At 55.7% G+C, this 228772-nt stretch carries 217 protein-coding genes, 2 tRNA genes and 4 pseudogenes (1 of these 223 cut by a window edge); 94 read left to right on the plus strand and 129 right to left on the minus strand.

The annotated features are described in order from the left end of the window. On the minus strand, window positions 1-162 hold a 162-nt coding region (locus ABLV08_RS00005), incomplete at its 3' end, for a spermidine/putrescine ABC transporter substrate-binding protein (RefSeq protein ID WP_045360659.1). A gap of 143 nt (window positions 163-305) precedes the next feature. Further along, a complete protein-coding gene (locus ABLV08_RS00010) occupies window positions 306-1775 on the minus strand; it encodes a nucleobase:cation symporter-2 family protein (RefSeq protein ID WP_015366914.1) in 1470 nt (489 codons plus the stop codon). A 532-nt stretch (window positions 1776-2307) separates the two neighbouring features. On the opposite strand from ABLV08_RS00010, the gene ygfT reads away from it, so the two are divergent. Together ygfT and ABLV08_RS00020 are read left to right on the plus strand one after the other, a co-directional pair. Further along, entirely contained in the window at window positions 2308-4245 is a 1938-nt protein-coding gene (ygfT, locus tag ABLV08_RS00015) for a formate-dependent uric acid utilization protein YgfT (protein WP_032711504.1), read from the plus strand. Next, window positions 4245-4721 (plus strand): 4Fe-4S dicluster domain-containing protein, encoded by a 477-nt coding sequence (locus ABLV08_RS00020; protein WP_020079016.1) that lies wholly within the window; start codon window positions 4245-4247, stop codon window positions 4719-4721. Before ygfT ends, ABLV08_RS00020 begins: the two co-directional genes overlap by 1 nt. Before the next feature lie 132 nt (window positions 4722-4853). On the opposite strand, the gene ssnA is transcribed toward ABLV08_RS00020, so the two are convergent. The 3 genes from ssnA to ABLV08_RS00035 all read right to left on the minus strand — a co-directional run bounded on the left by ssnA (window position 4854) and on the right by ABLV08_RS00035 (window position 10128). Beyond that, window positions 4854-6188: a putative aminohydrolase SsnA gene (gene ssnA, locus ABLV08_RS00025; protein ID WP_045360665.1), complete on the minus strand. Its 1335-nt coding sequence runs from the start codon at window positions 6186-6188 to the stop codon at window positions 4854-4856. Continuing rightward, on the minus strand, window positions 6185-9289 hold the full coding sequence (gene ygfK, locus ABLV08_RS00030) for a putative selenate reductase subunit YgfK (protein WP_049053380.1): 3105 nt from the start codon (window positions 9287-9289) through the stop codon (window positions 6185-6187). Before ygfK ends, ssnA begins: the two co-directional genes overlap by 4 nt. A gap of 269 nt (window positions 9290-9558) precedes the next feature. Next, window positions 9559-10128: an NTP transferase domain-containing protein gene (locus ABLV08_RS00035; protein WP_047057481.1), complete on the minus strand. Its 570-nt coding sequence runs from the start codon at window positions 10126-10128 to the stop codon at window positions 9559-9561. Between the two features lie 34 nt (window positions 10129-10162). On the opposite strand from ABLV08_RS00035, the gene yqeC reads away from it, so the two are divergent. Together yqeC and yqeB are read left to right on the plus strand one after the other, a co-directional pair. After that, the gene (gene yqeC, locus ABLV08_RS00040) at window positions 10163-10921 is read left to right on the plus strand and encodes a selenium cofactor biosynthesis protein YqeC (protein ID WP_047057482.1); all 759 of its coding nucleotides are present in this window, start codon (window positions 10163-10165) and stop codon (window positions 10919-10921) included. Between the two features lie 42 nt (window positions 10922-10963). Next, entirely contained in the window at window positions 10964-12589 is a 1626-nt protein-coding gene (yqeB, locus tag ABLV08_RS00045; RefSeq protein WP_348855394.1) for a selenium-dependent molybdenum cofactor biosynthesis protein YqeB, read from the plus strand. A gap of 80 nt (window positions 12590-12669) precedes the next feature. Here yqeB and arcC read toward each other — a convergent pair whose 3' ends face one another. From arcC to ygeW, 5 genes are all read right to left on the minus strand, one after another. Then, window positions 12670-13602 (minus strand): carbamate kinase, encoded by a 933-nt coding sequence (gene arcC / locus ABLV08_RS00050; RefSeq protein WP_015366905.1) that lies wholly within the window; start codon window positions 13600-13602, stop codon window positions 12670-12672. An 11-nt stretch (window positions 13603-13613) separates the two neighbouring features. After that, entirely contained in the window at window positions 13614-15020 is a 1407-nt protein-coding gene (gene hydA, locus ABLV08_RS00055; protein WP_213200251.1) for a dihydropyrimidinase, read from the minus strand. Window positions 15021-15071: 51 nt separating this feature from the next. Beyond that, window positions 15072-16283 (minus strand): YgeY family selenium metabolism-linked hydrolase, encoded by a 1212-nt coding sequence (locus tag ABLV08_RS00060; protein ID WP_015705213.1) that lies wholly within the window; start codon window positions 16281-16283, stop codon window positions 15072-15074. 63 nt (window positions 16284-16346) lie between these two features. Next, window positions 16347-17546, minus strand: coding sequence for a diaminopropionate ammonia-lyase (gene dpaL / locus ABLV08_RS00065; RefSeq protein ID WP_348855395.1), 1200 nt, complete (start codon window positions 17544-17546; stop codon window positions 16347-16349). Window positions 17547-17605: 59 nt separating this feature from the next. Continuing rightward, the gene (gene ygeW, locus ABLV08_RS00070) at window positions 17606-18793 is read right to left on the minus strand and encodes a knotted carbamoyltransferase YgeW (RefSeq protein WP_015366901.1); all 1188 of its coding nucleotides are present in this window, start codon (window positions 18791-18793) and stop codon (window positions 17606-17608) included. 485 nt (window positions 18794-19278) lie between these two features. Here ygeW and ABLV08_RS00075 point away from each other — a divergent pair, with 485 nt between their 5' ends. The 4 genes and pseudogenes from ABLV08_RS00075 (at window position 19279) to ABLV08_RS00090 (ending at window position 24556) form a co-directional block, all read left to right on the plus strand. Beyond that, the gene (locus ABLV08_RS00075; protein WP_015366900.1) at window positions 19279-21057 is read left to right on the plus strand and encodes a sigma-54-dependent Fis family transcriptional regulator; all 1779 of its coding nucleotides are present in this window, start codon (window positions 19279-19281) and stop codon (window positions 21055-21057) included. 280 nt (window positions 21058-21337) lie between these two features. Beyond that, window positions 21338-22987, plus strand: coding sequence for an OFA family MFS transporter (locus ABLV08_RS00080; RefSeq protein WP_348855398.1), 1650 nt, complete (start codon window positions 21338-21340; stop codon window positions 22985-22987). A 148-nt stretch (window positions 22988-23135) separates the two neighbouring features. After that, window positions 23136-23771, plus strand: coding sequence for a carbonic anhydrase (locus ABLV08_RS00085; protein ID WP_015366898.1), 636 nt, complete (start codon window positions 23136-23138; stop codon window positions 23769-23771). 110 nt (window positions 23772-23881) lie between these two features. After that, window positions 23882-24556, plus strand: a pseudogene (locus ABLV08_RS00090) (carboxymuconolactone decarboxylase family protein). An 89-nt stretch (window positions 24557-24645) separates the two neighbouring features. Here the strand turns inward: ABLV08_RS00090 and ABLV08_RS00095 are convergent. The 3 genes from ABLV08_RS00095 to ABLV08_RS00105 form a co-directional block, all read right to left on the minus strand. After that, the gene (locus ABLV08_RS00095) at window positions 24646-24855 is read right to left on the minus strand and encodes a YdgH/BhsA/McbA-like domain containing protein (protein WP_015366896.1); all 210 of its coding nucleotides are present in this window, start codon (window positions 24853-24855) and stop codon (window positions 24646-24648) included. A 114-nt stretch (window positions 24856-24969) separates the two neighbouring features. After that, complete coding sequence (locus ABLV08_RS00100) at window positions 24970-25320, minus strand: hypothetical protein (RefSeq protein ID WP_045366850.1); 351 nt, start codon at window positions 25318-25320, stop codon at window positions 24970-24972. 21 nt (window positions 25321-25341) lie between these two features. Next, the gene (locus tag ABLV08_RS00105) at window positions 25342-26028 is read right to left on the minus strand and encodes a B3/4 domain-containing protein (protein WP_015366894.1); all 687 of its coding nucleotides are present in this window, start codon (window positions 26026-26028) and stop codon (window positions 25342-25344) included. 43 nt (window positions 26029-26071) lie between these two features. Between ABLV08_RS00105 and ABLV08_RS00110 the strand changes: the two genes are divergently transcribed. Continuing rightward, complete coding sequence (locus ABLV08_RS00110; protein ID WP_045388362.1) at window positions 26072-26674, plus strand: cupin domain-containing protein; 603 nt, start codon at window positions 26072-26074, stop codon at window positions 26672-26674. A 101-nt stretch (window positions 26675-26775) separates the two neighbouring features. Beyond that, complete coding sequence (locus ABLV08_RS00115; RefSeq protein ID WP_015705218.1) at window positions 26776-27093, plus strand: putative quinol monooxygenase; 318 nt, start codon at window positions 26776-26778, stop codon at window positions 27091-27093. 53 nt (window positions 27094-27146) lie between these two features. On the opposite strand, the gene ABLV08_RS00120 is transcribed toward ABLV08_RS00115, so the two are convergent. Together ABLV08_RS00120 and ABLV08_RS00125 are read right to left on the minus strand one after the other, a co-directional pair. Next, a tRNA-Val gene (locus ABLV08_RS00120) sits at window positions 27147-27223 on the minus strand. A gap of 3 nt (window positions 27224-27226) precedes the next feature. Further along, window positions 27227-27303, minus strand: a tRNA-Val gene (locus tag ABLV08_RS00125). Window positions 27304-27552: 249 nt separating this feature from the next. Here ABLV08_RS00125 and ABLV08_RS00130 point away from each other — a divergent pair. Then, on the plus strand, window positions 27553-28122 hold the full coding sequence (locus tag ABLV08_RS00130; RefSeq protein ID WP_125992022.1) for a TIGR00730 family Rossman fold protein: 570 nt from the start codon (window positions 27553-27555) through the stop codon (window positions 28120-28122). Between the two features lie 55 nt (window positions 28123-28177). Here ABLV08_RS00130 and mdtK read toward each other — a convergent pair whose 3' ends face one another. After that, window positions 28178-29551, minus strand: a complete 1374-nt coding sequence (gene mdtK / locus ABLV08_RS00135) for an MdtK family multidrug efflux MATE transporter (RefSeq protein ID WP_015366890.1) — start codon at window positions 29549-29551, stop codon at window positions 28178-28180. Between the two features lie 230 nt (window positions 29552-29781). On the opposite strand from mdtK, the gene ABLV08_RS00140 reads away from it, so the two are divergent. Then, a complete protein-coding gene (locus tag ABLV08_RS00140; RefSeq protein WP_015366888.1) occupies window positions 29782-30417 on the plus strand; it encodes a riboflavin synthase in 636 nt (211 codons plus the stop codon). A 51-nt stretch (window positions 30418-30468) separates the two neighbouring features. Here the strand turns inward: ABLV08_RS00140 and cfa are convergent, their stop codons facing one another. Then, the gene (gene cfa / locus ABLV08_RS00145) at window positions 30469-31617 is read right to left on the minus strand and encodes a cyclopropane fatty acyl phospholipid synthase (RefSeq protein ID WP_015705219.1); all 1149 of its coding nucleotides are present in this window, start codon (window positions 31615-31617) and stop codon (window positions 30469-30471) included. 298 nt (window positions 31618-31915) lie between these two features. After that, on the minus strand, window positions 31916-33100 hold the full coding sequence (gene punC, locus ABLV08_RS00150; protein ID WP_048228701.1) for a purine nucleoside transporter PunC: 1185 nt from the start codon (window positions 33098-33100) through the stop codon (window positions 31916-31918). Between the two features lie 112 nt (window positions 33101-33212). Between punC and punR the strand changes: the two genes are divergently transcribed. Continuing rightward, a complete protein-coding gene (punR, locus tag ABLV08_RS00155) occupies window positions 33213-34124 on the plus strand; it encodes a DNA-binding transcriptional activator PunR (RefSeq protein WP_015366885.1) in 912 nt (303 codons plus the stop codon). Window positions 34125-34143: 19 nt separating this feature from the next. On the opposite strand, the gene purR is transcribed toward punR, so the two are convergent. After that, complete coding sequence (gene purR, locus ABLV08_RS00160; RefSeq protein WP_015366884.1) at window positions 34144-35169, minus strand: HTH-type transcriptional repressor PurR; 1026 nt, start codon at window positions 35167-35169, stop codon at window positions 34144-34146. Between the two features lie 295 nt (window positions 35170-35464). On the opposite strand from purR, the gene ABLV08_RS00165 reads away from it, so the two are divergent. Beyond that, window positions 35465-35554 carry a YnhF family membrane protein gene (locus tag ABLV08_RS00165; protein ID WP_032705726.1) on the plus strand — a complete coding sequence of 30 codons (90 nt, stop codon included), beginning with the start codon at window positions 35465-35467 and terminating at the stop codon, window positions 35552-35554. Window positions 35555-35713: 159 nt separating this feature from the next. Further along, window positions 35714-36880, plus strand: a complete 1167-nt coding sequence (locus ABLV08_RS00170) for an MFS transporter (RefSeq protein ID WP_020079003.1) — start codon at window positions 35714-35716, stop codon at window positions 36878-36880. A gap of 49 nt (window positions 36881-36929) precedes the next feature. Here ABLV08_RS00170 and sodB read toward each other — a convergent pair whose 3' ends face one another. Next, a complete protein-coding gene (gene sodB / locus ABLV08_RS00175) occupies window positions 36930-37511 on the minus strand; it encodes a superoxide dismutase [Fe] (protein WP_015366881.1) in 582 nt (193 codons plus the stop codon). 478 nt (window positions 37512-37989) lie between these two features. On the opposite strand from sodB, the gene ABLV08_RS00180 reads away from it, so the two are divergent. After that, the gene (locus ABLV08_RS00180) at window positions 37990-38445 is read left to right on the plus strand and encodes a helix-turn-helix domain-containing protein (RefSeq protein ID WP_047739827.1); all 456 of its coding nucleotides are present in this window, start codon (window positions 37990-37992) and stop codon (window positions 38443-38445) included. On the opposite strand, the gene ABLV08_RS00185 is transcribed toward ABLV08_RS00180, so the two are convergent. Next, complete coding sequence (locus ABLV08_RS00185) at window positions 38442-39317, minus strand: C40 family peptidase (protein WP_015705220.1); 876 nt, start codon at window positions 39315-39317, stop codon at window positions 38442-38444. The genes ABLV08_RS00180 and ABLV08_RS00185 overlap by 4 nt on opposite strands. Before the next feature lie 339 nt (window positions 39318-39656). Here ABLV08_RS00185 and ABLV08_RS00190 point away from each other — a divergent pair, with 339 nt between their 5' ends. Beyond that, complete coding sequence (locus tag ABLV08_RS00190; protein WP_015366878.1) at window positions 39657-40004, plus strand: Grx4 family monothiol glutaredoxin; 348 nt, start codon at window positions 39657-39659, stop codon at window positions 40002-40004. A 53-nt stretch (window positions 40005-40057) separates the two neighbouring features. Here the strand turns inward: ABLV08_RS00190 and rnt are convergent, their stop codons facing one another. From rnt to ABLV08_RS00210, 4 genes are all read right to left on the minus strand, one after another. Continuing rightward, window positions 40058-40702 carry a ribonuclease T gene (gene rnt, locus ABLV08_RS00195; protein ID WP_015366877.1) on the minus strand — a complete coding sequence of 215 codons (645 nt, stop codon included), beginning with the start codon at window positions 40700-40702 and terminating at the stop codon, window positions 40058-40060. Between the two features lie 104 nt (window positions 40703-40806). Beyond that, the gene (gene gloA / locus ABLV08_RS00200; protein WP_015705221.1) at window positions 40807-41214 is read right to left on the minus strand and encodes a lactoylglutathione lyase; all 408 of its coding nucleotides are present in this window, start codon (window positions 41212-41214) and stop codon (window positions 40807-40809) included. Between the two features lie 79 nt (window positions 41215-41293). Further along, the gene (locus ABLV08_RS00205) at window positions 41294-42391 is read right to left on the minus strand and encodes an alkene reductase (RefSeq protein WP_348855400.1); all 1098 of its coding nucleotides are present in this window, start codon (window positions 42389-42391) and stop codon (window positions 41294-41296) included. Window positions 42392-42443: 52 nt separating this feature from the next. Beyond that, window positions 42444-43043: a TetR/AcrR family transcriptional regulator gene (locus ABLV08_RS00210; protein ID WP_015705222.1), complete on the minus strand. Its 600-nt coding sequence runs from the start codon at window positions 43041-43043 to the stop codon at window positions 42444-42446. A gap of 133 nt (window positions 43044-43176) precedes the next feature. Here ABLV08_RS00210 and ABLV08_RS00215 point away from each other — a divergent pair, with 133 nt between their 5' ends. From ABLV08_RS00215 to sodC, 3 genes are all read left to right on the plus strand, one after another. Next, window positions 43177-43419, plus strand: coding sequence for a DUF1289 domain-containing protein (locus ABLV08_RS00215; protein ID WP_348855401.1), 243 nt, complete (start codon window positions 43177-43179; stop codon window positions 43417-43419). A gap of 48 nt (window positions 43420-43467) precedes the next feature. After that, a complete protein-coding gene (locus tag ABLV08_RS00220) occupies window positions 43468-44364 on the plus strand; it encodes an aldo/keto reductase family oxidoreductase (protein WP_020079000.1) in 897 nt (298 codons plus the stop codon). Window positions 44365-44434: 70 nt separating this feature from the next. After that, window positions 44435-44956 carry a superoxide dismutase [Cu-Zn] SodC gene (sodC, locus tag ABLV08_RS00225; protein ID WP_015366871.1) on the plus strand — a complete coding sequence of 174 codons (522 nt, stop codon included), beginning with the start codon at window positions 44435-44437 and terminating at the stop codon, window positions 44954-44956. Here the strand turns inward: sodC and ABLV08_RS00230 are convergent. The 3 genes from ABLV08_RS00230 to ABLV08_RS00240 are packed head-to-tail and all read right to left on the minus strand — an operon-like array spanning window position 44949 to window position 48116. Continuing rightward, window positions 44949-46973: an FUSC family protein gene (locus tag ABLV08_RS00230; protein ID WP_042892339.1), complete on the minus strand. Its 2025-nt coding sequence runs from the start codon at window positions 46971-46973 to the stop codon at window positions 44949-44951. The two genes, sodC and ABLV08_RS00230, sit on opposite strands and share 8 nt — an antisense overlap. Beyond that, window positions 46973-47869 (minus strand): HlyD family secretion protein, encoded by an 897-nt coding sequence (locus ABLV08_RS00235; protein WP_020078998.1) that lies wholly within the window; start codon window positions 47867-47869, stop codon window positions 46973-46975. Before ABLV08_RS00235 ends, ABLV08_RS00230 begins: the two co-directional genes overlap by 1 nt. Window positions 47870-47879: 10 nt before the next feature. After that, window positions 47880-48116 carry a DUF1656 domain-containing protein gene (locus ABLV08_RS00240; protein WP_015366868.1) on the minus strand — a complete coding sequence of 79 codons (237 nt, stop codon included), beginning with the start codon at window positions 48114-48116 and terminating at the stop codon, window positions 47880-47882. 172 nt (window positions 48117-48288) lie between these two features. Here ABLV08_RS00240 and slyA point away from each other — a divergent pair, with 172 nt between their 5' ends. Continuing rightward, on the plus strand, window positions 48289-48729 hold the full coding sequence (slyA, locus tag ABLV08_RS00245; RefSeq protein WP_020078997.1) for a transcriptional regulator SlyA: 441 nt from the start codon (window positions 48289-48291) through the stop codon (window positions 48727-48729). 37 nt (window positions 48730-48766) lie between these two features. On the opposite strand, the gene ABLV08_RS00250 is transcribed toward slyA, so the two are convergent. Together ABLV08_RS00250 and slyB are read right to left on the minus strand one after the other, a co-directional pair. Continuing rightward, window positions 48767-50125 carry a GGDEF domain-containing protein gene (locus tag ABLV08_RS00250; RefSeq protein WP_020078996.1) on the minus strand — a complete coding sequence of 453 codons (1359 nt, stop codon included), beginning with the start codon at window positions 50123-50125 and terminating at the stop codon, window positions 48767-48769. 221 nt (window positions 50126-50346) lie between these two features. Next, the gene (gene slyB, locus ABLV08_RS00255; RefSeq protein WP_015366865.1) at window positions 50347-50814 is read right to left on the minus strand and encodes an outer membrane lipoprotein SlyB; all 468 of its coding nucleotides are present in this window, start codon (window positions 50812-50814) and stop codon (window positions 50347-50349) included. Between the two features lie 263 nt (window positions 50815-51077). Between slyB and anmK the strand changes: the two genes are divergently transcribed. From anmK to pdxY, 5 genes are all read left to right on the plus strand, one after another. After that, window positions 51078-52202 (plus strand): anhydro-N-acetylmuramic acid kinase, encoded by a 1125-nt coding sequence (anmK, locus tag ABLV08_RS00260; RefSeq protein ID WP_015366864.1) that lies wholly within the window; start codon window positions 51078-51080, stop codon window positions 52200-52202. 91 nt (window positions 52203-52293) lie between these two features. After that, window positions 52294-52617: a C-type lysozyme inhibitor gene (gene mliC / locus ABLV08_RS00265; protein WP_032711527.1), complete on the plus strand. Its 324-nt coding sequence runs from the start codon at window positions 52294-52296 to the stop codon at window positions 52615-52617. A 57-nt stretch (window positions 52618-52674) separates the two neighbouring features. Next, complete coding sequence (gene pdxH / locus ABLV08_RS00270; RefSeq protein WP_348855403.1) at window positions 52675-53331, plus strand: pyridoxamine 5'-phosphate oxidase; 657 nt, start codon at window positions 52675-52677, stop codon at window positions 53329-53331. 125 nt (window positions 53332-53456) lie between these two features. After that, window positions 53457-54731, plus strand: coding sequence for a tyrosine--tRNA ligase (gene tyrS, locus ABLV08_RS00275; RefSeq protein ID WP_015366861.1), 1275 nt, complete (start codon window positions 53457-53459; stop codon window positions 54729-54731). A 60-nt stretch (window positions 54732-54791) separates the two neighbouring features. Then, the gene (gene pdxY, locus ABLV08_RS00280; protein WP_348855404.1) at window positions 54792-55652 is read left to right on the plus strand and encodes a pyridoxal kinase PdxY; all 861 of its coding nucleotides are present in this window, start codon (window positions 54792-54794) and stop codon (window positions 55650-55652) included. Window positions 55653-55689: 37 nt separating this feature from the next. Here pdxY and gstA read toward each other — a convergent pair whose 3' ends face one another. The 13 genes from gstA to blr form a co-directional block, all read right to left on the minus strand. Next, window positions 55690-56295 (minus strand): glutathione transferase GstA, encoded by a 606-nt coding sequence (gene gstA, locus ABLV08_RS00285; protein WP_015366859.1) that lies wholly within the window; start codon window positions 56293-56295, stop codon window positions 55690-55692. A gap of 108 nt (window positions 56296-56403) precedes the next feature. After that, window positions 56404-57909, minus strand: a complete 1506-nt coding sequence (dtpA, locus tag ABLV08_RS00290) for a dipeptide/tripeptide permease DtpA (RefSeq protein WP_015366858.1) — start codon at window positions 57907-57909, stop codon at window positions 56404-56406. A 656-nt stretch (window positions 57910-58565) separates the two neighbouring features. Beyond that, window positions 58566-59201 (minus strand): endonuclease III, encoded by a 636-nt coding sequence (gene nth / locus ABLV08_RS00295; RefSeq protein WP_015705230.1) that lies wholly within the window; start codon window positions 59199-59201, stop codon window positions 58566-58568. Between the two features lies 1 nt (window position 59202). Further along, window positions 59203-59901, minus strand: coding sequence for an electron transport complex subunit E (locus ABLV08_RS00300; protein WP_015366856.1), 699 nt, complete (start codon window positions 59899-59901; stop codon window positions 59203-59205). A 3-nt stretch (window positions 59902-59904) separates the two neighbouring features. Then, the gene (gene rsxG / locus ABLV08_RS00305; RefSeq protein WP_015366855.1) at window positions 59905-60525 is read right to left on the minus strand and encodes an electron transport complex subunit RsxG; all 621 of its coding nucleotides are present in this window, start codon (window positions 60523-60525) and stop codon (window positions 59905-59907) included. A 9-nt stretch (window positions 60526-60534) separates the two neighbouring features. Continuing rightward, a complete protein-coding gene (rsxD, locus tag ABLV08_RS00310; RefSeq protein WP_015705232.1) occupies window positions 60535-61587 on the minus strand; it encodes an electron transport complex subunit RsxD in 1053 nt (350 codons plus the stop codon). Then, window positions 61588-63810: an electron transport complex subunit RsxC gene (gene rsxC / locus ABLV08_RS00315; protein WP_348855405.1), complete on the minus strand. Its 2223-nt coding sequence runs from the start codon at window positions 63808-63810 to the stop codon at window positions 61588-61590. Continuing rightward, complete coding sequence (gene rsxB, locus ABLV08_RS00320) at window positions 63803-64381, minus strand: electron transport complex subunit RsxB (protein WP_020078990.1); 579 nt, start codon at window positions 64379-64381, stop codon at window positions 63803-63805. Before rsxB ends, rsxC begins: the two co-directional genes overlap by 8 nt. Next, entirely contained in the window at window positions 64381-64962 is a 582-nt protein-coding gene (gene rsxA / locus ABLV08_RS00325; protein WP_015366851.1) for an electron transport complex subunit RsxA, read from the minus strand. The genes rsxB and rsxA overlap by 1 nt, the downstream gene beginning before the upstream one ends. Before the next feature lie 78 nt (window positions 64963-65040). Next, complete coding sequence (locus tag ABLV08_RS00330) at window positions 65041-65481, minus strand: DUF2569 domain-containing protein (protein ID WP_015366850.1); 441 nt, start codon at window positions 65479-65481, stop codon at window positions 65041-65043. Between the two features lie 78 nt (window positions 65482-65559). After that, window positions 65560-65775 carry a transcription modulator YdgT gene (gene ydgT, locus ABLV08_RS00335; protein ID WP_015366849.1) on the minus strand — a complete coding sequence of 72 codons (216 nt, stop codon included), beginning with the start codon at window positions 65773-65775 and terminating at the stop codon, window positions 65560-65562. A gap of 214 nt (window positions 65776-65989) precedes the next feature. Beyond that, window positions 65990-67360, minus strand: coding sequence for a GH1 family beta-glucosidase (locus ABLV08_RS00340; RefSeq protein WP_348855406.1), 1371 nt, complete (start codon window positions 67358-67360; stop codon window positions 65990-65992). Window positions 67361-67470: 110 nt separating this feature from the next. Beyond that, window positions 67471-67608 carry a division septum protein Blr gene (gene blr / locus ABLV08_RS00345; protein ID WP_020078988.1) on the minus strand — a complete coding sequence of 46 codons (138 nt, stop codon included), beginning with the start codon at window positions 67606-67608 and terminating at the stop codon, window positions 67471-67473. A 170-nt stretch (window positions 67609-67778) separates the two neighbouring features. On the opposite strand from blr, the gene ABLV08_RS00350 reads away from it, so the two are divergent. Continuing rightward, a complete protein-coding gene (locus ABLV08_RS00350) occupies window positions 67779-68819 on the plus strand; it encodes an oxidoreductase (protein WP_020078987.1) in 1041 nt (346 codons plus the stop codon). A gap of 33 nt (window positions 68820-68852) precedes the next feature. Here ABLV08_RS00350 and add read toward each other — a convergent pair whose 3' ends face one another. Both add and ABLV08_RS00360 read right to left on the minus strand, forming a co-directional pair. Continuing rightward, complete coding sequence (add, locus tag ABLV08_RS00355) at window positions 68853-69857, minus strand: adenosine deaminase (RefSeq protein WP_042892348.1); 1005 nt, start codon at window positions 69855-69857, stop codon at window positions 68853-68855. Window positions 69858-70092: 235 nt separating this feature from the next. Continuing rightward, window positions 70093-70488: a DUF1398 domain-containing protein gene (locus ABLV08_RS00360; RefSeq protein WP_020078985.1), complete on the minus strand. Its 396-nt coding sequence runs from the start codon at window positions 70486-70488 to the stop codon at window positions 70093-70095. A gap of 345 nt (window positions 70489-70833) precedes the next feature. Here ABLV08_RS00360 and metQ point away from each other — a divergent pair, with 345 nt between their 5' ends. After that, window positions 70834-71649, plus strand: coding sequence for a methionine ABC transporter substrate-binding lipoprotein MetQ (gene metQ, locus ABLV08_RS00365; RefSeq protein ID WP_032711533.1), 816 nt, complete (start codon window positions 70834-70836; stop codon window positions 71647-71649). Here metQ and ABLV08_RS00370 read toward each other — a convergent pair whose 3' ends face one another. Beyond that, window positions 71650-72078 carry a MerR family transcriptional regulator gene (locus tag ABLV08_RS00370; protein ID WP_045360694.1) on the minus strand — a complete coding sequence of 143 codons (429 nt, stop codon included), beginning with the start codon at window positions 72076-72078 and terminating at the stop codon, window positions 71650-71652. A gap of 80 nt (window positions 72079-72158) precedes the next feature. On the opposite strand from ABLV08_RS00370, the gene ABLV08_RS00375 reads away from it, so the two are divergent. Continuing rightward, complete coding sequence (locus tag ABLV08_RS00375; protein ID WP_142962042.1) at window positions 72159-73385, plus strand: NADH:flavin oxidoreductase/NADH oxidase family protein; 1227 nt, start codon at window positions 72159-72161, stop codon at window positions 73383-73385. A gap of 33 nt (window positions 73386-73418) precedes the next feature. On the opposite strand, the gene yedF is transcribed toward ABLV08_RS00375, so the two are convergent. The 5 genes from yedF to malX all read right to left on the minus strand — a co-directional run bounded on the left by yedF (window position 73419) and on the right by malX (window position 78146). After that, entirely contained in the window at window positions 73419-73652 is a 234-nt protein-coding gene (gene yedF / locus ABLV08_RS00380) for a sulfurtransferase-like selenium metabolism protein YedF (protein WP_015366840.1), read from the minus strand. After that, entirely contained in the window at window positions 73649-74860 is a 1212-nt protein-coding gene (gene yedE / locus ABLV08_RS00385; protein ID WP_020078982.1) for a selenium metabolism membrane protein YedE/FdhT, read from the minus strand. Before yedE ends, yedF begins: the two co-directional genes overlap by 4 nt. A 164-nt stretch (window positions 74861-75024) precedes the next feature. Continuing rightward, window positions 75025-75228 carry a putative selenium delivery protein YdfZ gene (gene ydfZ / locus ABLV08_RS00390; protein ID WP_015705242.1) on the minus strand — a complete coding sequence of 68 codons (204 nt, stop codon included), beginning with the start codon at window positions 75226-75228 and terminating at the stop codon, window positions 75025-75027. A gap of 92 nt (window positions 75229-75320) precedes the next feature. Beyond that, on the minus strand, window positions 75321-76505 hold the full coding sequence (locus ABLV08_RS00395; RefSeq protein WP_020078981.1) for a MalY/PatB family protein: 1185 nt from the start codon (window positions 76503-76505) through the stop codon (window positions 75321-75323). Between the two features lie 48 nt (window positions 76506-76553). Further along, complete coding sequence (gene malX, locus ABLV08_RS00400; protein WP_015705244.1) at window positions 76554-78146, minus strand: maltose/glucose-specific PTS transporter subunit IIBC; 1593 nt, start codon at window positions 78144-78146, stop codon at window positions 76554-76556. Between the two features lie 173 nt (window positions 78147-78319). Here malX and ABLV08_RS00405 point away from each other — a divergent pair, with 173 nt between their 5' ends. Continuing rightward, the gene (locus ABLV08_RS00405) at window positions 78320-79348 is read left to right on the plus strand and encodes a Mal regulon transcriptional regulator MalI (RefSeq protein WP_015705245.1); all 1029 of its coding nucleotides are present in this window, start codon (window positions 78320-78322) and stop codon (window positions 79346-79348) included. 58 nt (window positions 79349-79406) lie between these two features. On the opposite strand, the gene ABLV08_RS00410 is transcribed toward ABLV08_RS00405, so the two are convergent. Together ABLV08_RS00410 and manA are read right to left on the minus strand one after the other, a co-directional pair. After that, window positions 79407-80900, minus strand: a complete 1494-nt coding sequence (locus tag ABLV08_RS00410; RefSeq protein ID WP_348855408.1) for a YdgA family protein — start codon at window positions 80898-80900, stop codon at window positions 79407-79409. Window positions 80901-80997: 97 nt separating this feature from the next. Beyond that, complete coding sequence (gene manA, locus ABLV08_RS00415) at window positions 80998-82176, minus strand: mannose-6-phosphate isomerase (RefSeq protein WP_032707919.1); 1179 nt, start codon at window positions 82174-82176, stop codon at window positions 80998-81000. A 196-nt stretch (window positions 82177-82372) separates the two neighbouring features. Here manA and fumA (ABLV08_RS00420) point away from each other — a divergent pair, with 196 nt between their 5' ends. After that, window positions 82373-84019, plus strand: coding sequence for a class I fumarate hydratase FumA (gene fumA, locus ABLV08_RS00420; protein ID WP_015366832.1), 1647 nt, complete (start codon window positions 82373-82375; stop codon window positions 84017-84019). A 144-nt stretch (window positions 84020-84163) separates the two neighbouring features. Then, window positions 84164-85564: a class II fumarate hydratase gene (gene fumC, locus ABLV08_RS00425; RefSeq protein WP_348855409.1), complete on the plus strand. Its 1401-nt coding sequence runs from the start codon at window positions 84164-84166 to the stop codon at window positions 85562-85564. On the opposite strand, the gene tus is transcribed toward fumC, so the two are convergent. Continuing rightward, window positions 85554-86486 carry a DNA replication terminus site-binding protein gene (tus, locus tag ABLV08_RS00430; protein ID WP_348855410.1) on the minus strand — a complete coding sequence of 311 codons (933 nt, stop codon included), beginning with the start codon at window positions 86484-86486 and terminating at the stop codon, window positions 85554-85556. The two genes, fumC and tus, sit on opposite strands and share 11 nt — an antisense overlap. Window positions 86487-86559: 73 nt before the next feature. Further along, the gene (gene rstB / locus ABLV08_RS00435; protein WP_015705253.1) at window positions 86560-87861 is read right to left on the minus strand and encodes a two-component system sensor histidine kinase RstB; all 1302 of its coding nucleotides are present in this window, start codon (window positions 87859-87861) and stop codon (window positions 86560-86562) included. A 190-nt stretch (window positions 87862-88051) separates the two neighbouring features. Here rstB and ABLV08_RS00440 point away from each other — a divergent pair, with 190 nt between their 5' ends. Beyond that, window positions 88052-88633: a hypothetical protein gene (locus ABLV08_RS00440; RefSeq protein WP_348855411.1), complete on the plus strand. Its 582-nt coding sequence runs from the start codon at window positions 88052-88054 to the stop codon at window positions 88631-88633. Window positions 88634-88639: 6 nt separating this feature from the next. Here ABLV08_RS00440 and rstA read toward each other — a convergent pair whose 3' ends face one another. Next, window positions 88640-89356 carry a two-component system response regulator RstA gene (gene rstA / locus ABLV08_RS00445; protein WP_049051477.1) on the minus strand — a complete coding sequence of 239 codons (717 nt, stop codon included), beginning with the start codon at window positions 89354-89356 and terminating at the stop codon, window positions 88640-88642. A 125-nt stretch (window positions 89357-89481) separates the two neighbouring features. Between rstA and ABLV08_RS00450 the strand changes: the two genes are divergently transcribed. Further along, entirely contained in the window at window positions 89482-89817 is a 336-nt protein-coding gene (locus ABLV08_RS00450; RefSeq protein WP_015366825.1) for a GlpM family protein, read from the plus strand. Here ABLV08_RS00450 and folM read toward each other — a convergent pair. The 3 genes from folM to ydgH all read right to left on the minus strand — a co-directional run bounded on the left by folM (window position 89814) and on the right by ydgH (window position 93084). Beyond that, window positions 89814-90536 carry a dihydromonapterin reductase gene (gene folM / locus ABLV08_RS00455; RefSeq protein WP_045388322.1) on the minus strand — a complete coding sequence of 241 codons (723 nt, stop codon included), beginning with the start codon at window positions 90534-90536 and terminating at the stop codon, window positions 89814-89816. The two genes, ABLV08_RS00450 and folM, sit on opposite strands and share 4 nt — an antisense overlap. A gap of 37 nt (window positions 90537-90573) precedes the next feature. Beyond that, a complete protein-coding gene (locus tag ABLV08_RS00460) occupies window positions 90574-91956 on the minus strand; it encodes an amino acid permease (protein WP_015366823.1) in 1383 nt (460 codons plus the stop codon). A 177-nt stretch (window positions 91957-92133) separates the two neighbouring features. After that, a complete protein-coding gene (gene ydgH, locus ABLV08_RS00465) occupies window positions 92134-93084 on the minus strand; it encodes a DUF1471 family protein YdgH (RefSeq protein WP_032714395.1) in 951 nt (316 codons plus the stop codon). A gap of 519 nt (window positions 93085-93603) precedes the next feature. On the opposite strand from ydgH, the gene pntA reads away from it, so the two are divergent. From pntA to ABLV08_RS00480, 3 genes are all read left to right on the plus strand, one after another. Further along, the gene (gene pntA / locus ABLV08_RS00470) at window positions 93604-95133 is read left to right on the plus strand and encodes a Re/Si-specific NAD(P)(+) transhydrogenase subunit alpha (protein WP_032705737.1); all 1530 of its coding nucleotides are present in this window, start codon (window positions 93604-93606) and stop codon (window positions 95131-95133) included. 10 nt (window positions 95134-95143) lie between these two features. Continuing rightward, entirely contained in the window at window positions 95144-96532 is a 1389-nt protein-coding gene (pntB, locus tag ABLV08_RS00475) for a Re/Si-specific NAD(P)(+) transhydrogenase subunit beta (protein WP_047036426.1), read from the plus strand. 130 nt (window positions 96533-96662) lie between these two features. Then, window positions 96663-96851, plus strand: coding sequence for a YdiH family protein (locus tag ABLV08_RS00480; protein WP_015366818.1), 189 nt, complete (start codon window positions 96663-96665; stop codon window positions 96849-96851). Between the two features lie 135 nt (window positions 96852-96986). On the opposite strand, the gene uspE is transcribed toward ABLV08_RS00480, so the two are convergent. From uspE to ABLV08_RS00510, 6 genes are all read right to left on the minus strand, one after another. Beyond that, on the minus strand, window positions 96987-97937 hold the full coding sequence (gene uspE, locus ABLV08_RS00485) for a universal stress protein UspE (protein WP_015366817.1): 951 nt from the start codon (window positions 97935-97937) through the stop codon (window positions 96987-96989). Between the two features lie 151 nt (window positions 97938-98088). Next, a complete protein-coding gene (gene fnr / locus ABLV08_RS00490; RefSeq protein WP_004862555.1) occupies window positions 98089-98841 on the minus strand; it encodes a fumarate/nitrate reduction transcriptional regulator Fnr in 753 nt (250 codons plus the stop codon). 193 nt (window positions 98842-99034) lie between these two features. Beyond that, entirely contained in the window at window positions 99035-99550 is a 516-nt protein-coding gene (ogt, locus tag ABLV08_RS00495) for a methylated-DNA--[protein]-cysteine S-methyltransferase (protein WP_047053771.1), read from the minus strand. Between the two features lie 603 nt (window positions 99551-100153). After that, window positions 100154-101680, minus strand: a complete 1527-nt coding sequence (gene abgT, locus ABLV08_RS00500; protein WP_348855414.1) for a p-aminobenzoyl-glutamate transporter — start codon at window positions 101678-101680, stop codon at window positions 100154-100156. A gap of 116 nt (window positions 101681-101796) precedes the next feature. After that, entirely contained in the window at window positions 101797-103242 is a 1446-nt protein-coding gene (locus ABLV08_RS00505; protein ID WP_348855415.1) for a M20 family metallopeptidase, read from the minus strand. Continuing rightward, window positions 103242-104552, minus strand: coding sequence for a M20 family metallo-hydrolase (locus tag ABLV08_RS00510; RefSeq protein ID WP_348855416.1), 1311 nt, complete (start codon window positions 104550-104552; stop codon window positions 103242-103244). Before ABLV08_RS00510 ends, ABLV08_RS00505 begins: the two co-directional genes overlap by 1 nt. 166 nt (window positions 104553-104718) lie before the next feature. Here ABLV08_RS00510 and ABLV08_RS00515 point away from each other — a divergent pair, with 166 nt between their 5' ends. Both ABLV08_RS00515 and smrA read left to right on the plus strand, forming a co-directional pair. After that, entirely contained in the window at window positions 104719-105627 is a 909-nt protein-coding gene (locus ABLV08_RS00515; RefSeq protein WP_015366811.1) for a LysR family transcriptional regulator, read from the plus strand. Between the two features lie 102 nt (window positions 105628-105729). Beyond that, window positions 105730-106293 carry a DNA endonuclease SmrA gene (gene smrA, locus ABLV08_RS00520; RefSeq protein WP_348855417.1) on the plus strand — a complete coding sequence of 188 codons (564 nt, stop codon included), beginning with the start codon at window positions 105730-105732 and terminating at the stop codon, window positions 106291-106293. Here the strand turns inward: smrA and ABLV08_RS00525 are convergent. Next, window positions 106290-107096 (minus strand): IclR family transcriptional regulator C-terminal domain-containing protein, encoded by an 807-nt coding sequence (locus ABLV08_RS00525; RefSeq protein WP_015366809.1) that lies wholly within the window; start codon window positions 107094-107096, stop codon window positions 106290-106292. The genes smrA and ABLV08_RS00525 overlap by 4 nt on opposite strands. A 167-nt stretch (window positions 107097-107263) precedes the next feature. On the opposite strand from ABLV08_RS00525, the gene ABLV08_RS00530 reads away from it, so the two are divergent. From ABLV08_RS00530 to pcaC, 6 genes are read left to right on the plus strand one after another with little or no spacing between them, the layout of a single operon-like run. Continuing rightward, window positions 107264-107950 carry a 3-oxoacid CoA-transferase subunit A gene (locus ABLV08_RS00530; protein ID WP_015705261.1) on the plus strand — a complete coding sequence of 229 codons (687 nt, stop codon included), beginning with the start codon at window positions 107264-107266 and terminating at the stop codon, window positions 107948-107950. A 10-nt stretch (window positions 107951-107960) separates the two neighbouring features. Further along, window positions 107961-108617 carry a 3-oxoacid CoA-transferase subunit B gene (locus tag ABLV08_RS00535; protein WP_015705262.1) on the plus strand — a complete coding sequence of 219 codons (657 nt, stop codon included), beginning with the start codon at window positions 107961-107963 and terminating at the stop codon, window positions 108615-108617. A 10-nt stretch (window positions 108618-108627) separates the two neighbouring features. After that, window positions 108628-109830, plus strand: coding sequence for a 3-oxoadipyl-CoA thiolase (pcaF, locus tag ABLV08_RS00540; protein ID WP_047058509.1), 1203 nt, complete (start codon window positions 108628-108630; stop codon window positions 109828-109830). Between the two features lie 9 nt (window positions 109831-109839). Next, entirely contained in the window at window positions 109840-111192 is a 1353-nt protein-coding gene (locus ABLV08_RS00545; protein ID WP_348855418.1) for a 3-carboxy-cis,cis-muconate cycloisomerase, read from the plus strand. Continuing rightward, complete coding sequence (gene pcaD / locus ABLV08_RS00550) at window positions 111182-111949, plus strand: 3-oxoadipate enol-lactonase (RefSeq protein ID WP_348855419.1); 768 nt, start codon at window positions 111182-111184, stop codon at window positions 111947-111949. The genes ABLV08_RS00545 and pcaD overlap by 11 nt, the downstream gene beginning before the upstream one ends. Next, window positions 111939-112328, plus strand: coding sequence for a 4-carboxymuconolactone decarboxylase (pcaC, locus tag ABLV08_RS00555; RefSeq protein WP_015705266.1), 390 nt, complete (start codon window positions 111939-111941; stop codon window positions 112326-112328). Before pcaD ends, pcaC begins: the two co-directional genes overlap by 11 nt. Window positions 112329-112481: 153 nt before the next feature. Here the strand turns inward: pcaC and ABLV08_RS00560 are convergent, their stop codons facing one another. From ABLV08_RS00560 to ABLV08_RS00570, 3 genes are all read right to left on the minus strand, one after another. Continuing rightward, complete coding sequence (locus tag ABLV08_RS00560) at window positions 112482-114098, minus strand: mechanosensitive ion channel domain-containing protein (RefSeq protein ID WP_348855421.1); 1617 nt, start codon at window positions 114096-114098, stop codon at window positions 112482-112484. Between the two features lie 149 nt (window positions 114099-114247). Further along, window positions 114248-115900, minus strand: a complete 1653-nt coding sequence (gene fumA, locus ABLV08_RS00565) for a class I fumarate hydratase FumA (RefSeq protein WP_020078961.1) — start codon at window positions 115898-115900, stop codon at window positions 114248-114250. A gap of 55 nt (window positions 115901-115955) precedes the next feature. Further along, on the minus strand, window positions 115956-117461 hold the full coding sequence (locus ABLV08_RS00570; RefSeq protein ID WP_032707943.1) for an anion permease: 1506 nt from the start codon (window positions 117459-117461) through the stop codon (window positions 115956-115958). 639 nt (window positions 117462-118100) lie between these two features. On the opposite strand from ABLV08_RS00570, the gene ABLV08_RS00575 reads away from it, so the two are divergent. Together ABLV08_RS00575 and ABLV08_RS00580 are read left to right on the plus strand one after the other, a co-directional pair. After that, window positions 118101-120878, plus strand: a complete 2778-nt coding sequence (locus ABLV08_RS00575) for a flavocytochrome c (protein WP_015366797.1) — start codon at window positions 118101-118103, stop codon at window positions 120876-120878. Between the two features lie 62 nt (window positions 120879-120940). After that, entirely contained in the window at window positions 120941-121891 is a 951-nt protein-coding gene (locus ABLV08_RS00580; protein ID WP_049053334.1) for an FAD:protein FMN transferase, read from the plus strand. Here ABLV08_RS00580 and dcuR read toward each other — a convergent pair. Continuing rightward, the gene (gene dcuR / locus ABLV08_RS00585; RefSeq protein WP_015366795.1) at window positions 121872-122591 is read right to left on the minus strand and encodes a two-component system response regulator DcuR; all 720 of its coding nucleotides are present in this window, start codon (window positions 122589-122591) and stop codon (window positions 121872-121874) included. The genes ABLV08_RS00580 and dcuR overlap by 20 nt on opposite strands. Beyond that, window positions 122588-124204, minus strand: coding sequence for a sensor histidine kinase (locus ABLV08_RS00590; RefSeq protein ID WP_032707944.1), 1617 nt, complete (start codon window positions 124202-124204; stop codon window positions 122588-122590). The genes dcuR and ABLV08_RS00590 overlap by 4 nt, the downstream gene beginning before the upstream one ends. A gap of 305 nt (window positions 124205-124509) precedes the next feature. Here ABLV08_RS00590 and ABLV08_RS00595 point away from each other — a divergent pair, with 305 nt between their 5' ends. The 3 genes from ABLV08_RS00595 (at window position 124510) to ABLV08_RS00605 (ending at window position 128415) form a co-directional block, all read left to right on the plus strand. Further along, entirely contained in the window at window positions 124510-125430 is a 921-nt protein-coding gene (locus ABLV08_RS00595) for an N-acetylmuramic acid 6-phosphate etherase (RefSeq protein WP_348855422.1), read from the plus strand. Between the two features lie 244 nt (window positions 125431-125674). Further along, window positions 125675-127330: a malate dehydrogenase (quinone) gene (gene mqo, locus ABLV08_RS00600; RefSeq protein ID WP_042892408.1), complete on the plus strand. Its 1656-nt coding sequence runs from the start codon at window positions 125675-125677 to the stop codon at window positions 127328-127330. Window positions 127331-127488: 158 nt separating this feature from the next. Continuing rightward, complete coding sequence (locus ABLV08_RS00605) at window positions 127489-128415, plus strand: LysR substrate-binding domain-containing protein (RefSeq protein ID WP_348855423.1); 927 nt, start codon at window positions 127489-127491, stop codon at window positions 128413-128415. Here the strand turns inward: ABLV08_RS00605 and mdcH are convergent. From mdcH to ABLV08_RS00650, 9 genes are all read right to left on the minus strand, one after another. Then, window positions 128405-129307 (minus strand): malonate decarboxylase subunit epsilon, encoded by a 903-nt coding sequence (gene mdcH / locus ABLV08_RS00610; RefSeq protein WP_045388304.1) that lies wholly within the window; start codon window positions 129305-129307, stop codon window positions 128405-128407. The genes ABLV08_RS00605 and mdcH overlap by 11 nt on opposite strands. Continuing rightward, window positions 129307-129924, minus strand: coding sequence for a malonate decarboxylase holo-ACP synthase (locus ABLV08_RS00615; protein WP_047058501.1), 618 nt, complete (start codon window positions 129922-129924; stop codon window positions 129307-129309). Before ABLV08_RS00615 ends, mdcH begins: the two co-directional genes overlap by 1 nt. A gap of 3 nt (window positions 129925-129927) precedes the next feature. Beyond that, window positions 129928-130887 carry an AEC family transporter gene (locus tag ABLV08_RS00620; protein WP_004148291.1) on the minus strand — a complete coding sequence of 320 codons (960 nt, stop codon included), beginning with the start codon at window positions 130885-130887 and terminating at the stop codon, window positions 129928-129930. A 136-nt stretch (window positions 130888-131023) separates the two neighbouring features. Next, window positions 131024-131824 (minus strand): biotin-independent malonate decarboxylase subunit gamma, encoded by an 801-nt coding sequence (mdcE, locus tag ABLV08_RS00625; protein WP_032707948.1) that lies wholly within the window; start codon window positions 131822-131824, stop codon window positions 131024-131026. Beyond that, window positions 131824-132657 carry a biotin-independent malonate decarboxylase subunit beta gene (locus ABLV08_RS00630; protein WP_213759240.1) on the minus strand — a complete coding sequence of 278 codons (834 nt, stop codon included), beginning with the start codon at window positions 132655-132657 and terminating at the stop codon, window positions 131824-131826. The genes mdcE and ABLV08_RS00630 overlap by 1 nt, the downstream gene beginning before the upstream one ends. Beyond that, entirely contained in the window at window positions 132650-132949 is a 300-nt protein-coding gene (gene mdcC / locus ABLV08_RS00635) for a malonate decarboxylase acyl carrier protein (RefSeq protein WP_213759241.1), read from the minus strand. The genes ABLV08_RS00630 and mdcC overlap by 8 nt, the downstream gene beginning before the upstream one ends. A gap of 17 nt (window positions 132950-132966) precedes the next feature. Continuing rightward, window positions 132967-133809, minus strand: a complete 843-nt coding sequence (locus ABLV08_RS00640) for a triphosphoribosyl-dephospho-CoA synthase (RefSeq protein ID WP_004190298.1) — start codon at window positions 133807-133809, stop codon at window positions 132967-132969. Beyond that, entirely contained in the window at window positions 133809-135464 is a 1656-nt protein-coding gene (gene mdcA / locus ABLV08_RS00645; protein ID WP_045388299.1) for a malonate decarboxylase subunit alpha, read from the minus strand. Before mdcA ends, ABLV08_RS00640 begins: the two co-directional genes overlap by 1 nt. Window positions 135465-135688: 224 nt before the next feature. Further along, window positions 135689-136723, minus strand: coding sequence for an AI-2E family transporter (locus ABLV08_RS00650; protein ID WP_015366785.1), 1035 nt, complete (start codon window positions 136721-136723; stop codon window positions 135689-135691). A 448-nt stretch (window positions 136724-137171) separates the two neighbouring features. On the opposite strand from ABLV08_RS00650, the gene mdtJ reads away from it, so the two are divergent. The 3 genes from mdtJ (at window position 137172) to ABLV08_RS00665 (ending at window position 140108) form a co-directional block, all read left to right on the plus strand. Next, complete coding sequence (gene mdtJ / locus ABLV08_RS00655; RefSeq protein ID WP_015366784.1) at window positions 137172-137534, plus strand: multidrug/spermidine efflux SMR transporter subunit MdtJ; 363 nt, start codon at window positions 137172-137174, stop codon at window positions 137532-137534. Beyond that, window positions 137521-137850, plus strand: a complete 330-nt coding sequence (gene mdtI, locus ABLV08_RS00660; protein ID WP_015366783.1) for a multidrug/spermidine efflux SMR transporter subunit MdtI — start codon at window positions 137521-137523, stop codon at window positions 137848-137850. Before mdtJ ends, mdtI begins: the two co-directional genes overlap by 14 nt. Window positions 137851-137951: 101 nt before the next feature. Continuing rightward, window positions 137952-140108: a bifunctional diguanylate cyclase/phosphodiesterase gene (locus ABLV08_RS00665; protein ID WP_348855424.1), complete on the plus strand. Its 2157-nt coding sequence runs from the start codon at window positions 137952-137954 to the stop codon at window positions 140106-140108. Here ABLV08_RS00665 and ABLV08_RS00670 read toward each other — a convergent pair whose 3' ends face one another. Next, entirely contained in the window at window positions 140109-140921 is an 813-nt protein-coding gene (locus ABLV08_RS00670) for a serine protease (protein ID WP_015366781.1), read from the minus strand. It abuts the gene before it with no gap. 653 nt (window positions 140922-141574) lie between these two features. Here ABLV08_RS00670 and ABLV08_RS00675 point away from each other — a divergent pair. After that, on the plus strand, window positions 141575-141832 hold the full coding sequence (locus tag ABLV08_RS00675) for a hypothetical protein (RefSeq protein ID WP_015366779.1): 258 nt from the start codon (window positions 141575-141577) through the stop codon (window positions 141830-141832). A 158-nt stretch (window positions 141833-141990) separates the two neighbouring features. On the opposite strand, the gene asr is transcribed toward ABLV08_RS00675, so the two are convergent. The 3 genes from asr to ABLV08_RS00690 form a co-directional block, all read right to left on the minus strand. Then, entirely contained in the window at window positions 141991-142353 is a 363-nt protein-coding gene (asr, locus tag ABLV08_RS00680) for an acid resistance repetitive basic protein Asr (protein ID WP_123277583.1), read from the minus strand. 171 nt (window positions 142354-142524) lie between these two features. Further along, entirely contained in the window at window positions 142525-144012 is a 1488-nt protein-coding gene (locus tag ABLV08_RS00685) for a carboxypeptidase M32 (RefSeq protein WP_032707951.1), read from the minus strand. A 322-nt stretch (window positions 144013-144334) separates the two neighbouring features. Beyond that, window positions 144335-145624 (minus strand): MFS transporter, encoded by a 1290-nt coding sequence (locus tag ABLV08_RS00690; protein ID WP_348855426.1) that lies wholly within the window; start codon window positions 145622-145624, stop codon window positions 144335-144337. Between the two features lie 92 nt (window positions 145625-145716). Here ABLV08_RS00690 and ABLV08_RS00695 point away from each other — a divergent pair, with 92 nt between their 5' ends. From ABLV08_RS00695 to bioD, 3 genes are all read left to right on the plus strand, one after another. Then, window positions 145717-146619 (plus strand): LysR family transcriptional regulator, encoded by a 903-nt coding sequence (locus ABLV08_RS00695; protein WP_348855427.1) that lies wholly within the window; start codon window positions 145717-145719, stop codon window positions 146617-146619. Between the two features lie 124 nt (window positions 146620-146743). Then, complete coding sequence (mlc, locus tag ABLV08_RS00700) at window positions 146744-147964, plus strand: sugar metabolism global transcriptional regulator Mlc (protein ID WP_015366773.1); 1221 nt, start codon at window positions 146744-146746, stop codon at window positions 147962-147964. Between the two features lie 127 nt (window positions 147965-148091). Next, window positions 148092-148787, plus strand: a complete 696-nt coding sequence (gene bioD / locus ABLV08_RS00705; RefSeq protein ID WP_015366772.1) for a dethiobiotin synthase — start codon at window positions 148092-148094, stop codon at window positions 148785-148787. Here the strand turns inward: bioD and clcB are convergent. The 6 genes from clcB to ABLV08_RS00735 all read right to left on the minus strand — a co-directional run bounded on the left by clcB (window position 148740) and on the right by ABLV08_RS00735 (window position 155131). Beyond that, entirely contained in the window at window positions 148740-150035 is a 1296-nt protein-coding gene (clcB, locus tag ABLV08_RS00710; protein WP_348855428.1) for a voltage-gated ClC-type chloride channel ClcB, read from the minus strand. The genes bioD and clcB overlap by 48 nt on opposite strands. Window positions 150036-150136: 101 nt before the next feature. Continuing rightward, the gene (gene dmsD / locus ABLV08_RS00715; RefSeq protein WP_015705291.1) at window positions 150137-150745 is read right to left on the minus strand and encodes a Tat proofreading chaperone DmsD; all 609 of its coding nucleotides are present in this window, start codon (window positions 150743-150745) and stop codon (window positions 150137-150139) included. 42 nt (window positions 150746-150787) lie between these two features. Beyond that, the gene (locus tag ABLV08_RS00720) at window positions 150788-151645 is read right to left on the minus strand and encodes a DmsC/YnfH family molybdoenzyme membrane anchor subunit (protein WP_348855430.1); all 858 of its coding nucleotides are present in this window, start codon (window positions 151643-151645) and stop codon (window positions 150788-150790) included. A 1-nt stretch (window position 151646) separates the two neighbouring features. Beyond that, complete coding sequence (locus ABLV08_RS00725) at window positions 151647-152264, minus strand: DMSO/selenate family reductase complex B subunit (RefSeq protein WP_015705293.1); 618 nt, start codon at window positions 152262-152264, stop codon at window positions 151647-151649. 10 nt (window positions 152265-152274) lie between these two features. Then, on the minus strand, window positions 152275-154710 hold the full coding sequence (gene ynfE, locus ABLV08_RS00730) for a selenate/tellurate reductase subunit YnfE (RefSeq protein ID WP_348855431.1): 2436 nt from the start codon (window positions 154708-154710) through the stop codon (window positions 152275-152277). A gap of 148 nt (window positions 154711-154858) precedes the next feature. Then, window positions 154859-155131: a DUF1161 domain-containing protein gene (locus ABLV08_RS00735; protein WP_015366766.1), complete on the minus strand. Its 273-nt coding sequence runs from the start codon at window positions 155129-155131 to the stop codon at window positions 154859-154861. Between the two features lie 103 nt (window positions 155132-155234). Here ABLV08_RS00735 and ABLV08_RS00740 point away from each other — a divergent pair, with 103 nt between their 5' ends. Beyond that, window positions 155235-155945, plus strand: a complete 711-nt coding sequence (locus ABLV08_RS00740) for a YnfC family lipoprotein (protein ID WP_015366765.1) — start codon at window positions 155235-155237, stop codon at window positions 155943-155945. On the opposite strand, the gene speG is transcribed toward ABLV08_RS00740, so the two are convergent. Together speG and ABLV08_RS00750 are read right to left on the minus strand one after the other, a co-directional pair. After that, a complete protein-coding gene (gene speG / locus ABLV08_RS00745; RefSeq protein ID WP_015366764.1) occupies window positions 155939-156499 on the minus strand; it encodes a spermidine N1-acetyltransferase in 561 nt (186 codons plus the stop codon). The two genes, ABLV08_RS00740 and speG, sit on opposite strands and share 7 nt — an antisense overlap. Window positions 156500-156556: 57 nt before the next feature. Continuing rightward, window positions 156557-156898, minus strand: a complete 342-nt coding sequence (locus ABLV08_RS00750; RefSeq protein ID WP_015366763.1) for a DUF1283 family protein — start codon at window positions 156896-156898, stop codon at window positions 156557-156559. Between the two features lie 113 nt (window positions 156899-157011). Between ABLV08_RS00750 and ABLV08_RS00755 the strand changes: the two are divergent. From ABLV08_RS00755 to ABLV08_RS00785, 7 genes and pseudogenes are all read left to right on the plus strand, one after another. Then, window positions 157012-157373 (plus strand): annotated as a pseudogene (locus ABLV08_RS00755) (YnfA family protein). A 132-nt stretch (window positions 157374-157505) separates the two neighbouring features. After that, window positions 157506-158789, plus strand: a complete 1284-nt coding sequence (locus ABLV08_RS00760) for an MFS transporter (protein ID WP_015705295.1) — start codon at window positions 157506-157508, stop codon at window positions 158787-158789. Window positions 158790-158931: 142 nt separating this feature from the next. Beyond that, the gene (gene manD / locus ABLV08_RS00765) at window positions 158932-160146 is read left to right on the plus strand and encodes a D-mannonate dehydratase ManD (RefSeq protein ID WP_348855432.1); all 1215 of its coding nucleotides are present in this window, start codon (window positions 158932-158934) and stop codon (window positions 160144-160146) included. A 10-nt stretch (window positions 160147-160156) separates the two neighbouring features. Then, window positions 160157-161176: a Zn-dependent oxidoreductase gene (locus tag ABLV08_RS00770; protein WP_348855433.1), complete on the plus strand. Its 1020-nt coding sequence runs from the start codon at window positions 160157-160159 to the stop codon at window positions 161174-161176. Between the two features lie 42 nt (window positions 161177-161218). Continuing rightward, window positions 161219-162601, plus strand: a complete 1383-nt coding sequence (locus ABLV08_RS00775; RefSeq protein ID WP_348855434.1) for an MFS transporter — start codon at window positions 161219-161221, stop codon at window positions 162599-162601. 207 nt (window positions 162602-162808) lie between these two features. Continuing rightward, window positions 162809-164272: a mannitol dehydrogenase family protein gene (locus ABLV08_RS00780; protein ID WP_015366756.1), complete on the plus strand. Its 1464-nt coding sequence runs from the start codon at window positions 162809-162811 to the stop codon at window positions 164270-164272. 249 nt (window positions 164273-164521) lie between these two features. Further along, complete coding sequence (locus tag ABLV08_RS00785; protein WP_015366755.1) at window positions 164522-164953, plus strand: universal stress protein; 432 nt, start codon at window positions 164522-164524, stop codon at window positions 164951-164953. A 45-nt stretch (window positions 164954-164998) separates the two neighbouring features. Here ABLV08_RS00785 and ABLV08_RS00790 read toward each other — a convergent pair whose 3' ends face one another. After that, window positions 164999-165685: a GntR family transcriptional regulator gene (locus tag ABLV08_RS00790; RefSeq protein WP_015366754.1), complete on the minus strand. Its 687-nt coding sequence runs from the start codon at window positions 165683-165685 to the stop codon at window positions 164999-165001. 93 nt (window positions 165686-165778) lie between these two features. Continuing rightward, window positions 165779-166528 carry a bifunctional NADP-dependent 3-hydroxy acid dehydrogenase/3-hydroxypropionate dehydrogenase YdfG gene (ydfG, locus tag ABLV08_RS00795; RefSeq protein WP_015366753.1) on the minus strand — a complete coding sequence of 250 codons (750 nt, stop codon included), beginning with the start codon at window positions 166526-166528 and terminating at the stop codon, window positions 165779-165781. 172 nt (window positions 166529-166700) lie between these two features. Between ydfG and dcp the strand changes: the two genes are divergently transcribed. The 3 genes from dcp (at window position 166701) to ABLV08_RS00810 (ending at window position 170496) form a co-directional block, all read left to right on the plus strand. After that, entirely contained in the window at window positions 166701-168740 is a 2040-nt protein-coding gene (gene dcp / locus ABLV08_RS00800) for a peptidyl-dipeptidase Dcp (RefSeq protein WP_015705300.1), read from the plus strand. Window positions 168741-169095: 355 nt separating this feature from the next. Continuing rightward, complete coding sequence (locus ABLV08_RS00805) at window positions 169096-169356, plus strand: hypothetical protein (RefSeq protein ID WP_015705301.1); 261 nt, start codon at window positions 169096-169098, stop codon at window positions 169354-169356. Window positions 169357-169380: 24 nt separating this feature from the next. Beyond that, window positions 169381-170496, plus strand: a complete 1116-nt coding sequence (locus ABLV08_RS00810; protein WP_015366748.1) for an AAA family ATPase — start codon at window positions 169381-169383, stop codon at window positions 170494-170496. Between the two features lie 4 nt (window positions 170497-170500). Here ABLV08_RS00810 and ABLV08_RS00815 read toward each other — a convergent pair whose 3' ends face one another. Together ABLV08_RS00815 and ABLV08_RS00820 are read right to left on the minus strand one after the other, a co-directional pair. Continuing rightward, window positions 170501-171766, minus strand: coding sequence for an MFS transporter (locus ABLV08_RS00815; RefSeq protein WP_015705302.1), 1266 nt, complete (start codon window positions 171764-171766; stop codon window positions 170501-170503). Window positions 171767-171807: 41 nt separating this feature from the next. Beyond that, on the minus strand, window positions 171808-174915 hold the full coding sequence (locus tag ABLV08_RS00820; RefSeq protein WP_348855436.1) for a beta-galactosidase: 3108 nt from the start codon (window positions 174913-174915) through the stop codon (window positions 171808-171810). Window positions 174916-175123: 208 nt separating this feature from the next. On the opposite strand from ABLV08_RS00820, the gene ABLV08_RS00825 reads away from it, so the two are divergent. The 3 genes from ABLV08_RS00825 (at window position 175124) to ABLV08_RS00835 (ending at window position 177815) form a co-directional block, all read left to right on the plus strand. Continuing rightward, window positions 175124-176188, plus strand: a complete 1065-nt coding sequence (locus ABLV08_RS00825; RefSeq protein WP_015366745.1) for a LacI family DNA-binding transcriptional regulator — start codon at window positions 175124-175126, stop codon at window positions 176186-176188. Window positions 176189-176569: 381 nt separating this feature from the next. Beyond that, the gene (locus ABLV08_RS00830) at window positions 176570-176818 is read left to right on the plus strand and encodes a hypothetical protein (protein WP_032714429.1); all 249 of its coding nucleotides are present in this window, start codon (window positions 176570-176572) and stop codon (window positions 176816-176818) included. Window positions 176819-176858: 40 nt separating this feature from the next. After that, window positions 176859-177815, plus strand: a complete 957-nt coding sequence (locus ABLV08_RS00835; RefSeq protein WP_348855437.1) for a sensor domain-containing diguanylate cyclase — start codon at window positions 176859-176861, stop codon at window positions 177813-177815. Between the two features lie 6 nt (window positions 177816-177821). Here ABLV08_RS00835 and ABLV08_RS00840 read toward each other — a convergent pair whose 3' ends face one another. Beyond that, window positions 177822-178430, minus strand: coding sequence for a glutathione S-transferase family protein (locus ABLV08_RS00840; protein ID WP_047047214.1), 609 nt, complete (start codon window positions 178428-178430; stop codon window positions 177822-177824). A gap of 177 nt (window positions 178431-178607) precedes the next feature. Here ABLV08_RS00840 and ABLV08_RS00845 point away from each other — a divergent pair, with 177 nt between their 5' ends. Then, window positions 178608-179498 carry a LysR substrate-binding domain-containing protein gene (locus ABLV08_RS00845; RefSeq protein WP_045360779.1) on the plus strand — a complete coding sequence of 297 codons (891 nt, stop codon included), beginning with the start codon at window positions 178608-178610 and terminating at the stop codon, window positions 179496-179498. A 75-nt stretch (window positions 179499-179573) separates the two neighbouring features. On the opposite strand, the gene mgtS is transcribed toward ABLV08_RS00845, so the two are convergent. From mgtS to ftrA, 3 genes are all read right to left on the minus strand, one after another. Beyond that, complete coding sequence (gene mgtS, locus ABLV08_RS00850) at window positions 179574-179669, minus strand: protein MgtS (RefSeq protein ID WP_004102377.1); 96 nt, start codon at window positions 179667-179669, stop codon at window positions 179574-179576. Between the two features lie 139 nt (window positions 179670-179808). After that, on the minus strand, window positions 179809-180024 hold the full coding sequence (locus ABLV08_RS00855; RefSeq protein ID WP_015366741.1) for a DUF4177 domain-containing protein: 216 nt from the start codon (window positions 180022-180024) through the stop codon (window positions 179809-179811). A 64-nt stretch (window positions 180025-180088) separates the two neighbouring features. Then, complete coding sequence (gene ftrA / locus ABLV08_RS00860; RefSeq protein WP_015705308.1) at window positions 180089-181090, minus strand: transcriptional regulator FtrA; 1002 nt, start codon at window positions 181088-181090, stop codon at window positions 180089-180091. Between the two features lie 68 nt (window positions 181091-181158). Between ftrA and ABLV08_RS00865 the strand changes: the two genes are divergently transcribed. Next, window positions 181159-181572: a rhodanese-like domain-containing protein gene (locus tag ABLV08_RS00865; RefSeq protein ID WP_015705309.1), complete on the plus strand. Its 414-nt coding sequence runs from the start codon at window positions 181159-181161 to the stop codon at window positions 181570-181572. A 142-nt stretch (window positions 181573-181714) separates the two neighbouring features. Continuing rightward, window positions 181715-182818: a cobalamin-independent methionine synthase II family protein gene (locus ABLV08_RS00870; RefSeq protein ID WP_015705310.1), complete on the plus strand. Its 1104-nt coding sequence runs from the start codon at window positions 181715-181717 to the stop codon at window positions 182816-182818. 29 nt (window positions 182819-182847) lie between these two features. Here ABLV08_RS00870 and ABLV08_RS00875 read toward each other — a convergent pair whose 3' ends face one another. Further along, window positions 182848-183318, minus strand: coding sequence for a helix-turn-helix domain-containing protein (locus tag ABLV08_RS00875; protein WP_032707969.1), 471 nt, complete (start codon window positions 183316-183318; stop codon window positions 182848-182850). A gap of 115 nt (window positions 183319-183433) precedes the next feature. Further along, window positions 183434-184618 carry an efflux MFS transporter YdeE gene (gene ydeE, locus ABLV08_RS00880; RefSeq protein ID WP_015705311.1) on the minus strand — a complete coding sequence of 395 codons (1185 nt, stop codon included), beginning with the start codon at window positions 184616-184618 and terminating at the stop codon, window positions 183434-183436. 193 nt (window positions 184619-184811) lie between these two features. Between ydeE and eamA the strand changes: the two genes are divergently transcribed. Then, entirely contained in the window at window positions 184812-185726 is a 915-nt protein-coding gene (eamA, locus tag ABLV08_RS00885; protein WP_032707971.1) for an O-acetylserine/cysteine exporter, read from the plus strand. 33 nt (window positions 185727-185759) lie between these two features. On the opposite strand, the gene marB is transcribed toward eamA, so the two are convergent. Genes marB through marR form a run of 3 tightly spaced genes read right to left on the minus strand, consistent with a single transcriptional unit; the run spans window position 185760 to window position 186832 of the window. Further along, on the minus strand, window positions 185760-185966 hold the full coding sequence (gene marB, locus ABLV08_RS00890; RefSeq protein WP_020078926.1) for a multiple antibiotic resistance protein MarB: 207 nt from the start codon (window positions 185964-185966) through the stop codon (window positions 185760-185762). Window positions 185967-185996: 30 nt separating this feature from the next. Beyond that, window positions 185997-186380, minus strand: a complete 384-nt coding sequence (marA, locus tag ABLV08_RS00895; RefSeq protein ID WP_015366733.1) for an MDR efflux pump AcrAB transcriptional activator MarA — start codon at window positions 186378-186380, stop codon at window positions 185997-185999. Window positions 186381-186397: 17 nt separating this feature from the next. Next, a complete protein-coding gene (gene marR, locus ABLV08_RS00900; RefSeq protein ID WP_015366732.1) occupies window positions 186398-186832 on the minus strand; it encodes a multiple antibiotic resistance transcriptional regulator MarR in 435 nt (144 codons plus the stop codon). Between the two features lie 262 nt (window positions 186833-187094). On the opposite strand from marR, the gene ABLV08_RS00905 reads away from it, so the two are divergent. Further along, window positions 187095-187763, plus strand: a complete 669-nt coding sequence (locus ABLV08_RS00905; protein ID WP_015366731.1) for a MarC family NAAT transporter — start codon at window positions 187095-187097, stop codon at window positions 187761-187763. A 99-nt stretch (window positions 187764-187862) separates the two neighbouring features. On the opposite strand, the gene ABLV08_RS00910 is transcribed toward ABLV08_RS00905, so the two are convergent. Beyond that, on the minus strand, window positions 187863-189062 hold the full coding sequence (locus ABLV08_RS00910; protein WP_032707972.1) for a sugar transporter: 1200 nt from the start codon (window positions 189060-189062) through the stop codon (window positions 187863-187865). A 194-nt stretch (window positions 189063-189256) separates the two neighbouring features. Here ABLV08_RS00910 and ABLV08_RS00915 point away from each other — a divergent pair, with 194 nt between their 5' ends. Further along, on the plus strand, window positions 189257-190054 hold the full coding sequence (locus tag ABLV08_RS00915) for a PhzF family phenazine biosynthesis protein (RefSeq protein ID WP_348855439.1): 798 nt from the start codon (window positions 189257-189259) through the stop codon (window positions 190052-190054). A 41-nt stretch (window positions 190055-190095) separates the two neighbouring features. Here ABLV08_RS00915 and ABLV08_RS00920 read toward each other — a convergent pair whose 3' ends face one another. The 6 genes from ABLV08_RS00920 to ABLV08_RS00945 form a co-directional block, all read right to left on the minus strand. Then, window positions 190096-190773, minus strand: coding sequence for an SDR family oxidoreductase (locus ABLV08_RS00920; protein WP_032714437.1), 678 nt, complete (start codon window positions 190771-190773; stop codon window positions 190096-190098). Next, entirely contained in the window at window positions 190770-191243 is a 474-nt protein-coding gene (locus ABLV08_RS00925; RefSeq protein WP_348855440.1) for a YhcH/YjgK/YiaL family protein, read from the minus strand. Before ABLV08_RS00925 ends, ABLV08_RS00920 begins: the two co-directional genes overlap by 4 nt. Then, complete coding sequence (locus ABLV08_RS00930) at window positions 191240-192406, minus strand: exo-alpha-sialidase (RefSeq protein ID WP_015705317.1); 1167 nt, start codon at window positions 192404-192406, stop codon at window positions 191240-191242. The genes ABLV08_RS00925 and ABLV08_RS00930 overlap by 4 nt, the downstream gene beginning before the upstream one ends. 2 nt (window positions 192407-192408) lie before the next feature. Beyond that, window positions 192409-193821, minus strand: coding sequence for a sodium:solute symporter family protein (locus tag ABLV08_RS00935; RefSeq protein ID WP_015705318.1), 1413 nt, complete (start codon window positions 193819-193821; stop codon window positions 192409-192411). Between the two features lie 73 nt (window positions 193822-193894). Beyond that, on the minus strand, window positions 193895-194779 hold the full coding sequence (locus tag ABLV08_RS00940) for a dihydrodipicolinate synthase family protein (RefSeq protein ID WP_348855441.1): 885 nt from the start codon (window positions 194777-194779) through the stop codon (window positions 193895-193897). Further along, window positions 194780-195946: an iron-containing alcohol dehydrogenase gene (locus tag ABLV08_RS00945; RefSeq protein ID WP_058676145.1), complete on the minus strand. Its 1167-nt coding sequence runs from the start codon at window positions 195944-195946 to the stop codon at window positions 194780-194782. 175 nt (window positions 195947-196121) lie between these two features. Between ABLV08_RS00945 and ABLV08_RS00950 the strand changes: the two genes are divergently transcribed. The 3 genes from ABLV08_RS00950 to ABLV08_RS00960 are packed head-to-tail and all read left to right on the plus strand — an operon-like array spanning window position 196122 to window position 199099. Beyond that, on the plus strand, window positions 196122-197357 hold the full coding sequence (locus ABLV08_RS00950; RefSeq protein WP_047042787.1) for a four-carbon acid sugar kinase family protein: 1236 nt from the start codon (window positions 196122-196124) through the stop codon (window positions 197355-197357). Next, entirely contained in the window at window positions 197350-198336 is a 987-nt protein-coding gene (locus ABLV08_RS00955) for a D-threonate 4-phosphate dehydrogenase (RefSeq protein WP_015705322.1), read from the plus strand. Before ABLV08_RS00950 ends, ABLV08_RS00955 begins: the two co-directional genes overlap by 8 nt. Before the next feature lies 1 nt (window position 198337). Further along, window positions 198338-199099: a DeoR/GlpR family DNA-binding transcription regulator gene (locus ABLV08_RS00960; protein ID WP_015366720.1), complete on the plus strand. Its 762-nt coding sequence runs from the start codon at window positions 198338-198340 to the stop codon at window positions 199097-199099. 10 nt (window positions 199100-199109) lie between these two features. Here ABLV08_RS00960 and ABLV08_RS00965 read toward each other — a convergent pair whose 3' ends face one another. After that, window positions 199110-199988 (minus strand): LysR family transcriptional regulator, encoded by an 879-nt coding sequence (locus ABLV08_RS00965; protein WP_015366719.1) that lies wholly within the window; start codon window positions 199986-199988, stop codon window positions 199110-199112. Window positions 199989-200093: 105 nt separating this feature from the next. Here ABLV08_RS00965 and sad point away from each other — a divergent pair, with 105 nt between their 5' ends. The 7 genes from sad to ABLV08_RS01000 all read left to right on the plus strand — a co-directional run bounded on the left by sad (window position 200094) and on the right by ABLV08_RS01000 (window position 207223). Beyond that, window positions 200094-201479: a succinate-semialdehyde dehydrogenase gene (gene sad / locus ABLV08_RS00970; RefSeq protein ID WP_015366718.1), complete on the plus strand. Its 1386-nt coding sequence runs from the start codon at window positions 200094-200096 to the stop codon at window positions 201477-201479. Window positions 201480-201559: 80 nt separating this feature from the next. Continuing rightward, window positions 201560-202486 carry a glutaminase B gene (glsB, locus tag ABLV08_RS00975; RefSeq protein ID WP_015366717.1) on the plus strand — a complete coding sequence of 309 codons (927 nt, stop codon included), beginning with the start codon at window positions 201560-201562 and terminating at the stop codon, window positions 202484-202486. Then, the gene (locus ABLV08_RS00980) at window positions 202486-202854 is read left to right on the plus strand and encodes a DUF4186 domain-containing protein (RefSeq protein ID WP_015366716.1); all 369 of its coding nucleotides are present in this window, start codon (window positions 202486-202488) and stop codon (window positions 202852-202854) included. The genes glsB and ABLV08_RS00980 overlap by 1 nt, the downstream gene beginning before the upstream one ends. Before the next feature lie 114 nt (window positions 202855-202968). Then, window positions 202969-204390 (plus strand): diguanylate cyclase, encoded by a 1422-nt coding sequence (locus ABLV08_RS00985; RefSeq protein WP_348855442.1) that lies wholly within the window; start codon window positions 202969-202971, stop codon window positions 204388-204390. An 81-nt stretch (window positions 204391-204471) separates the two neighbouring features. Further along, window positions 204472-205011 carry a GNAT family N-acetyltransferase gene (locus ABLV08_RS00990; protein WP_048228729.1) on the plus strand — a complete coding sequence of 180 codons (540 nt, stop codon included), beginning with the start codon at window positions 204472-204474 and terminating at the stop codon, window positions 205009-205011. Between the two features lie 103 nt (window positions 205012-205114). Next, window positions 205115-206566 carry a tagaturonate reductase gene (locus tag ABLV08_RS00995; RefSeq protein ID WP_015705328.1) on the plus strand — a complete coding sequence of 484 codons (1452 nt, stop codon included), beginning with the start codon at window positions 205115-205117 and terminating at the stop codon, window positions 206564-206566. Window positions 206567-206782: 216 nt separating this feature from the next. Continuing rightward, complete coding sequence (locus ABLV08_RS01000) at window positions 206783-207223, plus strand: GNAT family N-acetyltransferase (protein ID WP_032711589.1); 441 nt, start codon at window positions 206783-206785, stop codon at window positions 207221-207223. Window positions 207224-207382: 159 nt separating this feature from the next. Here ABLV08_RS01000 and denD read toward each other — a convergent pair whose 3' ends face one another. The 5 genes and pseudogenes from denD to otnK all read right to left on the minus strand — a co-directional run bounded on the left by denD (window position 207383) and on the right by otnK (window position 212423). Continuing rightward, entirely contained in the window at window positions 207383-208366 is a 984-nt protein-coding gene (gene denD / locus ABLV08_RS01005; protein ID WP_048228731.1) for a D-erythronate dehydrogenase, read from the minus strand. A 19-nt stretch (window positions 208367-208385) separates the two neighbouring features. Further along, window positions 208386-209702, minus strand: a pseudogene (locus tag ABLV08_RS01010) (MFS transporter). A gap of 63 nt (window positions 209703-209765) precedes the next feature. Beyond that, window positions 209766-210545 (minus strand): 2-oxo-tetronate isomerase, encoded by a 780-nt coding sequence (gene otnI, locus ABLV08_RS01015; protein ID WP_020078910.1) that lies wholly within the window; start codon window positions 210543-210545, stop codon window positions 209766-209768. Then, window positions 210545-211158, minus strand: a pseudogene (locus ABLV08_RS01020) (aldolase). Before ABLV08_RS01020 ends, otnI begins: the two are co-directional and overlap by 1 nt. Continuing rightward, complete coding sequence (otnK, locus tag ABLV08_RS01025; RefSeq protein WP_032707996.1) at window positions 211155-212423, minus strand: 3-oxo-tetronate kinase; 1269 nt, start codon at window positions 212421-212423, stop codon at window positions 211155-211157. Before otnK ends, ABLV08_RS01020 begins: the two are co-directional and overlap by 4 nt. 220 nt (window positions 212424-212643) lie before the next feature. On the opposite strand from otnK, the gene ABLV08_RS01030 reads away from it, so the two are divergent. Further along, window positions 212644-213417, plus strand: a complete 774-nt coding sequence (locus ABLV08_RS01030; RefSeq protein WP_348855443.1) for a DeoR/GlpR family DNA-binding transcription regulator — start codon at window positions 212644-212646, stop codon at window positions 213415-213417. Here ABLV08_RS01030 and tam read toward each other — a convergent pair. Then, window positions 213407-214171, minus strand: a complete 765-nt coding sequence (gene tam, locus ABLV08_RS01035; protein ID WP_046883598.1) for a trans-aconitate 2-methyltransferase — start codon at window positions 214169-214171, stop codon at window positions 213407-213409. The two genes, ABLV08_RS01030 and tam, sit on opposite strands and share 11 nt — an antisense overlap. A gap of 178 nt (window positions 214172-214349) precedes the next feature. On the opposite strand from tam, the gene ABLV08_RS01040 reads away from it, so the two are divergent. After that, window positions 214350-215150 carry an MBL fold metallo-hydrolase gene (locus ABLV08_RS01040; RefSeq protein WP_348855444.1) on the plus strand — a complete coding sequence of 267 codons (801 nt, stop codon included), beginning with the start codon at window positions 214350-214352 and terminating at the stop codon, window positions 215148-215150. A 6-nt stretch (window positions 215151-215156) separates the two neighbouring features. On the opposite strand, the gene ABLV08_RS01045 is transcribed toward ABLV08_RS01040, so the two are convergent. The 4 genes from ABLV08_RS01045 to ABLV08_RS01060 all read right to left on the minus strand — a co-directional run bounded on the left by ABLV08_RS01045 (window position 215157) and on the right by ABLV08_RS01060 (window position 218945). Then, window positions 215157-215447 carry a hypothetical protein gene (locus ABLV08_RS01045; RefSeq protein ID WP_015366702.1) on the minus strand — a complete coding sequence of 97 codons (291 nt, stop codon included), beginning with the start codon at window positions 215445-215447 and terminating at the stop codon, window positions 215157-215159. A 277-nt stretch (window positions 215448-215724) separates the two neighbouring features. Next, window positions 215725-216297 (minus strand): DUF3304 domain-containing protein, encoded by a 573-nt coding sequence (locus tag ABLV08_RS01050; protein ID WP_348855445.1) that lies wholly within the window; start codon window positions 216295-216297, stop codon window positions 215725-215727. Window positions 216298-216421: 124 nt separating this feature from the next. Next, window positions 216422-217591 carry an MFS transporter gene (locus ABLV08_RS01055; RefSeq protein ID WP_015705339.1) on the minus strand — a complete coding sequence of 390 codons (1170 nt, stop codon included), beginning with the start codon at window positions 217589-217591 and terminating at the stop codon, window positions 216422-216424. A 475-nt stretch (window positions 217592-218066) separates the two neighbouring features. Continuing rightward, on the minus strand, window positions 218067-218945 hold the full coding sequence (locus tag ABLV08_RS01060; protein WP_348855446.1) for a DMT family transporter: 879 nt from the start codon (window positions 218943-218945) through the stop codon (window positions 218067-218069). Window positions 218946-219043: 98 nt separating this feature from the next. Here ABLV08_RS01060 and ABLV08_RS01065 point away from each other — a divergent pair, with 98 nt between their 5' ends. Both ABLV08_RS01065 and ABLV08_RS01070 read left to right on the plus strand, forming a co-directional pair. Beyond that, the gene (locus tag ABLV08_RS01065) at window positions 219044-220372 is read left to right on the plus strand and encodes a PLP-dependent aminotransferase family protein (RefSeq protein WP_348855553.1); all 1329 of its coding nucleotides are present in this window, start codon (window positions 219044-219046) and stop codon (window positions 220370-220372) included. Window positions 220373-220552: 180 nt separating this feature from the next. Continuing rightward, on the plus strand, window positions 220553-221719 hold the full coding sequence (locus tag ABLV08_RS01070; protein ID WP_047067439.1) for a YbfB/YjiJ family MFS transporter: 1167 nt from the start codon (window positions 220553-220555) through the stop codon (window positions 221717-221719). Here ABLV08_RS01070 and ABLV08_RS01075 read toward each other — a convergent pair. Beyond that, window positions 221651-222538, minus strand: a complete 888-nt coding sequence (locus ABLV08_RS01075) for a LysR family transcriptional regulator (RefSeq protein WP_047079213.1) — start codon at window positions 222536-222538, stop codon at window positions 221651-221653. The two genes, ABLV08_RS01070 and ABLV08_RS01075, sit on opposite strands and share 69 nt — an antisense overlap. 91 nt (window positions 222539-222629) lie before the next feature. On the opposite strand from ABLV08_RS01075, the gene ABLV08_RS01080 reads away from it, so the two are divergent. Beyond that, window positions 222630-223688, plus strand: a complete 1059-nt coding sequence (locus ABLV08_RS01080; protein WP_348855448.1) for a nitronate monooxygenase — start codon at window positions 222630-222632, stop codon at window positions 223686-223688. 18 nt (window positions 223689-223706) lie between these two features. On the opposite strand, the gene ABLV08_RS01085 is transcribed toward ABLV08_RS01080, so the two are convergent. From ABLV08_RS01085 to ABLV08_RS01100, 4 genes are read right to left on the minus strand one after another with little or no spacing between them, the layout of a single operon-like run. Continuing rightward, window positions 223707-224366, minus strand: a complete 660-nt coding sequence (locus tag ABLV08_RS01085; protein WP_161798788.1) for a methionine ABC transporter permease — start codon at window positions 224364-224366, stop codon at window positions 223707-223709. Beyond that, window positions 224363-225154 (minus strand): methionine ABC transporter ATP-binding protein, encoded by a 792-nt coding sequence (locus tag ABLV08_RS01090; protein ID WP_348855449.1) that lies wholly within the window; start codon window positions 225152-225154, stop codon window positions 224363-224365. The genes ABLV08_RS01085 and ABLV08_RS01090 overlap by 4 nt, the downstream gene beginning before the upstream one ends. Then, window positions 225151-225957, minus strand: a complete 807-nt coding sequence (locus tag ABLV08_RS01095; protein WP_015366692.1) for a MetQ/NlpA family ABC transporter substrate-binding protein — start codon at window positions 225955-225957, stop codon at window positions 225151-225153. Before ABLV08_RS01095 ends, ABLV08_RS01090 begins: the two co-directional genes overlap by 4 nt. Window positions 225958-225975: 18 nt before the next feature. Beyond that, window positions 225976-227004: an isopenicillin N synthase family oxygenase gene (locus ABLV08_RS01100; protein WP_015366691.1), complete on the minus strand. Its 1029-nt coding sequence runs from the start codon at window positions 227002-227004 to the stop codon at window positions 225976-225978. Window positions 227005-227301: 297 nt separating this feature from the next. Between ABLV08_RS01100 and ABLV08_RS01105 the strand changes: the two genes are divergently transcribed. Then, window positions 227302-227568: a VF530 family protein gene (locus ABLV08_RS01105; protein WP_015366689.1), complete on the plus strand. Its 267-nt coding sequence runs from the start codon at window positions 227302-227304 to the stop codon at window positions 227566-227568. 6 nt (window positions 227569-227574) lie between these two features. On the opposite strand, the gene ABLV08_RS01110 is transcribed toward ABLV08_RS01105, so the two are convergent. Then, window positions 227575-228534, minus strand: a complete 960-nt coding sequence (locus ABLV08_RS01110; RefSeq protein WP_020078898.1) for an AraC family transcriptional regulator — start codon at window positions 228532-228534, stop codon at window positions 227575-227577. Window positions 228535-228638: 104 nt separating this feature from the next. On the opposite strand from ABLV08_RS01110, the gene ABLV08_RS01115 reads away from it, so the two are divergent. Beyond that, window positions 228639-228772, plus strand: partial view of an MFS transporter gene (locus tag ABLV08_RS01115; protein WP_086631038.1) — the 5' end (the start) only. 1066 nt of this gene lie beyond the right edge of the window; the window shows 134 of its 1200 coding nt (coding positions 1-134); it begins with the start codon at window positions 228639-228641; its stop codon lies off the right edge, out of view.

Consider the following 228772-nt stretch of genomic DNA (forward strand, 5'->3'; position numbering starts at 1 on the left):
ATCGTTAATGAAGTCCCAGCCATAATAGCCTTTCAGACACAGGGTTCCCTGATTGTTTTTCCCCATGGCCGCTTCGGCGCCGACGACCATGCCGTCGTCCACCACCAGCCGCAGCTTACAGCCAGCGGCACAGTAGGGACAGACGGTGGTGACTTTTTCCATCGTGTGACTCCTTAAAAATAGTACGGCAACAGATAGATAAAACGGCTGTTAATTCAGAGGGTAATGGCGTCCTGGATGGCGGGAACCGCCATCAGGGCCATCATCAACAGTGCAAAAAGCAGACGTTGCGACATAGACATGAATCACTCCTGGCCGTCAGCGGCGGTTTGACCTTTCTGTACTTTGCGCAGCAGCAGCCACATGCGTACCGTACGCACGGCCATGTTGCGGGCAGCCGCGCTCGGCGGCGCCGGGTCCGGTTCCGGGACATCGTGAGAAATACGGAACGGCACGCTGCCGTTCAGCGTCAGGTTGGCGACAATCGCCGTCAGGGTGCCGATAGTGATGCCGCTGTGTAGAAACAGCTGCATCATTGGCGGGAACTGGGTAAACAGATTCGGCACCAGCACCGGCATCATGCCGAGACCAAGGGTGAGCGCGACCACCATCCCGTTGTTGTTGTTGCGATAGTTGACCTGACCGAGAGTACGAATACCGGAAACGGCTACCATGCCGAACATAACGATACCGGCGCCGCCGAGGATCGGTTTAGGAATCAGTACCACCAGCGCCGCCATTTTGGCGAAAATGCCCATCAGCATCAGAATGACGCCCGAGACCGACACCACGAAACGGCTGCGTACGCCGGTCAGGCCAATCAGGCCGACGTTTTGCGCAAAGGCCGCGTAGGGAAACAGGTTGAAGAAGCCGCAGATCGTCGTCGCCAGTCCGCAGGTATTCAGGCCGTTACGCAGCATGCTGGCCGTGACCTGTTTACCAACGATATCGCCGGTCGCCATGATGGACGACATGGTTTCGACCATCACCACCACCATGACCATCGACAGCAGGGCGACGGGCACGATATGAAATTCAGGCCGGGCGAACTGCATCACCTGTGGCAGATGTAGCCATGGCGTAGCGTTGACGAGGTTAAAATCCAGTGGTTTGAAGAAGCTCCATAAAATAGTGCCGATCACCAGCCCAATCAGCACCGAGGTGTTTTTGACCACGCCGGTGGCGAAGGTATAAAGGTTAAGAATAATAACCAGCGTGATGGCCGCCATCAGCAGCGAGAAGAGATCGCCGAAACCGGCCATCTCGCTGCTGCCGCCGCCAATCCATCCTCCCGCGACCGGCATAATCGAGAGGCCGATAAGCGTCACAATTCCGCCCATCACCACCTTCGGAAAGAAGCGAATGAGACGGCTAATCCACGGCGCGCAGCAGAGGATAAAAATGCCGGAGACGATAACCGAGCCGGAGATCGCCCCGATACCGTACTCTTTACCGATAAGCACCATCGGGATCAGCGCGGCGAAAGTACAGCCCTGGATCAGCGGTAGGCGGCAGCCCAACCACTGCTTGATGCCCATCGATTGCACGATGGTTGCGGCGCCGCAAATAAACAAATCGGCGCTAATTAACAAAATAATATGCTCCGCAGGCAAACCGACCGCGTTACCCACCACCAGCGGTACCGCCACCGCCCCGGCGTACATCACCAGCACGTGCTGCAATCCATAGAGAATCATTTGCGTAATTGGCAGGACCTCATCGACCGGCGCGACAGTCGCCGTATTGCGTGAGGCCGGAATGGCAAAATCTTTCATGAAGTAGTTGTCTCCTTTACGACTTCTGCCCGTGCCGAACTGAAAGGGCAGAAGTTACGATTCGAAGGCCATTGCCTCCCTCTGCTGATGATGTTCACCAGCGTATAACGCGCACGGAGTTGCTTATGCGTTAGGAGGGTTATGCGTAAGCTGTGCCAAAAATGAGCGATGCGGCAGTGGAGTAATATATTTGTGAAATCAATCACGGGTTGGCTTGTCTATTTCTTGCTGGCCTGTTTAACGTTGCGAGCGGGCATCAGAAATAAAAATGGCGAATATCAGTTTGAGATATATAGCGTCTCATTTTGGTAGGCGAAATAAGCGCTAAGAAGATAAAAATGATAAAAAGTCAGGGCGGAGTTGAGATGCCATCCCGGTTATTTGATGAGGTTTTATTTATTCGAGAGCTACAGGAGAGTAATAATTTGAGCTGACTCGCAAAAATGAATGACTACATAAATTGAGCGCCAAATATCGCCCGAATATTGCAATCCATCCCTAAGACTATTCCAGAAGAATAAAAGGGAAGCAAATGAATCGATTTATTGTGGCCGATGTTGCGAACTGTATTGGATGTCATGCCTGCGAAGTGGCCTGCGTCACGGCGCATCAACAGGATGCCTGGCCGGCACAGCGTAGCGCGTTTGTTCCGCGCATCCATGTTGTCTTCCACCGGAATGCCAGTACTGCGACCACTTGCCACCATTGCAACGACGCGCCTTGCGTCACCTCCTGCCCGACTCAGGCGCTGTATGTCGCCAACGACAGCATCCAGTTTACCCAGTCCGAGTGTATCGGTTGCAAAAACTGCGTCGTCGCTTGCCCATTTGGCGCAATCGAGATGGTCGCCAGCGGGGAAGATGGCCCGCAGCTGGCGCAAAAATGCGATCTTTGTCGCGAGCGCCCCTCCGCAGAACAGGCCTGCGTGGCCAGTTGCCCGACTCAGGCGCTGCGCGTAATGGACGAAAGCGCGCTCCAGCGTTTACAGCGGGAAAGACAAATCCGCTCTGCCCAGGGGCAGCCGCTGGCCGAGCGTCGTGGCGCAAGGCGCGAAGCGATCCTGGATAAAGCGCCGCGGGTGGGGGCGAAGAAGCTTGCCGCAGAAGAGCGAAAAGGGCATTTTGCCGAGATCTACCAGCGCCTTAGTGAATGTGATGCCGAATATGAAAGCGAGCGTTGCCTGTACTGTGCGCAAAAAGCCTGGTGCAACTGGACCTGCCCGTTACACAACCATATTCCTGATTTCATCCGACTGGTGCGTGAGGGCAAGATTATTGAGGCCGCAGAACTCTGCCATCAAAGTAGTTCGCTGCCGGAGGTCTGCGGCCGGGTCTGCCCACAGGACAGGCTATGCGAAGGGGCCTGTACGTTGAAAAACGAAGGCGGCGCGGTGGCGGTTGGCAATCTTGAACGCTATATCACCGATACCGCGCTGGCGATGGGCTGGCGGCCAACCACAGGCGAGGTCACGCCGCGTCGGGAGCGCGTGGCTATTATCGGCGCCGGCCCGGCGGGACTGGGCTGCGCGGATATTCTCGCGCGCGCCGGGGTACAGGTTGATGTTTATGATAAACATCCTGAAATTGGCGGGCTGCTGACTTTCGGCATTCCGTCTTTCAAGCTGGAAAAAACGGTAATGGCGCTGAGACGCGAGATCTTCAGCGATATGGGGATTCGTTTCCATCTCAACCAGGAAGTGGGGCGCGACGTGGTCTTCAGCGACCTGGTTGCTAACTATGACGCGGTCTTTTTAGGCGTCGGCACCTACGGGCTGATGGGCGCGGGTCTTGATGGCGAAGATGCGCCGGGTGTTATTCAGGCGCTGCCGTTCCTGATTGCCAATACCCGTGAGGTGATGGGGCTTGAAGAGAGCGCCGAATATCCGTTAACCGACATTAAGGGTAAGCGGGTGGTGGTGCTGGGCGGCGGTGATACGGCGATGGACTGTCTGCGCACCGCGGTGCGCCGCGGAGCTGAGAGCGTGACCTGCGCCTATCGTCGCGATGAGTTAAGCATGCCGGGCTCGAAAAAAGAGGTGGTGAACGCGCGGGAGGAGGGCGTGGCGTTTCAGTTTAACGTTCAGCCGCAATATATCCTGCGTAACCGTAAAGGCCAGGTCAGCGCCGTCGGGATGATCCGTACCGAAATGGGTGAACCAGGGCCGGATGGCCGCCGACGCCCGCGGCCAATTGCCGGTTCAGAATTCGAACTCCCGGCCGATGTGCTGGTGCTGGCGTTTGGTTTCCAGGCTCACGACATGCCGTGGCTGCGGGGGCACGGCATCAAACTTGATCGCTGGGGGCAGATTGTAACGGGCGGCAAAGGTCGCGGCGCCACGCAGACCAGCCATGACAAAATCTATGCCGGCGGCGATGCGGTACATGGCGCCGATCTGGTGGTAACGGCAATGGTTGCCGGGCGCCAGGCCGCAAGCGAAATGCTGGCGCGATTTGATCATAAGGAGCGGTGATGACCCATTTTATTCTTGCCAGTTCACAGGCCTGTATAGGCTGTCGTACCTGCGAAGTCGCCTGCGCACTGGAGCATGTGGCGGAAGGGGCGGAATTTCATCCGCGATTGAAGGTGATGCGACTCGACACGTTGAGCGTGCCGGTGATGTGCCATCAGTGTGAAAACGCGCCATGCGTCGGGGTCTGTCCGACCGGCGCATTGGCGATGGGCGCCGAACGGGTCGAGGCCGATGCCGGGCGTTGTATTGGCTGCCAGAGCTGTGTCGTCGCCTGCCCATTTGGCGCGATTACTATCGAAACATCGGCGGCGCATCCGCCGGTTATTGTGAAGTGCGATCTCTGCGAGCAGCGAGACGGTGGCCCGGCCTGCGTATCGGTGTGCCCAACGGCGGCAATATCGCTGATGACCGGTGAGGCCCTGGCGGCGCTGCAGAAACAGAGAACGATCGCCAGCGCTAGCTTGTTGAACGTGTAAGCGATCCCCAGATGGCGACGCGCTGCGTCTTTCCGGGCTACCCGATCGATGTTTCTGTGCTATTTATAGCCCCGGTAGAAGCCCAAAAATAAACCCGGTACAGCGACCGGGTTTTGTTTTTGCGTGATGGGTTTACGGCAACGCATCCATCCGCTGCCACATCTTCTTCGCCACCTTTCGCGCTTCGGCGAAAATCGTATCGCAATCAATAGCGAACTGCCGATCCTCATAGACCATGACGCCATTTACCATCACGCTATGAACGTGGCTGGCCCCCAGACCGAAGGCGATGTGCCCGGCGAGATTCGCCGCCAGCAGCGGCGTCGGCGGAATATAATCGCTGATGGTTAAATCCGCCTTATAGCCTGCCTCAATACGGCCAAAACGGTCGTTAAAGTTGCGGCTAAGCAGCGTGTTACCGTTGCTTAATGCCCGCGCAAAGCTATCCGGCCACAGTGGCCCGCCGGCATCGCGGTGTTTAAAGAAAGCGAATTTGAGTTCTTCAAACATATCGGAGCCGATGCCGTCGGTGCCCAGCGCCAGGTTGCGAAACGCCGTCAACTGCTGGTTATAACCAACGTGGTTGTTCATGTTAGAGCGGGCGTTATGGACAAGGAAACCATCGTGCGCGTTCAGCAGTTCAATATCAGCTTCCGACAGATACAGCCCGTGCGCTACCAGCGTTTTACTATCGATGAGATCGAACTCCGCCAGACGTACCAGCAGATCTTTACCGTAGTGATGGTGGCTGTGAGAAACGTCGTAACGGTCTTCCGCCATATGAATATGCAGGCCGCGCCCGGTTGTTTTTAATGCTTCGCGAAGCATTAAAAGCCCCTCATTGGGAACCGTAAACGGCGCATGGGCGCCGATATGCGCTTCTACCAGATACGGTTCGTCGCCGTTTTCCCGCGCCCGATCGATTTCGTGGGCAAAACGGATATTTTCCTCGACGCTTGCCTGAAGTTCCTGCAGCCCGCCGTTACGGTCGGTGGTTTCAAAGCAGGTCATGCCGCGCAGGCCGACCTTGATGAAGGCGTTACGCAACTGGCTTAACGAACCGGCGATATAGTTCGGCGACGCGCTGTGGTCAATGACGGCGGTGCAGCCGCTGCGAATGGCCTCCAGCGAACAGATAAGCCCGCTGTAGTATAAGGATTCCTCATCGAGCGCGCGGTCCAGTCGCCACCACAGATTTTTCAGCGTCGAGATAAAATCGGGACTCGGCGCGATATTGGCCTGGATCCCGCGCGACAGGCCGGAATAAAAATGGTTATGCGAGCAGACCATTCCCGGCATCACCAGTCGGCCGTGCATTTCCTTAATACGCGCCTGCGGGTAACGCGGGCTAAGGTTAGCACCTGTTTCGAGAATCCTGTCATTTTCAATGACGATATCGACACCTTCTTCCACTTTTGCCGGGTGAAGCTGGGCAAGGGTGGCATTTTTAAGCATTAAGATACTCATACTTCGACGGCTCCCAGCAAATAGTGATGATGTTGATGAACGTGGCTGATGATGCGGCACATGGCATCCAGCTGCGGCGGTACTTCAGCGAACTGACCTCGCTGGTCGATATCCAGCAGCCAGGTCATGCCGTCCTGACGCACGTGGACGCGCTGTTGCTCCACGAGAAAACCCGGATTACTGCTGTTGTTGAAATCCTGTTCGAGGCTAAAGACGGTGACCTTGTCCTTATAGGGTTTTCCCTGCCATGGGCAGAACTGCGCGCAGTTGCCGCATTCGTTGCAGTACGCGTCGAGGTGCAGCGTCTGAAAGCGGTTGTCGAACCCCGGTACCGCAATGGAGACGTTGGCGCGGTTCGGGCAGACATCAACGCATTTGCTGCAGACGTAATTACATTCGAGGCAGCGCTCCGCCTCCTGCGCGACAAAGGCATCGCAGTCGTCTTTATCAACCTGAGCGATAGCAATGGTCCCTTTGCGGCGGTAGATGTCCGCGGGATCGACGTTATTCCACTGTTTATCGCCGAAGTGGCTGCGGATATTCTCGCGCTTGAGGATTGCATCGCTGGCGCGACGGGCGTTGCCTATCGCCGAGACGATAGAAGAAGGGCCACGCTGTACGTCGCCAATCAGGAATACATTAGCCAGCCGGCTTTCGCCATCAGCGTTGACTTCAGGCCAACCGCGATCGTTGAGCGGGATCCCCATCGCCGCCAGCGCTTCGCCATCCTGCTGTTCGCCGATAGCGGTAATCAGCGTATCGACCTGCAGCGTCCAGGTTTCATCGGTGGGCATTGGGCGACGTCGACCCTGTTCATCAGGCTCGCCGAGGGCCATGGTGCGGACGGTTAGCGTGCCTTCAGCGGCGAAGTGTTCCGGGTTGCTGAGAAAACGGAACGTAACGCCATCCTGGAGGGCTTCTTCGTACTCCTCGCGCCATGCCGGCATCTCCTGCTGCGAGCGGCGATAAATCACCGTCGCTTTCTCAACGCCGGGGATGCGCAGCGCCGCGCGGGCGCAGTCCATTGCGGTGTTACCCGCGCCGACAATGGCCACATGTTTACCCACGTTCAGGCGATCGCCGCGGTTGAACGCGCGCAGGAAGTTGAGCGACTTATGAATATTCGGGTTATCGCCGCCAAGCTTCACGCCGCTGTTTTTGTCGGTGCCGGTGCCGATCAGCACATAGTGATAACCCTCCTGACGGAGTTTTTCGACGGTGAGATGCGGGTCGCAGCCGTAGACAATGTTGACGCCGTGATTAACAACGAACTCAATATCCTGCTGGATAAGTTCAGCGGGAATGCGGAAATGCGGAATGATATTTTTTACCACTCCGCCAGCGTTGGCTTCGCGCTCAAAGAGCGTGACCGGGTGGCCGGCGCGGGCGAGGAAGTAGCCCGCCGCCAGCCCCGCCGGGCCTGCGCCAATCACCGCCACCGGGTTTCGGCTGCCGGAACCCGCCGGTTTATGCCAGCGGCGTTGGTATTCCGGCCAGCCTTTCTCAAGGGCGATTTTTTTCAGCTCGCGGATATTTAACGCACTGTCATAATCAAGACGCGTACAGTTGTACTGGCACTGGTGATCGCAGATGTGACCGGTAATCGCCGGCAGCGCGTTACGTTGATAGATAAGTTCCAGCGCATCGGCATAGCGCTGCTCGCCCATCAGGCGAATGTATTCCGGAATATCCTGTTTGATGGCGCAGGCGCTGACGCAAGGGGCGACGTAGCAGTCGGTTAACGGCAGCGGCTCGCCAACGTCGATGCGGTCGTCCGGCTTCCAGTGTTTTTGCGTGTACTCCATGCTGACCGCTTTTTCCGCCAGCGCGTTCAGGCGCTTGACGTCGACCTGATTCATCTCCCAGCCATCGGCCTGTTCCAGCTCGCGCATGCACTGGCTAAGACGCAGATAACCACCGGGTTTTAGCAGATCGGTCGCCATGGTAATGGGGCGGATCCCGGTTTCAAAGATATCGCGAATATTGAGCTGGCTGGCGCCGCCGGAGTAGGAGATCGGGAGTTTGCCGTCGAATTCACGCGAGAGCAGCGCCGCAACGTTGATGGAGAGCGGGAACAGCGCGCGGCCGGACATATACATCTCATCGCCGGGCAGTGCGCCTTTATTGTTGACCGTGCCGAGGGTGTTGGTCAGCTTCACGCCGAAGCCAAGTTGTTTACTTTTCGCCAACGCCATCAGGCGCGTCAACATTTCCAGCGCCTGGCCGATTTTAAGATCGTGTTCAAAAGATTCTTCATTCAGACCGATATAGTCAAAGCCGCAGGTGTCGAGAATTTCGCGTACGCGCGGGTAGCCCAACAGCGTCGGATTGAGCTTCACGAAGGTGTTGAGCTGTTTCTCTTCCAGCATATAGCGGCAGATGGCTTCGATTTCATCTGGCGGGCAACCATGCATGGTTGAGAGGGTAACCCCTTGTACCAGTTTTGCCGGAATGCGTTCCGCGAGCGTCGCCAGCCGTGGGCGAATATCATCCAGAGACAAGCGGGTGAGGAAGGCGTCATCATGCAGCCAGCGGTTCAGCGTGTCGCGGTACTGGGTAAATTTTGGCTGCCCGGCGGCGTTCATCATATTATCGATAAACTGCTGCATCGGCGGTTGCTTGATCCCTTCCAGGTTATAACCGACGCTCATATTGAAAATAAAGGACTTACCGTTCTTCGCCGGCGTGAATGGGAAAATCTCTTCCAACAGATGCAGAATAAACCATGCTTTAAGATACTCATCCCACGCTTTTTGCAGCGTAAATTCCGTAGACCATTCGGTGTTAAAGCATTCGTCTTCGGCATCGATGCAGGGTTTTTCCAGCTCAAGCCGGTCGAGGATCTGTACGGTTTTCAACTCGATAAACCGCCCGCCGGTGAGCCAGGCGGTAATGATATTCTGCGCCAGTTGGGTATGCGGGCCGGCGGCCGGGCCGATTGGGGTGGCGCAGCTTTCGCCGAAGACGCTTACCCGGCGTTGGTTGGTGGGCGAATAGAACTGCTGCTCAGGAATACCAAAAATGGAATGGTGTTGTTGATACTCATCGAAAATGCGCGTCAATAATTCCTCAAACGGGACGGGACGCATGATATCCCCCATAACCCTCTCCTTTATCTGTGCAATCAAATTTGCCGGTTAGTGGTGCTTATTCCGACGGATAGTTAAGGAAGAGCAACAATCGAACCAGTTATTAAAGGCAGAAGGTTTGAATAATTAAAAATGTGAGACAGATCTAAAGAACACCTGGCTTTGTGAATAGGCTCACGCTATGGTAATGAGAATTAAAATCACTCTATATTTTTATCCGTCGGGATTTCTCAAAATAAACGGCGAAATATCACAATGATAATTTCCCGACAAAGACAAGATTAATACTGGTTTTGCAGGCGAATAAAATCAGTAGGGGTATCGATATCCCAGACCATTTGCGGAAAATCTAACTCCAGGCAGCGATGGCGGCTCTGTAATAACCGTTTGCGCATTGAGTCAGGTCCATCGTAAGTGATAAGTTGGCGCAGCTGTGTGCCGGTAATAAGGATGGGATGACCCGGTACGCCTTGATATTGCGGAAGAAGGGCGCTGTCGCCGCGTTGTTGCCAAAGCCGCTGGAAAAGCGCTGGCGGCAGGCAGGGTAAATCGCCGAGGGTGATAAAACAGAAGTTGTTTCGCACCTGGCTCGCGCCAGCGCAAACAGAAGTAAACAGACCCTGTTGATAGTTGGGATTATAAACCAGGGTTATTTGCGGATGCGCCGAATAGCGTTGATGTAGCTCCTCTGCGCGAAAACCGCTCACCAGAATAATACGCGAGCAGAATTGCAGGGCGTTTTTTATACTTGCATCAAGTATTGTCGTTCCGCGCCAGGGTAACATCATTTTCCACTGTCCCATCCGGGAGGACAATCCGGCGGCGGTAATAATACAATCGACCTGTTTCATACTCCTCCCTGAATAATGGAATCCTGGCCAGCGCATGGAAAATATACCGCATCTGCAATCGTTGTTTTGTGATTTAGGCGTAAATGATGGTCCGCTGCTCATTTCCGCCGTCGGCGCGGGAGGCAAAACCAGTACCTTAATGTGGCTGGCGCAGCGTTTTCTGGAGGCTGGCCGACGAGTTCTGATCACTACGTCCACCCATATGTATCTCCCGGCATCACTACCTGTGGTGATTTGCCGCGAACCGCTGGCGCTGCCTGTCGAGGTTTGGCAGCGGCCGCTGCAGGCCTGCTACGCCTCGTGGCTCGCCCCTGCGGGTAAGGTTCGTGGGTTTAGCCCGCAACAGCTTGATGCGCTGGTTGCCGCGGGGCGCGTGGATGTGGTGCTGGTAGAAGCTGACGGGGCTCACGGTTTCGCCTTAAAAGCGCCAGCTGAGCACGAACCTTGCATACCTCAATCCTGTTGCTGCGTTATTGCCGTCATGGGGGCCTGGAGGCTCGGGCAAAACGTTGGGCCAGCGACCGTTCATCGCTGGCCCCTTTTTTCCCGGATCACCGGCGCGGCGCCGGATACGGCGCTGAGTTGGCCAATGCTGCATCGCTTAATTACGCATCCGCAGGGAGCGTTTAAAGGCGTTCCGCCCGCCAGTCGCCGGATCCTGCTGCTGAATCAGCTTTCTCAAAATGAGAATTTACCGGAGCAGGCGCTGTTGCAGCAGTGGGGAGTTAACGCACTGTGGGCGGGAGCAGTACAAGAGCAGCCCGCGATAACGCGACGACGAACAACAGAGTGACGCCCCGGCTTGGGCGCATAGCGGATATCCATTGAGGTTGTTATGAATATTTTCTCTGAAGCGGCAAAACTCGAAGCACAGAATCGCCCGTTTGCGCTGGCGCAGATTGTCGATAGCCGCGGCTCAACGCCGCGCCATTCGGCGCAGATGTTAATTCGTGAAGATGGTTCGATAGTCGGCACCATCGGCGGCGGCATGGTTGAGCGCAAAGTGATTGAACAGGCGCTGGAAGCGCTCAGCGAAAAGGCGTCGCGCATGTTTCATGGGCGGATGGCGCGTAGCGGCAGCGATGCGGTCGGCTCCGATTGCGGCGGGGCGATGTCGGTATATATTAGCGTACATGGCCTGCGCCCGCGTCTGGTGCTGATCGGCGCCGGGCACGTGAACCGCGCGGTGGCGCAAAGCGCGGCGCTGCTGGGTTTTGAGGTGGCGGTGGCCGATATCTATCCAGAGAGCCTGAACCCCGACTATTTTCCGCCGACAACGCAGTTGCTGCATGCTGAAACCTTCAGCGAGGCGGTGGAGAATCTGGCGATCCGCGGCGATGACTTTGTGTTAATCGCCACCAATAACCAGGATCGTGAAGCGCTGGATAAACTGATTGAACGGCCGGTCGCCTGGCTTGGGCTGCTGGCCAGCCGCCGTAAAGTCCAGGTGTTTTTACGCCAGATGCGGGAAAACGGCGTTGCCGCAGAACATATTGCCCGCCTGCATGCGCCGGTTGGCTATAACATTGGCGCCGAAACGCCGCATGAGATAGCGATTAGCATTCTGGCGGAAATCCTGCAGGTAAAAAATCGCGCGCCAGGCGGCTTACTGATGACGGCAGCCACGCCTGCGCAGCAGCAGTTGGTCGCTATTCGCGGCGCCGGCGATATCGCCAGCGGCGTGGCTCTGCGTCTGTGGCATGCGGGGTTCAAAGTGGTGATGTTGGAAGTCGCGAAACCGACGGTTATCCGCCGCAGCGTCGCTTTTGCCCAGGCCGTCTTCGACGGTGAAATGACGGTAGAAGGGGTGATGGCGAAGCGGGTGTCATCCGCTCAGGAGGCCATCCGGGTAATTGAAAATGGCGCGATCCCGGTATTGGTGGATCCGCTATGCAAATCGCTGAATGAACTGCGCCCTGTCTGCGTCGTGGATGCCATACTGGCGAAAGAGAATTTTGGTACGCAGCGAGAGATGGCGCCAGCGGTAATTGCGCTAGGCCCTGGTTTTTGCGCCGGTGTGGATTGCCATGCGGTGATTGAAACCAATCGCGGCCATTGGCTGGGGCAGGTGATTTACGATGGCAAAGCGCAGGAGAACACCGGGGTTCCTGGTAATATTCTTGGCCATACTTCACGACGGGTGATCCGCGCGCCGGGAGCCGGGGTGATGCGCGCGAAAGTGGCGCTGGGTGAGATTGTTAATGAAGGCGATATCATTGCCACCGTCGGCGAGGCCGAGATTATTGCGCCCTTAAGCGGTATGGTGCGCGGTTTGCTCAGCGATGGGTTAGTGGTCGAGAGCGGCTTTAAAATTGGCGATATCGACCCGCGTGGCGCCAGCGCCGATTTTACCAGCGTCTCCGATAAGGCTCGTGCCATTGGCGGCGGGGTGCTTGAGGCCCTGATGACGCTGATGAATAAAAGAGTAAAAGAGAAGAGTGAGTTATTGTCGGTGGCGTAGATAGCAGCACGAAGCCGGTGTTGATGGCCTCAAAATCCCCGGTGGCGCTACCGCTTACCGGGGCTACATTCGGTGCCTTTTTACCCTTCAATGACCGTACCGGTTTTTCCTTCAATCCCTTCTTTGGCTTTATTTAATACGGTGATCAGCGCTTTGCGCCCCGGACGTGAACGGGCGAATGAGGCGGCGGCCTCAACCTTCGGCAGCATCGAACCCTTAGCGAAGTGCCCCTCACGAATGAACTGTTCGGCATCGCTGAGCGACAGCTTATCCAGCCACTGCTCGTTGGGTTTGCCAAAGTTGATCGCCACTTTCTCGACCGCGGTCAGGATGATCAGCATGTCGGCGTCGATCATCGCCGCCAGTTTAGCGCTGGCCCAGTCTTTATCAATTACCGCGCTGGCGCCGCGCAGATGATTGCCTTCGCGGATTACCGGGATCCCGCCGCCGCCCGCGGTGATCACTACGTGGCAGGCGTCCATGAGAGCTTTGACCGTCTCTTTCTCAATAATATCGACCGGCTGCGGCGAGGCGACAACCCGGCGATAGCCGCGTCCGGCATCTTCTTTCATGGCGTACCCCTGACGCGTCAGCTGTTCTGCTTCCTGCTCAGTGAAAAAAGAGCCGATAGGTTTGGTCGGATTTTTGAACGCCGGGTCGTTGGCGTCGACTTCCACCTGGGTGATGATTGTTGCCACCGGGATATGCATCGATCGCGACAGCAACTCCTCGCGCAGGGCGTTTTGCAGGTCATAGCCGATATAACCCTGGCTTAGCGCCACACAGACCGACATGGGCAGCATCGGGGTATGGGCCTCGGTTTTGGCTGCGGCTTCGAAGGCCAGATTAATCATCCCAACCTGCGGGCCGTTGCCGTGGGTCACGACTACCTGGTGGCCCTGGGCTATCAGGTCGACGATGGCCTGCGCGGTTTGTTTGACGGCCTGCATTTGTCCGGCCAGATCCTCGCCGAGCGCGTTACCGCCGAGGGCGAGTACAATTTTCTTACTCATGAATACCTCACTTAAGATGTGATTCCGCTGACCGGAAGGTGAGCGGTAGAAAAGGGATCGCGGCGTAAAAAACGTCCCTGACCAGCGCTGCCGGTAAAGGTGCCGTTATCAAAAATGACCCGGCCATGCGATAAGGTCTGGCGAATCGCGCCCTGGCAAATAAAGCCCTCCCAGGGTGAATAGTCGGCGTTGTCATGCAACATCTCATGGCGGATCGTGGTGGTGCGCTGCGGATCGATAATGACGACATCGCCGTCTGCGCCGGGCGCCAATCGTCCTTTTTTCGGCCACAGGCCAAATAGCTTCGCGGGAGTGGCGCTGGTGAGCGCGACGAAACGCTGCGCTGAAATCCGCCCGGTCATGACGCCGTGGGAAAACATGAGCAATAGGCGGTTTTCCACCCCCGGTAGGCCGTTCGGACAGCGGCTGAAATCGCCGCCGGAGAGCTGCTGGCGTTGGGCCATCGAGAAAGCGCAATGATCGGTCGCCACCACGTCGATCGCACCATCGGCGATACCGCACCACAGCGCATCATTGTTGCTGGCGTTGCGCAGCGGCGGGCTTAACAAATAACCCAGCGCGTCTTCGCGTTCATAGCAGCGGTCGTCAAGCAACAGATATTGCGGACAGGTTTCAATCCACACTGGCTGGCGCCGCCGCTGCGCGAGACGCAGATAATCCAGCCCCAGGCCGTTGGAGAGATGAACGATATACAGCGGCGCGTTGTCGGCGAGCTGGGCGAGATTGATCATTCGCGCGATAGCCTCCGCTTCACACTCCAGCGGGCGACTAAGGGCGTGGTAGCGCGGCGCGGTTTTGCCAGCCGCCAGAAATTCGGCCCGTTTACGGGCGATAGCGGCGTCGTTTTCCGGATGAACGGTGGTTAGCGCGCCAGCGCGATGGAGATGGCGCATCGCCTGAAGCACTTCATCATCGTTCAACTTATACTGGTAGGTCAGGTAAAGCTTGAAGCTGCTAATCCCGGCTTCAACCATCATTGGGATTTCATCGAGGATGGCATGGTTGATATGCTGGATAACGCCGTGAAAACTGTAGTCGATCACCGCTTTGTAGGCGGCATAGCCGTGATAGGCCTCTAGCTGGTGACGAAGGCGGCAGCCGGCGGGGCCGAAGCCCATATGGTCGACGATAGTGGTGGTACCGCCGCAGGCGGCGGCGCGGGTGCCGGTGAAGAAATCATCGCAGCTGCGGGCGTGCCCGGTATCGATATTAAAATGAGTATGAACATCAATGCCGCCGGGCATGACATAGCAACCTGCGGCATCGATAGTCTGGCAAGGTTCGGTTGGGGTTATCCGTTCGGCGAGCTGGCTGACCAGGCCGTTTTCAATCAGCAGATCCTGTTTTGCCTGGCCGTCGGCGTTGACCACGATGCCGTTTTTAATCAGTACGCGCATAAAAACTCCAGACTCCCGCCGACGCGCGGCGGGAGGAATAACCGTACAAACTTACTCTGTGGCCAGCCAGCTCAGCGGGATTGCGGCGTACATCGCGGCACAGGTCACCAGATGCTGTTTCCAGGTTTTTTCATTTGGCGCATGGGCTTCCGGCTCTTTACCTGGCCCGAAACCGATAACCGGGATGCCGTGACGGCCCATGATGGAAACGCCGTTGGTGGAGAAGGTCCATTTATCGACCACCGGCGCTTTACCGAACAGCCCTTCATAAGCGTTGCTGAGCGCGCGTACGGTGAAATGATCCTCTTCAACTTTCCAGGTCGGGAAGTAGCATTCCGTTGGATAAACCAGCCCGGTCCATGACGGGCGTTCATAGTTGTACATTGAGACCACGGCGCCAGCCTTCTGCACGGCAGGCAGGGCGCGGATCTCATCCAACGCGCCTTCCCAGGTTTCACCCCAGGTCAGACGGCGGTCGATAGAGACCGCGCAGCTGTCGGCAACCGCGCAGCGGCTTGGCGAGGTGAAGAAAATTTCTGAAACGGTGAGGGTGCCTTTACCCAGGAACTCATCATTGCCAAGGTTATGGGAGAGCTCCTGCAGTTCGTTAAGAATTGGACCCATTTTGAAGATGGCATTATCGCCACGCTCCGGCGCCGAGCCGTGGCAGCTTACTCCCTGGACATCAACGCGAATCTCCATACGCCCGCGCTGGCCGCGATAGATTTGGCAATCCGTTGGCTCGGTACTGACCACGAATTCCGGGCGAATGCCGGACTGTTCGATGATGTACTGCCAGCACAGACCGTCACAATCTTCCTCCTGAACGGTACCGGTCACCAGCAGGGTATATTCATCTTCCAGACCGAGGTCCTTGATGATTTTTCCAGCGTAGACCATCGACGCCATCCCGCCTTCCTGGTCGGACGCGCCGCGCCCGCCGATCAGCTCATCGGTTTCCATCCCCTGATAGGGGTCGAAGGTCCAGTTCTTGATGTTACCGATGCCAACGGTATCAATATGCGCGTCCATGGCGACCAGTCGCGGGCCGTGGCCGATATAGCCCAGCACGTTGCCCATCGGGTCAATCTCGACTTTATCGAAGCCGACTTTTTCCATCTCTTCTTTAATACGATGCACGACGCGTTTTTCGTCACAGCTTTCGCTGGGGATAGCGATCATATCGCGCAGGAAGCGGGTCATATCCTGCTGGTAGTGGTTTGCTTTTTCGACAATCAGTTTGAAAGGAATGTGCTTAGCCATGAATTAACTCTCCGGTCCTGGTTTCCCGCTTCGCGGGATGAATATGTTGAATAAGTTGAACGTTTATTGTGCTGCCGGCAGCTTGCCTTCCCAGACGACCTCGCGGTAATGCTGCACGTCGGTGTCGCCTTCGGTGCTGATGACCAGCACCACGGAGTGGCTATCGAGCCCCAGTTTGTTCATCAGCGCCTGGCGCTGCGGATGGAAGTGGACGGCGGCCAGCGTCCCGAGCCCGACGGCGCCGGATTCACCGGAGATAACCCGGTGGTCATTGCCGACAGGATTACCGAGTACGCGCATACCGAGGGCGGCAACGGCATCCTGGCAGGAGATAAATTGGGTGGCGCAGTTGCGCAGGATTTCCCAGCCCAGCGGGTTAGGTTCGCCGCAGGCCAGTCCTGCCATGATGGTGGCCATGTCGCCGCCGACGTTGACGATGTCGCCTTTTAACCCGGAGCGATAGATGCAGTCCGCCAGTTCAGGCTCCACGATCACCGAGTGCAAATCGCGGGCGCCGAAAACGTCGACCAGATAACCGAGCACGCCGCCAGCCATCGCGCCGACACCGGCCTGCAGGAAGACGTGGGTAGGGCGAGCAATGCCCATCGCCGCCATTTGTTCTACCGCTTCATCGGCGAGGGTGGCGTAACCTTGCATAATCCAGGTTGGAATTTTGGTGTAGCCTTCCCATGCGGTGTCCTGTACCACTTCCCAGCCGTTTTTATGTGCGGTTTGCATGGTAAAGCGCACGGTATCGTCGTAGTTCATATCGGTAACGATACATTCCGCGCCGAGGCGTAAAATGGCGTCCACGCGTTCCTGCGCTGAACCTTTCGGCATGTACACCACCGCGTTTTGCCCAAGCTGCTGGGCGGCCCAGGCGACGCCGCGCCCGTGGTTGCCGTCGGTGGTAGTGGCGAAAGTCATCTTCTCTTTGATGGTGGATTTCAGGGTCTCAAACGAGAAGGCGTTAATATCGAGATGGTATTTTTCACACAACAGTTGGGCGATGGCGTAGGCGCCGCCGAGCATTTTGAAGGCGTTGAGGCCAAAGCGCTGGGATTCATCTTTTACCAGGATGTTCTTTACGCCGAACAGCGTCGCCAGTTCCTTCAGGGCATACAGCGGCGTCGGTTGGTAACCGGCGATTTTTTGATGAAAATGGCGCGCCTGTTGTGCCTGCTGACGAGAGAACAGCGGCGAGGTTTCACCGGTAAAGAAACGGTTGTCGGCAATATCCATTTTCAGCGAAAAAGTAGACATATTCTGTCCTTATCCTTCTTTGGAGTCGGGGAAGCCGGCCCGCAGACCGGCTCGCGAGGTTATTTGATGCGTTTTTGCGCGTCCTGCAGCAGTTGCTCCAGCAACTGACCGGGTTTGGCATATTTGCGACAGAGGATCATGGCGGCGATGATGTACGGCTTCCAGCTGGCCTCTTTATAGGTGGCGATACGATATTTCTCGAACACCGCTTCGGTGACTTCGCCTTCCTCGCAGGAGACGCCGGTAATATCCGCCGGCAGGCAGTGCATATACAGCGCGTCACCGTCTTTGGTGTGCTTCATCATCTCTTCGGTACAGTGCCAGTCTTTGTGATTGGCGTTCTGGGCGAGACAGGCTTTTTCCAGCGCTTTCAGCCCGTCATGGTCGTTGGCGCGCAGTAGCTCGGTGCGTTGTTCCATCACTTTGTATGGCGCCCAGGATTTCGGGTAGACAATATCGGCGTCTTTAAAGGCTTCCGCCATATCGGTGACCTGACGGAAGCTGCCGCCGGAAGCCGCGGCGTTTTTCTTCGCCACTTCGATAACGTCCGGGATCAGATCGTAGCCCTCTGGATGGGCGAGGGTGACATCCATACCGAAGCGGGTCATCAGGCCGATGATTCCCTGCGGGACGGAAAGCGGTTTGCCGTAGCTTGGCGAGTAGGCCCAGGTCATGGCAATTTTTTTACCTTTCAGATTTTCCAGCGAGCCGAAGTGTTCACGCAGCCAGGCCAGATCGGCCATCGCCTGCGTCGGATGGTCGATGTCGCACTGCAGGTTTATTAATGCCGGGCGCTGCGGCAGTACGCCCTGTTTGTGGCCGTCATCCAGCGCTTCGCCGACTTCACGCATATAGGCGTTGCCGGCGCCGAGATACATATCGTCGCGAATACCGATAGCGTCTGCGCAGAAGGAGATCATATTGGCGGTTTCGCGCACCGTTTCACCGTGGGCTATCTGCGACTTACCTTCGTCGAGGTCCTGCTGCGCCAGGCCGAGCAGGTTTAACGCCGAGGCATAAGAGAAGCGGGTGCGGGTGGAGTTATCGCGAAAGACCGAAATACCCAGTCCGCTGTTAAAAACTTTGGTCGCGATGTTTTCCGCCCGTAACGTTTTCAGCGCTGCGGCGACATCCAGCACCTGCTTCAGCTCGTCCGGCGATTGCTCCCACGTCAGCAGGAAATCTTTTTCATGCAGGTTAGAGTTGAGCTTATTGATATCCTTGATCAGTTCGTTAACAGTTTTCATATTTCGATCCTGGTAGTGAATGACGGCTTATTGATTGCTGTGCAGTCGAAATGACATTGATGTAAGTGGCGACGGCCAGCGCTGTATTACCACTAACAATAAGCGTGCCAGTTATAATTCAGTCGCGGTGGGTGAGTGGAAAAGTCGGGAATTATGCGAGGCGGGTCACGAAAAATGGCTTGTAACGCTCAACTGATGGAAATGAAATTCATTTGCCAGTTGTCACGGTAAATTTACTTTGAGCCGTCAGACAAGCGTGGATATCGTTCTGCGACGGTGATTTCAACACCAAAATGATAATTTTGCCCTGCGGATTATCATATTGAGAGGAAAATGTGATACCTCTTCCATATTTTCTTTAAGCTGTAAAAAAGCGCAGGGTTGGCACCTTTTTTCAACCTGGGCGGCGGTAGTATGATAAACGCAGAATAAAAAGAGTCGATCTTCAGCATTTTCTTTCGGCTACTGATATTAAAAGGTCAATTATGATTCCCTCCAATTCGCTATCCGTTTTAATGCAGATTCAGCCAACGATTCAACGTTTTGCCCGCATGCTCTCCAGCGTGTTACAACTCGAAGTCGAGATTGTCGACAATACGCTGTGCCGGGTTGCCGGTACCGGCGCCTACGGTAAATTCCTGGGGCGAAAATTAAATACAGATTCGCGACTTTTACGTTACATAATAGAAACAAAAAAAGAAAAGGTCGTGACTCATTCGCGTTTTGATCCCTTGTGTAAAGACTGTACCAATAAAGAGAACTGTAAAGAAAAGGCATTTCTGGGTACCCCGGTGATTTATCAAGAACAGTGTGTCGGGGTTATTAGCCTGGTCGCCTTAACTCGCGAGCAGCAGGAGCGCATTAATGACAACCTTCACGAGTTCTCAGATTATGTACGTCATGTTTCTTCAATATTTGTCTCCCGCCTGTTAGAGGACCAGGGCGGGGGAGATAATATGCTTAAAATGTTTTCCACCATGATTGAAAACATGGATCAGGGCGTGCTGGTGGTTAGCCAGGATCAAAAAGTGAAATTTGCCAATCAGGCGGCGATGAAAATCCTTGGCGCGAATCATGGCAGTATGATTGGCAAAACTATTCATTTTCGTCCGCTGACTTTTGCGCAAAACTTTATTCGCGGTCACGTACAGCACGTCATTTCTTTTGATGATAAGAAAGAGCTTATTATCGGTCAGCTGCACGCTATTCAGGATCAATGGCTGTTCTTAATGGCCTTCCATCAGTCGCATTCGTCGGCCGATCTGGCGCCACCGCAGGATGGCCCGCAGATTGAACAGATGGTTGGCGAATGTCGGCCAATGCGTCAGCTGAAAAAACTGATTACCCGCGTGGCGCCAAGCCCGTCGAGCGTGATGATCGTCGGCGAAAGTGGAACCGGCAAAGAGGTGGTCGCTCGCGCGGTGCATAAGCTCAGCGACCGTCAGGCGAAGCCTTTCATCGCGATCAACTGCGCGGCCATCCCCGAACAGCTACTGGAGAGCGAACTCTTTGGTTACGTCAAAGGCGCATTTACCGGGGCCTCGGCCAACGGCAAGACCGGTCTGATTCAGGCGGCTAATCACGGCACGCTGTTTCTTGATGAAATCGGCGATATGCCATTAACCCTACAGGCCAAGCTGCTGCGGGCGATTGAATCGCGCGAAATTCAGCCGGTGGGCGCCAGCCATCCGGTGCCGGTCGATATCCGCATTATTTCGGCCACTAACCAAAACCTTGAGCAGTTCATTGCCGAAGGGAAATTCCGAGAAGATCTGTTCTATCGGCTTAATGTCATCCCACTACGCCTGCCGCCTTTGCGCGAGCGTCAGGATGATATCGAACTGCTGATTCACTATTTCCTGCATCTGCACACCCGTCGGCTGGAGCTGGTCTATCCCGGCGTGTCCCCGGAAGTCATCGCCTTACTGAAGAACTACCGCTGGCCGGGCAATATTCGCGAGCTGAGTAACTTGATGGAGTATCTGGTTAACGTGGTTCCCTCCGGCGAGGTGATTGATCTGTCGCTGCTGCCGCCAAATCTTATCAGCAGCGGCAAAGTCAACGAGCGCGAAAGCAGCCGGGCGGCGCCAGCCAGCGTTGCGAAAGAAGAAGAGGGGGGAACGGCGCTGGAGGAGATGGAAAAACAGATGATCCGCGATGCGCTGACGCGCTATAGCAATAAAAAGCAGGCCGCCGATGAGCTCGGTATCGGCATTGCGACGCTATATCGCAAAATTAAAAAGTATGAACTGGTCGGGGTCTGATAAGCCGTATCACTCTGAGAGCAACGTTTATCAAAATCGCCGATCGTTATTGATCTGGCAACGAAAACACCCCGATGTCCGGAAAAGAGAAAATCACTACCGATGATTTTCTCTTTTTTTACAGCTTTCAACTCCCTCTCCTCATGGCTTATGGGTTGTGCTTGCTCGCTTCAGTCGCCATTTTCTGTTCGTTTTTTCAGCAGGTGGCATTGTTCTTGCCTTTACCGTTTGCCGTCGGCTACTGCGATAGTCGGCAAACAAACATGATAAGGACAGGAATATGGTGCAGATAAATGAGAATCTCGCGACTCCGCCCGTTTCATCGTTGAGTCGTTTTTTTGCTAAGCCCCGCATTATTGCTAAACCTGGATTTAACCGCTGGTTGCTCCCTCCCGCGGCGCTGGCGGTGCATTTGTGCATTGGCATGGCCTACGGCTTTTCCGTCTACTGGCTGCCAATGTCGCAGCTGATTGGCGGCAGCGCGCCGCTGCAGTGTCCGGTCGATATGTCATTCTGGCAGCAACTGGTGACCCGCCAGTGCGACTGGAAAATTTCCCTGCTCGGCTGGACCTATACGCTGTTCTTCGTTTTTCTCGGCTGCTCCGCGGCGCTTTGGGGGAGCTGGCTGGAGAAGGTTGGCCCGCGTCTGGTGAGTTTTGTCGCCACCCTCTGCTGGTGTGGCGGCCTGGTGCTGGCGAGCGCGGCAATCTATTTTCATCAGCTGTGGCTACTGTGGTTGGGCGCCGGTGTGATTGGTGGCATTGGCCTGGGGCTTGGCTATATCTCGCCGGTCTCAACGCTGTTGCGCTGGTTCCCCGATAAGCGAGGGATGGCCGCGGGAATGGCGATCATGGGCTTCGGCGGCGGGGCGCTGGTGGGAGCGCCGCTGGCCAATTGGCTGATTAATTTTTTCGCCGATGGTCAGGGAAGTGGGGTATGGCAGAGCATTCTGGCGCTGGCGGTGATATATGCGCTGTTCATGCTCTGCGGCACTTTTGGTTACCGTCTGCCGCCTATGGGCTGGCATCCGGTCGGCGCGAAGGCGCAGCAAGCCATCAGCAAACAGCCAACCGTTCAGGTTCACGTCAGCGTCGCGTGGCGCACCCCGCAATTCTGGCTGCTGTGGCTGGTGCTGTGGCTCAACGTTACCGCCGGGATTGGCATTCTCGGCATGGCCTCGCCGATGCTGCAGGAGATTTTTGCCGGTAAGCTACTATCACTGGATCTGGGCTGGCAGGAACTTAATACAGAACAGCTGAAGCGCATCGCGACGATGGCGGCGGGATTTACCGGGCTGCTCAGCCTGTTTAATATTCTGGGGCGCTTTTTCTGGGCTTCTGTTTCCGATATGTGCGGCAGGAAAGCCACCTTCGCGCTGATCTTCTTTCTGGGAACCCTACTTTACGGCACGTTACCGTTGATTAACCACGGCGGCTACGTGGCGTTTTTTGTTTGTGCGCTCTGTGTGATTATTTCTATGTACGGCGGCGGTTTCGCGACCATCCCGGCGTATCTTGCCGACGTATTTGGCTCACAAATGGTTGGCGCGATTCATGGCCGTCTGCTGACTGCCTGGTCGGCGGCCGGGATCAGCGGCCCGGTGCTGGTCAACTATTTGCGCGAGTACCAGCTGGCGCAGGGGGTGGAACCCGCGAGAATTTATGACATCACGCTGCTGGCGTTGACTGGGTTGCTTATCATCGGCTTTATTTGTAATCAGCTGGTTCGGCCGATTCCGCAGAAATATGCCATGACCGCGGAGCAACAGCAGCAGGCGAGGGGCCTGTATACTATCAATAAAGACGCGCAGCTGAGCTGGGAACCTACGCCCGCGCCGCTGCTGCTGACGCTAAGCTGGCTGGCCGTCGGTATACCTTTGCTGTGGGGAATGGGTACCACCTTGCAACAAGCGGTGAAGTTCTTTATGTAGACCCACAGAGGCAAGCACCCAAAGGACAGGTTGGGTGCTTATTGCACAGCTATTACCAATAACGATTCCCATTCTGCGCTTCGGTGATAAACTAGCTAAATGTGATCTTTGTCATATCGTAATTACTACAGAGAAAAGAGACACTGCTATGCAACATATCATTGAGGGCTTCCTCAACTTCCAGAAAGAGATTTTCCCGCAACGCAAAGAGCTCTTCCGCAGCCTGGCGTCGAGCCAGAATCCAAAAGCGTTGTTCATCTCTTGTTCTGATAGCCGCCTGGTCCCGGAGCTGGTTACCCAGCAGGAGCCAGGGCAGCTGTTCGTTATTCGTAATGCCGGTAATATTGTGCCCTCTTTCGGGCCGGAGCCGGGCGGCGTGTCAGCCACCATTGAATATGCGGTTGTCGCCCTCGGTGTGACGGATATTGTCATCTGCGGCCACTCCAATTGCGGTGCGATGAAAGCCATCGCCACCTGCCAGTGTCTGGAACCAATGCCTGCCGTTTCCCACTGGTTGCGCTACTCCGACGCGGCGAAAGCGGTGGTTGAGAAGAAAACCTGGGCCAGCGAGACCGATAAAGTGAACGGTATGGTGCAGGAAAACGTTATTGCCCAGTTGAACAACATTAAAACGCATCCGTCGGTTGCGGTTGGCCTGCGTGACAAAACCCTGCGTCTGCACGGCTGGTTCTATGATATTGAAAGCGGCGATATTCGCGCGCTGGATAAAGACACCAAAACCTTCGTTTCACTGTCGGAAAACCCGGAAGTCTACTTCGAATAATATCCCCCAGGGCAAGGAAGCCCTGTGCATCGTAATAGATAATTCATGAGCCCATCTCATAGGTCTGTTCGTTTTTGCCTGGCTAATCAACCCCCTGCCAAGTTTCTATAATCTTTTTCTCCTGTCGATACTTTCCGTTTGGAGAACAAACGATGCAAAACCCATTGAACGCGCGCCAACAGGCGCTGATCCCGGTTGCCGCCCTGGCCGCCGAAGGCAATATCGCGGCGCTGGCCCATGCGCTGGATACCGCGCTGGACACCGGCCTGACGATAAATGAGTTAAAAGAGACGCTGGTGCAGCTGTACGCCTACTGCGGCTTTCCGCGTAGCCTGAATGCGCTCTCCTGCCTGATGAAGGTGATAACCGAGCGTCAGGTGCGAGGCGTTATTGATAACTAGGGGGCGACAGCGACCCCGTTACCGGAGAATTGGGATAGCCTGCAGGCCGGTAGCCGTAATCAGACACAGCTGGTCGGGCAAACGGTCAGCGGACCGCTATTTGAATTTGCGCCAGCTATCGACTGCTATCTGAAGGCGCATCTGTTTGGCGATATTTTCCAGCGTGACGTCCTGGATTGGCCGACGCGCGAGCTGGCGACGATCTCAATGCTGGCCGCACTATCGGGCGTGGAAAGCCAGCTGAAGAGCCATTACGCGATTAGCCTGCACAACGGCCTGACGGCGCAGCAGCTGCGTGGATTTATTGACGTGCTGGCGACAAAAGTCAGCGCCGAAATAGCGGAAAAGGCCTTGGCGGTGCTGGAGCAAGTGGCAGGTAGTTGAAGCATCGGTGGAGAGGACAACGACATTGTCTTCGCTGAAAAGCAGCGCGGCGCGCCAGAGATAAAGCCTGGCGCGTCACACTCGCACTATTATTTGCTCAGTTCGGCAGTCATATAGACGCGGTTATTGAACTGGGCGCTGGTAATTTTATAAGACGCGCCTTGCTCCGCAGCCTGGGCGGCAATTTTGGCTTCCGCACGGTCCAGGGTTGAAGCGGTTGCCGTTACGCTCTGGGCAAAAGCACCGAATGACATCAGGGACAGCACGGTAACTGCAGCAAAAGTTTTGATGGATTTCATGGTCATATTCCTTAAAGATTTTGTTTGGTGAGGAGCGCTGTTGCTCCGATGTGATAAGAATAGAACCAATGATGATTGTTTAAAATCGAAACAATTTGCCTGTCTTGTTCAAAATCACTGATGTTGTGTTTGATAGCGTAGTGGATACTCTGCAAGTGGATGGGGCAGGTTCATATTATGGCTGCCCTCAATCTCGGCAACGATGGTTTGATAACCGGCGATCCAGCGTTGCCCCTGAGCTTTGGCCTGCTGGTGTTGCAGATGGTTCATCATCATTTCCATAGACTGTCGGTCGCGCCAGTAGTAGTTGTTGATGATTCGGCCGCTGGCGGCATCATGATAGCTCTCCATACCGATAAATCCCTCCAGCGACTGGGTATAGCGCTCGATCTCGCCGTCCAGTTGATAAAAGTCATCGTCGTACTCTTTCTTCTCAAAGATAAAACTGGTTAAAAATAGTGACATTACCTGCTCCTGTGTCTGACTTTATAGGCTGATTAGCGTGGACTGGTGGCTCAAGCCGGGCATCATCTGCTCCAGCCCCCCGGTAAGCATGCGGCCGGCCTCATGCAGCGCTTCGAGCGGCATCTCTGGCAGGCTTTCCAGAATAAACCACATCTGTCGATCGCGAGCGCTCAGGCGGGTACGAACTCCCTGTCGCCAGTTCCAGCGGCGGCAGGTCACACCGCGATCGTCACGCCAAATGACTTCTCCCGGTTCCGGTGATTCAACGGCGGCTAAGCCTTCCTTCATCGTATCAAAGGGCTCAGAGCCGTCGGCGATGACCAGACGCGGCGCGCCGCAATAGGCGGCGATGTTCTCGCCGCCGACGGGAATGGCATACCGCAGACTGACGGCATTGTAGAGGTCAACGACCGGGTCAATTGCCGGCATGGCGCCATCGCGAAGTACGCGTTTACGCAACGCCTCTGCGGAACAGGGCGTACGTTTCGGTTTAGCGCCAAACGCTTTGAATACCGTAGACCATGCCGCGAGATGGTCCTCCGCCCATGCGGGCTCTCCGGCTAATACTGCCTGACAGGCTGACGCCAGCGCGGCTTCACCGATAGAAGCATCACTTAGCGGCGCAGCGTTGACGGTAATACTCAGTGCCCGAAACCCAGGAGCGATCCCGGCTAACTGTGGGCTAATTGACGGTAATGGGTGAGACATTGCATAATCCTGTAATGACTGATTTAGAGCATAATATCGACCGATGAATGATAAAGTCAATATAACGACCGATAACGGTAACGATCTAAGCCGCATTAATGAGGCGGTATCGCGGCGTATTAAGCAGTTTCGACGCGAAAAGAAGATCTCTCTCGACGAGCTTTCCCGTCGCGCCGGCGTCAGTAAAGGGATGCTGGTGGATATCGAAGGGTGTAGGGCGAATCCCAGTATCGCACTGTTGTGCAAAATCGCTGCGGCGATGGGGGTGTCGGTGGCGGAGTTTGTCAACGTTGCCAGTGAGCCGATGGTTCATCTTATCGACCGTGATGCGATTCCGGTATTATGGCGCGGCGAGCAGGGCGGCAGCGCCAGGCTGCTGGCCGGCACCAGCGGACCGGATATGCTTGAACTCTGGCAGTGGCGGATGTTGCCTGGCGAATCGTTCCGTTCACCGGGGCATCCGGCCGACACCTGGGAACTGCTATACGTGACCGAGGGAGAACTCACCCTTACGGTGAATAATGACCCATATCAGGTGGCTGAAGGGTGTTCTGCGGTAGCACGTACCGATGTGCCACATGAATATTGTAATGTTAGCGAGTTACCCGTCGTCTTTACCATGACGGTGTATGAGAAAGGGCGCTGACGCGGACTCTGGCGTAATGCTGGCTTCACCACTACGCTGAATAATTCACGCCCTGGATAGATATAGCCTCCAGGGGAACGCGGTGAGCCAGAGGAAGCCTTATGAGTGAAGTCAAAATTGTTGCCACGCTGACCCCCCATCCTGAATATATCGACACCATCAGAAATGCGGCATTAGCCATGGTGCCGCCGACGCACAGAGAAGCAGGGTGCCTGCAATATGACCTGCACGAAAGCCGGGAGATCCCTGATGTCAGGCAGCTTTCCCGGCAAGGAAAGATCTCATTTGTGTTTATTGAGCGTTGGCGCTCGGAAGACGATCTAAAACAGCACGTTGCGATGCCGTATCATGACGATTTTCTGGCGATTCTGGAGGGGAAACTGGAGAGTATTCAGGTACAGCGACTGATGTCGTTATAGATAAAAGCAAGAGGAAAGAAGAGAAGTGCGCACCAAATCAATAATGATTGAAATGGTGCGTCCGAGTGGACTCGAACCACCGACCCCCACCATGTCAAGGTGGTGCTCTAACCAACTGAGCTACGGACGCATATGGTGCGTTTAATTGGACTCGAACCAACGACCCCCACCATGTCAAGGTGGTGCTCTAACCAACTGAGCTATGAACGCAATGTTGTGGTGACAACGGGGACGCATATTAACGGCAGGGAGGCCGTGTGGCAAGAGGCAAACGTCACTTTTCTTGCAGAATAGACGCGTTTGCAGAACTTTTATCCATATCGCCCATATTTTACTGATGATAAAGGATATTTCTTCAACAATGTCCTGCTCCGTTGCGTTTTTCTGCCCGGATTGGCAGGGGAGACGCTCACCGACTTTATGCTAGAGTGTGCGGCAAATAAACGACGGAGCGCAGTAATGAAAGCAATTGGCATTTTTTGTGGTTCTTCTACCGGGGAAAACCCGATTTATCAGGTTTACGCGCAACAGGTTGGCAAGGCGCTGGCGCAAGCCGGGGTGGAGCTTGTGTATGGCGGCGGTAAAGTAGGACTCATGGGCGCCGTGGCAGATGCTGCAATAAAACACGGCGGGCGGGTCATTGGCGTGATGCCGCGCGGGCTGGTGGAGCGTGAGATTGCGCATAGCGGATTAAGCGAGCTGCATGTCGTTGAGAATATGCATGAGCGCAAAAACAAAATGTCGCTGCTGGCGGACGGCTTCATTGCCATGCCGGGTGGAGCCGGAACGCTGGAAGAGATTTTTGAACAGTGGACCTGGGCGCAGCTCGGTATTCATGAAAAGCCCTGTGCTTTCCTGAACGTGAACGGCTATTACAACCCGCTGCAGGCGATGGCGGAAAAAATGGCCGCCGAAGGGTTTATGCATCGCCGCTATGCTGAGATGCTGACTTTTAGCGATGATGTACAGGAGATTTTAACCGCATTCCATCGCTATACGCCGCCGCAGCGCAAATGGCTTGCGAAGTAGCGCTATTAAAGGGCAAACCGTTTTAACGGCTTGCCCTTTTCTTTAGCGTTTCTGGTTAACGCGCGGCGCGCTGCAGGATCACGCTTGACGGCTGACGTTGCAGGAAGCGCATGCGCAGCATCATCATGATGGCAGCGGAGGTCAGGCCGATGATAAAGCCGCACCAGAAACCCGCAGGCCCCATCCGTGGCACCACAATATCCGTCAGCGCCAGCAGATAACCGCTTGGCAGGCCAAGTACCCAGTAAGCGGTGAAGGTAATAAAGAAGATCGACCGCGTATCTTTATAACCGCGCAGAATACCGCTGCCGATCACCTGAATGGAGTCGGAAATCTGATAAATCGCCGCCAGCAGCATCAGCTGTGAGGCCAGTAGCACCACCTCAGGGTTATCGTTGTACAGCAGAGCAATCTGCTTACGCATCAGGATCGTGAAAATCGCGGTGATCATTGCCATGCAGACGCCCACGCCGACCCCGGTACGCGCGGAGGTCTGGGCATCCAGCGTCGAGCCCTGGCCGAGACGAAAACCAACGCGGATTGTTACCGCCGCCGCCAGCGAGAGCGGAAGAACGAACATCAGCGAACTGAAGTTAAGGGCGATTTGATGCCCTGCGACATCGATAATCCCCAATGGCGAAACCAGCAGCGCCACAACCGCGAACAGCGTGACTTCAAAAAACAGCGCCAGCGCGATTGGCAACCCCAGCTGTACCAGCCGTTTTAATACCGAAAAATCAGGTTTACTGAAACGCTCAGCGCAGCGGATATCGCGCATTGAGCGCGCGCGGCGCACCCAGGTCAGCATGCTGGCAAACATGACCCAGTAGACCGAGGCGGTCGCGACCCCGCAGCCGATGCCGCCAAGTTCCGGCATACCGAAATGACCATAGATAAAAATGTAGTTCACTGGAATGTTGACCAGCAGGCCGATAAAACCCATCACCATCCCGGGCTTAGTTTTTGCCAGCCCTTCGCACTGGTTACGCGCGACCTGGAAGAACAGATAGCCTGGCGCGCCCCATAGCAGCGCACGCAGATACCCCACCGCTTTGTCGGCAAGCTGTGGGTCGATGTTGTGCATCGAGCTGATGATATAGCCTGCGTTCCACAGCACCACCATCACCAGTACGGAGACAAAGCCCGCCAGCCAAAAGCCCTGGCGTACCTGCTGGGCGATACGATCGCGGCGACCGGAGCCATTAAGTTGGGCGATAACCGGCGTTAGCGCCAGCAGCAGACCGTGGCCAAACAGGATGGCAGGTAGCCAGATCGAGGTGCCGATAGCCACGGCGGCCATATCGGTTGCGCTGTAGCCGCCGGCCATCACCGTATCGACAAAGCCCATCGCCGTCTGGGCGACCTGCGCCAGAATGACCGGGATAGCCAATGCTAATAACTGACGCGCTTCTATAAAGTACTTCTGCACGTGAACACCTTTATATTGTTGTTATTTTGAGACTAAAAAAGCCGCCTTAAATGGCAGCAAGAAGAAAAAACAGGAGGAATTTCCAGTCTATTGTAGCGAGGATTAGCCATTAAGCCAGTGAAAAAATGGTGGGGGCACGATGCGCGCTGGCAACCTGTTTGGCCAACTGTTATTGTTCCGCGTATATATAACGGTAATGATACCGTCACGATTCTCAACAGGAGCAAAGTATGTTTACTGGTATTGTACAGGGGACTGCGAAAGTGGTGTCCATCGATGAGAAACCGAATTTCCGCACCCACGTGGTGGAGCTGCCGGCGCATATGCTCGATGGCCTGGAGACCGGTGCTTCGGTGGCGCACAATGGCTGTTGCCTGACCGTTACCGAAATTGACGGCCCGCGAATCAGCTTTGACTTGATGAAAGAGACGCTGCGTATCACTAATCTTGGCGCTATCCATGAAGGCGATATGGTCAACGTCGAGCGAGCAGCGAAATTCAGTGATGAAATCGGCGGCCATTTGATGTCCGGCCATATTATGACCACCGCCGAAGTCGTTAAAATCCTCACCTCGGAAAACAATCGCCAGATTTGGTTTAAGGTACAGGACCCGGCGCTGATGAAATATATCCTGTATAAAGGGTTCATTGGCGTGGACGGTATTAGCCTGACGGTTGGTGAAGTGACCCCGACTCGTTTCTGCGTGCATCTTATTCCGGAAACGCTGCAGCGCACCACGCTTGGGGTGAAAAAACTCGGCGATAAAGTAAATATCGAAATCGATCCGCAAACTCAGGCGGTGGTGGATACCGTGGAACGCGTGCTGGCGGCAAAAGAAGCGGCGCAAAAAAGCGCGGAAGAATAATAAAAAAGCCCCCGCAGAAATACATTTCTACGGGGGCTTTTTTTAGCGAGTCTAGCGGGCTACGCGCAGGCCATGTTCAACACCGCGCGAGAAGACGACTTGCCAGAGCTGAATGTCGCGGGCGCGGAAAGCACCCGCGCAGGCATTCAGGTAATAGGTAAACATGCGTTTGAAACGGTCTGAATAGTTATCGGCAATATCCGGCCAACTGGCAAGAAAACGCTCGTACCAGGCCATCAAGGTGGTGTCATAATCGGCACCAAAGTTATGCCAATCTTCCATCACAAAATGCTTCTCGCTGGCATCGGCGATATGGCGTACCGACGGCAGGCAACCGTTAGGGAATATATATTTATTAATCCACGGGTCGACGTTGTGATCGGTAATCTTTGAACCAATGGTGTGTAGCAGAAAACGACCGTTTGGTTTTAAATTACGATCGACAACTTCAAAATAAGTGGCGTAATTTTTAGGCCCAACGTGCTCGAACATCCCGACGGAGACGATACGGTCAAAACTTTCGTGAAGATCGCGATAGTCCTGCAGCAGAATATTGACATCTAATCCTGCACAGCGCTCCTGTGCCATTTTTTGTTGTTCGGCCGAAATGGTCACGCCCGTCACACTGACGTTATAGTTTTTGGCCATGTAATAGGCCAGTCCGCCCCAACCGCAACCGATATCCAGCACTTTCATTCCTGGCTCAAGCTGCAGTTTGCGACAGATAAGATCTAATTTATCCTGCTGCGCCTGTTCCAGATTTTCGGCCTCTTTCCAGTATCCGCAGGAATATTGCATATAGGGATCGAGCATGCGGTGGAAAAGGTCGTTGCCTAAATCGTAGTGTTCTTTACCAACAATCCAGGCGCGTTTTTTGCTTTGCAGATTAAACAGGCGAGCGCCAGCGATACGTAGCGTATCTTTGAAGTGGTGGGGGAGTTGCTTATCCAGCCCGGCGCGCAATACCTTGTGAAAGAATATATCCAGGCGTTCGCATTCCCACCAGCCGTCCATATAGCTTTCGCCTAATCCGAGAGACCCTTCTTGTAACACGCGTTTAAAAAAGAGCGGGTTTTTTACCCGGATATCGGAGGGTGCGGAACCATTGATCTCAATTCCGGCACGGCCCAATAATTCAGCTGCAATCCGGTACCAATCATCGTTTGGTACACTTACTTCTTCTATACACGATGAACTCATAGCTTCTCCATCACGCCCAAGTGATCAGAACCTTAAAACAGCGTAGACGCTTTTTTGGCTTTGTGAGAAATCTCACGAAAAAATCGTGAGGGTGCTATCCGACGTAGAACAGAGGAAGGGAGATAACCCTTGCCGAAAGGCCTTCCATGGTGAAACGGGCTGCTTCCTGCCCCCGTTAATATCTAAAAAACTTTCTATTTATGTGATGCCGGATCCAGTATAGGCCGCTAAAAACCGCCTTTCAATAAAAATATATTAGCAGGCTAATTACTGGTCCGGGAGATGCTTTAAAAAATCATCAAGCGTGAGACGATTCGTTCACTAACTGCACGCGTCGTTGCTGCATCCAGAAACCGATGCCTGCCAGAACGATGGAAATCAGCATCACGCTGGTGGTGGTCAGAAGCGGAGTGGCGATAAGGCTTGAGACCAGCAGGCTTGCCAGGAAACAGAGGCCAAGCTGCAGCGTATTCTGCAGAGCGGCGGCGCGCCCGGTTGCCTGTGGAAAAGGTTTCAGCGCCTGGGCGACGACGATAGGGTAAATCCCGCCATTCACAATCGCCATGATGCAAAACGGAACCATTAGCGCAACCAGTGACGGATGATTCTGTATCCCGGCAAGCCAGGTCGCCGCCACGCTCAGCGCAAAAACAACCAGCAGCCAGGGCAGCATCTGATGACCCTGCCATTTTTGCAGCGCCGCGCGGCAGCCGTAACCGCCGATCAGGAAGGCGATAGTTTGCGGCACGTAGCTAAGACCAATCACCGTTGGGCCATAGCCCATTTCATGGAGGATAAACGGCGAACCGGTGAGCCAGGCGAAGAAGCTGGCGGAACACGCCGCATAAATGAGCACGTTACCGCTATATTCACGTGAACGCAGCAGGGACATAAAGGTAAGTTTCTGCTGGGTTTCGCCAGCAGGTTTGACGACCGCCTTCAGACGAAAAGCCGGCAGCATCAACAGTAAGGTGATAGCGAACAGGGTGGCGAAGATAGCCTGCCATTCCAGATGAACTAACAGCCAGCTGCCGAGTAACGGCGCCAGCGCCGGAGAGAGCCCGACCAGCGGCATGATCGTTGCGAAAATGCGGTTGGTGCGCTGGGCCGGATAGTAGTCGGTCACCATCGCCTGCCAGGTCACCGCGGCGGCGCATACGCCGATCGCCTGGACAAAACGCAGTACCAGCATCAGCGTCGCGTCGCGTACCCACAGCATCCCAAGGCAGCCAAGAGCGAAGATAGCCAGCCCGGCGAGCAGAATCGGTTTCCGGCCATAGCGGTCCGACAGTGGCCCCCAGAACAACTGGCCGAGCGCGAAGCCAGCGAGGAATAAGCTCAGGCTGGCGCTAACCGATGCGGCAGAAGTGTTGAGGTCTTGCTGAATGGCGGCAAAGGCCGGTAGATACATGTCGGTGGCCAGAAAGCCAAGCACGCTCAGGCCGCCCAGCCACACTAAAAATCCTTTCCCAGGTTGTTGCATAACGTTCTCTTTCTACTGATGCAGGTACGATGCCGCAGAGTGTAGGGAGTGTAATCCGCCTTGTGAAACGCTATTATTTGTCACATGCATTCAAAAATTTTGCAGGCAGAATATGTGGTCTGAATATTCCTTAGAAGTGGTTGATGCTGTAGCGCGTAACGGGAGTTTCAGCGCCGCGGCGCAGGAGCTACACCGCGTACCTTCGGCGGTGAGCTATACGGTGCGACAGCTGGAGGAGTGGCTGGCGGTTCCGCTTTTTGAACGTCGCCATCGTGATGTTGAATTGACCCCCGCCGGGCACTGGTTTTTGCAGGAAGGGCGTTCTGTTATCAAAAAAATGCAGATCACCCGCCAGCAGTGCCAGCAAATTGCTAACGGCTGGCGCGGCCAGCTGTCCATTGCGGTGGACGATATCGTTAAACCGGCGCGGATGCGCCAGATGATCGTTGATTTTTATCGCCATTTTAGCGATGTCGAACTGATCGTTTTTCAGGAAGTTTTCAACGGCGTCTGGGATGCGTTAGCCGATGGGCGGGTAGAACTCGCTATCGGCGCGACGCGTTCGATACCGGTGGGAGGGCGTTACGCTTTTCGCGATATGGGGATGCTGAACTGGCACTGTGTCGTCGCCAGCAGTCATCCGCTGGCACAGATGGAAGGGCCGCTCAGTGATGACGTGTTGCGCAACTGGCCGTCCCTGGTGCGCGAAGATACCTCACGCTCGCTGCCGAAGCGCACAACCTGGCTGCTGGATAACCAGAAGCGGGTGGTGGTGCCAGATTGGGAATCTTCAGCCACCTGTCTTTCGGCAGGATTGTGCGTCGGGATGGTGCCAGGCCATTTCGCCCGCCCGCATATCGATAGCGGGGAGTGGACGGCCTTGACGCTGGAAAACCCATTCCCGGATGCCGCCTGCTGCTTGACCTGGCAACAAAGCGATGCTTCACCCGCTTTAAGCTGGCTGCTTGACTATCTTGGCGACAGCGAAACGTTGAATCGGGAGTGGTTGCGGGCGCCGGAATAACCGGCGCCGGAGGAAGGTGTTAGCGGCGATAATCGACGAACGGGCCGTCGGCTACCGAGCGGCGCTCGATAAGACGTGGATGCACCTCGATGGACTGCGACTCTTCGCGTTTATTAACGATACGATCGAGCAGCATATTGAATGCCGCTTCCCCGAGCGAGTCCTTCGGCTGGTGAATGGTGGTCAGCGCCGGGCTGAAGTAGCGGGCGTTACGCACGTTATCATACCCGATCAGCGAAATGTCCTGCGGCACGCGCAGGCCCATTTCGTCGGCGGCGCAGATAGCGCCCATCGCCATGATGTCGCCGCCGCAGAACACGGCGGTTGGGCGATGCTGCTGATTAAGGATCTGCTGCATGGCGCGGTAGCCGGATTCCGGTTCAAAGTCACCCTGAACAATCCAGTTTTCCGGCACATTGATATGCGCTTCTTTCATCGCCTGCATGAAGCCGGCAAGGCGCCCGGCGCCAGTGTTGCGCTCAAGCGGGCCCGGAATAACGCCAATTTCACGATGGCCGCGTTCAATCAGGTAACGGCCGGCAATGTAGCCGCCTTCAAAGGCATTATCAATAACCGAGTCGGTAAAGTCCGCTTTGGCTTCGCCCCAGTCCATCACCACCATCGGAATATGACGATACTCTTCAAGCATACTGAGTACGGACTCCGGGTACTCGGAACACATCACCAGCAGGCCGTCAACGCGCTTTTGCGCCATCATCGACAAGTAGGCGCGCTGTTTTTCCGGATCGTTCCAGGCGTTGCCCAGAATCAGGGTATAGCCTTTCTGGAAGCAGCTCTTTTCTACGGATTCGATAATTTCAGCGAAATAGGCCGCTTCGCTGCTGGTGGCCAGCAGACCGATCGATTTAGTGTGATTGACTTTCAGGCTGCGAGCCACGGCGCTTGGCGAATAGTGGAGTTCTTTAATTGCCGCCCACACCGCATTGCGCGTCTCTTCCGCCACGAAACGGGTTTTGTTAATCACATGTGATACAGTTGTAGTGGAAACGTTTGCGCGTTTCGCTACATCTTTAATAGTTGCCATTACTTCTCACTCCAGACCTTGACCTGATCGTCTGATTATCGATACGTAAACGTTTGCCTATACACACCCTGTATACAATGCTCAACATTGCAACACCTGGGAAAACGACACAGAACGACAGGAAGGGGTCAATGGCCGATACGCTTTCAAATTAGCGTGGGATTTTGTCCTATCTCGCGGCAAAGGGGAAGAGCAAAAATGTGCATCACTCTAAATCCGGGAAGATTTTTGCATATTTTTGTGCAAAAATGAGCAAGCTCACTTTCTATGTGGGGATAATCAGGGGAGAAAATTGATGGACACAAATTTAAAGTTTTCGCTGACAACGACGGTTATTGTTTTGGGTCTGATCGTCGCCGCCGCGTTGACCGCGGTACTGCACTGATTCCAGCAGGGAGGGGGCTTCCCCTCCCATCCCGCCATTATTAGCAAATCTGCAAAAATCTTTTGTCATTTCGTTTACTTCTGTTTTTCTGTGATTGATGTCATGCTTTTGGCTTCTGATGTAATGCCGTGTCCTGAATCGGCCTGATGGAGTCTCTGAATGAAAATCAACTTTCCCTTACTCGCGTTGGCGATCGGTGCCTTTGGTATCGGTACCACCGAGTTTTCCCCGATGGGATTACTGCCGGTTATCGCCAAAGGCGTCGATGTTTCTATTCCGGCCGCGGGGATGCTGATTAGCGCCTATGCCATTGGCGTGATGGTCGGCGCGCCGTTAATGACGTTGCTGCTATCGCATCGCGCTCGCCGCAATGCATTGATCTTCCTGATGGGGATCTTCACCCTCGGCAACGTGCTCTCTTCTATTGCGCCAGATTACACGACGCTACTGCTGTCGCGTATTATCACCAGCCTCAATCATGGCGCGTTCTTCGGCCTTGGCTCAGTCGTTGCCGCAAGCGTGGTGCCAAAACACAAACAGGCCAGCGCGGTCGCGACCATGTTTATGGGGCTGACCATTGCCAATATCGGCGGCGTACCGGCTGCCACCTGGCTTGGCGAAACCATCGGTTGGCGAATGTCTTTCCTCGCCACGGCGGGTCTGGGGTTAATTGCGATGGTCAGTCTGTGGTTCTCCCTGCCGAAGGGTAGCGCCGGCGAGCGTCCGAACGTGAAGCGCGAGCTGTCGGTGTTGATGCGTCCTCAGGTACTCTCTGCGCTGTTGACTACCGTGCTGGGCGCCGGGGCGATGTTCACGCTGTATACCTATATTTCTCCGGTACTGCATACCATCACCCACGCTTCACCGCTGTTTGTTACCGCCATGCTGGTGTTGATCGGCGTCGGTTTCTCGCTTGGCAACTATCTGGGTGGTAAATTTGCCGACCGTTCAGTCTCCGGAACGCTGAAAGGGTTCCTGTTGTTACTGATTGCCATCATGTTGGCCATTCCGTTGCTGGCGCAATCGCAACTGGGTGCTGCCGTCAGCATGGTCGTTTGGGGCGCGGCAACCTTCGCGGTGGTTCCACCGCTGCAGATGCGGGTAATGCGCGTGGCGCACGAAGCGCCGGGCCTGTCATCGTCGGTTAACATTGGCGCTTTCAATCTCGGTAATGCGTTGGGTGCGGCGGCGGGCGGCGCGGTGATATCCGGCGGTCTCGGTTATGCTTTTGTGCCGGTGATGGGGGCGATTATTGCCGGGCTGGCATTAGCGGTGGTGCTGTTTGGCGGGCGTTCACAACCAGAAGAAGCATTAGCGAATAACTAAGTCGCACTAAGAAAAAACCGCAGCGGGGTAACCCCGCTGCGGTTTTATTTTATGCTGCCAGGTTGGCGGCAACAAATTTCCAGTTTACCAGCGCCCAGAAGTGTTCCAGATAATTTGGACGGGCATTGCGGTAGTCGATGTAGTAGGCGTGTTCCCAGACATCAACGGTCAACAGCGGCGTCGCATCGGTAGTCAGCGGAGTGCCGGCGTTGCTGGTGGAGACGATAGCCAGGCTGCCGTCAGCGTTTTTAACAAGCCAGGTCCAGCCTGCGCCGAAGTTTTTCGCCGCGGCATCGGTGAATTTCGCTTTAAAATCAGCGAAGCTACCGAAAGATTTGTTAATCGCTGCGGCCAGTTCGCCTTCCGGCTCACCGCCGGCGTTCGGCGCCAGGCAGTTCCAGTAGAAAGTGTGGTTCCAGACCTGCGCTGCGTTGTTGAAGACGCCGCCTTCAGAAGAGCGAACGATCTCTTCCAGAGATTTGCCTTCAAAAGCAGTGCCTTTGATCAGGTTGTTGAGGTTGGTCACGTAGGCCTGGTGATGTTTACCGTAATGGTATTCCAGGGTTTCTGCGGAAATGTGCGGCGCCAGGGCGTCTTTTGCATATGGTAATGCAGGTAATTCGAACGACATTGCTACTCTCCTTATAACTTTTTGTTTTTTCTCACATTAATTAGGTGAATGTTCACCTGAATATCGTATTTACTGTGTAACGCTGTCGCGAGTGTTACATGTTATTGTGTTGAGAATGTTAACATTTGCTGAAGTCAGTTAAAAGACTTACAACAACAAAGGTTATTCATTGCTAACGCGACTGATTAAGCCTTCGCCAGTCTGGCGCATGGCGAGCGATATGATTCGCAAATTCCCCATCGACGCTCCTGCCTACGACTAAAACGCTGCGTATTTTCATCGCCTGTTATCTTTTTAGATCGATATAAAACATTAGCTTGCGGGCATTATGCGTAATGGGAATGACTTTCATGCCCAATAATCATTGGGATTAATTTTAATTGTATGACAAATATAATTATCTCTGCAGGCAACGAACCTCGGAGCAAAAAATCGTTATTGAACAAGCATAAAGCTCATAATTGATGGATGAGAAGAGATGGCGCATAAACATGAAATGGTCAGCGGACATATTATTCCGATCGTCATAGATATCATCGAGTGGATCGAAGACAACATTTTTACCGCGCTACCCGTCACCGCAATCTCAAGGAAATCGGGTTATTCGCACTGGTACTTTCAGCGCCAGTTCGCGCTGATTACCGGTTATACGCTGGGAACATATGTTAGCCGACGCAAAATGACCATTGCCGCCGGTATTCTCAAACAGACGCAGGATTCGGCGTTGAGTATCTCATTGCTGCTCGGGTTTGAAGGCCAGGCGACATTTTGCCGTACTTTCCGTCGTCATTTTGGTATGTCGCCGACCAGCTACCGCCGTCACCCCGCGCAACTGGAGGAACGAATGCAGTATCCGCTGAATCTGGAAGAGGTGGGGAATGTACAGAAGAGCGGTTTGCCGGCGCAGCGGCAAACCGGGGTCTGCGCCTCTTAACGAATGGTTTTTGGCGTCATTACGCGGCGCGCGCCGACGTAGTGGCGAACCCAATAATCTTCGCTCAGGGAGGTTATCTGAATATCACGGCCGGTACGCGGCGACTGGATAAACTTACCGTTTCCAACGTAAACGCCTACGTGGTCGGCGGTGCCGCGTCCGCGGGTGCGGAAGAAGACCAGATCGCCGCTTTGCAGTTCATCGCGGTCAACCGGGCGGGCATCGCGCAGGTGGTACATTTCGTTAGCGGTGCGCGGAATATGAATTTTTACCAGATCTTTATAGGCGTAATAAACCAGCCCGCTGCAGTCGAAACCGGTACGCGGTGAGGAGCCTCCCCAGCGATAAGGTTTGCCTAGCTGATCCATGAGTTTATTCATGGCAGTGCTTTGCGCTTTTTGCACTCGGGCTTTGTGCGCATCGGCAATCGTCAGATTCGGTTCATCAGCGACAGGTTTACAACGTTTTTTGTAGCCTTTACGCACCACGCATTTGCTTTTCACGCTGTTCAACGCCAGCGTCGATGCTTCGCTGGATTTTACCGTTTTCGCACACTGCTTTTTATAGCCTTTACGCAACACGCATTTTTTAGTGGCGCCGGCGACTTGACGATTAAGCGCGGTTTGGCTTGCTGCGGTAGTACGAGTAGGGGACTTCGCGCTTGAGGTTTTTTTACGGGTAGTTTTAGCGGTGGATTTGGATTTATTTTGCGTTGCTTTCTTCTTACGCTCGGCGGTGGAGCCTTTCGCCGGGTGCGCCTTCGGCGTAGCCGAAGCGTGCGTATGCCCTGAAGCATGCGCCAATGGCGTAAGCGAGATAGATGTAAACAGTAATGCACAGAGCGATATCGCGATTTTATTGAGCCGCGCCACTGAGCAATCCCCTGATTAAATTACAGACATATACTAATGCCTGACGGTGAATGACAAACCGGAATGATTCTAAAGCATAAAAAGCCAGAAAGTTAATACTCTTTTGTATCTAAAATGTCGTTTGGTTAACGATTGCAAAAAAATGAGTCAGACAATCACCGCCTCGTACAGAAAGTGCGCAACTCGCCCCGCGGTGACGTTACAAAGTGATATTTTTAAGGCAACTTCAGACGACAGAAGATAAAATGTGGCGAGTGAAAAAAATGTTATTATCGGTCCTGCGTCCAGGACGCTACAATGACAAATTACTGCCGTAAAGATGTTTAAGGAAGCACGACAATGAGCACCACTCTAGAAACGATCCAACGTCAAATCGCTGAAAACCCGATCCTGCTGTACATGAAAGGCTCTCCGAAGCTGCCGAGCTGCGGTTTCTCCGCTCAGGCAGTGCAGGCGCTTTCCGCTTGCGGCGAACGTTTTGCCTACGTAGATATCCTGCAGAACCCGGATATTCGCGCTGAACTGCCGAAATACGCTAACTGGCCGACCTTCCCGCAGCTGTGGGTTGACGGTGAACTGGTTGGCGGTTGCGACATCATCATCGAAATGTATCAGCGCGGCGAACTGCAGCAGCTGATCAAAGAAACGGCTGCAAAGCACAACGCTGACGAGCCGAAAGCAGAGTAATTCTTTGCTGCAAAAGAAAAAGCGACTTCTCCGGAAGTCGCTTTTTTTATCGCTTACGCTTCAGGTACAGGTAACGGCCAGCCGCCAAGGCGCTTCCAGCGGTTGACGATTTCGCAGAATAGCTGGGCGGTTTGCTCGGTATCGTACAACGCAGAATGGGCCTTGCTGCCATCAAACTCCATGCCGGCGGCGATGCAGGCTTTAGACAATACCGTTTGCCCTAAGGCCAACCCGCTCAACGCGGCGGTATCGAAGGTCACGAAAGGATGGAACGGGTTGCGTTTCAACCCGGCGCGCTCGGCGGCGGCCATCGTAAAGCTGTGATCGAAAGTCGCGTTATGCGCCACCATAATCGCGCGGCTACAATCGCTCTCTTTCATTCCTTTGCGAACCATTTTAAAAATGGCGTGCAGCGCATCGTATTCACTTATCGCGCCGCGCTCCGGATCGTTTGGGTTAATTCCATTGAAAGCCAGCGCTTCCGGCTGCAGGTTGGCCCCTTCGAAGGGAGCCACGTGAAAATGCAGCGTTTCGTCCGGCATCAGCCAGCCCTGCTCATCCATCTTCAACGTAATAGCGGCGATCTCCAGCAGGGCGTCGGTTTTGGCATTAAACCCGGCGGTTTCAACATCAATTACCACAGGATAAAAACCGCGAAAACGGCCGCACAGACCATTAAGTTGAGCGTTCTCGGACATCAGATTCTCTTAGCTGGAAAAAAGTAGCGCGCATTATGGCAAATTTTGCCGCGGCTTGCAGCAGGAAGGGAGAAAACATCGGGCGCGAACGCGCCCGAATTAACTTAGTTGCCGAGACCTTTTCCGGCATCTTTCTCTTCGATCAGCTCAATTTTGTAGCCGTCCGGATCTTCAACAAAGGCGATAACCGTGCTGCCGCCTTTAACCGGGCCAGCTTCGCGAGTGACATTGCCGCCATTCTGGCGAATACGCTCGCACGCTTGCGCCGCGTTGTCGACGCTCAGCGCAATATGGCCATAGGCGGTACCGAGTTCGTAGCTATCCACGCCCCAGTTATAGGTCAGTTCGATAACCGCGGTATCGCTCTCTTCGCCGTAGCCGACGAAAGCCAGCGAGTATTTATATTCAGGGTTTTCGCTGGTACGCAGCAGCTTCATGCCCAGCACGTTGGTGTAAAACTCAATAGAACGTTGCAGGTCGCCAACGCGCAGCATGGTGTGAAGTAAGCGCATAATTTCCCCTATGCAGTTTGTTTTGATACATCAGAGTCTTGAGTATAGCGGCGTTGGTACGCCGCTATCAATGGAGGGATTACAGGGTTGGATAATCGGTATAACCTTCCGCGCCGCCGCCGTAGAAGCTTTCCGGGCGCTGCGGGTTAAGCGCCGTTTTCTTCTGCAGACGCGCCACCAGATCCGGGTTAGCGATGTAATCGCGGCCAAAGGCCACGGCATCGATCAGTCCTTTATTGATAAGGTCGTTGGCTTTCTCCACCGTATAGGCGCCAGCGCCGATAATCGCGCCCGGGAAGCGATCGCGAACTTTCTGACGGAATTCGTCGCTGTACGGCTGGCCGCCGGCCCAGTCTGGTTCGGACATGTGCAGATAAGCGATACCGCGTTTTGCCAGCTGCTCAATAAGATAGAGCGCATCGGCTTCTTCGTTCGGGCCGTTATCGACGTTCTGGAAACTACCGATTGGCGACACGCGAATGCCGATACGATCGGCGCTCCACTCTTTACTGACGGCATCGACCACTTCCAGCACCAGGCGGGCGCGATTCTCAACGCTGCCGCCGTACTGGTCGGTACGCTGGTTAGAAGAAGGCGACAGGAACTGGTGCAGCAGATAGCCATGCGCGGAGTGCAGCTCTACCAGGTCGAAGCCGACATCGCGGGCATTGCCTACCGCCTGACGGAAGTCATCCACGATCCCTGGGATTTCGTCTGTTTCCAGCGCGCGCGGCATCGACGTATCGACGCGAATGGCATGACCGTTTTCATCACGCAGCGAAGTACGCGTACCTGCGCTCAGCGCCGATGGCGCAACCGGCGCCGCGCCTCCCGGCTGCAGGCTATTATGGGAAATGCGGCCGGTGTGCCACAGTTGCACGGCGATATGACCGTTTTCAGCATGAACGCCAGCGGTGATTTTTTGCCATGCGGCCATTTGCTCTGCGCTATGTAGGCCCGGCGCGCCGGCATAGCCTTTCGCCTGGGCGGAAATTTGCGTCGCTTCGGTGATAATCAGGCCGGAGCTGGCGCGCTGACGATAATACTCAGCCATCAGCGGAGTAGGGATGTCGCCTGGTTCGATGCTGCGCAGACGGGTCAGCGGAGCCATAAATACGCGGTTAGGTACGGTCACCGCACCGACTTTTAACGGGCTGAACAATTTAGATTCTGACATAATGACTCCTGAGTAGACCGGTCGTCTTGTAACTGGTTAAATAAAACGCCTGTTAAACCGCAGGCGCTGCAATGATTTGTTTGGCGTGAGCAAGGGCGCTTTCCAGCGGCGTTGCGCTACGCGTAATTTTGGCCTGTAAATTGGCTCCCAACCACAACGAGTACAGCACCTGTGAAAGGGTGATAGCTTCCCCCTCAAACAACAGGCTACCCTCCAGACGGCCCTTTTCCAGCGCTTCGCCCAATAGGGCGATAATCTGGCTGGCGCCTTTATCCATGGCAGTACGCATATCTTCCGACAGGTCGCACACCTCCGCCGACAGCTTCACGGTTAAGCAACCGCTGATAATGCCCTGTTGGCAAAACTGATTCAGCGTGTGCTGATAGTAGGCCAGCAGTCGGTCGCGGTAGTTGCCTTCGCCATGGTCAAAGTGATCAACCAGGCGCTGCAGATAGCCGGTGTAGTGATGTTCAAGCAGCGCGACGCCGAAGGCTTCTTTTGAGCGAAAGTAGTGATAGAAAGAGCCTTTCGGCACTTCCGCCGTTTTCAGAAGTTCACTTAAGCCCATGCCGGTAAAACCACGATGCATGCATAGTTGCTCGCCGGTGATGAGGATGTGTTCTCGGGTATCGCATTCGCTGTGTCTGTTCATGGAGCACACTGTAGTAGACCGATTGGTCTAATGCAAGCAAAATGATCGTTAGCGCGAATACGAAGACAACAAAAGTTGCGCACTGGCGGTGGAACGTCTTCAATGAGAGACAGAGAGAAAATACAGGAGAGCGGTGGTGGCAGAGCAGCTGGAGTTTTTCCCGGTACAAAGTCCGTGCCGGGGAATATGTCAGTCCGATGAACGCGGATATTGCCGCGGCTGTTTTCGTAGCCGGGATGAGCGCTTTAACTGGCAAAAGCTGAGCGACGCGCAAAAACAGGAGGTTCTGCGTCTGTGCCACCAGCGTCTGCTGCGTAAAATTCGCGCGACTAAGCAGGAACCGGCGGAAGAACCGCAGCAACCCTCACTGTTTTGACGACAAATATGCGTATACTCAGAACACTTTTTTGTCGAGGAAGCGTTTATGGTTCAGCGTATTGCTATGGCTCCGCAGGGGCCGGAATTTTCACGTTTTGTAATGGGCTACTGGCGTCTCATGGACTGGAAGATGTCCACCGACGCTTTGGTTGGCTTTATTGAGCAGCACCTGGATCTGGGGGTTACGACCGTCGACCACGCCGATATCTACGGCGATTATCAGTGTGAAGCCGCGTTTGGCGAAGCGCTTAAACGGGCCCCGCACCTGCGTAACCGTATGGAAATCGTCAGCAAATGCGGTATTGCGACCAAGGCGCGCGCGGAAAATACTATTGGCCACTATATTACTGACCGCGACCATATCATTCTCAGCGCCGAGCAATCCCTGCGTAATCTGGCGACCGATCATCTCGATTTACTGCTGATTCACCGCCCGGATCCGCTGATGGATGCCGATGAGGTCGCTGAGGCTTTCCTCGCGTTACATCATAGTGGGAAAGTGCGCCACTTTGGGGTATCTAACTTTACGCCGGCGCAGTTTACGCTTTTACAATCGCGCCTGCCTTTTACCCTGGCCACTAACCAGGTCGAGCTCTCGCCGGTACATCAGCCGCTGCTGCTTGACGGCACCCTCGATCAACTCCAGCAGTTGCGCATTCGCCCGATGGCCTGGTCCTGCCTCGGCGGCGGACGCCTGTTCAACGACGAAAGCTTCCAGCCGCTGCGCGACGAGCTGGCGCAAATTGCCCAGGAGCTCAACGCAGAAAGCATTGAGCAGGTGGTTTACGCCTGGGTATTGCGCTTGCCGTCGAAACCGCTGCCGATTATTGGCTCGGGGAAAATCGAGCGCGTGCGCTCAGCTATTGTGGCGGAAAAACTGCATATGACGCGCCAGCAGTGGTTCCGCATTCGTAAAGCGGCGCTGGGTTACGACGTCCCGTAAGCCTGATTACGCCTCCGGATGCCGCTACCTGGTTTACACTTATCAGGGATACGGCTAATCCGGAGGTGTTATGCAACGATGTTTACTCGCTATTTTCACTCTCGCATTTTGCGCTGGCGCTCAGGCCGCCAGTGAAGATGTCTCCCTCAATCTTGTCACCAGCCAGAGCGTTGGCCAGGCCGTCGGCAGCGTTAAAATCACTGAAACCGACAGAGGCCTTGAGTTTACGCCTGATTTACGCGCGCTTCCGCCGGGCAAACACGGCTTTCATATCCACGCAGAAGGGAGCTGCCAACCGGCGATAAAAGACGGTAAAGCGGTCGCCGCTGGCGCGGCGGGCGGTCATTTCGACCCACAACATACCGGCAAACATGAAGGGCCATTAGGGGCAGGGCATCTCGGCGATCTTCCTTTGCTGGTGGTGAACGACGATGGCGTGGCTAACCAACCGGTTATTGCCCCGCGCCTGAAAACGCTCGCGGAAGTGAAGGGCAAAGCGCTGATGGTGCATGTCGGCGGCGATAATATGGCCGATAGCCCGCAGCCGCTGGGCGGCGGCGGCGAGCGTTTTGCCTGCGGGGTGATTAAGTAGTCCGTTCGGTAATGGTGCCGGCAATCGGCGCCTGTTCTAACTGCGATAGCGAGCAGTATAACCGCCAGATAATCGCCGCCAGCTCTTTAGCCGCCGGCTGATGATGGTGGTTAAGGGTATCGCATATCCGCTGCAGCTCCAGCAACGTCGAGGCAAGTGGGCGTTGCTGGACGCCGCGTTCACTCATGACGTCGCGTAGCAGGCTGATACACAAGTCGCGCACCTGTGAAAGTGGATCGGAGCGTGTCTCCCAGTCGCGTAGTTGCCACACGACATGCGAACAGTTGAGCAGCACCACGCCCCAGCGCAGCAGCCAACGTCGCGCCAGCGCGTCCTGGCTGCTGCTTAACTGGCTAATGTGGTGGTACACCAGTGACTCAAATTCATGCTCGCTGTGCTGCGGGCGTCGACTCAACTGATCGACAAAGTGACGCCGTAACGCACGAATATGGCGGCGGCTTTTGCGCGCATCCGAGCCGGGGCTGATAATCGCAAAGGCAAGCCACGCAAGACCGACACCAATGATTTTGCCGAGGTTATCATTAAGGAACGAGGCAAAGTCGTAAACCGGAGGGTTGGTGACCGAAATAAACGATCCCATAAAGACGATTAACTGCCCCCACAGCCCTGCGAGCTTCGGCATCTGGAGTTTCAATAACTGCATGGTGGTGAGCAGCGGGAACAGAAACAGTAAAAACTGCCACAGGTCGGTTATCTGCACCATTAGGCCAAACTTCACCATAAAGCTGAACAGCGACAACAGCACCAGCGTACGCATCAATAAGGTGAGCGATTTAAAGGGCGAAGGCGATATCGAGTAGAGTACGCAGCTAATGGCGGCGAGGGTGAGCGCGGCGGCGCAGGCCTGCCATTGGGTGCTGATACCCCAGGCGCCCACGGCCACCAGCGCGCAGAAGGTCCGTAAGCCGTTCCATAACGCTTCCGCCTGATCGGTATGGCGCGACAGCGCGGGCGCCGAAGGGACATTGAACACCGTGATAGCGCTGGCGTTCTCGATGCGTCGGATCCAGCGGCTGCTTTCGAGATAGATACGACAGAAATAACGCAGCCGTTTCCAGAACGCCAGATGGCGATAGTCGGCGTTAGGGCCGGGGGCTAGCGGCACCAAAATTCGCGCCACGCTATAAACATTTGCGTGCGGATTGGCGAGCTCGCTAAGTAACGTTTCCAGCACCGCCCGCGTATTACCAGGCGCATCCGGCCAGTTCAATAACATTCGCCGCAGGCTGGAGATGACGCTGGTCATTCGCAACTGCTGATGCAGCAGATAATTCAGCAAGGGATTCTGCCGTCTGAAACGATAATGGCTCCAGAAGGCCTGGATACGCAGTAGATTCATAGTCAGGATCTGACCGATGACGCTTTCATGAGCGCTACGAATCGCATCGGTGGTTTCCGGCACCCACAGCAGGCTGGCATGCTCTAATAACCGTGAGTGCATATTCTTCAACGCCGTCAGCAGCGTGACGCCATCTGAGGTACTGGGCAGGATCATCATCATGAATCCGCCGGACAATATCCCCACAATCACTTCACAGACCCGCGACTGAGCGATAGTCCACAGTTCATTCGCGTCGGTAACATTTATAACCGGGAAGGCGATGATTGCGCAGGTATAGCCCGCCAGTTGAAAAGCGTAGGCGACGTTATTGGTAAACATCGCGCAGGCCCAGGTACAGAGCGCAATCCAGGCTGAGATACTGAATAAGAATAGCCACGGGTCGTTAAGGGTATGGCCCGCCAGTAGCAGGGCGGCGCAGGCGCCGAGCAGGCTGCCGGCGATACGGCCAAAACTCTTACTGATAACGCCGCCGACGGTCGGGAAGCTCACGACTGCGGCTGATGTCATTGCCCAGTAGGGTTCATCAAGATCCAGCGCATAGGCGATGCTAAGCGCCAGACACATGGCTATCCCATTGCGCAATGCGTAGCGCCATTGCGGGCGGCTGGCTTTAAACCACGGCAGTGATTGCCAGCGCAGAGCCTGCAGCTTCATTATTGTCCGCCAATTGACACGGTACAGGTGGTACCTGAAACCAATGTGACATCCGCAGGGAGTTTATCGAACTCGATACGTACCGGTACGCGTTGCGCGAGGCGCACCCACGGAATATTGGGTTTAATATTAGCGACCAGTGCCGAACCGCCTTCGACGCTCTGGTCGACGATAGCGCGGCCAATGCTGGAAACGTGACCCTGTAACGTTTGTTTGCTGCTGTAAAGAACGACCTGGGCGCTATCACCTTCGCGGATGTGACGTAGTTTGGTCTCTTCAAAATAACCCAGGACATAGAATGAGTGGCTGTCGACAAGGGCAAAGACGGGATGGCCGACGGAGGCATAGTCCCCGACCCGCGTTGACAAATTAGTTATCCAGCCATCAACCGGGGCTTTAACCACGGTTTGCGTCAGCTGCCACTGCGCATGCTCCAGCGCGGCTTGCGCCACGCCAACGACCGCTTTAGCCGCCTCATAAGTCGTATTGGCGGTATTCAGCGCGGTATTGACGGTTTCCATATCTTCAGCGGAGATGAAGTTTTGCGACAGACTGCGGCGGCGAGTAACGTCGCTGGCGGCCTTGGTTTGCTCGGCTTTGGCTTTTGCCAGTTCCGCTTTGGCTTTTGCCAACTGAGCCTGAGCGTTTAATACCGCAATGCGATAAGGCGTATCGTCAATACGGAACAGCACGTCGCCGGCGTTGACCAATTGGTTATCTTTAACATTCAACTGCAAAATACTGCCGGAGACCTGCGGGGTGATGCCGACCTGTTCGGCGCGGATTTTACCGTCGCGGGTCCATGGCGACTGAGTGTAGTAGTTCCAGACCAGCCAGGCGGCGATGATTGCGCAGGCGGCGATAATTAAGGTTGAGAGATATTTTAGTTTCTTCATGAAATGAGCATCACAAGAGAGTCAGGAGAACCAGCGCCAGGCAAACGGCCAGCGCAAACAGGGAAAGGTCCATCAGCAGGGGATGCCAGATTTCGCCGGCGTACATCCAGTCGCGCAACTGACGATGAACTATTAGCCAAATAAAGAAACCAAGCACGACGGCTTTAAATAACGGGGGAAAATAGATAGAAGCGCCGAACACCAGGTCCTGTAGCGACAATCCGGGAGTGTTAAGACTCAGTTTCACAAGCAAAAATCCTTTGCCGTTGCAGGGATAATGTTCTTGGTGATGAATTAGTTCACATTGTAAATCATTGTTTTGAATTTAGTGAATCAAGTAATTCATTTGTTTTGGTAATTTAAATGCTGCACACTATTCTAAAAGCAGTATAATAACTTAGCAAGCTAATTATAAGGAGATGAAATTGGAATCGCCACTTGGTTCTGATCTGGCACGTTTGGTACGCGTTTGGCGCGCGCTGATCGACCATCGCCTGAAACCTCTGGAGTTAACGCAGACGCACTGGGTCACGCTGCATAACATTCATCAGCTACCTCCTGAGCAGTCGCAAATCCAGTTGGCCAAGGCAATTGGTATTGAACAGCCCTCTTTGGTGCGCACGCTGGATCAACTGGAGGAGAAAGGGCTTATTTCTCGCCAGACTTGTGCAAACGATCGCCGGGCGAAACGTATCAAGCTAACGGAAAAGGCTGAACCGCTGATCAACCAAATGGAAGACGTGATCGGCAAAACGCGTGATGAAATCCTTGCAGGTGTATCAAAGCAGGAAGTCGAAACGTTGCTCAACTTAATCCGTAAACTTGAAAACAATATCCTCGATCTTCAGGCTAAAGACTAGCCAGGAACAGGGCTCTGCGCTTGCAGAGTCCTTTCAATTATTTATTCTGCCAGACCACCACGCGATTGCGGCCACCGTTTTTCGCCGCGTACATAGCCGTATCCGCGCGCTTAACGCATTCTTCAGCCTCAATGAGCGAGCTTGTCGCCGTGTAGACACCCATACTAATGGTCATTTGTTCCGGCAGTGAATCCTGCCCGGCGCTGACCATCTGGCGAATTCGCTCGGCTATCGCCAGCGCATCATCAGCATCAGTATTTACCAACAACAGGGCAAACTCTTCGCCGCCGATGCGCGCGGCAATATCCTCACGACGGACATGGGTTTGTAATACGCTGGCGGCAAACTGAATCACCTTGTCACCCTGGACATGACCGTAGTTGTCGTTGATACGCTTAAAGTGATCGAGATCGCTGACGATGACGGAAAGCGGTTGTGCTGCTGAAGTATGCGGCAATAGTCCATTCAGCGTGTCGTAAAAGTAGCTGCGGTTGTACAGTCCGGTTAACGGGTCACGGATAGAGTTCTGATATGAATTTATGTATTTGTTGTTAGAGTCGCGATAGAGAAGAAAAACGTCGCTTAACAGGACGAACAGCATAAATAAGGTACTTAAGGTTTCGAACAGGCGCGCCTGATTCCAGGCGATAATATGCTGACTACCTGTCGCTGTGAGTAATACGTTTAGCGTAAATATATAGGCGGCACAGAAAAATGCGCCGCTGTACCAGAAGATATTACGTAGCCGGGTTAGCATAATCAATAATATCAACGTACATACCCAGGCTAAAAATAGCAGCCAGCCCATCCAGTAATGCCATAACGGAGTAAAAGTGCTGGTGATATCGTCGATAAAATCGATGCTTAGTAACGGACTATTACTGGAGTGTAGCCAGGATAAAATAAGAATGGCGGCACTGAATAGAAAGCATACCGTCAGTATTATAGCATGTGCGCCAGCAGCCTGGTTAAGATGTTGGCGAAAACGATATATTATAATGGCAGTGATAAATAACACGGCCATCAGAATATTGCGGAACGAATAAAAGATCAGCGCGTCATTTTGTTTAACAATATATTCGCTGTTGCACAGTAGCCAGCCGGGATAGCTGCTCAGAGTGCCTAGCATCAACAGGGCAGAGCTGGCAAAAGCGAAGGCGATGGGCATCAGATACAGCCGGTTTTTATCACACCAATACTTCATGCTCATAAAACAAGAAATAGTAATGTGAAAAATCATTAATATTATTGTCAGTAAAGGGAAAAGTGGTGATGAAGTCGTAGGGATACGATTAACAACTGAATTAGATAATAAATCGATCGTAATAATTGCCAGGCTGCAGGCAATAATATAAGCAAATAAGCGGTGTGATAACCGGTTTAGTTTCAGAGGCACAGGCAAACTCCCGCGATAAAAGGGCGGATAAAAACGACGTGCAGGTCGCTAAATGAAAAAGACCACTTCAGGCTAACGAATTAATCAACGGGAAATATTGCGCAAACGCAAGTTGTCGCAGAGAAATATCAATAAAATTGATATATGTATGATAAATTATTTGGAGCTAAATAATAATTATGAGGGATTAATGCGGCCAATAAAGGCCGCATTAGAGAGGCTTAACGCGGGGAAACCGTCACTTGACTGCCGCTGCCGGCAATGGCTACGCGCTGGCCGACGGAGAATGGGGTGTTACCCTGTTTCTGAACCACCATGATGGTGTTACCGTCATCTTTACGGATTTCCAGCTCAACGCCCTGCGTTTTGTTCATCGCGCCCTGTACGCCCTGACCGGCTACGCCACCGGCAACCGCGCCTGCAGCGGTTGCAAGAGAACGACCAGTACCGCCGCCGATGGTATTACCAAGGAAGCCACCGAGTACCGCGCCGCCAATCGCGCCGATGGCATTGCTGTCATCGCCGCTTTGGATCTGGACCGCACGGGTATGTACGATGGTACCGTAGGTCACGCTTTGCACCTGCTTGGCTTCTGAGGCTGTGTAAACATCGCCGGATAGGCCACTGCTGCTGACGCAACCCGCCAGGGTTAAGCCAATCATCGAGACAGCCAAAACACGTAAAATCATCTATGAATCTCCTGTGTACCAAAATGTTCCAGTGAACTTCCATGTGGTCAATTATATGGCATTTAAGCGTTCGCTGGCATAGCTTCCTTATGGACCGTTTAAAAATAATAAGGTTCGCTTTAACGACGGATAAACGTAAGTACTTTACCTAACAAATTCTTGCGGCAGAACTATTGTTAAAAAGTATTAGTGCGCCATAGCATTGAACGCTGCTTTATGATGCACTGATGGTACTGCAAAAGTCATGGAATGAGGGTAGGCGTATGAAATCAGGTCGTTTTATTGGCGTAATGTCTGGCACCAGCCTTGATGGCGTAGATGTTGTTCTGGCGGCAATAAATGAAAACATAGTGGCGCAGCAGGCGAGCCTCTCGTACCCCATCCCGGTCAATCTGAAAGAAGATATTTTAGCGATTTGCCAGGGGCAGCAGCTGACCTTGTCGCAACTGGGGCGACTCGATACCCGTTTGGGCCGGCTATTTTCTGACGCAGTATTAGCGCTGATGCGCCAGCAGAACCTTCAACCTGAGGATATCGTCGCTATCGGTTGCCATGGCCAGACGGTGTGGCATGAGCCGACCGGCGATGCGCCGCACACGATGCAAATAGGCGATAACAATCAGATCGCAGCGCATACCGGCGTGACCGTGGTGGGGGATTTCCGCCGCCGCGATATGGCGCTTGGCGGCCAGGGCGCGCCGCTAGTCCCTGCCTTCCATCAGGCTCTGTTGGCGCACCCGGTTGAAAGGCGCATGGTGCTTAACATCGGCGGCATAGCCAACCTTTCCTTGCTGGTTCCGGGGCAGCCGGTACGCGGTTACGACACCGGGCCGGGGAATATGCTGATGGACGCCTGGATCTGGCGCCAGTGTGGTAAACCCTACGATAAAGACGCGCAATGGGCCAGTGAAGGCAAAGTCTTGCTACCGCTGCTGCAGGATATGCTTAGCGACCCGTGGTTCGCGTTACCCGCGCCGAAGAGCACCGGTCGCGAGTATTTCAATTATGGTTGGCTGGAAAAACATCTGGCGCGCTACGCCAATCTGCGAGGGCAGGATGTTCAGGCCACGCTGACAGAACTGACCGCAGTGACCATCAGTGAGCAGGTTTTGTTAAGCGGCGGCTGCGAGCGTTTGTTAGTTTGCGGCGGCGGGGCGCGAAATCCGCTGTTGATGGCGCGTCTGGCGGCGCTGCTGCCAGGTACTGAAGTCACGACCACCGATGACGCCGGCATCAGCGGCGACGATATGGAAGCGTTGGCCTTTGCGTGGCTGGCATGGCGTACGCTTGCTGGCCTGCCGGGTAATCTTCCTTCCGTTACCGGCGCCAGCGAAGCGACCATTCTTGGTGCCATCTATCCCGCGAATCGAGCGCAGAATCAGAGTTAACTGAAGTCGCTATTTTTTATTTACCGGTAAACTGGACGAAATTCCGGGAGGGCGGTTTGCTCTCCTGACCGGGAAAGTCGAAGGCATACTCATGAAAAAAATTCTTATTGCGGTAGTCCCTTTCATGCTGGCAGGGTGTAGCTATTACAACCAATTCGTTGAACGGATGCAGACCGACACCCTTGAATATCAGTGCGATCAAAAACCGTTGACCGTCCATTTGAACAACGCGCGTCAGCAGGTTAGTTTTATCTATGATAATCAGCAATTAAACCTGACCCAGGGGCTCTCGGCTTCCGGTTCGCGTTATACTGATGGCGTTTATGTCTTCTGGTCGAAGGGCGACAGCGCCACCGTTTATAAGCGCGACCGCGTCGTACTGGACAACTGCCAGTTGCAGACCGCGAAACGTTGAGATTTCCGTAGCGGGGGAGCACAATAACGCCACCCTATGACAACGATCTCAATGGTTATGTCTGATAACGACGAATTGCAGCAAATCGCGCATCTGCGCCGTGAATACACCCGTGGCGGCCTTCGTCGCCACGATCTTCCCGCTGAACCCCTGACGTTATTTGAACGTTGGTTGCGTCAGGCCTGCGACGCTAAGCTTGCCGACTCGACGGCAATGGTGGTCGCGACCGTTGATGAAAACGGCCAGCCCTATCAACGCATCGTATTGTTAAAGCACTATGACGAAAAAGGGTTGGTGTTTTATACCAACCTGGGTAGTCGCAAAGCACATCAAATCGAAAAAAATCCCCATATCAGCCTGCTGTTTCCCTGGCATATGCTGGAGCGGCAGGTGATGGTAATAGGTCAGGCAGAGCGTCTGTCGACGCTGGAAGTGGTGAAGTATTTCCACAGCCGACCGCGCGATAGCCAGATCGGCGCCTGGGTCTCCCAACAGTCCAGCCGTATCTCCGCTCGTGGGATCCTGGAAAGTAAATTCCTCGAGTTGAAACAGAAATTCCAGCAAGGCGAAGTGCCGTTGCCGAGTTTCTGGGGCGGCTTCCGCGTCAGCATCGAACAGATGGAGTTCTGGCAGGGCGGCGAACATCGTCTACACGACCGCTTTTTATACCAGCGGCAAAATGATGGCTGGCAAATCGACCGTCTGGCGCCATAAAGGACGCAAAATGTTGTTTTAAGCGCTGGTGCTACGTGCTCCGGCGCTTTATTCTATGTACCTTTCGCGTCTGGCGAAAAGTCGTGTACCGGCAAAGGTGCAGTCGTTTATACATGGAGAATTTGATGGCAAGCAGTAACTTGATTAAACAATTGCAAGAGCGGGGGCTGGTAGCCCAGGTGACGGACGAAGAAGCGTTAGCAGAGCGACTGGCGCAAGGCCCGATCGCGCTCTATTGCGGCTTCGATCCTACCGCTGACAGCTTGCACTTGGGGCATCTTGTTCCATTGTTATGCCTGAAACGCTTCCAGCAGGCAGGCCACAAGCCTGTGGCGCTGGTGGGCGGCGCGACCGGTCTGATTGGCGACCCGAGCTTCAAAGCCGCTGAGCGTAAACTCAATACCGAAGATACCGTGCAGCAGTGGGTGGACAAAATCCGTAAACAGGTTGCGCCATTCCTCGATTTCAACTGCGGCGACAACTCGGCGATTGCCGCGAATAACTACGACTGGTTCGGCGGCATGAACGTGCTGACCTTCCTGCGTGACATCGGTAAGCACTTCTCTGTGAACCAGATGATCAACAAAGAAGCGGTGAAGCAGCGTCTGAACCGTGACGATCAGGGTATCTCTTTCACCGAGTTTTCCTATAACCTGCTGCAGGGTTATGACTTTGCCTGCCTGAATAAACTGCACGGCGTGGCGCTACAAATCGGCGGTTCCGACCAGTGGGGCAACATCACATCTGGCATCGACCTGACTCGTCGTTTGCACCAGAATCAGGTCTTCGGTTTGACCGTTCCGCTGATCACCAAGGCCGATGGCACCAAGTTCGGTAAAACCGAAGGCGGCGCGGTATGGCTGGATCCGAAGAAAACCAGCCCGTACAAATTCTACCAGTTCTGGATCAACACCGCGGATGCGGACGTTTATCGCTTCCTGAAGTTCTTCACCTTCATGGACATTGCAGAGATCAATGCGCTGGAAGAAGAAGATAAGAACAGCGGTAAGGCGCCGCGCGCGCAGTACGTGCTGGCAGAGCAGGTGACGCGTCTGGTCCACGGCGAAGAAGGCCTGGAAGCAGCGAAACGTATTACTGAAAGCCTGTTCAACGGCAATCTGAGCGACCTGAGTGAAGCGGATTTCGAACAGCTGGCGCAAGACGGCGTGCCGATGATCGAAATGGAAAAGGGCGCCGATCTTCTGCAAGCGCTGGTTGATTCCGAGCTGCAGCCGTCCCGCGGCCAGGCGCGTAAAACCGTAGCCTCCAACGCGGTGACCATTAACGGTGAAAAACAGTCCGATCCGGAATATGTATTCAGCGATAGCGACCGCCTGTTCGGCCGCTATACCTTACTGCGTCGCGGTAAGAAGAATTACTGCCTGATCTGCTGGAAATAAAAAATAAAACCAGGGCGTGGGAAACCACGCCCTTTTTCTTTTTAGGGTTGTGGTAAGAAAATGAAGAACATCCTCGCCATTCAGTCTCACGTTGTGTTTGGCCATGCGGGCAACAGCGCCGCTGAATTTCCGATGCGCCGTCTCGGCGCCAACGTCTGGCCCCTCAATACCGTTCAGTTCTCCAACCATACGCAATACGGCAAATGGACCGGCTGCGTCATGCCGCCTTCGCATTTGACCGAAATCGTGCAGGGGATTGCCGACATCGATAAGCTGCAGAGCTGTGATGCGGTACTGAGCGGTTACCTTGGCTCCGCCGAGCAGGGTGAACATATTCTCGGCATCGTGCGTCAGGTTAAAGCGGCGAATCCGGCAGCGAAATATTTTTGCGATCCGGTGATGGGCCACCCGGAAAAAGGCTGCATCGTCGCCCCTGGGGTGGCTGAATTCCACGTACACTATGCGCTGCCGGCCAGCGATATCATCGCGCCGAATCTTGTCGAGCTGGAGATCCTGTGCGGCCATCCGGTTGCTAACGTTGACGAAGCCGTTAGCGCGGCGCGTGAGCTGATAGTGCAAGGGCCGCAGGTCGTGCTGGTGAAGCATCTGGCGCGGGCGGGGATGAGTATGGATCGCTTTGAGATGTTGCTGGTGACAGCGGATGAAGCCTGGCATATCAGTCGCCCGCTGGTCGATTTTGGCAGCCGTCAGCCGGTCGGCGTGGGCGATGTGACCAGCGGCCTGCTGCTGGTTAAGCTACTGCAGGGCGCCAGCCTGCGCGATGCCCTTGAGCACGTCACTGCGGCAGTGTATGAAATCATGTTGGCAACCAAAAATATGCAGGAGTATGAACTGCAGGTGGTGGCGGCACAGGACCGCATCGCCAAACCGGAGCATTACTTCAGCGCTACGCAACTGTAAGCGCGATGGCATGCCCGCTTGCGGGCATGCCAATGGTTTACTTCAGACCTTCCGCCGACAGCGCCGCCGCAACGGACGGACGCGCCGCGACATGCGCCATCCAGGCGCCAATATTTGCGTACGCTTCCATATTCAGTTTCACCGCATAGCCCCAGCGCAGTACCGTGAACAGATAGCCATCAGCTATGGTAAAGCGATGCCCGTTCAGCCACTGTTTATCTTTCAGCGCCTCATCGACATACTGCAGCTTTTTCTCCAGCAGGGCACGCACCGTTGGCTTGTAGTCATCCGGCGTATCCGGGCGGAACAGCGGGGTGAAGCCTTTATGTAATTCGGTGGCGACGTAATTCAGCCATTCCAGCGTCTGGTAGCGGGCAATGGTACCCACTGGCGCCAGCAGCTGACGGTCAGGTACGCGGTCGGCAATGTACTGCATGATGGCCACGCCCTCGGTCAGCAGCACTTCGTCGTCAAGCAGCAGCGCGGGAACCTGACCCTTAGGGTTAATCAGCAGGTAGTCGTCGCCATTTTCGAGGCGTTTCTTCGCCAGGTCGACGCTATCGATGGTAAAGTCGAGGCCGCTTTCGCGCAGGGCGATATGAGAGGCAAGGGAACAGGCGCCGGGCTTGTAGAACAGTTTCATCAGTAACTCCTCGTGGCTGCAGTTTTCTGTATGTTAGTCCGCCCAGGGACAAAAAAAAAGCCGCTAACAAACGTTAGCGGCCTAAATTTATTGGTTTTCCCGGAGCATTTAAGCGGTTGCGGTTTCGCGCGCTTTGGCGACAGCGTCGTCGTCAAGAGTCATGCGGTTCAGCTTCGGCGCGGTCAGCAGCATCAGGAAGGCGATGACTGCGGTCGCGATACCAATCTGCAGGAACACGTGGCCGTAAACATCCAGAGAAACCAGCGGGTCGGTCACGTTTTCCGGTACTGCCATCAGGTTAGCGATTTTACCTGCAATGATGGCGGCGCCTGCGGTGGTCAGGAACCAGCTACCCATGATGAAGCCCATCAGACGTTGCGGTACCAGTTGAGCCACCATCGCCAGGCCGAGGCCGGAAATCATCAGTTCGCCGATACTCTGCAGCGCGTAGCTGAGGATCAACCAGTTGACGGAGACGATACCAGCATCGCTGGCGAATTTGGTACCCAGCGGCAGCACCAGGAAAGCGCCGGAGCACAGTACCATACCGATGGCGAATTTATGCGGCATCGGCAGGCGGTCACCCATCTTGTTATAAATCGCCGCCAGAATCGGGCTACCAATCATAATCCAGAACGGGTTCAACGCCTGATACTGCTCCGGTTCGAACGCGATACCCAGAATCGAGTGCTCAACGTTACGGATCGCGAAGAAGTTCAGCGAGGTTGGCATCTGGCTGTACAGTACGAAGAAGACAATCGCTTCAACCATCAGCAGGAAAGCAACGATCATTTTACGACGCGCCGCGCCCTGCAGCGCCATGGCTTCTTTAGCGAAGATGATAACAATACCCAGTGCGATGACGCCCAGCGCCATACGTGCGATGCCCTGGTTGTGCAGCAGCCAGGTGGCAATCGCGACCAGCACGACTACGCCGACGATAGTTGCCAGCAGTTTGCCGACATGCACCGGTGCGAAGTCAGGTTTGGAACCGTACTGTTTAACCCACTTCTGGCAGAAGGCAAAGTTAACCACGGTAATCAGCATGCCCACGACGCTCAGCGCGAACGCCACGCTCCAGCCGAACTTCGCTGCCAGCCACGGTGTAGCCAGCATAGAGAAGAAGGAACCGATATTGACGGACATGTAGTACATGGTGAATGCACCGTCCAGACGCGGGTCGTTCTTGTCGTAGCAGGTAGAGAGCAGGGAGGACGGGTTAGCTTTGAACAGGCCGTTACCGACGGCGATAGTCGCCATACCCATATAGACGATGGCGGCATCGTGACCGGACCAGGCAACCAGCGCATAGCCGATAGCCAGGACAATCGCGCCAAGCATGATGACGCGTTTGGTGCCAAGTACCTTGTCGCCGAGCCATCCGCCGATAGCGACCAGGCCATAAACCAGTGCACTAAAGGAAGAGAACAGGGTGATAGAATCCGCTTCCGACATACCCAGCTGTTTTACCAGGTAAACGGCCATGATCCCTTGCAGGCCGTAATAACCAAAACGCTCCCATAACTCAATGGAGAAGATGAGATAAAACGCTCTTGGTTGTTTGAAAGCGTTCAGACTCACGCTTTCTGCTGGTTTATTGTTTGCAGTTGACACATATACCTCTTTTTTTACATCCCATATTAACGGGGGCTGTTTGGGGCGCAATCGCGAAGGACCGCCGCCTTTATAGTTATTCTTGGAGGGAAAACGGCAAGTAATGTTCACTATCCTGCCCCATCAGGCAATAGCTTTGTAATACTCTGTTACACATAACTAAGCCACTATAATTAGCCAGTCATGCAAATGTTATACAGAGTTAAATTTCACCTATTCGTTAAACCTGATATTTTAATCTGTGGCGGGCGGCTACTGAGGGGATAAAGGCGATATATTCTGCTTTTTGACCTTGAAGGTAGTGGGATGGCCTATATTCCGAAAAATAAGCAGGCTATTGTCCTGTTGTCTAAGGCTCTGATATTGAAATTGCTGGCTTTTTGCATCATTTTTGCAACAGTTATTTAACGATGAGTTGCATGGATGATCTTGATCACAAATACATAGAAAATTTTCGCCGGTAAAAAACGAATGCGCTGATCGTTCGTTATATAACCGCATAATTATCCATCTAAATGGCAAAACTATGGAGTGATTATCGGTGTGGATGGTAAAACATAGAGCCATAACCACAGGTTAGGTTATGGCTCCAGGCTGGCGATGATGAAAAAGGCGTCTACGGGGGGGAGCGGTCATATTCACAAGATATGCAGAAATCAGGACTCTACCTTCTCTTTATACTCGCACAAATCTTCAATCAGGCAGGAACCACAGCGCGGTTTTCGCGCGATGCAAGTGTAACGGCCGTGAAGAATAAGCCAGTGGTGGCAGTCAACTTTAAACTCCGCCGGCACCACCTTTAACAACTTTTCTTCGACTTGTTCAACGTTCTTGCCGGGAGCAAATTGTGTCCGATTGCAAACGCGGAAGATATGGGTGTCGACGGCGATAGTCGGCCAGCCAAAGGCGGTATTCAGCACGACATTAGCGGTTTTACGTCCGACCCCCGGTAATGCCTCCAGCGCCGCCCGGTCTTCCGGCACCTCACCGTTATGTTTCTCCAGTAAGATGCGGCAAGTCTTAATGACGTTTTCGGCTTTACTATTAAACAAGCCAATGGTTTTGATATAGGACTTCACGCCGTCAACGCCAAGCTCCAGCATCGCCGCCGGCGTATTGGCGACCGGATAGAGCTTCGCCGTCGCTTTGTTGACGCTCACATCGGTGGCCTGCGCCGACAGCAGCACCGCAATAAGTAGCTCGAACGGTGAGGTGAAATTGAGTTCGGTGGTTGGGTGCGGGTCGTTGTCCCGCAGCCTGGTCAGGATCTCCAGGCGTTTGGCTTTATTCATCTTACGCTTTCCCTGTCACATCAGTTGGGGCGACGGAGACGGCCTGCGCCGCTTTCGCCTTACGCTGCTTAGTACGCTCATCAATGAGGTATTTTACCGCCAGCATCATACCGAGGCCAATGAAAGCGCCCGGCGGTAGCATCGCCAGCAGGAACGGCGTATCGGTATGGAAAACTTCGATGCGCAGGACTTTCGCCCAACTGCCTAATAAGCTATCGGCGCCATCAAACAGTGTGCCATTGCCGATTATTTCGCGCAGCGACCCCAGCACAAACATGGCACAGGTCGCGCCCATACCAATGGAAAAACCATCGAGCGCCGACAGCGCCGGCCCTTTTTTGGCGGCGAACGCTTCGGCGCGCCCCACCACGATACAGTTGGTGACGATAAGCGGAATGAAGATACCCAGCGATTGATACAGGCCGAAAGCGTAGGCGTTGATAAGCATTTGTACCACGCTGACTACCGAGGCGATGATCATCACGTAGATCGGAATACGGATCTCCGCCGGCGTCCAGCGGCGCAGGCTGGAGATGGTGAGGTTGGTTAGCGTCAGTACCAGCGTGGTCGCCAGGCCGAGGCCCAGGGCATTGGTAGCCGTTGAGGTAACCGCAAGCAGGGGACACATACCCAACAGCTGAACCAGCGCCGAGTTATTCTTCCACAACCCTTGAACAATGACGTCTTTTACTTCGCTCATGGCTTAGTCTCCGCAGGCGGTGAATTCAGGGATCTGCGCGGGCAGCGTTTGCGCATACAGACCCGCGCGTTTAACGGCATTTACCACCGCACGCGGGGTAATGGTCGCGCCGGTGAATTGGTCGAAATCGCCACCGTCTTTTTTCACCGCCCAGTGGCTATCATTTTGACCATGGATAACCTTGCCGCTGAAGTGGGTGATCCAGTCAGAAATACGCAGTTCGATCTTATCACCGAGCCCGGGTGTTTCATGATGCTCGGTGACACGTGAACCGAGAACGGTGCCTTTAAAGTCGGCTGCTACCAGCAGTTGAATCGCCCCGGAATAACCATCTGGCGCCGTGGCTTCCATCACCGCGCCGACCGGCGCATCGTTCAGCTTTGCAATCCATACTTTATGCTGACCTTTGCCTAACTGCGGCGCGGTCACCAGATAACAGCTTTGCAGCAGGTCGTTATTATAACTCTCCGCTGGCAGGACCTGATCGAACAGGGCCTTTTGCTGCAGCGCGGCCTGCTGCTCAATGGTGTTTTTGGTTAACTCATTGATGGCGGCCGTTAGTCCGGTAGAGCCAGCGGCAAAGAGCGCCAGCGTGATGCCGTGTTTACGCATGCTTTTTAACATGACGACTCCTTAACGGTGGCCATACACGCGCGGACGCGTGTAGTAGTCAATCAATGGGACGGTTATATTCGCCAGCAGCACGGCAAAGGCGACGCCGTCCGGATAACCGCCGAAGCTGCGGATCAGCCACACCAGTAAACCGGCCAGCGCGCCGAAAATCAGGCGTCCGCGGTTGGTGGTGGATGCCGTCACCGGATCGGTAAGGATAAAGAACGCCCCGAGCATGGTGGCGCCGGAAAGCAGATGCATTTGCGGCGATGCCAGGCTTTCCGGCGAGAAAATCCAGCCGAGAGTGGCGCAGACGGCAAGGCTTAGCAGGAAGCTCACCGGGATATGCCAGCGAATGGTTTTTTGCCAAAGCAGGAACAGACCGCCAGCCAGCCAGGCGAGGTTAACCCATTGCCAGCCAAGGCCGGCCAGTTGGCCGCCGTAAATTGGATACTGCAGGATCTCTTTTGCGCTGTGTCCGGCATGAAGCGAAGTCTTAAATGTATCCAGCGGCGTGGCCTGGCTGATACCGTCGATTCCCATGCGCAGGCTGTTCATATCGCCGCCGCTAGCGGTATGGCCGCTGAAAATGACCTGCAGCGCATCCATAAAGCCAGGAACCTGAGCGGCAATTTCGTGCGGCGGTAACCAGGAGGTCATCTGCACCGGGAAAGAGATTAGCAGAACGACATAGCCGATCATTGCCGGGTTAAAGGGGTTATGTCCTAATCCGCCGTACAGTTGCTTGGCAATCACCACCGCAAAGGCGGTGCCCAACACCACCATCCACCACGGCGCCAGCGGCGGGATACTGACGGCCAACAACAGCCCGGTCAGCAGGGCAGAGTTATCCGCAAGGGTTGCCGCGATATTCTGTTTGCGCAACTTGAGAATAGCCGCTTCGGTTCCCCATGCGGTGAAGGCCGCGAGGATAATCTGCAACAGGGTACCCCAGCCGAAAAACCAGCTCTGGACGACAATACCAGGGATCGCCGCCAGCAGCACCAGGAGCATAATTCGCGAGGTCTGGCGCTGGTTGTGGGTATAAGGGGAGCTTGCGATTCTGAAAACCATTTATTCCTCGTTAACTGCCTGCTGTGTTGCTTTACGTGCCTGAACGCGAGCGATAGCTGCCGCGACGGCCGCTTTACGCGGGTCGTCATTGGCGGCGTCCGGCGCGGTTTGTTGTTCTGCTTGTTGGGCGGCTTTACGCGCCTTGGCGCGGGCGATAGCGGCCTCAACGGCGGCTTTACGCGGATCGACCGCGGGCGCAGCCTCAACCGTGGTTTCACTTTCGGCAGAGGGAGCGGCGTTTTCAACCTGCTGCGCGGCCTTACGCGCTTTGGCACGGGCGATAGCGGCTTCAACGGCGGCTTTGCGCGGATCGACCGCTGGCGCAGCTTCAGCCGTGGTTTCACTTTCGGCAGAGGGAGCGGCGTTTTCACCCTGCTGCGCGGCTTTGCGCGCTTTGGCGCGAGCGATAGCGGCCTCAACGGCGGCTTTACGCGGATCGACCGCGGGCGCAGCTTCAGCGGTGGTTTCACTTTCAGCAGAGAGAGCTGCGTTCTCAACCTGCTGCGCGGCTTTGCGCGCTTTGGCACGGGCGATAGCGGCCTCAACGGCGGCTTTACGCGGATCGCTTGCATCGGTTGTCGATTCAACAGCGGCTTGCTGTTCAGCTTTGCGCGCCCGGGCCTCGGCTTTACGCGCTTCGCGGGCGGCAATCGCTTCGCTGTTATCTGGTTTGCTGCCGGATTGAATAACAATCGGCTGCGCCGCATCACGCTGCTTTTCACGCACGCGGGCCAATGCGGCGTTAATGGCATCCTGATCTTTCGCCGCCGGTTGTACGGCTGCTTTTTTGTGCCGCTCCTGGCGCGCGGCTTTTTCACGTTCAAGACGCGCCTGTCGCGCTTCAAACCGAGCTTTCGCTTCGGCGGCGCGCTGTTCTTCCTGACGGATGGCGGCAATTTCCGCTTTTTCCTGGCGGAAATATTGCACCAGCGGAATATTACTCGGACAGACCCAGGCGCAGGCGCCGCATTCGATGCAGTCGGCTAAGTTATGGGTAGTGGCTTTGTCGTGCTGCTGGCCTTTACTGAACCAATACAGCTGCTGGGGGAGGAGATCTGCCGGGCAGGCATCAGCGCAGGCGCTACAGCGGATACAGCCTTGCTCTTCCTGTGTTTCGCCCATCTCAGTTACCGACGGAGCCAGCAGACAGTTAGTGATTTTCACGACCGGAACGTCGAGCCAGGGCAGAGTGAAGCCCATCAACGGGCCGCCCATGATGACCATCGGCTCCGCGCTGGCGCAGAAACCGGCATCGCTCAGAAGATGGCGCACCGGCGTACCCAGGCGCGCCCAAACGTTGCCCGGCCGGCTAATCGCTTCGCCAGTCAACGTGACGACGCGCTCGGTTAACGGCTCGCCGTCGATCACCGCGCGTTTAACAGCATAAGCGGTGCCAACGTTCTGCATCAGCACGCCAATATCGGAGGAGCGGCCGCCATGCGGCACCTGCTTACCAGTGAGAATTTGCGTAAGTTGCTTCGCGCCGCCGGAGGGATATTTGGTGGGAATCACCCGCAGCGCTATGCCGTGGGCATCGGATAACACCGCGCGCAGCATCGAAATGGCCTGCGGTTTGTTATCTTCGATACCAATCAGCACCTGTTTGGGTTGCAGAATATGCGCAAGGATGCGGATCCCTTCAACAACCTGCGCCGCGCAATCCTGCATCAGGCGATCGTCTGCGGTGATATAGGGTTCGCATTCTGCAGCATTGATAATCAGGGTATCGATTTTATCGCCGCCGCCGCGCAGTTTTGTTCCCGTGGGGAAGCCGGCGCCGCCGAGTCCGGCGACGCCAAACTGGTGAATACGCTCGATCAGCTCTTCACGCGACTTGTTGTGGTAGTCGCTCCAGCCGTCGCGCTCGATCCAGCAGTCTTCGCCATCGGCGTCGATAATAACGCTGAGTTCCGCCAGCGCGGAAGGGTGGGCGGTGGAATGGGGGGCAATAGCCGTCACCGTTCCGGAAGTCGGGGCATGAACCGGCAGCATCCTGCCAAAGCCGCGGGTTAACGGCTGACCGCGCAAAACTTTGTCGCCCGGTTGTACGCACAGTTCGCCTTCAGCACCGATATGCTGCTTCAGCGGAATGACAAAACGCTGCGGCAGAGGAACCTGACGCAGCGGCGTGCCGTTGGACTGAGTTTTCATTTCCGGCGGATGAATACCGCCGTTGAAGTCCCAGATCTTGTCTTTTCGGAAAGCGGAAAATAACTTAAACATGTTGTTCCACAGGAATATTGCGTACCGGGATGGCCTGCAGGTCCCATTTCCAGGTTTCGGTGGTCTGAGCGACTGGACGCAGGTCAATACACTGAGTCGGGCAGGGGGCAACGCAGAGATTACAGCCGGTGCACAGGTCGCTCATCACCGTATGCATGGCGCGGGTCGCGCCAACGATGGCATCAACCGGGCAGGCCTGAATACATTTGGTGCAGCCAATGCAGTTGGCTTCATCAATCACCGCCAACATGCGAACCGGCTCTTGCTGCTGCTCATCGCCGTCAATAGGCTGCGGGTCGACGTTCAATAATGCGGCGATTTTTAACATGACCGCTTCACCGCCGGGGGCGCAGCGGTTGATTTTTTCACCCTGAGTGCCCACGGCTTCCGCGTAGGGACGGCAGCCAGGAAAGCCGCACTGGCCGCATTGACTTTGCGGCAGCAACTCATCAATTTTTTCTACCACCGGGTCGTCTTCCACCGCAAAACGGCGCGACGCGTACCCCAGTATTAAGCCGAAAATCAGCCCGAGCAGGCTGATGGCGATCACGGCTATCCAGACAGCGCTCATTACAACTTCACCAAACCACTAAAGCCCATAAATGCCAGCGACATTAATCCAGCGGTCACCAGCGCAATCGCGTTACCGCGAAACGGCGCGGGAACATCGGCAACCACCAGACGTTCGCGAATCGCGGCGAATAACACCATCACCAGCGAGAAACCAACGGCGGCGGCGAAACCGTACAGCGCGGACTGCAGGAAATTATGCCCGAGGTTAATATTCAGCAATGCCACGCCCAGCACCGCGCAGTTGGTGGTGATTAACGGCAGGAAGATCCCCAGCAGGCGATACAGCGCCGGGCTGGTTTTACGTACCACCATCTCGGTAAATTGCACCACCACCGCGATGACCAGGATAAAGGCCAGGGTGCGCAGATAAACAAGGTTCAGCGGGATAAGGATCCAGGTATCAATCAACCAGGCGCAAATTGAGGCCAGCGTCATCACAAAGGTGGTGGCCAGTCCCATCCCCATAGCGGTTTCCAGCTTTTTGGAAACCCCCATAAACGGGCACAATCCAAGAAACTTCACCAGCACGAAGTTATTAACAAGGACAGTACCGACAAAGAGCAGTAAATAATCAGCCATTATTGGACCTGAAACGAAAAAAAGCCGCCTATTATCGAATAAATCGATACCGGCGACAACAGGTGAACTGTGTGGTTATTACGGATTGACGAAGGTCCGCTTAACCCGCGCAGAGCGTCGAAAATAGGGCGCAAACAGTGCCGCAGCGAGCAACGGAAACAGCAGCTGGCGCATGGCCAGAAGATCCGAAATCGGCGAAAAAGCGAACGCCTTAATCGCCAGCAGCAGAGAAATAAGCAGCCAGATAATGTAGTGTTTGGGTACCACCGCGCGGCGTTTGAAAAACGCTATCGTCAGCCACAGGGTATAATACCACATCGCGACGGCGAACAGCAGCGAAGCCAGCCAGAGCGCCAGATGGCCAAAGCTCATGGCTTTCAGCAATGCCCAGGTCTGCGGCGCCATCAGCGCATTCGCGTACAGTATTAATGATAAGGAGGTGCTGAGCAACGCGAGCAGTAACCACGCCAGCGGCGCCAGTAGCCACCCGCCGATACGTTCTGCAGATTGAGAGGACATCCTAACCCCCGGATTCAACGCCAGTTAGTTAATTTCAGGGCGGGAAGTATAAGCAACTGGCGTGAATGATAACAGTCTTTATTGCACGTAACGCCACACCGACTTCGGCACCTGGCCTACATCGAACAGTTTTCCGCCAGAGACTAACTCGGCGCGGCGGTGATCGGCGGCGCGATACATGTTGACGATTTCATTGGTGTCAGAGAGAGAATAGTTAAGATGATCAAAAAGTTTTTCCAGGCTTTCCAGCGAACTAATTTTGCGGAATTTTAATAAATAATCCTGTACGGTCATTTGTGTATCCATTTAATAATCGGAATTAAGTCGAATATTACCAATTTTCTGTAAACCGTGTTTCAACTAACAGCGCCTTCTTGATGGGCCGGCGGAATTATTTCGGTTGCCAATACTAAAAACAAGAACTGATTAGGATCCTGGCATCGTAAAAAGAAATTTAAGAATATTCTACAACCAGATCAGGCGCCGGACGGCGCCTGAGGGAGGAAGATTAACGCTGTTCGCCTCGGCTGGCAATAACGTTTTGGTACCAGAAATAACTCTTTTTTCGTTTGCGAGCGCGGTTCTGCTGGTGATCGACGTAGACAAAGCCATACTGCTTCTGATAGCCGTTGAGCCAGCTTAGCAGGTCAATAAAGGACCATGGGTAAAAACCGCGGACATCCGCACCTAATGCTATTGCCTTTTCCAGCGCATTAATGTGGCTACTCAGATAGTCAATTCGCGGATCGTCGACTATTTCACCGTCAATAATCGGATCTTTCGCCCCCAAACCATTTTCGGTGATATAGATTGGGATATCGCCGTAACGCTCTTTTATCATCATGATGCCGTCGGTTAATCCCTGCGGCCAAATTTCCCAACCCCATTCGGTATAAGTACTTTGCGGATTGCGGACAAAATAAAATAATCCATCCACGCCGGACTCGCCAACGCCTGGAGCATCCTGCGGCGTGGCGGAGACCGTCTCCCGACGATAATAATTCAGGCCGATAAAATCGCAGCGGTTTTCCCTGAGCAGCGCGTCGTCGCCCGGTGCGAAGCGCGGTACGTTCCACAGCGCCTGAGCCTGTTGAAGCAAAGCGTCTGGATAGGCGCCTTTGAGTACCGGATCGTATAGCCAGTGGGTATGGATAGCATCGGCCAACGCGGTGGCCTCAATGTCCTCGGCGCTTTGCGTCAACGGCGTATGGGGCTGCAGTACGTTAACGAAACCAATCTGGCCGTTAATGTTCATGTCACGGAAGGTCTTAACCGCCAGCGCGTGGGCGATAAAGACATGGTGGCAAGCCTGGATGGCGCGAGCCGGGTCGCGTACCGCCGGTGGATGGCAGCCATTAATATAACCGTGGCCAATAAATACAATGGTTTCGTTAAAGGTTGCCCACAGCTTGACCCTGGAACCGAAGCGCTGATAGCACAGTCGCGCGTATTCGGCGAAGGCTTCCGCTGTGCTCCGAGCCTCCCAACCCCCTTCGTCCTGCAATGCCTGGGGCAAATCCCAGTGATAAAGGGTGAGCATCGGTTCAATATTGTGCGCCAGCAGTTCGTCGATCAGATCGCTGTAAAACTTCACGCCTGGTTCATTGACTTCACCACGGCCACGAGGCAATAACCGAGGCCAGGAGATAGAAAAGCGGTAGCTTTGTAGCCCCATTTCAGCCATCAGGGCGACATCTTCACGAAAGCGGTGATAGTGATCGACGGCGATATCGCCATTGGTGCCCTGAAAGGTGGTTCCCGGCTGGTGCGAGTAGATATCCCAAATAGAAGGGCCTTTGCCATCGGCATCGTGCCCGCCTTCAACCTGGTAGGCGGCCGTTGCGGCCCCCCAGAGAAAATCTTGCGGAAATGCGGCCATCAAAAAAACTCCTTATCAAGTGATAAAGAGAGTGTATTGAATGGCGCGACAAATCTGCAACCGGTTTCTGAAACCGGTTGCAGATTTGCGGCGAGTATCACTCTTTGCCGTTATTTCGCCTGTACGGTGTTGGCCGGAGGCGGGGACTGATAATCATCGATTTGATGCGCAACCACCAACAGCACAGCCGAAACGCCAAAAACAACCCAGCCAATAAGTTCTACAATGCGGGTAAAAACAGTCGTCATAATTCTAAAGCGGAAAGTTAAAATGGATTGAAATGTTACTAAACCGCGGAAACAACGCAAGTATTACTGCCCACGCATTGCGCAACTGGCGCAAAGATGAACAGCGTGCACGGATAATCGAAAGATTGCGGTTTATAGTTGAAGTCATGGTTGCGCACGAGGATGAGGTCATGAGTGATGCTATACGGGTAGGGCTGATAGGTTATGGTTATGCAAGCAAGACATTTCACGCGCCATTGATTTCCGGTACGCCGGGCATGGCCCTGTCGGCCGTGGTCAGTAGCGATGCGCAGAAAGTGCTGGCGGACTGGCCGGCGACCCAGGTGGTGGCTTCCGCGAATTCGCTAAATGCGGACCCTGATATCGATCTGATTGTTATTCCAACTCCCAACGATACTCATTTCCCGCTGGCGCGAGCGGCGCTGGAGGCGGGCAAACATGTCATTGTTGACAAACCTTTTACCGTGACACTGTCACAGGCGCGTGAGTTGGATGCTATCGCCAGAAGCCGCGGGCGGCTGTTATCGGTGTTCCATAATCGCCGTTGGGATAGCGATTTTCTCACGCTGAAGGCCTTGATTGCCGCAGGGGATTTGGGGGAGGTCAGTTATTTTGAATCACATTTCGATCGTTTTCGCCCGCAGGTTCGTGACCGCTGGCGTGAGCAGGGCGGCCCTGGCAGCGGTATCTGGTATGACTTAGGCCCCCATCTGCTGGATCAGGCGGTCAACCTGTTTGGCCTACCGGTAAGTATTGCCGTCGATCTGGCGCAGCAGCGCCCCGGTGCGCAGGCGACGGATTATTTCCACGCGGTGTTAGTTTATCCGCAACGGAGAGTGATTTTGCACAGTACGCTGCTGGCGGCGGCGGAAACGGCGCGTTATATCGTCCATGGTTCACGAGGAAGCTATGTAAAATATGGTCTCGATCCGCAGGAAGAGCGTTTGAAAAGCGGCGAGCGACTGCCGCAGGAGGATTGGGGCTACGATATGCGCGACGGCATATTGACCCGCGTTGAAGGCCAAGAGCGCGTCGAGGAAACCTGGCTGACGCTGCCCGGGAACTATCCCGCTTATTATGCGGCGATTCGCGATGCGCTCAACGGCAGCGGAGAAAACCCGGTACCCGCAAGCCAGGCGATTCAGATTATGGAGCTGATTGAACTGGGGATTGAATCGGCACGGCACCGGACGGCGCTGTGCCTGATTTAACAGCATGCTCCGCCTGCGCGGCGGAGCTTTGGCTTAATTAGCCTGCAGCACGCGTTGGATAAGCGCCTCTTTTTCCTGACGGCTGAGGAATGCCAGTTCCAGACCGTTAATTTGCGCCTGACGGATCTGCTCACGGCTGAGGCCCGCCGCCGGCGCGGCGACATTGTACTCGTGAATAATATCCACCCCCTGTACCGCCGGATCATCGGTGTTAATGCACGCCAAAACGCCGTGATCGAGGAAAGTCTTCAGCGGGTGCTGCGCCAGTGAAGCGACGGTGCTGGTCTGGATGTTTGACGTCAGGCAGGATTCAATGCCAATACGTTCAGCGGCGAGGAAGTCCATTAACTTCGGATCCTGCACGGCTTTCACCCCGTGACCGATGCGTTCGGCGCCCAGTTCACGAATGGCCTGCCAGATACTTTCCGGCCCGGCGGCTTCACCAGCGTGGACGGTGATACGCCAACCCGCGTCACGCGCGCGACGGAAATGATCCATAAACAGCGCGCCGGGGAATCCCAGCTCGTCGCCAGCCAGATCCAGCGCGGTGATCCCATCGCGATGGGCCAGCAGGGCGTCGAGTTCCTCTTCACAGGCCGCCTCGCCGAAGGTGCGGCTCATGATGCCAATCAGACGCGCCTCGACGCCGAAATCACGGCAGCCCTCGCGTACCCCGGCAATGACCGCTTCGACGACGCCAGCGACCGGTAATTGATGGGTCATCGCCATATAACGTGGAGAAAAACGCAGCTCAACGTAGTGCAGGCCGTTGCGCGCGGCGTCTTCAACATTTTCCCAGGCAACACGGCGGCAGGCTTCCAGAGAAGCCAGCACCTTCACGCCCCAATCGAGTTTCGCCAGGAAGCTGACCAGATCGGGTTCATGGCTGGTAACCTGCACATGCGGACGCAGCGTTTCAAGGGTGTCTGCCGGGAGAGTAATATTGAACTGGCGGCCAAGATCGAGAATGGTTTGGGCACGGATGTTGCCGTCAAGATGGCGGTGAATGTCTGTTAAAGGCAAAGTTGAATCAATCATGGTCGCACTCATTTTTTAGTTGAAGTGCACGATATTATACATCAGCAGCGTAACCGTTTAAAAGTACGGAAAAAATCCTGTGGATACAGAGAGTTGACCAGTGAAAAGTTTGTACTTGCGCAATAAAAGAGCCAATTTTTCATTTTGTTGCGCAATTGCAGGCGATGAGCAGCCCGAAACAAAACCAACGGCGGGCCGCCTGAATATCTTGAACCGCGTGTAATAATTTCTGCAATCAAACGGGCAGAATCATATTTTCCATATGCAATAACGTATTGTCTTTTGACCAGTAGTGTCGCGTTTTTTCATTGAGATCAACCACCCACTTGAATACCCCGGCATTTGCCAGTTCGGCGCAATAGTTATCAAAAGTGGTAATACCGCTAAAGTGGCGCCGGGCGGCATCTCGGGTGAGCGCTCTGCAGGACTGGGAATTAACCCGCAACAACTTTCTGTTGCTTTTCAGGGAAACGAAAGTATCTGATGACATAACAAAATTCACATTCCCTGTAGCGACAAAATAGATGTAATAAGAGACATTGTTCTCCAGAAGTACTTCAGTAAATGAAATAAAATCCGCATCAGTGCGTACTCGCTCAAAAATGGTTCTGAGCAAATCCAGAAGCTCCATGATTTTCCTTGTGGGTCGTGTGTGCGTGCGAAACGGCTTCCTATACGGCTGATGTATACGAAACGTTCACTTATCTATTTATTATAATGCTAATAATATAATCTTAATTTTAATGTGTGTAATGGTATTGGAACAGTGTTTCAAGTGTTACAAAGTATTGCTTTAGCGCAAGAAATCAGCAGTTCCACTGGCGGGTGAGTATAAGCAGCGTGGCGACTTATCAATAGCGTTTCGCTATTAGTCATAGTGAATCAGTATTTAATCTTAGAAAGATGCTTTTATATAGTGTCCCGGACTGACATTCCTGCCATCGTTAGCAGGCTATATTAAAAGGACGCCGGGAAAATGGCTTTTTCACTTAAAGGTTTAACTCATTCATTGGCCCTCGTTAGCGCGTTGCTGCTAGCGGGCTGTGGGCCAAAAGATCAGGATCCTAATCATATTAAGGTGGGAATTAGCGCGGGTATCGATCAGCAAGTCTGGGCGGTGGTGCAAAAAGTCGCTAAACAGAAATATAACCTTGATGTCGAGGTGGTGACTTTTAATGATTTCGTTTTGCCCAATGAGGCGCTGAATAATGGCGATCTCGATATCAATGCTTTCCAGCATAAACCCTATCTTGATAAACAGATCCAGGAGCGCGGCTATAAGCTGGTGGATGTCGGTACTACTTTTGTCTATCCGATTGCCGCTTATTCAAAGAAAATCACCGCCATTTCACAGCTTCCGGACGGCGCCCAGGTAGCAGTGCCTAATGACCCAACCAACCTTGGGCGTTCTCTGTTATTGCTGGAGCAGCAGGGGCTTATCACTCTGAAAGAGGGGGTTGGCCTGCTGCCAACCGCGCTGGATATCGTGAATAACCCGAAGAAGCTGAAAATCGTCGAGATTGAAGCACCGCAACTGACCCGTGCGCTGGATGATAAACAGGTGACCATGGCTATCATTAATACCACCTTTTCCAGCCAGATTGGCCTGTCGCCGACGCGCAATGGTCTGTTCATCGAGGATAAAAATTCGCCGTACGTCAATATTTTCGCCAGCCGCGAAGATAATAAAGACAGCGAAAAAGTGAAGAATCTGGTGAAAGCATACCAGACCGACGAAGTCGCCAACGCCGCCGCCGAATTGTATAAAGGCGATGCGGTGAAAGGCTGGTAGTTATTCTTCCTTCCCCGTCTGGTGCTGTACATCCAGCACCTCAGTTAATACGCGCCGCGCATTCGCGGCGCAGTCAATGTCATCCGGCTTCTGTTGTATCTCATGGATAACGTTGACCAGTTGCGCTTTACTGTGCGCGAGTTTATGTTCCAGCTTTTCGATATCCGCCACTTTTTGTTGCAGGGTGGTGAGTAGCGTTTGTCGATCCCAGTGATTGAGGTCTGACGGCAATAGGGATGATATCTCTTCGAGGCTGAAACCCGCTGCCTGAGCGGTGGTAATTAGCCCCAGCACCACCAGCGTTTCTTCCGGATAGCTGCGATAGCCATTGGCTTTACGCTGCACGGTTTTGAGGATCCCCGCGCGCTCGTAATAACGGATCCGCGAAGGCGCCAGGCCGCTGCGTTTTGCCAGAGTTCCGATGTTCATTTTTATTCCTCATAAGCTGCTTGACCTTAAACTTAACTTTAAGGTTATGGTTTGTCCAGTTCACTGACTGGAGCCCTGACATGACCCTCTTTACCCCTCTGCGACTGGCCTCTGGCGTGGTCATTAACAACCGCATCGCTAAAGCGGCGATGGAAGAAAATATGGCCGATGCCAATCATGCGCCGTCAACGGAATTACTCACCCTTTATCAGGCCTGGGCTCAGGGCGGCGCCGGGGTGATTATTACCGGTAATGTGATGGTGGACGCCCGGGCGATGACCGGCCCGGCAGGCGTGGTGCTGGAAGATGAACAGCATCTGGATAAGTTCCGCGCCTGGTCGCAGGCGGCGTGCTCGAAGGGCGCACAGGTGTGGATGCAGATAAACCATCCTGGGCGGCAGATGCCCGGTGGCCTTGGGCAGGAGACGCTGGCCCCTTCGGCGTTGGCGCTGGATCTTGGCTCGCAGTCTTCACGCTTTCGCCTGCCGCGGGCGATGGATGATAAAGATATCGCCGACGTGACACGACGGTTCATCACCACTTCCCGGTTAGCGGAGCGCGCCGGATTTCACGGCGTCGAAATCCATGCCGCCCACGGCTATTTGCTGAGCCAGTTCCTCTCGCCGCTCAGTAACCAGCGCACCGACCAGTATGGCGGAAGCATTGAAAATCGCGCCCGTTTACTGCTGGATATTGTGCGCGGCGTTCGCGAGACGGTGGCGGCGGGTTTTACCGTGGTGGTTAAACTCAATTCAGCGGATTTCCAGCGCGGCGGCTTTTCGATTAACGATGCGAAGACGGTGGTACAACTGCTGGCGGAAAGCGGCGTCGATCTGGTCGAACTTTCCGGCGGCAGCTACGAAGCGCCGGCGATGATGGGCGCCATGCGCGATGAACGGACGCTGGCGCGGGAAGCCTATTTCCTGCAGTTTGCCGAGCAAATTGCCGAGGTCGCGACGATTCCTTTAATGGTTACCGGCGGCGTGCGGCGGCGTGAAGTGGCGGAGAGGGTAGTGAATAGCGGGATTGCGTTGGTGGGCATCGCTACGGCAATGGCGATAGTCCCCGGCTTGCCGCAGTACTGGCGTGAGGGGGAGTACGATGCGCCACTGCTGCGTCAGGGTAACTGGAAGAACAAGGCTATTGCCGCCACCGCGCATATGGCGGCGGTGAAATATCAGCTGCAGCGGCTAAGCCGCCACCGCGCGGTGCGCCCGCAGGTCTCACCGCTGTGGGCGCTGCTGACGGCGCAACTGACAGCAAAACGGCAGGCTAAACGTTATCGGCGCTGGATGGCGGGCAAGTAATGACAGCCGGTAGCGCGCTACCGGCCCTTCTCGTCACTTTTGAATCAGATAGCGGATCGTCGGCCCATCCTGCTGAATATCCAGCACGGTATAGCCGTGATTTTTAGCATCGTGCGGGATGTTGTTGATTGACTGCGGACAGTCGCTCACCACTTCAAGTATTTCCCCTTTTTTTAGTGCCGGCATCGCTTCAAGCGTGGCCACGGCCGGGTAGGGGCAAGGTTCACCAACCATATCGAGGCGGTAATCAGGAACGATCTCTTTCATGCGGTTTCCTTAATACGGGTCGCCGAAGTGTTTTTCTGGCGAAAGAAGTGTTTTTCCCAGGCGATGACCAACATCAGCGCGATAAATAGCAGCAGGTAGGTGATAAGCAGGCCGCCGAACGGACCAAAAGTCGTCAGCAGGTTAATCTTATCCCAGTGGGTGGCAAGCGCCGGCGATAAATCATCCCAGAAGTAAGCCAGCAGGGTGGATCCGATAACGTTGCCTAACCCGACCCACCAATAATGAACCTGACCTTCAACGGCGCGATACATCCAGCCGGTTTCACAGCCACCGGCCAGCACGATGCCGAAACCGAACAGCAGGCCGCCAATTACCGCGTTCGGCCCGGCCCACATGATTTTGGGCTCCATGCCGAGCTGCACATAGCTAAAGATACCGATGGCGCTGGCCGCCATCCCGAAGATGATCGCTTTCGCCATATAGGTACGCCCGGTCACCCACATATCGCGAAAGGCGGAGGTGAAACAGATTTGTGCCCGTTCGATGAGCAGGCCAAAAGCAACGCCGAACAGCAGGGCCAGACCCAATTTAGGCTGATTGGCGGCGGTCAGTAGCCCCCAACCGATCATAGCGATAAATACCAGCATTCCCAGCCGAAAGCGGCGACGCGCCTGCGCGGGTTTTTGGGTTAACGGTGAGGCTGCGGAGACTTTCTCAATTTTAACCGGGATACGAAAAACAGGCAGCAGCGTGAAGCGCGCGCCAAACCAGGTCCCGATGGCGGTGGCGATGGCGAAGAACCATGCGTGCAGGGAAAACTGCGGGATCCCGGTAAAGAAGGCCGCCAGATTACAGCCCATTGCCAGCCGGGCGCCGAAGCCGGCAATAATCCCGCCGGCCAGGGCCTGGAAAATGCGGATGCGGCTACGCGGCATCCGCAGCTTGACGTTATTCGCCCACAGCGCGGCGGCCAGGCAGCCGCCAAACATGCCAAGGATCATCATACCGTCAATACGCGTTAACGGCGTGCCTTCGAGATGGATTAATTGATAGTAACCCCAGTTTTCGGCCGGGATGCCCATCAACTGCAGTAGTTGGCCGCCCCAGCGGGTAAATTCGCCGGTGACTGCCCAGAAAGTACCGGTAATGCCAAAATAGTAAGTAGAAAGAATACCGGCGGCGATCACCGCGGGCGCCGGCGCCCAAAATTTGATTAACCAGGCTTGTTTGAATTGTTGCCATGTCATAGAAATGCCTCTGAACTCAGAAGGTAATTCGCCCCGAAAGGGCGTGAAGAGCCGCGATAATACGCCGCTTAGCTTTCAGAATCACTCGACGAGATCAAAAGCGGGAAGAATGCCTCATGAAAAAGGCCGCCAGTCAGGGCGGCCTTAAATCAACAACGCCGGAATTAATTAAAGCCCAGGCGAATAAGATTCAATGGGCAATACAATTCATGGCTACCGTCTAATTCTACACAGTCACTGCGGCGCAGCTGTTCGCTGTTTTTATTGGCGCCATGAATAGCCTTAATCACTCCCGTCGCGCCGCTGTCGGCCACCATGACCCGGCTGCCGGCATCAATAGCATTACGGTTACGATCGTAGGTTTTCATCATTTCCTCCTCTGCATTGTCATTCGGACGTGATTGTTCAGCGTTGTTTTAATACTCCTCCGTGGTTAAAAAAGTTTTGAGATGTATCAAAATTATTTTAATTCCGGGCGCAATGACGACAGCGCGGCAATCAATCCTTGAATCCCTTTCTCAAGCTTCTCCCGCGGACAGCCGGCATTTAGCCTGATGAAACCATTACCCTCTTCGCCATAGGTATAACCCGGCATAATCGCGACTTTTTGCTCTTCAATTAGCGCGCGTTGCAGCGCACGGTCGTCGATTTCGAGCGGGCGCAGATCGATCCACGCCAGATAGGTGGCCTGCGGCGGCTGCCAGTTTAGCTGCGGGAAGGCCTGATTCAGCTGCTCGGCGATATAGCGCATGTTTTCCTGCAGGTAATCACGTAGCGCATCCAGCCAGGGCGCCCCCTGACGATAGGCGGCGATATGCGCGACCAGCGCCGGAACCGACGGAGAAGAGAGACCATCGCGACCTTTCAGCGCTTGCAGATAGCCATTGCGCGAAGCAGTATCGGCGATGAGCCCATAGGCGCCGGTAAATGCCGGGATATTGAAGCTTTTTGAGCCCGACGTGAACAGCGCCCAGGGGCCCTGCGCAACGGCGCACCAGGGGGTATGACGGTGTTCGCCCCAGGTCATATCCATATGAATTTCATCGCTAATAACCCGGACGTTATGCTTCGCGCACAGCTGCGCCATGGTGGTCAGTTCGTCGCGGCTCCAGACTTTGCCCGTCGGGTTATGCGGGCTGCATAGCAGCAAAATGCGGTTGTCGGGACGGGCGAGCGCGGCTTCCAGTTCGTTCATGTCGCAGCGCCACTCACCCTCATCAAGCTTGAGCGCCACCGGGGCAATGCGGCGCTGGTTGCCGTCGATAGTTTTGTAAAACGCGTCGTAAGCCGGGGTATGGACCACGATACCGTCGCCCGGATTGGACCATTGCCTAATCATTTCGGCCACCATATAGATAACCGACGGGCCGTAAACGATGGCCTCGTGGTCAATGGGGCTATGAAAACGGCTGGCGAACCAGTGGCTGATGGCGCCGAGAAACTCGTCATTTTTCCAGCGGCTATAGCCAAAAACGCCGTGCGCCAGTCGCTGGCTGACGGCGTCGATAATGCAAGGGGCGGTAGCGAAATCCATATCGGAGATAGTGAACGGCAGCAGGTCGGCGGCGCCGAAACGGTCGGCAACATAATCCCATTGGGTGCACCAGGTCCCGTGGCGGTCAACTGGCGTGGCAAAATCAAACATCTGAACGTCCTTCGCGAGAGCCCCCTCCGGGTGAGAGGGGGCGTATGTTTAGGCCTGAACGGTATTCATCAGGGTGGCCATTTCATCTTTTACCGACTGAACCTGTGGGCCGATGACCACCTGCAGGTTGTGATCGTTAAGCTGGACCACGCCGATTGCGCGGTTGGCTTTTAACGCGGCGGTATCGACTTTGCTCATGTCGTTCACCGACAGGCGCAGGCGGGTAATACAGTTATCGAGCGTGACAATATTATCAGCACCGCCGAGCGCGGCCAGAATCGCCGGCACGTTATAACCTGATTTGCCAATCGTTCCGGCAACCGCTTTTTCGATGTTAGCCGCCGTTTCGATATCGCGGCCCGGCGTTTTCAGATTGAAGCGGGTGATGGCGAAACGGAAGATACCGTAGTACACCGCGAACCAGATGGCGGCGACAACCGGCACCATATACCACTTGGTCGCCAGACCGTGCAGGATGCCAAACACCACGAAGTCGATAATGTTGCCGTCGGTGTTGCCGATGGTGACGCCAAGTACCGCCATGATTGTGAAACCAAGGCCGGTCAGCAGGGCGTGGATGACGTACAGTACCGGCGCGACGAACAGGAACAGGAATTCCAATGGCTCAGTGGTACCGCCGACCACGCAGGCAATGACGCCGGAAATGAGCAGCCCTTTAATTTTATGACGGTTTTCCGGACGAGCGCAGTGGTACATCGCCAGCGCCGCGCCGGGCAGGCCGCCGAGGAAGGCGGGCATTTTACCCTGCGACAGGAAGCGGGTCGCACTTTCAGAGAAGCCGTGCGTCGTCGGGCAACTCAGCTGTGCCTGGAAGATGGTCAGCGCGCCGCTAACGCTGTGGCCGCAAACGTCCATGGTGCCGCCCGCTTCGGTAAAGCGGATCAGCGCCACCAGAATATGATGCAGGCCGAACGGCAGCAGCAGGCGTTCTCCGGTACCGAAGATCATCGGGCCAAAATCGCCGGCGCTATTGATAACGTGGCCCAGTCCGTTGATACCCATCGCGAACACCGGCCACACCAGCGGAATGACCAGCCCGACCAGGCCTAACACTACGGTGGTAACAATCGGCACAAAGCGCGTGCCGCCAAAGAAGGCCAGCGCGTCCGGCAGACGGATGTTATGGAAGCGTTCGTGCAGCATCCAGACGATAATCCCGGCGATCACCGCCCCGAGGATCCCGGTGTCGATCGACTGAATACCGATAATATTCTGGATGTTGTTGGCCTTGAGGATCGCCGCGTCGGTAGTCGGCAGGATGCCTTTCGCCGTCAACCAGAAGTTGACCGCGAGGTTCATTACCGCGTAGCCGACAAAGCCCGCGAAAGCGGCGACGCCTTTGTTTTCACGCGCCAGGCCGAGCGGAATTGCGATACAGAACATGACCGGCAGGAAGCTAAAAGCGAAGGAGCCAACTTTACTCATCCAGACAAAAATCGCCTGCAGCAGCGGCACGTTCAGCCACGGCAGCAGCGTAATCACATCGTGGCTGCTTAACGAGCTGCCGATCCCCAGCATGATCCCGCAAAACGAGAGCAACGCCACGGGCAACATAAAGGTTTTTCCTAACTGCTGGAAAAACTCCCATAAGGTAATTTTTGGTGCTGTTTTCGCCGTCATACACGAATCCTGGTTCTGAAAAGGGTCGATAGGATGTAACGTAGCGGCAAGATAAAACGTTTTACCATTTTTTAGTGCGATAAAAATCACATAATCAAGCGATAATAAGGTTTATAAAGATAACATACTGATAAAACGTTTTATCGAAAGGCAAAGGGAGTCAGCCAGTCGTTATGGCTATCGCAAAAAAGACAACCATCAATGATGTGGCGCTGGCGGCTGGCGTCTCGGTCAGTACGGTATCGCTGGTGCTCAGCGGTAAAGGGCGCATCTCTTCGGCCACCGGCGAGCGCGTCAATCAGGCCATTGAGCAGCTCGGGTTTGTGCGTAATCGCCAGGCGGCGTCGCTACGCGGAGGGCAAAGCGGGGTAATTGGCCTTATCGTTAGCGATCTGTCGAAGCCGTTTTATGCCGAGCTAACCGCCGGGTTGACCGATGCGCTGGAATCACAGGGTAAAATGGTATTTCTCACCCAGGGCGGGCATCGCGGCGAGAAAATGCTTCAGCGCTTCGAAACGCTGGTCTCACAGGGCGTGGACGGGGTGATTATCGCTGGCGCTATCGACAAGGGCGGTGAACTGCGCGATCGTGCCGCCGAAGTGGGGATGCCGCTGGTTTTTGCCTCCCGCGCCAGCTATCTGGACGATATTGACCTGATCCGCCCGGATAACATGCAGGCGGCGCAAATGGTAACGGAACATCTGATTCGCCGCGGTCATCAGCGCATCGCCTGGCTTGGCGGACAAAGCGCGTCCCTGACCCGCGCCGAACGGGTGGGCGGCTATTGCGCCACCTTATTGAAGTACGGCCTGCCGTTTCATAGTGAATGGGTTGTCGAGTGTGGCTCCAGTCAGCAGCAGGCGGCGGAAGCCATGATCGCGCTGCTGCGACAAAACCCGACCATCAGCGCGGTACTTTGCTATAACAGCGTCATCGCCACCGGGGCGTGGTTCGGTCTGCTGCGCGCCGGGCGGCAGAGCGGCGAGGGTAGCGTGGAAAGTTATTTTGAGCAACGCATCGCGCTGGCGGCCTTTGCCGAAGTGCCGGAAGCGGCGCTCGATGATGTCCCCTTGACCTGGGTGACTACCCCGGCGCGTGAGATGGGGAACAGCCTGGCGGAGTGTATTTTACGCCGCCTCGAGGAGGGGCAAGGCAGCGCGCGTAATCAGATTATGCCGCCGCGGCTGGTTATCAGAAAGTAGGGGCCGCCATCGATTAAGGTGATTCCCGGGCTACCTGACCGCAGCCCGGGACGTTTTTTTACTGCTGCGGTTCGGCGGTGGGAAGCGTCAGGCCGAACATGGCGGCGAAATCAGCCAGCGGCATTTTCTGCCCGTTTAGGGTTACCTGGCCGTCGGCGTACTGCAGGCTGGAGGTAATCGCGTTATCTTCCATCGTGGTCAGACGGAACATCTGTCCCATCGCCGCCAGCCCTTTAACCTGCTGATCGGCAAGTCTCGCCGCATCCTCCGGCTGATAGCCTTCCAGCCCGGCAATCTGCGTCATCAGAGCGGTGGCCATATCCACCGGGATCACCAGCTTACCGTCCAGCGATTTAACGCTGCGGTCCAGTTCATCGGCGACGGTCTGCGGCGCAGCGGTCGTTTGCGCCGGGTCCTGCATCAGCACCGACAGATTCAGGGTGCTTTCGCCTTTAGCGTTTTGCCAGCTCAGCGGGGAAATCGTCAGCGACGGATTACCTTTCAACAGAATCGGCAGCGAGCTAAAGAAGATCTCGGTTAATGCCTGCTGATAGAGCTCCGGATTCTGCGCCAGCTCGGGCTTCGCCATCAGCGCCTGCGCCTGGGCGTTATACTGCTGACTGAATTGATGCCACGCCTGACCGTCGAGATTATCCAGCTTAACGGTGAGTTTGCCGCGGCCCATATCCTGGTTTTGCAGTTTCAGGCTGTTAAGGTTGTAATCAAGCTGGCTATTGATACGTTTGCCGTCATCGGAGAGCGTCGAGCGGCCGTCGATATTCATGCCTTCCAGCAGCGCCAGCTCTTTTCCTTCAACGCCGATAGCCAGTTTATCAAGGGCGATCTTCTGCTTGCCGATACGTTCTTCGAAGGCGGTCATTTCGGTGGCGCCGTCAGCCTTCAGGTTGCTGAAACTGAGCTGGACTTTCTGGTTGTATTCGTTGACCGCGTTGATCTGCCCGCTGGCCGCTTCGCCGCTCAGGCTAATAGTTTTGCCATCGCGATCGGCATTGAGCTGGAACTGACCGCCGCTAAAGATAACTTTTTCATTGTCTTTAGCGTAATCCAGCGGGTTAAGGAAGATGGCCGACTGGGTATCGCCGCTGTAGGCAATACGGGTGTCGATGTTAAACGGCGACTGCCCTTTGGCGATATCAAACAACGCTTTGCTGGCATCGCTATTCACCAGAGTGGTGTTGACCGAGGCCATTGCCGGTACCAGATTAAAAGATTTTAACGAGGCAAGCGGGAAGGGACCATGATCGACCTTTTCGTCAAAAATCAGGCTCTGACCGGCGGCCAACAAGCTGTGCTCTTTACCGGCCTGCGGCTTCACCACCAATTGCAGGTGGCTGCTGAATAACCCGCGCTGGTAGTCCTGATAGCTCAGCTCTACGCCAGCTTCCGGCGCGTTGCTCTGTAGTTGGGCATTCGCCTGCTGCACCATTTCGGCAATACGGTTTTCCAGTTGCTTACCGGTAAACCAGGCCCCGCCTGTCCAGACGACGCCGAGCGCGACGATAACTCCCGCAGCGACCAATGTTTTTTTCATAGCATTTGTCCATAAATGAAACCAGGCGGAACATGCCGCCTGGTGGTGTTGTCATGATGGGGGAAGTCTAGCAACTGCGGATTAAAAGTTCAGTAACTTACTTAAGCTTATTGAACACGCGCGCCAGACGACCCTGGCCGCTGACCTGTACCGGTGATTCGTTGCAGGCGATAAACGCCGATTCACCCGGCTGCAGTGTCAGACGCTGTTCGCCTTTACGCAGCGTTGCTTCGCCTTCCACGCAGAACAGAATCGCGGCGCTCTCTTGCGCCAGAGAGGCTTCATTGCTGGTCAGATCGTGCAACGAGAATGCGAAATCGTCGACCGGGATTGGGAAATCCAGCTCGCTGCCGTGTTGTTCCGGCTGGGTCAGCAGCTCAGAGGCCGGTTTGGCGACAAACTTCACGTTTGCCACCAGTTCCGGAATATCGATGTACTTCGGCGTCAGACCGGCGCGCAGTACGTTATCTGAGTTGGCCATCACTTCCAGCGCGACGCCCTGCAGGTAGGCGTGCGGGGTTTCGGCAAACAGGAACATCGCTTCGCCAGGATTCAGTTTCACCACGTTGAGCAGCAGCGGAGAGAAGAGGCCGCTGTCATCCGGGTAGAATTCAGCGATCAGACGAATGGTCTGCCACGGCTCGCCCTGTTCGCGGTCGAGGGCGCTTTGCAGCACGCTGAGCGCATGCGCTTTTTCTTCACCTTTCATATTCAGCAGGCTGGCAAACAGCTGGCTTAAACGCCCGGCGTCCGGCTGTTGGATGAATTCGCCGATGGCAGGATGCGCCCCGGCAACCGGCTGCAGCAGCGCGACAATTTCATTAAATTCGCGGAACGCGTTCATGGCGAGGAACGGCGTCAGAGCGAAGACCAGCTCCGGCTTATGGTTGGGATCTTTATAGTTGCGCTCGGCGGCATCCAGCGGAATACCCGCGGCGTTCTCTTTGGCAAAGCCAATTTCCGACGCGCGTTTATTCGGGTGAACCTGGATGGAGAGCGGCTGGGCGGCGCACAGGACTTTGAACAAGAACGGCAGTTCGCCGAAACGCTCGGCGACATTAGTGCCGAGAAGGGCATTTTTATCGGCCTCAATCACGTCGCGCAGCGACTGCGGCTGGCCGTCGGCGTTAAGGATCCGCGAACTGCTTTTCGGGTGTGCGCCCATCCACAGTTCCGCCATCGGCAGATTGTCCGGATTGGCGATACCGTAAAGGTCGGTTAACGCGGTGTGACTTCCCCATGCATAGTTTTGCACTGAGTTAATGAGCTTCTGCATTCTCAATCCCTGTTTCCACATAAAAATGTTGGCTCTATTAAACCAACAAATCGTCGAGAAGCAACTGTTGAAAGAAAAAGTCGTCCTTGTCTCAGTTTTTGTTAAAAAATTGTGTAAAATTGATCGACTCGCTTTTCTACAGGCAAATGGAGTGTCTGCCTGAAACATAATCAGCCAAGCAGTAAGTGAGAGTACAATGTCGAACAAACCGTTTGTTTATCAGGATCCTTTTCCGCTTAAAAAGGATGACACCGAGTATTATCTCCTCAGCAGTGATTACGTCTCCGTCGCCGAATTCGCCGGCCAGGAGGTTCTGAAGGTTGAACCTCAGGCGCTAACCTTACTGGCCCAACACGCGTTCCACGATGCCTCCTTTATGCTTCGCCCGGCACATCAGCAGCAGGTCGCAGATATCCTCAACGACCCGGAAGCCAGCGAAAACGACAAATACGTCGCGCTGCAATTCCTGCGTAACTCCGATATCGCCGCTAAAGGCATTCTGCCGACCTGTCAGGATACCGGCACCGCGATCATCATGGGCAAAAAGGGACAGCGCGTATGGACCGGCGGCGGCGATGAAGCCGCGCTGGCGCAGGGCGTGTACAACACCTATATCCAGGACAATCTACGTTACTCGCAGAACGCGCCGCTGGATATGTATAAAGAGGTTAACACCGGTACCAACCTGCCGGCGCAGATCGATCTTTATGCTACCGATGGCGATGAGTATAAATTCCTCTGTATCGCCAAGGGCGGCGGCTCCGCTAACAAAACGTATCTCTACCAGGAAACGAAAGCGTTAATCACCCCGGCGAAGCTGAAAAACTACCTCGTCGAGAAGATGCGCACCCTCGGCACCGCAGCCTGTCCGCCGTACCATATCGCCTTTGTGATTGGCGGCACCTCTGCGGAAGCGACGCTGAAGACGGTAAAACTGGCCTCGACCAAATACTACGATGGCCTACCGACCGAAGGTAACGAACATGGCCAGGCGTTCCGCGATGTGCAGCTGGAGCAAGAGCTGCTGCTGGAAGCGCAGAACCTCGGCCTCGGCGCGCAATTTGGCGGGAAATACTTCGCCCACGATATCCGCGTGGTCCGCCTGCCGCGTCATGGGGCGTCTTGTCCGGTGGGGATGGGCGTCTCCTGTTCCGCCGACCGTAACATTAAAGCCAAAATTAACCGTCAGGGGATCTGGCTGGAAAAACTGGAGAGCAACCCAGGCAAATATATCCCTGAGCACCTGCGCCAGGCCGGTGAAGGCGAAGCGGTGAAGGTGAACCTCAATCAGCCGATGAGCGAGATTCTGGCGCTGCTGTCGCAGTATCCGGTGTCGACTCGTCTGTCGCTGAGCGGCACGATCATCGTGGCCCGCGATATTGCCCATGCCAAGCTGAAAGAGCTTATCGATAACGGCGAAGCGCTGCCGCAGTATGTCAAAGATCATCCGATTTACTACGCCGGCCCGGCGAAGACGCCGGATGGTTACGCCTCCGGTTCTCTGGGGCCGACGACCGCTGGCCGCATGGACTCGTATGTCGATCTGCTGCAATCGCACGGGGCGAGTAAAATCATGCTGGCTAAGGGTAACCGTAGCCAGCAGGTGACCGATGCCTGCCATAAACACGGCGGTTTCTATCTCGGTAGTATCGGCGGCCCGGCGGCGGTTCTCGCGCAACAGAGTATCCGCAGCCTCGAGTGCGTGGCTTATCCGGAGCTGGGAATGGAAGCTATCTGGAAAATCGAAGTGGAAGATTTCCCGGCCTTTATCCTCGTTGATGATAAAGGTAACGACTTCTTCCAGCAGATCCAGACGTCGCAGTGCTCGCGCTGCGTGAAGTAAACGAGACCGCCCTTCGGGGCGGTTTTTGTTTGGGCCGCTTAGCGGTACGAACTACCAAAATAACTAATAAATCTGGTTAATACTTAATCCTTTAAGCAGGTGAGCTTTGTCGCTATGACGCACTTTGAATCCAAGGAGAAAGTAATGACAACGCATCGCAGTGAAAAAGACTCGATGGGCGCAATCGACGTCCCGGCCGATAAACTTTGGGGCGCGCAGACCCAGCGCTCGCTTGAGCATTTCCGTATCTCAACGGAGAAAATGCCTGATGAATTGATCTACGCGCTGGCGCTGACCAAGCGAGCGGCGGCGAAGGTTAACCAGGACCTGGGCTTGCTGGCGGCGGACAAAGCGGGCGCTATCGTCGCCGCCGCCGATGAAGTTCTCGCCGGCAAGCATGCGCAGGAGTTTCCGTTAGCTATCTGGCAAACCGGCTCCGGTACCCAAAGCAACATGAATATGAACGAAGTGCTGGCTAACCGTGCGAGCGAGTTGCTTGGCGGCGAGCGCGGCATAGGGCGCAAAATTCATCCCAATGATGACGTCAATAAAAGCCAGAGCTCGAATGATGTTTTTCCAACGGCGATGCACGTCGCGGCGCTAATCGCGCTGCGCGAGAAGCTGCTCCCGCAGTTACAGGCGCTGCGGGCCACGCTACAGGAAAAGTCGCTGGCCTTCGGTGACATTGTTAAAATTGGCCGCACCCACCTACAGGACGCTACGCCGCTGACGTTAGGGCAGGAGATCTCCGGTTGGGTCGCGATGCTGGAACATAATCTCCGCCATATTGAACACAGCCTGCCGCATCTCGCTGAGCTGGCGCTGGGCGGTACGGCGGTTGGTACCGGCTTGAATACGCACCCGGAATATGCGGTGCGGGTGGCGACGGAACTGGCGTCTCTTAGCGGACTGCCGTTCGTCACCGCGCCCAACAAATTTGAAGCGCTGGCCACCGTGGATGCGCTTGTTCACGCCCACGGCGCGCTGAAGGGGCTGGCGGCTTCGCTGATGAAAATTGCCAACGATGTGCGCTGGCTGGCCTCCGGGCCGCGCTGCGGCATAGGTGAAATCGCCATTCCGGAGAACGAACCGGGATCCTCCATTATGCCCGGCAAGGTCAACCCGACCCAGTGCGAAGCGTTGACCATGCTGTGTTGCCAGGTGATGGGGAACGACGTGGCGGTGAATATCGGCGGCGCGTCAGGGAACTTTGAGCTTAACGTCTATCGGCCAATGGTCATCCACAACTTCCTGCAGTCGGTACGCCTGCTGGCGGATGGCATGGAGAGCTTTAATGAGCACTGCGCGGTGGGCATTGAGCCGAACCGCGAGCGGATCGGCCAGTTGCTTAATGAGTCGCTGATGCTGGTGACCGCGCTCAATACCCATATCGGCTACGATAAAGCGGCGGAGATCGCCAAAAAAGCGCACCATGAAGGGCTGACGCTGAAAGCCGCGGCACTATCGCTTGGTTACCTGACGGAAGCGGAATTCGATAGCTGGGTGCGCCCGCAGGATATGGTTGGCAGCCTCGCTACTCGCTAGCCAGCCATAAATGCAGACGCGGGATCAGTAATCGTAACGACTGCGCCTGCGGTTTGTGGCGATACTGCACGTTATCAGCATCGTAATTCAAGAGTTCGCCAAGATCCGGCACGCTTACCCCACGCGTGACGGAGATAAGCGCAATCAGCGGGCCGGGACAGGCGTACTGCACCTGCTTCTGCTCGCCGGCATACCACACTCTGGCAATCGGCTGTACCTTGACCGGGCGTTTGATTTTCAATTTTGCCCGCTGCGGCAGGGCGGCGATATCCTGGAATTCCCGTTCCAGCTTGCTTTGCCACTGTTCGCGGGTCCAGGGCGGCACCGCGCGCGGCGATTGCAGGCTCTTCTCTAGCTGCATTAATACTTCATCGCGGGTCAGATTTTTAATCACATGCTTATTGGCCCAGCCGAAGCGGATGGTGCTGGGGTCGCACAGCGGCGTCAGCGTACGATAGGCGCTGAGGGTAATCAGGCCGGGCAGGTGGCGGTGAACCCATTCGAAACGCGCGGCGGCCGGCAATCCGGAATCGACGGTGACGATTTTCTCAAACGCAGCTTTCAGCGCGTTAATGGCGCTGATTTTCTCCAGCAGCTCTGCCTGCTGTTGCGTATCAACCGCCAGGCAAATCGCCCCGGGCAGGCGTACCGCCGCCTTGCTGCTGCGGTTTTCCGATTGCTGCTGAATAAACAGATGGCTGTAGTGCCTGAGCGCCATCTCCAGCGCGCTTTGGCCGACGTGCTGCGTGACCTGAATGGTATCCAGCGGCGCGTGCTCCGCCTCTTTGCTCACCGCCGGCAATTCGAAAATCCGCGCCGCCAGCAGGCGACAGTGGCTCAGCGATGCTTTGAAGGTTTGTAGCTCGCGCTCAAGCTCACGAAAGGTGTCATTTAAGCGCGCAACGAGGTCGTAGCTTGCCATGATTACCGCCTTAGTTACAACATACTGTTTGAGTATAAACTATACGCAGGCCGTAACGCCTGCGCAAGTTCGGCTAAGCAGAAGTAAAAGCGGGAAGCTGGTGGTAAATAGGCCAGCTGAAAATGAATGCCGCGCCGCCAAGCGAACTTTCGTCGCAGCGGACTTCACCGGCCATCGCCTGAGCAATACTGTGTACGATGGCCAGCCCCAGGCCGCAGCCGCCGGTGGCGCGATCTCGACTGGGATCGAGACGGACAAACGGCTCGAATACCCGTTCGCGTTCCTCAAGGGCGATACCCGGGCCATCATCTTCCACGCGCAGCGTCGCCCGTGAACCGGCCAGCGACAGGCTGATATGAATATGTTGATGGCTGTAGCGCAGGGCATTATTGACCAGATTATCCAGCACGCGCTCCATTAAACGCATATCCAGCGCACCGTAGTCGCCCGCCGTAAGCTGGCGCAACGCGACTTCACGCTGCGGATTGACCAGCTGAATATCCTCGACGTGCGCGCGGATCCAGGCCGGGAAATCCGGGGTGGTCAGGTTGAGTTCGTTCTGCGGGCGATCGAGGCGCGCGTAGGTGAGCAGTTCTTCAATCAGCGCTTCCAGTTGCCCGATATCGCGATTGAGAGCCTGCGACTCCGCCTCGGTCAGATTTTCGCTCATCTCCAGGCGATAGCGCAGGCGCACCAGCGGCGTGCGCAATTCATGGGCGATACCGTCAATAAGCTGTTTTTTACTGGCTATCAGGGCGTTGATATTATCGGCCATCTGGTTAAAGGCCACGCCGAGTCGCTCGAAGCTCGACATGCTATCGAAATGAATGCGCTCGCTAAAATGGCCTTCGCCGAAGCGCTGTGCGGCGGTTTCGATTCGCAACATATCCTGCCAGTGCGGTCGCATCCAGATAAACACCGGGAACGCCAGTGAAATAGCGATAAACGCCATCAGCGCGACGTCCAGCAGGCGCATCTCATGCAAAAAATAGAGATAGGGCACCGGGCCGACTGACAATACGTAATGGCTGCGCGGGATGCGTTGAATAAAGGTGTACTGATCGTCCAGCGCCACGATATCGCCCGCGCGCAGATGCTGCATCGAGCTTTCCGAGAGCTTGAATTTGCTTAACGGTTCAATGTGCAGATCGAAAGAGAGATTAAGATCCAACTCTTTCAGCGTGTTGCTCCAGTCGCGCGGCGGGATCTCGCGCAGTTCGCTGCGCATCAGATACAGCGAGCTTTTCATCAGATCGTCCAGCGACTGGCGTCCGGCGCGCTCGGCGGTGAATTTATACACCAGGCCGACCAGCATGGTCATGACGAGGAAGCAGACGAACAGCAAAAGGTAAAACTGCACAAACAGTTTTTTCATTAATCATCACCGGTCATTAACTGGGTTATCTCGCAACAAAAGATTCTACAGGAGAAGGATCCCGCTCGGCAAAGTTCTCACCGACGCGCCAGGCCGAATGACCGAGAGCCATTTTAAGCCGGCTGCCCGTCCTGTCACGTGCCAGCCTCTCTGTTAATTTAAGCGCCCCTTAAATGATGGAGAGCGCCAGATGACTAAGCCCGTGTATTTGCATACTGATAATGATGTTGAGATTTTAAAAACCTTCGATATGGTTCTGAGCCATATGCAGGCGATCGCCGACCCTTATCAGTGGAAGTGGGTGATTACCGGCTGGCACAGCATCCTGCAGAACGCGATGGTTTTGGCCTTGTGTCAGGGCAATGACTTTCTGGTCTACCTGTTCGACGGTAAAGCGTCGACTCGCGCGATCTACGAGCAAATTTATAACGACGATTTTTCCAACATCGACAAGCTGCAGCTGCCGTCCTTTATGACGCTATACCGTGCGACAAGGGAGAACAGCGGATTCGCACCGAGCGAAGACTGTACGGTGGCGATGGGCAAGCTTCACCAGCTGCGCAATGATTTCATTCACTATCATCCGCGAGGTTGGAGACTACAGGTCGATGGTTTACCGCAATGGATTCTGGCGAGCGGCGAACTACTGGATCATTTCCTCGCCAGCGGTGAGGTCGTACGCTGGTATGGCGAAGACGATGAAATGGCATTCAGAGAGAAATACGCTGAATTTCAAGACCGACTACACGGCGTGATGTCGGTCTATTCCTGACGCGGATTAATTATCCCAGGCATGCGGGGCGAACAAATAGCCTTTGTTGCGCACCGTCTTGATGCGGTAGGGCTCGGTGGCGTTGTCGAGCAGCTTTTTACGCAGGCGTGAAATCGCGACATCGACGCTGCGATCCATGCCATCGTAGCTGACGCCGCGGAGATTTTTCAACAGCGCATCGCGATCCATAATCTGCCCGGCATGGGTCGCCAGCTCCCACAGCAGGTCGAAATCGGCGGTGGACAAAGCAACGTTGTCGCCGCCAAGCAGAACCTGTCGGTTAACCGGGTCGATCGACAGTGAACCAAAAACAAGGGCTTTATGCGGCGTCAGGGTCGCTGGAGCGGGTATCGACGGCGAAGTCACGTGCTGGCGCAGATGCAAACGTAAGCGGGCCAGCAGCACCGCAGGTGGAGTGGTTTTGAGGATATAATCACTGGCGCCCATCTCCAGCGACAGAATATGGTTCATATCGCTATCGAGCGAGGTCAGTAACACGATAGGACCCTGCCACTGGCTGCGCAGGTCGCGGCACAGCGTCATCCCGTCTTTGCCAGGCAGCATGATATCCAGCAGTACCAGATCGGGTTGTTCACGAGCAATAACCTCTTCGGCCCGGTCGCCGCGCGGCTCAACAACCACGTCCATATCATGTTTTCCCAGATAGGCGGCGATAAGCGCGCCAACTTCGGGCTCATCCTCAACAAAAACGATCTTATTCATATCTTACGCGTATAAATTAAAAAGCTAACATACACCGCCCGCAAATTGCCTGCCATTAATCTTTCATAAACAAATGTTCTTCCGTTATGCTGGTGGAAATTGTTGTTCAAATGTTAAGGCATAAAATGGGGCTGTTGATTAAAGCGCTGCTGGGAGCGCTGGTGGTGGTACTGATAGGCGTACTGTCAAAAACCAAAAATTACTATATTGCCGGTTTAATTCCGTTATTTCCGACCTTCGCGCTGATTGCCCATTATATCGTCGCCAGCGAGCGCGGCATTGAAGCGCTGCGCACGACTATTGTCTTCGGCATGTGGTCAATCATCCCGTATTTTATCTACTTACTTTCATTATGGTACTTCACTGGCGTAATGCGCCTGCCTTACGCGCTGGCAGGCGCGGTGATCTGCTGGAGTCTGGCGGCCTGGCTGCTGATCCTCGGCTGGAGCCGTTTCCACTAGCGCAGCGGTCGGCCGCCGTCGACAGCGAAAGAGCGGCCGGTCACGTAGCAACTGGTGAAGAGATAATCGATGAGGTCGATTATCTCTTTTTCACCCGGCGCGATTTTCATCAGCGATTTATCCAGCGCCTGTTTACGATATTCAGCGTCATCATGCTCGTTAAACATAATTAGCGATGGCGCGATGGCGTTGACCTTCACTTCCGGGGCCAGCTTACGGGCGAAAGAGCGGGTCATATTATCAAGTGCCGCTTTACTGGCGGCATAGGCGATATGCTTATCGCTGCCGCGTTCCACCACGTAGTCGGTAATGTGAATAATATCGCTGGCGGCGTGACCAAAACCACGCAGCAGGCTCTCCAGCGCATGGTTAAGCAGATAGGGCGCGTGGACGTGAATCTGCATCATCCGCGATATCACCGTGGATAACGGCACACCGGGTTTTTCCGCCATCCAATCACTGGCGTTATGAATAATCGCACGCAGCCCGCTGGTCTGCGCCTTCACCGCTTCCGCGAAGGTAAGAATACCGTCGTCGCTGCTGAAATCGGCCTGCAGACACACCGCGCCGGCTTCGCGCAGGGTGTCAACCGAAGGATAATGCTGGCGATAGCTGACGATCACCGGTTGCTGCTGGTTTAAAAAATGGTGTGCCAGAGCGAGGCCGATACGGCGGCCTGCTCCTGTGATCAGGACCGGACGAGGCTGTGGTTCAGCCATGGGTATCTCCTTTCAAGTTCAGCGGTAGGGCAACCGCTTACCCCACCAGCATCCACGTTGCCGGAACGGCGGCAACCAGCAAAAAACCAATTAATGCCATTTCACGGCGTTTGAGCATGCGATCGTGCTGGTGCGTACGGCGGGCGTACAGGAAAACCAGAAGACCCGGAGCGTAAAGTACCACCGACAATAACAAATGCACAGGACCGGACGCATACAATAACCATAAGCCATAAACGCACGCGCCGACACCCACGGCTTTATGTAACGGACGTACGGCAATCTTAAGCAGGAAAGCGCCAACGAGGAAATAGGGCACCAGAATCATTTCTGAGGCGATGGTTAGCAGGGTACCGTAGTCGGATCCGGTAAGCCAAATCAGCACCAGACAAATCTGCACGCTGATGTTGGTCAACCACAGCGAGGAAGAGGGGGCGTTATTCTTATTGGTTTTGGCGAACAGGCGCGGGAACGCTTTATGCGTCGCCGCCAGATACGGCACTTCGGCGGCCATAATGGTCCAGCTTAAATAGGCGCCGCAGACGGAGATAATTAATCCCGCGGCGATTACTACTTCGCCCCATGACCCCATCATCTTGACCATCAGGCCTGCCATCGACGGGTTGCGCATTTCAGCCAGTTCCGGGCGGGCGACAACGCCCAGCGACAGCAGGGTGACCAGCAGATAAACCGCCAGCGCCGAGACCACCGCCAGCAGCGTTGCGCGGCCAACGTCGCGCTTGTGGCGCGCGCGAGCAGAGACTACTACCGCGCCCTCCACGCCGATAAATACCCACAGGGTGATCAGCATGGTGTTTTTCACCTGTTCCCATACCGGTACGCCGAGAGCGATGCCGCTGAAGTCGAGGCGGAAAGTATCGAGCCGGAACGCGATAGCGGCCAGCGCCACAAATGCGCCGAGCGGCAACAGTTTAGCCAGCGTCGCCACCAGGTTAATGCCTGCCGCGGTCTGGACCCCACGCAGCACCAGAAAATGCACCACCCATAGCAGCACTGACGCGCCGACGATTGCTTGCCAGGTGTTACCGTCACCAAAAATACGCATCTCCGGCGTATCGGTAAAGAAACTCAGGGCGGAGAAGACGATAACCAGATAGGAGACGTTGGCAATCACCGCGCACAGCCAGTAACCCCAGGCAGAACAGAAACCGATCAGTTCGCCGAAACCTTCACGGGCATAGGTAAAGATGCCGCCGTCCAGTTCCGGGCGGATTCGGGTCAGCAATAGCATGGCGAAAGCGAGGAATAAAATCCCGACGCCGGTGATGGCCCAGCCGATAAGCAGAGCGGATGGGCTGGCAACGGCAGCCATGTTTTGCGGCAAACTGAAAACGCCCGCGCCCAGCATGGAGCTGAGTACCAGTGCGGTCAGGGCGCTAAGGCCCAGTTTCTTTTCCATTGTATTCCCGAGGTGACAACAGTGAATCAAGAATATTTATTTGGCGAAATCGCATAAAAATGGAGGATTACGCTAAGGCGCGGGATTTTACGGAGTGTCTTGAACGCATGCAATGGCGGCGGGCGAAAAAATGTAAAAAGGCGACCCGATGTCGCCTTTTTGAGCAGCTGAAACCGATTACTTATACAGGTCGGCGCTAATGGTGATGTTACCGCCACGTTCCTGCCACTGGCGGGTGATGTGGTAGTATTTTGCCCCTTTCTTCGCCGCGCGTTTCGCGGTCTGATAGGAGATTTCCGTCATGTTGCCGTAGTTACCGGTGAATTTGATGCTATCAAACGGCACCATCTGCGCGGCGGTGATTTTGTTCACTTCTTCGACTTTCGTGCCGTCCGGCAAGGTGACAGTGTAACGTCCGCCTTTCGACGATTGGGTTTCGTAGAACAGGCCTACGCCGGTGCCGGCGCCGACGGCCGCAGAGGAGGCCACGCCTGGGATCTCGACATTTTTAGCCGCTTCGCCGCCTTTCGCCAGAGCGGCGCGACCGGCTTCGGAATCCGCTGGAATCGCATCAGGGCTCTGCAGTACGCGCTTCTGCGCATCCTTTTTATAGATATAAGCGGTGATGCGCTGGTTGCCGCCCTGGTTGGCGTCAACCTGGCGGACGATGAAGAAGGCATACGCGCCTTTGGCTTTCGCCGCTTTGGCGATGGCGTCGTTGACTTCCGGCTGGCTGCGGTAGAAGCCCTGTACGGTCACAGTGTCATACGGCATCAGCGTGACGGCCTGGTCTTTCGGCAGTTCCATCACGCCGTTAATGATACGGTTTTTCGGGGTATCCGCCTGCGGGGCATTTTCTTTATAGAAATCCGCCGTTACGCGCCAGTTGCCGCCGTTGCCGAAATCAGAGGTGTCGACAACATAAAAGGAAGCTGCGCCATCTTTATCCGCCTTGCGGGAAACCGCCTGTACGGCATCGCCAATCGCGTTAAAACGGCCAGTGACGACGACGCGGTCATAGGGCTTCAGCGCTGCCGCTTGCTCCGGAGTCAGCTCGGTCGCTGCATGGGCAGACAACGCGGTGGTAGCCAGAAGAGCAGACGCCAGGAGTGTGTTCTTAAGCTTCATAAAAATAATCCTTTGCCTTGCGCAAACCATGTACTGGTATTGTTGTTGACTGAAAACAGGTGATTATTGCATTTAAACAACGTAACTGTCTGCGTCATTTTTCACTTCCCGCCCGAATCGTTCGTTACAAAAATATAACAAATACTGATATGTTGAAAAAACAGCCCCTTGAACAGCAAAATCGATAATCAATATCACTTTTATAAGTTAACGTAATGTTAATGCAATGATACTGACGGTAATAAATGGCGAATTAATCCCTCAGGTAAGCGAATTATCAGGTTCTGGCATAAAATTAAGGCAAATATTGCTGCCTGACGCAGTCAGGACTAATTTTTCTCAATAAAATCAAAAATTCTGTTTTAACGATGTAGATCACAATCGGTATTTTCAGTAGGTTATAAAAAGTTTGTTACTGTTTCATTTTCCAGATGAATACCTGAGCGGCGTTTTTGCGCCGCCGCTGGCGCATTTGTGAAAAAAATAAACCATCATCAAAAACCGATGGAAGGGAAAACTATGCGAATTGGGATACCAAAAGAGAGCTTAGCTCAGGAAACCCGGGCCGCTGCGACGCCGAAGACGGTCGAGCAGCTGCTTAAGCTCGGGTTTAGCGTGGCGGTCGAGAGCGGGGCCGGGAAACTGGCGAGCTTCGACGATGAAGCCTTCGAACAGGCGGGCGCGGAAATCGTCAGCGCGGATAACGTCTGGCACTCCGACGTTATCCTCAAGGTTAACGCGCCGAACGATGCGGAGATTGCGAAGCTCAATCCGGGCACCACGCTGGTGAGTTTCATCTGGCCGGCGCAGAATCCGGATCTCATGGAAAAGCTGGCCGCTCGCGGTATCAACGTGATGGCGATGGACTCGGTACCGCGTATTTCCCGCGCCCAGTCGTTAGATGCCCTGAGTTCGATGGCCAACATCGCCGGTTATCGCGCGATTGTCGAAGCGGCGCATGAATTCGGCCGTTTCTTCACCGGCCAGATCACCGCGGCGGGTAAAGTGCCGCCAGCAAAGGTGATGGTAATCGGCGCAGGCGTCGCCGGCCTTGCGGCGATCGGCGCGGCGAACAGCCTCGGCGCCATCGTCCGCGCCTTCGATACCCGTCCGGAGGTGAAAGAGCAGGTGCAGAGTATGGGCGCCGAGTTCCTTGAACTGGATTTTAAAGAAGAAGCGGGCAGCGGCGACGGTTACGCCAAAGTCATGTCTGAAGCCTTTATCAAAGCCGAGATGGCGCTGTTCGCCGCGCAGGCGAAAGATGTCGATATCATTGTCACTACGGCTTTAATCCCGGGTAAACCGGCGCCGAAGCTGATTACCCGCGAAATGGTTGACGCCATGAAGCCAGGCAGCGTGGTGGTCGATCTGGCGTCGCAAAACGGCGGCAACTGTGAATACACCGTGCCGGGCGAAGTCGTGACCACCGCCAACGGCGTGAAAATTATCGGCTATACCGACCTGCCGGGTCGTCTGCCGACGCAATCTTCTCAGCTCTACGGCACCAACCTGGTAAACCTGCTGAAGCTGCTGTGCAAGGAAAAAGACGGCAATATCACCATCGATTTCGACGATGTAGTGGTGCGCGGCGTCACGGTGGTCCGCGAGGGCGAAATTACCTGGCCGGCGCCGCCGATTCAGGTATCCGCGCAGCCGCAGGCGGCGGCGAAAACCGTCGAAGCGCCAAAAGAAGAGGCTAAACCAGCTTCGCCGTGGCGTAAATACGCGCTGATGGCGCTGGCGATTATCCTCTTTGGCTGGCTGGCGAACGTCGCGCCGAAAGAGTTTCTGGGTCACTTTACCGTCTTCGCGCTCTCCTGCGTAGTCGGTTACTACGTGGTGTGGAACGTGTCGCACGCGCTGCACACGCCGCTCATGTCGGTAACCAACGCCATTTCAGGGATTATTGTCGTTGGGGCATTGCTGCAGATAGGGCACGGCGGCTGGGTCAGCTTCCTCAGCTTTATCGCGGTGTTGATCGCCAGCATTAATATTTTTGGTGGTTTCACCGTCACTCAGCGCATGCTGAAAATGTTCCGCAAAAACTAAGGGGTAGCACATGTCTGGAGGATTAGTTACAGCTGCATACATTGTTGCCGCTATTCTGTTTATCTTTAGCCTTGCGGGGCTGTCAAAGCACGAAACGTCGAAGCAGGGGAACCTGTACGGCATCGCCGGGATGGCGATTGCGCTGATTGCCACCATCTTCGGGCCGGACAGCGGTAACGTCGGTTGGATCATCGTGGCGATGGTTATCGGCGGCGCGATCGGTATTCGTCTGGCGAAGAAAGTCGAAATGACCGAGATGCCGGAGCTGGTGGCGGTGCTGCATAGCTTCGTTGGTCTGGCGGCGGTGCTGGTCGGCTTCAACAGTTATCTCGACCATGGCCCGGGCCTCGATCAGGTGCTGGCGAATATTCACCTGACTGAAGTGTTTCTCGGCATCTTTATCGGCGCCGTGACCTTCACCGGCTCGATCGTTGCTTTTGGTAAGCTGCGCGGCAAAATTTCGTCAAAACCGCTGATGTTGCCGAATCGCCACAAGCTGAACCTGGCGGCGTTAGTCATCTCTTTCCTGCTGCTGGTGGCCTTCGTGCGTACTGACAGCACCGGAACGCAGGTACTATGCCTGCTGGTGATGACCATTATCGCGCTGGCGTTCGGCTGGCACCTGGTGGCGTCTATCGGCGGCGCGGATATGCCGGTGGTGGTATCGATGCTGAACTCGTACTCCGGTTGGGCGGCGGCGGCGGCGGGCTTCATGCTCAGCAATGACCTTCTGATCGTGACCGGCGCGCTGGTCGGTTCTTCCGGTGCCATCCTCTCCTACATTATGTGTAAGGCGATGAACCGTTCGTTTATCAGCGTTATCGCCGGCGGTTTCGGCACCGATGGCGGCAGTTCCAGCGACGATGAAGAAGTTGGCGAGCATCGTGAAATCAGCGCCGAAGAGACGGCTGAAATGCTGAAAAACTCGCATTCCGTGATCATCACGCCGGGCTACGGGATGGCGGTGGCACAGGCGCAGTATCCGGTGGCGGAAATCACTGAGAAGCTGCGTGCGCGCGGTATCAAGGTGCGCTTCGGTATCCACCCGGTCGCCGGACGACTGCCGGGGCACATGAACGTGCTGCTGGCGGAAGCGAAGGTTCCGTACGATGTGGTGCTGGAAATGGATGAAATTAACGATGATTTCGCCGATACCGATACTGTACTGGTGATTGGCGCGAACGACACGGTGAACCCGGCGGCGCAGGACGATCCGAAGAGCCCGATCGCCGGTATGCCGGTGCTGGAAGTGTGGAAGGCGCAAAACGTGGTGGTCTTTAAACGGTCGATGAACACCGGCTATGCAGGCGTGCAGAACCCGCTGTTCTTCAAAGAGAACACCCACATGCTGTTTGGCGACGCTAAAGCCAGCGTGGATGCCATTCTGAAAGCGCTGTAATAGCGCAACGCTCTAAGCCGTCTCTGTTGAGACGGCTTTTTTATATAGACAGCGAAACCATGATTTGCTCATAAAGTGAACGGCGATGGGTGTTATACTATGCCTGTTTTTTCACCACACTGAGGATATTATGGATACCGAGTTAACCCCCACGCAGATGGCCATCGAGTACCTGCGCCGCGATACCGCTGTTATGACCCCCGCGCAGTACCTGAAGAAGCTCAAACTCCTCGAGCTCGAGTTTGCCGATCTGATGTCGCTTTCGTCGATGGAACTAAAAGAAGAGATCGACCTGGCCTGGCGTTTAGGTATCCACTAACGCATTCTCTAAGCTTGTTAAATTAGCGTTGATATCCGGGGCCGTATGGCCCTTTTTCTTTTTTAGCGGGCCGACAAAAATATCCCCCGACGGGCGGGGGATGTTAGATATAATTTCAAACCTCATGAGACGCCGTTAGTCGTCGTCTTCATCGTCCAGTTCAACCGGGGTTTGATAAGCTTCCGGTTTCAGTACCAGCAGGTCGCAGCGCAGGTGGTCGATAACCTGTTCCGCGGTATTGCCGAGAAACGCGGCAGAAATACCGGTGCGGCCAACGGTGCCCAGCACCACAATCCCGGCCTGCAGATGTTCAGCTAAATCAGGGATAACCTCTTCCGGCAGCCCTTTCTCTACGTGGGTGCGGTTTTCATCGATGCTGAATTTCTGGCGCAGCGCTTTCATAGCCAGCAGATGCTGGCCGCGAATCGCATCGTTATAGATGCTCGGGTCAAAATCAGGTAATTCAATGGCGATGTTGATAGGCGTCACCGGATAGGCGCCAACCAGATGTACTTCGGTATGGTTAACCTGATCGGCGAGGGCGATAGTCTCCCGCACCAGTTTTTCATTGAGGGCGTTGTGATAGTTCTCTTCACTGGCCAGATTAACCGCTACCAGCGCTTTACCTCCTTCCGGCCACGGTTGATCTTTAACCATCCATACCGGGCATGGACATTTGCGCAGCAGGTGCCAGTCGGTCGGGGTGAAGATGACTGCTTCGAGTTTGTCGTGCTGATGGGCCATTTTCAGCAGCAGGTCGTGTTTATCGCTGATGATTTCCTGAATGATGGCTTCAAAGGGGCGGTTGTGCCACACCACTTTGATATCGATTGGCACCCCGGATTCAATGTAAAACTTGGCCTGTTCACGGATCCAGGCGCTGCGTTGGCTAATCACGCCCTGGCGCATCGCCGTGCGCTCGTCGGGCGACAGCAGGGTGGTCATTTCATAGGAAAAATCATAGATCGGCAAAAAGGCTTTGATGCGTCCACCAATCCGTTGGTGCAGATACACCGCGCGCCGTAATGCAGGCTGGTCGTCCTGGTTAGGGTCGATTACTACCAGCATGTTCTGATACTTCGCCATACAGGGTCTCCTTACAGCTGTAGCTACAGTCAGTCATTAAAAAGATAACCTATATGGATGAATTGAAACAGGGGATGACCCTGGCCAGATCAACAAATTAGAAAAAAATGTCGATCCGGCACAAGGTAGAAGAAAGTATAGCGGAGATAAATCAGGCGACGTTGCGCGCCTGGCCTGCCAGTTGCGCCAGCAGATCGCTGTTTTCGATGGTGATATATTTCCCTTTCACCGCCAGCATACCGCTTTTCTGGAAACGACCGAGCAGGCGGCTAATGGTTTCTACCGTCAGGCCCAGATAGTTGCCGATGTCGCCACGCGTCATGGTCAGGCGGAACTCACGCGGTGAGAAGCCGCGCTGCGCGAAACGGCGGGACAGGTTGTAGATAAAGGCCGCCAGCCGTTCTTCTGCGTTCTTTTTGGAAAGCAGCAGGATCATGTCCTGATCGCCTTTGATCTCGCCGCTCATCAGGCGCATCATCTGCTGACGCAGGTTCGGCATTTTACCGGAAAGATCATCCAGCGTTTCGAACGGAATTTCGCAAACCATTGAGGTTTCCAGCGCCTGCGCAAAGCTTGGGTGCAGGGCGGTGCCAATGGCGTCAAAACCGACCAAATCACCCGCCAGGTGGAAGCCGGTAATCTGCTCATCGCCTTGTTCGGTGATGGTGTAGCTTTTGATGGTCCCTGAACGGATAGCGTACAGCGACTTCAGCTCATCACCCGCTTTGAACAGGGTTTGCCCTTTCTGAATAGGCTTCTTACGCTCGATGATATTATCAAGCTGATCCAGCTCATGTTCGTTCAAAGTAAAGGGGATGCAGAGCTGGCTAATGCTGCAATCCTGACAATGGATTGCACAACCACCAGACTGAATGCGTCGTATAATTCGCTTTTCCGGGATCATATGTCTGCTCAAGCTTTAATTGATATTGGTCAATTTTAACATCTTTTTGAGGAGCAAGTAAGTCTCGAAACCCGGAAAGACGCAATATTAGAAGGGGAAATATACCTTTCACCCTATCTCTTTGATAACAAGAAATTTATTAAGCGATCAATTATTGTAAAGTTACCTGTAATTTCCAAAAAAGCATTATCTGTTAAAGCAGCAAATAGCCTTCATGGCGCAATAACCACTCTTTGCGCTGTACGCCCCCAGCGTAGCCGGTCATGGTGCCGTTACGGCCAATCACCCGATGGCAGGGAACCACAATGCTGACCGGGTTGGAACCGTTTGCCGCGCCGACCGCACGGGCCGCGCCTGGGCGGCCGAGAGCCTCGGCTAACTGACCATAATGCATGACTTGCCCGCAGGGAATCGTGCGCAGCGCTTGCCAGACCTGACGTTGAAACGGCGTTCCGCCGGTGGCGGTCGGCAGGGTATCGATAATCGCGAGATCGCCGTCGAAGTATTGCCGCAGCTTCGCGCTCACCCCGCCCGGATCGCGCGCATCAAGACGTTCATAACCCTCATGGCGGTAGTGGATGTCGAGCAGTTGCTCCATACGGTCACGGTGCTGATCCCACTCCACGGCGCGCAGGTTAAATTGTTCATCGCAAATGACCCACAACGGCCCCAGCGGGGTATCGATTTTATCTTGCAGTAGCGTCAGCATCGGTCTTCCTTCTACGAGGTTATTTCGGCAAGAGCACACCATATCATGACGTGCGCTCTGCCAACTATACCTCCGAAAGGTCAGCAAATAATGAAAGGCTGTACTATTAATTTATAAATACGAATCGCAGTCATTTAAATTCCGTCATTCGATTGCCCAATCGCAAATTGCCGGAATAAAGGGACGGGGAGCAATGTTTATTTTTGCATTAACTAGCAGGCGCGGCAGAAAGAGCATTTTGCTACCTTTGTCTGGCGGCGAATTCCCCTGTGCGGAGGAGCGTTCAGTTCAAATCTCTATGCAGTTTGTCATACGCACGCGAATTAGCGTGAACTGGCTAATTCACCGGGAGGCACCCGGCGTCGCAGATAAATATACAGGCATTCCTTGAGTCAATTATTTTTCCAGCGCTTTGGCGCTGGTTTTTTTTAACCAACAGAAAGGTGGCGATATGCAATACATATTAACGGGAGTTGTTGTGTTGATTATCAGTGGGTTAGCTATCAATTTGCTGTCGTTGGCCATCGAAAGTCTGTGTAAAACGCTCCTGAACCGCACCACAATTCGTTAACTCACGCAGGCCCTCCCTGGCCTGTCGCTGCGTTAGGGCAAACGCGGATAGATGCCGGGACCTATCGGCAGCCCGACAAGATACCAGCCTACCAGCAGCAGTAGCCAGACGGCTAAGAAAATGAGTGGGTAGGGTAATACCAGCGAATAGTAGGTGCCCAGTTTGGCATCGGGCCGGTAGCGCTGTAAAAAGCCGAGAAACAGCGGCACAAACGGCGATACCGGCGCGAGCGGCAGCACGGAAGAGTCAGCGATTCGAAACAGGATCTGCGCAAACGCCGGGTGAAAGCCCAGCAGCATAAACATTGGCACAAAAATGGGCGACAGAATCGACCAGATAGCCGAACCGCTGGCGATAAACATACACAAAAACGCCGACAGTAGCGCCAGGCCGACAAACGCCGGCACCCCATTCATCCCGGCGCTCTCAAGCACATCGGTCAGACCAACGGCCATGAATTTCCCCATATTGCTCCAGTTAAACATGGCGACAAACTGGGCCAGCGGGAAGACCATCACGATAAATCCGGCCATCTCCTTCATCGGCTCGATCATTAACTGCGGCAGGTCAGCCTGACGGCGAATTTTGCCGGTGGCGATGCCGTAAGCTAAAGATACGACAAAGAAAAAAAAGATAATCAGCGGCACTATGCCTTTAATAAAGGGCGAGGGCATCACGGTATGCTTGATGGGATCGCGCAGAATGCCGTTGTCCGGCACCACCATCAGCGCGATAACCGCCACAAACAACAGCGCCGCGATACCGGCAATGCGCAGCCCGAAGCGTTGTTCCGCCGTCAGCGTCTGTAGGGTTTCATCGCTCTTACCCTGCCACTTTCCTAACCGCGGCTCGACCAGTTTATCGGTAATCAATCCGCCGACCAGAGTAAGTACGATGACTGAGGTAGCCATGAAGTACCAGTTGTCGATGACGCTAACATGCAGCGAGGCATCGAGCGTTTTCGCCGCTTCGGTACTGATACCGGAGAGCAACACGTCGGTGGTGACAATGAGTAAATTTGCCGTGAATCCGCAGCCAACGCCAGCGATCGCCGCCAGTAACCCCGCCACTGGATGACGACCGACGGCGAGAAACATCAACGCCCCTAGCGGCGGCATAATGACCAGCGCCGCGTCGGAAGAGATATGGCTGAAAAAGGCGATAAATAGCACCATGTAACTGGCGTAACGCGCGCTAACGTGCGATGACATCTTGACCATCAGCGACGGCAGCAGGCCGACACGTTCGGCGAAACCGGCGCCGAGCACCAGCGCCAGAATCGCCCCCAGCGGCGCGAAGCCGCTAAAGTTTTTAATCACGTTCGGCAGAAACCAGTGCAGCCCTTCAGCGCTGAGCAGATTCTTTACCACCACTCGCGAACCGTCGGTGGGGTTCTGTACGCCGACGTTTAGCGCCGACAAGATGGCGGTAGCGGCCATCAGCGCCACTATCAGATAGATAAACAGCAAAAATGGATGCGGAACCTTATTACCTATTTTTTCAACCCAGCCATACAGCTTACCGGTGGGGGAATGCGACGGTATGGATGACATACTCATGGGCGTTCCTCAGTTGTCGTTGTTGTGTTGGTTGCGGCATACCTCATGGGTTGTCAGCTGTTATTTTTATTGGCGATTGCCATCACGCTGTGCGTTATCCCAGAGGCTAATTTTTCTTATTTTAAAATTGATGGTACGACGTCACGCGGGATCGGGCACTGGTATGGGCTTACCGCCAGTACCTGAGCCAGTTCCTGCTGGCTTGCTTCGAGTAACGGCCTGTCGCTGAACAAACGAATCGCCGTTGCTCCCAGTATCTTACCCGCCAGCAGCATCCCTTTATGGGCGATAGAGGTTCTTCCCTGGCTTACCAGTTGCCAGCTGTGCAGCGGCGTACCGATGGCGAAGCAGGGGCTAAAACACTGGGCCACCGGCGCTTTCCAGCTCACGTCGCCGACGTCGGTAGAGCCGGCCAGCACGTTTTCCGTCGCCGCCCACGGCGCGACTTCATCGATCAGCACCGTGTCGTGATGGTGGCGGGCAAACGCTTTTCCTTCTTCACCGCTGGTGCCGGCAATATTCTTCAGGCTGTTCTGTATATCGTTCACGCCGAGCGTGGCACGAATATCCGCTGCGAAAGCGCGCTCCTGGTCACTCCATTGCGGCGTACCGTAATGACATACGGCCTGATACATTGCCGCTTCCAGCGTGCGATTGGGGAGATAGCTGGAACAGGCTTTTTCAAAACGACAGCTGACGCTGGTTTCGGTCATCAGCGCGGCGCCCTGAGCAATTTTCTCAATACGGGCAAAGATTTGCTGCACGTCGGCCATTTCCGGAGCGCGAATCAAATACAGCACTTCAGCCTGCGCCTGCACCACGTTGGGCGACACGCCGCCGGTATCCGTAATGGCGTAGTGCACACGCGCTTTCTCGATAATATGCTCATTGAGGAAGTTACTGCCGGTGGTCATCAGCGTGACGGCGTCCAACGCGCTACGCCCAAGATGCGGTGAGTTTGCCGCGTGGGCGGCGGTTCCGGTAAAGCGCCACGCCGCCTGAATATTGGCCAGCGTGCTGGTGCTGAACATCCCGGCCCAGGCTTCCGGATGCCAGGTGAGGGCGGCGTCGATATCATCGAATAGCCCCTCGCGCACCATAAAGGTTTTACCCGAGCCGCCTTCTTCACCCGGGCAGCCATAAAAGCGCAGGGTGCCCGAGCCGCCATGCTGCTGCAGCCACTGTTTCGCAGCGACAGCAGCGGCGAACGCTGCGGTGCCGAGGAGATTATGCCCACAGCCGTGGCCATTTTCCCCCGGCGTCGCGGATGTTGGTTCAGCACTGTGCGCCTGTTGGCTGAGTCCTGCCAGCGCATCAAACTCGCCGAGCAGGGCGATGACTGGTTTACCCTCGCCAAAGCTGGCGATAAACGCATTGGGGATTCCACCAGCGTGACGGCTTAGTTGAAAACCTTCCGCTTCCAGCGCGTCGGCCAACCGCGCGGCGGACCAGAATTCCTGGAATCGGGTTTCCGGATGATCCCAGATATCATCGGCAATAGCGCAAAAATCGTCGCGTCGCGATTCAATGATGTCATCAACAAATTGATAGATCTTTTCCATCACACACCTCGCTGCCAGGGAAAGTTGAGCGCGATGCGCGCCAGCGTCTCGACCGCGATGGTCATGACCCCTTCGTCGAAATCAAATTTCTCATTGTGATGTCCGGCGCTCAGTTCAGTACCGAAAATCATGTATGAAGCCAGTCCGCCGCGCTCCTGTACCCGCGCCATCATCAAAGTGGCATCTTCGGATCCCGCCGGCGCAGCAATATGATCCACCGCCTCTATCACACCTGGCACCTGTGCTGCCTGTTCACGCAGGTATTGCACCCACGCCGGAGAGGGGGCGCTGGAAGTTGCCGCGCCCATGAGCCGTAGTTCATAGCGGGCTTCATACATCGCTGCGGCGCCGGCAATCACGTTTTGCGCCCGCTCAAACACATACTGGTTGATAGCTTCCGTCTCGCCGCGGGTTTCGACTTTTATCAGCGCGGAAGAAGGGACCACGTTGCGCCCGGTACCGGCCTGCATAACACCGACGTTAACCCGCGAGGCGCCGGCGCTGTGCGGCGCGATGGCGTGCAGGGCGAGGGCGGCCTGCGCGGCGGCCAGTAGCGCGTTGCGCCCATCTTCCGGTTTGCCGCCGGCGTGAGCGGCGACGCCCTCGAATTGCACGTCGAATTTGGTGGTCGCCATAAAGTTGTCACCGCCGCAGACCACGGTGCCGCTGGGGACGCCGGTGCCGATATGAATGGCGGTGAAGTAGTCCACGTTATCGAGCACGCCTGCCGCCACCATCGCGCGTGCGCCGCGGGTGCCTTCTTCGGCAGGCTGGAAAATCAGCTTGATGATCCCGTTGAGCCGATCGGCATACTGCTGTAGCACATGCGCTAAACCCAGCCCAATGGCGGTATGGCCGTCATGACCGCAGGCGTGCATCATTCCGGCGTTGCAGGAGGCGAAACCCGCGCGATGCGGGCGATGGCAATCGTCGTGTTGTTCGTTAAGATCGAGCGCGTCCATATCGACACGAAACGCCAGCGTCGGGCCGGGGCGGCCTGTGTCCAGGGTGGCGACGACGCCGGCGAATCCGCCTTCAAAAGCCGGTAGCCAACGTTCCGGCGCTCCCTGTTCGCGGGCGCGCTGGAATGCCTGCTCCAGGGTAGCATCGTCGGGCAGCCCCATCCGGCTGTCGGCATCGATAACGTCGCGCCCCAGCGCCAGTTGATAACCGAGGCCGTCTAAGATCCCGGCAACCTTGCTGGCGGTACGAAATTCCAGCCATCCGGACTCCGCGTGCAGGTGAAAATCACGACGCCATTGCGTCATTTCCGGCGCCAGTTGGCTTACCAATTCATGAAGTTGCGGCATAACCCTTCCTGTCATATTAAAAAAGTGTGACGGCGTTCACGAAGTGATAGCTTTTGCTTATCACATACGCCTTTCATGCAATCTCACCCTTAACCTGCCACAGCATGTTCGATTACAGTAGATGTCATTTTCTTCTGTCTGATAAACAATGGTTATCATCTAAAGCATGTCATTTCAGATTAAATTTCATCAAATTCGCGCTTTCGTTGAGGTTGCCCGCGAGGGGAGTATTCGCGGCGCCAGCCGGGCGCTGGCGATCTCGCAGCCTGCGTTGACCAAGGCGATTAAAGAGCTGGAAGAGGGGCTTTCCGCCCAACTGTTTGTCCGCCGCAGCCAGGGGGTGGCGCTGACGGAAAACGGCGAAAGTTTTTACCAACATGCGAGCCTGATCCTTGAAGAGCTGCGGGCGGCTCAGGATGAACTGCTGCAGCGTCAGGGCGAGCAGGCCGGGCAGATTAATATTGGTCTCGGCGCCAGCGTCGCCCGTTCGCTGATGCCATCGGTGATCTGCCGCTTTCATCAGCAGCATCCGTTGGTGAAGGTGCGGATTATGGAAGGGCAACTTCTGGCGATGATTAATGAGCTGCGTCAGGGTGAGCTTGATTTCACTATCAACACCTACTATCCCGGCCCGTACGATCATGAATTCAGCTTTGAAAAACTGTTTGAGAAACCATTCGCGGTATTCGCCCGCGCCGGACATCCGGCGGCGCGCGCCACTTCCCTGACTGAATTGCTCGATCACCACTGGACGATGCCAACGCCGCGCGGTAGCTACTTTAAACAACTGCAGGAGATGTTTAACCAGGCCGGGCTGGCGCCCAAGGTCGATATCGTGTGTGAAACCTTCTCTTCGTGCATCAGTCTGGTGGTGAAGAGCGATTTCCTCAGCATTCTGCCGGTAGAGCTCGGAAACGATCCGATGATGGCGGATAAACTGGTGATGATCCCGATACGTGAAACGTTGCCCAGGGCAACCTACTACCTGATTCAGCGGCGCGATACGCGACCAACGCCGTTAACGGCTTCGTTAATCACCTTGTTTCGTCGTCAAAGCCGTCAATTGTTTCCTTAAAAATCCTGCGTGGGGCTATTTGCCGGCAGTGGCGGCTAAACGCGTTGAGGGGGAGGCGCGAGGCGGCTATAGTAGCAGGCGATAGCCGCTGGAGGAGATACCATGAACCTTGACGACAAATCCCTGTTTCTTGACGCCATGGAGGATGTCCAGCCTCTGAAACGCAATAATGACGTACACTGGCACCGTGAGCGCAACGTGCGCGCCCCGCAGCGTATCGATACCCTGCAGCTCGATAATTATCTGACCACCGGCTACCTCGATATTGTGCCGCTCGCCGTGCCGCTGGAGTTCAAACGGGAAGGGCTGCAAGGCGGAGTGCTGGAAAAACTGCGGCGCGGAAAATACAGCCAGCAGGCAAGCCTGTCGCTCCTGCGCCAGCCGGTCGAACAGTGTCGGCAAATGCTGTTCGCCTTCGTGATACAGGCGCAAAAAGAGGGGCTGCGTAATTTACTTATCATCCACGGCAAAGGCCGTGATGACCAGGCCCACGCCAATATTATTCGCAGCTACCTGGCGCGCTGGCTGCCAGAGCTGCCCGAGGTACAGGCGTTTTGCGCCGCGCTACCGCACCACGGCGGCAGCGGCGCTTGTTACGTGGCGCTGCGTAAATCCGAACAGGCTAAGCAGGAGAACTGGGAGCTGCACGCTAAACGCAGCCGCTAGCGCAGCAGCAGCGTTAGCTCGCGGGCGGCTTTTTGTAATTCCGGCAGCACTCTGTCCAGCATTTCGCGGGTCGACATCTGGCCCGCGTGAACCCCGACGTTCAGCGCTGCTTCCACCTGTCCCTGCGGGTTATATAGCGGTACCGCCAGCGAACGCAGCCCCATTTCCAGTTCCTGATCGTTCAACGCATATCCCTGCTGATGCACGCGTTTTAGCTCCGCGCGCAGCTTATTCACCGAATCTACCGTTTGCGGGGTGTAGCGAATCATCGTCACCCGGCCCAGCATGTCGTTCAGCCGTTCTTCCGGCTGATGGCTTAACAGCACGCGGCCCATGGAGGTCGCCCACGCCGGCAGGCGGCTGCCGATATCAAGATCGATCGTCATAATTCGCGAACTGGAGGCGCGGGCGATATACAGGATATCGTCGCCATCGAGGGTGGCGATTGAGCAGGATTCATTGAGCATTTCGCTCAGATGCTTGAGCACCGGCTGCGCCGAGCGCGCCAGCGGCGTTGAGGCCAGCCAGGCGTGACCGAGGGCGAGGATCCGCGGACGCAGCTGGAAATTCTTACCGTCTTCGGCGTAGACGAATCCCAGTTTGCTTAAGGTATACAGGCAGCGCCGTACCGCCGCTCGGGGGATGCCGGTCTTTTGGCTGATCTGCGAAATCGACAGCACCGGGCGCTGCGGGGTAAAAGCCTGAATCACTTCCAGCCCCCGCGCCAGCGACGCCATAAAGTTCGGGTCGCCCTTAAACGGATCGCCGTCGCCCGCCACTACATCATCTGGATGCTTGTCCATTTTGTTCTCCGTATTTGCCATCGATCACATTCTTTCGCTAAAGATATACGATGTTCGATTATCGCACCATATTTCGATTATCGCCCTTGACCAGCATCGTTAAGCGGGTCACATTTTGTGCGAACAACGCATATAAGTGCGATTACCGCACGTTAAGGAGCGACCTGATGATTGATAAAAGCGTGTCGACGCTGAGTGAGGCCATTGCCGGGATCCACGACGGCGCGACCATCATGATCGGCGGATTTGGCCCCGCCGGGCAGCCGACGTATCTGATTGACGCCCTGATTGACCAGGGCGCCCGCGACCTAACCATTATTAATAACAACGCGGGTAATGGCGAAGTGGGGCTGGCGGCGCTGCTCAAAGCCGGGCGGGTGCGCAAAATGATCTGCTCATTCCCGCGCCAGGTAGATTCACAAATTTTCGATGACCTCTATCGCCGCGGCAAAGTTGAGCTGGAACTGGTGCCGCAGGGCAACCTGGCGGCGCGGATCCAGGCCGCTGGCGCAGGTCTCGGCGCGGTCTTTACCCCTACCGGCTACGGCACGCCGCTGGCGGAAGGCAAAGAAACCCGGGAAATAGATGGCCGCCATTATGTGCTTGAGTATCCGATTAAAGCTGACTTCGCCTTGATTAAGGCCCACCAGGGAGACCGCTGGGGCAACCTGGTCTACCGCAAAGCGGCGCGCAACTTCGGCCCGATTATGGCGACCGCCGCCAAAACCACCATTGTTGAAGTCTCGCAGCTGGTCGCCCTTGGCGAACTCGACCCGGAAAACATCATCACCCCGGGGATTTTCGTCCAGCGTGTATTCTCGCTGGAAAATCTGTCCGTCGCGCAAAGCGCCTGAGGAGCCGAACATGCAAAAACTGACTCGTGACGAAATGGCCCAGCGCGTCGCCCGCGATATTCCGGAAGGCGCTTACGTCAACCTTGGTATCGGTCTGCCGACCCGCATCGCCAACTATCTACCTGCCGATAAAGAGGTGTTCCTGCACAGTGAAAACGGGCTACTGGGAATGGGGCCGAAGCCGCAGCCCGGCGAAGAGGATCCAGAACTGATCAACGCGGGTAAAGAGTATGTCACCCTGCTGCAGGGCGGCTGTTTTTTCCACCATGGCGACTCCTTCGCCATGATGCGCGGCGGACATCTGGATATCTGCGTGCTGGGCGCCTATCAGGTTTCCGCCAGCGGCGATCTCGCTAACTGGAGCACCGGCGCGCCGGATTCGATCCCGGCGGTTGGAGGGGCGATGGATTTGGCTATCGGCGCCCGCCAGGTGTTTGTGATGATGGACCATCTGACCCGCGATGGCGAATGCAAACTGGTCGAACAGTGCAGCTACCCGCTAACTGGCGTCGGTTGCGTCAGCCGTATCTATACCGATCTGGCGGTCATCGATATTACCGACCGCGGCCCGGTGGTGCGTGAAATCTTTAACGGTCTCTCATTTGAAGAGCTACAGCGCATCACTCCGGTGGCGCTGACTTTTGAACAACTGGCGGAAAGTGCGTAAGGAACCTATGATGAATCAGGCATTTATCTGTGATGCGGCGCGTACGCCGTTTGGCCGTTTTGGCGGCGCATTATCCGGTATGCGCGCTGACGATCTGGCGGCGCTGCCGCTGAAAGCGCTGCTGGAACGTAATCCGGGTCTCGATCCGGCGCTAATTGACGATGTGATCTACGGCTGCGCCAACCAGGCCGGAGAAGATAACCGTAACGTGGCGCGTATGGCGCTGTTGCTGGCCGGGCTGCCGCAGAGCGTTCCCGGCAGCACGATTAACCGCCTTTGTGGTTCCAGTCTCGATGCGATCGGCGTCGCGGCGCGGGCGATTAAAAGCGGCGAAACCCAGCTGATGATCGCCGGTGGGGTGGAGAGTATGTCGCGCGCGCCGTTTGTGATGGGCAAAGCCGAGAGCGCCTTTAGCCGCTCGATGCAGATGGAAGATACCACCATCGGCTGGCGCTTTATTAACCCGCAGATGAAAGCGCAGTACGGCGTGCACTCGATGCCGGAAACCGCGGAAAACGTCGCCGATGAGTTTGCCATTTCTCGCGCCGACCAGGACGCTTTTGCGCTACGCAGTCAGTTACGTACCGCGGCGGCGCAGGAAGCGGGGCGTTTCGCCGATGAACTGATCGCCGTATCGGTGCCGCAGCGCAAAGGTGAGCCGCTGCGTTTCAGCCGCGATGAACATCCGCGCAGCACCTCGCTGGAGGCGCTGGCAAAACTGCGCGGCGTGGTCCGCACCGACGGCAGCGTTACCGCCGGTAACGCCTCCGGCGTCAATGATGGCGCCTGCGCGCTGCTGTTGGCCAGTGAACAGGCGATGTCGGCGAATGATTTACAGCCGCTGGCGCGGGTTGTCGGCGTGGCGACGGCGGGGGTGGCGCCGCGAATTATGGGCTTCGGCCCGGCGCCGGCGGTGCGTAAGGTGCTGGCGCAAACCGGGCTGACGCTGGCGCAGATGGATGTCATCGAACTGAATGAGGCTTTTGCCGCACAGGCGCTGGCGGTTACCCGTGATTTAGGCCTGCCGGATGATGCCGCCCACGTTAACCCCAACGGCGGGGCCATTGCGCTGGGTCATCCGCTGGGGGCTTCCGGCGGACGTCTGGCGATGACCGCCGCTTATCAGCTGAAGCGTACCGGCGGACGCTATGCGCTGTGCACGATGTGTATCGGTGTGGGCCAGGGGATTGCGCTGATTATTGAACGCGTTTAAGGAGTCGCGATGAGTTTGTTGACCCCCATGTTGCGCAGCAGTCCGCTAACCGACTGGTTTAGCGATGCGCAGCGGGTACAGGGTATGCTGGATTTCGAAGCCGCGCTGGCGCAGGCGCAGGCCGACTGCGGGCTGGTGCCGCAGGCGGCAGTCTCGCCGATAGTCAACGCCTGCCGGCATGCGCTTATCGATTTCGACGCGCTTGGACAGGCTGCGGCCAGCGCCGGCAATCTGGCTATTCCGCTGGTCAAACAGCTGACTGCGCGGGTGAAAGCGCAGGATCCGGACGCCGCGCGCTATGTCCATTGGGGCGCCACCAGCCAGGACGCTATCGATACCGGCTTTGTTCTGCAACTGCGGGGCGCGCTGGCGGCGACGGATAGCCTGCTACACAGCCTGATTGACGCGTTCGCCGAACAGGCGCAGCGCTATCAACATACGGTGATGCCGGGGCGCACCTGGATGCAGCATGCGCTACCGGTCACGTTTGGCCTTAAACTGGCGGGGACGCTGGATACGCTGCTGCGCTGGCAACAGCGGTTGATTGAGATGCGCCCACGGGTGCTGGCGCTGCAGTTTGGCGGTGCGGCGGGCACGCTTGATTCATTGAAACAGCAGGCGCCGCAGGTGGCGCAGGCGTTGGCGCAAACCCTCGACCTGCAGTTGCCGGATACGCCATGGCATAGCCAGCGCGACCGTTTCCTCGAGGTCGGCGCCTGGTTCGCTGGCGTTTGCGGTACTCTGGGAAAATTCGCCAATGATTTTTCGCTGCTGATGCAAACCGAGGTTGCGGAAGTCGGCGAGCCGCTGGCGGAAGGGCGCGGGGGCTCCTCGACCATGCCGCACAAACGTAACCCGGTCTCCTGCGCGGCGATTCTAACCGCGGCGCAGCGCACGCCGGGGCTGGTCGCCACCCTTTACGCCGGTCAAATCCAACAGCATGAGCGCGCGCTCGGCGGCTGGCAGGCCGAATGGGAAACGCTACCGGAACTGATCATGCTGGTGGGCGGGGCGCTGGCGCAAACTGACATGCTGGTGCGCGAGATGCAGGTTTTCGTGCATAAGATGCGTGCCGACCTCGATATCACTCACGGGCTGATTATGGCGGAAGCGGTGACCCTGGCGCTGGCGGAGTTTATTGGCAAAGCCGAGGCGCACCATCGTGTAGAAGCGCTGTGTCGTCAGGCGTTGGATCGCAATGGCTTGCTTGTCGATCTGCTGGCGGCTGACCCGCAGGTCAGTCAGTATCTCTCCCGCGAACGTTTAAACTCGCTACTGGATCCGGCAACGGCCACCGGTAGCGCCGAACGCTTTGTGCGCCAGGTACTGGCGCGTTATCAGGAGCAACATCATGAATCTTGATTATCAACTCGACGGGCCGGAAGGCGCGCCGGTTATCGTGCTGTCGAACTCGCTTGGCACCACGCGCGCCATGTGGCAGCCGCAAATGGAGGCTCTGACGGCGAATTTTCGCGTACTGTGTTATGACACCCATGGCCATGGTAAAACGACGAAAAACGGCAAGGTGACCCTGGCGCAACTGGGCGAAGATGTGATTGCGCTGCTCGATCACCTTAATATCGGTAAGGCGCTGTTTTGCGGTATTTCGATGGGCGGGCTGACGGGATTATGGCTGGCGCGCTTTGCGCCGGAACGTTTTTATGCGGTGGCGGTGGCTAATACCGCGGCGCGGATCGGCGAGCAGTCGGGCTGGCTTTCCCGCGCTCGTGCGGTGCGTCAGGAAGGGATGGATGTGGTTGCCGCGGGAGCGGCGGACCGCTGGTTTAGTGATAATTTCCGCCAGCGCGCGCCGGAGGTGGTCGAGGCGTTATGTCACCAGTTGACCCATAGCGACGCTGAAGGCTACGCCGCCTGCTGCGAAGCGCTGGCGGCGGCAGACCTGCGGGGGGAGGTCGGGCAAATTGCGATTCCGGTGCTGATTATTGCCGGAGAAAGTGACCCTGTCACGACTGTCGCCGACGCTAACTTCCTGCATCAGCAGATTGCCGATTCCCAGGTGGTGGTGCTGAGCGCGTCGCATCTGTCGAATATCGAAGCGCCAGCCGCCTTTAACGCCGCGCTGAACGGCTTTTTGCTGGGGGAGCAAAATGGAAGATAAACAACGTTATCAGCAGGGAATGGAGGTTCGCCGCAAGGTATTAGGCGATGCTCACGTTGACCGTACGCTGCAGAACCTCACGCCGCTGAATGAGGAGTTTCAGGATTTCATCACCCGTTACGCCTGGGGAGAAACCTGGACGCGTCCGGGGCTCGATCACCATACCCGCAGCATGATCACTATTGCGATGCTGATTGCGCTCAACCGCGAGGCGGAACTTAAGATGCATCTGCGCGCCGCCTTTAATAACGGCGTGACCCGTGATGAGCTGAAAGAGTTGATTATGCATTCGGCGCTGTACTGCGGTTTACCGGCGGCAAACGCCACGCTGCACCTTGCGCAGCAGGTGTTTGCCGAGATCGACGCCGCGCAGGCGTAGGGGGCGGCGCATTGCGCCTTGTCCGGGCTACTAAATCGCACGGCGCTGTAGCCCCGGTAAGCGGTAGCGCCACCGGGGATTTTGAGTTGTAGGCCGGATAAGCGCAGCGCCATCCGGCATTACCTGGTGACGCTGCGTTGGCGTAGGATGACGTTATCTGTCGCCTTCCTGCGGCGCGACGGCCGGGGCGGTATACCAATCCTCTTTGGCGACCACCACCGCGCCTTTCGGTTGCATGACAAAATTGGGCGACATAATCTGCACGCCAAATTCGTTAAACACATCGATAATGCTGCTGTGCAGCGCGTTGCGCCCCTCCGGCAGCGTCGTTTCCGGTAACAGCCGCACCTGCAGTTCATACGACGTATACCAATCGAGCAATCCCAGTTTGCGAACCACCGGCGCCACCTGATGATCCACTCCCTGGGCGCGGTGGGCCGCCAGTTCCAGCATCGCCTGTACCTGCCGCCACGGCGTGTCGTAACCAATGGTCACGCCGGTGGTGAGGTTGATTCCCTGTTGCGGGTCACTGGCGCTGAGATTGGTGATTTTACCGCTGACCACCACCGCGTTCGGCAGGGTGACAATATAGTTCTCGCGGGTCAGGATTTTGGTCGCCAGCATGCCGATCTCGCTGACCTGGCCTTCGTTATCGGCGATGCGGATCCAGTCGCCTTTATGCAGCGCGCGGGTATAAATCAGCACCAGTCCACTCATGGCGTGATTCATCACCCCCGCTGAGCCCAGCGTCAACATCAGGCCGAAAAACACGCTAATCCCCTTGAAGGCCAGAGAGTTTGCGCCAGGCAAGAAAGGATAGGCGGCGGAGAGCGCAAAGAGCCAGATAACCACGGCGATAAGCTTTCGCGTGGCGCCGACGGTTTCCGGATGCAGACCGGGGATCTGCAGACGCCCGGCGGCGACCTGATCCAACACCAACTTCAGCAGGCGGATGATAAACCACGTAATCAGAAAGATAAGCAGTACGATCATCAATCCCGGCAGCGCCGACACGATGGACAGCGAAATATCACGAATTACCCCTACCGACCACTCACCGAGCGACTCTCCCCATACCCGGGTCCACGGAAACAGGCTGAATACCCAACTCAGCCAGACATAACCCGCCAGTACCCCTAGCAGTATGACCAGTAGCGCGTATAACCGGCTTTCAATGTTGCCGAGAAAACGCCGCCAGTTATGCGGGATCATGCTGCGTTTTTCGAGGATCCGCAGGTGGAAAAAGCGCCGTACTCGCCGCCACGAACGGAAAGCGAAATAGCAAACCAGAGCGAGGAGCAGCGCGCCGGCGACGGATTTCAGCGCTGCCAACAACAAATAGTGGGTATTGTACTGTTCGCGCAGCGACGTCCTTTGCGCTTCCATACGGGCAAGAACGCGCTGCGCCGCCTGATCGAGGGTCAGATCGTCGCCTTCATCGAGGTCGGCCTGGCTTAGCAACATAATAGGTTTGCCATTCATCAGAAACAGCCGCCCCGGCTGGTTGTAGCGGGTGATTGGCACCACCTGAAGCGGCTGGCTGATATCGGCTTCGGTGAAGGCGCGTAGCGTATTGCGGATGCGCAGAACCCGTTCTTCCGGCGTGGTCTGACCGAATGTCGCCTGTAGCATGACGATCGGTTGATGGAAAATAGCGACGGTTCGCGCCTGCTCGCGAGCGGTGGGCTGCTGACGAGGTTCTGCCGCGGAAAGCGGGAAGGCCAGCCATAGCAGAAAGCACGCCGTTAACAACGCCTGAATCCTGTTCATATGCGACACCAGAAAAGAGGAATTATTGTTATTTTTCAGCCGGTCAAACTCTGAGCGGCTGCTGGATTGAGCATAGTTCAGCGTCGGGTGAATTCAAGAATTAAGGGGGGAGAATACGCCCGACGATGAGCCGCCGGGCGCGGAGGGGATTAGCCGTGTTGTTTACAACCGGCGCACTGCTGATTTTGGATCTGCTGGAAGAAGTCGTTACCTTTATCATCAACGAGGATAAAGGCCGGGAAATCTTCCACTTCGATTTTCCAGATAGCTTCCATTCCCAGCTCCGGATAAGCCACGCACTCGAGGCTCTTAATGCTCTGCTGGGCGAGTACTGCCGCCGGGCCGCCAATGCTGCCGAGGTAGAAACCGCCGTGTTTATGGCAGGCGTCAGTCACCTGCTGGCTGCGGTTACCTTTGGCCAGCATCACCATGCTGGCGCCGTGCGATTGCAGCAGATCGACGTAGGAATCCATTCGTCCTGCGGTGGTCGGGCCGAGAGAACCTGAGGCGTAACCGGCGGGTGTTTTTGCCGGGCCGGCGTAGTAGATCGGGTGATCTTTCACGTACTGCGGCAGCGCTTCGCCGTTATCGATAAGCTCTTTCAGCTTAGCGTGGGCAATGTCGCGGGCCACGATAATGGTGCCGTTAAGGCTCAGACGCGTTGAGACCGGGTGCGCCGACAGCTGCGTCAGGATCTCGCTCATCGACTGATTCAGGTTGATGCTAACCACATTGCCTTCACCCTGTTGGCGCAGGTGTTCAGGGATATATTTCCCCGGGTTGCTCTCCAGTTTTTCGATCCAGATGCCGTCGCGGTTGATTTTAGCTTTGATGTTGCGGTCGGCGGAGCAGGAGACGCCCATACCGATAGGACAGGACGCGCCGTGGCGCGGCAGACGGATAACGCGGATATCGTGGGCAAAATATTTCCCGCCAAACTGCGCGCCGAGGCCGAGATTTTGCGCTTCCTGCAGCAGCTCTTGCTCCAGCTGCACATCGCGGAACGCCTGACCGTGCTCGTTACCCGCGGTCGGCAGGTCGTCATAGTAGCGGGCGGAAGCCAGCTTAACGGTCTTCAGCGTCGCTTCCGCTGAGGTGCCGCCAATCACAAAGGCGATGTGGTAGGGCGGGCAGGCCGCGGTACCGAGGGTACGCATCTTCTCGACGAGGTAGTTTTTCAGCTTCGCCGGGGTGATTAACGCTTTGGTTTCCTGGTACAGATAGGTTTTGTTGGCGGAACCGCCGCCTTTCGCCATGCACAGGAATTTATATTCGTCGCCGTCGACGCTGTAGAGATCGATCTGCGCCGGCAGGTTGGTGCCGGTGTTGACCTCTTTATACATATCCAGCGGCGCATTCTGCGAGTAACGCAGGTTGTCTTCGGTATAGGTGTTATAGACGCCCTGCGCCAGCGCGGCTTCATCGCCGCCGCCCGTCCAAACGCGCTGGCCTTTTTTACCCATGATGATGGCGGTGCCGGTATCCTGGCAGGTGGGCAGCACACCTTTGGCGGCGATTTCGGAATTACGCAGGAACTGCAGCGCGACGTATTTGTCGTTTTCGCTGGCCTGCGGGTCGAGCAAAATGGCCGCGACCTGCTGCTGATGCGAGACGCGCAGCATAAAAGCGGCATCGTGGAAGGCCTGCTGCGCCAGCAGAGTTAACGCCTGCGGTTCAACCTTTAACACTTCCTGGCCCGCGAATTCGGCGACGGAGACGTGCTCTTTGCTGAGCAGATAGTATTCGGTATCGTCATGCGCCATCGGGAACGGGTCTTGATAAACAAAGGGTTTCGTCGACATATTCACATACTCCATAAAGATAAAAACCGCCGGGGGAAGACCCGGCGGTTATGAATCAGAACATCATGGACATCCACGGATAGCCAATCAGCAGCAGGGCGGCCAGGAAGATGGCGCCGAAGATGGTGCCGAGGCGCCAGTAGTCTTTGGTTGGCAGGTAGCCGCTGCCGTAGTAAATCGGGCTCGGACCGGTACCATACGGGGTGATGATGCCCATCACGCCCAGCGAGGTCACCATCAGCAGGACGAAGACTTCCATATTCATGCCCGGGATAGTCGAAGCGATGGTCAGCATGGCCGGCAGCAGCGCGGTAGTGTGCGCGGTGGTGCTGGCGAACAGGTAGTGCAGCAGATAGAACGCCAGCAGCAGGACGATGGTCGCAACGCCCGGAGAAATACCGCTCATCAGCGCGCCGCCTTCTTTACCCAACCAGGCGATGAAGCCAGTGGAGGAGAGACCGTCAGCCAGCGCGACCAGCGTGGCGAACCAGACAAAGGTATTCCATGCCGCTTTGTTGTTGGTGATATCGCTCCAGGACAGCACGCCGGTCCACAGCATCAGCACGATAACCAGCAGGGCAGCCAGCGCCGGTTCAATCCAGTCGGCGGCGAAGATCCACATCATCAGTGCGAAGCAAACAAACACCAGCAGCAGGATTTCATTGCGCGACAGTTTGCCCAGTTTTTCCAGTTCACGAGCGGCCCACAGCGGTACTTCGTTATTGATTTTTACTTCTGGTGGATAGAACCAGTACGCCAGCAGCGGCATGGCCAGAATCAGCAGGATACCCAGCGGCAGGAAGGCGATAAACCAGGTACCCCAGGAGATGTTGATACCGACGATGCTTTTTACCAGCGCCAGCGCCAGCAGGTTCGGCGCCAGCGCCGACAGGAACATGGAACTGGTGATACAGGCGGCGGTAATGGCTACCCACATCAGATAAGAGCCAATACGGCGTGCGCTCGGATCGTTAGGTTTAGAACCGTACAGCGGCGGCAGGTTAGCGATAATCGGGTAGATGGTCCCGCCGCTACGTGCGGTGTTGGACGGGGTAAACGGCGCCAGCAGCAGGTCAGCGAAGGTAATGGCGTAGCCCAGCGTCAGGCTGCGGCGGCCAAGATATTTTACCAGAATCAGCGCCAGACGGCGGCCGAACTGGGTTTTGTCATAGCCGGCGGCGAACATGAACGCGCCGAAGATAAGCCACACGGTAGAGTTGCCAAAGCCGCTCACCGCCCATTTAAATGACGCGCCGGCCAGCTTAAAGCTCGGCGCCGCCATCTGTTCCGGACTGAACAGCAGCCACTGGCTACATAAAGCAATCACCACCACCCCGGTGATACCGATAACGGCGCCCGGCAGCGGTTCGAAGATAAGGCCGACGATAACGCCGACGAAGATAGCAAAATAGTGCCAGGCGAATGGCGGTAAGCCGTCAGGCACCGGGACGAACAGCAGCAGTACGGCGACGATAATGGGCAACGCCATCATGATCAGACGTTTATACGCCGCGTTAGACGCGGCACCGGCAGGCGGTATGGTTGTCTTTTTCTCTTTCATAATGAGTATCTGCTAGTAGTTGAAAATACGGTTCCGTCTTCGCTTACAACACTCGATTTTTTTAGTTGCGAAAGTTTCTTTAATTATTAATGGTCGAGATTGTTTATTGCTTAAACGGTTATTTAACGCGTTTTTCGCGGCGTTAAATTAAATTCATTGGGTATTTATATATTGCGCTTTCACGTTGCATTGCAATTGATCGAGATCAAAAAAAACAGGTGATCTGGATCTTTTTTTTCGTTTGGCAATAACCACATATGATGATGTGGTTATTATCATAAAGAAACGGAAATTGTTAAATGATCGAGAGGGTTATAACGCTTTATATAGTGAGTGTTTATTTTAACTAGTTGATATATATGATTTGTATTTACCTTTTTGTGCTTTTGATAGGTTAACAAAAGTGACCGAAATGTTATCATTCATTTGTATTATGTAAATGCGATATATAAATTTAATAATACAATAGAGGTATTGCTGTTATTGCAGGTATTAAATAGTTTTTTAACTAACGTAATTAATTTGGTAACTAAAAAACGCGCTATATTATTGGCATGACAACAGGAATGAAAATAAACAATCAATAAAATTTCCGTCACCCAATTCTGAATTTCAATATTTAAAATCTGGAGTATTAATATGACCAGTAACGAACGAATTCTGCAGCCATTTACTTTACCGAATGGGACTGAACTGAAAAACCGTTTGCTAATGGCGCCAATGACCACCTGCACCGGTTATTTCGATGGTACCGTCACCAGCGAGCTCGTTGAATACTATCGCGCCCGTGCCGGCAGCATCGGGACTATCATCGTTGAATGCTGCTTTATTGATGATTATGGTCTGGCCTTCCCGGGCGCTATTGGCATTGATAACGATGAAAAAATCGCCGGACTGGCGAAAATCGCCGAAGCGATAAAAGCGGAAGGCTCGAAAGCGATTCTGCAGATTTACCACGGCGGCCGCATGGTTGACCCACAGTTGATTGGTGGTCGCCAGCCGGTGGCGCCGAGCGCCATTGCCGCGCCGCGCGACGGCGCCGCCATGCCGCGCGCCCTCAGTGGTGAAGAAGTCGAAGGCATGATTGCCAAATTTGGCGACGGCGTACGCCGCGCGATTCTTGCCGGTTTCGACGGCGTCGAAATCCACGGCGCCAACACCTATCTTATCCAGCAGTTCTATTCGCCGAACTCTAACCAGCGTGACGATGAGTGGGGCGGCAGCCGCGACAACCGCGCCAGATTCCCGCTGGCGGTACTGGACATCACGCATAAAATGGCCCGTCAGTACGCTGATGATGCCTTTATTATCGGCTATCGCTTCTCGCCGGAAGAGATGGAAGTCCCGGGGATCCGCTTCGATGACACCATGTATCTGCTGGAGAAACTGGCCGCCCGCGGCGTCGATTACCTGCACTTCTCGGTTGGCGCGACGCTGCGCCCGTCTATCGTAGATACCAGCGATCCGACGCCGCTGATTGAAAAATACTGCGCGATGCGTTCTGAAACGCTGGCGCAGGTGCCGGTGATGGGCGTCGGCGGGGTGGTTAACGCAGCCGACGCCGAACAGGGCCTCGATCACGGTTATGACCTGATGGCCGTCGGCCGCGCCTGCATCGCCTATCCGGACTGGGCTTCACGTATCGCCGCCGGCGAAGAGCTGGAACTCTTTATCGACAGCACCCAGCGCGAGGCGCTGCATATTCCGGAACCGCTGTGGCGTTTCTCGCTGGTCGAAGCGATGATCCGCGACATGAGCATGGGCGACGCGAAATTTAAACCGGGGATGTTTGTCGAAACCGTTCAGGACGATGCCAACGAACTGGTCATTAACGTCAGCCTCGAAAACGATCGCATTGCGGATATTGAGCTGGCCGCAAGCCCAGTACAGAGCGTTGAATTTACCACCAGCTTCGAAGAGATCCGCGAACGTATTCTGACCGCCAACACGCCGCACGTCGACGCTATCTCCGGCGCGACCAGCCAGAGCGAAGCGGTGAAAAAAGCGGTGTCCAAAGCGATGCTGAAATCCAGCAAAGCGCTGGCTGCGGAAGAGGGCGGCAACGATGCCGCGCCGAAAAGCTATGACGTTGTGGTGGTGGGGAGCGGCGGCGCCGGTCTGGCTGCGGCGATTCAGGCCCACGACGAAGGCGCCAGCGTGCTGATCGTTGAAAAAATGCCGACTATTGGCGGCAACACCATCAAAGCTTCCGCCGGGATGAACGCCGCGGAAACCCGCTTCCAGCGCGTCAAAGGTATTCAGGACAGTAAAGAGTTGTTCTATCAGGAAACCCTGAAGGGCGGCCACAACAAAAACAACCCGCAGCTGCTGCGTCGTTTCGTTGAAAACGCGCCGCAAGCCATTGAATGGCTGGCGGACCGTGGGATTATGCTTAACGATATCACCACCACCGGCGGGATGAGTATCGACCGTACCCACCGTCCGCGCGACGGATCGGCGGTTGGCGGCTACCTGATTAGCGGTCTGGTGCGTAATATCACCAAACGCGGTATCGATGTGCTGCTGGATACCTCGGTAGAAGAGATCCTGATGCGCCACGACGAAGTGAGCGGCGTGCGTCTTATCAACGATGAACAAGAGATCATCGACGTGCAGACCAAAAGTATCATCGTGGCGACCGGCGGCTTCAGCGCCAACAGCGCGATGGTGGTGAAATATCGTCCTGACCTCGAAGGCTTCGTGACCACCAACCATAAAGGGGCGACCGGTAGCGGTATTGCGCTGCTGGAGCGCATTGGCGCCGGCACCGTGGACATGGGCGAAATTCAAATTCACCCGACCGTCGAGCAGCAGACCTCGTACCTGATTTCCGAATCGATTCGCGGCGGCGGCGCTATTCTCGTTAACCAGCAGGGGAACCGCTTCTTCAACGAGATGGAGACCCGCGATAAAGTGTCTGCGGCGATTATCGCGCTGCCGGAACACTATGCTTACATCGTCTTCGACGAGCATGTGCGGGCGAAAAACAAAGCCGCCGACGAGTATATCGCCAAAGGCTTCGTCACCAGCGCCAGCTCGCCGCGTGAACTGGCGGAGAAGCTGGGGATGGATTACCATGCGTTCCTCGCTACGCTGGAATGCTACAACGGCGCGGTGGAAAAACAGCACGATGAAGCGTTTGGCCGCACAACCGCGCTGCGCGCGCCGATTAACGAAGGCCCGTTCCACGCCATTCGTATTGCCCCAGGGGTGCACCACACTATGGGCGGCGTGACCATTAATACCGATGGCGAAGTGCTGAATGTGGCGCAGCAGCCGATTCGCGGCGCCTACGCCGCGGGTGAAGTGGTTGGCGGTATCCATGGCGGTAACCGCATCGGCGGTAACGCGGTCGCGGATATCATCATCTTCGGTACCCTCGCGGGCCATCAGGCGGCGAAACGTGCCAGAGGATAATAGGTAATTGCTGATGCCGGGCTGGCTTAGCCGCCCGGTTTATCCCTTCTAAGGAGAGCCCGATGTCCGATAACCGCGTCTATAGCTACTCCGCCGTGCTGATGGGTTCGCCCATCCTGCTCAAACTCTATTCCCACGATGAGGCGCTGGCCTCCCGCGTATTTCAGTTAATTAAACGCTACGAAGATCTGCTCACCGTGAACCGGGCGCAGTCGCAGGTAATGAATATCAACCATGCCGCCGGGCGTCATCCCGTCACCGTTAGCCGTCCGGTGTACCAACTGATTAAGTGCGCTAAAGCCGCCAGTATGGTGCGCGACAGCGCCTTTAATCTGGCTATCGGCCCGCTGGTTAAACTGTGGCGCATTGGCTTTCAGGGGCATCGCGTGCCGTCGGCGGCGGATATTGCGGCGCGGCTGCCGTTAACCCGCCCGCAGGATGTCATTCTCGATGACGAAAAGCAGAGCGTGTGGCTGGCGCAGGCCGGAATGGAAATTGACCTTGGCGCAATCGCCAAAGGATATATCGCCGACCGGGTACGCGATTACCTGGGCCAGCAGGGGATCGAACAGGCGCTGATTAATCTCGGCGGCAATGTACATACGTTAGGGGAATGGGCGATTGGGCTGAAAAAACCCTTTGCTGCGGCGCAGGAGCTTATTGGCTCGATTGCCGTTAGCGGGCAGTCGGTTGTCACTTCAGGCACCTATGAACGCTATTTCGAACAGGATGGCAAACGCTGGCACCATATCCTCGATCCGCGCAGCGGCTATCCGCTGGATAACGAACTCGACAGTGTAACGGTTATTTCCGCGGATTCACTGGACGGAGATATCTGGACCACGCTGCTGTATGGCCTTGGCGTGGAGAAGGGCTGCGCGGCGTTGCGCCAGCGGGACGACATTGAAGCGATTTTTGTCACCAAAAACCGCGACGTGATTCTGTCGTCACCGCAGCGCATCCGCTTTCAACTGCTCGACAGCGGCTACCAGATTACTGACTGTACTGCTTGAGCAGGCCGTACTGCTCGGCGACCAGCCGATAGCGATACACCGGTCGGCCGGTCGCGCCGTAATGGATGGTGGTATAGAGAATATTGATCTGCGCGAGCCAGATCAGATACTTGCGGCATGAGACGCGCGAAATATTCACCGCCGCCGCCAGCTCATCGGTAGAGAATTCCACATCAGGGTGGCTATCAATCCACTGGCACAGCGTGCGTAGAGTTTGCGCCGTTAAGCCTTTCGGTAGCTTACGCGCGTCAGCCGCTTCCGGCGTGCCGCCGTGCAACAGACGATCGACATCCGCCTGCTCGTAATAGGGCTGGCCGGTCATCAGTTTGCGTTTTTCACGCCATGCGGTCAGCGCTTCTTCAAAGCGCGGGAACTGGAAGGGCTTAATCAGATAATCCACTACGCCATAGTGCATAGCGGTTTGGACGGTGGCGGCATCGGCGGCGGAAGTTATCATAATCACGTCGATGGCGCGTCCGCTGGCGCGAATGGTCGGCAGCAGATCGAGGCCGCTATCCTGCTGCATGTAAACGTCCAGCAGCACCAAATCGATCGCCATCTGCGGGTCATTAATCATCTCCTGGGCTTTGCCGAGCGTCGACGCGGTGCCGCAGCAGCTGAAACCGGGGATGCGCGCCACGTACAGGCGGTTCAGCTCGGCAACCATCGCATCGTCGTCAACAATTAATACATTTATCACGCTTTTTTCCTTTTACTATCCCAGGGCAGGTGAACAAAAAATTGGGTAAATACGCCAGGCTCGGACTCGACGGACAACGTGCCGCCGAGTTCGTGCAGCTGCTGGTTGGCGAGAAACAGGCCGACGCCGCGATTTTCGCCTTTAGTGGAGAAGCCCTTATTAAAGATGGCGTCAATATTGGCCGCCGGGATCCCCGGGCCATCGTCGCTCACTTCACCGCTTAGCCAGCCATCCTGATAGTGCAATAGCAGGCTCACTTCGCCTTCCTCCTGGCCGCTCATCGCGTCCAGCGCATTTTCAATCAGATTGCCTAACACCGTCACCAGTACGGTGACCTGTTTTTCATTGGGGCAATCCGGCACCAGGCTCTCTTCGGCGAGGTTCAACGTGAAGCCTCGCTCTTTGGCGCGCTGGATTTTACCAATCAGGAAGCCGGCGACCACCGGCGATTTTATCCGGTGCTGAATTTCACCGATATCGGCCTGATAGGCATGGGCGGTTTGCAGCACATATTCTTCCAGCTTGTCATAGCTTTTCATATTCAGCAGGCCGAGGATCACGTGCAGCTTGTTCATAAACTCGTGCGAAGTGGTGCGCAGGGCATCGACGTAGCTCATCATGCCGTCCAGCCGCTGCACCAGTTGACTCATCTCGGTCTTATCGCGGAAGGTGCTGATCGCGCCGACGATGGCGTTCTGGCTGCGCACCGGGACGGTATTGCTGATCAGCAATAAGCCATTACAGCCGAGCGCTCGGTCATAGATAGGCTCGCCGCTACGCAGAACTTCCTGCAGGTCGGCAAGCAGCGGGGTGCGATCGATGCTTTTATCCGGCCCGCTAAGTAACATGCCGCGGGCGGCCGGGTTAATCAGCGTGACCTGGCCGCTGCTATCCACGGCGATCACGCCTTCTTTCAGCGAGTGCAGCATCGCTTGTCGCTGCTGGAATTGGGTGGAGATATCCTGCGGCTCCAGCCCCAGCAGAATACGTTTTAAGCCGCGCACCAGGCTCCAGGTGCCGATAGCGCAGACCAGCGCGCTGAACAGAATGGTCAGCAGAACGTCCCAGCGGCTATTGGCGATCTGTTCGTCGACTTTACTCAGCGAAATACCTACCACTACCACGCCTATCTGCTGATGCTGTTCATTGAATACCGGGGTAAACACGCGCAGCGCCGGCGCCAGGACGCCGTGGTTAATCGCCACGTTTTCCCGCCCGGCGAGGGTCGGGCGGATATCCTCGCCGATAAAGGGTTTACCGATGATGGCGCTATCCGGATGCGAATAGCGAATGCCGCGCATGTCGGTCACAATCGCGTAAAGCAGGTCGTTACGCCGGGTAATGGACTGCGCCAGCGGCTGAATAATATTGCTCTGCGGCGGCTCGCCGAGACCGCGCTTCACCTGCGGCATATCGGCCATGGTGCGCGCCACCGCCAGCGCCGTCTCTTTTAAGCCGTCGCGAGTGGCGTTACTGATTTGCATAAACCATAGCGCGTAGACCAGCAGCAGCACCGCGCCGATAACGCTGCCAATCATCAGCGTGACGGCGGTACTTAATTTCAGGCTGCGGGCGCGCTTGCGGGCGGGCGGCTGTAGCTCGGCTTCCTTCATGACAACCCCGATCGATTCGTTGAACGATCATTATCGCCGATAGGGCGGCTTTCATAAAGCCGTGTAATAACAGTAAAACCGGCGTACCGGGTATCCGTTGCCTGACATGCGTAGCCCTCATGCTCGGATAACGCGCAATCGCGCTGCGATTAGGTGTCGGGTGAACAAACTGTGACCTCCGTGGCGGTAAAGCCGTGAATGAAGGCTTTACACTGGCTGCATCAATCAAATAGCCGTGATGAATGAATGGATATGTCACCGCTATTGATTTCGCCGCAGTGAGTTCGGTTTTAAATGGAGGTTTTATGAGCAGTAAGCCAACCGCATCAATGCTGGAACGACGCCACCCGCAAACGCGCCATATCGATACGCTCGCCACCCTCGATATGCTGACCCTGCTGCAGCAGGATAACAAACAGATAGCCGTTGCCATCGATGCCTGCCTGCCGCAGATTACCCGGCTGGTGGATAACGCCGCGGCGACCCTGAGCCGGGGAGGACGGCTGGTGATCGTTGGCGCCGGGGCATCCGGGCAGGCGGCGTTGCAAACGGTTAATGACTATTCCCCTGAAGCCAATCACTCACTGGTGGCGATGATCGCCGGTGGCGAAGGGAGCGCGCTGCAGGCCGCCGAGCGGGCGGCTAACGATTATGATGCGGGCTTACGGGATATGCAGCTATTGTGCCTGAGCGCCAACGATATGCTGCTGGCGCTCACCGTCAGCGGCAAAACGCCGTGGGTGTGGGGAGCCATGCGTCACGCCTGGTCGCTGGGAACGCCGATTGCGATCCTGACGCAGCAGCCTGATAGCGAAGCCGCGCAGCTGGCGGATATTATGATTGCGCCGCAGACCGGGCCGGAAGCGGTGGCGGGTTATGGCAATCCGAAAGCGCAAATGGCGCAGCGGCAGATCCTCACCCTGTTAACCACCGGCCTTGCGGTACGCAGCGGCAAAGTGTTCGGCAACCTGCGTGTTGATCTACAGGCAACCAGCCCGCGCTGGGAGGAGCGGCAAATCGCCATGGTGATGGCCGCCGCAGAGTGTACGCGCGCGCAAGCTAAAGCCGCGTTGGCCAGTTGCAATCAGCATTGTCGGACGGCGATTCTGATGCTAATGACGGGGCTCGATGCCTGGCAGGCGCGGGATCTGCTCAGCGAAAACAACAACCATTTGCGTGTCGCCCTGGCTGAAGCGCAAGAGAAAACGCTCAGTAACGTTAATTAATCGCCTCGCCGCGCCGGTTTGTTAAATAACTAAATAAACCGGCGCTATATTTCTTATCGCCCGATTCATCCTGATTTTCCGTCGCTATTTTTCACAATAACTGCCAGCGAAATAAATAAGCTGCTTTTTTAAGTTAAAAAACTGTTTGATTAAAATATCGAAGTGTAAATGATATTTTAAAATAAAGTAAAAGTGCGTTAATATGACGGCTCTTATTACACTTTTGCTACGCGATATTTCTATTATGCCTGCAATTAAAAAAACGATTATATCTATGACCGCATTAGCGATGTTCGTCAGTACGGCGACCTACGCAAATGGCGATACCTCGAAAAAAACTGACTTTCTGCTGATCGGCGGCGGCATCATGAGCGCCTCGCTGGGCACCTGGCTGCAGGAGTTGCAGCCGGAGTGGAAACAGGTGATGGTGGAGAAACTCGACGGCGTCGCGCTGGAGTCCTCCAACGGCTGGAATAACGCCGGTACCGGTCACTCGGCAAATATGGAACTGAACTACACGCCGCAGCGTGCAGACGGTTCTATTGATGTCAGCAAAGCGCTGGATATCAACGAACAGTTTATGATTTCGCGCCAGTTCTGGTCGGCGCAGGTCAAACGCGGTATTTTGCACGACCCGCACTCGTTTATTAATTCCACGCCGCATATGAGTTTCGTGTGGGGCGATAATGTGGATTATCTGCAAAAGCGTTATAACGCGCTGCAGCAGACCACCTTATTCCAGGGAATGAAATTCTCCACCGATCACGCGCAAATTAAACAGTGGGCGCCGTTGGTGATGGAAGGACGCGATCCGCAGCAAAAAGTGGCCGCGACCTGGACGCCGGTCGGTACCGACGTGAACTACGGTGAAATTACCCGTCAGCTGATCGGCAGCCTGAAAAAGAGCAGCAACTTCTCGCTGCAGACCTCTTCTGAAGTCACCGATTTTAAACGCAATGCCGACAACTCCTGGCACGTGACGATTAAGAACGTGCAGAGCGGTGAAGAGCAGGCTATCGACGCCAAATATGTCTTCATCGGCGCCGGTGGCGGCGCGCTTAAGCTGCTGCAGAAAACCGGTATTCCGGAAGCGGACAACTATGCGGGCTTCCCGGTAGGCGGCTCATTCCTGATGACCGAGAACCCGGAGCTGACAAAACTGCACCAGCAGAAAGTTTATGGTCAGGCTTCAGTTGGCGCGCCGCCGATGTCGGTACCGCACCTGGATGCTCGTTACCTTGATGGTAAGCGCGTGGTGCTGTTCGGACCATTCGCCACCTTCTCCACCAAGTTCCTGAAAAACGGTTCGTTCTTCGATCTGCTGAGCACCACCACCACCAGCAACGTACTGCCGATGACCCACGTTGGCCTCGACAACTTCGATCTGGTGAAGTACCTGGTTAGCCAGGTTATGCTCAGCGATGATGACCGCTTTGCGGCGCTGAAAGAGTACTACCCGAACGCGCGTAAAGAAGACTGGAAACTGATTCAGGCCGGTCAGCGCGTGCAGATCATCAAAAAAGACGCGGAGAAGGGCGGCGTGCTGAAGCTCGGTACCGAAGTGGTGGTCGATCAGCAGAAAACGATTTCTGCGCTGCTCGGCGCATCGCCAGGTGCTTCCACCGCCGCGCCGATCACCCTGAACGTTCTCAAGCAGATGTTCCCGCAGCAGTTTAACTCGCCGGAATGGCAGAGCCGCATTCGCGCTATCGTGCCGAGCTACGGCGAGAAGTTAAACGGCAACGTGGCCCTGACCCAGCAGGTTTGGGATGACACCGCCGCGGCGCTGCAACTGACCAAGCCTCCGGTCATTCAGATGCCAGAGACGGCGCCGACCGCGACCGCCAAACCGGCAGAGACGCCGCGCGAGGCCTCGCCGCAGCACGATATGGCGCTGTAACGACGCATCCAGGTAGTGAACAAAAGGGAAGACCATGGTCTTCCCTTTTTTGCGTTTTTTACCGGCTGAGGCCGCGCGCTGCCTGCAACTTTGGCCTCATAAAAGATATACTGGTTTGAATTGAAATAAGAAAATTAAACCAGGGGTGTGGAAGGGTTATGAAAGACGATATCAACCAGGAGATCACCTTCCGCAAGCTATCGGTCTTTATGATGTTTATGGCGAAGGGCAATATCGCCAGAACCGCCGAAGCCATGAAGCTCAGCAGCGTTAGCGTTCACCGCGCGCTGCATACGCTCGAAGAGGGAGTCGGCTGCCCGCTGTTTGTTCACAAAGGGCGCAACCTGCTGCCGCTGCAGGCGGCGTGGACGCTGCTCGAGTACTGCCAGGATGTGATGAGTCTGATGAGCCGCGGGCTTGAGGCGACGCGTAAAGTCGCCGGCGTCGGTCAGGGACGGTTGCGCATCGGTACCCTCTATTCTCTGACGCTGGAAACCGTTCCGCGCATCATCATGGGGATGAAGCTGCGTCGCCCGGAGCTTGAACTGGATCTGACGATGGGCTCCAATCAGATGCTGCTGGATATGCTGGAAGACGATGCCCTTGACGCTATCTTAATCGCCACCAATGAAGGCGAATACAATAATTCGGCTTTCGACGTGGTGCCGCTATTTGAAGATGATATCTTCCTCGCCGCGCCGGCGATGGAACAGCTCGATACCACTCAGCTCGCCGACCTGCGCGATTACGCCGATCGTAAATTTGTCTCGCTGGCGGAAGGGTTTGCGACGTATGCCGGATTTCAGGAGGCCTTTCATGTAGCCGGTTTTGAGCCGGAAATCGTGACCAGGGTGAATGATATCTTTTCGATGATAAGCCTGGTGCAGGCAGGCGTCGGGTTTGCGCTGCTGCCGGGGCGCATGAAGAAGGTTTACGAAAACGATGTGCAGCTGTTAAAGCTGGCGGAACCCTATCAGATGCGCCAGCTGATCTCTATCGTCTATTCACACCATCGCGAGCGCGATGCCGACCTGCTGGCGTTGGCGGCGGAAGGGCGCATGTACGCCCGCAGTATTAATCGCTAAGCCGCTGCGCCAGATGGCGGGCGACGTCTACGCCGCTGCGCTCCAGCGAAATTGTCTCGCCGCGCCAGCCCGCCTGGCGGGTCAGGCAGGTGAGCACGCCGCCGGGCGGCATCTCGATTGCCAGCCTTGCGTCGCGTTCATCAGCGGCGATCATCGCCTCCTGCCAATGCACGGTGCGCGCCATGTTCATTGCCAGATCGTCGGCGATCCGCTGCGGATCCCACAGCACGCGCGCCGTCGAGCCGCTTAAATAGGCGCGCTGAGGGCGCGTTAAGGTGACGTCGGCAAAGGCTTTTGCCAGGGCTGCGGCAGGTTTATCCAACAGCGCGCAGTGCGACGGCACGCTGACCGCCAGCCGTTGGGCTTTACTGGCGCCAGCCTGCAGCGCCAGCTGCGCCACCTCGGCCATGGCTTCATCGCGCCCGGCGATCACGATTTGCGTTTCGGCGTTCAGGTTGGCGAGATAAACCTCGTGGCCCTGCATCAGCGCCTCAACCCGCGGGCGGGTCAGCCCCGTAATCGCCGTCAGCCCGTAACCTTCGGGATAAGCCTGCTCCATTAAATCGCCGCGTAGCGCCACCAGCCGCAGCGCGCTGGCGAAATCGAGCGCGCCGGCAATCACCGCTGCCGGAAACGCGCCGATAGAGAGCCCGCTGACCATCTGCGGATCCACGCCCTGGCGCTGAAGTTCGCGCGCCCAGGCTACCCCGGCGATCAGCAGACAGAGTTGTACTGCACGGGTATGCTTTAGCGCGTCGGCGCTATCGAGGGTATCGACTTCATCCCCCAGCACGGCGCGCGCCTGGGTGAGGATAGCCTCGCGATCGGGGATTGCCGCCAGCATTGCGGGGCGCTGGCCGCCCTGACCGGGAAAAGTAAATATAATCTTCATCAGTCCTCCCTGTGCCACGGCGTCGCGGTTAAGCGCGCGCCGCGGGATGTTTTCAGCAGCGCGCGGCCATCGCGCAGCCACTCATTAAGGGCGAAGGCGCCGTACGGTGTTTCTATCTGGGTATCGGCGCGGCACGGTAGTTGGGCCACCCGGGCCTGCCATTCCAGCAATGCCTCGCGGTCCAGCGGCTGCGGCGCGCGGATCAGCAGATCCAGATCGCTTGCCGCATGCAGCACCGGGATTTCGGTTGCCAGCGCGTAGCCGGTACTGCCGGTGACGCCCCAGCCCCAGGGCCAGCGGTGTAAGGTGAGGGCGATAGCCGCCTGAACCGGCGGCTGCGAGACAAACGGTGAGCAGATTAATGCTTCGCGCTCGACAAGCATCTCCGGGGTGACGCTGCGCACGATATTGCGCGGCTGAACCCAGCCGGCGGCGCGCTGTTCGCGCTTCATGCCCCGCACCCCAACCGGGATGCGGGCCTGGCCGTCAACGTCGCGCCTCACCACCACCGGCAGCGCGGCTCGCCACTGTTGAGCCACCCATGGCTCGGCAATGTCTTCCAGGGCGCTGGCGTGGTTTAACCAAACTAAATCGTGGGGACGCGGCGTTGATGACATGGTTTACAGTCCTGAAGTCAAAGAGATAAACAGCGGTAGCGACAGGATACACAGAACCGAGCTTAACAGCAGCACGGCTTCAGCATCCGGAGACTGCACGCCGAAGCGGTTGCCGAAGACCACGCCGAAGAAGCCGGCGGCCAGCGCAATCATCAGGATCGCGGTAATGGCGATAGAACCGTGCAGACCAAGTAACATCACCAGACCCCAGGCAATAAACGGCTGCACCAGCAGTTTTACGATGGTTGATGTAGCGATCAGCGCATTGAGCTGCAGTTTACGTGCCGACAGGATCACCCCGGTGAGGAACAGCGCGGCGGCGGTGGCGGCCAGGCCCAGCGGTTTGATTGACGCCAGCAGCAGGTCCGGCATTTTAATGCCGATCGCGGAAAGCACCACCCCAAGCAGCGGGCCCCAGACGATCGGTTTTTTCACTGAACGCCACATCAGCACCGGCAGCATCGCCAGCGTAGAACCGCTGTTTTCACCCGCGGCGCGGGCTTTTTCACGCTCCAGAATCAGCAGGCAGAACGGGGTCATCAGTACCGAGCCGCAGGCGATAGAGACCGCCACCGACAGCGAGGTTGACGCGCCTTCACCCAGCACGCTGCCGAGGATCGGCAGACCTAACGCGGCATAGTTTGGCAGGGCGACGGTGAGGGTCAGCACCGCGGCATCCTGCGGCGTGCGTTTGAACACGCTGGTGGCGAGGAAGTAGATCGCGGCATAGGTGATCCACATCGCCCCGGTCAGCACCAGCACCAGCGGCGACTGGGCGACGATACCGGCCCACGGCGTTTGTACCGTCGCGCTAAACAGCGTGGCGGGTAAGGCAAAATCCATTACAAAAATATTAAGCAGCGAGACGTTTTTGTTATCTACCATCCCGGCCTTACCGGCCCAGAAGCCCAGCAGCATAATGACGAAAATCGGGGCAAGAGCATGAATAATCACATAAGTCATAAATCACCTGTAAATAAAATAGAGTACTGGCGCGATTGTTATTTTTTCTAAAAGCCGTCCCTTCCCGGAGCGTTTATTCCGCGCTCCGGGAGACTGCTTCCGGCAGGTTTTCTTCTACTACTTACGTACGAACGTCTTACCAGCTGGCGCGCATGCGATCGCGAACCAGTTGCGAGCTGCGGCGGTTTTCCGCGCCCAGACGGCACTTCAGTGAGGTATCGGTGCGCGCGTCAGCGATGGCGTCGCGCAGGGTACGGCTGACCAGTGACAGATCGCCTTCGTCTGGCGCATCCGGATGGTTGATATCGAGCAGGGCGGAGAGCAGGCCGAGCGTAGCGTAGTTGCTGACGTCGTAGGCCATCGGCGGGATCGTCGCCGCCAGTTTCTCCAGCGCCTCTACGGTACGCAGCGTAATGCGCGCTGCCGATTCTTTACCCATCGCGTGAACCAGCACGCCGCTATCGTTAAAGGCGATCAGGCGGTTGGCCTGATAGCCGTGGGCCAAAAACGCCCCGGACATCGCTTTTCCGACAATCAGGCCAATCACCGGGTGGCCGGCAAGACGGGCTTTGGCGTAGGCGCCTGCCGCCCCGGCCAGGGCCTGGTGGATGCCAAAGGCTTCTTCGCGGCGGCCATAGGCCTGGCTCGGGACATCAATTACCGCGACGATCGGCCGTTTGACAGGCCGATCGGCGTCAGCGGCGATGGTTTCGTTGACCACTTTCGCCAGCGTCCAGCCTTCCAGCAGGCCGACTTCGCCGCCGGCGGCGCGCGGGTAGTGGTTGTTAGCGTCAGGCACCACGGCGATAAAGCGGACGTTTTCGCCATCAATCTGGCCATCTGCGACCTGCACCGAAGGGCACAGACCACTCATCAGCGGCGCGTCGGGCGCCAGTTTATTCAGCCACAGCGCGGCGCGGTTTGGGAACTGACTCATTATTTATCCTCCCGGGCAAAAAGCTGTTTAATCTGCGCGGTATCCGCCTGCTGGCGGGTATCGAATTGGCTCAAGCGACGCAGATAATCGTCATAGTTGTCGCTGCGGTGCTGTGCCGGTACGCCTTTGGCGATCGCCTCGTTCATTGCGGTTTTAACGGCGTTAACGCCATCGTTAACCAGCGCGTCGACCAGCCCGCTGGCGGCGCGAATTTCGCCGCCGGTCATGCTCCAGATAAACGGACGGTTGCGGGAGTCGTACTCTTCAATGCCGGCTTCCTGCTCGATAACCTGCGGGCCGTTGAGGCCGAGACGGGCTTCACGGGTGACGATAAGGTAGCTGCACAGCGCCGCGGCGATGGACATACCGCCGAAGCAGCCGACGGTACCGGTAATAATTCCGACCACCGGGGTGTAGCGGCGCAGGTCGACAATCGCGGCATGAATATCGGCGATGGCGGCCAGACCGAGGTTGGCCTCCTGCAGACGTACGCCGCCGGTTTCGAGGCATAGTACCGCCTGGGTCGGGATACCGTTGCGGTTATCTTCCGCCGCCAGCTCCAGCGCGGCGGCCATTTTGGCGCCGGAGACTTCGCCCATACTGCCGCCCTGGAAGGTGCCTTCGATGGCAATCACCACCGCAGGTTGGCCGTTGATCGTGCCTTTGGCGACCACCATACCGTCGTCGGACTGCGGGACGATGCCCTGCGCGCCGAGCCACGGCGACATAATGCCTTCAAACGGATCCAGCAGTTCGCGGTAGCTGTCGTCGTCCAGCAGAGCGTGGGCGCGTTCGCGAGCGCGCAGTTCGATAAAGCTGCGATCGTTACGCATGAGCGGCCTCCTCAAATACTTGTTCAATACGAATACGAGAGACGCCCGGCGTGGCGCCGAAGTCGTGGATAATCAACTGCCCGGCGGGCAGACCGTTGATCAGGTTCAGCCTGTCGAACAGCGCCTGCCAGCGCGCCTGGCTGTTATCCACTGAGGTGGTGATCTGTACGTTGAGCGTGGCGCCCTCTGCGGCGGTATAAAGCACTTCCATATCGCCTGAACCTACGACTCCTGCCAATGCTTTGCCGCTGAGGGCGCGGTTGGCAGGAAATGACAATGTAATCTGTTCCATAACATCCTCTGAATGCGTTAGCCGGAAACCCGGTCGAGAAACAGGGTGGCAGCAAGGAGATCGGCCGCGCCACCCGGCGAGGCGTTTTGCGCCAGCATCTGCGCATCGAGGCGCGCCAGCGCGGCGCGACCGGCGACGCTGGCGCAACCACCAGCTGCCAGAACCTCGCGGGCGCCTTGCTGCATGGCGTGCAGGCCGTTCATGCCGGCGCGCGACAGCACGCAGGTATCGCTCAGCGAGGTCATGATGGCCATCAGCGCATCAAGGCGCGCCTGCTGCTCGCTGGCGCCTCGCGCCCGGCTCTGTTGCAGTTGCGGCAGCGCCAGGGCGGTAACATGCGGAAATCCGCGCTGCGCTTCCTCGCGTGCCCCCGGCACCTGCCAACGGCGGCTGGCGCGCAGCCCCTTACTAAAGCTTTTCGGCGCGAAACCGTCAGGCAGGCGGGCAAGGGCGGCGGCGGTCCCGGCGATCGCCTGTGATTGACCCTCTCCACCCAACATCGCCACCGCGCTGACCAGCAGGCCCAGCGCCCAAATGGCGCCGCGGTGGGTGTTAACTCCACCTGTCGCCATCATCATCTGCGCTTCACCTTCGCGACCGAGGCGGCCGACGGTTTCGCGCAGGGCGATATCCGCCGGACGCTGCCAGCTTTGCTGCGCCAGTGCGTGAAAGGTTGGCTGCAGGCTGCGGGCGGAGCGTTCCATCAGGTCCAGATTGAGATCCTGATGCGCGCCGTTGCCGCGACTATCGACCAGACCCGGTTTCGGACTCAGACGGGCTTCGTCAATCAGACAGGCGCTGGCGGTATGCGCCAGCCAGCTGACGCGGCTTTCTGCGTGTAGGGGGGAGAGATTTTTCATTACCAGCTCCGGAATTTTGCCGGTGGGTTGTACAGTCCGTCGGACCACTCCACCAGCTCGGCGACGCTGCCGGCGGCCAGTAGCGAGCGGGTGGCATCGCTACGGCGAATGCCGATATCTTCCGGGTACACCACTTTACCGCTCTGGCGCAGCGCGGCGACGCGTTTGGCGTCCACACCGAGACCAATATCGGTGATCCCGGCCACCGCGGCGACCATCGCCCGGCGCTCTTCAAGGCTCTCCGCCCGGTACAGGTAGGCGATACCCTCTTCGGTCAGCACGTGGGTCACGTCATCGCCATAAATCATCACCGGCGCCAGCGGCATGCCGGAGGTTTTGGCGACCTCGACCGCGTCGAGCGTTTCAACAAAGGTCGGTTTTACGCCGGCCTGGAAGGTTTCGACCATCTGCACCACCAGTTTTTTACCGCGCTGCATCGGGTCTGGTTCGGTGATCATATTGAGCCAGGCCGGGGTGGCGTGGCGGCGACCGTGGGGGTCATGGCCCATGTTCGGCGCGCCGCCGAAACCGGAAAGACGGCCGCGGGTGACGGTTGAGGAGTTAGCCAGACCATCAACCTGCAGGGTCGAACCGATAAACATATCTACCGCGTACTGACCTGCCAGCTGGCAGAAGGCACGGTTGGAACGCATTGAGCCATCCGGGCCGGTAAAGAAGATATCCGGGCGGGCGCGGATATACTCTTCCATCCCCAGTTCGCCGCCGAAGCAGTGCACGCTCTCCACCCAGCCGCTTTCGATGGCCGGAATTAAGGTCGGATGCGGGTTCAGCGTCCAGTGTTTACAGATTTTGCCTTTCAGTCCGAGCTGTTCGCCGTAGGTAGGCAGCAACAGCTCGATGGCGGCGGTATTAAAGCCGATGCCGTGGTTAAGCGACTGCACCTGATGCTCCGCGTAGATGCCTTTGATCGCCATCATCGCCATCAGAATGTGTTCTTGCTTAATCAGACGCGGGTCGCGGGTGAACAGCGGTTCAATAAAGAACGGTTTGTCGGCGACCACCACGTAATCGATCCACGAGCCGGGAATATCGACGCGCGGCAGGTCGCATTCGTCGTCCACCAGTTCGTTGACCTGGGCTATCACAATTCCGTCGTGGAAGGCGGCGGCTTCGACCAGCGCCGGGGTATCTTCGGTACTTGGCCCGGTGTACAGGTTGCCTTTACGGTCCGCTTTATAGCCGGCGATCAGCGCGACGTTTGGCGACAGATCGACGTACAGGCGGGAGTAGAGTTCAATATAGGTATGGATGGCGCCGATTTCGAGCAGGCCATCTTCCAGCAGCTGCGAGATGCGCAGGCTTTGCGTGCCGGAGAAAGAGAAATCCAGTTTACGGGCAATGCCTTTTTCAAACAGGTCCAGATGCTCGCTGCGCCCGACGCTTGGCATAATCATATGCAGGTCGTGGATTTTCTGCGGATTAACCTCGGCGAGCATGCGGGAGAGGAAATCAGCCTGCTTCTGGTTGTTACCTTCCAGTACTACCCGGTCGCCAGGGGCGAGCAGATTTTCCAGTACGCTGACCAGTTGGTCAGTGGGGATGACTTTGCCGGCAATCTTCGTTTCGGCCAGCCGCCGCTGTTTTTCCGTCCGGCGACGGTTCCAGACCCGTCCCGTCGTTTGTTCAGCATTCATTGTTAACCTCCTGATTCGACAAATCGTTTCGTTTGTCCTGGTGGAAGTTAGTGTGCGATGCGCGGCGCTGTGCATCAATTAAGCACGCCGGCTAATCGTTAGCTTTAGAGTAATGATTGGATGTGCCCATTTGTGATGGGGATCAATAATAAAAAAGGAGTAACGGTCTAAGCGGAAAAGATGAAAGGAGGGAAGGCTGGCGGATAGGCCAGCCAGATTGCCGATTATTCTTTACTTAAGTCACTGAGTAAGAAGGCAATACTCTGCCCGCCGTTGGTTTGCTCAAGGGCGATTTTCACAATGATGGTCAACGGCACCGACAGCAGCATGCCGACCGGGCCCAGCAGCCAGCCCCAGAATATTAACGACAGGAACACCACCAGCGTGGAGAGCCCCAGCCCACGGCCCATGATACGTGGCTCGAGAATATTGCCGAACACCAGGTTGATAATCAGGTAACCGGCAGTGACGATCAGCGCCTCATACAGGCCGCCAAATACCATCACCTGCAGAATAGGCGGGATGGCGGCCAGTACCGAGCCGATATTGGGAATATAGTTCAGCGCAAAGGCCAGTAGCCCCCACATAAAGGCGAAGCGGACGTCCAGCAGCGCCAGCATACCCCAGACCACCAGCCCGGTGACCAGGCTAATCGCGGTTTTCAGTACCAGGTAATGTGAGACGCTATCTATCGCCCGCTGAATGGCGCCCATTCCCTCAACCGGCCGCGACATTAGCTGCTGAAGCTTGGCGGGCAACTGCGGCACTTCCAACAGCATAAATACTACGGTGAGAAGCAACAGAAAAATGGACGACATCGCATTCGACAACTGGGTCAACAAGCTGGTAACCAGGGTCATCACCGCGTTGGGATCGATATACTTATTCAGCTCAATGGCGGAGACGGTAAAACCAAAGCGCTGTAGCCATGGGGTGACCGTCTTTAGCGGTTCGGCCAGCGACGTGCGGTATTGCGGCAGGGTGCGCGCCAGTTCGTTAAGCGAGGTGCCAAGCGACGCCAGCAGTACCACCGCCAGCAGCACGATAGCGCCCACCAGTAGCGAAATCGCCAGCACTCGCGGCACCCGACAGCGTACCATCAGTTGGACCAGCGGATTGATCACCACCGCAAGGAATAGCGCTAAGATAAAGGGGACGATAATGTCGGCGGCAAAACGGATGCCGGTAAGGATGATAACCAACATGCCCAGCATGATGACGATCTTGAGTCCATTTAGGGTAATGATGGGTTTGGCCATTGGGTTCCTTACGGTGAAGATGAAAACGTCCTTGATCATAGCGACTTTGCTATACACGTTTATGATGGAGATCAGTTTGAGAAAATACTAATTGAAATCGCGCATTAGACGTAAAGAATTGCAAATTCTTTGAGTTAATATTAACACTATGGTACAAATTTACTTGTGTTTAACTACCGAGGACAATTTTTTTCCGCAATGACGAGAAGCAACACCGCGGATAATTGTAATTTTATGAACAATCAGTTCAGCCTTTATTTTTCGACTCATCACGCATTACCCTTCATCCTTTCCCGATTTGCTGGCGAACAGCACTGGCGCTCCGCGCTATAGTCCCATTCTCTCTGCCTGAGCTGGCGCACCGCGCACGGCTAAAACTACGTCAGAATTTTTTCGGTTTACTCTCGTAAGCCGTCATGGATTGTATTCTCAAGCAGGAGAAGGGATTATGTTTTATTGGATTTTATTAGCCTTAGCTATCGTCGCTGAAATTACCGGCACGTTGTCTATGAAATGGGCAAGCGTCAGCGGCGGTCATACAGGTTATATTTTAATGCTGGCAATGATTGCGCTTTCCTATATTTTCCTGGCCTTCGCCGTTAAAAAAATTGCTCTCGGTGTGGCGTATGCGCTATGGGAAGGTATCGGTATTTTGTTGATTACCGTATTCAGCGTGCTGCTGTTCGATGAAAGCCTGTCAGTCATTAAACTCGCCGGACTGGCAACGCTGGTCGCCGGGATCATACTGATTAAGTCCGGCACAAAAAAGGCGGTAAAACAGCATGAGGAGACAGCTCATGCAACAGTTTGAGTGGATTCACGGCGCCTGGCTGGCGCTGGCTATCGTACTGGAAATAACCGCGAACGTATTGCTGAAATTTTCCGACGGCTTCCGTCGTAAGATCTACGGTATTCTGTCGCTGGCGGCAGTGTTAGGGGCCTTTAGCGCCCTGTCGCAGGCGGTAAAAGGTATCGACCTGTCCGTCGCTTATGCGCTGTGGGGCGGATTCGGGATTGCGGCCACCATTGCCGCTGGCTGGATCCTCTTTGGTCAGCGTCTGAACCATAAAGGTTGGGTCGGCGTCGTGCTGCTGGTGGCCGGTATGGTATTGATAAAACTGGCCTGATATGATGCCGCCTGCGTTCGCAGGCGGCAAATTCTGTTCTCTGTATTACGCTTAAAAAAGCGGATTCGGCATCTTTCTGTACGCCGCTATGAGGACAGCACATGATTCCTTTGCCTGGCTGGCGGAATATTCCCTCTGCCAAAATCCTTTCCATTCTGGTATTTCTTGCCGGCCTGGGCCTGGTCGTCTCTGTGATTTCTCTTTTCTATTTGTCGCAACATCTGGTCAGTATTAAAACTAATGAAATAGATAAACACCGTTCGATGCTTTCGGTAGAAGGCGCCGTGCAGACATCGGTGAACCGGGTGCTGTCATTGGTACTGGATAATTCGATTTGGGATGATGCGGTTAAACAAACCTATACGCCCCATCTTGATGCACACTGGCTGTATGATTCGTGGGGATCGGGTTTTAAGATTAATAATCTCTACGACGGCACTTTTATCCTGGATGAAAACTATCGCATCTTGTGGGGGGCTTTTCGCAGCGAGCCATTTACCGAATCCGATATTGGTTTTTTCGGCAGCGGGTTACAAACCCTTATCGAGCAGCACGCGGATGCGCTGAGAGGCGGTAAAAATGCCTTTGCCGGAATCACCCGTACCCGCGCGGGCATTGCGTTTGTCGGTATCGGCTTGATTCGCCCGACAATCGGCCGCTTACCGATTTATGATAAAACCCGTCGCTATCTGGTGATTACCCGCCACATTAATCCAACCATGCTGGAAACTCTGGGGAACACTTTCCAGATTAATCGACTGCATACGACGCAGTTTGCCGGCGAATACAGCGTACCATTACGCACAGAGGGCGGGGAGACGCTGGCCTATCTGAGCTGGCAACCGCGCCTTCCTGGTGCGGAAGCGGCGCGCGCCGCGTCAAACAGCATCAGGCTCATCGCCATTCTGGCGGCAAGTTTAATTTTGCTGTTTATCATGCTGAGTAGCCTGGGGCTTTACAAGCTGGCGCGCGGCGAACAGCAGGCGCGAAAAAATGCGCTTATCGATTGGCTGAGCCGTTTGCCGAACCGTCGGGCATTGATTGAACGTTTAAATGCGATGGGCGAATGCGGTAAGAATGAAATGCAGAGCGTGGTATTTATCGATCTCGATGGTTTTAAAGACGTCAACGATAACTACGGCCATGATACTGGCGACGCGCTGATTACCCATATCGCCCGCGAATTACGCGATCGGGTTCCGGCGGGGGCGATGCTGGCGCGGATGGGCGGGGATGAATTCGCCATGACCATGAGCGGCGAACATGCGGTTAATCAGGCCTCAGCATTCGCCTTGGCGGTGCTCGAATTATTAAAAACTCCCGTTGCGCTCAGCGCCCGGAAAATATATATCAGCGCCAGTATTGGTATTGCCAGCGGGGTGCCGACGCAGTGTTCCAGTACTGAGTTGTTTCGCCGTGCGGATATGGCCATGTACCACGCGAAGAAAAGCGGTAAGGGAAGAGTGGCCTGGTATGATGACACCCTTAACGAAACGCGTCAGCACCAGCTGCACATTGAAAATGGTATCCGCGAAGGTCTCGAAAAAGGCGAATTTGATGTCTGGTATCAGCCGATCGTCAATGCCGAAACGCTGGTGATGGAAGGCGTAGAGGCCTTGCTGCGCTGGCCGCGACGTCCTGAAGGCCCGCTGGCGCCGGATGCTTTCATCCCCATTGCCGAAAGCAGCGGATTGATTTATGCCTTGGGCCAGTTTGCGCTGTCGCAAGCCTGTTACGATCTCGAGACGATGGGGGATTTACTCCTTTCCGCCAATATATCCCCGGCGCAGTTCCGCGACCCGGAATTCGAAACTCGGGTGATCCAAACCCTGGGACGCTGTCAGTTTCCTGCCCGCCGCCTGCAGCTTGAGGTAACCGAAAGCTACGTACTGGAAAACCCGGAGCGCGCTCGCGTGGCTATCGAGAACCTGAAATCGTTAGGTATCGCCGTCGCGCTGGATGATTTTGGCATTGGCTATTCCAGTATTGGTTATCTACGCAGCTGTCGTTTTGATAGCCTCAAGATTGATAAGTCGTTAGCCGGGGTGGTGGATGTCGACCCGCAGGCGGCAGAACTGGTGCGCGGCACGGTACGTATCGCTAATGCGCTGGGGATCACCGTGGTTGCTGAAGGGGTAGAAACTCAGCAGCAGCTGGCGCTGCTACGGCGGGCGGGATGCGATCGACTTCAGGGATATTATTTCAGCCAACCGATGCCGATCGATTCATTGCTTCAACTGCGCCAGCAGCAGGGATAATCACTCGTTAGCCAGCGCTTCCAGCTTGTCGAGAAAACCGGTCACGGCAATAGCCCGGTTATCGGCGCGATAGCGATCTTTCGGTCCCGGCGCCGAGCTTTGCACTGCAATGACCTGCCAGCCGTTGTCCGTTTTTAACAGCAGCGGAGAACCGCTGTCGCCCGGTAGCGTATCGCATTGATGTGATAGAACTGAGGCTTGCGCCCATCCCGTCACCAGACAATCCTGGTGGCTATAGAGGCTATCCAGATGATCTTCCGGGTAGCCGGATTGCGTCACTTTGCGGTCCGTTGCTTTCAGCGCCGCGGTCAGCGCTTCTTTATCACCGCGAAACACAGGAACAGGCGTAATGCCGCCGGGCGCGTAGCGCAGGACGATCAGGCCAAAGTCCCAGGGGGCTGCGGAAGAGGGGACAATCCAGCCATCGCCGTCCGCTTTAAGCCGTTTGCCTAGCGATGGGTCGGTACGGCCGTCAATCCCGTGAATTTCATAGACCCAACTGCCCTTACGCGAGATAAAACGCAACGCAACGGCCTTGTCCGGCTTTCCTTTCGGCGGCTGCAGCAAACAGTGACCGGCGGTGAGAGCCAGATGCGGCGAAATCAGCGTTGCGGTACACAGATTACCACTGGCGGTTTCTAACTGGCCGATGGCATCCCAGGGGGAACTGGCCGGATCGCTGACCGCTTTACGATCGTCATGGCCGAAAAAAAGCGTTTTGATATCTTTCGCGCTCATGCCGTCATCATCAGCGTGAGCAAACAGGGGAAATACACAAAACGAACACAGTAATAACAGTACGTCTCTACGCATATCACTCTCTGGGGAGATAATTATGTCTATTGAAAGTAGCAGGAGATTTAAGTTTATGAAAGTTAAGAATAATTTTTATTAAGCCAAACGGCAGTTAAAATGACTCCTGAAGACATTTCATCTATGCAAGAACCATGTTAATTCAGATGGTTAACGCATTATCTCTGCTGTTGTCATTTCCGCAGAAAGCGGCGTGCAACGCAACATAATTCGTGTATCGGAACGTACGTAAAACGACGGCAAAATAATCACTTTGCCTTACAGGACATTCGCAAAGCGCAATTTTTCGAGGGTGTTTTAGTCGCCTTAAGATCGCAAAAGTTCATGGTCATTGGCGTTTTTTTACCATCTTCTCAATTATTTTCACTACGAAACATTTTCTCACTGTAAACATTGTCATTGGCGATTCCCGTTGAGTGAAATGTGAGGTTGACCCGGCCATCATAAGCGCAATGTCATTTCCCGTAGTGGGAGGGTGTATGTCTAAACAAGGTATTCGCGCATTAGTTTATGTTTCGCTGGTTTCTTTTTTTATGTGGGGAGCGATGGGCTATCTCGTGATTGAGGCGGTACGTGCCATGTAGCGTCACGCCAGCGCCACTGAGGTGGCGTTGGCTATAATATCTGTCAATGAATGCAAACTGGCGGATATGATGACTATCGATGAGAAGCAATTGCGGGCGATCATTACGGGGGAAAAAACCGAAGTGTCGCCCCCAGAACTGGCGAAGGAATTGCTGGCGGCGCGGGTAAAAATTGGCGAGCTGGAACGTCAACTGGCGACGCCGATTCGCTTACCTTTCTCCAGTGCGAGCCCGGTATGCGAAATTGAAGCGGGATATGCTGCGGGCGTCAGCGATTGCCGTCAGGCAATTCGTGAAGCCGGTTTTCCTATTGAGGGGGATGATTAGCGGCGCCTAATAGAGGAAAAAGCGGGTTGCCACCAGCGCGCATATTATCAGCAGTATCAGGATGAGCTCAAAACGATAGCGTCGCAGCATAGCGCTCTCCAGAAAAAAACGGCGCTGAAACAGCGCCGATTTATACAATACCAGACTAACCGAAACGATTATGCAGCCGGCTGAGCAGCAGGTTTAGCAGCGGTGTGTTTAGTGGTTTTGTGGTGTTTTTTCGCAGCCTGAGCTTTCTGCGCTACTGGTTTAGCGGCAGTTTTGTGGTGCTTTTTGGCAGCCTGGGCTTTCTGTGCAGCCGGTTTAGTGGCGGCTTTTTTGTGTTTCTTGGCAGCCTGGGCTTTCTGTTCTGCAGCCGGTTTGGCGGCAGCTTTGTGATGTTTTTTATGGTGAGTTGTCTTGGCAGTGGTGCTGTGAGTTGCAGCAGCAGGTGCCTGAGTGGTGCTTGCTGCATCAGCAGCGAAAGCAGCGGAAGACAGACCCATAGCAGCGGCAACGACCAGAGCTAATACTTTTTTCATTCTGATATCCTCGAAAAGGTTTCTTCATTTCAACCCCACTGCGGGGCCGTTGAAGTAACTATATGCTTGTCTTTTCGAGCTTTCCGTGAGTGTTTGGTATCGGCGTGTAACCATATGTACAACGCGAAGCGAACGGGTATAACGCGCCGGAGCAGGCCCCGGCGCGCAGGCTTAGAGATAACGCGCGGTAAGATGCTGGCGGAAATACTCACCGTTGAGATCTTCGCCGGTGGCATTCTTAATCAGCTGCGAAGTGGTAAAGCGGCTGCCGTGCTGCCAGATATTTTGCCGCAACCAGTCGAACAGAGCGTTAAAATCGCCGCCGGCGATATCCTGTGCGAGATTCGGTAACGCGCGTCTGGCGGCCGCCATTAACTGTGCGGCGTACATCGCCCCCAGCGTATAGGAAGGGAAATAGCCGAAACCGCCATCGGTCCAGTGAATATCCTGCATACAGCCGTCACGATAGTTGCCGAGGGTCGAAATGCCCAGCCAGCTCTGCATTTTCTCGTCCCACAGGGCGGGAATATCGTCTACTTCAATATCGCCGTCGATCAGCGCCCGCTCGATTTCATAGCGCAGAATGACGTGCGCCGGGTAGCTGACTTCGTCGGCATCGACGCGAATGAAGCCCGGCTTCACGCGCTGGTTCCAGGCGATAAAGTTTTCCGCGCTGAACGCCGGCTGGTCGCCAAAGCGCTGACGCACGGCGGGCAGCAGGCGGTTGAGGAAGGCTTCGCTGCGGCCAAGCTGCATTTCGAAGAACAGACTTTGAGATTCGTGAATCGCCGTTGAACGAGCCAGCCCAACCGGCTGATCGAGCCAGTTACGCGGGAGGTTCTGTTCATAGCGCGCGTGGCCGGTTTCGTGGATCACGCCAAATAGCGCGCTGAGTAGATCGTTTTCGTTATAACGGGTGGTAATACGAACGTCCTCAGGCACGCCGCCGCAGAAGGGGTGTGCGCTAATATCCAGGCGGCCGCCATCAAAATCAAAGCCTAAAACCCGCATTGCTTCCAGCCCCAGCTCGCGCTGGTCGTTGATGGCGAAGGGCCCCTGTGGCTCGAGCAGCGTCTTCTGCGCTTGCTTATCGACGACGTTTGCCAGCAGCGACGGCAGCCAGGATTTCAGATTGGCGAATAGCACGTCAAGACGCGCGCTGGTCATATCGGGTTCGAAAATATCCAGCAGGGCATCATAACGTGAAGAGCCTTTCGCATCGGCACGGATCTGCGCCTCTTCGCGGCTGAGCTTAACGACCTCGCGCAGGTTTTCGGCAAACCCCTGCCAGTCGTTAGCCGGGCGCTGGCTGCGCCAGGCGTGTTCGCAGCGGCTGCCGGCCAGCGATTTCGCTTCCACCAGGCTTTCGGGCAGTAGCGCCGCTTGCTGGTACTGGCGGGTCATTTCGCGCAGGTTAGCCTGTTCCAGATCGTTAAGATCTTCCTGCAGGGCGTTTTCCAGCCATTCACCAACCTTCTTATCGGTCAAAATTTGGTGCTGCAGCACCCCGAGCTCCGCCAGCGCTTCGCCGCGCGCGCGGCTGCCGCCGGGCGGCATCATGGCGAACATATCCCAGCCGGCGATGGCGGCAAGGTGAGAGAAGCGGGAGAGCCGTTGGAAAGTGCGGGTGAGCTGCTGATAGTTGTTGTTGTCAGTCATAGTCTCTGCTGGCCTGTGGCGAGTGAAATAAATCTGTTGTCAGTGGGTACACTAGCGCGTCGGGGTGATTTGGTCGAGTCGCTGGAACGACATTTTGCGTGCATCGAAAAATGCGCATGTGATAACCATAACGGACGGTGCGCTTCGCCAGCGGCTACACTGAAAACAGGCGCTGGCTGTCAGCGGAGGCGAGTATGAATCCGTTCACGTGGGTGTTTTTCGCACTGCTTTCTATGGATGCTCTCAGAGAACTGTTGGGGTTACCATCGGTGCTCGGGCTGTGGTGAACGGACGTGACCAATAAGGTCACGTCGTTTAACGATTATTTCAGGCGGTTGTGCAAACAGGCGCCGGTCAGCAGCGCGGCCATTAACAGCAGGGCGATAAAGCCGCCGACGCCATTCCAGCCGTAATGATGCCAGAAGACCCCACCGAGCGTCCCCGCAATACTTGAGCCAAGATAGTAGCTGAACAGGTATAACGAAGATGCCTGGCCGCGCGCGCGACGCGCCCGTGGTCCGATCCAACTGCTGGCGACCGAGTGCGCGGCAAAAAAGCCGGCGGAGAACAGCAGCATGCCGATGAAAATCAGCCACAGCGGCGAGAATAGCGTCATCAGCAGGCCAAACAGCATCACCGCAATAAAGAACAACATTACTGGACCGCGGCCATAACGCACCGTCAGCGCGCCGGCTTTTGGCGAACTCCAGGTCCCGGTCAGGTAAGCAACCGACAGCAGGCCAACCACCGCCTGATTCAGCGACCATGGCGACATCATCAAACGGTAGCCAATATAGTTAAACAGGGTCACAAATGCGCCCATCAGCAGGAAGCCTTCGAGGAACAACAGCGGCAGGCCGCGATCGCGCCAGTGCAGATGGAAGTTAATCAGCAGCGTTTTCGGTTTCAACGAAATAGGGCGGAAGTGGCGCGACTCGGGAAGAATACGCCAGAACATGATTGCCGCAGCGAGGGCGAAGGCGCTTATCACCGCCAGCGCCACGCGCCAGCCGAAGAAATCGGTAAAGACCCCGGTGAGCAGGCGGCCGCTCATGCCGCCTATCGAGTTACCGCTGATATAAAGCCCCATTGAAAACGCCACCACGCTTGGGTGGATCTCCTCGCTGAGATAAGTCATCCCTACGGCGGCTACGCCGCTGAGCGACAGGCCGATCAACGCGCGCATGATCAGAATACCGTGCCAGCTGGTCATCATCGTTGATAATAATGAGCAACACGCCGCCAACAGTAAGGCGGTGACCATTACCGGTTTACGGCCAATGGCATCCGACAGCGGACCGGTAAATAGCAAGCCGACGGCGAGCATCGCGGTGGAAATCGATAACGAAATACTGCTGCTGGCCGGGCTTACGCCGAACTCGCCTGACAGCACCGGCAGAATGGGCTGCACGCAATAGAGCAGGGCGAAGGTGGCCAGTCCTGCGGAAAATAGCGCCAGGGTGACGCGGATAAACGCCGGGGTGCCGCGTTTAATAAATTGATTTGGCTGGGAAGCGACCTTATCCCTGACATCGCAAGCCGGCGCGGTGTCAGCGGTTGTTGTGTTACTCACGGAGAATTCCTTGCTTATATACAGCTGGATTACAAACAAACTGATGTGACCATTCAGCTCACATTTTTAGGGTATAAAATTGTAAATATTCCGTCTAATATATTAATAATCTCAAATAAGACGTTTTAAATATGAATATCGAGCTGCGTCATCTGCGTTACTTTGTCGCCGTGGCGGAAGAGCTGCATTTTGGCCGCGCGGCGGCGCGCCTGAATATCTCTCAACCGCCGTTAAGCCAGCAAATTCAGATTCTCGAACAACAGATTGGCGCGCGGCTGTTTGCCCGCACTAATCGCAGCGTCAGCCTGACGGCGGCGGGAGTGCAGTTCCTCGCCGATAGCCGACAAATACTGACGCAGGTTGAAGATGCCGCCGCTCGCGCCGGGCGCCTGCACCACGGCGAAACCGGTGAACTGCGTATCGGCTTCACCTCGTCGGCGCCATTTATCAAAGCGGTTTCCGATACGCTTTCCACTTTTCGTCGCCGCTTTCCCGATGTCCATATCCAGACCCGCGAAACCAACACCCGCGAACAGATCGTGCCGCTGAATGAAGGGGCGCTTGACCTTGGCCTGATGCGCAACACGCAGCTGCCGGATACCTTGTGCTGGGAAAGGGTGCTGCGCGAACCGCTACTGGCGATGGTGCCCAGCGATCATCCCCTGGCCCGTCAGCAATCGGTGAGTCTGCTTGAGCTGGCGCGCGAGCCGTTTGTCTTTTTCGATCCGCACGTTGGTACCGGCCTGTATGACGATATTCTCGGATTGATGCGCCGCTACGATACCACGCCCGTTATCACCCAGGAGGTCGGCGAGGCAATGACCATCATTGGCCTTGTGGCTTCAGGTCTTGGGGTATCGATCCTACCGGCCTCGTTTAAGCGGGTGCAGTTAAATGAAATGCGCTGGCTGCCGATTACTGAACCCGATGCGGTGTCGGAAATGTGGCTGGTGTGGGCCAAACACCGTGAACAGGGTCTGGCGGCGCAGCGCTTTCGCGATTATCTTCTCGCTGCCGCCGCCCTGGCGAATTAAGACAAAAACGGGGTAAAAATGTGCGGCAAATCACAAGGCTAAGTAAAAATTTGACGTGCACCATCGAAGTGCTTCACCATAGCCAAAAGTTTATTTCGAAGCGCGAAAATAAAGGGAGTCAACGGTGGTAGCGGATAGTCAACCAGGCCATATCGATCAAATAAAGCAGACCAATGCCGGCGCGGTATATCGCCTGATTGATCAGCTTGGCCCGGTGTCGCGTATCGACCTTTCCCGATTTGCGCAACTGGCGCCGGCCAGCATTACCAAAATTGTTCGCGAGATGCTGGAAGCGCACCTGGTGCAGGAGACCGAAATCCAGGAGCCGGGGAGCCGCGGCCGCCCGGCGGTCGGGCTGATGGTTGAAACGGAAGCCTGGCATTATTTGTCGTTGCGCATCAGCCGGGGGGAAATCCACCTGGCGCTGCGCGATCTGAGCAGCAAGCTGGTGGTGGAAGAACAACTGGAACTGCCGCTGCAGCATGCGCAACCGCTGCTGACGCGGATCATCGAACATATCGACCAGTTTTTTATTCGCCATCAGCACAAGCTCGAACGACTTACCGCAATCGCCATCACCTTGCCGGGGATCATTGATACTGAAAACGGTATCATTCACCGAATGCCGTTTTATGATGACGTGAAAGATATGCCGCTCGGTGAGGCTCTGGCTAATCACACCGGAGTGTCGGTCTATATACAGCACGATATCAGCGCCTGGACCATGGCCGAATCGTTGTTTGGCGCCTCGCGGGGGGCGCGCGACGTCATCCAGGTGGTAATCGACCACAACGTCGGCGCGGGAGTGATCACCGATGGCCGCCTGTTGCACGCCGGCAGCAGCAGCCTGGTGGAGATCGGCCACACCCAGGTTGACCCTTATGGTAAACGCTGCTATTGCGGCAATCACGGCTGCCTGGAAACCATCGCCAGCGTCGAAAGCGTGCTGGAACTGGCGCAGATGCGCATGGCAAAATCCATGAGCTCTATGCTGCATCAACAGCAGTTGAGCGTTGAATGGTTATGTCAGGCGGCGCAGCAGGGCGATTTACTGGCGCGGGATATCATTACCGGCGTTGGCGCTCATGTAGGGCGTATTCTGGCTATCATGGTCAATCTGTTTAACCCGCAAAAAATCCTTATTGGTTCGCCGTTCAATCAGGCGTCTGATATTTTGTTTCCGGCAATTTCTGACTGTATTCGGCAACAGGCGCTACCGGCATATAGTCGTCATATCGCGGTTGAGAGTACCCAGTTCTCAAACCGCGGAACGATGGCTGGCGCGGCTTTGGTGAAAGACGCCCTCTATAACGGATCGCTCCTTATCCGACTGTTACAGGGTTAACATTTTTTCATAGTCGCACCAAAAATTGCGCTATCTCAATCTGGGCCCCGACGGCTTCGCGTAGACTTTTCCCACTGTTGATTATTTCTCTTATGTATTTTTCGTATACACAACTTTGGGGTTAGTGATGTTTAAGCGTTTCTTTATAACAGGTACTGACACTGCTGTCGGGAAGACGGTAGTATCCCGCGCGCTGCTGCAGGCACTTGCTGCCAGCGGTAAAAGCGTCGCCGGGTATAAGCCTGTGGCGAAGGGCAGCAAAGAGACGCCGGAAGGACTGCGTAACAAAGATGCGCTGGTATTACAGAGCGTGTCGACGCTGTCGCTGCCGTATGATGCTGTCAATCCCATCGCGTTAAGCGAAGAAGAAAGCAGCGTGGCGCACAGCTGCCCGATCAACTACGGCTTACTCAGTGACGGCCTGCAGCAGCTCAGCGGCAGAGTGGATCATGTCGTAGTGGAAGGTACCGGCGGCTGGCGCAGCCTGATGAACGACTTACGCCCGCTCTCCGAGTGGGTAGTGCAGGAACAACTGCCGGTAGTGTTGGTGGTGGGCATTCAGGAAGGGTGTATCAACCATGCTCTGTTGACCGCTCAGGCGATCGCCAACGATGGTCTGCCGTTAATCGGCTGGGTTGCCAACCGCATTAACCCTGGCCTTGCGCACTACGCTGAAATCATCGATGTGTTGAGCAAAAAGCTGCCTGCGCCGCTGATTGGCGAGCTGCCTTATCTGCCGCGCGCCGAACAGCGCGAACTCAGCCAGTATGTTGACTTAGACGTGCTCGGCAACGTGATGGCGATAGATCGAATCCCGGCGTAACGTTCGCGACACTACCGAAGCCAGTACACAGGCGATCAATAAACCGGGCAGCAGCACATACTGCCCGGTCATCTCACAAATCATCAGCGTCGACATCATCGGCGCATGCGTTGTCGCGGCGAGAAACGCCGCCATTCCGGTTAACCCAATCATAATCGCTATGTTCTGATCGTTATCTAACCACAGCCCGCTAAAAGTGGCGAATAGCATTCCTATTGCCAGCCCGACGAATAGCGTCGGGGTAAAGACGCCGCCCGGCGCGCCGGAGCCGCTGCTGGCCAGCACCGCCAACAGCTTACAGACAAAGACGATGATAATGACGCTAAATAGCGGCGGCGATAGCAGATAGCTTTGCACCACGCTATAACCATTGCCCCATACTGCCGGGGTAATAAGCGATAACATGCCGACGATGAGTCCCCCCAGCGCCAGCTGCCACGGCGGCGACAGTTTCAGCCTCACGAAGCCACGGTGGCTGTAGTCCATCAGCCAGATGAACAGCGGCCCGCACAGACCGGTCAGCAGGCCGGTTGCCAGCATTAAACCGTAATGCAGCGCGGTCAGGTTTTGTTGCAAGACGACGTGGTACAGCGGCGCGGCGCCGCCATTGAGTAAATTGGTCAGCAGCAGGGCGATCACCGCTGAAATGACCACCGGCCCGAGCGAGGCCAGCATCAGGGTGCCGAAGAGGATTTCGGCGATAAACAGGCTCCCCGCCAGCGGCGCATGATAGGCGCTGGCCATCCCGGCGGCGGCGCCGCAGGCGACCCACAGCTTCCATTCAGCGCGCGGGGTAAAACGGCGGGCAAACAGCGAGGCGGCCAGCGCGGCCAGCAGGATCATGGCCCCTTCGCGGCCAATGGCGCTGCCGGTCACGACCACCAGCAGCGATGCCAGCGATTTGACGAGGCTTGCCGGCGTATCGAAACAGCCATCGCCGGTTTCCAGCGCTTCCATGTAATCGCTCGGGGCGTGCGGACGCGACACGTTGCGCCGTTGCCATAACCAGAGTAATGTCCCCGCCGCGATTCCGCCAAGCGCCGGCGTCAGCAGCCGACGCCACCACGGTAGCGACTGCGCGGCGTTCACCAGACTGCCGCTATCATTACCGAGAAATAAAGTTTCCAGTGCCACCATCGAGTGGCGAAACAGCGCCACGGCCAGCGCCGCAAAGATGCCGACGAGCGTGGCGATGATCAGGCGACGGAACATCACCTGCACATCAGGGTAGTTATGAAGACGATGCATTAGCGGGAATGAAATTGGGAGTCATAGCGTTATTGTGATAGGGAATAACCTTAGATGCAAAAGCTATAAGTGCCGCGCCGGGGATCGACGCGGCGGGTGAGTTAACGATACAGCTGCTTTTCCGCCACCGCGATGGGCAAATATTCCTGCCAGTTAGCCAGCGTCGACTGCGCCAGTTGGCCCAGCGCCCGATAGAACGGATGCCCGGCGTTTTCCATAAAGACGCTCAGAAAACGCCCGGACCACGGCAGTAGATGCCAGGCCAGCAGTTGCGCAAACAACTCATCCTGATTTGTTTCACACAGCCATGCGGCCAGCAGCAGCAGTGTTCCGAAGTGGTCTTCGGGTTCGTTGCGCTCAAGATCCAGCGCAATACCGCTGGTGCGCATCCACTCGCGCAGCGCAAGCGTTGAGTCGCCGAATAACACCGACTCTTTATCCAGCCACACCGAACCCCACGGCGGAGCGGGAAGCGCCCATGGACCGATAAACAGACGCTGCCAGGCTTGCGGCAGCGCCTCGTCGCTGCTGGCGGCGAATTCCATTGCCAGTGAATCGGAGACCGGGAACGGCCACTGCGGCTGCCAGCTACCATCGAGAAAAGCGGCGACCAGCGGCGCGTTTTGCTCGCTATTCGGCGCATAAGAGAACAGCGCGCCCAGCGTGCGGGCGCTTAGTGCGACGGCGTCGCGATTTGGGATCTGCATCATTACCCTATTCCTTACTGCGGCGCGCACAGGCGCGCCGTCTTGTTAACCCGCAACCGCCATACCCACGGTCATATGCAGGCCATAAAACAGGCCGCGGCCTATACACTCCGCGACTAAAACCATTATCAGCCCGATCAATAACCCGGCGGCGCGCGGCGGCTGGCGGCGGATCAGCGGACACAGCCAGCAGCCGAGACCGAGCGCCAGCAGGATCAGCCGTAGAACCTGTAGTCTGCCGTAATCCGGTAGCAGGGCGTTCGCCTGTTGTACTGAACTGTGGATCGTGCCGAGATCCGCGCTTTGCAAGACAACAACGGCCACGCTGATGATGAGTGCGGCCACGCTAATAGCGGCAAAAAACCAGCCGTTGAAATCGACTTTCGCCAGCTTTAGCAGCAGGGCAGCGAACAGCGGACCGGCGAGCAGTACCGTCAGGAAGAACGCGCTGGTGGTGTAGCCATTGTACCACGATGGCACGGTGTCAATTTGGTAGACCCGGGTCATCGCCATCACAAATAGCAGCCCCAGCAACATGGTGAGAAACAACCAGATTTTGCCAAGTGCCGAGGGCATTTTTCCCACCGCCGCCAATAGCCACCAGAATCCGCCGACGATGAAGAAGAGGGCGCCGCTGGCGATTTCATTACTGAGCGCTGAAGCGCCAACGCGGTTCAATGAGTTAAATGCCCGTAGCGGCGAGCCGAGATGCATGACAGAAGCAAGAAAACCTATTCCCATCAATAGCCAGATAAAGAACATGCTGCGCACCAGCCGCTCTCGCGCTTCGCGCTGATCGCAGAGCGACACCCAGCCCAGGCCGCTGACAATAACCGCGCCAGCTACGCATTGCCCCAGTACCGTAAACAGAACCAGCGGCCATTCATGCCATCCATTTCCCATTTTAGACCTCCTTCGGATTGGCCAGATAGCCGGTGGTATCGCCGCATGGACGGCTGTTGGCGTTTGGTTTTATCACAATGCTCGGCCTGGTGAAGTGCGCCGACGGCAGCGGCGCCACGGCGGCCAGTTGGCCGTGCTTTTCACGCAGTTCGGCAATCGGCCCGAAGTCCAGCGCCCGCAGCGGGCAGGACTCGACGCAAATCGGTTTCTTGCCTTGTGCGACGCGTTCGTGACAGCCGTCGCATTTGGTCATATGCCCTTTAGCGGCGTTGTACTGCGGCGCGCCATACGGGCAGGCCATATGGCAGTAGCGACAGCCAATGCACACCTCTTCATTGACCACCACAAAACCATCTTCGCGCTTGTGCATCGCTCCGCTCGGGCAGACCTTGGTGCACGCCGGGTCTTCGCAGTGGTTACAGGCGATGGAAAGGTAGTAGGCAAAAACGTTCTGATTCCAGACGCCATTGTCCTCCTGCCAGTCGCCGCCGGCATACTCGTAGATACGACGGAAGCTGACGTCCGGCGTCAGGTTCTTGTAGTCTTTACAGGCCAGCTCGCAGGTTTTGCAACCGGTGCAACGGGCGGAATCGATAAAAAATCCGTATTGAGCGCTCATGGTTTACTCCTTAAACCTTCTCGATTTCGACCAGGTTGGTATGCTGCGGGTTTCCCTTCGCCAGCGGTGAAGGCCGGTGGGTGGTGAGGGTATTCATGCAGGCGCCGTGGTCGACGCGATCGCCAGCCATATTGGCATCGTGCCATGCTCCCTGACCCATCGCCGTTACCCCAGGCATAATACGCGGCGTAACTTTTGCCGGAATACGCAGTTCGCCGCGCTGATTAAAAACGCGCACCATGTCGCCGTTGTTAATCCCACGTTTTTCGGCATCGATGGGGTTAAGCCACACTTCCTGGCGGCAGGCCGCTTGTAAGACATCGACGTTGCCGTAGCTGGAGTGGGTACGCGCCTTATAATGGAAGCCAAACATTTGCAGCGGGAATTGGCTGCGCAACGGATCGTCCCAGCCTTCAAAGGTGGAGGCATAGACCGGCAGCGGGCTAATGACTTCGTCTTTTTCCAGTTGCCAGCGGGCGGCAATATCGGCGAGGCGGCTGGAGTAAATCTCAATTTTGCCGGAGGGGGTTTTTAGCGGATTCGCTTCAGGGTCGCGACGGAAATCGCGATAGGCGACGAAATGGCCGTTCGGGTCTTTACGCTTGTAAATGCCCATTTTCTTGAGCTCGTCATAACCCGGCAGCGCCGGATCTTTGGCGACCATTTTGGCGTACAGATACTGTAACCACTGCTCCTGAGTTCGTCCTTCGGTGAAGCGCTGATGCACATCGTCGCCAAGGCGTTTTGCCACTTCACTTAAGATCCAGTAGATAGGTTTGCGTTCGAACTTCGCCGTGGTGGCGGGCTGGATGAAAATCAGATAGCCCATATTGCCGGCATAGTCGTTAGGGATGATATCTTCCTGTTCTACGGTCATCAGGTCCGGCAGCAGAATATCGGCATATTTTGCCGACGAGGTCATAAAATTTTCGATAACCACGACCATCTCGCATTTGCTCTCGTCCTGCAGGATATCGTGGGTTTTATTGATGTCGGAATGCTGGTTAATGATGGTGTTGCCAGCATAGTTCCACAGGAATTTAATAGGGACCGCCAGCTTCTCTTTGCCGCGCACGCCGTCGCGGGTGGCGGTCATCTCCGGCCCGCGAGCGATAGCGTCGGTCCAGCTAAAGCAGGAGATGGCGGTTTTTACCGGATTCTCCAGCACCGGCAGGCGCTCAATGGTGATGGTATAGGTCGATTCGCGGGCGCCGCTGTTACCCCCGTTAATGCCGACGTTGCCGGTTAAAATCGGCAGCATGGCGATAGCGCGCGCGGAGAGTTCGCCGTTCGCCTGGCGCTGCGGGCCCCAGCCCTGGCAGATATAGGCGGGTTTGGTCATACCAATTTCGCGCGCCAGCTTAATGATGCGATCGGCGGGAATACCGGTAATACGCGAGGCCCACTGCGGTGTCTTGGCGGTAGCGTCGTCCCCCTGGCCGAGAATATAGGCTTTATAGTGGCCGTTGGCCGGGGCATCGGCCGGCAAGGTTTTCTCATCGTAGCCGATGCAGTATTTATCGAGGAACGGCTGATCGACCAGATTTTCGTTAATCAATACCCAGGCGATACCGGCGACCAGCGCGGCATCGGTACCGGGACGAATCGGGATCCACTCATCTTCGCGCCCGGCCGCGGTATCGGTATAGCGTGGGTCGATGACGATCATACGGGCGTTAGAGCGCTCACGCGCCTGCTCCAGGTACCAGGTGATGCCGCCGCCGCTCATGCGGGTTTCCGCCGGGTTATTGCCGAACATCACCACCAGTTTACTGTTTTCAATATCCGAGGTGCTGTTGCCGTCGTTGCTACCGTAGGTATAGGGCATGGCGCAGGCGATCTGCGCCGTACTGTAGGTACCATACTGGTTAAGCGATCCGCCGTAGCAGTTCATCAGCCGCATTACCGGCGAGGCGGAAGGGGAAGAGCGGGTCATATTGCCGCCGACAATTCCGGAAGAGTAGTTAATATAGACCGCTTCGTTGCCGTACTCTTTTACCACGCGTTTCAGACTTTCGGCGATGGTATCCAGCGCTTCGGTCCAACTAATGCGCTCGAATTTTCCTTCGCCGCGTTTGCCGACGCGTTTCATTGGGTAGTTTAGACGATCGGGGTGGTTGATACGCCGGCGAATAGAGCGCCCGCGCAGGCAGGCGCGAACCTGATGATCGCCGTAGATATCGTGGCCGGTATTATCGGTTTCCACCCACACCACTTCGTCGTCGCGGACGTGCAGGCGTAGCGCGCAGCGACTGCCGCAGTTAACCGAGCAGGCCCCCCATACGGTTTTTTCTTCTGCTCCGGTGGCTTGCTGCACGGCGGCGGCCGCGGCGCGTAGACTGAACGGCAGCGACAGACCGCCGGCAGCCAGGGCCAGTGAACCGATTGCTGAGGATTTTATGAGGTTGCGACGGCTGACGCCGCCGGAATGTTCTGGGTAGGACATTGTGCTCACTCCATGATTTTTATTATGCGAAATGCCGCTGGCAACAGCGTGGTTGCTGGCGCATGGGTGAGGAATAATACTTAAATAGGGGTAGGCGAATCTTATCTCCGGTCAACCAGAGATAAGATCCTTCACTCGAAAGCGGCGGTTATTGCCCGTCTGAATCGGTGGCCGCCGCGTCGCCGTTGCGGGTATAGATTATCTTGAAGGTGTCGTTAGCGCAGTGGCCCACCACCTGAGCGCCGGGTTGGTCAGGCTGATCGTTCGGTACAATGGCCAGGCTAAAACCAGAAGCCGGAACGCCGTTGTTGATGATCTTTTGCTGGATCTCGCCTTTTACCCGCTCGCAGGAGTCCGGCGCTGCCAGTGCGGATGCCGAACTCAGCAGCAGGGCCGCGCACAACCATGAGGATAGTTTCATCATAAGCTCCTTATTGATGTCATCCAGTTTTAAGCATAGCAGAATTGGTGTAAACAATTGTATTTGCTAAAATGATTGGAATGTTCCCAAAAAGGTAGCGGCTGTGAATAAACTGTTTTTGCTGATCCCGGCGGCGTTGCTGCTCAGCGCCTGCGATAAGCCGTCAGCGCCGGCGGCGTTTACCCCGGAGATGGCCAGTTTTTCCAATGAGTTTGAGTTCGATCCGCTGCGCGGCCCGGTTAAAACCTTTACTCAGATCCTGTTCGACGACCAGGGCGAAATGGTGAAACGGGTGCGTGCCCAGGTGTCGGCAGAAGGCTGTTTTGATCTGCTGGATTTTACCGACCTCGAAAACAAAACCGGCGCGACGCTGGTACTTGACGCGAATTACTATCTGGATGCGCAAACGCAGGAGAAACGCCTGCGGCTGCAGGGGAAATGCCAGCTCGCCGAGATGCCGGCGGCGGGCGTCAGCTGGGAGACCGATGACAACGGCTTTGTGGTGACGGCTCGCGGGAAAGAGAGTACTTCCAGCTATCGCTACGACAGCGAAGGTTATCCGCTGGGCAAAACCACCACCGCGAAAGATGAGCGCTTCAGCGTCGTATCGACGCCGTCCACCGATCCGCGTAAAAAGCTCGATTACAGCGCGGTGAGCGTATTTAACGACCGCGCGTTAGGCAAGGTCAATCAAACCTGCGACTATGACGATCATGACAACCCGATCCGCTGCGAGATGCAGGTTGTCGATGAAAGCGTCCAGCCGGCGGTGACGCGACACTACAGCATCAAAAACAGTATCGACTATTACTGAGCCGTGGGCTTGAGTAGCGTCTGGCCTTGAGGACGATGTTTCTCAAGGTACTGATGCTGGAACAGGCACATGCGAATAGTATTGCGGTATTCGCCGTTGATAAAGAACTCGTGAATCAGCTCGCCTTCGACCATAAAACCGAGTTTGCGGTAGATGTGGATCGCTTTTTCATTTTCTTTATCGACAATCAGATACAGCTTATACAGATTCAGAACGGTAAAGCCGTAGTCCATTGCCAGCTTAGCGGCGCGCGTCGCCAGCCCTTTGCCCTGATATTCCGGGGAGATGATAATCTGGAACTCGGCGCGACGGTGAACGTGGTTTATCTCCACCAGTTCAACCAGCCCGGCTTTTTCGCCATCGCATTCGATAACGAAACGGCGTTCACTTTGATCGTGAATGTGTTTGTCGTAAAGGTCAGAGAGTTCGACGAAGGCCTCGTAAGGTTCTTCAAACCAGTAACGCATTACGCTGGCGTTATTATCAAGCTGGTGGACGAAGCGCAGGTCTTCGCGCTCAAGCGGGCGGAGTTTGACGTGAGGGGCGTCAGACATGGGAAATCCTGTGTGCATGAATAGAAATAGAGGATGGCGCCCACGGGCGCCGGGGAATTATGGCGTAATAACGCGACCGGTACGGCGGTCAAGACAGCGCAGGGTGTTAGGTTCCCAGTAGGCGTTGACGTTGGCGCTCTTCTGGCAGTTATCCTGCGCATCGAAGGCGACGTCGGTTTTGTCCCACTCTTTCTCCGCGCGTTTATTCACCTTCTGCCGTAGCGAGCGGGTATCGTTCCACTGCTCTTTTTCCATTGCGGCTTGCTGACGGCTCTGCGCGCTGTCGCCGGACTCGATCACCAGTTTGTCGGTTTGCGCGAAGGACGAAGCGGTATAGACCATTGCGCTTGCCGCCAGCAGGGCGGTCAGGCACCAGCGTTTATTGCGTGTCATTTTCATCACGATTTCCTTTGAGTGATAAAAAGGGTTAACCAGTTGGACAAGTTTACTACAACTCGCTACCCACGCCTACCTGACAAAATGGCATGGGTTCAGGCACATTATCGCGTACACTGGTGCAACAAATTGTCTCATTTACCAAACTTTAATGCTGAAAACCACGTTACTTTTCTTTGCTACCGCGCTGTGCGAAATCATCGGTTGTTATCTGCCGTGGCTATGGCTGAAGCGGGAAGGTTCGCCGCTGCTGTTGATCCCGACGGCGATGGCGCTGGCGATGTTCGTCTGGCTGCTGACCCTGCACCCGGAGGCCAGCGGCAGGGTGTATGCCGCCTATGGCGGCGTCTACGTCTGTACCGCGCTGCTGTGGCTGCGTTTCGTTGACGGCGTGAAGCTAAGCCACTTTGACTGGGCGGGGGCGGCGATTGCGCTGTGTGGTATGCTGATCATCGTTGCAGGCTGGGGGCGGGCTTAACGTCGCGCAGCAGGATAAAAAATCGCCCTTTGTGATCTTCCACGCTAATTTTAACCTTGATTCTTGTATGGTAGCCGACTAGTTGTCTTACTTACCCTAACCGCATCATGCTGTTTATCGTAAGAGGCAATTATGGCTACACAAACCCTTGCCAGCGAAGCTGGCGCCAAACCCGTGCGCATTGGCCGGGTGCAAAAAGTCACCCTGACGCTGCTGTTTATCGCCGGTATCGTCAACTTCCTCGATCGTTCGTCATTAAGCGTCGCCGGTGAGGCTATTCGCGGCGATCTCGGGCTCAGCGCGACCGAATTTGGCGTACTGCTTTCCGCCTTCTCGCTATCATATGGTTTCGCGCAGCTGCCCTCGGGTATTTTGCTCGACCGCTTCGGCCCGCGGATCGTATTGGGGGCGGGGCTGATTTTCTGGTCGCTGATGCAGGCGCTGACCGGGGTAGTGAACTCCTTTAGCCATTTTATTTTACTGCGCATTGGCCTCGGAATTGGCGAAGCGCCGTTTATGCCGGCGGGGGTAAAATCCATTACCGACTGGTACGTACAAAAAGAGCGCGGTACCGCGGTCGGCATTTTTAACTCGTCAACGGTGCTTGGCCAGGCGATTGCGCCGCCAGCGCTGGTACTGATGCAGATAGCCTGGGGCTGGCGCACCATGTTCGTGGTTATCGGCCTTGCCGGGATCGTTGTGGGCCTGTGCTGGTACGCGTGGTATCGCAACCGCGCGCAGTTCGATCTGCAGCAGGAGGAGCGCCAGTATCTGGCGGCGCCGGAAAAAGCGCGCCCAACGCTGGTATTCAGCGAGTGGCTGGCGTTGTTCAAACGGCGCACCACCTGGGGAATGATTTTAGGCTTCTCCGGGGTTAACTATACCGGCTGGCTGTATATCGCGTGGCTGCCGGGTTATCTGCAGGCGCAGCAGGGATTGAGCCTGGCGAAAACCGGCTGGGTGGCGGCGATCCCGTTCCTGGCCGCGGCGGTGGGCATGTGGGTCAATGGGCTGGTGGTCGATGCGCTGGCGCGCCGCGGTTACGATCTGGCAAAAACGCGCAAAACGGCCATTGTGGTTGGCCTGACGCTTTCTGCGCTCGGCACGCTGCTGGTGGTGCAATCAAACTCGCCGACCCAGGCGGTGGCGTTTATCTCCATGGCGCTATTCTGCGTCCACTTTGCCGGGACCTCGGCCTGGGGGCTGGTACAGGTGATGGTCAGCGAGAATAAAGTCGCGTCGGTGGCGGCGATTCAGAACTTCGGCAGCTTTGTTTTCGCCTCTTTTGCACCGGTCGTCACCGGTTGGGTGGTGGATACCACGCACTCCTTCAACCTGGCCTTGGTTATCGCCGCCTGCGTGACCTTTGCCGGCGCGCTGTGTTATTTCTTCATCGTAAAAGACCGCATCAATTAATCGCTAACGGGGGGCGCCAGGCGCCCCCCGCAACCACATCCGTTTGTGATCCTTCGCATCTTTTTTAAATATCATACTTGTATGGTAGTAGGTCTGGTGATTTAATTTTGATCACTAACCGCACAGATGTAAGGAATTACCCATGAAGATCGTTGCCGCCGACGTGTTCGTTACCTGTCCAGGGCGTAACTTCGTCACCTTAAAAATCACCACCGATGAAGGGATTTTCGGCCTCGGTGATGCCACGCTAAACGGCCGTGAATTGTCGGTCGCCTCATACCTGAAAGATCACCTTTGTCCGCAGCTGATTGGCCGTGATGCTCACCGCATCGAAGATATCTGGCAGTTCTTCTACAAAGGTGCTTACTGGCGCCGCGGCCCGGTGACCATGTCGGCGATTTCCGCCGTTGATATGGCGCTGTGGGATATCAAAGCCAAAGCCGCCGGAATGCCGCTTTACCAACTGCTGGGCGGCGCCTCGCGCGAAGGGGTGATGGTCTACTGCCACACCACCGGTCATTCCATTGATGAAGTGCTGGACGACTACGCCCGCCATCAGGAAATGGGTTTTAAGGCGATCCGCGTGCAGTGCGGTATTCCGGGGATGAAGACCACCTACGGCATGGCCAAGGGCAAAGGTCAGGCATACGAGCCGGCGACCAAAGGCGTGTGGCCGGAAGAACAGCTGTGGTCAACGGAAAAATATCTCGATTTTACCCCGCGGCTGTTTGCCGCCGTGCGCGAAAGATTTGGCTTTAACGAGCACCTGCTACACGACATGCACCATCGCCTGACGCCAATCGAGGCGGCGCGCTTTGGTAAAAGCATTGAGGAGTATCGCCTGTTCTGGATGGAAGATCCGACCCCGGCAGAGAATCAGGCGTGCTTCCGCTTAATCCGCCAGCATACCGTCACGCCGATTGCCGTGGGCGAAGTCTTTAATAGCATCTGGGATTGCAAACAGCTGATTGAAGAGCAGCTCATTGATTATATCCGCACCACCATTACCCACGCTGGCGGGATCAGCGGCATGCGGCGTATCGCCGATTTTGCTTCGTTGTACCAGGTACGCACTGGTTCTCATGGGCCGTCAGATCTCTCTCCGGTATGTATGGCGGCGGCGCTGCATTTCGACCTGTGGGTGCCAAATTTCGGTGTACAGGAGTACATGGGCTATTCCGAACAGATGCTGGAGGTCTTCCCGCATAGCTGGCGTTTTGACAATGGCTATATGCATCCGGGCGATAAACCGGGGCTGGGCATCGAATTCGACGAGAAGCTGGCGGCGAAATATCCCTATGAACCCGCCTGTCTGCCGGTGGCGCGCCTCGAAGATGGCACGCTGTGGAATTGGTAAGGAGAGAAAAATGAAGAGCATTGTTATCCAACAGCCAAACGCGCTGGCGATTGAAGAACGGCCGCTGCCGCAGCCGGGAAATGGAGAAGTGCGTGTAAAGGTGAAACTGGCGGGAATTTGCGGCTCAGATAGCCACATCTATCGTGGACATAACCCGTTCGCCAAATATCCCCGGGTCATCGGCCACGAGTTTTTCGGCGTGATTGATGCCGTGGGCGAGGGGGTGACGGATAAAGTCGTGGGCCAGCGGGTGACGGTTGATCCGGTTATCAGCTGCGGCCACTGTTATCCCTGTTCGGTCGGTAAGCCCAACGTCTGCGCTTCGCTGGTGGTGCTGGGCGTCCATCGCGATGGCGGTTTTAGCGAATACGCGGTGGTGCCGGCCAAAAATGCCTGGCCGGTGCCGGAGAACGTGAGCGACCATCATGCGGTAATGGTTGAGCCCTTTACCATTGCGGCGAATGTCACCGGGCAGGCTAAACCACGCGAACAGGATATCGCGCTGGTCTACGGCGCCGGGCCGATGGGGCTGACCACCATTCAGGTGCTCAAGCGCGTCTATAACGTGCGGCAGGTCATCGTTGCCGATCAGATCCCCGAGCGGCTGCAGATGGCGCAGCAAAACGGCGCCGACTTGACCATCAATAATAAGGAACAGCCGCTGGCGCAGGCGCTGGAATCGCAGGGTATCCGGCCAACGCTGATTATCGACGCCGCCTGCCATCCGGCGATTTTCGCAGAGGCCATCGCACTGGCCTCGCCGGCGGGCAGGATCGTATTGATGGGCTTTTCTACCGAACCTTCAATGGTGGTGCAGCAGGGGATTACCGGCAAAGAGCTCACTATTTATTCTTCCAGACTCAATGCCAATAAATTCCCGCTGGTTCTTGAATGGTTGGCAAACGGATTAATAAATCCGGAGCGGCTCATCACCCATCAGTTTGCCTTTGAGGATGTTGTCGATGCCATGACGTTATTTGAAGAAGATCGCAAGCATTGTTGTAAGGTGTTATTAACCTTCAACGCATAAATATAAATAACCTCGCTGTATCCTACTTTAGAGATTATTATTATGACGACAGCTAAAAAAGAGAGAAGCACCTCGGATCTAATTCGCGCCGCGGTATCCGGTTGGCTTGGCACGGCACTGGAGTTTATGGATTTTCAGCTTTATTCTTTAGGCGCCGCGCTGGTCTTTCATGAGATATTTTTCCCGGAGCAGTCGGCGGCTATGGCGCTGATATTAGCGATGGGAACCTATGGCGCAGGATATATTGCGCGGATAGTTGGCGCTTTCATATTCGGTAAAATGGGGGACCGCATCGGGCGTAAAAAGGTTCTGTTTATTACCATCACCATGATGGGAATTTGTACCACGTTGATCGGCGTTTTACCTACCTACGCGCAGATTGGCATTTTTGCACCGGTGTTACTGGTGACCCTGCGTATTATCCAGGGACTGGGGGCGGGCGCTGAAATTTCCGGCGCCGGAACCATGCTGGCGGAGTATGCGCCAAAAGGCAAACGCGGCATCATCTCTTCTCTGGTAGCGATGGGCACCAACTGCGGGACGCTGAGCGCCACGGCCATCTGGGCGATAATGTTCTTCCTGCTCGATCGCGAACAACTCATCGCCTGGGGCTGGCGTATTCCGTTCCTCGCGAGCGTCGTGGTAATGATCTTTGCCATCTGGCTGCGTTTGAATCTGAAAGAAAGCCCGGTATTTGAACAGGTCAACGAAGCCGATGAAATTCAGGCTAAAGCCGCCGCCGCGCAAAACACGTTCGGCGCAATGTTAAAAAGTAAATCATTCTGGCTGGCGACCGGTTTACGTTTTGGTCAGGCTGGTAATTCCGGTTTGTTGCAAACATTTCTCGCGGGATATCTGGTACAGACTCTATTATTTGATAAGGCTATTCCGACCGATGCCTTAATGATTAGCTCAGTGATTGGTTTTATTACTATTCCGCTGTTAGGTTGGTTGTCAGATAAAGTTGGGCGCCGTTTACCTTATATTATCGTTAATATTTCGGCCATTATTCTGGCCTGGCCGATGCTGGACATTATTGTCGATAAAAGCTATAGCGCCAGCACAATTATGCTATCGCTGATTGTCATTCATAACGTGGCGGTGCTGGGCTTGTTCGCGCTGGAAAATATTACTATGGCGGAAATGTTCGGATCGCGTAATCGCTTCACCAGAATGGCTATCTCAAAAGAGGCTGGCGGTCTGGTGGCGGTGGGATTCGGGCCGGTGCTGGCCGGTATCTTCTGTAACGTAACCGGTTCGTGGTGGCCGATTGTCGCGATGCTGATCTGCTATTCAGCTATCGGTCTCATCTCGTCCTTGCTGATGCCGGAAGTGTGCGACCGTGACCTGAGTCTGGACCACGATGCGGCGGACGCCGGTACGCGCCAGGCGCTGAGCGCGAACGGCCAATACGCGAAATCCTAATCTCATCGTTAACGCTATCCAGCCGGGTTTTTTCCCGGCTCATTCCCACCATTGCGCGCAGGATCACGAAACGCGACAGCGCCGGATCTTCTTGTATGGTAGTTGATGGAAATCAAAGATGTCATACCAATTGCGTGCGATGGTTTACCTCACCAAAACATTCTGTTTGAGAATGATTTATCAGTCATCATAAAATTGAGAGACACCATGGAAAACACGCTTTTAAACGCCAGGGCAACGCTTCCTTCTTACGATCGCAGCAAGCTGGTTTCTCGCATCGTTCATCTCGGTTTTGGGGCTTTCCACCGCGCCCATCAGGCGGTGTATGCCGATATCCTTGCCGCCGAACACGGCAGCGACTGGGGCTATACCGAAGTGAACCTCATTGGCGGTGAGCAGCAGATTGCCGATTTGCAACAGCAGGACTTGCTCTATACGGTGGCTGAAATGTCCGCCGATGCCTGGACCGCGCGCGTCGTCGGCGTGGTGAAGCAGGCGATGCATGCGCAGGTCGATGGCCTGGAAAGCGTGTTGGCGAAAATGTGCGAACCGCAGGTGGCGATTGTCTCGCTGACCATCACCGAAAAAGGCTACTGCCACTCTCCGGCCACCGGCCAGCTGCAGCTCGATAACCCGCTGATTGCCGCCGATCTGCAAACTCCACACCAGCCGAAATCGGCGCCGGGCGTGGTGGTAGAAGCGCTGGCGCGCCGTCGCGCCGCCGGTCTGCCGGCTTTCAGCGTGATGTCCTGCGATAATATGCCGGAAAACGGCCACGTAATGCGCAACGTAGTTTGTGCGTATGCCCGCGCCGTTGATGACGAACTGGCGCAGTGGATTGAGCAGAACGTGACGTTCCCTTCCACAATGGTCGACCGCATCGTTCCGGCCGTGACCGCAGATACGCTGGATAAAATTGAACAACTCACCGGGGTGCGCGATCCGGCTGGCGTGGCCTGTGAACCGTTCCGCCAGTGGGTTATCGAAGATAACTTCGTGGCTGGTCGTCCGCAGTGGGAGAAAGCCGGTGCGGAGCTGGTCACTGACGTGGTGCCGTTTGAAGAGATGAAGCTGCGTATGCTCAACGGCAGCCACTCGTTCCTTGCTTATCTGGGTTATCTCGCCGGTTATCAGCATATCAATGATTGCATGCAGGATGATAACTACCGCCGCGCCGCGCAGGCGTTAATGTTGCAAGAGCAAGCGCCGACGCTAAAAGTACAGGGCGTCGATCTGGCGCGTTATGCTGGTTTGCTTATTGAGCGTTATAGCAATCCGGCGCTTAAGCATCGCACCTGGCAGATTGCGATGGACGGTAGCCAGAAGCTCCCGCAGCGTATGCTTGATTCCGTGCGCTGGCACCTGGCGCATCACAGTGATTTCAGCCTGCTGGCGCTGGGTATTGCCGGCTGGATGCGCTACGTGAGCGGCGTCGATGATCAGGGGCAGGCGATTGAAATCAGCGATCCGCTGCTGCCGGTAATTCAACAGGCGGTGCAGGGCAGTAAAGAGGGTAGCGAACGCGTGCAGGCGCTGCTGGGTATTAAGGCCATTTTCGGCGATAGCCTGCCGCAGGAAGCGCGTTTTGTCGATGCGGTGACGGCGGCGTATCTCTCTTTACAGATTCACGGCGCGAAGGCGACCGTTGCCGAATGGGCTAAAGCCCAGTAAAAAACCATCATTCCATTAGTAGCCCGGCAACGTATAGCGTGCCGGGCTATTTTTGTATTAGCAATACGAATACCTTTTGATATTTCCCGCCTGTACATCACTCTAAAAATCTATAATTAATTATACATTTCTGAAATTTATTTTTATCTCTGAAGTATTTATTTGGGTGATTGATCGTATTCCCATACGTTTAAATATGGCAGAATAAAATCATCCCAACGGTTTCTTCAGGACTAAGGAGCTCAGGCTATGTACAAAAAAATACTGTTGCCGGTCGATGTTTTTGAAATGGATTTAAGCGATAAGGCCGTTCGTCACGCCGATTTTTTAGCATCTGCCGAAGAGGGTGAAATCACGTTGCTGAACGTGCTGCCTAACAGCACCAGTTCTTTGCTGCGCGGCTTTACGGCGGATATTCGTAAATTTGAAGCCTATATGAAAGAGGAGTCGGAAAAGAAAATGCGCGATCTCTCGCGGTTGTTTTCTACCCCGGCTTCGCGGATCCATACCCACATTGTTTTTGGTAATGTGCGTGATGAAATATTAGCGCTGAGCGAAAAAGAAAAGTTTGACGTTATCGTTATTGGCTCACGTAAACCGGGTATTTCAACCCACCTTCTTGGTTCAAACGCTGAATCCGTTTTACGCTATGCCAACGTTCCGGTGTTAGTGGTGCGGTAATCTATTTTACGGCAGCTGACGCAACGTTGGCTGCCGCTTATCCCATTATTCTTCGCTGAACCACTCGCTATTTTCCTGACGAATTAACAATACCGACTCGCTAATCTCATGCAGGTGGATATTCATCGCCTGTTCGACGGCATCAAGATCGCGTTTTTCCAGCGCATGAAAAATATCGAGATGCTGACGCAGCAGCATATCCGGCGGGGTCACGTGATCGAGACTCATATAACGAACCCGGTCGATGGTCGCTTTAATATTTTCAATGGTGTCCCACGCCAGCTGGCAGTCGGCGATAAGAGACAATTTCTGGTGAAATTCGTCATCAAGCTGGAAAAAATCATTGAGCTGCTGACGCTCTACCGCCACCCGCTGCTGGTTGAGGTTTTGCTCCAGCTGATAGAGCTGTTCATCGTTGATCATCGAACCTGCGCGGCGTACTACCGCGCACTCAATGGCCTGACGCACGAAACAGCCGTTGCGTACCTGGGTCATCGAGATTTTATTCACATAACTGCCGCGCTGTGGGCGGATCTGAATCAGCCCGTTTTCCGCCAATTTGATAAAGGCTTCGCGTACCGGCTGGCGAGAGACATCAAATCGCACCGACACCTCTTTCTCCGACAGCGGCGTTCCCGGCGGGATCAGGCAATGGACAATATCCCGGCGAAGGATGCGATAGATTTGCTGATTGACGGGCTGGGTCGGATTCAGTTGCGTTTCTGCGGCCATTGATGATTACTTTTTAATGGGTTATGAGCATTATTTTACTCGTTTTTTACCGTTCCGCCCAGACCTGGCCCGCAGGCCAGGCCGCAGAGGACGTTAGCCCTGACGATGGACGCTGAGACCGGCAAAGCTCTGGCTGACCGGCATCATTTCCAGCGTGTTTATGTTGACGTGTTTCGGCAGATTCGCGACCCACCACACCGCTTCGGTGACATCTTCCGGCGTCAGCGCCTGGGTGTTCTCATAGGTTTTACCGGCTTTCGCATCGTCGCCTTTAAAACGTACGTTGGAGAACTCGGTGCCGCCAACCAGGCCCGGCTCGACATCGGTGACGCGAATCGCAGTGCCGTGCAAATCGGTGCGCAGATTCAGGCTGAACTGGCGCACGAACGCTTTGGTCGCGCCGTAGACGTTACCGCCCGCGTAGGGCCAACTGCCGGCGGTCGAACCGATATTAATAATATGGCCGCGATTACGCTCAACCATCCCCGGCAGCACCGCGCGGGTCATGTAAACCAGGCCTTTATTGTTGGTATCGATCATGTCTTCCCAATCTTCAACGCTGGCGCGATGGGCGGGTTCCAGACCTAACGCCAGGCCGGCGTTGTTCACCAGGACGTCGATAGCCTGCCACTGTGCAGGCAACCCGGCGATCATCTCTTCGATGGCGGCGCGATTACGCACATCGAGTTGCGCGGTATACAGGTTATCGCCAAGCTCCTCTTTGAGCGCCTTCAGGCGTTCTTCACGACGCCCGGTGGCGATTACTTTGTGGCCGTTAGCGATAAAACGACGAGTAATACATTCGCCAAATCCAGCAGTTGCACCAGTCACCAGAATAATCATCTTACTGTTCCTCAACGCTTTTTGTGTTGTCATAACATAGCATGCGATAACGCCGCGCGGTAAAGGAAAATCGTATCGTCATCTGTTGGTATAACGCGCTGGCAGGATAAATCATTGCGACCAATCAACGAGTTGCCTAATCTTAGTGGATACCCGCGTTCAGGAGAGAATGATGACGGACAATAATCCCTTTTTACACGTCAGCCTACTGCCGTACCAGGCGCCGCATTTTGATTTGATTGAAGATAGTCATTATCGCCCGGCTTTTGATGAGGGCGTACGGCGCCAGCGCGAGGAGATCGCGGCGATAATCAATAACCCGGCGCCGGCGGATTTTGACAATACCCTGGTCGCGCTGGAGCAGAGCGGTCAGTTGCTGGGGCGGGTGACCCGGGTCTTTTTCGCGATGGCCGGGGCGAATACCAATCCGCTGATACAGCAACTGGACGAACAGTTTTCCGCCGAGCTCGCCGAGCTTGGCAACGATATCTGGCTCAACGATGCGCTGTACCAGCGAGTCAAACAGGTTTGGCAGCAGCGCGATGCCCTGAGTCTGGATCCGGAGTCGCGTCGTCTGCTCGAAGTGAGCTGGCAGCGTTTTCAGCTGGCGGGAGCCGCGTTGGCGCAAGAGCAGAAAACCGCGCTAAAAGCATTGAATACCGAGGAGGCGTTGCTGCAAAGTCAGTTCCAGCAGCGTCTGCTGGCGGCAGTGAAGTCCGGCGGTCTGGTTGTTGATTATCTACACCAGCTTGACGGACTGGCCGCGGATGAGATTGCCGCCGCCGCCGATGCCGCGCGCGACAAAGGCCTGCACGACCGTTGGCTGCTGGCGCTGACCAATACCACCCAGCAACCGGCGCTGCAGGCACTTGCCGATCGCCAGACCCGGCACAATTTGTTCGCCGCGGGCTGGACGCGTAACCAGAAGGGCGATGCCAACGACACCCGTGAACTGGTTTTGCGGCTGGCGGAAATCCGCGCGCGTAAGGCCGAATTGCTGGGCGTCGCCGATTACGCGAGCTGGTCGATGGCCGATCAAATGGCGAAAACGCCGTCTGAGGCGCTTGCCTTTATGCGCCGCATCGCGCCTGCGGCCCGCCGACGCGCCGAACAGGAGCTTGCCGACATCCAGCAGGTTATTGATGAAGAGGGCGGTGATTTTCAGGCCGCGGCCTGGGACTGGTTATATTACGGCGAGCAGGTGCGGCGCGCTAAATTCGCCATCGATGAAGCGCAGCTAAAACCCTATTTCGCTCTGGACCGGGTGCTGGAAGATGGCGTTTTCTGGACCGCCTCCCAACTGTTTGGCATCCGTTTTGTCGAACGTTTTGATATTCCGCTTTACCATCCCGATGTGCGGGTCTGGGAAATCTTTGATGCCAACGGCGAAGGCATGGCGCTGTTTTACGGCGATTATTTCTCGCGTGATAGCAAAAGCGGCGGCGCCTGGATGGACGTATTTGTCGAGCAATCGACGCTGCGTGGCCAGCGTCCGGTGATTTACAACGTTTGCAACTACCAGAAACCAAAAGCCGGCGGCTGCGCGCTGCTATCCTGGGATGACGTCATCACGCTGTTCCACGAGTTTGGCCATGCGCTGCACGGCCTGTTCGCTAACCAGCGTTATGCGAGCCTTTCAGGCACCAATACGCCGCGCGATTTCGTCGAATTTCCGTCGCAGATTTACGAACATTGGGCCCGCGAGCCGCAGGTCTTCGCCCATTATGCGAAGCACTACCAGACCGGCGAAGCCATGCCGGACGATCTGCGAGACAGCATGTTCCGCGCCTCAACGTTCAATAAGGGTTATGACATGAGCGAACTGCTGGCGGCGGCGCTGCTGGACATGCACTGGCACAGCGTCACCCCGCAGGGGCTGCCGCAGGATGTCGATGCTTTCGAACAGCAGTCTCTGCGCGAGGAGCAGATGGATCTGGCGGCGGTTCCGCCGCGCTATCGCAGCAGCTATTTCTCACATATTTTCGGCGGCGGTTATGCGGCGGGCTATTATGCCTATCTGTGGACGCAAATGCTTGCCGACGACGGTTATCAGTGGTTTGTCGAGCAGGGGGGATTAACCCGGGAAAACGGTCAACGTTTCCGCGAGGCGATCTTATCGCGCGGTAACAGCTGCGATCTCGAAGCGCTGTATCGCGACTGGCGCGGGCACGATCCGCTGATCGAGCCGATGTTGAAAAATCGCGGTTTGTAGATACTGTGCTACCCGCCGCCGGCAGGGTTTTTCCCGGCGGCGGCGCATTGCGCCTTGTTCGGGCAACCAAAACGCACGGCATGCTACTGTCACCAATGTACATTTTGCGACCATTCTCAACGCCCGGAGCAACAAATAAGAGTTGTTAAGATTCACAATTCCACTTTTTTCCTTCATCATTTGTCGGCCTTTACTACTAATAATGCGTACTTACAAAGTGCAATTTGTTTTTTTTTATATTCCTGGCCGCTATGAACTATAAAAAAGTACTTACGATGATGTTTTTTCCTGCGGCGCTTGGGCGTGGCCAGGGACTTGTTCAATGACATTTTTGACCCCACTCGGGAGGAACACAGTGCACCCGTTAATTAAGGTCATGCTGGTGGGCGGCAAAGCAGATGGTCTGCTGGTCAGCGTCGCCGACACCGCGACGGAAGTTTCCGTCACGCCTGCGCAGTACGGCGCGCCATCCGGGCTTCCGCTGAACTACCGGGTGGTGTCGCAGGTTATTGATAATGAACGCCTGTTTTTCGGCGTGTTTAGTGATACACACCTGGATGCCGATAAGCTCGCCAGAGTCGCGCTGACGCGCGGGATGAAAAAATCGCTCAGTTGAGCGTCGGCACGCCTGAGGAATGGCATGATTAACCGTATTCGTATCAATAATTTCCGTTCAGTCAGAGCGATTGAACTGGAACTGGGGCCGCTGAATATTGTGTTTGGCCCTAACGGTTGCGGAAAATCGAATATCTACAAAGCAATCCATCTGTTAACCGCCTCGGCTAACGGCCAGTTCTCCAGCTATGTCAGCGAGGAGGGCGGGCTGGAGAACATCATGTGGTCAGGCAAGCAGGCGCCGACCGACCGCCACCCACGGCGTCTGCAAATCGCCTGCCTGACCGATGAATTTGAATATGAACTGCAGGTCGGGTTTCCGGAAAAACTGCCGTATCCGACGCAATTCATGCTCGATCCGATCGTTAAAGAAGAGAATATCTGGCTGTCGGGCTTTAACCGCCGGCCATCATCGCGTGTACTGCAGCGGAAAAACCAGGCGGCGTTCCTGGTCGATGTCAATGGTGAAAAAAGTACCTTCACCGATACCATTTACGAAAACGAGTCCATCTTCGGCCAGCTTGGCGAGCCGCATCGTTTTCCGGAAGTATCGCGCGTGCGGGAGACCATGCGCCGTTGGCGTTTTTACCATGAGTTTGCCATCGGCAGGCTTTCACCGCTGCGCCAGCCGACGGTCGGCTACCGTTCGCCGGTGCTCGATAGCGATGGCGGCAATCTGGCGGCGGCATTTCAGACTATCGTCGAAATTGGCGCTGAGGAGTTGCTGCATGAAATCCTCGGCGAAGCGTTCCCCGACTGTACCTTTTTCTGTGAGAACGACAACTCGCGGTTCGTGATGAAGATGCGCCGGGAGGGGATTTATCGGCCTCTGCTGGCGGCGGAGATGTCTGACGGTACCCTGCGTTTTTTATGCCTGGCGGTTGCCTTACTCAGCCCACGACCACCGGCCTTTCTCGCCATTAATGAGCCGGAAAACAGCCTGCATCGTCAGATGTTCCCGGCGCTGGCGCGACTGATTGTCGAAGCATCACGCTATAGCCAGATCTGGCTCACCAGCCACTCGGCGGAACTGGCGCAATTGATCTCGGCGCGTGCGCAGAGCCGCATCTACGAATTGGAAAATAACGGTGGGCAAACGCAAATTAAAGCGGCGTTGCCGTCATCCCTGACGGAACGTTAATCTCTCAGGCCGCGTTGTTATACTCTGCCGTGGGTAGCAGCGTCTTACCGCCTTTTAAGGTAAATAGCGATACCAGGGTAAAGCTCAGGGTGATTGAGCCGAGGATCAGGTAGGCCTGGTGAAAACCCACGGTGTCGTACATCCGCCCGACCCAGGCCGAAAGCACTACGCCGGAAAGCTGTTTCGACAGGTTAAAGCCGATTAAAAATAGGGTGGCGGAAAGCTTAGGGTTAAATGCGGAAGAAATATATTTGAAGGTCCCGACCAGCAGGAACGGTAATTCAAACATGTGCAGCATTTTTAAAATGACCACTTCCACCGCCGAAGTCGCAAATGAAGATCCGAGAATGCGCATCGACATAATTATACCGGCGATCAGCAGGGCGTTTTTCGCGCCGATGCGGTTAATAATTGCCGGGGCGCAGAACATAATCATCGCGTTGAGTAATTCACCGCCGGTGGTGACAAAGCCAAAAACTTCGGTCCCGCGCTGCGGCGTGGCGAAAAAGCCTTTAAAAAAGTTTGCGAACTGCTGGTCAAAAACGTCATATACGCTGGCGACGCCCACAACATAAATAATAAATCCCCAGAAACGCGGCATTCGCAGCAGTTCGGCCGCCGTACGCAGAGAAAAGGCCTGGCGGTTGGCGCCGATGGCGTCAATAACCTGCGCGCTGCTGCTGGCTTCCGGGCGCGATAGCCATAACAACACGCCAAGCACCAGCGCAAAACCGGAGGCTATCCAGAAGGTTATATTAGGATCAATACCGAACAAGATGCCGGTAATTGACGCGCACAGGGCCCAGCCGACGCAGCCCGAGACGCGCACTTTGCCGTATTCAAAACGGTTGGCGCGGCTGACGCGTTCAATATAGGCCTCGACCGCGCCGGAACCGCTGGAAAATACCACGCCTAAATAAATTCCCCCCACCAGCGCGCCGGCGATAATGTTCATTTGCAGCAACGGCGAGAAGACAAAAATAAAGAACGGGGCGAATAAAATAAGCAGTACGGTAATGGTCCACAGCAGATGTTTACGCAGCCCGAGCTTATCCGAAATCAGGCCAAACACCGGTTGGAAAATTATCGCGAATAGCGAAATGGAGGAGAAAACAATCCCTGTTTCGGTTTTCGTTAAATGGTTTACTTCCGCCAGCCATACCGGGAAAAAGGGAAAGTAAGCCGACATAATGAAATAGTAAAAGAAAAAGAACAGCATGAAATAGATAAAATTGTGTCGTTCGCGGGGCGTGAGTTCAGAGAGTTTCATATCTTATTATACCTGTGCGGTGGGGGCCGAGGCCCCCGTTATTATTGACAATGAAGCGTAACCCGATAGTGCCAGTGGGCTTCGAGCAGCAGCCACTGTGGCAGAACGCTTGGTGTCCAGGAATCATCGCCGCCAACGCCCATATGCTGGCCGTCGAGCGTGATCCAGACGCCTTTTTCCGGCGTCATGCGATGCCAGTGATCGGTCGTCATCAGCTGTTCCGTGCTGTACGGCTGCACCGAAAAGTGGAACTGGCCTGCGACGTGCCAGTATCCCCAGTCCAGCGCTTTGCAATCGCAGCGCAGACCGTTTTCGCTGGGGAAGATATAGGGCGTGCTCATTTCGCTTAGCGGCAATCGCCAGCGTGAAAAACAGGCGCTACTTTTGCGATCCGGATAGTTTTCGTGCGGCCCTAATCCCAACCAACTGACCTCAGCGTGTTGTTCGGCGACCTGGAAGCGCAGCCCGACGCGCGCCAGCGGCGGTAACGTGGCGGCACGTTCGCCATCAACAGTGAGCTGGAGCTTGCCGTCGGCGGTGAAGGTCATGCGCCAGTGGCTGGCAATGACCGTCTCCTCGCCGCGCAGATAGTGCCAGTGGCTATCAACGATCACCTCCCGTGCCAGCTGTTGCGCCTCGCATTTCACGCAGCGGGTCGTCAACGAATACAGACCGGCGCTCTTCCAGCGTTCGACCCAGGCGTTCGGATCGATACGTTCGACTTCGCTGACGCCGATATCATTGTCCAGCGGCGCACGGACAAACTGATCCTCCAGCGGGGTCAGCAGCTGCTGTTCTCCCGCGCAATACCATTCGCTTAAACGCCCGCTCTGGCGATCGATAACCCAGCGCTGGGATCCGACGCTAACCTCGTAGATCGCGGGTTTGATGGTCAGGACCGGCGCCGGGCCTTCGGCGGAGGTCTCAGCAAGCGCCAGCGGCGCGGTAAGCGCTAGCTGCTGCCAGGCGACGCGGTGACCGGGCTCAGACCATGACGTCGCCTGCGGCTGGATCACCTCGAGCAGCAGCCAGACATCGCGGGCGCCGCGCGGCAGGGCCAGGCTTTCGCTAAGAATCAATTCCGCCCGCCCTTGCGGCGGCAGCACCAGCGCTAAGTCGCCGCTGGCTATCGTTTCTCCGGCGCATTCTACCCGCCAGCGCAGCGTTTCGTTGTCGGTGGCGCGGAACAGGTATTCGCTGGTGATAGCAATGCACAGTGGATTTTGTTCCAGCAAGGCGAACTGGAAATACTGTTGCGCATGTTTGGCCTCGATAAGCGAAGGATGAGCGCGCCGGTCGGGGAATACCAGGCCATTCATGCAGAACTGCCGGTCGTTAGGCTTATCGCCGAAATCGCCGCCATAGGCCCAGCCGACGCTACCATCCGGGAATGTTTTTTCGATTGCCTGGTCGGCCCAATCCCAGATAAAACCGCCCTGCAGGCGAGGATAGTCACGGAAGGCTTGCCAGTAATCGGCGAAATTGCCCAGGCTATTGCCCATCGCGTGGGCGTATTCGCAGAGGACCAGCGGGCGTTGTTCGCCAGGCATACCGATCCACTTTTTGATCGACCATTTGGGCACCGCCGGGAAGGGCTGGTCGCGCTCGACGCGGGCGTACATCGGGCAGATAATATCGGTGGCGCTGCTATCGGCGCCGCCGCCTTCATACTGTACCGGACGCGAAGGATCGTTGTGCTTCAACCATTGGTACATGGCCTGATGGTTGTCGCCGCAGCCGGACTCATTACCCAGCGACCAGATAATGATCGAGGGATGGTTGCGGTTGCTCTGGACCATACGGGTGACGCGCGCGCTGTAAGCGGCAAGCCAGGCCGGATCGTCAGATAGCCGATTCATCGGCACCATGCCGTGAGTTTCGATATTGGCTTCGTCCACCACGTACAGGCCGTAGCGGTTGCATAGCTCGTACCAGCGCGGCGCGTTGGGGTAGTGCGAACAGCGCACGGCATTGAAATTGTTCTGCTTCATCAGCAGAATGTCCTGCACCATATCCTCTTCGTTGACCACCTGGCCGCGCTGATGATGATGTTCGTGGCGGTTGACGCCGCGAATCAATAGCGGCTTGCCGTTGAGCAACAGTAGCCCGTCGCGGATTTCTACCTGGCGAAAACCAATATCCCAGCCTTCCGCTTCAAGCAACGTCTCGCCGCGCCATAGCGATACCACCGCGCGGTAACAATGTGGTTGCTCGGCGCTCCACAGTCGCGGGCGTTCGACGTCGAGATTGATGATTGCCCGCTCGCCGTAGCTGCCGCGTTCATCGATAATCGGCGTACCCAGCGGCTGGCGCTGGCTGGCAAGGCGCGTTTTGCCATCCCACAGCGCAACCTCCACTTCCAGCGCCGCCAGCGCTTCAGACGCGGCCTCGACGCTAAGTTTGACCTGCAATTGCGCATCGCGATAGCGCGCATCGAGCTGCGGGGTTAATTGCACATCGCTGAAGCGGGCCTGCGGTTTATGCAACAACCAGACCGAACGGAAGATACCGCTCATGCGCCACATATCCTGATCTTCAAGCCAACTGCCCGCGCTCCAGCGCATCACCATCACGCACAAGCGGTTGGCGCCTTGCTGCAGATACGGGCTTAAATCAAAGGCGGCGGGCAGGCGGCTATCCTGGGAGTAGCCAACCCATTCGCCGTTGCACCACAGATGAAAGGCGGAGTTGACGCCGTCAAAGATAATTTGCGTTTGCCCTTCGGCCCGCCACGCCTCATCGACGGTCAACTGCAGCGAATAGCAGCCGGTAGGATTGTCTTCGGGCACCCGCGGCGGCACGGTATCAATCGGATAGCGGACGTTGCTGTATATCGGCGCGTCATAACCCTCCATTTGCCAGTTTGAGGGCACCGGCGTCGGGCGACTGTCGGGCAGGTCATGCTGCAGCCAGCTGGTATCCACCTGAAACGGACTGCGGGCATAGGAAAATTGCCATTCGCCGTCCAGTTGACGACGGCGGTCAGAATGGCGGTTGTCGCGCGCCGCATCGGCATCGCGCCAGCTGGCAAAAGTGGGATGTGCGGGCAGGCGGTTGAGGTGGGTGATAGTCTGGTTCTGCCAGTCCTCGCGGGCCAGGACTTCGTGAAAAGCGGGGCCGCGAGCGGCGCCTGAATCATATCGTTGCATACGCATACCTGACGGATAATGGTAATAAATGTTATTCGCTAAACAATCTCATCGGGTTATCGGGTATTTTTTGCAGGCCCGCAACGTTGGCGAAAATGAAACCCATTCACGATCACGAATCACGGCGCAAATAGCAGATTTCTGTCGTAAGGAAGACATAAAATGTTAGCGTAAGACATTAAGCCATTTTCACTGACAGGAGTATGCGATGCAGCGCCGTTCAGCCACTTTAGAAGATGTCGCCCGCGAGGCGGGCGTTTCACAGCAGACGGTTTCGCGGGTGGTGAATAACCCACAGATAGTGGCGCAGCGCACCCGTGAAAAGGTGCTGCGCGCGATGCAGACGCTGCACTATGTACCTAACCGGTCAGCACAGCTATTGGCGGGCAAAGCGGCAGCGTCGATAGGGCTTATCACGGCGTCGTTGACCTTGCACGCGCCGTCGCAAATTGCCGCGGCGGTGAAACGGTATGCCGGTGAGCAGGGGCTGGAGGTCGCCATCGCCATGCCGGCGCAAAGTGATTACCCGGCACTGCAGGCGCGGCTGGATGAATTTCGCGCCCAGCATATTCGAGGCGCCATTATCAGCCTGCCGCTGGAGAGCAGCGTCGCCGAACGGCTGGCGGCGGAAAATACGGATATCGCCTGCCTGTTTCTCGATGTCTCGCCGGAGACGGATGTCTCCTGCGTGCGTTTTGATCATCGTGATGGCTGCGGCGCCTGCGTGCGCCATCTTTGGGAATTAGGGCATCGCGAGTTTGGCCTGTTGGCCGGGCCGGAAAGCTCGGTATCGGCGCGGATGCGCCTTGGCAGCTGGCGCGAGACGCTGCACCGGCTGGGGGTCAGTCAATCGATTACGGTGTTCGGCGACTGGAGCGCCGCCAGCGGCTGGCAAAAAACCTTTGAGTTGCTGCATAAAAACCCGAAATTAAGCGCGATCGTGGTCGCCAACGATCAGATGGCGCTCGGGGTGTTAAGCGCGCTGGCGCAGCTTAATCGGCGCGGCAGCCAGGCGATTTCGGTGACCGGCTATGACGATACGGCCGATAGCCTTTACTTTCAGCCGCCGCTTACCACCGTCGCCCAGGATTTTGATCTGTTAGGCCGCCGGGCGGTGGAATTACTGATGCAGCAGATGGCGGCGCCGACCGGTCGCCTGCGCGAACTGCTGCCGGCGCGGCTGGTGGTACGCCAGTCGACGTGGCCGCTCGCGGCGCAGGACAATACCGCGCCGCTGATCGCTGAACTCAAAGCGCTGGTAGAGAAGCTATGAGTACGTCTGCGGTTTAAGATTTATTGAACAAGGGCGTGCTAGCCTGCGAGTCAGACGTAGGAACTCACGACGCTTTTCTACGAAAACGCTAAATACAATCTACGATCTATCCATGCAAGCATTTATTCACCGCCAGTCACACGGCGGTTTTTTTTTGCCCATTCCCCCGGTCTCGTCGCTTGTCGATTTTATTATCCTCTGCTGGTTGTTGATAATTTGCGCTGATGGCAGCGTAAATACGTTGTTTTTCATAGTGTGGGTCTCGGAGATTCCCAGGGCTGTATTTTTTAAGGCAGCATAAAATGCTGATAGCTATCGGGATGGAAAAAACGGCCAGGGCTAACCATACTGATGACATTGTGACAGGAAGTGGTGCTTTCAATGAACGATGATTTTCAGGCGATTAAGAACGAATTTGCGAAGTATGCCGATGCGGTGCAAGGGACCGCGGTGGCTTTTGCCATGTATGAAGATTTAGCCCGACGGCTGGCAACTTACTTCCACAACCTCGATCAGCTTAACAAACGACGTTTTCTGCTGAAGCTGGAAGAGGGGGAACGCGAAATTGGTACCCAGGGCAGCTATGACTGGTATGGGGCGCTGACGCGCTTTTCATCGGCTGCTCATTAATCCAGCCACCTGATTTTTCGCTTTAGTGCAATGAGGCTTTATGAAATTCCCTGGCGTACCGGAAAATGAAGAAGAAAGACTGAAATCGCTGTATCTGGCGGACCTGCTCGATACCCGTGATGATGAGCGTTTCGAACGTCTCACCCGGCTGGCTAAAAAAATTTTTCAGGTGCCGGTGGTACTTATCAGCCTGCTCGACCGGGAACGGCAGTGGCTGCTCGCCTGTCAGGGGCTGGGGATTCGCCAGACCCGGCGCGATATCTCTTTTTGCGCCCACGCCATCTTGCAGGACGGCGCCTTCATCGTTAACGATGCGGTCAATGACGATCGTTTTTATGATAATCCGCTGGTGACGGGCGAACCCTATATCCGCTTCTATGCGGGCTATCCTGTCCATCTGCCCGATGGCGCCGTGGCCGGTACGCTATGCCTGATTCATACCACGGCGCGCGAGTTTAACGATGAAGAGATCGCCGTCCTCAAGGATCTGGCGTATATCGTCGAGGATGAGTTCCAGGTGATTGGCATGGCGATGACCGACAGTCTGACCGGCATCGCTAACCGGCGCGGCTTTTACCGCATCGGCGATAAACGTTTCCGTACCCTTACCAGCAATGCAACGCCGTTTAGCCTGGTTTTTTTTGATCTCGATAAATTCAAACCCATTAACGATCTGTGGGGGCATGCGGAAGGTGACGAGGTGCTAAAAACCTTCGCGGCGTTTCTGGCGCAACATCTGCTGCCAGGCGAGGTGGTCGGCCGTTTAGGCGGCGATGAGTTCGCCGCCATCATTACCCGCAACGGGCGTGCCGACACATTCTTGCAAAAGCTGCGTGAGAGTGTCGATCATTACAACCAGACGTCAGGAAAACCCTATAACATTAATTACTCTTACGGCGAGCTACAGAGCGATGTCAGCCGTTATCCGATGCTCGGGGATATGCTAAAACAAAGCGATGAAGTGATGTATTCGCGCAAGCGTAGGAAAACCTTATAAACGCGATTATTCCGCCAGAGGATATTTTTTAAAAGCGGCTAAACCCTCACATGCTTCGGCTAAACCATGTATATGTTTAAAATCGTGGGGCGGGATCGTCGTTGGGATCATGGCCTGAATAAATGACCAGACGACAGTACTGGTTATCATGACCTGATCCAGCTGTTGGGCGGTAGTGCGGCCGGCCAATCTTGCATCCCATTCATGACAAGCTGCCAGCAGTTGCTGTGTTACACGCTCAATCCATGGCTGATGCTGTTTTTCCGCCGGACGGAGACGATGTTCATAAATATTTTGTACCGCCTTTTCGCTGGCAGCGAGAATAAACCCCAACAGTTGCAGATCCTCCGCTAACCGATGCGGATTGTTCGCTAACAGTTTACGCCTGGGTTCGGCCTGCATTTCGAAATATTGTAGAATCAGTGTCGAGTCCATTAATAACAAACCGTTATCCAGTACCGCCGTTGGCGCTTTAACAACCGGGTTAATTTGTGAAAACGCATCAAAGGTGCTGAATACTGATAAAGGAACGCTCACAAATTGTATGCCGTATAGTTCCAGCGAGATTGCAACACGCCTAACGTAAGGCGAATCCATCATACCAATAAGTTTCATCGTCATTTTTTTATTCCAGATTAACATCATTCTATTATCGGGAAATCATGTGTTCAGGCGCTGCCGATAAGCAGACCACCGCAGATTAGCGTAAACCGATAGCGACGAATATCATGGTTTTCTTATACAGAGCGTAAGTATTTCTGACATTAGCCGGCAAGGTGCAGAGAACAATAGATGTCGAATTATCCACCCATTGCAAGTTTACGCAGTTTCGAGGCCGTCGCGCGTCTTGGCAGCGTGACGCTAGCGGCGAAGGAACTGAATGTGACACATTCGGCGATTAGCCAACAAATCAAAATCCTCGAGGAGCTCGTTGGGGTAAAACTCTTTATCCGCCAGGGGCGTGGCGTACAAATCAATGAAGAAGGGCGGCTGTACGCGCTGCAAATTCGCGAGGCTCTGCAGCACATCGCAGAGGCGACAAAGCTGGTACAGATTAAACCTCGGACGTTGGAACTTACGTTGTCAACACTACCTTCATTTGGCTGTCACTGGCTATTGCCGCGGCTAATGAGATTCCGCGAGAAATATCCTCATATCTTATTGCGGCTTCAGGCCAGCTTGTCGGTGAGCGATCTGGAACAGGAAGGGATTGATATTGCTATCCGTATGGGGCGTGGTGAATGGGAAGGGGTTAAAAGTCATTTTCTCTTTGCGGATGAATTAATGGTAGTCGCCGCGCCAAATTATAACGGCGGCAAGCTGCCAGCGACGCCGGAGGAGGTGGCTGCGAGCAACATTATTTTTTCGATGGAATCATGGAAAAGCTGGTGCCTGAACGCTGGGCTGGAGAAAGAGATCGAGCCTGGCGGACTACGGGTTAATGATTCAAATCTGGTTCTTGATGCGGTACGGCTGGGCGAAGGTATCGCTCTGGAGCGTAGATCTCTGGTTCAGGGGGCGCTGGATAGAGGAGAGTTGGTGCAGTTAACGGCAATTACTGCGCCTTATCCCTGGCACTACTGGTTGGCGGTCTCTCCGTTGGCGGAGGAAAAGGAGGAGGCAGCGCTGTTTATCGGCTGGCTTTTTGACGAAATCACTATCTGGCAGCAACAACGGCAATAACGGGCTTTAAAAACAGAACGCCCCCTGGTGCAACAGCAGCAGGGGGCGCTTACGGGTGGGGATTATCGTCGTTCATCAGTCATCCCATTTGTGGCTTAGATACGCGGCCAGAAAACCAAAGAACAGGATTGTTCCCAGTACGGCCATAAAAACATGCATGTTTCCCAGCATGGTCTACCTCCATCATATTTATGCGCTAATGTTGTCCTCATTGAACAGGGTTTACGGTTGTTGAATAGATAATATCCTGGTCAATCTAAACAAACGATTAACCAGAATGGCGTTAGGGTATATGAAATAAATTAACGCATCAGATGGCGCGTTCAAGCACAAATAAATACGCTTCGCGCGACCAGAACAGTGCGCTGCGGCGGCGTTCGACCGCCATGGTTTTGACTTCCCAGCCCTGCTGCGTGTACTCAGTGAGGAACCGGCTCATTTTATCGGGATCGGCTTTCGCTTCGCCAAAAAACATACTGCCCAGCAGCCCCTCTTTATAGATAACGACGCGACACTCTTTTTTCATCAGCTTAATCCTTGCAGGTGTAAATCAACGACGCGAATAATTGTCGCTGGCCATCTTAATATTATCACTGACGGGGGGAAAACTTTTTTCGATATTGCAGCGGGCTCACGGCGAAATGCTGGCGAAAGTGATGACGTAGCGTACTGGCATTAGCGAAACCGCAGATTTCGGCGATTCTGTCGATGCTGAGGCGGCTGTCGGTGAGCTGCTGGCGGGCGCGAAGCAACCGCTCATCGAGCAGCCAGCGGGCCGGTGATTTGCCGGTCGCCTGTTGAAAACGGCGCAAGAAAGTGCGCGGGCTCATATCCATCCGTTGCGCCAGCGAGGCGAGGGTATGGCTCTCAGCGAGATGCTGATGCAGGTAATCAAACAGCTGGCCGAGGCGCTGGCTTTCACGCGCTGTAGCCACCGGGCGAATCACCTGCTGCGCCTGCCCACCGTCGCGGTGCGGCGACACCACCAGCCGCCGTGCGACGATATTCGCCGCTTCATGGCCGAAATCTTCGCGCACCAGATGCAGACAGAGATCGATGCCCGCGGCGCTGCCGGCGGAGGTCATCAGCCGCGCATCGCCAACGTACAGCACGTCTTCCACCACCTCAATCAACGGAAAACGCTGCTGCAGCCGGGCAGTATAACGCCAATGGGTGGTGGCCTGCCGCCCATTGAGCAATCCGGCGGCGGCGAGCACAAACACCCCGGAACAGATAGAAACGATTCTGCAGCCGCGCGCGTACGCAGCCGCCAGCGCCTGGCACAACGCTTGAGGAACATCGCTTTCTATACCACGCCAGCCGGGCACCACGATGGTGTCCGCTTCATCAAGCAGCGCCAGCCCGCCATCGCTGACGATACGGATACCGCCGGTGGCGCGAAGCTCGCCATCATCGACGGCGGCGACCGCGAACCGATACCAGCTTTCCCCCATTTCCGGGCGCGGGAGGCCAAAAATCTCCACCGCCACGCCGAATTCAAAGGTACACAGGCCGTCATAGGCCAGAACGACGACTTTTGGTGGTGACAGTGTCACATTGCGGGTTGTCAGGATTTCAGCGTTTTCTGTCATCAATGGGGGCGGTGGTCCGGGTACGGTGGTGGTTAAAGTAGTGTTACCACAGACAAGGAGAATACGCCATGAGTGTTGTAAGCCAATTTACACCAGCCGCCCCGGTCGATGCCGCTGCCTGGTTTGCCCATAAATTGAGTTTCGAAACCGACTGCGCGGATGTCCATCACGCCATGCAGCACGGCGAACAGGACTTTGTGCTACTGCACGTGATTGGCAGTCATGATGTGTTTGCCCGTCGCCACCTGCCTGGCGCGCTGCATCTGCCGCATCGCGAGATCAATGCCGCGCGAATGGCGCAGTGGCCCTCGGAAACGCTGTTTGTTGTCTATTGCGCCGGGCCGCACTGCAACGGCGCGGATATTGCCGCCTTAAAGCTGGCGCAGCTTGGCAGACCGGTAAAAATGATGCTCGGCGGCCTGACCGGTTGGGCGGATGAGGGGTTCGCATTTAGCCTCAGCGAAGCCAGCAACATGAAATAAATTCAACAGCCATGAATTTTTCTCGTTTGCCGATGCTCTCTCCGCATGACAGTATCTGGACATATAGACATCCAGAAGTCTAAAAATTCAAATAATGAATTATCACGGCGGGCAACTACCTGCCTGCCGTTAAGGAGAGAACATGCAACGTCACCAGGCCCCGTTCCGTGCAGATATTGTCGGCAGTTTTTTACGTCCTGACGCTATTAAGCAGGCGCGCCTGCAGCTGGCGCAAGGCAATATTGATGCCGGCCATCTGCGTGAAATTGAGAATGAAGCCATCCGCCAACTGGTTCAGCAGCAGTGCGATTGCGGCCTGCACGTGGTGACCGACGGTGAGTTCCGGCGCGCGTGGTGGCACTTCGACTTCTTCGACGGTCTGGAAGGCGTGGAACGTTACGATTCAGAGAAAGGTATTCAGTTCAACGGCGTACAGACCAAAGCGCACGGCGTGCGCGTGACCGGTAAACTGGGCTTCGGCAACCATCCAATGCTGGAAGATTTCCGCTTTTTGAAAAGCGTCAGCGGCAATGCGCAGCCGAAAATGACCATCCCCAGCCCCAGCGTGCTGCACTTCCGCGGCGGGCGAAAAGATATCGATAGCACGGTATACCCGGACCTGGCCGAATACTTTGACGATTTAGCAACCACCTGGCGTGACGCGATCCGCGCTTTCTATGACGCTGGCTGCCGTTATCTGCAACTCGATGACACCGTCTGGGCCTATTTATGTTCAGACGAACAACGCCAGCAGGTACGCGAACGTGGTGACGATCCGGACGAACTGGCGCGTACCTATGCCCGGGTGCTGAATAAAGCGCTGGAAGGGAAACCGCAGGATCTGACCGTTGGTCTGCACGTCTGTCGCGGTAACTTCCGTTCGACCTGGATTTCAGAAGGCGGCTACGAGCCCGTGGCGGAAATTCTCTTCGGCGGCGTCAACATCGATGCGTTCTTCCTCGAATATGATAATGACCGTTCCGGTGATTTTGCCCCGCTGCGCTTTATCCGACCAGGCCATCAGCAGGTGGTACTGGGGCTGATTACCACCAAGAATGGTGAACTGGAAAACCCGGAAGGCGTGAAGGCGCGCCTGCAGGAGGCGGCGCAGTATGTGCCGCTGGAGCAGATTTGCCTGAGCCCGCAGTGCGGCTTTGCCTCCACCGAAGAGGGCAATTCGTTAAGCGAAGCCCAGCAGTGGGATAAAGTGCGGCTGGTCACAGGGATCGCCGCCCAGGTCTGGTAAGGAGATAGCCCGCATTAAGCGGGCTTTTTCTATTTGCGCAGCAGGCGCTGTAGGCGTGCCTGTCGCCAGTGGCGGATCCACCCGGCAAAGACAAACAGACGTAATCCCCGTAGTAGCAATAATGCACCCCAGACGATCGCCACCCACACTGACCAGTAGACATCCGGTTGGGTGAAATAATTAATCACCAGCAACAAAACGCAAACCGTTACCGCCACGCTTAGCGAGCGGAAAAAACGGCTCTCCTGATGCAGACGGCTTTTCGCTTCTTCGATCCGTAAATCTAGCGACGCTTCGTGACCGACAGGCGCATCGTCGCTGAGTTCGGCCACATTTATCTCAAACACTGCCGCCAGAGCGCTCAGGGTTTCTAACCCCGGGCGATCGCCGTTTTCGATCCTCTGGATAGTGCGAACGCTGACGCCAGCCAGTTCGGCAAGCTGTTCCTGGGACCAGGCGCGCTGCAGACGTAATTGTTTGACGCGGGTACTGCTGTTCATGATGTTAATCTCCGGATGGGAACCTGAGACCAGTGTGGTTTTTTAGCCTGCCGGGCGCCACGACAGGCACCCGACAGACAGACGACAGCAACCCGACAGCCGCATGACGCGCGGTTTACGCCTGTACGGTTTGCCACGGACGCACGTTCATGCCGCGGAAAATCATCAGCCAGGCGGCGACTATCGCCAGCATTAAAATGAAGAATAGCGACCAGTGCGGCAGATGGGTGAGGATTATCCCGGTTAGCATCGGATTGAACGCCGCGCCTAACCAGCCTAACGACTGGGCGGAAAAGTAGCTGGCTTTCATACCGGGTGGGGCAATCTGATCGATCAGCATATATTCGCCCGGCGCATAAATAATTTCGCCAAGGGTAAAGATGGCGGCGGAAATGCCCCACATCAGCAGATTATTACCGGAGAGGATAAACCCGCCGAGACCCAACACATAGCACAGGGTGCCGAAGGTCATTAGCGGGCGGATGTTTCGCGCCGAAAGCCGTCGCCCGACGGCATATTGCAACGCGACGACCACCGCGGCGTTGACCGGCAGCACTACCGCGACCACTTTTTCCGCGAAGTCGCTGGTGCCTGCGGCCAGCACATACTGCGAAATGCAGGAGGCGAAAGAGCCGCCGACAAATGACGCCAGCAAGCCGGAAAAGGTAAACCACAGCAAGGCGCGGTCGCGCAAAAGCACCGACGGCGTCCACTGCGGCGTGATGCCTTCCGCACTGGCGGCAGAGGTGCGCTCGACGAAGAGCTGAATAAACACCAGCGGGAAGGCGGCGCACAGCGCAGCCAGCCAGAAAGGCAGGTTAATACTCTGCATTACCAGCAGGGTGCCGATTGGCGGCCCAACGGTCCAGCCGATATTGAGGAAGGTATAGTTGAGCGAAAAGATGCGCGCTTTTTTCTCCGGCGTCAGCACGTCGGCAAACCAGGCTTTCAGTACCGTGGAGAAAACCGAATAGGCGCAGTTGATCAATGAGAAAAAGAACACCACCAGCGCCACGCTATTGACCGCGGGGATGGCGATAAAGCCCACGATAAACGCCACGATGGCGATCAGCATATAGCGTTTTTTGTCGAACTTATCGGCAAGAATACCGAAGCCCATGCTGAAGATAACGCCGACGACCAGCGCGACGGAGAGCGCATAGCCAATGACATCGACTTCCAGCTGGAACCGACGGGTGAGATAAATCGTCATAAAAGGAAGCGTTGCGCCGCGGCCGATGGTTAACAGCAACGACGACGCCAACAGCGCTACCGTTGAGCGCCTGATGGTGGTTGTCATTTTTTCCTTGCCCGATGAAGTGTTTTATTTTTGTTGTGCCCGATCACAAATAGCATGCTAACTGAGCCTTGTATAGCGGGCTCCGTGTCGGAAAGTGCCTTCAGCACCTGCTAAAAATAATGATCTGTTCGAGCGGCGGGAATTTGGTTACTTTGACGGTGGTCATCGTTGACCAGGAAGACAGGGGCTTCGTATGACGCGCAGAGATGGACTGCTGGCAATGCTGGTAGTGGTGGTGTGGGGGCTTAATTTTGTGGTGATTAAGCTCGGGTTACACAATATGCCGCCGCTGATGCTGGCGGGGTTACGTTTTTTGCTGGTGGCGTTTCCGGCGCTGCTGTTCGTTGCGCGACCCAAAATACCGCTGCGTCTGCTGCTGGGCTACGGCCTGAGCATCAGTTTCGGCCAGTTCGCCTTTTTATTCTGCGCGATCAACCTCGGTATGCCGGCCGGGCTGGCTTCTCTGGTGCTGCAGGCGCAGGCCTTTTTCACAATCGTGCTGGGCGCTTTTGTCTTTGGCGAGCGGTTACAGGGAAAGCAGGTCGCCGGTATCGCGCTGGCGATTTTTGGCGTATTGGTACTGGTTGAGGCCAGCCTCGGTGGCCAGCACGTGCCGCTGGTCGGTTTTATGCTGACTCTGGCGGCGGCGTTTAGCTGGGCCTGCGGTAACATTTTCAACAAGAAGATTATGTCTCAGCAGCACAAGCCGCCGATTATGTCGCTGGTGGTGTGGAGCGCGTTGATTCCGGTTTTACCGTTTATGCTGGCGTCGTGTATTGTTGATGGGCCGCAGGCGATGGCGGAAAGCCTGGTGAATATCGACGCCACGACCGTGCTATCGCTCATGTATCTGGCGTTTGTCGCCACTATTGTTGGTTACGGTATCTGGGGAGCGCTGCTGGGACGTTATGAAACCTGGCGGGTGGCGCCGTTGTCGCTGTTGGTGCCGGTGGTCGGGATGGCCAGCGCGGCTCTGCTACTCGGTGAACGGCTCAATGGCCTGCAGCTGTTGGGGGCGGCGCTGATTATGGGCGGGCTCTACATTAACGTGTTTGGTCTGCGGCTGGTGCGCCCGGGCGCGGCGCGGGATAAAAAAGCCCCGCGTTAGCGGGGCCCAGGAGATATCAGAACAAGTGGAGCATTAGTTGTAATACGGTACGCCCAGCTCATCCGATTTATCATTGCCGGCAGCCATGTGATTAAAATCAAACGGCGAGTCGTTATGTTCCGAAGGAATAATCATCGCATCCCGGTTATTGTGGCGAACCGGAGTGGTGGTTTGCTCCGCGTAACTCTGGCTTGCAGCCAGCGCCATTAGCACGATGGCGGCGGTAGCGAATAATTTCATGATTTCCTCGATACGTCTTTATGCAGGCGATTAACAACAATAATTATTTAGTGGCATCAGGTAGCGGGATTCTCCCGGAACGTTGGTGATGCGATATTTGTGCGGCGGAACATCGAAGTAGTTTTTAAACGTTCGCGTCAGCGTCTGTTGCGATTCAAAACCGTAACGTTCAGCCAGATACAAAATTGGCTCGTTGCTCTGCTTGAGTTTTTGCGCAATCTCCGTCAGCTTACGACTGCGGATGTACTGGCCCAGCGAGTGGCCGGTCTCTTTCTTGAACATTCTTTGCAGGTGCCATTTGGAGTAACCTGAGCGCTCCGAAACTTTCTCCAGCGACAATGGAGATTCCAGGTTCTCTTCGATCCACGACAAAATACTATGGATAGTGATGGCGTCGTTATTGCGTCTGGACATCATCTTACCTCTTCTTATTACGGCAGGACTTTCTTGAGCAGTTGCTCAAGCATGACCACTTCGTCTGCCGTTAGATTTTTTGTTAGTTCCTGGTGCAATTTTTGACCCACAACCTGATGACAGTGCTCACAAAGGGCTGCGCCTTCTGGAGTCAGTTGCACCAGAATGCCGCGCTTGTCATTGGGGTTGGGCAACCGTTCTATCCAGCCTTTGCAGACGAGTCTGTCGAGCATGCGCGTCATTGCGCCTGGATCGACCGACAGAACGGTCTTCAGCTCAACGGGTGTCGTACATACCTCGCAGCGAATGGAACAGAGCACCCGAAATTGGGTAGCGGTGATATCCATGGGTGAAAGGTAGTCGTTGAGCAGTCGATCTTTTTTCTGGTTAACCATCTGGATCAATCGGCCGAGAGGGATCATCTCGTTGAACAGATTGTTGGTGTTTTCCATGATAGTTGCCCAGGCAATTATTTAGTTGCGATGGATATTATTGCCGTGGCAATCATAAGTCAACATTATGAATTCGCCGATGCCACGATTTGCTAAAGAACGATAATTTGATGGTGGTCACTTTTTTCCATTTTACTAACGCTTGTTATTTTTTATAAGCGTGATTTTTTCATGGGGTGTGGCATCTGCGCTGCTGCTGTCGATATACTCACGGGGTGAAACTGTACTGAAAAAATGATACTTAACGGGATGTTGACTCACTATGCTGGAACTCTTTAAAGCAATAGGGATCGGTCTGGCGGTGATTTTACCGCTGGCGAACCCGCTCACCACCGTGGCGCTGTTCCTCGGCCTGGCGGGCAATATGAACAACGCCGAGCGTAACCGGCAATCGTTGATGGCATCGGTGTATGTCTTCGCGATCCTGATGGTGGCGTGGTATGCCGGCCAGGTGGTCATGAATACCTTCGGTATTTCCATTCCCGGTCTGCGTATCGCCGGCGGGCTGATCGTGGCTTTTATCGGTTTTCGTATGCTGTTTCCGCAACAGAAAGCCCATGATTCGATGGAAGCGAAGATCAAATCGGAAGAACTGCAGGATGAACCCACGGCGAATATCGCCTTCGTGCCGTTGGCGATGCCCAGCACCGCCGGGCCGGGCACCATTGCGATGATTATCAGCTCCGCCTCGACGGTGAAGCACGGCGTCGATTTCCCTGATTGGGTAGTATTGGCGGCGCCGCCGATTATCTTCGCGCTGGTGGGGATCATTCTGTGGGGCTGCCTGCGAAGTTCCGGGGCAATCATGCGGCTGGTGGGGAAAGGCGGCATAGAAGCGATTTCCCGCCTGATGGGTTTCCTGCTGGTCTGTATGGGGGTTCAGTTCATCATTAACGGCGTGCTGGAGATTATCACCAACTATCACGCCTGATCGCGATAACTTTCTGAAAGGCCCGGCGACGTGTCTGTTTCGGGCCTTTTGGGGATAGGATGTCGGCGCCGCGGGCGGCATTGACCGCCCGCGTCGTTATCATGAGTGATGCGCTTGCTGTTCATCAAGCGGCGTTGGCCAGCGGCGAAAAATCATCACTGCCCAGACCAGCGCCACCAGTGCCGGCACTGCGCCAACGTAGCCTATCGCCGACATCGACAGCTGCGTACTCACCTGACTGCCGACCAGCGCGCCGGCGCCAATACCAATATTGAAAATACCCGAAAACAGCGACATCGCGACATCGGTAGCATCCGAAGCCAGTGCCAGCACTTTCACCTGCATGCCGAGGCCGATGACCATTATCGCGATCCCCCAGAACACGCTGAGCAGCATCAGCTGGTTGGCGTTCCTTGAGGCGGGTAGCAGCAACAGCAGGCATATCAGCAGCAGGCCGATAGCGGTGGTAATCAGCCCGGAAGCATGTTGATTGCCCAGCTTGCCGAAGACAATACTGCCGATAATACCTGCGCCGCCGAGCACTAACAGCAGTAGGGTGGCGAAGTTACCGCTAAGGCCAGCGACGGTTTGAACGAAGGGTTCAATATAGCTGTATGCCGTGTAGTGGGCGGTCACCACGATAACCGTCAGCAGATAAATGCCGAGCAGCGCCGGGCGGCGGAACAGCACCGGCAGGCTCTTCAGCGAACCGGAATGTTCGCTTGGCAGCGCCGGCAATAGTTTAGCCAGGCACACCAGCGTCGCTAAAGCGCCAAGACCAATGGCCAGGAAGGTGGTGCGCCAGCCGAAATATTGCCCGACGATACGGCCAATAGGAATGCCGAACACCATGGCCAGCGCGGTACCGGTGGCGATAAGACTTAGCGCCTGTGCGCGCTTGCCGGGAGGGGCCATACGAATAGCCAGCGCGGAGGTGATCGACCAGAACACCGCATGGGCGAACGCAATGCCAATTCGACTCACCACCAGCACCGTGAAGTTCCACGCGAAAAATGACAATACGTGGCTGGCGATAAATAAGACGAACAGGCCAATGAGCAGGCGACGGCGCTCCATCTGGCTGGTCAGCAGCATGAATGGCAGCGACATCAATGCCACTACCCAGGCATAAATGGTCAGCATGATCCCGACCTGGGCCGTTTCCATGCCGAAGCTGTCGGCGATATCAGACAGCAAACCGACCGGCGCAAATTCCGTGGTATTAAAGATAAAGGCGGCAATTGCCAGCGTGACGACCCGCAGCCACGCGACTCTGCGTGAGACCGTATTTGTAAGCATAAATTCCGGGCTGGTAGTAATGAGAAGAAGAGAAGGCGATCTTAAAACGAATGCTGCTGAAAATACAATCACTTTGTGATCTGTATCTCATTTTATGCTGACACCTGTGCCTGCTAACAACTTAATTTTTCAGCTAATAGTGTGCACCCGCGCTTTCTGTGTCATGTTGATAGACAATAAAAAAGGGGAGCACGATGAAAGAAATTAGTTTTTACCTGGTCGATGCCTTCAGCGATCGCAATTTTGGCGGCAACGCCGCGGCGGTGTGCCCGCTCAGCGAATGGCTGCCTGATGAAACGCTTTTAAAAATGGCGCAGCAGCATAATCAATCCGAAACGGCGTTTTTTGTTCGTACCGACAGCGGCTATGAGCTGCGCTGGTTCACTACCCTTGATGAGATTAATCTCTGCGGTCACGCCACCCTCGCAGCATCGCACGTGATTTTTGAATATCTCGATCACCCTTCGGCAACCATCGTATTCAGCACCCGTTTTGTCGGTGAACTGCGGGTGACGCGCAGCGGCGATTGGCTGACGCTGGATTTCCCCGCCTGGCAAACGACACCGGTGCGCGACGTGCCGACGGCACTGTTCGCCGGGTTGGGTATCGATGATGCGCTGGAGGTGCGGGAAGGGCGTGATTACCTGGTGGTGCTACGCTACCGGGCGCAGGTTGAAGCGGTACGTCCGAATATGGCGCTGCTGGAGGCGCTGGATAAGCGGATTTGCATCAGCGCCGCCGACGAGGAGTACGATTTTGTCAGCCGATTTTTCTGTCCCGGTGATGGGGTGCCGGAGGATCCGGTAACCGGTTCAACCCACAGTATGCTGATCCCCTACTGGGGAGCGAAGCTCAATAAAACCGACCTGCTGGCGCGCCAGGTGTCGGCGCGCAGCGGCGAGCTGCGCTGCCAGTGGCGCGATGACCGCGTATTGATTAGCGGCCAGGCGACCACCTATCTGCGCGGCACGGTCTATTTGCGCGAAAGTTAACGATAGTTTCCCCGGCTGACGCAGCGCTTAGCCGGGCAATCCTAACTAAGCGAGGCGCCGCCGCACATTACCAGCTCTTGTCCGGTCATGGCCGCGGCCTCTTCGCTAAGAAGCCAGCTCACCAGCGACACCACTTCCTGTGGCTTAATCAATCTACCGAGCGGCGGCGTCTTCGGCGGCGAACTCTCCCGCCCTGGCTGGCGCAGCATTGGCGTATCGGTGGCGCCGGGGGCGACCACGTTAACGGTAATGCCCGCCGCGGCAAGTTCCGCCGCCCAGCTTCTCGCCAGCGCCACCAGCGCCGCTTTGGTTGCCGTATACTGAGAACGGCCTGCCGCTCCGCGAGAGGTTCGGCTACCCAAAAGGATAATCCGACCGCCGCGGCTCATAACGGGCGCAAAGCGGTTGGCTAAGGTCTGCGCTGCATCCACATGCAGACGCCATAACGTCTCGCCACGCAGTGCGTCAAGTTCTCCTAGCGGCGCCGCCGCCATCATACCGGCGGCATGGATTATCGCCTGCGGCGTCGGTACCGACGACAGAGCATCAACCAGTGCCTGGCGGTCGCTCAAATCGACTGCCAGATGCCTGAAGGCTTCATGAGCGAACGGCGGCGCGGAGCGGCTTAGCCCGAGCACCTGCCAGCCCTCCGCCAGCAGTTGCCCCACAATCGCCGCGCCGATCCCCGAACTGGCGCCTGTGACCAGTGCCTGCTTCATGGCGCCTCCAGCATGCTGCGCGGTACTTTAAACACCGCTTTCCTCACCGGGGCGGGTGTTGCAAAGGCGCATAGCGCCTGGTGTGGTTCGCCGGGCAGAAAGACCGCGAAGTCGCCGGCATGCAAATGCAGCGTGACGCTTTGCGGCGTCTGCTGGCTGATAAAGAGATCTGGTTTGCGTTGTTCATCGTCGGGTTGGCCGCTGTACAGCGTACCGGTATGAATAGTCTCCTTTCCGCTTAAAATGACCTGAATATCGGCCCACTGGTGGTGGTATTCGGTATGTCGCTGTTCTGCCGCCTGGGTTTGCGCGGTGCCGATGGTGCAGTACCAGTCGCTATCAGCAGGCTGAAAGCGACCATCTTCACGGGCTGTCAGGGCGGCAAGAGAACATTCAGGACGGCTGAGGATTTGCCGTAACGCCAGTGGCAACCCCGCCTGAGGCAGGGCGTTCAGATTACCGATGATCATGCGATTTCTCCTTTCACCCACTGCGGCGATACGCGGATATACTTGATGGCCTGTCGGTACCAGGTATAGGCAATGTGTAAATTACCGTCTTCACCCTGTTTAATACTGGGGTAGGAGAATTCGCGGTTCAGTTTTTGTTCGGAATTGTTGGTCATACAGTAGCCGTCGCCCTCATCAAGGTTGCGCATCCATGGCCAGCTTTTACCGCCGTCAGCGGAAATCGCCACGGTCATTGGCGCACGCGGTGCGCCCCAGAAGGCGGTTTTGCCAGTGCGTTCAGGCTCTTTACGACCGTCATCATCTTCTATTTCATCGTATAACGATGCCCGACGCTCGCTGGCGCCTGCTGCGCTCATGTTGTTGAACACCAGTGCCAGATCGCCGTTGCTCAACGTGGTAACCTGAATGGACGAGTTATTGTTTGGCAGCGTGGTGGGGATCGGCGCTGACCAGCTTTCGCCAAAATCTGTCGACCGGCTGTACCAGATATGATCGGCCCAGCGGCTGCGGAAGAAGGCGACCAGCGAGCCATCGGCCAGCGGGGTGATATTCATATGCACGCAGCCGAGGCTCTGCGGTACCGCCACGTCGCGCCAGCTCTTGCCGCCATCGGCTGAGATTTTTACCGCACTCACATCATCGTTACCGACCCATTTCTCCCCCGGACGGGTACGACAATAGAAAACCGGCAGCAACCAGTTGCCGTTGGGCATCACGCTGATGGGTTGCCGAATAAAGGTGCCGGGTTCATCGAGCAGGGTGGCGATTGCGCCCCAGTGCTTTCCTCCATCGCGCGACTGGCGATAACGCACAATAGCGGTGTCCTGATTGCCGGCGTGCTGCGCGGTCCATAACAGCCACAGCACGCCATCTGGAGCCTGAAACAGCACCGGGTTCTGTTCCGAACGCTGCGGATCGTCGGATAACTTTACTGCTTCGCTCCACGTTGTGGCGCCCGGCGCTAAACGCGCCCCCCAGACTGAAATATCCGCTTTTCCTTCCTGTGAACCCCCGAACCATACGCACAGCAGCGTGCCATCGGGCAGCGGCAAAAGATTGGCGGCATGGTTTTGCGGGCAGCCGGAGGGCAACATTGCCCATGCCAGATGAGGATCCTGTTGGTGTTGGCGAATTACGCCGTCAAAAGTTGGGGTGGTGGTCATTTTTACACTCCACGTTGTTCAATGGGGGCCGGGGATGATTGTTGCGCTTTATTGGGGATCAGGCGGTCGATCACCATAATCAGGGCCGGGGTAATCAGCGCGATGTACATGTTATTGATGCCGAACGGATCGCCTAGCAAATACCACGCCGAAGTCACCACGCAGGCGCCGATAAGGCCAGCGTTCGCGCCGCGGGCGCTCTTAAAGAACGGCGCATAGAAGGCGATGACCGCGACGACGGTGATAGAGAGCCTGATGGCGCGGGTAAAGAAGGAGAGCTTCAGCACTTCCGGTACCAGCAGCACAAAAATAAGCGGCAGAAAACCGATGATCAGCGAGGCCCAACGGGTGGCTTTAAACTCCTGCTCCGGCGTTGGATTGCGCCACGGCACGTAAAAATCTTTTACCACCAGCGAGGCAATCGCCAGGGCAACGGTACTGACGCTAACGAAAATTGAAGCTACAAGTGACGTTGTCACTAACCCGGCAAGCCACGGGTTCATATCTTGCAGGAACACCGGCAGGGCGTACAGGCTATTGATTTCCGGGTGTAAAAACTTCGCCGCCACGCCGATAATGGCGATCGCGAAGGCGATAGGCAGGCAGAAGAAAAAGGCAATCCAGGTAGAGCGTTTCGCCGATTTTACGTTTTTTGTCGAGCTGATAGCCTGAATGACAAACTGGGTACAGAAGATGGAGCCGATGGTGCCGATAAGCCAGGCGCAGATCGTGCCGGCGCCAAAATTGCCATCCCAGGTCCAGTAGTAATCAGGCATCTTCTCAATCATCGGCGTGAAACCGCCGGTTTTTGCCAGCGCGAAGCCCATAATGATAAGCAGGCCGGCATATTTTAATGCGCTGTGCAGCATGGTGACCCAGGCTACGCCTTTCATACCGCCAAAGGCAAAATAGAAAGTACTGACGATGGCGGTAATAAACGCCGCGAGGGGTAAATTGATCTTTAATACCGTAGAAATGGCCGCCGCGCCGCTGACGTAGTTACCGACGTTCACCAGCAACAGGGCGTAAATCATAATGATGGAAATAATATTCTTGGTGCTGGTGCCGTATTTCTCGGCAATCGCCCCGGAAATAGTAATTTTGCCAGTGTTATAGATGCGCTTAACCAGTATCAGGCCAAATAGTGGAAAGCCAATGGCGGCGCCCAACACCGACCAGGAGGCGGCAATGCCGCTCTCAAAGGCGGCCTGTGCGGTTCCGATAGTGGACTTGGCGCCGATATATTCCGACATCAGCAGGATACCGACAATAAAGGCCGGCATCGCGCGCGAGCCCTCCATAAAATCCCCGGAGTTTTTACTTCTAATACGGAACGTCAGCCAGGTGGTAAATAAGATATAGGCGATGACAATGCCAACAATAATAAAGGTATCTTCAGTGGTAAAATGATTCATCTTAGCCTCTCTTTGGGCGTACGAATCCTGGGCACGCAGGTGCCCGGTCTATTTTGTTGAAGAAGCGCAGCGCTTAATTAAGATACTGCGCGATGATTCCACGTATTTGCTGCAGTTGAGATGCGCTAAACTGCACCGCGTAGCGGCTATCGCCGACCTCATGGCCCATCAGCTGCAATGCTTTTTTCACCGCGGCGGGGGAAAAGGCGACTTTGTAGAGATCGGTACGCAGGCCGGTGACGTTTTCCTGCGCCAGCCTGGAGGCTTCAATATCGCCTGCCTGGAAGGTTGACCAAATCGCGTTAATCTCCCGTGGCGCAACGTTAGCCAATCCGGAAATGCAGGCTGAACAACCGTCAACGAAACCCTGATGAATCAGCGAATCCGGCCCGTTCAGAACATTAAAACCGTCGATATCCTTCACCGCATCAAGAAAGCCCTTAAGACTCTCATAACTACCGGCGCTATCTTTGATGCCAATGATGTTGCCATGCGCAGCCAGCTGACGTGCGGTTTGCGGTTCAATGGTGTTACCGGTGCGCGCCGGGATGTTATACAGAAATACCGGTACGCTCAGCGCATCGGCGATCGCCGTGTAGTGGCTTACCAGCTCATCTTGTTTTAGCGGCACGAACCACGGGGTGATGACGGACACCGCGTCGACGCCTGACTTTGCTATCTGCTGGCCAAGACGAATGGTTTCCCGCGTCGACACTTCGCCAATATGCGCCACCACCGGCGCGCGTCCGGCAACCGCCTCGACGCAGGTTTCGGCAACAGCTATTTTTTCCGCTTCATTGAGGACGAAAAACTCGCCGTTGGTTCCGCCGCAAAAAATGCCATTACCGGCGGCCAGCTGTCGTTCTACCTGTTGGCGCAGCGCCGTCAAAGTAAGTTCACCGCTGGCGGTAAAGGGGGTAACAATGGCGGTTAACACGCCGCGAATGGAATGATGCATTTATTTCTCTTCTCCTTGATGAGATGACTGTGGAAAGAGCGTCTGGTAAATCGCCTGGACTTCGTCCTGGTTCACGCTGCATGGGGCATTGTTCATTAATCGTTTTACTTCCAGCGCCGCGGCGCTCAGCGTTTCAATACTCTCTGGTGGTACGCCCAGCGCGGCGAGGTTGTCGGGCAGCGCCAGGCGTTTCACCAGTTGCGCCAGCCAGCGGACCAGCGCATGAGATTTCTCTTCGTTATTCAAGGTCAGATCGGCGTCCGGGATCAGATCCCAGACCTGGGCGAATTTATCCACCGCGTGCGGGCGTACGACCTGCATACAGGGGGCCAACAGAATGGCGTTCGCGACGCCGTGTGGTAAATGCCAGGTGCCGCCAAGCGGGTAGGAGAGCGCATGCACCAGATGCGTACCGGCATGATTGATAGCCACGCCGCCGTAGTACGAGGCCCATAGCATCTCCAGTTTCGCCGTAAGATCCTGCGGGTGGGTCACGGAACGCTCAATATGCCGCACCAGCTTATGCAGGCCGATTAAGGCGGCGTTATCGCTCACCGGGTTAGCGACGGTAGAAGTAAAGCACTCCAGTAGATGACACAGCGCATCGATGCCGGTGGAGGCGGCAATGGCCGCAGGCATGCTGGTGGTCAGTTCCGGCAACAGAGCCACGAAATCCGGCAGCAGTACCGGGGAGATAATCCCCACTTTGGTATTACGCTCGGGAATAGCCAGGATGGCGTTTGGTGTCGCTTCCGAGCCGGTGCCTGCGGTGGCGGGTATCAGCAGCGATGCCAGGCGCAGGCGCGGTTTCTCGCCGTCGATCAGCGCGTTGAGCGCAGGGGAGGCGGGATGAAGTAATACCGAAAGCAGCTTCGCCACGTCGAGGACGCTGCCGCCGCCGATACCGACGACCATCTCCGGTTGCGCTCCCGCGAGTTGGGCAACAATTTGCGCCACGTCATGTTGGCTGGGCTCTGCCGGTACGGAATCCACGATCCTCACATCAACGTTATTCTCGCCCAGCAGATGTTGGATCTGTTTGGTCGCGGCCAACTTACCGACGTTCGCATCGGTGACCAGTAAAATGCGCTTTTTACCTGCCAGCACTGGCTTCAGGGCTGATATGGCGCCCGCGCCGCTGATAATCGTGCTGTTAATCGTCGCCACGTCTCACTCCTCTATTGTTATGATTGAATTCAATCAACATGCTTAGTGTTCACTCATTTCAATGAGCAAAAGTTATAATTTATACGGACGTTTAATAACTTGAGCTTGCTCACATTTAATCAAATATGATTGAATATAATCATTAACGATTCAAATAAGCGATGAAGGAAAGAGAATGAGCTGCGGCGATAACCCTGTTCTGGTGCTGGCAGATGACTTTACCGGGGCCAATGATGCTGGTGTCAGTCTGGCGGAAGCGGGCCTGGCGGTTGAGGTGGCCTTTAACGCCGGCCATCAGTCCACCACCAGGGCGTTGGTCCTCAATAGCGATAGTCGGGCGCTTTCCAGGGCGCAGGCTGCAGAGAAAGTGAACGCAGTACTCCGTGATGCGGCAAATTTCGCCGCCGTCTGGCAGGTGAAGAAAATCGACTCCACCCTGCGCGGCAATCCCGGCGCGGAACTGGAGGCGATGATGCGTGCGCGGAGCTGCTCTGTCGCGGTTGTCGCGCCTGCCTTTCCGGGTGCAGGGCGTATAACCCGCGGGGGGCGCTGCTATGTCCACGGCGTAGCGCTTAATGAAACAGAATTCGCCAGCGACCCCAAAACCCCGGTCACTAGCGCCGATATTGGGCAATTGCTCGCCATGCAGAGCCAACTGCCGTGCCGTTCGCTTGACGTGCGACAGCTGGCAGCCGCCCTTGCGGAAGAGAGCGACCAACCACGAGTGTTGATTATTGATGCCGAAGAAGACGAGCAGCTGGATGAGGTTATCGCCGCGGTAGCCAGTCGCGCGCGGCAAACGCTGCTGGTGGGCTCTGCGGGGATCTGCGAGGCGCTGGCGCGCTATCTGCGCCGGGATGCGGCCGGGCCGTTGCTGGCGGTGGTCGGCTCCATGAGCGAAATAGCACAGGCTCAGGTCGCCGCTTTGGCCGGCCATCCGCGGGTCGAGCGGATCGGGATTGATACCGCCCGCGCCTTTAACGGCGACGCCCTGGCCGATGCCCGGCGAATCGCCGCGGTGCTGGCGGCAAGTCATCATTGCGTGGTTACCACCTGCGCGGACAGCGCTGCCCGGCACGGTATTGAGGCGCAGTGCCGTGAACGCGGGGTGAGCCGCGCGTCGCTGGGAGAACGGATCTGCGCTTATCTCGCGCAGGTCACCCAACTTGCCGTTGAGTTACATGCGCCCGGGGCGCTTTATCTGTCCGGCGGCGATGTCGCTATCGCCGTCGCTCATGCGCTCGGCGCGCAGGGGTTTTATATAACCGGCCGGGTGGCGCAATGCGTGCCGTACGGCCATTTTCTCGGAAGTCGCTGGCCGCGTCCGGTGATGACCAAAGCAGGGGGATTCGGTACGGAGACCACGCTGCGGGATGTCGTGAATTTTATTGAGGAGAAACTGAGTGTCTAACATGATTGCGGTAACGATGGGCGACCCGGCGGGCATTGGTCCGGAAATTATTATTAAATCACTGAGCGAAGGGGAACTGAGCGGTGCGCCGGTAGTGGTCGTGGGCTGCGCGCAGACGCTGCGGCGAATCCTGGCGCTGAACATTACCCCGCGTGCGGAGTTGCGGATTATTGAGCACCCGAGAGAAGCGCTGTTTTCACCCGCGACGATTAACGTGATTGATGAACCGTTAAGCGATCCGCAGGCGTTGCGGCCAGGCGAAGTCCAGGCACAGGCCGGCGATTTGGCGTATCGCTGCATCAAGCGCGCCACCGCGCTGGCGCTGGCTGGCGAAGTCAAAGCTATCGCCACCGCGCCGTTGAATAAAGAGGCGTTACATCTGGCCGGGCACCATTTCCCTGGACACACCGAACTGCTGGCCCATCTGACGCAGACCAAAGATTATGCCATGGTGCTGTACACCGATAAGCTCAAGGTGATCCACGTTACCACCCATATCGCGCTGCGGCGTTTCCTCGATACCCTAAGCCAGTCGCGGGTGGAGACGGTTATCCGGGTTGCCGATGATTTTTTACGCCGCGTGGGGTATTCGCAGCCGCGCATCGCGGTAGCCGGAGTGAACCCGCACGCCGGTGAAAACGGTCTGTTTGGCGATGAAGAAATCCGTATCGTCGCCCCGGCCGTCGCGGCGATGGAGGCGCAGGGTATCCATGTTGTCGGACCGTGCCCGCCGGACACCGTCTTCATGCAGTGTCACGAAGGCATGTACGATATGGTGGTGGCGATGTATCACGATCAGGGGCATATTCCGCTCAAGTTGCTTGGATTTTATGATGGGGTGAATATCACCGCCGGGTTGCCGTTTATCCGCACTTCCGCGGACCACGGCACCGCCTTTGATATTGCCTGGACAGGTAAAGCGAAGTCTGAGAGCATGGCAACCTCCATTGAGCTCGCCATGCAAATCGCACAGGAATAACATGAAGGGATATAATCGGTTAGAGCAGATTATGGACTTCCTGAAAAGCCATAATCTGGTAACGGTCGACCAACTGGTTGCGGTAACTAACGCCTCGCCGGCGACCATCCGTCGCGATCTGATTAAACTCGATCAGGAAGGGGTCATTAGCCGTACCCACGGCGGCGTGACGCTCAACCGATTTATTCCCACACAGCCGACGACGCTGGAAAAAGCGCAGCGTAGCCCTCAGGAGAAATACGCCATCGCCAGGGCGGCGGCGTCGCTTATCAAGGCCGGCGATGCCATTGTGCTGGACGCCGGTACCACCATGATTGAACTGGCGCGACAGATTACGCATCTGCCGCTGCGGGTCATCACCAGCGATCTGCATATCGCGCTGTTTCTGGCTGAATTCAAACAGATTGAGGTGACGATTATCGGCGGGCGCATCGATGACAGCAGCCAGTCGTGTATTGGTGAGCATGGGCGACGCTTGCTGCAGAATGTGTGGCCGGATCTGGCATTCGTCAGCTGTAACGGTTGGGATTTGCAAAAGGGCATTACCGCGCCGACGGAAGAGAAGGCGGCGCTGAAGCGCGATCTGATCGCCAACGCCCGGCGGCGGATCCTGCTGGCCGACAGTTCGAAATACGGCGCCTGGTCGCTGTTCAATATCGCGCACCTCGACTCACTCACGGACATCATCACCGATGCGCATTTGCCAGGGGAGACCCGTGATGCGCTCCAGGAACTCTCGCCGCGGCTGATTATCGCCGATTAACGTCCGGCCATCATGTCGCGCTTGCCGCCTGACGGTCCTCGTTCAGCAATTCAATAAATGCCTCCAGCTGGCGCGTCTTCGCGCCGCGTCGCCACACAAGCCAGGTCGTCAGCCAGCGCCACTCTTCGGCGAGCGGCCAGGCGGAAACCTGCTGATGGCCTGGCATACTCTCCAGCATACTGCGTGGGATCAGCGCCAGCCCAGCGCCGGCGATTACGCAGGCTAACATACCGTGGTAGGACTCCATCTCATGGATCCTTCCGGGCGTCGCTCGGTCGGCGTGAAACCAACTCTCAAAATGACGGCGGTAGGAGCAGTTGGCGCGAAATGCGTAGACATTCGCGCCGTTGACCTCGCTGGCGCGGGTTACCGGCGCATGGCCATAAGGGGCGACGATCATCATCTCTTCCGGGAACACCGGTAGCCCCTCCAGACCGGGATGAACCAGCGGACCGTCGACAAACGCCGCGCTGAGCGTGCCTTCCAGTACTCCGTCAATCATGGTGCCGGAAGGGCCGGTGGACAACGCCAGGTGGATCTTCGGGTAACGCTGGTTGAAAAGGGCTAACGTGGTGGGGATGCGCACCGCAGCGGTACTTTCCAGCGAGCCGAGGGAAAACAGCCCCTGCGGCTCATCGCCGGCGACCACCATCCGCGCTTCATCGACTAACGCCAGGATTTGCTGGCTGTAGCGTAAAAAACTGTGCCCGGCAGGCGACAGACGCAGCCGTTGATTTTCGCGAATAAATAGCTCGACGCCGAGGTCGGCCTCCAACTGGCGAATGCGGGTGGTCAGATTCGACGGGACGCGATGCACCTTCTGCGCGGCCTGGGTAATACTGCCGGTACTGGCGACGGCGTTAAACATCTCAAGTTGGGTAAGGTCCATAGTATTCTTCTTTTGTGAATGTATTGCTTAATATTATTCATTTTCAATGAAAGGAAGAGTAGGCCACACTATCCACACTTCGCAATCCCTACAGAGAGAATAACCATGAATTTATCTGCCACCCACGCGGTTTCCGTGAACCCGACCACTGGTGAAGTCGTGTCGTCTCTGCCGTGGTCAACCGAACAACAAGTGGATTCAGCCATTGCCCTGGCGCAACAGGGTTTTCGCCAGTGGCGCCAGGTAACGGTCGCCGATCGCGCCGCCGCGCTGCGTAAAGTCGGCGGCGCAATGCGCGCCCGCGGTGAAGAACTGGCGCAAATGATCAGCCTTGAAATGGGTAAGCCCATCGCCCAGGCACGCGGCGAAGTGAGCAAATCGGCTAATCTCTGCGACTGGTATGCCGAACATGGCCCGGCGATGCTGGCGACCGAAGCCACCCAGGTAGAAGATAATAAGGCGGTGATTGAATACCGGCCGCTGGGGCCGATTCTGGCGGTGATGCCGTGGAACTTCCCGGTCTGGCAGGTTCTGCGCGGCGCGGTACCGATTCTGCTGGCTGGGAATAGCTATCTGCTGAAACACGCGCCGAACGTGATGGGCAGCGCGCAGCTGCTGGGCGAACTGTTTGCCAAAGCGGGTCTGCCGGCTGGCGTCTTTGGCTGGATCAACGCCACCAATGAAGGCGTCTCGCAAATTATCAATGATGATCGTATCGCGGCGGTCACGGTGACCGGTAGCGTACGCGCCGGGCGGGCAATCGGCGCTCAGGCCGGCGCAGCGCTGAAAAAATGCGTGCTGGAACTCGGTGGTTCCGATCCCTTCATCGTGCTTAACGATGCCGATCTGGACGAAGCGGTGAAAGCCGCCGTTGTCGGCCGTTATCAGAACAGCGGGCAGGTCTGCGCGGCGTCGAAACGCTTTATCGTTGAGGCGGGTATCGCCGACGCTTTTACTAAAAAATTCGTGGCCGCGGTGGCAGCGCTGAAAATGGGCGACCCGCGCGACGAGCAAAATTACATCGGCCCGATGGCGCGTTTTGATTTGCGCGATGAACTGCATCAACAGGTTGAAGCCACGCTGAAGGAAGGGGCGACGTTATTGCTTGGCGGCGAGAAAATCGCTGGCGCCGGCAACTACTACGCGCCAACGGTACTGGCCAACGTGACCCCGGAGATGACCGGTTTCCGTCAGGAGCTTTTCGGGCCGGTGGCTACCATCAGCGAAGCCCGCGACGCGGCCCATGCCCTTGAACTGGCTAACGATAGCGAGTTTGGCCTTTCGGCAACCGTCTTTACGTCAAGCAGCGCGGAAGCGGAGCGTTTTGCGCGTGGTCTGGAGTGCGGCGGGGTGTTTATCAATGGCTATAGCGCCAGCGATGCTCGCGTGGCGTTCGGCGGCGTGAAGAAAAGCGGCTTTGGTCGGGAACTGTCGCATTTTGGCTTGCATGAGTTCTGCAATATTCAAACCGTATGGAAAGACCGTCGCTAATCGACGTTAGCGCCTGACGTCCGTCGCCGCGCTCTGCTATACTCGCCACCCGAATTTCGATGGTGGGCAAGGAGCCGAGTGTGGCGACGGTTATTAATAATGCAATGCTGGATGCCGTTCTGGCAGAAATCAGGCCGCTGATAGGGCGCGGCAAGGTAGCGGACTACATTCCAGCCCTGGCGCGCGTTAGCGGCAATAAACTGGGCGTCGCCATCTGTACGGTTGACGGCCAGCACTATAGCGCCGGCGATGCCCACGAACGTTTCTCGATTCAATCTATCTCGAAGGTGCTCAGTCTGGTGGTGGCGATGAACCATTATCAGGAAGAGGAGATCTGGCAGCGCGTCGGTAAAGATCCTTCCGGCCAGCCCTTTAACTCTTTACTGCAGCTGGAGATCGAGCAGGGCAAACCGCGTAATCCTTTTATCAACGCTGGGGCGTTGGTGGTCTGCGACATGCTGCAAAGCCGCCTGAGCGCGCCGCGTCAGAGAATGCTGGAGATCGTGCGTCGGCTGAGCGGGGTGGACGATATCGCCTATGATTCGGTGGTCGCGCGCTCCGAGTTCGAACACTCCGCACGTAACGCCGCCATCGCCTGGCTGATGAAATCCTTCGGCAATTTCCATAATGATGTCGCCACGGTGCTACAAAACTATTTCCACTACTGTTCGCTGGAGATGAGCTGCGTTGAGCTGGCGCGGACTTTCCTGTTTCTCGCCGATCGGGGGATTGCCCCGCATCTGGCGGACCCGGTCATCGCGCCGATTCAGTCGCGGCAGGTTAACGCGCTGATGATGACCAGCGGCATGTACCAGAACGCCGGCGAGTTTGCCTGGCGTGTCGGGCTGCCGGCAAAATCCGGCGTCGGTGGCGGTATTGTGGCGATTGTGCCGCAGGAGATGGCGATTGCGGTGTGGAGTCCTGAACTTGATGAAGCGGGTAACTCGCTGGCGGGGATCGCCTTACTGGAAAAACTCACCCAACGTTTAGGAAGATCGGTGTTCTGATGTCTGCAATGGAAAATCTGTTCGCCCGGCTTGGGCGTTCAACGTTCCGCTCTCGTTTCCACCTCGGGGTGAAAGAGCGGCAGTATTGTTATGATAAAGGGCCGGAGATTATCGACAGCCACGCGGCGGATTTTATCGCCAAACGGCTGGCCCCGGCGCAGATTGCTAATGACGGCAAGCAGACGCCGATGCGCGGGCACCCGGTATTTATCGCCCAGCACGCTACGGCGACCTGCTGCCGCGGATGTCTGGAAAAGTGGCATGCGATCCCGCGCGGGCGTGAACTGAGCGGCGAGGAGCAGCGTTACGTCGTACAGGTGATTCACCACTGGCTGGTGATGGAAATGAACGCGATTACCAACCGTTAACCGATAACGCTCAGGCATGGCAGTATGCCTAACAAATATTCTCATGCTATGATAATCCGCTAACTAATTATTTACATAATAATTGCCTGAAACAATTAGACGGATAATTACTGAATGTCTTCACTGTCGATTCGGTCATTCACGCTATTTCGCGAGGATCAACCGGTGCGCGATGCGCTGGTGTTATTCACGCTGACGATCCTGCTGCACTTTATGGGCGCTATGTTACGTCTGGTGCAGGAGCTCTCGTTCTTTTGGCCGCTCAATGCCGTTATGGCAGGTATTTTCGCACGCTACGTCTGGCTAAATCGCAGCTATTTTTACGCTATTTGTTTTGCCGCGATGCTGGTTTATGACGGCCTGACTTCCCGTTGGGGCATGGGTTTTGCGTCGCTGCTGATTAACTTCTCCAATATCGTCTTCATCGTCATTCTGGCGCAACTGGTGCTGTGGGATAAGCGGCGTGCCGATTCGATGCCGGGGCCAATTAACGCTCTGAATCTTTTTTGTTATTGCCTGCTGGCGGCGCTGGTGTGCGCGGCGGTTGGCGCGTTGGGCTCGGTTGATGTTGAACGGGCGACTTTTATTCCACAACTGGCGGACTGGTTTAGCGAGCAGTTCTCGACCGCGGTCCTCATCCTGCCGTTTATTCTGACCCTGACGCTGCCATCGGTGCTGGGCCGCTTTCGCTTTAGCCAACTACTGCCGGTGATAGCGCTGGTGCTATCGATGGCGCTCGGCGTGGCGGTAGGCGGCGCCGGAAGCCTGACTTTCCCGCTGCCGGCGCTGATCTGGTGCGCGATTCGCTATCCATTGCCGCTGACCTGCCTGCTAACGTTTATTACCGGTATCACTGAGATTCTGCTGGTGGCAAACTCGCTTATCCATCTGTCGCCGGATGCGCGTCCCCAGCCGTGGCAGCTGTTTTCAACCCGTCTCGGCATGGCGGCGATGCTGATTAGCCCGGTGATCGTGGCGACCAGCGTCGAGGCTATCAATAACCTGGTAAAACAGCTGGCGCTCCGCGCTGATTTCGATTTTCAGACCCGGGTTTACTCTCGTTCCGGTTTGGGCGAGGCGCTGAAACGCCAGGCGCCGCACCCGGATAAACAGCTCTCGGTGATGGTGCTGGACATCGATGGTTTTAAACGGGTGAATGATACCTGGGGCCACGAATGCGGTGACTGCGTGCTGACCCAGTTTGCCCAGCGCGTACGTGAACTGGCGGGCGAAGAGGGAATGGTGGCGCGTATCGGCGGGGAAGAGTTTGCCGTTGCGGCGCTGCTCGATAATGCTCAACAATCCCATCTGCTGGCGGAAAAAATTCGTCAGGGGATTGAGTCGGAAACGTTCACCTGGGAGCAGCAGCGTATTCGCCTGACGGTGAGTCTCGGCTTGCAGTGCCGCGAAGTCGGTGAAGGACGGATCGCCGAGCTGTTTAATCAGCTGCTGATGGAAGCGGATGACCTGTTAGTCAACGCCAAGCAGGCCGGGCGCAATCGTGTTTGCGTGCAGGCGCTGCCTGACGGCGTATGATAAGAAAATCCAATGGTCTTTTTGCTTGAGTTAAATATTAGTTAAAAACATAGTGATGTGGTCATTTTCAGGGAGCAACCTATGGCCACACCTATATCACTTCGCACGCTGACGCGTGAATCTATTCTTGAATCCCTTCCGCAATTAAATGAAATCCTCGCCAGCTGCGTGAACGGCGGGGCTTCGGTCAGTTTTATGCAGCCGTTTTCACCGGACACCGGCGAGCGCTTCTGGCAGCGGATGGCGCAAAGCGTCGCTGCCGGCGAGCGGATTGTTCTGGCGGCCGAAAACCAACAACGGCAGATAGTGGGGACCGTCCAGTTGATTATCGACCAGCCGGAAAACCAGCCGCACCGCGCCGATGTCGTCAAGCTTTTGGTTCACCAAAATGCGCGCCGGCAGGGGATCGCCGGGTTACTGATGAGCGAGCTTGAGGCTATTGCACTGGCGCACGGGAAAACCGTGCTGGTGCTGGATACCGCCACCGGCAGCGGCGCGGAGAGCTTCTATCAGCAGTGCGGCTGGCAAAAAGCGGGAGAAATTCCGCAGTTTGCCTTAATGCCTGACGGGGAAATGACGGGCACCACGCTGTTCTATAAGATCCTCCCGGCGACAGAATAATGCGAAGAGGTTTGATCAAAACGGGGTTTTGCGAAGCATAAAACCTGATAACTTATTGGACCAATTACTCAGGTTGTATGACTACTCTAAGAGGGAACCCATTGTGAAAACCTTAAACCGTCGAGATTTCCCCGGCGCGCAGTACCCTGAACGTATCATCCAGTTTGGCGAAGGTAACTTTCTGCGCGCGTTTGTTGACTGGCAAATTGACCTGCTTAACGAGCATACTGACCTGAATGCTGGCGTGGTCATCGTCCGACCCATCGCCAGCGATTTCCCGCCGTCGCTGAGCACTCAGGACGGCCTCTATACCACGATTATTCGCGGACTGAATGAAAAGGGCGAAGCAGTCAGCGATGCGCGTCTTATTCGTTCGGTAAATCGCGAAATTAGCGCCTACGCCGACTATGACGAATTTCTGCGCCTGGCGCACAATCCGGATATCCGCTTTGTCTTCTCCAACACCACCGAGGCGGGTATCAGCTACCATGCCGGGGACCGTTTTGACGATGCCCCGGCGGTAAGTTATCCGGCGAAACTGACCCGCCTGCTGTTCGAACGCTTCAGCCATTTTGCCGGCGCCGCCGATAAAGGCTGGGTTATCATCCCTTGTGAGCTCATCGATTATAACGGCGAGGCGCTGCGTGAACTGGTGCTGCGCTATGCGCGTGAATGGGCGCTGCCGGAATCCTTTGCCGCCTGGCTTGCAGAGGCGAACACCTTCTGTTCAACGCTGGTGGACCGCATCGTTACCGGCTATCCGCGCGATGAAGCGGAGCAGATTGAAACGCAGCTTGGCTATAAAGATGCCTTTCTTGATACCGCCGAGCACTTTTACCTGTTCGTGATCCAGGGGCCGAAATCGCTGGCCGCCGAACTGCGCCTCGATAAATTACCGCTCAACGTGCTGATTGTTGACGATATCAAACCCTATAAAGAACGAAAGGTAGCGATTCTCAACGGCGCGCATACCGCACTGGTGCCGGTGGCCTGGCAGGCAGGTCTGGACACCGTTGGTGAAGCGATGAACGACGTGGAAGTCTGCGCATTTGTCGAAAAAGCGATATATCAGGAGATTATCCCGGTTCTCGATCTGCCGCGCGATGAGCTGGAATCATTCGCCAGCGCGGTAACAGGACGCTTTCGCAACCCCTATATCAAACACCAGCTGTTATCCATCGCCCTCAATGGCATGACTAAGTTCCGTACACGTATCCTGCCGCAGCTGCTGGCAGGGCAGAAGCAAAGCGGTAAATTGCCACCGCGCCTGACTTTCGCGCTGGCGGCATTGATCGCCTTCTACCGCGGTGAGCGTAACGGTGAAGTCTACCCGGTTCAGGACGACGCGGAGTGGATCGCACGCTTTCAGACGCTGTGGGCGCAGCATCGCGATGGCCAGCTTTCAACGCAGGATCTGGTAACGTCGGTGTTGTCGGTAGAATCGCACTGGCAGCAGGATCTGACGCAGGTGCCAGGACTGACGGCGCAGGTAACGGCTAATCTGGATGCTATCTTACGTGACGGCATGCGCAGCGCCGTAAAACCGCTGTGCTAAACGCTCCTCTGCAATGACCCGGCATGCTGCCGGGTTAATCTCTTTCATTAGTTACAACATTCTGGTTGTTGTTAGCAGTAAACCGTTGCAGTAACATCGTACCGACATCGCTTCGCAGCGGGGAAAGGGATGAAATGTGCACTCGGCGCTTGAAGTCATTTTCAGAAAGCAAAATAATGACTTAACGATGATGTTTAGCGTGCGGAGATCCCATCAATGAATATAGACATACGTGAACCTACTGACCGGGATTACAGCGCCTGGCGAGTGTTATGGGAGGGGTACACGCAGTTCTATAATAGCCCGCAGCCGGAAACCGTCACCGAACATACCTGGCGACGTCTGCTGGATCCGCAGTCTCCGGTGATCGGTCGGGTAGCCGTGGTTGAGGGCGAGGTGCTGGGGTTTGCTATCTGCGTACTTCACGAAGGCACCTGGGTAACGACGCCTGTCTGTTATCTGGAAGACCTGTTTGTTGCACCAAAAGCCCGCGGGCGGGGAGTCGCGAGAACGCTGATTCGAACCCTGCAGGCTGAAGGTAAAATTCAGGGATGGTCGCGGCTGTACTGGCACACCCGTCACGATAATCCTGCACGCCGACTGTATGATGAATTCACCCCTGCGGATGATTATGTTCGATATCTGATGAAGCTCTAGCTGTGCGACACAGGAGAAGCAGCATGGAAAAACGAATCGAAACTACCGTTAATCTGATTATGTTTCTGTCGTTACTGGCCACCGCCTGGGATCTTTCGCTGGTTCACGACTTCCCCTGGTAACATGCAGCGGCGCCGTCAGGCGCCGCTGGTACCGAACCTATTTGAGGTAATCTGCCATATACTCTTCGATCATTTCGCTGAAGCTGTGGTTGGCGCTAAACCCAAGACGCTGAGCATAGCGCGTGTCGAAATCGCCGGGCCACGAATTGACAATGCGTTCAATGGCGGCATCGGGCGTGAAGGTGATACGCTGCGCGACTTCACTGCCGGCAACCTGGCGCAACGCCACGATCATCTGTTCGACGCTGACCGACAGCCCGCAGAGATTAATCACCCGACCGTCCGTCAACTGTGCCTCAGCCAGTTCGTGCCCGTGAATTAAAGCCTTAATTGCGTTACGGGGCGACAACAGCCACAGACGGGTATCCGCTGTGACCGGGCAAACGGCGGATTCCCCATTAAGTGGCTCGCGGATAATACCGCTGGCAAAACTCGATGCCGCCTGATTGGGCCTCCCCGGGCGCACGACGATGGTGGGCATGCGCAGGCTTCTGCCATTAAGCCAACCGCGACGGCTATAATCCGCCAGTAACAGATCGCAAATGGCTTTTTGCGTGCCGTAAGAACTCTGCGGCAACCATACCTGTGAATCGCTCACTTTTTCTGGCAAGTCGCCGCCGAATACCGCCACCGAACTGGTGGTCACCAGTTTGACGCTCTGCGGCAACTGACGCAGGTGCTCGAGCAGTTGGCGGAAGGCATCAACGTTGATTTTCATCCCCAGCTCGAAGTCCTGTTCCGCCTGGCTTGAAACGATGGCGGCTAAATGAAAGACGCTATCGACCTGAGCGGGAATCGCGCTACATAACCATTCGCTATCGCTGATGTCGCCGGTTAATACCTGTAAACGGCTATCGTCAATCCCCTGGAACGCCACGCGGTCGATAGCGATCAGTCTACCGATTTCTTGGGTTTCGCCCTGCGGGCCGCTTAGCGAACCACGCTGAAGTAGCGCCTTGACCAGTTGGGAGCCAAGAAATCCGGCGGCGCCGGTGACGGCAATCGTTAATTTATTATTCATGGTGATTTTCTCAATATTATTAATGGTTAACCATACGGGCAGGAATACGGAATATCGCCGCAGCGCCGATAAACAGCGTCGCGGATATGATTAAGGTGCCGGTTAGCGTCGAATGGGTCATATCGGTGAGCAGGCCCATAATCCACGGGGCGACAAAGCCGGCGAGATTGCCAAAGGAGTTGATTACCGCGATACCGACCGCGGCGGAAGCGCCGCCAAGGAAGGCCGTCGGCAGGCTCCAGAAGAGTGGTAGGGTGCTCAATCCGCCGGCGGCGCCAATTGTTAAACCGATCATCGCAATCACCAGATCGTGGCTGAACAGCGCCGCAATAATCATCCCCAGGCCGCTCATGACGGCGATGGCGGCGAGATGCCAGCGACGTTCTCTGCGTTTATCGGCGCTGCGCGAAGCGGCAATCATGGTGACTATCGCTGCGGCATAAGGAATAGCGGTTAACAATCCGACTTTCAGCACATCGCCTTCACCGGCGTTATGAATCAGCGTTGGCATCCAAAAACTGACGGTATAGAACCCGGCAATCAGGCAGAAATAGATAAAAGTCAGTAACCACACCTTCGGATTCTTCAAAACAGCCAGCATCGAACCATGCTGTTCGGTCTTATGGCTGCCATCGCTGCGCAGTCGCGCCTCGAGCAACGCTTTTTCGTCATCTGACAGCCATTTCGCCTGCGCAATGCGGTCGGTCAGCAGAAATATCACCAGCACGCCAATGAGCAGAGATGGCGCGCCTTCAATAATGTACAATCACTTCCAGCCAGCGAGACCGCCGTACTCATGAAAATGGCCCATAATCCACCCGGAGAGCGGAGCGCCGAGGATCCCGGAAAGCGGTACGGCGGTAGCAAAGAGGGCGAACATCCGCCCGCGGCGATAGCTGGGGAACCAGAACGAAAGATACAGAATTACCCCGGGATAAAAGCCAGATTCCGCCACGCCTAAAAAGAAGCGCACGGTATAAAACTCCAGCGGCGTGCGCACAAATGCCGTCAGCGGCGCAATGAGCGCCCAGGAAATAAGTAAACCACCAAGTAACCGTCTGGCGCCAAAGCGATGAAGGATCATATTACTGGGAATTTCAAAAAAGAAAAAACCGATGAAAAATATTCCCGCACCGATACCGTAAACGGTGTCGGAAAATGCCAGATCGCTCGACATTTGTAATTTAGCGATACTGACGTTGATCCGGTCAAGATAGGCCAGAATATAGCAAATCATTAATAAGGGCAGCGTGCGGCGGACGACTTTCTTCCACACTAACTCTTCATTTATGGCAGGCGCAACGCCCTCCAGGCTCAACGCAGAGTGGTTTGACATAGTTCTATCTCCGAAAAATGAGCGCGCATCGGCGCTCACTGAGGCATTGATATTATGTAGGTTTTAGTTATTTAACCAGGCTTGCGCCCAATCCAGTCCGGCTTGCGTTCCGGCGCGAGGACTATATTCCGCGGCGACGTAACCATCATATTTTTCCTGCTCGAGTACGGCGAAAATCCATTGATAATCCACTTCGCCGTCAATCGGTTCCTGGCGCGCCGGTACCGACGCAATCTGAATATGGCCGATATACTCTTTATAGTTTTTCAATAAATACGTTAGATTGCCATCGACCTGCTGGGCATGGAAAATATCAAGCTGCAGTCGAATATTGTCGCGGTCCGCCTGGCGAATATATTCCATCGCCTGATATTGGCTGGAAAATAAATAACCCGGACGGGTGGCGGGCGATAAACCTTCAAGCAAAATGGTGATGTTATGCGGTTTGGCCAGATCCGCCGCGTAGCGTACGTTGTCAATAAACGTGTCCGCACAGTGCTGCCGATCGAACCCTTCGGTGACGCCCGCCATAACATGTATCGCCGGGCACTGCAGAGCCGCAGCATAGTGAATGGCTAAATCAATGGCTTTGCGGGCTTCCTCTTCACGGCCAGGTAAAGCCGATAATCCCCATTCGCCGCGTGCGGTATTGCCTGCCGGAGTATTAATGCCGATAAGCTTGAGGTGATGTTTCTCTAATTCGCGGGCGACGGTCTCTACGGGATATTCGTAAGGGAACCACATCTCAACGGCATTAAAACCGGCTCTGGCCGCCAGGGAGAAGCGCTCCAGAGGCGGATTTTCGCCGAATAACATCGATAAATTGGCAGCAAGTTTCAACATTATTGCATTCCTCGAAGCACAGTCATTTGTTGATGATCGAGATAGTTCACCGGGCTGTTTTTCAACGTGAAGAACAGGCGGGCGGACGCTTCCATCTCTTCCAGATTGTCGGCGGCATCGCGTAGCGATTTACCCACCACCACCGGGCCATGATTAGCCAGCAAAAAAGCCTTATGCTGCGCGGCGCGTTCGCCGAGCCATTGGCCAATCTGCGGATCGCCTGGGCGGAAATAGGGGACCAGCGGTATTTCGCCGACCCGCATGACCACATACGGTGTACAGGCCGGCAGGGTATTAGCCGGGTCCAGGTCCTGCAGGCAGGATAGGGCCGTCAGGTAATGGCAATGCAGATGGACGACGGCGCGACACTGCGGATTGTTGCGGTACAGCGCGAGATGAAAACTCACCTCTTTTGAGGGTTTTAAACCCGAGAGCAATTCACCGCTCAGAGTCACGTGCGACAATTCTTCGGCGTTAAGCTCGCCAAGACAGGAGCCTGTCGGGGTGGCCAGAATCGTGCCGTCAGCAAGCTGGACGGAAAGATTGCATAGCCGCGATTAAAGAAAGAGCGAGCGATAGAGACCATCTGTTGGCGTAAGGATGACTCGTTCATGCACAAGCCTCCGCGGTCTGCGCGCGGGCAAAGAAATTGTCATCGCCAAAATTACCCGATTTGAGCAGCAGGAAAAGCGGCCGGGAATCTGCCTTGATCCACGGAACGCCGGGTGAGACTGCAGCGCCGATAGTGAAATGGTGAATATCAAGCGCTTGCGTTACCGCGCCGGAGGTCTCTCCGCCCGCGACGATGAACCGGCTCACGCCTTGCTGCGCAAGTTGTTTTGCTAATTGAGAAAACAGCGTCTCAACGATCAACCGACTTGGCTCGGCGCCATAGCGCTGTTGGATGTTGTGCAGCTCTGCGACCGAAGTCGTGGCGTAAACCATTGGCGCCATGGCCGCGTCGGACTGCTGGTGCAGCCATTCAACGATCTGACCGCAATACTCATCAAGCGTCCAGCGTTTATCAAGCAATCCTGCCACGTCCACGGCCAGCGTTGGCGCCAGTTGGCGGTATTTTTCCACCTGTGCCTGAGTTCTCATAGAGCAGGACCCGGATAATACTACCGTACAGGCCGCTGGCGTGGTGACGCTAAAGGGAAGGGAAGGCTCCGTGGCGTTGGCCCAGCAACGCGCGAGACCCGCGGCTAAGCCGGAACCACCGGTAACCAGCTTCATATCGTGCAACGCTTGCCCCTGAATTTGCAGATGTTTCTCGTTTATTGCGTCCAGCGCGATATAACGATAACCCGAGGCGGATAAAGTTTGGATCTCGTCGCGCACGGCTGCCTCGCCGGACTCCAGAATCTGCACATTGATAAGAGCGCATGTGCCGCGAGACTGGCGTTCCATCAAACGGCGCAGATCGCTGTCATCCATGGGATTGACCGGATGATTGCGCATACCGGACTCCTGTAGCAGGCGGTCTTCTACGAATAAATGTCCCTGATACACCGTACGACCGTTAATAGGCAACGCCGGGGAGATAATCGTGGTTGCGACGCCCAGCGCATCCATTAAGGCATCGGTGACCGGGCCGATATTCCCCTTTCTCGTGCTATCGAAGGTGGAGCAGTACTTAAAATAAAAGCGATCGCACCCCTGTTGTTGCAACCAGTGCAGCGCATTAAGTGACAGTGTCACAGATTCTTCGGCTGGTACAGAACGTGATTTCAGACTCACGACTAATGCGCGCGCATCGCCCTGGTAATCTTCACCGGGGACGCCGCTAAACAGGCTGGTCGCTATTCCGTTATTAGCCAGAAAACTGGCGATATCCGTCGCGCCGGTAAAATCATCGGCAATTATGCCTGCTCTCATATCCTGTCCCCTCATACAGCGAGTGTTAATTTACGGTATTATCTGTTGTTAAATGTTAATATCAATGATTGAGGTGATGAATACAGCGACGATGATCACAATAAATAACATTTATTATCTATTTTTCACATTAACTGGCACTGTTAATCCGGTGTACAGCCCTGGGTGATGTGATAAAATGTGAAAATATGAGATAGCGAGACACCATCAGGAGAAATCGATGCTGCCATTGGAGAGACAAGAGAAGATATTGGAAATCATTAAAGACAAAGGGGTGGTCAGCGTCGTCGAACTGGTCGAGGCGCTGGGCGTGTCGCATATGACAATCCGGCGCGATATTCAGCGCCTGGAGCAGCTTAACGTGCTGGCCAGCGTATCGGGGGGTGTGGCACTTCCGCAACGAACCCGCCTGCTGAATGAACCTTCGCATCGCGATAAAACGCTTATGTTCCCCCAGGAAAAGGAGGCTATTGGTCTGGCGGCGCTTAAGCATATTCCCGCGAACAGCACCGTCTATCTGGATGCCGGGACCACGACGCTCGCACTGGCCGAAAACCTGGTTGAGCGTCAGGACTTGCTGATCATCACCAATGATTTCGCCATTGCCAATTTGATGATTGAACGCGGGCAATGTGAATTGATCCATACCGGCGGACGCTTATGCCGTGAGAATCAGTCGACCGTTGGCCACCTGACGGCAAAAATGCTGGAGAACCTGTTTATCGATGTCGCGTTTATTTCGGCGTCATCATGGAATTTGCGCGGGCTGTCGACGCCCAACGAAAATAAAGCCATCGTGAAACAGACCGTGGCGAAGGTAAGTGAAAAATGTATCCTGCTAAGCGACTCATCAAAATATGGAAAAATGGCGAATTACCTGATCCTGCCGCTGAGCGAGCTTGATGTCATCATCAGCGATGACCGGCTGAGCGGCAGTGCGGTAAATCAGCTGAATGCGCTTAACGTTGATGTCGAACTGGCGACTACGCGTTAACCAGGCGTCGCGCGACAATAAACAGCCGCGGGAACAATAACAGTACCTTTCCGTTACACCGTAACGGATAATGTTGTTGTAACAGCGTCAGATAACGCTCTAAAAACACGTTCTTTTCTGCTTCATCAAGATTTTGCAGATACGGGCGCAGACCGGTCGCCTGCAGCCAGTCAACGATCGCCTGGTGCGATTCCAGAGGGTGATAATAGGTGGTGCGCCAGATATCCACCTCGCAGCCGCTGTTGCTCAGCATGTCGTAATACTGCTGGACGCGGGGGAGCGGCTGTCGGCCACTTTCCGGAAATCCCAGCTCTTCAGCGACCTGACGCATCAGGGTATGAGAGGGCTCTTGCCAGTTATCCGGCATCTGAACCGCCAGAACGCCGCCATCGCTTAACTGGCCGGCCAGTCGCGGGAACAGCGTTTGATGGTCTGTGAGCCATTGTAAAGAGGCATTGGCATAGATCACGTCTGCGGGCTCAGATGGCTGCCAGTCTTCTATATTTGCGGTGATAAACTCACAATCGGGAAGCGCTTGCGCCGCCTGTGCCAGCATGGCGGCGGAATTATCAACGCCAATAATTCGCGCTTCAGGCCACGCTGCACGCAGTAAGGCCGTGCTGTTGCCTGGACCGCAGCCCAGATCCACAGCCAGCTTGACCGGCTGTTGCGCAATACGCGCCGTTAACTCAGCCGCCGGTCGGGTGCGCTCATCAGCAAATTTCAGATACAGCGAGGGATTCCAGTCTGCCATAGATAACCTCAAGTTAACGATCCGCGTCTATCAGCATAGAGGACGTAGCGCGGTTGTGAAGTTGTTTTTTAGTGACAGGGTCACTTTTTTCGGGGCGAAGGGTGCGGCGCCCATCACACAGATTGCAGGGTTTCTTCGTTACACTGGTAGGGCATATATAACAGGGATGAATGAAATAATGGCCTTAACCATCAGGGTATTACTGGAAAATCGCCTTGCAGCGCAGGCCGATCCGGCGTTGACAGCCAAAGCCGGACTTAGCCTGCTCCTTGAAGATGAAACCAGCAAAGTGCTGTTTGATACCGGCCCGGACGGCAGTTTTCTTAAGAATGCGCAGCGGATGGGGATTAAACTGGATAACTTGACCGCGGCGGTATTATCACACGGCCATTACGATCACTGCGGTGGCGTCCCCTGGCTGCCGGAGGGGAGCCGAATTATTTGTCATCCACAGCTTACCCAACCGCGCTATGCCGCTATCAGCCTTGGCCGGCACGTACGCAAAATCAAAAAACTCTCGCTTGAGCTCGACTATTCCCGCTTTCGCATGGAATGCTACCGGCAGCCGTTTGCCATCAGCGAACGTCTGTTGTGGTCGGGCGAGATTGTGGTAAACCGTCCGCAATCCTTTGGCGTTTTAGCCAGCACGCCGTTGACGCCTGATTATATCGTCGATGAAGGCGTCCTGATTTATCTCTCCGACCACGGTCTGGTCATCATCTGCGGCTGCGGACATCGCGGCGTAGAGAACATTGTGCGGCATTGTCAGAATATCACCGGCATTGAGAGGGTCCACGCGTTGATCGGCGGGCTACACCTGCGCGCCGCATCTGTCGCCAGGGTCTGGCAGGTCCGAAGTTATTTACAGCAGCTACAGGTGGAGAAAATTTTGGCCTGCCACTGTACCGGCGCCTGGGGAAAACTGTGGCTCGCCGGCGCACAGGTGCCGGCTACAGGGGATATTTTGCAGCTAGCTTAATAAGGATCAGTCGGCATCTTTCAGCATTTCGGCGCGCCGGGCGGTGGCATAGACGAATTCCAGCATCGGTTCAAGGTCTGTATCATGACCGGCCTGGATAATTTTTCCGCGTAGCCATTCGATTTCGCTGGTGATATCTGGGTGAAAGATGTTGTTGTCCTGCGCTTTACGCAACCATTTGAGAAGAAAGTTATTTTTCCCTCTCGCTCCGCCCGATTTTTTCGTTTTTACGTGGATTTTCAGCGCGACCAGAATGCAGTAGTAAAAATGGACTCGCTGGTTGAAACTTTGATGCATGTCGGTATTTCCCGCCAGGGTAAGCCGCTCGCCGCATCAGGCGACGAGTCGAATGGAGCCAGGTCACGGGGGGATCGTTTTGTTGACGACCTCTATCACTGCACCCGTACCGCCCGGCATCCAGGACTGGATGCTCGCAGAATGGTGGCACGGATATTAAAGCGTCGTCAATTATTGATTAAATTGTTACCAGTATCATGATTAATCGGCATACATCATACGTTCGTCCTGGTCTGCTGTATTTTGATTAATGGTGGGTACCAGACCGGCGCAGTATTCACTTCGGACATACGGCAGGCTCCTTCATCTGAATGGGGTCTTTAACCGGATAAGCCGGACTGCCATAATCGGCGCAGCTTGTTGTGACTTTTACCTGGTCACAGGGCTGGAAATGCACGGTGATGCCGCAGGTTTTGTCTGTGGAGGTATAGGGCGGGAGTGGCACGATGCGTGAATGCTGTTTTTTCATCCGCCTGACTTTTGCAAACCATTCGCTGGTTTTATCACCGTACTCATCCCAGGCACGATTTCTGTCTTTTTGAGACATCCCTGTGGTATCGGGAGGGATGGGTTTGGGTTCTGTCATATCAAGAGTGCTACCCAGACCTGTTTCCCAGTCTATCCTGACAGTCATGCCGGGTTTCCAGGACGGCGGTGCGCGGTAACAGCATCCGCCGCCTCCCCCCTGAAAGGGGCCTATGGCATCAAGACCGGACTGTCCGTTAACGCTGAAATGATTAATTGCCCATTTGGTATGGTTGATGGCTTCGATAGTGCCTGCAAATGCGATGGGAGAGCCGGTAAGTAGCAGAACGACACCGGTCAGCAAAGTCCTGTAACAGGGATTCATCCATAATTCCTTTTATTCAGGGATGGGGCATGATCTTAATGCCTACTATTTGTAAGGATTCTCCTCTGTTTTTTTCTGAAAATCAAAAAAACAGGCTTAATGCGAGTTTTAGTTACACTGAACTTCAGATTCCTCGACGAACCCGAAGCAGCAGGATAAACGCCATGGCGACGACCACCGCAGCCAGCAGATACAGCGTATCAAGCGCATAATAACCCGCCACCCAACCGGCAACCGGGCCGGTCAAACCCAGCGCCAAATCGAGAAAGGCTGAATAGGTACCCAGCGCCGTGCCCTGGTTTTGTTCTTCTACCTGTTTCACCGCCTCGACGCCCAGCGCCGGGAAGACCAGCGAGAAACCAGAGCCGGTGAGGAATGCGCCAATACCGGCGACCCACGCCGACGGCGCCTGCCAGATAATCAATAATCCAAGACACTCCACTACGAAGCAGACAAGCGACACCGGCACGCCGCCGTAGCGGGTAATGGTGTTGCCAAGGATCAGGCGTATACAAATAAAACCGATGCTGAAGAGAGAGAGGGTGAAGGCCGCGCCTTGCCAGTGGTGAGCCGAAAAATAGAGGGTAATAAAGGTGGCGATGACGCCAAAGCCGACAGTCCCAAGCGCCAGTCCCAGCCCGTAGGGCCAGATTCTGCGCACTACCACATGGAATGGCGCTCTCACTCCGGCGGTTACGCTGACATCCTGTCGCGTGCGGGCAAAGAGCAGGCCAATTAGCGCAACCAGCACTACCACTACGGCAAAACCGCTGATGCCAAAATAACTATTGAGCATCACCCCCAGCGGCGCGCCGACGGCCATTGCCACGTAGGTCGCGACGCCATTCCATGAAATCACCCGCGAGGTGTGAATCGCGCCAACGGTTTTAATGCCCCATAACGTTGCCCCGGTGGCGGTAAAGCTTTCTCCCACGCCGAGGAAAACCCGGCCAATCAACAGGGCGCTGACGGCGAGAAGCGGTATAGCTTGCAACATCACCGCCGCGAGGGTGAAGAGTCCGCTTAACATGCAGCAGATGATGCCGAGACTAACGACCTTTTTTGGCCCCCAGATATCGGTATAGCGGCCAGCATGCGGGCGGCTTACTAGCGTTGAAATGTACTGCAGGCTGATAACGACTCCGGCGATTAGCGTACTGTACCCGAGCTGATAGTGGATGTAGCCGGGAAGCACCGCCAGCGGCAGGCCGATGGAGAGATAGCAGATACAGGTGAAAACCACGATGGAAATAATTCGCAGGTTAAGCTGAGTGGTGCTAACAGAAGTGGTCATAACGCTAAGTGTTTAAAACGAAAGGGAGGATAAGCATAGCGCAAGCGCGGTGGCCACGGCGAGCGGGCGAGCATTTTATGCCAACGCTCGGTTCATTTATTGGCAAAATGACCGATAATATAGCTATACAGATGATAAATAACGCCCATATTATTTCTTAGAGTGATACCTGAGTTTGAAAGGGAAATGGATGAGTGGCCAGTCTTAGGATGGAGCACGGCAATCTATTTGCTTCCCGGAGGTCATCGCGATGAAAAAATTACTTATATTGCTCATTGTTTTTGCTGTATCCGCCTGTTCAGGAGGTTCCTCATCATCCTCGGGGATGGCGCCGGGTCAGGGCCTTGATTCGCAAACCTGCATGAACGACACCATTGATGCTAACAGCGCCTGCGGCCATTCGGTTGCGCCACAGTTTAATTGATAGAAGACAGCCTGAGAGAGGAATGCGCCTCAAATCAGGCTGCCGACTATTTTAACGGGCAAAGCGCTTCGAACCGATCACGCAGAAAATAATGCCAAGCGTGACAACAACCATCAACGGGCTCACTGATTCATGAAGGAGTAGTGCCGCCAGCGCCAGGCCGAAAAAGGGCTGCAATAGCTGGAGTTGACCGACCGCCGCAATACCGCCGATTGCCAGTCCCCGATACCAGAAGATAAAACCTACCAGCATGCTGAATAACGAGACATAGGCCAGCGCCGTCCATGCAGACGCACTGATACCACTGAAGCTGATGGGAATCGTTAAGCCGCAGGCTAGCACCATCAGGGGCAGGGACAGGAGCAGCGCCCAACAGATGACCGCCAGCCCGCTAAGCTCTCGGGTGAGGCGCGCCCCTTCGGCATAACCCAATCCGCAGACCACTACCGCCGCCAGCATCAGCAGATCGCCCGCGACGGAGATCCCGACATTACCGGCCAGCGCGAAACTGGCCACCAGCACGCTGCCCAGCAGCGAGAATCCCCAAAAGGCAGGGCGCGGTCTCTCACCGCCGCGGATCACCGCGAAAATCGCCGTCGCTAGCGGCAATAACCCAATAAAAACAATTGAGTGGGCAGACGTCACCCGCTGCAGCGCTAGCGCCGTCAGCAGCGGAAAACCGATGACCACGCCGCCGGCAACCAGCGCCAGTGAACGCCATTGTCCTGCTTGCGGGCGCGGCAGGCGTAAAAGCCAGATCAGGCCCAGCGCAAGCACCCCGGCAATCGCCCCACGGCAGAAAGTCAGGAAAAAAGGATCGAACTCCTGCACGGCGATGCGGGTGGCGGGTAGCGAGCCGCTAAAAATAGCGACGCCGATAAAACCGTTTATCCAACCGGATATAGAAGTGGAAGCGCGACGGTTGTGCACGTGTGACCTCTTTGTAGTGATAGTTAATGTGGTTGACCGGGTCGATAGTAGGTCGCACAATCCATGACAATCAAATAATTGTCATGGATACAATGACGATGAAAAACCGCTATAAATCTCTGGTTGATCGCTATGCGGCAGCCATCCGCAGCGGTGCGCTGGCGGCTGGCTGCCAACTGCCGACCCATCGGCAATTGGTCGTTGAACACGGAATTTCGCTGGCTACCGCGACGCGGGTCTACCGTGAACTGGCGTTAATGGGGCTGGTCAGCGGCGAAACGGGACGCGGCACTTTTGTGCGTGAACTGAGCTTGCCGCCGGGGCTGGGTGTCGATCAGCACGCCATTGCCCCGGACATGATCGATCTTAATTTCAACTCTCCGGCGTTGCCGGAACAAACCGTTCTCCTGCGCGAGGCATTAAAAAAACTGTCTGGCGCGGGCGATCTGGAGGCGTTGTTACGCTATCAACCGCACGCCGGACGCATGAGCGAACGGGAAATAGTGGCCCAGCATCTTAACAGACAGGGTATGGCGGCCAGCGCCGGGCAGGTCGCTATCGTTAACGGCGCTCAGCATGGGCTGGCGGTCACGCTCGGCGGTCTGCTACGTCCCGGCGATGTGGTTGCGGCAGATGCCTTGACCTATCCGGGATTTCGCGCCCTCGCCAGGCTCTATCAACTTGAACTGGTTGCTATCCCGCACACAACACAAGGGCCGGATCTCGATATGCTTCGCAGCCTGTGTGAAAAACGGCGGGTAAAAGCGATTTACACCATGCCGACGCTGCATAACCCTCTCGGCTGGGTAATGAATCTGGCGCAGCGTAGTCAACTGGTTGATATTGCCCGCCAGTTCGATTTGTTCATCATTGAGGATGCCGCCTATGCATGGTTGATTGAAAACGCGCCGCCTTCGCTGATGTCTCTGGCGCCTGAGCGTACGGTCTATGTGTGCGGTTTTTCAAAAAACATCGCCACCGGTTTACGGGTTGGCATGGTGGTATGCCGCGAGGCGTTAATGCCGGCGATAGAGCGGACGATCCGCGCTACCAGCTGGAATACGCCGGCCTTAACGACGGCGCTGGTCTGCGGCTGGATCCAGGATGGGACGCTGGCCCGGCTCGAAACTATAATGCGCGCAGATGCGCGGCAGCGGCAGGCCATCGCCCGTCAGGCGTTGGCTGGCTTACCAATGATTGGCAATGAAAATGCCTGGTTCCTTTGGCTGCCGTTGGGCGAGGAGATCCGCGCCGATCGCGTCGTGAAACAGCTGCTAACCATGAATATCGCTATTTCCACCGCTGAACCGTATAGCGTCGGCCGTGATGTGCCGCATGCTTTGCGTCTGGCGCTGGCGTCACCGAGTCTCGATAAACTGAGCGCCGCGCTGAAGATAATGCGGCCCATTATCGAGTACGGCGTTTAACGACCATTTGCTTCTGACAACCATCCTTCGTCTCTAATCGAAGTATCTTGCGGTTGGTGCTTTTACTCTTTGCCTTAGCGAGACGACTTGCTCGGCGCATTATGCTATTCCATAATAAAAAGAGAATAAAAATTAAATGATATTCTCTTTTTGAGATTAATTGTGCAAGGGGTAACGGAGATGCGACAAATCAGGCCGCAGATAAACGCTTTCTTATTAGCGCTGGCAGGGGCGACGGTATTAATGATTGGTATGGGTTACGGCCGCTTCGCCTTCACCGGGATCCTGCCGGTGATGTTAAGCGATCAGATCCTGACGCTGCGTCAGGGTAATCTGGCCGCCTCCGCTAATTATGCCGGATACCTGCTGGGAGCATTGTTGCTGGCGAAGGCAAAGCCGGAGCAGGCGACCAGAATGAATATTGTCTCGGTCATTCTGACCCTAATTTGTCTGGCGCTACTGGCCTGGCTGCGTTCGCCGCTGGCTATCATTATCCTGCGCGGGTTGGCCGGGGTACTCAGTGCGGTAACGCTTATCTCCGCCTCGTTATGGCTACTGCAGCATATGAAACATCATAACGGCGCGCCGGTACTGTTTGCCGGTGTCGGGATGGGGATCTTTTTATCGGCGGAGTTTATTGCCGCCGGTAAAGCGCTGGCGTTTAGCAGTCAGCAAATCTGGCTACTGTGCGCGATCACGGCGACGGTGCTGTTTTTATGCGCCTTGCGCGGATTATTAAGCCCGGCGGATTCGCTGCTGGCGTTACACCGCGGGCCCGCAACAGCGATGTCGAGCGACAATGGGCGCACGAGCGATGCGGTAAAATTGCTGCTGATTTATGGCCTCGCGGGTTTCGGCTACATCATCACCGCGACCTATTTGCCGCTGTTTTTGCACGGCGCGCTATCGGGTATCGACCCGGTGCACCTGTGGGCGGTATTTGGTCTCGCGGCGGTACCTTCCTGTTTTATCTGGCACCAACTTGTACTAAAAATTGGCTATCAGCGGGCATTTTGTAGCAATCTCGTTATTCAGGCCTTCGGCGTGGCCTTACCGGCATGGAGCCACTCATTCACCTTTTGTCTGTTGAGCGCGCTGCTGGTTGGGGCGACCTTCCTTGGGACGGTAACCATTGCCTTGTCAGAGGGCAAGCGGCTAAATCAGGCGGTAAAATTTAATATGATTGCCGCGCTCACGGCGACTTACGGCGTCGGGCAGATAATCGGGCCGCTGGTCGCCGATGGGTTATACAGCCTGACGGGATCGTTTAATCCTTCACTATTGACGGCCAGCGGCGTGTTGCTGGGAGCCGCCGGGCTGGTTGCCTGTGGCCGGCGTCAGCAATAACTGGCGCAGGGCGTCGAGAATAGGCGACACATACCCGCGGCGCCAGATAAGCTGGGTGGCGGCCTGGGTCACGTATTGCGTCTGGCAGCCTGCGGGTAGCGTGAGCAGGGCCAGGACGCTTTCCGGGAGCAAACAGGCGTAGCGACCGGTGGCGACGTTGGCCATCATCGCGTGATAGGAGCTGACTTCGACGATGTCCACGTGCGTTCCCGTCTGCTGCAGATATTCGATGCCGCGTTGGCGGTAGGTACATCCTGCCGGGAAGGCGGCAAAGCGGTAGTCGCGCCCATCAACAGGGGAGATCAGGACCAGCTGTTCGATGAAAAGCGGTAGATATTCAAGCGTTTGTGGGCATTGAAGGCTGCCGTCTGGGCCGGCCGGCAGTGAAACCAGCGCGCAGTCCAGCGTTGCGTTTTCGACCAGTTCAGTCAGCTGACGGGTGGGCATGGTACGCAATGTCAGGTCGGCGTCCGGACAGCGTTGCTGAAACAAAGGCAATATGGCCGGCAGGCGGCTGGCGGCACAGGCTTCCATCGCGCCGAGTTTTAACGTCCCCGCGGGCCGTGCCGGGTGCAGCGCCAGTTTGGCCTCTTCGGCAAGGCTTAAAATTCGCCGCGCGTAGCTGAGGAAGTTTTGTCCGGCGGGTGAAAGCAGCATCTTCTTGTTTCCGCGTACGAAAAGCTCTACTTCCAGCTCCTCTTCAAGCTGCTGAATGCGCGTGGTGATATTGGATTGCGCGCGACCAAGTTGTTTCGCCGCCTGAGTGACGCTTTGCGTTTCGGCCACCAGTTTAAAGATCAGTAATGTGGTGTGGTTCATATTTTTCTTCTCAATATGAAAATGCGGTTGATCTTATCATCTTAAAAAGAGATGGTTAATGTCTCACATCGCAAATTGCGCAGGATCGTCAATGAATCAACATTTAATGCAATTGCTTAATATTCGTTACCCGATTATTCAGGCGCCGATGGCGGGCGTGTCGACGCCGGCCCTGGCTGCGGCGGTAAGCAATGCCGGGGGATTGGGTTCGCTTGGGCTCGGCGCGTCGACGGTTACCCAGGCGCAGGCGCTTATTGAACAAACCCGGCAGCTCACCGAACGTCCCTTTAACGTCAACCTTTTCTGTCATACGCCGTCGCGCCGCGATGCGGTTCATGAAGCGCAGTGGCTGGCGCGGTTGGCTCCGGCGTTTGCCCGCTATCACGGCACGCCGCCGAAACAGCTTAACGAGATTTATCAGAGCTTCCATCAACATCAATCCATGCTCGATATGCTGCTTGAAGAGAAGCCGGCGGTGGTAAGTTTTCATTTTGGCGTGCCGTCTTCGGAGGTTATTCGCCGCTTCCAGCAACAGGGAACGGTGACGATGGCGTCCGCCACCTGCGTCGCGGAAGCGCGATTAATTGCGCAAGCGGGTATTGATGTCGTTATTGCGCAAGGGTATGAGGCCGGTGGCCATCGGGGGATTTTTGACCCGCACGGCGACGATCGTCAAATGAGCACCTTCACTCTGCTTCAGGCACTACTGCGGGCCGTCGATTTACCCATTATCGCCGCCGGCGGCATTATGCATGGAACGGCGATAGCCAGTCTGATGCAGCTCGGCGCGTCGGGCGTTCAGCTGGGAACCGCGTTTTTATTATGCCCGGAAGCGGGTATAGATAGTGGATATCGACAGGCGCTCACACAAAATAGTGACGTTGTCACCTTTTTGACGGCGGCTATTTCGGGTCGGCCAGCACGCTGCGTTAAAAATAGCTGGAGTGAAATGGTGGCTTCATTCAATGAACGGGACATTCCCGCCTATCCGCTCGCTTATGACGCCGGAAAAGCGCTGGCGACGGCGGCAAAGGCGCAGGGCGATCATGGTTTCGGCGCGCACTGGGCGGGACAAGGGGTGGCGATGATCCGCGAAATGCCGGCGGCAGACCTGGTCAGGGTTCTGGTGGTAGAAGGCGGCCTGCAGTAGCCGCCTGCGAATGAGAACTTAGCGGCGATGGGCAAGCTGTCGTACCAGCCTGTCGCCGATCATTTGTACGCCCTGAACCATCACCACCAGAATCAGTACCGTACCGACCATCACCTGATCGTTAAAACGCTGATAACCGTAGCGAATCGCCAGGTCTCCAAGCCCGCCGCCGCCAATGACGCCCGCCATCGATGAAAAGCCAATCAGCATCACGATAGTCAGGGTGATCCCGGCAAGCAGGGTCGGTAGCGCCTCCGGCAGCAGCGATTTAAAGATAACGTGCCACAGATTACCGCCCATCGACAGAATGGCTTCAATGCGCCCGTAATCCACTTCGTCCAGCGCGTTTTCGGTCAGCCGCGCAAAAAACGGAAAAGCGCCGATAGTAATCGGCACGACGGCCGCGGTGCTGCCCAAGGTGGTGCCGATGATAAGCCGCGTAAAGGGGATTAACGCGATCAGCAGCACGATAAACGGCAGCGAGCGGCCAAAATTGATAATCGCCCCCAGCAGCGCATTCAGTTTCGGCATCGGCGCCAGGCCGTTGCGCCGGGAGACAAACAGTAACACGCCGACCGGCAGGCCGATTAAGATGGTAAACAGCGCCGCCAGCCCCACCATATAGAGGGTTTCAAGGCTGCCTTCCCATAATAAGGGCCATAAATCTTCCCAGCTCATGCGACTACGCATAAAGGCCTCCCGTGAAAGCCGTGGCGGGCAAGGAAATCTTGCTCCGCCTGCGGATTATGCAGTAACGACTGACGTAATCTGGACCACGGCGCCACCAGCAGATCGGCGATTTTCCCGCTCTCGATGACTTCGCCATGCTCCAGCAGCGCCGCGTGATCGCACAGCGTTTTGACGACTTCCAGCTCATGGGTAATAAGCACGATAGTCAGATTGAGCCGCTGATTGATATCGGCCAGTAACGCCAGCACCGAGGCGGTGGTTTCCGGATCGAGGGCGCTGGTTGCTTCATCGCATAGCAGCACATCCGGGCCGGCCGCCAGCGCGCGGGCGATGCCGACGCGCTGCTTTTGACCGCCGGAAAGCTGGGATGGAAAGGCGGTTGCTTTATCCGCCAGTCCAACCAACTCCAGCAACTCGAGCACACGTTTGCGGCGCGTACGTTTGTCGACACCGGCGATTTCCAGCGGTACCGCGACGTTGTCTGCCACGTTGCGGGCATGCAGCAGGTTGAAGTGCTGGAAAATCATTCCGGTGCGCAGACGGTGCTGACGTAAACCGGCTTTGTCTAACTGAGTGATATCCTGCCCGTTCACCACAATCCGGCCCGTAGAGGGCCGTTCGAGTAAATTGAGACAGCGGATCAGCGTGCTTTTGCCTGCTCCGCTGCGCCCGAGAATGCCATAAATCGCGCCTTTCGGGATCTGCAGCGACACGTCGTTTAACGCCGGTCGGCCTGTTCCGGCATAGGTTTTACTCAGCCCGACGACCTCAATCATGATTGCGGCGCAACCGGGATAACCGAGCCGTTATAGTTTTTGCGAATAAATTCGGCAACCTGCGGCGAGGTGAGATCTTTGGCCAGCGCTTTAATGCGTGGGTCATTAGCCAATTGCGGCGTCGTCACCAGGATATTGGCGTAAGGGTTGTTGTTCGCGCTCTCCAGCCCTAACGCATCTTTCGCCGGTACCAGTCCCGCCTCCAGCGCGTAGTTGCCGTTAATGACCGCTAAATCAACATCGTCTAAGGAACGCGGGATCTGCGGCGATTCAATTTCGAGGATCTTCAGATGTTTGGGGTTTTCCACGATATCTTTCGGGGTGGCTAACGTGGTCGCCGGGTTGGTGAATTTAGCGCCGAGTTTGATTAATCCCTGGCTTTGTAGCAGGAACAAGGCGCGACTGAGATTGGTGGTGTTGTTCGGCACCGCGACGGTTCCGTTTTCCGGGACGGAATTAAAGTCTTTGTGCTTACGGGAATAAATACCCAGCGGTTCAATATGCACCGTAGCGGCGACGGCAAAGGTCTTACCCAGCGCTTTTTCCTGATCCTTCAGATACGGAACGTGCTGGAAGTAGTTGGCATCAACGTCGCCATTCGCCAGCAGCTCGTTGGCGTTAACGCCGCTGGTGAGTTCGACAACTTTGATATCGAGGCTGGGATCGATTTTTTTGATGTAATTGAGGATCTCAGCGTGTGGTACCGGGTCAGCGGCAACGCGCAGCGCGGCAGCCTGGGCGGATGTCCATGCCAGAGAAAGAGATAAAGCGACCCCTGCCAGTTTGAATGCGGCATATTTCATATTGTTATCCTTATTAAATTAAACGATCAGTTGCTCAGTACGTTCGCGAAAAACATCCTGGTAATAACGTTCGGCGACATCCGGGTGGGAACGCAGCCGCCCTTTGAGGTAATTCCAGCCAACATCCCGCAGCAGCGGATTTTGCGGATCGCTATCCGGGCCGAGCGCTTCCTGCGCCAGATGGGCGGGCAGGCGGTACACCGGTACCACGGCATCGAGCTGCGCGCCAAGAAAGAAGGCGATTGAGAGGCGTTCCTGTTCTGCCGGCGGCGAGACCACGCGATGAACGGTGGCGCGCAGGTAACCGTTAGTCGCCAGCTCAAGTAGCTCACCGATATTCACCACAAAGCTGCCCGCCAGCGGCGTGGCGTCGATCCAGTGCTCCGGCGCGACTTCCACCTGCAGTCCTTTTTGCTCGTCCTGTAACAGGAAGCTTAAGAATCCAGAATCTTTATGCGCCCCAACGCCTTGGGCGCTTTTCGTTTCACGCTGCCCGGGGTAACGAATCAGTTTGATATGTTCATTCGGTTTATCGCCATACAGCGCGTCAAAGGCGTCGGCAGGCAACTGTAGCGCTTCGGCAAACGCGCGCAGCAAGGTCATCCCGACGCCGGTCATCGCCTGCTGCCAGCCCAGTAGGGTCGGTTTCAGCGACGGTAGCGCGGCGGGCCATAAGTTCGGTCCCTGCAGACGCTGCCAGCGTGGCGCGTTTTCGGCGAGAGTTAAAGCCGGGCGTTCGGCGCCGATGTCAAACTGTTCGCGCCAGTCTGGCTGGCCGCGAGTGAGCTCGGAAGCCGCGCGGTTATAGCCGCGAAAGTGCGGGGAGTGAATCATCGCCACCTGCTGCTTTTCGCTATCATCAAGAGCAAAAAAGCGTCGCGCCTGGCGTTGAACTTCAGCTTGCAATCCGGCGTCCACGCCGTGATTAATAAGATAAAAGAAACCAATATCGCGAGCGGCATGGCGGAGGTCGGCAAGAAAACCGCTCTTTTCAGCAGGGTTGGTATAGCGGGCCAGATCGAGAATCGGCAAAGTCGTGGCGTTCATTGTGTTCTCCGAGAACGGGGTACGGGTCATTGGCTATGAAGTGATTCTGGGTTCGGCAACAACAACGGCGCATGATGATTTCCTCTGTCGGGTAGATGCGCTCAGCTTGCCTTAGCGCAATTTTTTCGACCAATAACGTTCTTTTCTAATTTATGACCGCGGTGGGTTCAGTGCTTTTGCGAAAAACAGATAAGGAGTGGGGTTTCGGCCTAGCCGTTATTTAAAAAAAGTGGCGGGATGTTGCATGATGCCGCCGCGGTCCGTATGGTGAGCGAAATTTTTCATGCAGGAAAGACAATGCACACGTCAAAAGATCCGCTTCACGGCGTGACGCTCGAAGCGTTACTCACTGACCTTGTGGCCAGATATGGCTGGGATGAACTGGCCCGACATATCAAAATCAACTGTTTCAAAAGCGATCCGAGCATTAAGTCGAGCCTGAAATTTCTACGCCGCACGCCGTGGGCGCGTAAAGAAGTGGAAAACTTTTATCTCGATTCTCTGGAAGGGCTCATCGACAAACCCGCCGACGCTGGCCCGTGGGCCAACTGGCAGAAGAAGTAACGCTTATCAGGTTACCGCTTGTTCATTGACCCCATTGCGTAGCGCTCCCGGCGCTTTGCCGGTAATGCGTTTAAAGGCGCGGCTAAAGGCAGCGAGCGAGTTGTAGCCGAGGCGGAAGGCGACTTTTTCCAGCGCTTCGCCTTCATGGCTGATGTATTGTACCGCCAGGCGCATGCGTAATTCTGTCAGGTAGCGGGCCGGCGTGGTACCGGTGGCGGTGAGAAAACGTTCGGCGAACACCGAACGCGACAGGCCGGATTCGCGGGCTAAGTCTTCTACCTTCCAGTTGACGCCGGGCTGCTGATGCATAGCATATATCGCGCGCGATAGCTTCGGGTCGCGCAGTACCTGTACCCAGCCGGTAGCGTTACCGCAGCCGCATTCCACCCAGGCGCGGACGATCAGCGCCGCGACGACATCGGCGAGACGTGCCAGAATGCCGGCATAGCCCACCTGACGCGTCAGAGATTCACGCTCCATTGCCGCCAGCAGCGGCTGGATTTCCGGGCGGGCGCTTAACAGGCTACTCACCAGCATTACCTCCGGCATGGCCCGAACCAGCGGCTGCATTCCGCCTAATTCAAAATCCATACAGGCGCTGAAGATAACCGCATTCTCTTCGGTATTAACGCAGCCTGCGTTTTTGATGCAGGAAACCGTCCCGCAGACCGGTTTGCTGTCGAGCTCCATCACGTTCACCCGCGCGGCTTTGCTATCTGAGAGCAGGGCGTGCGCATCGCTATTGGGAATGAACACCGCATCGCCGCTCTCAAGCGAGAACTGTTTACCGTTGCTCATTTTTAGCAACAGCGGGCCGCGGCTGACAAAATGAAACTGCGCTTTGCCAGGAACCGAATTAAACTCCACGCCGAAAGGACGCGAGGTTTCAATCCGTCGGTATTTCACACCCGACAGTCGCATGCCCTGTAACAGCTCGCTGGTCAGATCTAAGGTTTGCTGGCTCATCGTTTTTCCGGACGAATAATCAATAATTGCAGAGTATGTATCATATATCGTCTTAACGGAAGCCACTAAGCTTGGCGAATGTTAATGATTCTGGAGAGATGTATATGAGTTCTTGCATTGTCGCTGAAGAGAGCGCGATTAACGCCCGCCCGGCGTGGCGCGCCGTGTATGCGCTGGCGTTGGGGGTCTTTGGCCTGATCGTCGCTGAATTTCTACCGGCCAGTTTACTGACGCCGAT

It is taken from the genome of Klebsiella sp. CN_Kp088, assembly GCF_040064335.1.
In the GTDB taxonomy this organism is placed as follows: Bacteria; Pseudomonadota; Gammaproteobacteria; order Enterobacterales; family Enterobacteriaceae; genus Klebsiella; species Klebsiella aerogenes.

Bases quoted from the DNA above. Each gene is read 5' to 3' on its own strand.
- ABLV08_RS00010 (WP_015366914.1), bottom strand. From the start codon at position 1,775: ATGAAAGATTTTGCCATTCCGGCCTCACGCAATACGGCGACTGTCGCG.
- ygfT (WP_032711504.1), top strand. From the start codon at position 2,308: ATGAATCGATTTATTGTGGCCGATGTTGCGAACTGTATTGGATGTCAT.
- ABLV08_RS00020 (WP_020079016.1), top strand. From the start codon at position 4,245: ATGACCCATTTTATTCTTGCCAGTTCACAGGCCTGTATAGGCTGTCGT.
- ssnA (WP_045360665.1), bottom strand. From the start codon at position 6,188: ATGAGTATCTTAATGCTTAAAAATGCCACCCTTGCCCAGCTTCACCCG.
- ygfK (WP_049053380.1), bottom strand. From the start codon at position 9,289: ATGGGGGATATCATGCGTCCCGTCCCGTTTGAGGAATTATTGACGCGC.
- ABLV08_RS00035 (WP_047057481.1), bottom strand. From the start codon at position 10,128: ATGAAACAGGTCGATTGTATTATTACCGCCGCCGGATTGTCCTCCCGG.
- yqeC (WP_047057482.1), top strand. From the start codon at position 10,163: ATGGAAAATATACCGCATCTGCAATCGTTGTTTTGTGATTTAGGCGTA.
- yqeB (WP_348855394.1), top strand. From the start codon at position 10,964: ATGAATATTTTCTCTGAAGCGGCAAAACTCGAAGCACAGAATCGCCCG.
- arcC (WP_015366905.1), bottom strand. From the start codon at position 13,602: ATGAGTAAGAAAATTGTACTCGCCCTCGGCGGTAACGCGCTCGGCGAG.
- hydA (WP_213200251.1), bottom strand. From the start codon at position 15,020: ATGCGCGTACTGATTAAAAACGGCATCGTGGTCAACGCCGACGGCCAG.
- ABLV08_RS00060 (WP_015705213.1), bottom strand. From the start codon at position 16,283: ATGGCTAAGCACATTCCTTTCAAACTGATTGTCGAAAAAGCAAACCAC.
- dpaL (WP_348855395.1), bottom strand. From the start codon at position 17,546: ATGTCTACTTTTTCGCTGAAAATGGATATTGCCGACAACCGTTTCTTT.
- ygeW (WP_015366901.1), bottom strand. From the start codon at position 18,793: ATGAAAACTGTTAACGAACTGATCAAGGATATCAATAAGCTCAACTCT.
- ABLV08_RS00075 (WP_015366900.1), top strand. From the start codon at position 19,279: ATGATTCCCTCCAATTCGCTATCCGTTTTAATGCAGATTCAGCCAACG.
- ABLV08_RS00080 (WP_348855398.1), top strand. From the start codon at position 21,338: ATGGTGCAGATAAATGAGAATCTCGCGACTCCGCCCGTTTCATCGTTG.
- ABLV08_RS00085 (WP_015366898.1), top strand. From the start codon at position 23,136: ATGCAACATATCATTGAGGGCTTCCTCAACTTCCAGAAAGAGATTTTC.
- ABLV08_RS00095 (WP_015366896.1), bottom strand. From the start codon at position 24,855: ATGAAATCCATCAAAACTTTTGCTGCAGTTACCGTGCTGTCCCTGATG.
- ABLV08_RS00100 (WP_045366850.1), bottom strand. From the start codon at position 25,320: ATGTCACTATTTTTAACCAGTTTTATCTTTGAGAAGAAAGAGTACGAC.
- ABLV08_RS00105 (WP_015366894.1), bottom strand. From the start codon at position 26,028: ATGTCTCACCCATTACCGTCAATTAGCCCACAGTTAGCCGGGATCGCT.
- ABLV08_RS00110 (WP_045388362.1), top strand. From the start codon at position 26,072: ATGAATGATAAAGTCAATATAACGACCGATAACGGTAACGATCTAAGC.
- ABLV08_RS00115 (WP_015705218.1), top strand. From the start codon at position 26,776: ATGAGTGAAGTCAAAATTGTTGCCACGCTGACCCCCCATCCTGAATAT.
- ABLV08_RS00130 (WP_125992022.1), top strand. From the start codon at position 27,553: ATGAAAGCAATTGGCATTTTTTGTGGTTCTTCTACCGGGGAAAACCCG.
- ABLV08_RS00140 (WP_015366888.1), top strand. From the start codon at position 29,782: ATGTTTACTGGTATTGTACAGGGGACTGCGAAAGTGGTGTCCATCGAT.
- cfa (WP_015705219.1), bottom strand. From the start codon at position 31,617: ATGAGTTCATCGTGTATAGAAGAAGTAAGTGTACCAAACGATGATTGG.
- punC (WP_048228701.1), bottom strand. From the start codon at position 33,100: ATGCAACAACCTGGGAAAGGATTTTTAGTGTGGCTGGGCGGCCTGAGC.
- punR (WP_015366885.1), top strand. From the start codon at position 33,213: ATGTGGTCTGAATATTCCTTAGAAGTGGTTGATGCTGTAGCGCGTAAC.
- purR (WP_015366884.1), bottom strand. From the start codon at position 35,169: ATGGCAACTATTAAAGATGTAGCGAAACGCGCAAACGTTTCCACTACA.
- ABLV08_RS00165 (WP_032705726.1), top strand. From the start codon at position 35,465: ATGGACACAAATTTAAAGTTTTCGCTGACAACGACGGTTATTGTTTTG.
- ABLV08_RS00170 (WP_020079003.1), top strand. From the start codon at position 35,714: ATGAAAATCAACTTTCCCTTACTCGCGTTGGCGATCGGTGCCTTTGGT.
- sodB (WP_015366881.1), bottom strand. From the start codon at position 37,511: ATGTCGTTCGAATTACCTGCATTACCATATGCAAAAGACGCCCTGGCG.
- ABLV08_RS00180 (WP_047739827.1), top strand. From the start codon at position 37,990: ATGGCGCATAAACATGAAATGGTCAGCGGACATATTATTCCGATCGTC.
- ABLV08_RS00190 (WP_015366878.1), top strand. From the start codon at position 39,657: ATGAGCACCACTCTAGAAACGATCCAACGTCAAATCGCTGAAAACCCG.
- rnt (WP_015366877.1), bottom strand. From the start codon at position 40,702: ATGTCCGAGAACGCTCAACTTAATGGTCTGTGCGGCCGTTTTCGCGGT.
- gloA (WP_015705221.1), bottom strand. From the start codon at position 41,214: ATGCGCTTACTTCACACCATGCTGCGCGTTGGCGACCTGCAACGTTCT.
- ABLV08_RS00205 (WP_348855400.1), bottom strand. From the start codon at position 42,391: ATGTCAGAATCTAAATTGTTCAGCCCGTTAAAAGTCGGTGCGGTGACC.
- ABLV08_RS00210 (WP_015705222.1), bottom strand. From the start codon at position 43,043: ATGAACAGACACAGCGAATGCGATACCCGAGAACACATCCTCATCACC.
- ABLV08_RS00220 (WP_020079000.1), top strand. From the start codon at position 43,468: ATGGTTCAGCGTATTGCTATGGCTCCGCAGGGGCCGGAATTTTCACGT.
- sodC (WP_015366871.1), top strand. From the start codon at position 44,435: ATGCAACGATGTTTACTCGCTATTTTCACTCTCGCATTTTGCGCTGGC.
- ABLV08_RS00230 (WP_042892339.1), bottom strand. From the start codon at position 46,973: ATGAAGCTGCAGGCTCTGCGCTGGCAATCACTGCCGTGGTTTAAAGCC.
- ABLV08_RS00235 (WP_020078998.1), bottom strand. From the start codon at position 47,869: ATGAAGAAACTAAAATATCTCTCAACCTTAATTATCGCCGCCTGCGCA.
- slyA (WP_020078997.1), top strand. From the start codon at position 48,289: ATGAAATTGGAATCGCCACTTGGTTCTGATCTGGCACGTTTGGTACGC.
- slyB (WP_015366865.1), bottom strand. From the start codon at position 50,814: ATGATTTTACGTGTTTTGGCTGTCTCGATGATTGGCTTAACCCTGGCG.
- anmK (WP_015366864.1), top strand. From the start codon at position 51,078: ATGAAATCAGGTCGTTTTATTGGCGTAATGTCTGGCACCAGCCTTGAT.
- mliC (WP_032711527.1), top strand. From the start codon at position 52,294: ATGAAAAAAATTCTTATTGCGGTAGTCCCTTTCATGCTGGCAGGGTGT.
- pdxH (WP_348855403.1), top strand. From the start codon at position 52,675: ATGTCTGATAACGACGAATTGCAGCAAATCGCGCATCTGCGCCGTGAA.
- tyrS (WP_015366861.1), top strand. From the start codon at position 53,457: ATGGCAAGCAGTAACTTGATTAAACAATTGCAAGAGCGGGGGCTGGTA.
- pdxY (WP_348855404.1), top strand. From the start codon at position 54,792: ATGAAGAACATCCTCGCCATTCAGTCTCACGTTGTGTTTGGCCATGCG.
- gstA (WP_015366859.1), bottom strand. From the start codon at position 56,295: ATGAAACTGTTCTACAAGCCCGGCGCCTGTTCCCTTGCCTCTCATATC.
- nth (WP_015705230.1), bottom strand. From the start codon at position 59,201: ATGAATAAAGCCAAACGCCTGGAGATCCTGACCAGGCTGCGGGACAAC.
- ABLV08_RS00300 (WP_015366856.1), bottom strand. From the start codon at position 59,901: ATGAGCGAAGTAAAAGACGTCATTGTTCAAGGGTTGTGGAAGAATAAC.
- rsxG (WP_015366855.1), bottom strand. From the start codon at position 60,525: ATGTTAAAAAGCATGCGTAAACACGGCATCACGCTGGCGCTCTTTGCC.
- rsxD (WP_015705232.1), bottom strand. From the start codon at position 61,587: ATGGTTTTCAGAATCGCAAGCTCCCCTTATACCCACAACCAGCGCCAG.
- rsxC (WP_348855405.1), bottom strand. From the start codon at position 63,810: ATGTTTAAGTTATTTTCCGCTTTCCGAAAAGACAAGATCTGGGACTTC.
- rsxB (WP_020078990.1), bottom strand. From the start codon at position 64,381: ATGAGCGCTGTCTGGATAGCCGTGATCGCCATCAGCCTGCTCGGGCTG.
- rsxA (WP_015366851.1), bottom strand. From the start codon at position 64,962: ATGGCTGATTATTTACTGCTCTTTGTCGGTACTGTCCTTGTTAATAAC.
- ABLV08_RS00330 (WP_015366850.1), bottom strand. From the start codon at position 65,481: ATGTCCTCTCAATCTGCAGAACGTATCGGCGGGTGGCTACTGGCGCCG.
- ydgT (WP_015366849.1), bottom strand. From the start codon at position 65,775: ATGACCGTACAGGATTATTTATTAAAATTCCGCAAAATTAGTTCGCTG.
- ABLV08_RS00340 (WP_348855406.1), bottom strand. From the start codon at position 67,360: ATGGCCGCATTTCCGCAAGATTTTCTCTGGGGGGCCGCAACGGCCGCC.
- blr (WP_020078988.1), bottom strand. From the start codon at position 67,608: ATGACGACTGTTTTTACCCGCATTGTAGAACTTATTGGCTGGGTTGTT.
- ABLV08_RS00350 (WP_020078987.1), top strand. From the start codon at position 67,779: ATGAGTGATGCTATACGGGTAGGGCTGATAGGTTATGGTTATGCAAGC.
- add (WP_042892348.1), bottom strand. From the start codon at position 69,857: ATGATTGATTCAACTTTGCCTTTAACAGACATTCACCGCCATCTTGAC.
- ABLV08_RS00360 (WP_020078985.1), bottom strand. From the start codon at position 70,488: ATGGAGCTTCTGGATTTGCTCAGAACCATTTTTGAGCGAGTACGCACT.
- metQ (WP_032711533.1), top strand. From the start codon at position 70,834: ATGGCTTTTTCACTTAAAGGTTTAACTCATTCATTGGCCCTCGTTAGC.
- ABLV08_RS00370 (WP_045360694.1), bottom strand. From the start codon at position 72,078: ATGAACATCGGAACTCTGGCAAAACGCAGCGGCCTGGCGCCTTCGCGG.
- ABLV08_RS00375 (WP_142962042.1), top strand. From the start codon at position 72,159: ATGACCCTCTTTACCCCTCTGCGACTGGCCTCTGGCGTGGTCATTAAC.
- yedF (WP_015366840.1), bottom strand. From the start codon at position 73,652: ATGAAAGAGATCGTTCCTGATTACCGCCTCGATATGGTTGGTGAACCT.
- yedE (WP_020078982.1), bottom strand. From the start codon at position 74,860: ATGACATGGCAACAATTCAAACAAGCCTGGTTAATCAAATTTTGGGCG.
- ydfZ (WP_015705242.1), bottom strand. From the start codon at position 75,228: ATGAAAACCTACGATCGTAACCGTAATGCTATTGATGCCGGCAGCCGG.
- ABLV08_RS00395 (WP_020078981.1), bottom strand. From the start codon at position 76,505: ATGTTTGATTTTGCCACGCCAGTTGACCGCCACGGGACCTGGTGCACC.
- malX (WP_015705244.1), bottom strand. From the start codon at position 78,146: ATGACGGCGAAAACAGCACCAAAAATTACCTTATGGGAGTTTTTCCAG.
- ABLV08_RS00405 (WP_015705245.1), top strand. From the start codon at position 78,320: ATGGCTATCGCAAAAAAGACAACCATCAATGATGTGGCGCTGGCGGCT.
- ABLV08_RS00410 (WP_348855408.1), bottom strand. From the start codon at position 80,900: ATGAAAAAAACATTGGTCGCTGCGGGAGTTATCGTCGCGCTCGGCGTC.
- manA (WP_032707919.1), bottom strand. From the start codon at position 82,176: ATGCAGAAGCTCATTAACTCAGTGCAAAACTATGCATGGGGAAGTCAC.
- fumA (WP_015366832.1), top strand. From the start codon at position 82,373: ATGTCGAACAAACCGTTTGTTTATCAGGATCCTTTTCCGCTTAAAAAG.
- fumC (WP_348855409.1), top strand. From the start codon at position 84,164: ATGACAACGCATCGCAGTGAAAAAGACTCGATGGGCGCAATCGACGTC.
- tus (WP_348855410.1), bottom strand. From the start codon at position 86,486: ATGGCAAGCTACGACCTCGTTGCGCGCTTAAATGACACCTTTCGTGAG.
- rstB (WP_015705253.1), bottom strand. From the start codon at position 87,861: ATGAAAAAACTGTTTGTGCAGTTTTACCTTTTGCTGTTCGTCTGCTTC.
- ABLV08_RS00440 (WP_348855411.1), top strand. From the start codon at position 88,052: ATGACTAAGCCCGTGTATTTGCATACTGATAATGATGTTGAGATTTTA.
- rstA (WP_049051477.1), bottom strand. From the start codon at position 89,356: ATGAATAAGATCGTTTTTGTTGAGGATGAGCCCGAAGTTGGCGCGCTT.
- ABLV08_RS00450 (WP_015366825.1), top strand. From the start codon at position 89,482: ATGGGGCTGTTGATTAAAGCGCTGCTGGGAGCGCTGGTGGTGGTACTG.
- folM (WP_045388322.1), bottom strand. From the start codon at position 90,536: ATGGCTGAACCACAGCCTCGTCCGGTCCTGATCACAGGAGCAGGCCGC.
- ABLV08_RS00460 (WP_015366823.1), bottom strand. From the start codon at position 91,956: ATGGAAAAGAAACTGGGCCTTAGCGCCCTGACCGCACTGGTACTCAGC.
- ydgH (WP_032714395.1), bottom strand. From the start codon at position 93,084: ATGAAGCTTAAGAACACACTCCTGGCGTCTGCTCTTCTGGCTACCACC.
- pntA (WP_032705737.1), top strand. From the start codon at position 93,604: ATGCGAATTGGGATACCAAAAGAGAGCTTAGCTCAGGAAACCCGGGCC.
- pntB (WP_047036426.1), top strand. From the start codon at position 95,144: ATGTCTGGAGGATTAGTTACAGCTGCATACATTGTTGCCGCTATTCTG.
- ABLV08_RS00480 (WP_015366818.1), top strand. From the start codon at position 96,663: ATGGATACCGAGTTAACCCCCACGCAGATGGCCATCGAGTACCTGCGC.
- uspE (WP_015366817.1), bottom strand. From the start codon at position 97,937: ATGGCGAAGTATCAGAACATGCTGGTAGTAATCGACCCTAACCAGGAC.
- fnr (WP_004862555.1), bottom strand. From the start codon at position 98,841: ATGATCCCGGAAAAGCGAATTATACGACGCATTCAGTCTGGTGGTTGT.
- ogt (WP_047053771.1), bottom strand. From the start codon at position 99,550: ATGCTGACGCTACTGCAAGATAAAATCGATACCCCGCTGGGGCCGTTG.
- abgT (WP_348855414.1), bottom strand. From the start codon at position 101,680: ATGAGTATGTCATCCATACCGTCGCATTCCCCCACCGGTAAGCTGTAT.
- ABLV08_RS00505 (WP_348855415.1), bottom strand. From the start codon at position 103,242: ATGGAAAAGATCTATCAATTTGTTGATGACATCATTGAATCGCGACGC.
- ABLV08_RS00510 (WP_348855416.1), bottom strand. From the start codon at position 104,552: ATGCCGCAACTTCATGAATTGGTAAGCCAACTGGCGCCGGAAATGACG.
- ABLV08_RS00515 (WP_015366811.1), top strand. From the start codon at position 104,719: ATGTCATTTCAGATTAAATTTCATCAAATTCGCGCTTTCGTTGAGGTT.
- smrA (WP_348855417.1), top strand. From the start codon at position 105,730: ATGAACCTTGACGACAAATCCCTGTTTCTTGACGCCATGGAGGATGTC.
- ABLV08_RS00525 (WP_015366809.1), bottom strand. From the start codon at position 107,096: ATGGACAAGCATCCAGATGATGTAGTGGCGGGCGACGGCGATCCGTTT.
- ABLV08_RS00530 (WP_015705261.1), top strand. From the start codon at position 107,264: ATGATTGATAAAAGCGTGTCGACGCTGAGTGAGGCCATTGCCGGGATC.
- ABLV08_RS00535 (WP_015705262.1), top strand. From the start codon at position 107,961: ATGCAAAAACTGACTCGTGACGAAATGGCCCAGCGCGTCGCCCGCGAT.
- pcaF (WP_047058509.1), top strand. From the start codon at position 108,628: ATGAATCAGGCATTTATCTGTGATGCGGCGCGTACGCCGTTTGGCCGT.
- ABLV08_RS00545 (WP_348855418.1), top strand. From the start codon at position 109,840: ATGAGTTTGTTGACCCCCATGTTGCGCAGCAGTCCGCTAACCGACTGG.
- pcaD (WP_348855419.1), top strand. From the start codon at position 111,182: ATGAATCTTGATTATCAACTCGACGGGCCGGAAGGCGCGCCGGTTATC.
- pcaC (WP_015705266.1), top strand. From the start codon at position 111,939: ATGGAAGATAAACAACGTTATCAGCAGGGAATGGAGGTTCGCCGCAAG.
- ABLV08_RS00560 (WP_348855421.1), bottom strand. From the start codon at position 114,098: ATGAACAGGATTCAGGCGTTGTTAACGGCGTGCTTTCTGCTATGGCTG.
- fumA (WP_020078961.1), bottom strand. From the start codon at position 115,900: ATGTCGACGAAACCCTTTGTTTATCAAGACCCGTTCCCGATGGCGCAT.
- ABLV08_RS00570 (WP_032707943.1), bottom strand. From the start codon at position 117,461: ATGAAAGAGAAAAAGACAACCATACCGCCTGCCGGTGCCGCGTCTAAC.
- ABLV08_RS00575 (WP_015366797.1), top strand. From the start codon at position 118,101: ATGACCAGTAACGAACGAATTCTGCAGCCATTTACTTTACCGAATGGG.
- ABLV08_RS00580 (WP_049053334.1), top strand. From the start codon at position 120,941: ATGTCCGATAACCGCGTCTATAGCTACTCCGCCGTGCTGATGGGTTCG.
- ABLV08_RS00590 (WP_032707944.1), bottom strand. From the start codon at position 124,204: ATGAAGGAAGCCGAGCTACAGCCGCCCGCCCGCAAGCGCGCCCGCAGC.
- ABLV08_RS00595 (WP_348855422.1), top strand. From the start codon at position 124,510: ATGAGCAGTAAGCCAACCGCATCAATGCTGGAACGACGCCACCCGCAA.
- mqo (WP_042892408.1), top strand. From the start codon at position 125,675: ATGCCTGCAATTAAAAAAACGATTATATCTATGACCGCATTAGCGATG.
- ABLV08_RS00605 (WP_348855423.1), top strand. From the start codon at position 127,489: ATGAAAGACGATATCAACCAGGAGATCACCTTCCGCAAGCTATCGGTC.
- mdcH (WP_045388304.1), bottom strand. From the start codon at position 129,307: ATGAAGATTATATTTACTTTTCCCGGTCAGGGCGGCCAGCGCCCCGCA.
- ABLV08_RS00615 (WP_047058501.1), bottom strand. From the start codon at position 129,924: ATGTCATCAACGCCGCGTCCCCACGATTTAGTTTGGTTAAACCACGCC.
- ABLV08_RS00620 (WP_004148291.1), bottom strand. From the start codon at position 130,887: ATGACTTATGTGATTATTCATGCTCTTGCCCCGATTTTCGTCATTATG.
- mdcE (WP_032707948.1), bottom strand. From the start codon at position 131,824: ATGAGTCAGTTCCCAAACCGCGCCGCGCTGTGGCTGAATAAACTGGCG.
- ABLV08_RS00630 (WP_213759240.1), bottom strand. From the start codon at position 132,657: ATGCGTAACGATCGCAGCTTTATCGAACTGCGCGCTCGCGAACGCGCC.
- mdcC (WP_213759241.1), bottom strand. From the start codon at position 132,949: ATGGAACAGATTACATTGTCATTTCCTGCCAACCGCGCCCTCAGCGGC.
- ABLV08_RS00640 (WP_004190298.1), bottom strand. From the start codon at position 133,809: ATGAAAAATCTCTCCCCCCTACACGCAGAAAGCCGCGTCAGCTGGCTG.
- mdcA (WP_045388299.1), bottom strand. From the start codon at position 135,464: ATGAATGCTGAACAAACGACGGGACGGGTCTGGAACCGTCGCCGGACG.
- ABLV08_RS00650 (WP_015366785.1), bottom strand. From the start codon at position 136,723: ATGGCCAAACCCATCATTACCCTAAATGGACTCAAGATCGTCATCATG.
- mdtJ (WP_015366784.1), top strand. From the start codon at position 137,172: ATGTTTTATTGGATTTTATTAGCCTTAGCTATCGTCGCTGAAATTACC.
- mdtI (WP_015366783.1), top strand. From the start codon at position 137,521: ATGCAACAGTTTGAGTGGATTCACGGCGCCTGGCTGGCGCTGGCTATC.
- ABLV08_RS00665 (WP_348855424.1), top strand. From the start codon at position 137,952: ATGATTCCTTTGCCTGGCTGGCGGAATATTCCCTCTGCCAAAATCCTT.
- ABLV08_RS00670 (WP_015366781.1), bottom strand. From the start codon at position 140,921: ATGCGTAGAGACGTACTGTTATTACTGTGTTCGTTTTGTGTATTTCCC.
- ABLV08_RS00675 (WP_015366779.1), top strand. From the start codon at position 141,575: ATGACTATCGATGAGAAGCAATTGCGGGCGATCATTACGGGGGAAAAA.
- asr (WP_123277583.1), bottom strand. From the start codon at position 142,353: ATGAAAAAAGTATTAGCTCTGGTCGTTGCCGCTGCTATGGGTCTGTCT.
- ABLV08_RS00685 (WP_032707951.1), bottom strand. From the start codon at position 144,012: ATGACTGACAACAACAACTATCAGCAGCTCACCCGCACTTTCCAACGG.
- ABLV08_RS00695 (WP_348855427.1), top strand. From the start codon at position 145,717: ATGAATATCGAGCTGCGTCATCTGCGTTACTTTGTCGCCGTGGCGGAA.
- bioD (WP_015366772.1), top strand. From the start codon at position 148,092: ATGTTTAAGCGTTTCTTTATAACAGGTACTGACACTGCTGTCGGGAAG.
- clcB (WP_348855428.1), bottom strand. From the start codon at position 150,035: ATGCATCGTCTTCATAACTACCCTGATGTGCAGGTGATGTTCCGTCGC.
- dmsD (WP_015705291.1), bottom strand. From the start codon at position 150,745: ATGATGCAGATCCCAAATCGCGACGCCGTCGCACTAAGCGCCCGCACG.
- ABLV08_RS00720 (WP_348855430.1), bottom strand. From the start codon at position 151,645: ATGGGAAATGGATGGCATGAATGGCCGCTGGTTCTGTTTACGGTACTG.
- ABLV08_RS00725 (WP_015705293.1), bottom strand. From the start codon at position 152,264: ATGAGCGCTCAATACGGATTTTTTATCGATTCCGCCCGTTGCACCGGT.
- ynfE (WP_348855431.1), bottom strand. From the start codon at position 154,710: ATGTCCTACCCAGAACATTCCGGCGGCGTCAGCCGTCGCAACCTCATA.
- ABLV08_RS00735 (WP_015366766.1), bottom strand. From the start codon at position 155,131: ATGAAACTATCCTCATGGTTGTGCGCGGCCCTGCTGCTGAGTTCGGCA.
- speG (WP_015366764.1), bottom strand. From the start codon at position 156,499: ATGTCTGACGCCCCTCACGTCAAACTCCGCCCGCTTGAGCGCGAAGAC.
- ABLV08_RS00750 (WP_015366763.1), bottom strand. From the start codon at position 156,898: ATGAAAATGACACGCAATAAACGCTGGTGCCTGACCGCCCTGCTGGCG.
- ABLV08_RS00760 (WP_015705295.1), top strand. From the start codon at position 157,506: ATGGCTACACAAACCCTTGCCAGCGAAGCTGGCGCCAAACCCGTGCGC.
- manD (WP_348855432.1), top strand. From the start codon at position 158,932: ATGAAGATCGTTGCCGCCGACGTGTTCGTTACCTGTCCAGGGCGTAAC.
- ABLV08_RS00770 (WP_348855433.1), top strand. From the start codon at position 160,157: ATGAAGAGCATTGTTATCCAACAGCCAAACGCGCTGGCGATTGAAGAA.
- ABLV08_RS00775 (WP_348855434.1), top strand. From the start codon at position 161,219: ATGACGACAGCTAAAAAAGAGAGAAGCACCTCGGATCTAATTCGCGCC.
- ABLV08_RS00780 (WP_015366756.1), top strand. From the start codon at position 162,809: ATGGAAAACACGCTTTTAAACGCCAGGGCAACGCTTCCTTCTTACGAT.
- ABLV08_RS00785 (WP_015366755.1), top strand. From the start codon at position 164,522: ATGTACAAAAAAATACTGTTGCCGGTCGATGTTTTTGAAATGGATTTA.
- ABLV08_RS00790 (WP_015366754.1), bottom strand. From the start codon at position 165,685: ATGGCCGCAGAAACGCAACTGAATCCGACCCAGCCCGTCAATCAGCAA.
- ydfG (WP_015366753.1), bottom strand. From the start codon at position 166,528: ATGATTATTCTGGTGACTGGTGCAACTGCTGGATTTGGCGAATGTATT.
- dcp (WP_015705300.1), top strand. From the start codon at position 166,701: ATGACGGACAATAATCCCTTTTTACACGTCAGCCTACTGCCGTACCAG.
- ABLV08_RS00810 (WP_015366748.1), top strand. From the start codon at position 169,381: ATGATTAACCGTATTCGTATCAATAATTTCCGTTCAGTCAGAGCGATT.
- ABLV08_RS00815 (WP_015705302.1), bottom strand. From the start codon at position 171,766: ATGAAACTCTCTGAACTCACGCCCCGCGAACGACACAATTTTATCTAT.
- ABLV08_RS00820 (WP_348855436.1), bottom strand. From the start codon at position 174,915: ATGCAACGATATGATTCAGGCGCCGCTCGCGGCCCCGCTTTTCACGAA.
- ABLV08_RS00825 (WP_015366745.1), top strand. From the start codon at position 175,124: ATGCAGCGCCGTTCAGCCACTTTAGAAGATGTCGCCCGCGAGGCGGGC.
- ABLV08_RS00830 (WP_032714429.1), top strand. From the start codon at position 176,570: ATGAACGATGATTTTCAGGCGATTAAGAACGAATTTGCGAAGTATGCC.
- ABLV08_RS00835 (WP_348855437.1), top strand. From the start codon at position 176,859: ATGAAATTCCCTGGCGTACCGGAAAATGAAGAAGAAAGACTGAAATCG.
- ABLV08_RS00840 (WP_047047214.1), bottom strand. From the start codon at position 178,430: ATGAAACTTATTGGTATGATGGATTCGCCTTACGTTAGGCGTGTTGCA.
- ABLV08_RS00845 (WP_045360779.1), top strand. From the start codon at position 178,608: ATGTCGAATTATCCACCCATTGCAAGTTTACGCAGTTTCGAGGCCGTC.
- mgtS (WP_004102377.1), bottom strand. From the start codon at position 179,669: ATGCTGGGAAACATGCATGTTTTTATGGCCGTACTGGGAACAATCCTG.
- ABLV08_RS00855 (WP_015366741.1), bottom strand. From the start codon at position 180,024: ATGAAAAAAGAGTGTCGCGTCGTTATCTATAAAGAGGGGCTGCTGGGC.
- ftrA (WP_015705308.1), bottom strand. From the start codon at position 181,090: ATGACAGAAAACGCTGAAATCCTGACAACCCGCAATGTGACACTGTCA.
- ABLV08_RS00865 (WP_015705309.1), top strand. From the start codon at position 181,159: ATGAGTGTTGTAAGCCAATTTACACCAGCCGCCCCGGTCGATGCCGCT.
- ABLV08_RS00870 (WP_015705310.1), top strand. From the start codon at position 181,715: ATGCAACGTCACCAGGCCCCGTTCCGTGCAGATATTGTCGGCAGTTTT.
- ABLV08_RS00875 (WP_032707969.1), bottom strand. From the start codon at position 183,318: ATGAACAGCAGTACCCGCGTCAAACAATTACGTCTGCAGCGCGCCTGG.
- ydeE (WP_015705311.1), bottom strand. From the start codon at position 184,618: ATGACAACCACCATCAGGCGCTCAACGGTAGCGCTGTTGGCGTCGTCG.
- eamA (WP_032707971.1), top strand. From the start codon at position 184,812: ATGACGCGCAGAGATGGACTGCTGGCAATGCTGGTAGTGGTGGTGTGG.
- marB (WP_020078926.1), bottom strand. From the start codon at position 185,966: ATGAAATTATTCGCTACCGCCGCCATCGTGCTAATGGCGCTGGCTGCA.
- marA (WP_015366733.1), bottom strand. From the start codon at position 186,380: ATGTCCAGACGCAATAACGACGCCATCACTATCCATAGTATTTTGTCG.
- marR (WP_015366732.1), bottom strand. From the start codon at position 186,832: ATGGAAAACACCAACAATCTGTTCAACGAGATGATCCCTCTCGGCCGA.
- ABLV08_RS00905 (WP_015366731.1), top strand. From the start codon at position 187,095: ATGCTGGAACTCTTTAAAGCAATAGGGATCGGTCTGGCGGTGATTTTA.
- ABLV08_RS00910 (WP_032707972.1), bottom strand. From the start codon at position 189,062: ATGCTTACAAATACGGTCTCACGCAGAGTCGCGTGGCTGCGGGTCGTC.
- ABLV08_RS00915 (WP_348855439.1), top strand. From the start codon at position 189,257: ATGAAAGAAATTAGTTTTTACCTGGTCGATGCCTTCAGCGATCGCAAT.
- ABLV08_RS00920 (WP_032714437.1), bottom strand. From the start codon at position 190,773: ATGAAGCAGGCACTGGTCACAGGCGCCAGTTCGGGGATCGGCGCGGCG.
- ABLV08_RS00925 (WP_348855440.1), bottom strand. From the start codon at position 191,243: ATGATCATCGGTAATCTGAACGCCCTGCCTCAGGCGGGGTTGCCACTG.
- ABLV08_RS00930 (WP_015705317.1), bottom strand. From the start codon at position 192,406: ATGACCACCACCCCAACTTTTGACGGCGTAATTCGCCAACACCAACAG.
- ABLV08_RS00935 (WP_015705318.1), bottom strand. From the start codon at position 193,821: ATGAATCATTTTACCACTGAAGATACCTTTATTATTGTTGGCATTGTC.
- ABLV08_RS00940 (WP_348855441.1), bottom strand. From the start codon at position 194,779: ATGCATCATTCCATTCGCGGCGTGTTAACCGCCATTGTTACCCCCTTT.
- ABLV08_RS00950 (WP_047042787.1), top strand. From the start codon at position 196,122: ATGAGCTGCGGCGATAACCCTGTTCTGGTGCTGGCAGATGACTTTACC.
- ABLV08_RS00960 (WP_015366720.1), top strand. From the start codon at position 198,338: ATGAAGGGATATAATCGGTTAGAGCAGATTATGGACTTCCTGAAAAGC.
- ABLV08_RS00965 (WP_015366719.1), bottom strand. From the start codon at position 199,988: ATGGACCTTACCCAACTTGAGATGTTTAACGCCGTCGCCAGTACCGGC.
- sad (WP_015366718.1), top strand. From the start codon at position 200,094: ATGAATTTATCTGCCACCCACGCGGTTTCCGTGAACCCGACCACTGGT.
- ABLV08_RS00980 (WP_015366716.1), top strand. From the start codon at position 202,486: ATGTCTGCAATGGAAAATCTGTTCGCCCGGCTTGGGCGTTCAACGTTC.
- ABLV08_RS00985 (WP_348855442.1), top strand. From the start codon at position 202,969: ATGTCTTCACTGTCGATTCGGTCATTCACGCTATTTCGCGAGGATCAA.
- ABLV08_RS00990 (WP_048228729.1), top strand. From the start codon at position 204,472: ATGGCCACACCTATATCACTTCGCACGCTGACGCGTGAATCTATTCTT.
- ABLV08_RS01000 (WP_032711589.1), top strand. From the start codon at position 206,783: ATGAATATAGACATACGTGAACCTACTGACCGGGATTACAGCGCCTGG.
- denD (WP_048228731.1), bottom strand. From the start codon at position 208,366: ATGAATAATAAATTAACGATTGCCGTCACCGGCGCCGCCGGATTTCTT.
- otnI (WP_020078910.1), bottom strand. From the start codon at position 210,545: ATGTTGAAACTTGCTGCCAATTTATCGATGTTATTCGGCGAAAATCCG.
- otnK (WP_032707996.1), bottom strand. From the start codon at position 212,423: ATGAGAGCAGGCATAATTGCCGATGATTTTACCGGCGCGACGGATATC.
- ABLV08_RS01030 (WP_348855443.1), top strand. From the start codon at position 212,644: ATGCTGCCATTGGAGAGACAAGAGAAGATATTGGAAATCATTAAAGAC.
- tam (WP_046883598.1), bottom strand. From the start codon at position 214,171: ATGGCAGACTGGAATCCCTCGCTGTATCTGAAATTTGCTGATGAGCGC.
- ABLV08_RS01040 (WP_348855444.1), top strand. From the start codon at position 214,350: ATGGCCTTAACCATCAGGGTATTACTGGAAAATCGCCTTGCAGCGCAG.
- ABLV08_RS01045 (WP_015366702.1), bottom strand. From the start codon at position 215,447: ATGCATCAAAGTTTCAACCAGCGAGTCCATTTTTACTACTGCATTCTG.
- ABLV08_RS01050 (WP_348855445.1), bottom strand. From the start codon at position 216,297: ATGAATCCCTGTTACAGGACTTTGCTGACCGGTGTCGTTCTGCTACTT.
- ABLV08_RS01055 (WP_015705339.1), bottom strand. From the start codon at position 217,591: ATGACCACTTCTGTTAGCACCACTCAGCTTAACCTGCGAATTATTTCC.
- ABLV08_RS01065 (WP_348855553.1), top strand. From the start codon at position 219,044: ATGAAAAACCGCTATAAATCTCTGGTTGATCGCTATGCGGCAGCCATC.
- ABLV08_RS01070 (WP_047067439.1), top strand. From the start codon at position 220,553: ATGCGACAAATCAGGCCGCAGATAAACGCTTTCTTATTAGCGCTGGCA.
- ABLV08_RS01075 (WP_047079213.1), bottom strand. From the start codon at position 222,538: ATGAACCACACCACATTACTGATCTTTAAACTGGTGGCCGAAACGCAA.
- ABLV08_RS01080 (WP_348855448.1), top strand. From the start codon at position 222,630: ATGAATCAACATTTAATGCAATTGCTTAATATTCGTTACCCGATTATT.
- ABLV08_RS01085 (WP_161798788.1), bottom strand. From the start codon at position 224,366: ATGAGCTGGGAAGATTTATGGCCCTTATTATGGGAAGGCAGCCTTGAA.
- ABLV08_RS01090 (WP_348855449.1), bottom strand. From the start codon at position 225,154: ATGATTGAGGTCGTCGGGCTGAGTAAAACCTATGCCGGAACAGGCCGA.
- ABLV08_RS01095 (WP_015366692.1), bottom strand. From the start codon at position 225,957: ATGAAATATGCCGCATTCAAACTGGCAGGGGTCGCTTTATCTCTTTCT.
- ABLV08_RS01100 (WP_015366691.1), bottom strand. From the start codon at position 227,004: ATGAACGCCACGACTTTGCCGATTCTCGATCTGGCCCGCTATACCAAC.
- ABLV08_RS01105 (WP_015366689.1), top strand. From the start codon at position 227,302: ATGCACACGTCAAAAGATCCGCTTCACGGCGTGACGCTCGAAGCGTTA.
- ABLV08_RS01110 (WP_020078898.1), bottom strand. From the start codon at position 228,534: ATGAGCCAGCAAACCTTAGATCTGACCAGCGAGCTGTTACAGGGCATG.